This window comes from Flavobacterium glucosi (genome assembly GCF_048286535.1).
GTDB lineage: Bacteria > Bacteroidota > Bacteroidia > Flavobacteriales > Flavobacteriaceae > Flavobacterium.
In genome coordinates, this window is sequence record NZ_JBLVPK010000005.1 from 1 (window position 1) to 230,686 (window position 230,686).

General features: G+C 33.8%; 200 protein-coding genes, 3 tRNA genes and 2 pseudogenes (1 of these 205 cut by a window edge). 98 read left to right on the forward strand and 107 right to left on the reverse strand.

Annotated features, from left to right (window positions below; genetic code table 11):
* Positions 1-204: 204 nt before the first annotated feature.
* On the reverse strand, positions 205-1,083 hold the full coding sequence (locus ACNQGD_RS10115; protein WP_417999194.1) for an XAC2610-related protein: 879 nt from the start codon (positions 1,081-1,083) through the stop codon (positions 205-207).
* 243 nt (positions 1,084-1,326) lie between these two features.
* Between ACNQGD_RS10115 and ACNQGD_RS10120 the strand changes: the two genes are divergently transcribed.
* Both ACNQGD_RS10120 and ACNQGD_RS10125 read left to right on the forward strand, forming a co-directional pair.
* Complete coding sequence (locus tag ACNQGD_RS10120) at positions 1,327-1,854, forward strand: Pycsar system effector family protein (RefSeq protein WP_417999195.1); 528 nt, start codon at positions 1,327-1,329, stop codon at positions 1,852-1,854.
* 680 nt (positions 1,855-2,534) lie between these two features.
* The gene (locus ACNQGD_RS10125; RefSeq protein WP_417994549.1) at positions 2,535-2,975 is read left to right on the forward strand and encodes a hypothetical protein; all 441 of its coding nucleotides are present in this window, start codon (positions 2,535-2,537) and stop codon (positions 2,973-2,975) included.
* 139 nt (positions 2,976-3,114) lie between these two features.
* On the opposite strand, the gene ACNQGD_RS10130 is transcribed toward ACNQGD_RS10125, so the two are convergent.
* The 6 genes from ACNQGD_RS10130 to ACNQGD_RS10155 form a co-directional block, all read right to left on the reverse strand.
* Complete coding sequence (locus tag ACNQGD_RS10130) at positions 3,115-4,344, reverse strand: peptidylprolyl isomerase (protein ID WP_417999196.1); 1,230 nt, start codon at positions 4,342-4,344, stop codon at positions 3,115-3,117.
* Between the two features lie 35 nt (positions 4,345-4,379).
* A complete protein-coding gene (locus ACNQGD_RS10135; protein ID WP_417999197.1) occupies positions 4,380-5,507 on the reverse strand; it encodes a peptidylprolyl isomerase in 1,128 nt (375 codons plus the stop codon).
* Between the two features lie 133 nt (positions 5,508-5,640).
* Positions 5,641-6,294 (reverse strand): gliding motility-associated peptidyl-prolyl isomerase GldI, encoded by a 654-nt coding sequence (gene gldI / locus ACNQGD_RS10140; RefSeq protein WP_417999198.1) that lies wholly within the window; start codon positions 6,292-6,294, stop codon positions 5,641-5,643.
* Positions 6,295-6,297: 3 nt separating this feature from the next.
* Entirely contained in the window at positions 6,298-7,302 is a 1,005-nt protein-coding gene (locus tag ACNQGD_RS10145) for a DHH family phosphoesterase (protein WP_417994545.1), read from the reverse strand.
* A 69-nt stretch (positions 7,303-7,371) separates the two neighbouring features.
* Positions 7,372-8,628 carry a voltage-gated chloride channel family protein gene (locus tag ACNQGD_RS10150; RefSeq protein WP_417999199.1) on the reverse strand — a complete coding sequence of 419 codons (1,257 nt, stop codon included), beginning with the start codon at positions 8,626-8,628 and terminating at the stop codon, positions 7,372-7,374.
* A 34-nt stretch (positions 8,629-8,662) separates the two neighbouring features.
* Complete coding sequence (locus tag ACNQGD_RS10155) at positions 8,663-9,073, reverse strand: RidA family protein (protein ID WP_417994543.1); 411 nt, start codon at positions 9,071-9,073, stop codon at positions 8,663-8,665.
* 305 nt (positions 9,074-9,378) lie between these two features.
* Here ACNQGD_RS10155 and ACNQGD_RS10160 point away from each other — a divergent pair, with 305 nt between their 5' ends.
* Positions 9,379-10,026 (forward strand): hypothetical protein, encoded by a 648-nt coding sequence (locus ACNQGD_RS10160; protein ID WP_417994542.1) that lies wholly within the window; start codon positions 9,379-9,381, stop codon positions 10,024-10,026.
* 19 nt (positions 10,027-10,045) lie between these two features.
* On the opposite strand, the gene ACNQGD_RS10165 is transcribed toward ACNQGD_RS10160, so the two are convergent.
* Positions 10,046-10,573: a hypothetical protein gene (locus ACNQGD_RS10165; protein WP_417997375.1), complete on the reverse strand. Its 528-nt coding sequence runs from the start codon at positions 10,571-10,573 to the stop codon at positions 10,046-10,048.
* 183 nt (positions 10,574-10,756) lie between these two features.
* Between ACNQGD_RS10165 and guaA the strand changes: the two genes are divergently transcribed.
* From guaA to ACNQGD_RS10220, 11 genes are all read left to right on the forward strand, one after another.
* Complete coding sequence (guaA, locus tag ACNQGD_RS10170; protein ID WP_417999200.1) at positions 10,757-12,286, forward strand: glutamine-hydrolyzing GMP synthase; 1,530 nt, start codon at positions 10,757-10,759, stop codon at positions 12,284-12,286.
* Positions 12,287-12,412: 126 nt separating this feature from the next.
* A complete protein-coding gene (locus ACNQGD_RS10175) occupies positions 12,413-14,365 on the forward strand; it encodes a LysM peptidoglycan-binding domain-containing protein (RefSeq protein ID WP_417999201.1) in 1,953 nt (650 codons plus the stop codon).
* The gene (locus tag ACNQGD_RS10180; protein WP_417997378.1) at positions 14,365-14,766 is read left to right on the forward strand and encodes an OsmC family protein; all 402 of its coding nucleotides are present in this window, start codon (positions 14,365-14,367) and stop codon (positions 14,764-14,766) included. The genes ACNQGD_RS10175 and ACNQGD_RS10180 overlap by 1 nt, the downstream gene beginning before the upstream one ends.
* Before the next feature lie 85 nt (positions 14,767-14,851).
* Entirely contained in the window at positions 14,852-15,082 is a 231-nt protein-coding gene (locus ACNQGD_RS10185) for a DUF3820 family protein (RefSeq protein ID WP_417994537.1), read from the forward strand.
* Between the two features lie 167 nt (positions 15,083-15,249).
* Entirely contained in the window at positions 15,250-16,863 is a 1,614-nt protein-coding gene (locus ACNQGD_RS10190) for a CTP synthase (protein WP_417999202.1), read from the forward strand.
* A gap of 63 nt (positions 16,864-16,926) precedes the next feature.
* Positions 16,927-18,831: a membrane protein insertase YidC gene (gene yidC, locus ACNQGD_RS10195; protein ID WP_417999203.1), complete on the forward strand. Its 1,905-nt coding sequence runs from the start codon at positions 16,927-16,929 to the stop codon at positions 18,829-18,831.
* A gap of 87 nt (positions 18,832-18,918) precedes the next feature.
* Positions 18,919-19,632: a toxin-antitoxin system YwqK family antitoxin gene (locus ACNQGD_RS10200; RefSeq protein WP_417999204.1), complete on the forward strand. Its 714-nt coding sequence runs from the start codon at positions 18,919-18,921 to the stop codon at positions 19,630-19,632.
* 72 nt (positions 19,633-19,704) lie between these two features.
* Positions 19,705-20,892: a tRNA 2-thiouridine(34) synthase MnmA gene (gene mnmA, locus ACNQGD_RS10205; RefSeq protein WP_417997382.1), complete on the forward strand. Its 1,188-nt coding sequence runs from the start codon at positions 19,705-19,707 to the stop codon at positions 20,890-20,892.
* Positions 20,893-21,024: 132 nt separating this feature from the next.
* Complete coding sequence (locus ACNQGD_RS10210) at positions 21,025-22,641, forward strand: S8 family serine peptidase (protein WP_417999205.1); 1,617 nt, start codon at positions 21,025-21,027, stop codon at positions 22,639-22,641.
* A gap of 12 nt (positions 22,642-22,653) precedes the next feature.
* A complete protein-coding gene (locus ACNQGD_RS10215) occupies positions 22,654-23,598 on the forward strand; it encodes an NAD(P)H-dependent flavin oxidoreductase (RefSeq protein WP_417997384.1) in 945 nt (314 codons plus the stop codon).
* A 10-nt stretch (positions 23,599-23,608) separates the two neighbouring features.
* Positions 23,609-24,019 (forward strand): hypothetical protein, encoded by a 411-nt coding sequence (locus ACNQGD_RS10220; RefSeq protein WP_417994530.1) that lies wholly within the window; start codon positions 23,609-23,611, stop codon positions 24,017-24,019.
* A gap of 191 nt (positions 24,020-24,210) precedes the next feature.
* On the opposite strand, the gene ACNQGD_RS10225 is transcribed toward ACNQGD_RS10220, so the two are convergent.
* Positions 24,211-24,651: a DUF4268 domain-containing protein gene (locus ACNQGD_RS10225; protein ID WP_417994529.1), complete on the reverse strand. Its 441-nt coding sequence runs from the start codon at positions 24,649-24,651 to the stop codon at positions 24,211-24,213.
* A 93-nt stretch (positions 24,652-24,744) separates the two neighbouring features.
* Here ACNQGD_RS10225 and ACNQGD_RS10230 point away from each other — a divergent pair, with 93 nt between their 5' ends.
* Together ACNQGD_RS10230 and ACNQGD_RS10235 are read left to right on the forward strand one after the other, a co-directional pair.
* Positions 24,745-25,386: an NUDIX hydrolase gene (locus ACNQGD_RS10230; RefSeq protein WP_417997385.1), complete on the forward strand. Its 642-nt coding sequence runs from the start codon at positions 24,745-24,747 to the stop codon at positions 25,384-25,386.
* 139 nt (positions 25,387-25,525) lie between these two features.
* Positions 25,526-26,335, forward strand: coding sequence for a lysophospholipid acyltransferase family protein (locus ACNQGD_RS10235; protein WP_417997386.1), 810 nt, complete (start codon positions 25,526-25,528; stop codon positions 26,333-26,335).
* Positions 26,336-26,408: 73 nt separating this feature from the next.
* Here the strand turns inward: ACNQGD_RS10235 and ACNQGD_RS10240 are convergent, their stop codons facing one another.
* Positions 26,409-27,041, reverse strand: a complete 633-nt coding sequence (locus tag ACNQGD_RS10240; protein WP_417997387.1) for a hypothetical protein — start codon at positions 27,039-27,041, stop codon at positions 26,409-26,411.
* Positions 27,038-27,541, reverse strand: coding sequence for an RNA polymerase sigma factor (locus tag ACNQGD_RS10245; protein ID WP_099714727.1), 504 nt, complete (start codon positions 27,539-27,541; stop codon positions 27,038-27,040). Before ACNQGD_RS10245 ends, ACNQGD_RS10240 begins: the two co-directional genes overlap by 4 nt.
* Before the next feature lie 328 nt (positions 27,542-27,869).
* Here ACNQGD_RS10245 and ACNQGD_RS10250 point away from each other — a divergent pair, with 328 nt between their 5' ends.
* Both ACNQGD_RS10250 and ACNQGD_RS10255 read left to right on the forward strand, forming a co-directional pair.
* On the forward strand, positions 27,870-29,174 hold the full coding sequence (locus ACNQGD_RS10250; RefSeq protein WP_417997428.1) for an NAD(P)/FAD-dependent oxidoreductase: 1,305 nt from the start codon (positions 27,870-27,872) through the stop codon (positions 29,172-29,174).
* Positions 29,175-29,444: 270 nt separating this feature from the next.
* The gene (locus ACNQGD_RS10255; RefSeq protein ID WP_417999206.1) at positions 29,445-30,665 is read left to right on the forward strand and encodes a 3-oxoacyl-[acyl-carrier-protein] synthase III C-terminal domain-containing protein; all 1,221 of its coding nucleotides are present in this window, start codon (positions 29,445-29,447) and stop codon (positions 30,663-30,665) included.
* 47 nt (positions 30,666-30,712) lie between these two features.
* On the opposite strand, the gene ACNQGD_RS10260 is transcribed toward ACNQGD_RS10255, so the two are convergent.
* On the reverse strand, positions 30,713-31,723 hold the full coding sequence (locus ACNQGD_RS10260; RefSeq protein WP_417999207.1) for a DUF3810 domain-containing protein: 1,011 nt from the start codon (positions 31,721-31,723) through the stop codon (positions 30,713-30,715).
* A 161-nt stretch (positions 31,724-31,884) separates the two neighbouring features.
* On the opposite strand from ACNQGD_RS10260, the gene ACNQGD_RS10265 reads away from it, so the two are divergent.
* Positions 31,885-33,348, forward strand: a complete 1,464-nt coding sequence (locus ACNQGD_RS10265) for an aminoacyl-histidine dipeptidase (protein ID WP_417999208.1) — start codon at positions 31,885-31,887, stop codon at positions 33,346-33,348.
* A 283-nt stretch (positions 33,349-33,631) separates the two neighbouring features.
* Here ACNQGD_RS10265 and ACNQGD_RS10270 read toward each other — a convergent pair whose 3' ends face one another.
* The 5 genes and pseudogenes from ACNQGD_RS10270 to ACNQGD_RS10290 all read right to left on the reverse strand — a co-directional run bounded on the left by ACNQGD_RS10270 (position 33,632) and on the right by ACNQGD_RS10290 (position 39,814).
* Positions 33,632-33,970 (reverse strand): DHCW motif cupin fold protein, encoded by a 339-nt coding sequence (locus ACNQGD_RS10270; protein ID WP_417999209.1) that lies wholly within the window; start codon positions 33,968-33,970, stop codon positions 33,632-33,634.
* Positions 33,971-34,107: 137 nt separating this feature from the next.
* Positions 34,108-34,875 (reverse strand): carboxypeptidase-like regulatory domain-containing protein, encoded by a 768-nt coding sequence (locus ACNQGD_RS10275; protein ID WP_417999210.1) that lies wholly within the window; start codon positions 34,873-34,875, stop codon positions 34,108-34,110.
* A gap of 88 nt (positions 34,876-34,963) precedes the next feature.
* Positions 34,964-36,880 (reverse strand): DEAD/DEAH box helicase, encoded by a 1,917-nt coding sequence (locus ACNQGD_RS10280; RefSeq protein WP_417994515.1) that lies wholly within the window; start codon positions 36,878-36,880, stop codon positions 34,964-34,966.
* A gap of 205 nt (positions 36,881-37,085) precedes the next feature.
* On the reverse strand, positions 37,086-37,664 hold the full coding sequence (locus ACNQGD_RS10285) for a non-canonical purine NTP diphosphatase (protein WP_417999211.1): 579 nt from the start codon (positions 37,662-37,664) through the stop codon (positions 37,086-37,088).
* A 679-nt stretch (positions 37,665-38,343) separates the two neighbouring features.
* Positions 38,344-39,814 (reverse strand): annotated as a pseudogene (locus ACNQGD_RS10290) (FMN-binding glutamate synthase family protein).
* A gap of 241 nt (positions 39,815-40,055) precedes the next feature.
* Here ACNQGD_RS10290 and ACNQGD_RS10295 point away from each other — a divergent pair.
* Positions 40,056-42,455: a hybrid sensor histidine kinase/response regulator gene (locus ACNQGD_RS10295; protein WP_417999212.1), complete on the forward strand. Its 2,400-nt coding sequence runs from the start codon at positions 40,056-40,058 to the stop codon at positions 42,453-42,455.
* On the opposite strand, the gene ACNQGD_RS10300 is transcribed toward ACNQGD_RS10295, so the two are convergent.
* Entirely contained in the window at positions 42,431-43,195 is a 765-nt protein-coding gene (locus tag ACNQGD_RS10300) for an NYN domain-containing protein (RefSeq protein ID WP_099714738.1), read from the reverse strand. The two genes, ACNQGD_RS10295 and ACNQGD_RS10300, sit on opposite strands and share 25 nt — an antisense overlap.
* A 285-nt stretch (positions 43,196-43,480) precedes the next feature.
* Here ACNQGD_RS10300 and ACNQGD_RS10305 point away from each other — a divergent pair, with 285 nt between their 5' ends.
* Both ACNQGD_RS10305 and ACNQGD_RS10310 read left to right on the forward strand, forming a co-directional pair.
* Entirely contained in the window at positions 43,481-44,743 is a 1,263-nt protein-coding gene (locus tag ACNQGD_RS10305; protein ID WP_417994513.1) for a cysteate-C-fatty acyltransferase, read from the forward strand.
* Between the two features lie 119 nt (positions 44,744-44,862).
* The gene (locus ACNQGD_RS10310; protein WP_417999213.1) at positions 44,863-45,336 is read left to right on the forward strand and encodes a hypothetical protein; all 474 of its coding nucleotides are present in this window, start codon (positions 44,863-44,865) and stop codon (positions 45,334-45,336) included.
* 91 nt (positions 45,337-45,427) lie between these two features.
* Here ACNQGD_RS10310 and ACNQGD_RS10315 read toward each other — a convergent pair whose 3' ends face one another.
* Both ACNQGD_RS10315 and ACNQGD_RS10320 read right to left on the reverse strand, forming a co-directional pair.
* Complete coding sequence (locus tag ACNQGD_RS10315; protein ID WP_417999214.1) at positions 45,428-46,546, reverse strand: GTP cyclohydrolase; 1,119 nt, start codon at positions 46,544-46,546, stop codon at positions 45,428-45,430.
* Entirely contained in the window at positions 46,546-47,481 is a 936-nt protein-coding gene (locus ACNQGD_RS10320) for a transporter (protein ID WP_417997396.1), read from the reverse strand. Before ACNQGD_RS10320 ends, ACNQGD_RS10315 begins: the two co-directional genes overlap by 1 nt.
* A gap of 124 nt (positions 47,482-47,605) precedes the next feature.
* Between ACNQGD_RS10320 and ACNQGD_RS10325 the strand changes: the two genes are divergently transcribed.
* The 7 genes from ACNQGD_RS10325 to ACNQGD_RS10355 all read left to right on the forward strand — a co-directional run bounded on the left by ACNQGD_RS10325 (position 47,606) and on the right by ACNQGD_RS10355 (position 54,761).
* Positions 47,606-47,887 carry a DUF4834 family protein gene (locus ACNQGD_RS10325; protein WP_417999215.1) on the forward strand — a complete coding sequence of 94 codons (282 nt, stop codon included), beginning with the start codon at positions 47,606-47,608 and terminating at the stop codon, positions 47,885-47,887.
* A 48-nt stretch (positions 47,888-47,935) separates the two neighbouring features.
* The gene (locus tag ACNQGD_RS10330) at positions 47,936-50,341 is read left to right on the forward strand and encodes a YfhO family protein (protein WP_417999216.1); all 2,406 of its coding nucleotides are present in this window, start codon (positions 47,936-47,938) and stop codon (positions 50,339-50,341) included.
* Positions 50,342-50,410: 69 nt separating this feature from the next.
* Complete coding sequence (locus ACNQGD_RS10335; RefSeq protein ID WP_417994507.1) at positions 50,411-50,575, forward strand: hypothetical protein; 165 nt, start codon at positions 50,411-50,413, stop codon at positions 50,573-50,575.
* A gap of 6 nt (positions 50,576-50,581) precedes the next feature.
* Complete coding sequence (locus ACNQGD_RS10340; RefSeq protein ID WP_417999217.1) at positions 50,582-51,055, forward strand: nucleotidyltransferase; 474 nt, start codon at positions 50,582-50,584, stop codon at positions 51,053-51,055.
* 234 nt (positions 51,056-51,289) lie between these two features.
* Positions 51,290-52,579, forward strand: a complete 1,290-nt coding sequence (locus ACNQGD_RS10345; RefSeq protein ID WP_417999218.1) for a glycosyltransferase family 4 protein — start codon at positions 51,290-51,292, stop codon at positions 52,577-52,579.
* Positions 52,580-52,622: 43 nt separating this feature from the next.
* Positions 52,623-54,092, forward strand: a complete 1,470-nt coding sequence (locus ACNQGD_RS10350; protein ID WP_417997400.1) for a lipopolysaccharide biosynthesis protein — start codon at positions 52,623-52,625, stop codon at positions 54,090-54,092.
* Positions 54,093-54,461: 369 nt separating this feature from the next.
* On the forward strand, positions 54,462-54,761 hold the full coding sequence (locus tag ACNQGD_RS10355; RefSeq protein ID WP_417997401.1) for a hypothetical protein: 300 nt from the start codon (positions 54,462-54,464) through the stop codon (positions 54,759-54,761).
* Between the two features lie 5 nt (positions 54,762-54,766).
* Here the strand turns inward: ACNQGD_RS10355 and uvrA are convergent, their stop codons facing one another.
* A complete protein-coding gene (gene uvrA, locus ACNQGD_RS10360; protein ID WP_417999219.1) occupies positions 54,767-57,565 on the reverse strand; it encodes an excinuclease ABC subunit UvrA in 2,799 nt (932 codons plus the stop codon).
* Between the two features lie 486 nt (positions 57,566-58,051).
* Between uvrA and ACNQGD_RS10365 the strand changes: the two genes are divergently transcribed.
* On the forward strand, positions 58,052-58,636 hold the full coding sequence (locus tag ACNQGD_RS10365; protein WP_282715214.1) for an RNA polymerase sigma factor: 585 nt from the start codon (positions 58,052-58,054) through the stop codon (positions 58,634-58,636).
* Positions 58,637-58,939: 303 nt separating this feature from the next.
* Here the strand turns inward: ACNQGD_RS10365 and ACNQGD_RS10370 are convergent, their stop codons facing one another.
* A complete protein-coding gene (locus ACNQGD_RS10370) occupies positions 58,940-59,590 on the reverse strand; it encodes an endonuclease III domain-containing protein (RefSeq protein WP_417999220.1) in 651 nt (216 codons plus the stop codon).
* An 88-nt stretch (positions 59,591-59,678) separates the two neighbouring features.
* On the opposite strand from ACNQGD_RS10370, the gene bcp reads away from it, so the two are divergent.
* A complete protein-coding gene (gene bcp / locus ACNQGD_RS10375) occupies positions 59,679-60,131 on the forward strand; it encodes a thioredoxin-dependent thiol peroxidase (RefSeq protein ID WP_417999221.1) in 453 nt (150 codons plus the stop codon).
* A gap of 221 nt (positions 60,132-60,352) precedes the next feature.
* Here the strand turns inward: bcp and ACNQGD_RS10380 are convergent, their stop codons facing one another.
* On the reverse strand, positions 60,353-61,813 hold the full coding sequence (locus ACNQGD_RS10380; protein WP_417994499.1) for a TonB-dependent receptor: 1,461 nt from the start codon (positions 61,811-61,813) through the stop codon (positions 60,353-60,355).
* A 94-nt stretch (positions 61,814-61,907) separates the two neighbouring features.
* On the opposite strand from ACNQGD_RS10380, the gene ACNQGD_RS10385 reads away from it, so the two are divergent.
* Genes ACNQGD_RS10385 through ACNQGD_RS10395 form a run of 3 tightly spaced genes read left to right on the forward strand, consistent with a single transcriptional unit; the run spans position 61,908 to position 63,633 of the window.
* Complete coding sequence (locus ACNQGD_RS10385) at positions 61,908-62,672, forward strand: MBL fold metallo-hydrolase (protein WP_417999222.1); 765 nt, start codon at positions 61,908-61,910, stop codon at positions 62,670-62,672.
* An 11-nt stretch (positions 62,673-62,683) separates the two neighbouring features.
* Complete coding sequence (locus ACNQGD_RS10390; RefSeq protein WP_417999223.1) at positions 62,684-63,184, forward strand: hypothetical protein; 501 nt, start codon at positions 62,684-62,686, stop codon at positions 63,182-63,184.
* Positions 63,185-63,186: 2 nt separating this feature from the next.
* On the forward strand, positions 63,187-63,633 hold the full coding sequence (locus ACNQGD_RS10395; RefSeq protein WP_417999224.1) for a hypothetical protein: 447 nt from the start codon (positions 63,187-63,189) through the stop codon (positions 63,631-63,633).
* A gap of 4 nt (positions 63,634-63,637) precedes the next feature.
* Here ACNQGD_RS10395 and ACNQGD_RS10400 read toward each other — a convergent pair whose 3' ends face one another.
* From ACNQGD_RS10400 to ACNQGD_RS10415, 4 genes are all read right to left on the reverse strand, one after another.
* Positions 63,638-64,285, reverse strand: coding sequence for an alpha/beta hydrolase (locus ACNQGD_RS10400; RefSeq protein ID WP_417994495.1), 648 nt, complete (start codon positions 64,283-64,285; stop codon positions 63,638-63,640).
* Between the two features lie 134 nt (positions 64,286-64,419).
* Entirely contained in the window at positions 64,420-64,764 is a 345-nt protein-coding gene (locus ACNQGD_RS10405; protein WP_417999225.1) for a hypothetical protein, read from the reverse strand.
* Positions 64,765-64,768: 4 nt separating this feature from the next.
* Entirely contained in the window at positions 64,769-66,022 is a 1,254-nt protein-coding gene (locus tag ACNQGD_RS10410; RefSeq protein WP_417999226.1) for a dihydroorotase, read from the reverse strand.
* A 119-nt stretch (positions 66,023-66,141) separates the two neighbouring features.
* The gene (locus tag ACNQGD_RS10415; RefSeq protein WP_417999227.1) at positions 66,142-68,070 is read right to left on the reverse strand and encodes a BatA domain-containing protein; all 1,929 of its coding nucleotides are present in this window, start codon (positions 68,068-68,070) and stop codon (positions 66,142-66,144) included.
* 182 nt (positions 68,071-68,252) lie between these two features.
* Between ACNQGD_RS10415 and ACNQGD_RS10420 the strand changes: the two genes are divergently transcribed.
* On the forward strand, positions 68,253-69,365 hold the full coding sequence (locus tag ACNQGD_RS10420; protein ID WP_417999228.1) for a lactonase family protein: 1,113 nt from the start codon (positions 68,253-68,255) through the stop codon (positions 69,363-69,365).
* A gap of 135 nt (positions 69,366-69,500) precedes the next feature.
* Here the strand turns inward: ACNQGD_RS10420 and ACNQGD_RS10425 are convergent, their stop codons facing one another.
* The 8 genes from ACNQGD_RS10425 to ACNQGD_RS10460 all read right to left on the reverse strand — a co-directional run bounded on the left by ACNQGD_RS10425 (position 69,501) and on the right by ACNQGD_RS10460 (position 79,084).
* Positions 69,501-70,853, reverse strand: a complete 1,353-nt coding sequence (locus ACNQGD_RS10425; protein ID WP_417999229.1) for a DEAD/DEAH box helicase — start codon at positions 70,851-70,853, stop codon at positions 69,501-69,503.
* Positions 70,854-70,946: 93 nt separating this feature from the next.
* The gene (locus ACNQGD_RS10430; RefSeq protein WP_417994489.1) at positions 70,947-71,309 is read right to left on the reverse strand and encodes a response regulator transcription factor; all 363 of its coding nucleotides are present in this window, start codon (positions 71,307-71,309) and stop codon (positions 70,947-70,949) included.
* Between the two features lie 11 nt (positions 71,310-71,320).
* The gene (locus tag ACNQGD_RS10435; protein ID WP_417999230.1) at positions 71,321-73,348 is read right to left on the reverse strand and encodes a DUF4838 domain-containing protein; all 2,028 of its coding nucleotides are present in this window, start codon (positions 73,346-73,348) and stop codon (positions 71,321-71,323) included.
* A gap of 199 nt (positions 73,349-73,547) precedes the next feature.
* On the reverse strand, positions 73,548-74,648 hold the full coding sequence (locus ACNQGD_RS10440) for a YaiO family outer membrane beta-barrel protein (protein WP_417999231.1): 1,101 nt from the start codon (positions 74,646-74,648) through the stop codon (positions 73,548-73,550).
* A gap of 164 nt (positions 74,649-74,812) precedes the next feature.
* On the reverse strand, positions 74,813-76,249 hold the full coding sequence (locus tag ACNQGD_RS10445; RefSeq protein WP_417999232.1) for a glycosyltransferase family 2 protein: 1,437 nt from the start codon (positions 76,247-76,249) through the stop codon (positions 74,813-74,815).
* The gene (locus tag ACNQGD_RS10450; RefSeq protein WP_417999233.1) at positions 76,246-77,451 is read right to left on the reverse strand and encodes a hypothetical protein; all 1,206 of its coding nucleotides are present in this window, start codon (positions 77,449-77,451) and stop codon (positions 76,246-76,248) included. The genes ACNQGD_RS10445 and ACNQGD_RS10450 overlap by 4 nt, the downstream gene beginning before the upstream one ends.
* Positions 77,452-77,583: 132 nt before the next feature.
* On the reverse strand, positions 77,584-78,348 hold the full coding sequence (locus ACNQGD_RS10455; RefSeq protein WP_417999234.1) for a TIGR02757 family protein: 765 nt from the start codon (positions 78,346-78,348) through the stop codon (positions 77,584-77,586).
* Between the two features lie 73 nt (positions 78,349-78,421).
* Positions 78,422-79,084 (reverse strand): ABC transporter ATP-binding protein, encoded by a 663-nt coding sequence (locus ACNQGD_RS10460; RefSeq protein ID WP_417997417.1) that lies wholly within the window; start codon positions 79,082-79,084, stop codon positions 78,422-78,424.
* 194 nt (positions 79,085-79,278) lie between these two features.
* Here ACNQGD_RS10460 and msrA point away from each other — a divergent pair, with 194 nt between their 5' ends.
* Together msrA and ACNQGD_RS10470 are read left to right on the forward strand one after the other, a co-directional pair.
* On the forward strand, positions 79,279-79,827 hold the full coding sequence (gene msrA / locus ACNQGD_RS10465; RefSeq protein WP_417994896.1) for a peptide-methionine (S)-S-oxide reductase MsrA: 549 nt from the start codon (positions 79,279-79,281) through the stop codon (positions 79,825-79,827).
* 39 nt (positions 79,828-79,866) lie between these two features.
* Positions 79,867-80,163, forward strand: coding sequence for a hypothetical protein (locus ACNQGD_RS10470; protein ID WP_417994897.1), 297 nt, complete (start codon positions 79,867-79,869; stop codon positions 80,161-80,163).
* Between the two features lie 12 nt (positions 80,164-80,175).
* On the opposite strand, the gene ACNQGD_RS10475 is transcribed toward ACNQGD_RS10470, so the two are convergent.
* The 5 genes from ACNQGD_RS10475 to ACNQGD_RS10495 form a co-directional block, all read right to left on the reverse strand.
* Positions 80,176-80,478: a DUF6787 family protein gene (locus ACNQGD_RS10475; protein WP_417994898.1), complete on the reverse strand. Its 303-nt coding sequence runs from the start codon at positions 80,476-80,478 to the stop codon at positions 80,176-80,178.
* Positions 80,479-80,509: 31 nt separating this feature from the next.
* On the reverse strand, positions 80,510-80,941 hold the full coding sequence (locus ACNQGD_RS10480) for a DUF6146 family protein (RefSeq protein ID WP_417999235.1): 432 nt from the start codon (positions 80,939-80,941) through the stop codon (positions 80,510-80,512).
* A 194-nt stretch (positions 80,942-81,135) separates the two neighbouring features.
* Entirely contained in the window at positions 81,136-82,086 is a 951-nt protein-coding gene (locus ACNQGD_RS10485) for a D-2-hydroxyacid dehydrogenase (RefSeq protein WP_417997419.1), read from the reverse strand.
* Positions 82,087-82,361: 275 nt separating this feature from the next.
* Complete coding sequence (gene serC / locus ACNQGD_RS10490) at positions 82,362-83,432, reverse strand: 3-phosphoserine/phosphohydroxythreonine transaminase (RefSeq protein ID WP_417999236.1); 1,071 nt, start codon at positions 83,430-83,432, stop codon at positions 82,362-82,364.
* Positions 83,433-83,525: 93 nt separating this feature from the next.
* Positions 83,526-84,584, reverse strand: coding sequence for an acyl-CoA reductase (locus ACNQGD_RS10495; RefSeq protein ID WP_417999237.1), 1,059 nt, complete (start codon positions 84,582-84,584; stop codon positions 83,526-83,528).
* A 135-nt stretch (positions 84,585-84,719) separates the two neighbouring features.
* Here ACNQGD_RS10495 and ACNQGD_RS10500 point away from each other — a divergent pair, with 135 nt between their 5' ends.
* Together ACNQGD_RS10500 and ACNQGD_RS10505 are read left to right on the forward strand one after the other, a co-directional pair.
* Positions 84,720-85,070: a 4Fe-4S dicluster domain-containing protein gene (locus ACNQGD_RS10500; RefSeq protein WP_073207893.1), complete on the forward strand. Its 351-nt coding sequence runs from the start codon at positions 84,720-84,722 to the stop codon at positions 85,068-85,070.
* Positions 85,071-85,294: 224 nt separating this feature from the next.
* Entirely contained in the window at positions 85,295-86,860 is a 1,566-nt protein-coding gene (locus ACNQGD_RS10505; protein WP_417999238.1) for a protein adenylyltransferase SelO, read from the forward strand.
* A 109-nt stretch (positions 86,861-86,969) separates the two neighbouring features.
* Here ACNQGD_RS10505 and ACNQGD_RS10510 read toward each other — a convergent pair whose 3' ends face one another.
* The 4 genes from ACNQGD_RS10510 to ACNQGD_RS10525 are packed head-to-tail and all read right to left on the reverse strand — an operon-like array spanning position 86,970 to position 90,405.
* Positions 86,970-87,437 carry a DUF1456 family protein gene (locus tag ACNQGD_RS10510; protein WP_416847745.1) on the reverse strand — a complete coding sequence of 156 codons (468 nt, stop codon included), beginning with the start codon at positions 87,435-87,437 and terminating at the stop codon, positions 86,970-86,972.
* Positions 87,438-87,495: 58 nt separating this feature from the next.
* Positions 87,496-88,527 carry an aminotransferase class I/II-fold pyridoxal phosphate-dependent enzyme gene (locus ACNQGD_RS10515; protein WP_417999239.1) on the reverse strand — a complete coding sequence of 344 codons (1,032 nt, stop codon included), beginning with the start codon at positions 88,525-88,527 and terminating at the stop codon, positions 87,496-87,498.
* Positions 88,528-88,533: 6 nt separating this feature from the next.
* Positions 88,534-89,544 (reverse strand): dipeptide epimerase, encoded by a 1,011-nt coding sequence (locus ACNQGD_RS10520; RefSeq protein ID WP_417999240.1) that lies wholly within the window; start codon positions 89,542-89,544, stop codon positions 88,534-88,536.
* A gap of 45 nt (positions 89,545-89,589) precedes the next feature.
* Positions 89,590-90,405, reverse strand: coding sequence for an alpha/beta hydrolase (locus ACNQGD_RS10525; protein ID WP_417999241.1), 816 nt, complete (start codon positions 90,403-90,405; stop codon positions 89,590-89,592).
* 60 nt (positions 90,406-90,465) lie between these two features.
* Here ACNQGD_RS10525 and ACNQGD_RS10530 point away from each other — a divergent pair, with 60 nt between their 5' ends.
* A complete protein-coding gene (locus ACNQGD_RS10530) occupies positions 90,466-90,867 on the forward strand; it encodes an excinuclease ABC subunit B (RefSeq protein WP_417994908.1) in 402 nt (133 codons plus the stop codon).
* On the opposite strand, the gene uvrB is transcribed toward ACNQGD_RS10530, so the two are convergent.
* From uvrB to rlmF, 3 genes are all read right to left on the reverse strand, one after another.
* Positions 90,864-92,855 carry an excinuclease ABC subunit UvrB gene (gene uvrB, locus ACNQGD_RS10535; RefSeq protein WP_417999242.1) on the reverse strand — a complete coding sequence of 664 codons (1,992 nt, stop codon included), beginning with the start codon at positions 92,853-92,855 and terminating at the stop codon, positions 90,864-90,866. The two genes, ACNQGD_RS10530 and uvrB, sit on opposite strands and share 4 nt — an antisense overlap.
* Before the next feature lie 129 nt (positions 92,856-92,984).
* Entirely contained in the window at positions 92,985-96,029 is a 3,045-nt protein-coding gene (locus ACNQGD_RS10540) for a TonB-dependent receptor (RefSeq protein ID WP_417999243.1), read from the reverse strand.
* A 213-nt stretch (positions 96,030-96,242) separates the two neighbouring features.
* Entirely contained in the window at positions 96,243-97,190 is a 948-nt protein-coding gene (gene rlmF, locus ACNQGD_RS10545) for a 23S rRNA (adenine(1618)-N(6))-methyltransferase RlmF (protein ID WP_417999244.1), read from the reverse strand.
* 156 nt (positions 97,191-97,346) lie between these two features.
* Here rlmF and ACNQGD_RS10550 point away from each other — a divergent pair, with 156 nt between their 5' ends.
* Complete coding sequence (locus tag ACNQGD_RS10550) at positions 97,347-98,213, forward strand: alpha/beta fold hydrolase (protein ID WP_417999245.1); 867 nt, start codon at positions 97,347-97,349, stop codon at positions 98,211-98,213.
* Between the two features lie 3 nt (positions 98,214-98,216).
* Here the strand turns inward: ACNQGD_RS10550 and ACNQGD_RS10555 are convergent, their stop codons facing one another.
* From ACNQGD_RS10555 to trmD, 6 genes are all read right to left on the reverse strand, one after another.
* A complete protein-coding gene (locus ACNQGD_RS10555) occupies positions 98,217-98,879 on the reverse strand; it encodes a thiamine diphosphokinase (protein ID WP_417999246.1) in 663 nt (220 codons plus the stop codon).
* A 214-nt stretch (positions 98,880-99,093) separates the two neighbouring features.
* Complete coding sequence (locus ACNQGD_RS10560; protein WP_417999247.1) at positions 99,094-99,915, reverse strand: DUF4249 domain-containing protein; 822 nt, start codon at positions 99,913-99,915, stop codon at positions 99,094-99,096.
* Between the two features lie 40 nt (positions 99,916-99,955).
* Positions 99,956-102,337: a TonB-dependent receptor gene (locus ACNQGD_RS10565; protein WP_417999248.1), complete on the reverse strand. Its 2,382-nt coding sequence runs from the start codon at positions 102,335-102,337 to the stop codon at positions 99,956-99,958.
* Positions 102,338-102,490: 153 nt separating this feature from the next.
* The gene (locus ACNQGD_RS10570) at positions 102,491-104,713 is read right to left on the reverse strand and encodes an NADP-dependent isocitrate dehydrogenase (RefSeq protein ID WP_417999249.1); all 2,223 of its coding nucleotides are present in this window, start codon (positions 104,711-104,713) and stop codon (positions 102,491-102,493) included.
* A 265-nt stretch (positions 104,714-104,978) separates the two neighbouring features.
* The gene (rplS, locus tag ACNQGD_RS10575; RefSeq protein ID WP_073354306.1) at positions 104,979-105,329 is read right to left on the reverse strand and encodes a 50S ribosomal protein L19; all 351 of its coding nucleotides are present in this window, start codon (positions 105,327-105,329) and stop codon (positions 104,979-104,981) included.
* A gap of 172 nt (positions 105,330-105,501) precedes the next feature.
* The gene (gene trmD / locus ACNQGD_RS10580; RefSeq protein ID WP_417999250.1) at positions 105,502-106,179 is read right to left on the reverse strand and encodes a tRNA (guanosine(37)-N1)-methyltransferase TrmD; all 678 of its coding nucleotides are present in this window, start codon (positions 106,177-106,179) and stop codon (positions 105,502-105,504) included.
* Between the two features lie 206 nt (positions 106,180-106,385).
* On the opposite strand from trmD, the gene ACNQGD_RS10585 reads away from it, so the two are divergent.
* Positions 106,386-108,512, forward strand: coding sequence for a M3 family metallopeptidase (locus ACNQGD_RS10585; RefSeq protein ID WP_417999251.1), 2,127 nt, complete (start codon positions 106,386-106,388; stop codon positions 108,510-108,512).
* 310 nt (positions 108,513-108,822) lie between these two features.
* Complete coding sequence (locus ACNQGD_RS10590; protein ID WP_417997522.1) at positions 108,823-109,755, forward strand: peptidylprolyl isomerase; 933 nt, start codon at positions 108,823-108,825, stop codon at positions 109,753-109,755.
* 101 nt (positions 109,756-109,856) lie between these two features.
* Here the strand turns inward: ACNQGD_RS10590 and ACNQGD_RS10595 are convergent, their stop codons facing one another.
* Positions 109,857-110,735 carry an alpha/beta fold hydrolase gene (locus tag ACNQGD_RS10595; protein WP_417999252.1) on the reverse strand — a complete coding sequence of 293 codons (879 nt, stop codon included), beginning with the start codon at positions 110,733-110,735 and terminating at the stop codon, positions 109,857-109,859.
* Positions 110,736-110,879: 144 nt separating this feature from the next.
* Here ACNQGD_RS10595 and ACNQGD_RS10600 point away from each other — a divergent pair, with 144 nt between their 5' ends.
* Positions 110,880-111,218, forward strand: coding sequence for a tRNA-binding protein (locus ACNQGD_RS10600; protein ID WP_417999253.1), 339 nt, complete (start codon positions 110,880-110,882; stop codon positions 111,216-111,218).
* 4 nt (positions 111,219-111,222) lie between these two features.
* On the opposite strand, the gene ACNQGD_RS10605 is transcribed toward ACNQGD_RS10600, so the two are convergent.
* The 4 genes from ACNQGD_RS10605 to ACNQGD_RS10620 form a co-directional block, all read right to left on the reverse strand.
* Positions 111,223-111,771, reverse strand: coding sequence for an RBBP9/YdeN family alpha/beta hydrolase (locus ACNQGD_RS10605; RefSeq protein ID WP_417999254.1), 549 nt, complete (start codon positions 111,769-111,771; stop codon positions 111,223-111,225).
* A 13-nt stretch (positions 111,772-111,784) separates the two neighbouring features.
* A complete protein-coding gene (locus ACNQGD_RS10610) occupies positions 111,785-112,609 on the reverse strand; it encodes a sulfurtransferase (protein ID WP_417999255.1) in 825 nt (274 codons plus the stop codon).
* 303 nt (positions 112,610-112,912) lie between these two features.
* A complete protein-coding gene (locus ACNQGD_RS10615; RefSeq protein WP_099715976.1) occupies positions 112,913-113,293 on the reverse strand; it encodes a PUR family DNA/RNA-binding protein in 381 nt (126 codons plus the stop codon).
* Between the two features lie 71 nt (positions 113,294-113,364).
* The gene (locus tag ACNQGD_RS10620) at positions 113,365-115,125 is read right to left on the reverse strand and encodes an ABC transporter ATP-binding protein (protein ID WP_417999256.1); all 1,761 of its coding nucleotides are present in this window, start codon (positions 115,123-115,125) and stop codon (positions 113,365-113,367) included.
* A gap of 199 nt (positions 115,126-115,324) precedes the next feature.
* On the opposite strand from ACNQGD_RS10620, the gene ACNQGD_RS10625 reads away from it, so the two are divergent.
* From ACNQGD_RS10625 to yajC, 3 genes are all read left to right on the forward strand, one after another.
* Positions 115,325-116,431, forward strand: a complete 1,107-nt coding sequence (locus tag ACNQGD_RS10625; protein ID WP_417999257.1) for a Glu/Leu/Phe/Val family dehydrogenase — start codon at positions 115,325-115,327, stop codon at positions 116,429-116,431.
* A 186-nt stretch (positions 116,432-116,617) separates the two neighbouring features.
* Positions 116,618-117,529 carry a transcription antitermination factor NusB gene (gene nusB, locus ACNQGD_RS10630; RefSeq protein ID WP_417999394.1) on the forward strand — a complete coding sequence of 304 codons (912 nt, stop codon included), beginning with the start codon at positions 116,618-116,620 and terminating at the stop codon, positions 117,527-117,529.
* Between the two features lie 27 nt (positions 117,530-117,556).
* Positions 117,557-117,829, forward strand: coding sequence for a preprotein translocase subunit YajC (gene yajC, locus ACNQGD_RS10635; protein ID WP_417995425.1), 273 nt, complete (start codon positions 117,557-117,559; stop codon positions 117,827-117,829).
* Positions 117,830-117,906: 77 nt separating this feature from the next.
* Here the strand turns inward: yajC and ACNQGD_RS10640 are convergent, their stop codons facing one another.
* The 4 genes from ACNQGD_RS10640 to ACNQGD_RS10655 form a co-directional block, all read right to left on the reverse strand.
* Positions 117,907-118,350 (reverse strand): hypothetical protein, encoded by a 444-nt coding sequence (locus ACNQGD_RS10640; RefSeq protein WP_417999258.1) that lies wholly within the window; start codon positions 118,348-118,350, stop codon positions 117,907-117,909.
* Between the two features lie 304 nt (positions 118,351-118,654).
* On the reverse strand, positions 118,655-119,239 hold the full coding sequence (locus ACNQGD_RS10645; RefSeq protein ID WP_417999259.1) for a YdeI/OmpD-associated family protein: 585 nt from the start codon (positions 119,237-119,239) through the stop codon (positions 118,655-118,657).
* 5 nt (positions 119,240-119,244) lie between these two features.
* Positions 119,245-120,498, reverse strand: coding sequence for a peptidase T (gene pepT / locus ACNQGD_RS10650; protein ID WP_417997530.1), 1,254 nt, complete (start codon positions 120,496-120,498; stop codon positions 119,245-119,247).
* 176 nt (positions 120,499-120,674) lie between these two features.
* Positions 120,675-121,232, reverse strand: coding sequence for a hypothetical protein (locus ACNQGD_RS10655; protein ID WP_417999260.1), 558 nt, complete (start codon positions 121,230-121,232; stop codon positions 120,675-120,677).
* A 307-nt stretch (positions 121,233-121,539) separates the two neighbouring features.
* On the opposite strand from ACNQGD_RS10655, the gene ACNQGD_RS10660 reads away from it, so the two are divergent.
* From ACNQGD_RS10660 to guaB, 5 genes are all read left to right on the forward strand, one after another.
* On the forward strand, positions 121,540-122,559 hold the full coding sequence (locus ACNQGD_RS10660) for a quinone-dependent dihydroorotate dehydrogenase (protein WP_417999261.1): 1,020 nt from the start codon (positions 121,540-121,542) through the stop codon (positions 122,557-122,559).
* A gap of 191 nt (positions 122,560-122,750) precedes the next feature.
* Positions 122,751-123,614 (forward strand): hydroxymethylglutaryl-CoA lyase, encoded by an 864-nt coding sequence (locus tag ACNQGD_RS10665; protein ID WP_417997533.1) that lies wholly within the window; start codon positions 122,751-122,753, stop codon positions 123,612-123,614.
* 105 nt (positions 123,615-123,719) lie between these two features.
* Positions 123,720-124,274 carry a hypothetical protein gene (locus tag ACNQGD_RS10670; protein ID WP_417999262.1) on the forward strand — a complete coding sequence of 185 codons (555 nt, stop codon included), beginning with the start codon at positions 123,720-123,722 and terminating at the stop codon, positions 124,272-124,274.
* On the forward strand, positions 124,271-125,665 hold the full coding sequence (locus ACNQGD_RS10675; protein ID WP_417999263.1) for a DUF5723 family protein: 1,395 nt from the start codon (positions 124,271-124,273) through the stop codon (positions 125,663-125,665). Before ACNQGD_RS10670 ends, ACNQGD_RS10675 begins: the two co-directional genes overlap by 4 nt.
* 225 nt (positions 125,666-125,890) lie before the next feature.
* Positions 125,891-127,363, forward strand: coding sequence for an IMP dehydrogenase (gene guaB / locus ACNQGD_RS10680; protein ID WP_417994619.1), 1,473 nt, complete (start codon positions 125,891-125,893; stop codon positions 127,361-127,363).
* Between the two features lie 87 nt (positions 127,364-127,450).
* Here guaB and ACNQGD_RS10685 read toward each other — a convergent pair whose 3' ends face one another.
* The 5 genes from ACNQGD_RS10685 to ACNQGD_RS10705 form a co-directional block, all read right to left on the reverse strand.
* Positions 127,451-129,352, reverse strand: a complete 1,902-nt coding sequence (locus tag ACNQGD_RS10685; protein ID WP_417994620.1) for a monovalent cation:proton antiporter-2 (CPA2) family protein — start codon at positions 129,350-129,352, stop codon at positions 127,451-127,453.
* A 1-nt stretch (position 129,353) separates the two neighbouring features.
* A complete protein-coding gene (locus ACNQGD_RS10690; protein WP_417999264.1) occupies positions 129,354-129,959 on the reverse strand; it encodes an NAD(P)H-dependent oxidoreductase in 606 nt (201 codons plus the stop codon).
* A gap of 252 nt (positions 129,960-130,211) precedes the next feature.
* Complete coding sequence (locus ACNQGD_RS10695) at positions 130,212-132,452, reverse strand: cation:proton antiporter domain-containing protein (protein ID WP_417997538.1); 2,241 nt, start codon at positions 132,450-132,452, stop codon at positions 130,212-130,214.
* 185 nt (positions 132,453-132,637) lie between these two features.
* A complete protein-coding gene (gene purB, locus ACNQGD_RS10700; protein WP_417999265.1) occupies positions 132,638-133,984 on the reverse strand; it encodes an adenylosuccinate lyase in 1,347 nt (448 codons plus the stop codon).
* 67 nt (positions 133,985-134,051) lie between these two features.
* Positions 134,052-134,744 (reverse strand): SIR2 family NAD-dependent protein deacylase, encoded by a 693-nt coding sequence (locus ACNQGD_RS10705; protein ID WP_417999266.1) that lies wholly within the window; start codon positions 134,742-134,744, stop codon positions 134,052-134,054.
* A gap of 217 nt (positions 134,745-134,961) precedes the next feature.
* On the opposite strand from ACNQGD_RS10705, the gene ACNQGD_RS10710 reads away from it, so the two are divergent.
* From ACNQGD_RS10710 to ACNQGD_RS10720, 3 genes are all read left to right on the forward strand, one after another.
* Positions 134,962-135,624 carry a TrmH family RNA methyltransferase gene (locus ACNQGD_RS10710; RefSeq protein WP_417999395.1) on the forward strand — a complete coding sequence of 221 codons (663 nt, stop codon included), beginning with the start codon at positions 134,962-134,964 and terminating at the stop codon, positions 135,622-135,624.
* 125 nt (positions 135,625-135,749) lie between these two features.
* Complete coding sequence (locus ACNQGD_RS10715) at positions 135,750-136,571, forward strand: haloacid dehalogenase type II (RefSeq protein ID WP_417999267.1); 822 nt, start codon at positions 135,750-135,752, stop codon at positions 136,569-136,571.
* A 22-nt stretch (positions 136,572-136,593) separates the two neighbouring features.
* Positions 136,594-136,725: a hypothetical protein gene (locus tag ACNQGD_RS10720; RefSeq protein WP_417999268.1), complete on the forward strand. Its 132-nt coding sequence runs from the start codon at positions 136,594-136,596 to the stop codon at positions 136,723-136,725.
* Positions 136,726-136,879: 154 nt separating this feature from the next.
* Here the strand turns inward: ACNQGD_RS10720 and ACNQGD_RS10725 are convergent, their stop codons facing one another.
* The 6 genes from ACNQGD_RS10725 to ACNQGD_RS10750 form a co-directional block, all read right to left on the reverse strand.
* Positions 136,880-137,530, reverse strand: a complete 651-nt coding sequence (locus ACNQGD_RS10725; RefSeq protein WP_417999269.1) for a hypothetical protein — start codon at positions 137,528-137,530, stop codon at positions 136,880-136,882.
* Positions 137,531-138,036: 506 nt separating this feature from the next.
* Entirely contained in the window at positions 138,037-141,387 is a 3,351-nt protein-coding gene (gene secA / locus ACNQGD_RS10730) for a preprotein translocase subunit SecA (RefSeq protein ID WP_417999270.1), read from the reverse strand.
* 86 nt (positions 141,388-141,473) lie between these two features.
* On the reverse strand, positions 141,474-141,695 hold the full coding sequence (locus tag ACNQGD_RS10735) for a DUF2795 domain-containing protein (RefSeq protein ID WP_007138072.1): 222 nt from the start codon (positions 141,693-141,695) through the stop codon (positions 141,474-141,476).
* Positions 141,696-141,857: 162 nt separating this feature from the next.
* Entirely contained in the window at positions 141,858-142,427 is a 570-nt protein-coding gene (locus ACNQGD_RS10740) for a cob(I)yrinic acid a,c-diamide adenosyltransferase (RefSeq protein WP_417997543.1), read from the reverse strand.
* Positions 142,428-142,456: 29 nt separating this feature from the next.
* Positions 142,457-143,314: an ATP-grasp domain-containing protein gene (locus tag ACNQGD_RS10745; RefSeq protein ID WP_417999271.1), complete on the reverse strand. Its 858-nt coding sequence runs from the start codon at positions 143,312-143,314 to the stop codon at positions 142,457-142,459.
* 152 nt (positions 143,315-143,466) lie between these two features.
* Positions 143,467-144,153, reverse strand: a complete 687-nt coding sequence (locus ACNQGD_RS10750; RefSeq protein WP_417999272.1) for an ABC transporter ATP-binding protein — start codon at positions 144,151-144,153, stop codon at positions 143,467-143,469.
* 381 nt (positions 144,154-144,534) lie between these two features.
* Between ACNQGD_RS10750 and ACNQGD_RS10755 the strand changes: the two genes are divergently transcribed.
* Positions 144,535-145,209, forward strand: coding sequence for a hypothetical protein (locus tag ACNQGD_RS10755; RefSeq protein WP_417999273.1), 675 nt, complete (start codon positions 144,535-144,537; stop codon positions 145,207-145,209).
* A 54-nt stretch (positions 145,210-145,263) separates the two neighbouring features.
* Here the strand turns inward: ACNQGD_RS10755 and ACNQGD_RS10760 are convergent, their stop codons facing one another.
* Positions 145,264-146,037 carry an O-methyltransferase gene (locus tag ACNQGD_RS10760; RefSeq protein ID WP_417999274.1) on the reverse strand — a complete coding sequence of 258 codons (774 nt, stop codon included), beginning with the start codon at positions 146,035-146,037 and terminating at the stop codon, positions 145,264-145,266.
* Positions 146,038-146,229: 192 nt separating this feature from the next.
* Between ACNQGD_RS10760 and ACNQGD_RS10765 the strand changes: the two genes are divergently transcribed.
* Positions 146,230-147,777 carry an SDR family NAD(P)-dependent oxidoreductase gene (locus ACNQGD_RS10765; protein ID WP_417999275.1) on the forward strand — a complete coding sequence of 516 codons (1,548 nt, stop codon included), beginning with the start codon at positions 146,230-146,232 and terminating at the stop codon, positions 147,775-147,777.
* Between the two features lie 212 nt (positions 147,778-147,989).
* Here the strand turns inward: ACNQGD_RS10765 and ACNQGD_RS10770 are convergent, their stop codons facing one another.
* Both ACNQGD_RS10770 and ACNQGD_RS10775 read right to left on the reverse strand, forming a co-directional pair.
* Positions 147,990-148,280, reverse strand: coding sequence for a hypothetical protein (locus ACNQGD_RS10770; protein ID WP_417999276.1), 291 nt, complete (start codon positions 148,278-148,280; stop codon positions 147,990-147,992).
* Positions 148,281-149,320: 1,040 nt separating this feature from the next.
* The gene (locus ACNQGD_RS10775; protein WP_417999277.1) at positions 149,321-151,183 is read right to left on the reverse strand and encodes an ABC-F family ATP-binding cassette domain-containing protein; all 1,863 of its coding nucleotides are present in this window, start codon (positions 151,181-151,183) and stop codon (positions 149,321-149,323) included.
* A gap of 309 nt (positions 151,184-151,492) precedes the next feature.
* Here ACNQGD_RS10775 and ACNQGD_RS10780 point away from each other — a divergent pair, with 309 nt between their 5' ends.
* The 13 genes from ACNQGD_RS10780 to ACNQGD_RS10840 all read left to right on the forward strand — a co-directional run bounded on the left by ACNQGD_RS10780 (position 151,493) and on the right by ACNQGD_RS10840 (position 160,074).
* Positions 151,493-151,735: a hypothetical protein gene (locus ACNQGD_RS10780; protein WP_417999278.1), complete on the forward strand. Its 243-nt coding sequence runs from the start codon at positions 151,493-151,495 to the stop codon at positions 151,733-151,735.
* The gene (locus ACNQGD_RS10785) at positions 151,735-152,025 is read left to right on the forward strand and encodes a type II toxin-antitoxin system RelE/ParE family toxin (protein ID WP_417999279.1); all 291 of its coding nucleotides are present in this window, start codon (positions 151,735-151,737) and stop codon (positions 152,023-152,025) included. Before ACNQGD_RS10780 ends, ACNQGD_RS10785 begins: the two co-directional genes overlap by 1 nt.
* 3 nt (positions 152,026-152,028) lie before the next feature.
* The gene (locus tag ACNQGD_RS10790) at positions 152,029-153,228 is read left to right on the forward strand and encodes a glycosyltransferase family 2 protein (RefSeq protein WP_417999280.1); all 1,200 of its coding nucleotides are present in this window, start codon (positions 152,029-152,031) and stop codon (positions 153,226-153,228) included.
* A gap of 84 nt (positions 153,229-153,312) precedes the next feature.
* Complete coding sequence (locus ACNQGD_RS10795; protein ID WP_417999281.1) at positions 153,313-154,614, forward strand: dihydrolipoamide acetyltransferase family protein; 1,302 nt, start codon at positions 153,313-153,315, stop codon at positions 154,612-154,614.
* A gap of 145 nt (positions 154,615-154,759) precedes the next feature.
* On the forward strand, positions 154,760-155,530 hold the full coding sequence (locus ACNQGD_RS10800) for an exonuclease domain-containing protein (RefSeq protein WP_417999282.1): 771 nt from the start codon (positions 154,760-154,762) through the stop codon (positions 155,528-155,530).
* Between the two features lie 87 nt (positions 155,531-155,617).
* Positions 155,618-156,229 carry a fumarylacetoacetate hydrolase family protein gene (locus tag ACNQGD_RS10805; protein ID WP_417999283.1) on the forward strand — a complete coding sequence of 204 codons (612 nt, stop codon included), beginning with the start codon at positions 155,618-155,620 and terminating at the stop codon, positions 156,227-156,229.
* Entirely contained in the window at positions 156,229-156,573 is a 345-nt protein-coding gene (locus ACNQGD_RS10810; RefSeq protein ID WP_417999284.1) for an Hpt domain-containing protein, read from the forward strand. The genes ACNQGD_RS10805 and ACNQGD_RS10810 overlap by 1 nt, the downstream gene beginning before the upstream one ends.
* A gap of 208 nt (positions 156,574-156,781) precedes the next feature.
* Entirely contained in the window at positions 156,782-158,035 is a 1,254-nt protein-coding gene (locus tag ACNQGD_RS10815) for a CinA family nicotinamide mononucleotide deamidase-related protein (RefSeq protein WP_417999285.1), read from the forward strand.
* A gap of 72 nt (positions 158,036-158,107) precedes the next feature.
* On the forward strand, positions 158,108-158,344 hold the full coding sequence (gene rpmB, locus ACNQGD_RS10820; RefSeq protein WP_024980263.1) for a 50S ribosomal protein L28: 237 nt from the start codon (positions 158,108-158,110) through the stop codon (positions 158,342-158,344).
* Positions 158,345-158,371: 27 nt separating this feature from the next.
* Positions 158,372-158,554 (forward strand): 50S ribosomal protein L33, encoded by a 183-nt coding sequence (gene rpmG, locus ACNQGD_RS10825; RefSeq protein ID WP_017495179.1) that lies wholly within the window; start codon positions 158,372-158,374, stop codon positions 158,552-158,554.
* 74 nt (positions 158,555-158,628) lie between these two features.
* The gene (locus ACNQGD_RS10830) at positions 158,629-158,781 is read left to right on the forward strand and encodes a DUF4295 domain-containing protein (RefSeq protein WP_082014152.1); all 153 of its coding nucleotides are present in this window, start codon (positions 158,629-158,631) and stop codon (positions 158,779-158,781) included.
* A 128-nt stretch (positions 158,782-158,909) separates the two neighbouring features.
* A complete protein-coding gene (gene ftsY / locus ACNQGD_RS10835) occupies positions 158,910-159,890 on the forward strand; it encodes a signal recognition particle-docking protein FtsY (protein ID WP_417997557.1) in 981 nt (326 codons plus the stop codon).
* Between the two features lie 7 nt (positions 159,891-159,897).
* Complete coding sequence (locus ACNQGD_RS10840; RefSeq protein WP_417994646.1) at positions 159,898-160,074, forward strand: hypothetical protein; 177 nt, start codon at positions 159,898-159,900, stop codon at positions 160,072-160,074.
* Positions 160,075-160,076: 2 nt separating this feature from the next.
* Here ACNQGD_RS10840 and ACNQGD_RS10845 read toward each other — a convergent pair.
* Positions 160,077-161,152, reverse strand: a pseudogene (locus tag ACNQGD_RS10845) (serine hydrolase domain-containing protein).
* A gap of 249 nt (positions 161,153-161,401) precedes the next feature.
* On the opposite strand from ACNQGD_RS10845, the gene ACNQGD_RS10850 reads away from it, so the two are divergent.
* Both ACNQGD_RS10850 and ACNQGD_RS10855 read left to right on the forward strand, forming a co-directional pair.
* Complete coding sequence (locus ACNQGD_RS10850) at positions 161,402-161,842, forward strand: hypothetical protein (RefSeq protein ID WP_417999286.1); 441 nt, start codon at positions 161,402-161,404, stop codon at positions 161,840-161,842.
* Positions 161,823-162,119 carry a DciA family protein gene (locus tag ACNQGD_RS10855; protein WP_099715934.1) on the forward strand — a complete coding sequence of 99 codons (297 nt, stop codon included), beginning with the start codon at positions 161,823-161,825 and terminating at the stop codon, positions 162,117-162,119. Before ACNQGD_RS10850 ends, ACNQGD_RS10855 begins: the two co-directional genes overlap by 20 nt.
* A gap of 131 nt (positions 162,120-162,250) precedes the next feature.
* On the opposite strand, the gene ACNQGD_RS10860 is transcribed toward ACNQGD_RS10855, so the two are convergent.
* The 3 genes from ACNQGD_RS10860 to ACNQGD_RS10870 all read right to left on the reverse strand — a co-directional run bounded on the left by ACNQGD_RS10860 (position 162,251) and on the right by ACNQGD_RS10870 (position 167,093).
* Entirely contained in the window at positions 162,251-163,516 is a 1,266-nt protein-coding gene (locus tag ACNQGD_RS10860) for an RsmB/NOP family class I SAM-dependent RNA methyltransferase (RefSeq protein ID WP_417999287.1), read from the reverse strand.
* Between the two features lie 141 nt (positions 163,517-163,657).
* Positions 163,658-165,619 (reverse strand): KUP/HAK/KT family potassium transporter, encoded by a 1,962-nt coding sequence (locus tag ACNQGD_RS10865; RefSeq protein ID WP_417994649.1) that lies wholly within the window; start codon positions 165,617-165,619, stop codon positions 163,658-163,660.
* A 118-nt stretch (positions 165,620-165,737) separates the two neighbouring features.
* Positions 165,738-167,093, reverse strand: coding sequence for a hypothetical protein (locus ACNQGD_RS10870; RefSeq protein WP_417999288.1), 1,356 nt, complete (start codon positions 167,091-167,093; stop codon positions 165,738-165,740).
* A 117-nt stretch (positions 167,094-167,210) separates the two neighbouring features.
* Here ACNQGD_RS10870 and ACNQGD_RS10875 point away from each other — a divergent pair, with 117 nt between their 5' ends.
* The gene (locus ACNQGD_RS10875) at positions 167,211-168,272 is read left to right on the forward strand and encodes a sialidase family protein (protein WP_417999289.1); all 1,062 of its coding nucleotides are present in this window, start codon (positions 167,211-167,213) and stop codon (positions 168,270-168,272) included.
* A 70-nt stretch (positions 168,273-168,342) separates the two neighbouring features.
* On the opposite strand, the gene ACNQGD_RS10880 is transcribed toward ACNQGD_RS10875, so the two are convergent.
* From ACNQGD_RS10880 to ACNQGD_RS10900, 5 genes are all read right to left on the reverse strand, one after another.
* Positions 168,343-168,801: a sensor of ECF-type sigma factor gene (locus tag ACNQGD_RS10880; RefSeq protein ID WP_417994219.1), complete on the reverse strand. Its 459-nt coding sequence runs from the start codon at positions 168,799-168,801 to the stop codon at positions 168,343-168,345.
* A gap of 48 nt (positions 168,802-168,849) precedes the next feature.
* Entirely contained in the window at positions 168,850-169,266 is a 417-nt protein-coding gene (locus ACNQGD_RS10885) for a hypothetical protein (RefSeq protein ID WP_417999290.1), read from the reverse strand.
* A gap of 33 nt (positions 169,267-169,299) precedes the next feature.
* Positions 169,300-169,842, reverse strand: a complete 543-nt coding sequence (locus ACNQGD_RS10890; protein WP_417999291.1) for an RNA polymerase sigma factor — start codon at positions 169,840-169,842, stop codon at positions 169,300-169,302.
* Positions 169,843-169,905: 63 nt separating this feature from the next.
* Entirely contained in the window at positions 169,906-171,027 is a 1,122-nt protein-coding gene (locus tag ACNQGD_RS10895; protein ID WP_417999292.1) for an SRPBCC family protein, read from the reverse strand.
* Between the two features lie 284 nt (positions 171,028-171,311).
* Entirely contained in the window at positions 171,312-171,500 is a 189-nt protein-coding gene (locus ACNQGD_RS10900) for a hypothetical protein (RefSeq protein WP_417994215.1), read from the reverse strand.
* An 81-nt stretch (positions 171,501-171,581) separates the two neighbouring features.
* On the opposite strand from ACNQGD_RS10900, the gene ACNQGD_RS10905 reads away from it, so the two are divergent.
* A complete protein-coding gene (locus ACNQGD_RS10905) occupies positions 171,582-171,974 on the forward strand; it encodes a pyrophosphohydrolase domain-containing protein (RefSeq protein WP_417994214.1) in 393 nt (130 codons plus the stop codon).
* Between the two features lie 86 nt (positions 171,975-172,060).
* On the opposite strand, the gene ACNQGD_RS10910 is transcribed toward ACNQGD_RS10905, so the two are convergent.
* Positions 172,061-173,128, reverse strand: coding sequence for a branched-chain amino acid aminotransferase (locus ACNQGD_RS10910; protein ID WP_417999293.1), 1,068 nt, complete (start codon positions 173,126-173,128; stop codon positions 172,061-172,063).
* Positions 173,129-173,430: 302 nt separating this feature from the next.
* Here ACNQGD_RS10910 and mnmC2 point away from each other — a divergent pair, with 302 nt between their 5' ends.
* Positions 173,431-174,093, forward strand: a complete 663-nt coding sequence (mnmC2, locus tag ACNQGD_RS10915) for a tRNA (5-methylaminomethyl-2-thiouridine)(34)-methyltransferase MnmC2 (protein ID WP_417994212.1) — start codon at positions 173,431-173,433, stop codon at positions 174,091-174,093.
* Between the two features lie 170 nt (positions 174,094-174,263).
* Positions 174,264-174,461, forward strand: a complete 198-nt coding sequence (locus tag ACNQGD_RS10920; protein WP_417994211.1) for a hypothetical protein — start codon at positions 174,264-174,266, stop codon at positions 174,459-174,461.
* A 228-nt stretch (positions 174,462-174,689) separates the two neighbouring features.
* Here the strand turns inward: ACNQGD_RS10920 and ACNQGD_RS10925 are convergent, their stop codons facing one another.
* Positions 174,690-175,634, reverse strand: a complete 945-nt coding sequence (locus tag ACNQGD_RS10925; protein ID WP_417994210.1) for a LysR substrate-binding domain-containing protein — start codon at positions 175,632-175,634, stop codon at positions 174,690-174,692.
* A gap of 97 nt (positions 175,635-175,731) precedes the next feature.
* On the opposite strand from ACNQGD_RS10925, the gene ACNQGD_RS10930 reads away from it, so the two are divergent.
* The 4 genes from ACNQGD_RS10930 (at position 175,732) to can (ending at position 179,107) form a co-directional block, all read left to right on the forward strand.
* Positions 175,732-176,211, forward strand: a complete 480-nt coding sequence (locus tag ACNQGD_RS10930) for a Dps family protein (protein ID WP_417994209.1) — start codon at positions 175,732-175,734, stop codon at positions 176,209-176,211.
* Positions 176,212-176,346: 135 nt separating this feature from the next.
* A complete protein-coding gene (locus tag ACNQGD_RS10935; RefSeq protein ID WP_417994208.1) occupies positions 176,347-176,622 on the forward strand; it encodes a hypothetical protein in 276 nt (91 codons plus the stop codon).
* A gap of 85 nt (positions 176,623-176,707) precedes the next feature.
* On the forward strand, positions 176,708-178,366 hold the full coding sequence (locus tag ACNQGD_RS10940) for a SulP family inorganic anion transporter (RefSeq protein ID WP_417997567.1): 1,659 nt from the start codon (positions 176,708-176,710) through the stop codon (positions 178,364-178,366).
* Positions 178,367-178,471: 105 nt separating this feature from the next.
* On the forward strand, positions 178,472-179,107 hold the full coding sequence (can, locus tag ACNQGD_RS10945) for a carbonate dehydratase (RefSeq protein ID WP_417994206.1): 636 nt from the start codon (positions 178,472-178,474) through the stop codon (positions 179,105-179,107).
* A 129-nt stretch (positions 179,108-179,236) separates the two neighbouring features.
* Here can and ACNQGD_RS10950 read toward each other — a convergent pair whose 3' ends face one another.
* Together ACNQGD_RS10950 and bshC are read right to left on the reverse strand one after the other, a co-directional pair.
* Complete coding sequence (locus ACNQGD_RS10950) at positions 179,237-179,656, reverse strand: nucleoside-diphosphate kinase (RefSeq protein WP_039109514.1); 420 nt, start codon at positions 179,654-179,656, stop codon at positions 179,237-179,239.
* An 86-nt stretch (positions 179,657-179,742) separates the two neighbouring features.
* Positions 179,743-181,332: a bacillithiol biosynthesis cysteine-adding enzyme BshC gene (bshC, locus tag ACNQGD_RS10955; protein ID WP_417999294.1), complete on the reverse strand. Its 1,590-nt coding sequence runs from the start codon at positions 181,330-181,332 to the stop codon at positions 179,743-179,745.
* Between the two features lie 104 nt (positions 181,333-181,436).
* Here bshC and ACNQGD_RS10960 point away from each other — a divergent pair, with 104 nt between their 5' ends.
* The 5 genes from ACNQGD_RS10960 (at position 181,437) to ACNQGD_RS10980 (ending at position 188,800) form a co-directional block, all read left to right on the forward strand.
* Positions 181,437-182,720, forward strand: coding sequence for an MFS transporter (locus ACNQGD_RS10960; protein WP_417999295.1), 1,284 nt, complete (start codon positions 181,437-181,439; stop codon positions 182,718-182,720).
* A 100-nt stretch (positions 182,721-182,820) separates the two neighbouring features.
* Complete coding sequence (locus ACNQGD_RS10965) at positions 182,821-185,016, forward strand: B12-binding domain-containing radical SAM protein (RefSeq protein WP_417999296.1); 2,196 nt, start codon at positions 182,821-182,823, stop codon at positions 185,014-185,016.
* A gap of 100 nt (positions 185,017-185,116) precedes the next feature.
* Entirely contained in the window at positions 185,117-185,602 is a 486-nt protein-coding gene (locus tag ACNQGD_RS10970; RefSeq protein WP_417999297.1) for a biotin/lipoyl-containing protein, read from the forward strand.
* A 99-nt stretch (positions 185,603-185,701) separates the two neighbouring features.
* On the forward strand, positions 185,702-187,141 hold the full coding sequence (accC, locus tag ACNQGD_RS10975) for an acetyl-CoA carboxylase biotin carboxylase subunit (RefSeq protein ID WP_417999298.1): 1,440 nt from the start codon (positions 185,702-185,704) through the stop codon (positions 187,139-187,141).
* Positions 187,142-187,258: 117 nt separating this feature from the next.
* Positions 187,259-188,800 (forward strand): acyl-CoA carboxylase subunit beta, encoded by a 1,542-nt coding sequence (locus tag ACNQGD_RS10980; RefSeq protein ID WP_417999299.1) that lies wholly within the window; start codon positions 187,259-187,261, stop codon positions 188,798-188,800.
* 105 nt (positions 188,801-188,905) lie between these two features.
* Here ACNQGD_RS10980 and ACNQGD_RS10985 read toward each other — a convergent pair whose 3' ends face one another.
* Complete coding sequence (locus ACNQGD_RS10985) at positions 188,906-189,964, reverse strand: type I restriction endonuclease (protein WP_417994199.1); 1,059 nt, start codon at positions 189,962-189,964, stop codon at positions 188,906-188,908.
* Positions 189,965-190,269: 305 nt separating this feature from the next.
* On the opposite strand from ACNQGD_RS10985, the gene ACNQGD_RS10990 reads away from it, so the two are divergent.
* From ACNQGD_RS10990 to ACNQGD_RS11000, 3 genes are all read left to right on the forward strand, one after another.
* Complete coding sequence (locus ACNQGD_RS10990; protein ID WP_417999300.1) at positions 190,270-191,226, forward strand: aldo/keto reductase; 957 nt, start codon at positions 190,270-190,272, stop codon at positions 191,224-191,226.
* A 245-nt stretch (positions 191,227-191,471) separates the two neighbouring features.
* On the forward strand, positions 191,472-193,583 hold the full coding sequence (locus ACNQGD_RS10995) for a response regulator (protein WP_417999301.1): 2,112 nt from the start codon (positions 191,472-191,474) through the stop codon (positions 193,581-193,583).
* A 257-nt stretch (positions 193,584-193,840) separates the two neighbouring features.
* Positions 193,841-195,193, forward strand: coding sequence for an NAD-dependent succinate-semialdehyde dehydrogenase (locus ACNQGD_RS11000; protein WP_417999302.1), 1,353 nt, complete (start codon positions 193,841-193,843; stop codon positions 195,191-195,193).
* A gap of 137 nt (positions 195,194-195,330) precedes the next feature.
* Here the strand turns inward: ACNQGD_RS11000 and ACNQGD_RS11005 are convergent, their stop codons facing one another.
* Both ACNQGD_RS11005 and ACNQGD_RS11010 read right to left on the reverse strand, forming a co-directional pair.
* Positions 195,331-195,810, reverse strand: coding sequence for a hypothetical protein (locus ACNQGD_RS11005; protein WP_417994195.1), 480 nt, complete (start codon positions 195,808-195,810; stop codon positions 195,331-195,333).
* 83 nt (positions 195,811-195,893) lie between these two features.
* The gene (locus ACNQGD_RS11010; protein ID WP_417999303.1) at positions 195,894-196,199 is read right to left on the reverse strand and encodes a hypothetical protein; all 306 of its coding nucleotides are present in this window, start codon (positions 196,197-196,199) and stop codon (positions 195,894-195,896) included.
* 622 nt (positions 196,200-196,821) lie between these two features.
* Between ACNQGD_RS11010 and ACNQGD_RS11015 the strand changes: the two genes are divergently transcribed.
* Positions 196,822-197,871 carry an outer membrane beta-barrel protein gene (locus ACNQGD_RS11015; RefSeq protein ID WP_417997579.1) on the forward strand — a complete coding sequence of 350 codons (1,050 nt, stop codon included), beginning with the start codon at positions 196,822-196,824 and terminating at the stop codon, positions 197,869-197,871.
* 187 nt (positions 197,872-198,058) lie between these two features.
* Here the strand turns inward: ACNQGD_RS11015 and ACNQGD_RS11020 are convergent, their stop codons facing one another.
* From ACNQGD_RS11020 to ACNQGD_RS11040, 5 genes are all read right to left on the reverse strand, one after another.
* Positions 198,059-198,961 carry an N-acetylmuramoyl-L-alanine amidase gene (locus ACNQGD_RS11020; RefSeq protein WP_417994192.1) on the reverse strand — a complete coding sequence of 301 codons (903 nt, stop codon included), beginning with the start codon at positions 198,959-198,961 and terminating at the stop codon, positions 198,059-198,061.
* A gap of 34 nt (positions 198,962-198,995) precedes the next feature.
* Complete coding sequence (locus ACNQGD_RS11025) at positions 198,996-199,469, reverse strand: hypothetical protein (protein ID WP_417999304.1); 474 nt, start codon at positions 199,467-199,469, stop codon at positions 198,996-198,998.
* A 39-nt stretch (positions 199,470-199,508) separates the two neighbouring features.
* The gene (gene rimO, locus ACNQGD_RS11030; protein WP_417994223.1) at positions 199,509-200,822 is read right to left on the reverse strand and encodes a 30S ribosomal protein S12 methylthiotransferase RimO; all 1,314 of its coding nucleotides are present in this window, start codon (positions 200,820-200,822) and stop codon (positions 199,509-199,511) included.
* 207 nt (positions 200,823-201,029) lie between these two features.
* Positions 201,030-202,610 carry an OmpP1/FadL family transporter gene (locus tag ACNQGD_RS11035; RefSeq protein WP_417999305.1) on the reverse strand — a complete coding sequence of 527 codons (1,581 nt, stop codon included), beginning with the start codon at positions 202,608-202,610 and terminating at the stop codon, positions 201,030-201,032.
* A 56-nt stretch (positions 202,611-202,666) separates the two neighbouring features.
* Complete coding sequence (locus tag ACNQGD_RS11040; RefSeq protein WP_417999306.1) at positions 202,667-203,686, reverse strand: hypothetical protein; 1,020 nt, start codon at positions 203,684-203,686, stop codon at positions 202,667-202,669.
* Between the two features lie 100 nt (positions 203,687-203,786).
* Between ACNQGD_RS11040 and proS the strand changes: the two genes are divergently transcribed.
* The 5 genes from proS to rpsT all read left to right on the forward strand — a co-directional run bounded on the left by proS (position 203,787) and on the right by rpsT (position 205,932).
* Positions 203,787-205,265, forward strand: coding sequence for a proline--tRNA ligase (gene proS / locus ACNQGD_RS11045; RefSeq protein ID WP_417999307.1), 1,479 nt, complete (start codon positions 203,787-203,789; stop codon positions 205,263-205,265).
* Positions 205,266-205,343: 78 nt separating this feature from the next.
* Positions 205,344-205,415, forward strand: a tRNA-Glu gene (locus ACNQGD_RS11050).
* Positions 205,416-205,462: 47 nt separating this feature from the next.
* Positions 205,463-205,534, forward strand: a tRNA-Glu gene (locus ACNQGD_RS11055).
* 42 nt (positions 205,535-205,576) lie between these two features.
* Positions 205,577-205,648 (forward strand) — tRNA-Glu (locus ACNQGD_RS11060).
* 32 nt (positions 205,649-205,680) lie between these two features.
* Positions 205,681-205,932, forward strand: a complete 252-nt coding sequence (gene rpsT / locus ACNQGD_RS11065; protein WP_035673520.1) for a 30S ribosomal protein S20 — start codon at positions 205,681-205,683, stop codon at positions 205,930-205,932.
* A 69-nt stretch (positions 205,933-206,001) separates the two neighbouring features.
* On the opposite strand, the gene ACNQGD_RS11070 is transcribed toward rpsT, so the two are convergent.
* Entirely contained in the window at positions 206,002-206,406 is a 405-nt protein-coding gene (locus ACNQGD_RS11070) for a response regulator (protein ID WP_417997585.1), read from the reverse strand.
* Positions 206,406-208,121, reverse strand: a complete 1,716-nt coding sequence (locus tag ACNQGD_RS11075; RefSeq protein WP_417999308.1) for a PAS domain-containing sensor histidine kinase — start codon at positions 208,119-208,121, stop codon at positions 206,406-206,408. The genes ACNQGD_RS11070 and ACNQGD_RS11075 overlap by 1 nt, the downstream gene beginning before the upstream one ends.
* Positions 208,122-208,295: 174 nt before the next feature.
* Between ACNQGD_RS11075 and typA the strand changes: the two genes are divergently transcribed.
* On the forward strand, positions 208,296-210,092 hold the full coding sequence (gene typA, locus ACNQGD_RS11080; RefSeq protein WP_417997587.1) for a translational GTPase TypA: 1,797 nt from the start codon (positions 208,296-208,298) through the stop codon (positions 210,090-210,092).
* A gap of 182 nt (positions 210,093-210,274) precedes the next feature.
* Here typA and ACNQGD_RS11085 read toward each other — a convergent pair whose 3' ends face one another.
* The 6 genes from ACNQGD_RS11085 to ACNQGD_RS11110 form a co-directional block, all read right to left on the reverse strand.
* A complete protein-coding gene (locus tag ACNQGD_RS11085) occupies positions 210,275-214,780 on the reverse strand; it encodes a T9SS type B sorting domain-containing protein (protein ID WP_417999309.1) in 4,506 nt (1,501 codons plus the stop codon).
* 24 nt (positions 214,781-214,804) lie between these two features.
* Complete coding sequence (locus ACNQGD_RS11090; RefSeq protein ID WP_417999396.1) at positions 214,805-217,135, reverse strand: choice-of-anchor L domain-containing protein; 2,331 nt, start codon at positions 217,133-217,135, stop codon at positions 214,805-214,807.
* A gap of 14 nt (positions 217,136-217,149) precedes the next feature.
* The gene (locus ACNQGD_RS11095; protein ID WP_417999310.1) at positions 217,150-217,986 is read right to left on the reverse strand and encodes an ABC transporter permease; all 837 of its coding nucleotides are present in this window, start codon (positions 217,984-217,986) and stop codon (positions 217,150-217,152) included.
* 53 nt (positions 217,987-218,039) lie between these two features.
* Positions 218,040-218,936, reverse strand: coding sequence for an ABC transporter ATP-binding protein (locus tag ACNQGD_RS11100; protein WP_417999397.1), 897 nt, complete (start codon positions 218,934-218,936; stop codon positions 218,040-218,042).
* 66 nt (positions 218,937-219,002) lie between these two features.
* A complete protein-coding gene (locus ACNQGD_RS11105) occupies positions 219,003-219,404 on the reverse strand; it encodes a response regulator (RefSeq protein WP_417994182.1) in 402 nt (133 codons plus the stop codon).
* Entirely contained in the window at positions 219,394-221,223 is a 1,830-nt protein-coding gene (locus ACNQGD_RS11110; protein WP_417997047.1) for a PAS domain-containing sensor histidine kinase, read from the reverse strand. Before ACNQGD_RS11110 ends, ACNQGD_RS11105 begins: the two co-directional genes overlap by 11 nt.
* Before the next feature lie 391 nt (positions 221,224-221,614).
* On the opposite strand from ACNQGD_RS11110, the gene ACNQGD_RS11115 reads away from it, so the two are divergent.
* Both ACNQGD_RS11115 and ACNQGD_RS11120 read left to right on the forward strand, forming a co-directional pair.
* Positions 221,615-222,682 (forward strand): hypothetical protein, encoded by a 1,068-nt coding sequence (locus ACNQGD_RS11115; RefSeq protein ID WP_417999311.1) that lies wholly within the window; start codon positions 221,615-221,617, stop codon positions 222,680-222,682.
* Between the two features lie 36 nt (positions 222,683-222,718).
* Positions 222,719-223,597, forward strand: coding sequence for a hypothetical protein (locus ACNQGD_RS11120; RefSeq protein WP_417999312.1), 879 nt, complete (start codon positions 222,719-222,721; stop codon positions 223,595-223,597).
* Here the strand turns inward: ACNQGD_RS11120 and ACNQGD_RS11125 are convergent.
* Positions 223,580-227,314 carry a metallophosphoesterase gene (locus ACNQGD_RS11125; protein ID WP_417999313.1) on the reverse strand — a complete coding sequence of 1,245 codons (3,735 nt, stop codon included), beginning with the start codon at positions 227,312-227,314 and terminating at the stop codon, positions 223,580-223,582. The two genes, ACNQGD_RS11120 and ACNQGD_RS11125, sit on opposite strands and share 18 nt — an antisense overlap.
* A gap of 25 nt (positions 227,315-227,339) precedes the next feature.
* Between ACNQGD_RS11125 and ACNQGD_RS11130 the strand changes: the two genes are divergently transcribed.
* Positions 227,340-228,524 carry a Pycsar system effector family protein gene (locus ACNQGD_RS11130; RefSeq protein WP_417997050.1) on the forward strand — a complete coding sequence of 395 codons (1,185 nt, stop codon included), beginning with the start codon at positions 227,340-227,342 and terminating at the stop codon, positions 228,522-228,524.
* Here the strand turns inward: ACNQGD_RS11130 and ACNQGD_RS11135 are convergent.
* On the reverse strand, positions 228,521-230,686 hold the 3' portion of the coding sequence (locus ACNQGD_RS11135) for a GAF domain-containing protein (protein WP_417999314.1). The gene runs 204 nt beyond the window's last position; only the last 2,166 of its 2,370 coding nucleotides appear in the window; its start codon lies off the right edge, out of view; its stop codon occupies positions 228,521-228,523. The two genes, ACNQGD_RS11130 and ACNQGD_RS11135, sit on opposite strands and share 4 nt — an antisense overlap.

The following is a 230,686-nucleotide window of genomic DNA, read 5'->3' on the forward strand; positions in this document are numbered from 1 at the left end:
TTGTGTTCAAAAATGAAGGAAAACATGAAAAAAACCAAGTTGAAACAACTCCACAAAAAAAGAGGAACAAAATCCTCTTGAAAATACCTCTACAATCTTTACGATAACTCCATAGTGCTGACGGCAGGTATTCGGTTCCGTTCAACACGGGCTTCATTGTTCGTGCTGCGCACACAACGAAACCCTAGCTGTTACCTGCTGTTTTTATTCGCATTTTACTTTTTTATAGTCTTCTGTTTTCTCGTCATATTCAAGACAAGTCTTTTTTACTAAAACCATTTTGTTGTTTACCACTTTGTATTCTGCATTCATATGACTTCGTCCTGCACAACATTGATTGTGTTCGTATATTCGTTTTGTCGTTTTGTCAAATTCTAATGAAGACCCTTCAAATGAACTCTTAAAATATTTTCCTGTCTTTGAGTCGAAAAGGAAATATAAACTTGAAGTATTTGGTCCTGCATAACTTTGTTCAAATACTGAAAAATCTTTAACTCCGTCAAAATTATAATCATCTGTACTTACATTGTCTAAACCCCAAATTTCGCATTCTAAATTTGTGATTTGTTGTATCAGCTTGTCTGTCTTTTTTTCAACGATTTTGACACCCGTCACCTTTGCATTAAAATCTCCTTTAACTTTACTGACTATGAGTTTAAAATATCTGTCTTTTAGTGAGATGGGTTGTAATATTTCTTTGTTTGTCCATTCAATACTATCTCCATAATCAATGTCAAAAGATTTTGTCAAAGTTATTTTGAGTTCTTTGCTAGTTTTAATGTCTTTCCAAATGCCGTCAATTTTAGTTTTATCTGGTTTGAAATCATTAAAAACTAAAGTCGCATTGGTTTTGCCCAAACTATCTTTTTCTATTAGCGACAATAGTCCGTTCTTCAATGTTCCATCAATTTTTATTGGGTCGTCAAATTTTGTGTAAACATAAAATGCTCTTGCTACTCCGTCTGAATAAATATTTGTAACAAGTTCAATTGGATATTTATCAATATAACCTATGTAACTTGTCTGTCCAAACAAGTTAATTGTCAATAATACAAAAGTCAATATTGTTAATCTCTGTTTCATTTTTGTTGGTAGTGTAAAATAGCAGGTAACGTCCCGCTAGTAGGCGATGGTCGGGGCTAAGTTGTCCTAATTTTTCGGTTAATCACTATATCTCCAAGTACAAAACAATATTTCCATTTAGCCTAATTCCCGACTATTGCTTACTAGCTGTTAGTGGCTGCCAAAACTTACGTCGTTAAGTATATTATTTTTTCGACCGTAATGAATATTATTAAAAAATAAAAATACACTAAATTTGATGTTATGAAAAATGAAAGATTAGAAATACTTGATAAAATAGAATCCATTGAAGCTTTAAAACTAATTAAATCTGAAGCTGAAATGGTTTTAGACGAGTCTCTTTCGTCAGAAAGTATAATTACAAATAAAGCAAATACAATTTTTCAAATTTTAATTGTTATGTTGTTTTCAGTTTTAGGATATTTAGTTAATGGATTTCCAAATATTAATATCAATTCTCCAACTATAAAAATTTGTTTGTTTTTAATAGCTATAAATACTTGTTCAATTTGGTTTTTATTAAAAATTATTTACCCAAAAACAACATATACAAAAGGAACTACGCCTAGTAAATTATTGTTTTCGGATATAATAATAAAAGATTGGGAAGAATATTCTATTCTTAAAAACAGAATTTATAATTTAGATGATGCAATAGAACAAAATAAAAAATCCCAATCAAATAAAATAACTAATTTTAAAACATCTACTTATATTTTATTGATTGGGTTGTTTTTTGTTACAATCTATTCTGTTTGTGTTATTTTCTAACAACTGTAGAATCATTTTCAGTTCTAACTTGAGTGTCATTAGAATCTCTTGTTGGAGTAGGTGGAGGATTACTTGAAGTACTTCCTGTTTGTTGGTCGTCGTCTAACATATTAACATTATTAAAGTTGTTATTTAATTCCCAGCAGACAGGATGTCTTTTTTTTATTAAGGGGACTATTTTTAATTGGTTGCCACTAACTAGTATATAGGCGCTACAGAATAGCGCATATACATCTCATTTTGGGTGGATAGGCGCTACTGCGTAGCGTATTACTTTCAAATATACACTTTAATTATTATCTTACAAATCATCAAATGGACTTTTTATTTCTTGGGTCTTTTTGAATTTAGAGAGGACTATTTGAGTTGTCATTGCCACTTTTTTGCGTGAGGGATAAAAGTGAAAATCCTTTTATGAAGCGCAACGGAATAAAAGATTGCAACGGATAGCCCGACCCGATTTTTTAGCGGGTCACGCCCAAATTGTGAATTTTAGAATCAGTAGCAGTATTTGTTTGACACTAATTTTTAAATAAAAAAGGTAGTGGACTTTGCGAAAAACTTTGCGAACTTTGCGGTCAAATAATACGATATAAAAGGAGGATAACGTAAACTGGAAATAAACACCGGTAGCGTTGTACGAATGGCATGTTCCTTTAAAAAATAAATATAAACTACGTATGAAAATAAATCCAAAAAACGGAATTGACAAGCTCATTTTCGGAATGAAACAAAATGATGTTACCGCTATTTACGGGAAACCGGACAGGAATTACAAGGACGAGGATGATAATGTGATTTTTGCTTACAACAAGCTAAAAATGCGTTTGACTTTCTATGTCGAGGAAGAATTCAAATTGGGTTATATTGTGGCGTCTAGCCCGGAACTGGATTTGTTTGGGCATAAAATAATCAATAGAAAAATTAGTGACGTCAAAAAAGATTTGGCTGCCAAAGGAATCACTAAATTTACTCAGGAAGAATTTGATACGTTCGAAAACTATTTCAATGAGGAAAACTGGATTATTTTTCAAACGGAATTTGATGAGGTCGTGAAATTTGAGATTGGTGCGATTATCAATCAAAAAGATGAATTTGACTGGAAATTTGGAAAGAAATAATAGAAAATGAAACGCTGATGACGCTTACTAAACGCACAATCGCCGATTCCTATTCTTGTAATCATAGAGAATAAAGTATAAAAATAAACCCGACAGATTTTGAAGTCTGTCGGGTTTGTTAATTTGTGTTTTTTGAGAATTATTGTTTTGGAGCGGGTTGTTTTTCTATCATTTCTAATTCGAAAATAAGTGTTGTATTTGGCGGAATAACGCTACCGGCACCTCTTTCTCCATACGCTAAATTTGATGGGATAAAGACTACTGCTTTGTCTCCAAAGGACATGTTATCTAAACCTTCAATAAATCCTGGAATCATACCCTCTTTTTTCCCTGCTTCAAATGGGAATGCTTGGTATCCGTTTTGTGCGGCACGGTTTGCATCAAATTTTCCGTAGCTTTTAGAAACTTCTTCATAACTGCTGTCAAACAGCGTTCCATCTTCAAAATAACCGGCATAATGGAAATAAAATGTCGTTCCGTTCGCAGGTTTTACGCCTGTTCCTTTTTGTGTTATTTTGTATGCTAATCCTGATGGAGTAATGGTTGCTGTTGCTTTGGTGGCGGCTAAATAGGCTTTTTTTGCAGCTACTACCGGACCGTATTTTTCAGTATATGCTTTTTTGGCTTCGGCTTCAATGGCGGCTTGTTTTGCTTTGTTTTCAGCGTTAATTGCATCCTGTTTCTTTTGGTCTTCGGATTTATTGTTGAAATAATCGGAGAACACTTTTGGGGCATCAAATTTTTTGGCTAAAACACCTTTTCTTACGATGGTAATTTTAGTAATCACATCATTTGCAGCGATGGTGTTGACCACGTTCATTCCCGCAGTAACATGACCAAAAACAGTATGTTTTCCGTCTAACCAAGGCGTTTCTTTGTGGGTAATGAAAAACTGACTTCCGTTTGTAGTTGGCCCGGAATTAGCCATAGAAAGCATACCGGGCTTGTTGTGCTTTAAGTCTGTAAATTCATCTTTGAACGCATAACCCGGGCCACCAGAACCATTTCCAGAAGGGTCACCTCCTTGAATCATGAAGTCTTTGATCACACGATGAAATTTTAAACCATCAAAGAAAGGTTTTCCTTTTAGTTTTGCATCGGTTACAAAAGTGTTCTTACCTTCAGCAAGTGCGATGAAGTTAGCTACAGTTACCGGAGTTTTTTTGTATTCTAATTCAAGAACAATATCTCCTTTGTTTGTAGCAATTGTTGCAAAAATCCCTTCGATTACTGCTGGTGCTTTTACTACTGGTTTCACAGCAGCTTTTACTGTTGTTACAGGTTTTTTTACCGGAACAGTTTTCTTTGTAGTTTGAGAATGCATGTTTAACATCCCCACAAATAATAAAAACAGAATTTTAAATTTCATTTTTTAAGTATTTAAGGTCCAACTTTTTTAAGCGGTTATTGTTGCGGTATTGTTTCCAATAATTCAATTTCGAAAATGATATTAGCACCTGGAGGAATTACTCCTCCAGCTCCCGCTTCACCATATCCTAATCGAGACGGAATAAAAAGTACCGCTTTGTCTCCAAAAGATAATTTTCCTAATCCTTCAATGAAACCAGGAATCATGCCATCTTTTTTACCCGCTTGAAAAGGGATGGGTTGGTACCCGTTTTGAGCGGCTCTGTTTTCGTCGTATTTTCCAAAAGTTTTAGAAACACTTTCTACGCTGGCATCAAATAATTCTCCGTCTTCCAGAAAACCGGCGTAGTGTATGAAAACATTGGTGCCATTTGCAGGTTTTTTACCGCCACCTTTCTTTGTGATTACATATTGCAATCCTGTAGGTGTTTTAGTTGCTTTGGCTTTTAAAGTGGCAAAATAAGCGATTTTTTGTTCCCGAACTTCCTTATATTTAGCGTCGTAATTTTTTTTGTTTGCAACATCAACCGCCGCTTTTTTCTTTTGATTTTCTGATTCTACTGAAAAATAATCATTGAACGTTTTGACAGCATTAAACTTTTTGGCCGCTTCACCATTTCTGATGATAGTAACTTTAGTAATGTAGTCATTTTGTGCAATTTTGTTTACAACTTCCATTCCTTTGTCTACTACATGACCAAAAATAGTATGCTTTCCGTCTAGCCAAGGTGTTGCAAGATGTGTGATAAAAAACTGGCTGCTGTTGGTTGTAGGTCCGTTGTTGGCCATAGCCAAAATACCAGCTTTATCAAATCTTAAATCTGAAAATTCGTCTTTAAATTTATAACCGGTATCTCCTGAACCTGTCCCTAATGGATCTCCCGTTTGAATCATGAATTCTGGAATTACTCTGTGAAATTTTAATCCGTCAAAAAATGGTTTGCCTTTAAGGTTTTCATTAGTGACAAAATCATTTTTTCCTTCGGCTAATGTTACATAGTTGGCAACAGTTATAGGCGCTTTTTCGAAATCTAATTGTACAATTATGTCTCCTTTATTGGTTTCTATTTTTGCATATAAACCATCAGGAAGATTGTTGTGCTCTTCTTTGCAAGAGTACAATGAAGCAACCACTAGGAATACGAATAAGATCTTTTTTTTCATACGATTTTTTTTTATATTTATGGACTCGAGCGATAGCGAACAGGCGAAGCAATATGGTATCGCCATTCTTCTTTATTATTTTGTCCCGAGGCTTCGGGATTGAATCCTGGCGATTTCATTTCTAAATTTAATTTTATTGCGTTATAGTGTCTTTTGGATTAGTCACGGCGTTAGTTTCAGGTTTAGCCGGAGCAGGTATTGCTTTTAGTTTGACTTCACTTTCTTTTTTGTATGCTGCTTCCGATTTAAAATCACGTAAAGTTACCGTGCAAATCAAAGGCTGATTCGTGCCAATTTTTTTATCGTCACCATGATACCCATATCCCATATTGGAGGGGAAAAGAAAACTCACTTTTTCGTTTTTACGCATTAATTTGATACCGTCGCGCAATCCCATCATGATGTTTTGTTTGTCCACATAATAAATTTGTGGTCTTAATTCTAATTCAGAATAGATAACGGTTCCTTTTAAATCTTTTATTTCGTAGTCAAAAAAAGCAACATCCCCTTTTTTTGGAGTAAGAGAATCAATTTCATTTTTGGTCAGATAAGTATACCAATATCCTTTTTTGGAAGCGATATATTTTACATTGGGATTGCTTTTGATTAAAGCCTTAATTTGAGTTTCTTCGCTGGCAACCAGTTTTTTATTGCGTGCGATTGATTTCTTCATAAAGCTTCCGGAAGTCTGTGATATAGGCTTTCTGGCATCCTGATGTTGTTTACAGCTTGACGCGAGTATGGATAAAAAGAACCCAAATGCGATTAACGTACTAAATTTAGACATCTATTATATTTTTAGCGTTAGTACTAAACCTTCAAATTTTCGTATTGTTTCTTCCATAGATACTTCTGATTTTCCACCGGCAGCATTGCGATGTCCACCACCATTGAAGTGATCTCTGGCAAATTGATTGACATCAAAATCGCCTTGCGAGCGAAATGAAATCTTGATGATTTTTTCTTCTTTATTTTCGATAAATATAGCGGTAAAAACGATTCCTTTTATACTTAATCCATAGTTTACAATTCCTTCGGTATCCCCTTTTACATAATCAAAAGCATTCAATTCGTCTTGAGTAAGCGTTGTGTATGCAGTTTTGTGTTCTGATAACACTTTCATGTTTTGAAGCGCTCTTCCCAATAATTGTAATCTTCCAAAAGAGCTATTGTCAAATAATAAGGTTGGAATTTCCGTATTTTCGACACCTAAATCGATTAATTCAGCGATTATTCGATGGGTTGTTCCTGTTGTTTTTGGAAAACGAAAAGAACCTGAATCGGTAAGAATTCCGGTGTAAATACACGTTCCTATAGTTTTATCGATATCTTGTTTTTTTCCAAGAAATAATATGAAGTTGTAAATCATTTCACAAGTGGAACCAAACGAGGTATCTGAGTAGGTAAATGTGGCATAATCATCAGGTTTTTGATGATGATCAATCATGATAAATGGCGCTTTTAGCTTGGCTAAAGCATGTTCCATTTCACCGGTACGGTGCAAAGCATTGAAATCTAAAGTGAAAATAAGCTCCGCTTCTTCCAGTATTTTAGTACAGTTTTCTTTGTCTTTTTCGTATACTTTTACGGTTTCTGATCCGGGCATCCACGCCAGAAAATCAGGGAATTCATTGGGAGAAACCACCACAGGATGATGGTTGTTTTTTAGTAAAAAATGGTAAAGCCCTAAAGTAGAGCCCATGGCATCGCCATCAGGACCTCGGTGTGGGATTATGGCAATTTTTTTTGGAGTTGCTAATAACAACTGTATCGCTTGAATATCTTGTATTTTCATAGAATGCGAAATTACATTTTTTTAATGTAATGTTGAAATCATTTTTGGAATTAACAAACTTTTACACTGTTACAAAAGCTCCATGTTTTTTCTTCTTAATTTTTGATACACTTGGTATTTTACTCCTTTTACTATTTGAGCATTGTAAATTCCCACTGATCCCGAAGAAAAATATGCGATAATACAAGCAAGACCAATAAAAATACCGCTTTCTATCCCGAAAAGTTCCATCCCCATAACCGTACAGGCAATAGGAGTGTGAGTTGCTCCCGAAAAAACAGCTACAAATCCCATTCCTGCTAAAAGTGCTATGGGTAAAGGAATTACAATCGATAAAGCACTTCCCAGTGTGGCACCAACGAAAAATAGCGGAGTCACTTCGCCACCTTTGAATCCTGCTCCGAGCGTGAATCCTGTGAAAAGTATTTTTAAAATAAAATCATACGAAGCATTTGGATTAGAAAAAGAATCAACAATCACCGGAATTCCTAAGCCGATGTATTTTGTAGTTCCAATGCCGTAAATAGCCACCGCAAGAATTATTCCTCCAACGAAAGGTCGAAGCGGAGGGAAGGAAATGATTTTCGAAAATAAATGGCTCCAGAAATGGGTACTTCGGGAAAATAACATGGCGGCTAAACCAAAAAGAATACTTGCTGGAATTATCCAAAATAAGGTTGTAAAACTCATTTCGGGAAGGATTGGAATACTGTAATGGGTGTGTTTTACTTGCCAGAATTCAACGGTGAAATAAGCGATGTATGCTGTAAAAAAGGACAATGGTATGCTTTTATAACTGATTTTACTGAAATATAAAACTTCTAAAGCAAACAAGGCTCCAGCCAAAGGTGTTCCAAAAACGGAGGCAAAACCAGCGCTAATTCCCAAAATGATTAATGTCTTTCTGTCGGTATTATCAAGCTTAAAGATTCTTGTAAATTGATCGGCGATGGCACCACCCATTTGTACTGCGGTTCCTTCACGACCTGCTGAACCTCCAAAAAGGTGTGTAATTAAGGTGCCAAAAAGTACTAAAGGAGCCATTTTTAAAGGAATTGTTTTTTGAGGATTTTCGTATTCTTCCAGCAATAAATTATTGCCTTTAACGACAGATTTCCCCCAATAGTAATAGACCAATCCTATCATCAAGCCTCCTATTGGCAAAAGCCAAATCATCCAGTTGTTGTGTTCCCGATATTGTGTAACCCAATCCAATGCCATTAAAAAAAATGCAGATGCCGATCCAGAAAAAAAGCCTGTCAGAACACATATGAAAATCCATTTGAGAGAGACAAGCATTATTTTTTTTGCGTTTTCTAAATTCATTACCAAAATTGAAGGGATATTTTTTACAAAAGTATTACAATCCTTCTTGAATTAACGGTTTCTCAGAAGCGATAGCTGTAAATTCGATTTCAACTAAATACTCTGGCGCTACGAGTTGATTGATTCCGTAGAAACCAGTAGTTGGTTTTATATCTTTAAAAAACTTGGCATGAGCGGTTGCTACGGCTTCAAATGTAGACACATCAGTAGTAAATATGCGGGTACGAATGACATCTTTCATACTTACATTCAGGTCTTCCAGAACTTTTTCTACGCGCTCTAAAATATTTAGTGTTTGGGCATAAGCATCGTCAGCTTTTACTTTTTCACCGTCAACAATAGCTACCGTTCCTGATACTTCAATGATATTTCCAATGCGTACTGCGCGGCAATATCCCATTTTGTCCTCCCATGGTGAACCTGTCAATATGTTTTCTCGTTTCATTTTAATTGTATTTAGGCATTAATTTACATTGTTTAAATGCAATTTTTGGTGTGGCATAATATTTGCAATTTATAAAAAATACTGAAATGAAAAACAGTATTTTTTAATTAAAAACTTCAATTTTTGTTGGTAATTGTTAGAATATTTTAGGTTCTAAAACGCAATAAATTTAAGAAATGAATGTTATAAATGAAAGTTAAATAATAGTATAATTAGTCATTATGTATGATTAGTTTTTTATTTTTAAAATTTTACAAGCACTGATAAACTAATTTAAAAAAGTTATGAAAAGGATTTTATTTTTAATGATAGTAATAAGCATGTCTTTAAGTGGATATGCTCAGAATGAATTTAGTTCAAAATTTAAACCCATCCCACTCAAAAATAATGCTCCTAAAATAAAAAAAGTGACTCCGCCAAAAGCAGAGATTCCTCCTATTAAGACTCCGAATGTATTTAAAAACCCGGAACTTTTAAACCCGAATCCGAGTCCTTCACTTTCGATTACTCCAACTAGTAATTTCTCGATGACGCCCAAAAATGAATTTATTAATCCCGGAGATGTTTATAGAGATAAATTAAACAAAAAGGAAGATAATTCTGAAGGTCTTGTATATAGAAAAAATCAAAATTTAGGAAATTTCACAACCAGTTCACTTACCGCCAAAGTAAGATACAGAGATGCAGCTTATGTCGATGGCGATAAGATTCGGGTGTACTTGAATGATAAAGTAGTTGAATATCAAGTGAATTTAGATAGTAATTTCCAAGGTTTTGAAATAGTATTGGAAAAAGGATTCAACAAGATAGACTTTGAGGCCTTAAATCAAGGAAGTTCAGGTCCAAATACGGCTGAATTTCAGATTTATGATGACAATGGCGGTTTAATTTCGGCTAGTCAATGGAATCTAGGAACTGGTTTTAAGGCAACAATTATTGTTACAAAAGAATAATTTAGTTGCCTTAATGTACCTAAAACGGATCAGCAGTAACTTTAAATTTCATATCAGATTTTACCGTGATATCTTGTGTCAAACTTTCTTTGATAACCGCTTTAGTTCTTATTTTGTAAGAAGAAGCTTTGATGTATTTGTCTAGTTTCTGAGAAGTACACGTTAGATTTAGCACGTTTGAAGTCGAATTGATGTCATCTAAATAAGCCAATTCTATTTCGTCATTTGCATCTGTTGAGATGTATAAATGAATCGATTTAAGAAAACTGAATGAGGTATTGCTAGGATTTGTGATGGTCAATTTTAACTCACTTAATTTGACATCTTTTACTAATTCAGCTTTGGTATTGTTATTTTCAAAAGTAGAACTTGAGTTTGTAGTAACATCTGGAGTGATTACATTAAAAGCAGTGCCAAGAGGAAATCCACTTTCAATTTTAAAAGTTGTTTGATTGTCTATTGTAAAAGTCAATAAATCATCAATCACATTGCACGAAGTAATTAAGAGCAGTACTGTTGCTATTGATAAATAAATTTTTGTTCTCATTGAAATGTTGTTTTATTTTAAATTAATTTTTTAGACTGTATATGTTCACTTACGAAAATTATCGGGTCTGGGTTTTAAGGGTTGTTTTAATTTTATTTTAGAGCAATAATTGAAGTGTGACAAATAAAATAATATTTTTCAAAAATCAATTTTCAATTCAAAATATAAAAAGTATTTTTGCGCATGCAACACAACGTACTTATTTTAGATTTCGGATCGCAATATACTCAACTTATTGCGCGTAGAGTTCGCGAATTAAATATATTCTGCGAAATCTTCCCTTACAATCATTTTCCGAGTGATTTATCATCTTATAAAGCAGTAATTCTTGGAGGAAGCCCTTTTTCTGTTAGAGGAGAAGATGCGCCACATCCTGATTTATCTCAAATTAGAGGAAAACTACCTTTATTAGCCGTTTGTTACGGAGCACAATACTTATCGCATTTTAGTGGTGGTGAAGTAGCGTCTTCCAATACTAGGGAATACGGTAGAGCTAATTTGTCTTTTATTAAAGAGAATGAAATTTTCTTTGAAGGTGTTTCAGAGAATAGCCAAGTTTGGATGAGCCATAGTGATAGTATTAAGGCATTACCAACTGATGGAGTGAAAATTGCAAGCACACATGATGTGGAATTTGCAGCGTATAGAATTGAAGGGGAAACCACTTATGCAATTCAATACCACCCAGAAGTTTTCCATTCAACAGATGGATCAAAAATGCTGGAAAACTTTTTAGTAAAAATAGCCGAAGTGCCGCAAAATTTTACACCAAATGCTTTCGTTGAAGAAATGGTGGCAGAATTAAAAGAAAAATTACAAGACGATAAAGTCGTGCTTGGTCTTTCTGGTGGAGTAGATTCTACAGTGGCAGCAGTTTTATTACATCAAGCTATTGGGAAAAACCTATACTGTGTTTTTGTCAATAATGGTTTGCTTCGTAAAAACGAATACCAAAACGTATTAGACCAATACAAAGGAATGGGTTTAAACGTAAAAGGAGTCGATGCTGGAGATCGTTTTTTATCTGAATTAGCAGGTGTAAGTGATCCGGAAACCAAACGTAAAATTATTGGACGTGTATTTATCGAAGTTTTCGATGATGAGTCACACCTTATAGAGAATGTAAAATGGTTGGCGCAAGGAACAATTTATCCGGATGTTATTGAATCAGTTTCGGTAAAAGGACCTTCGGCTACTATTAAATCACACCATAATGTAGGAGGTCTGCCTGACTATATGAAATTAAAAATTGTGGAACCTTTGCGTATGCTTTTCAAAGATGAAGTGCGTAGAGTAGGGGCTTCATTAGGAATTGATCCAGAATTATTAGGAAGACACCCTTTCCCAGGACCAGGATTGTCCATTAGAATTCTAGGAGATATCACACCAGAAAAAGTACAAATTTTGCAAGATGTAGATAAAGTTTTTATTGACGGATTGAAATCTTGGGGATTGTATGATAAAGTATGGCAGGCAGGAGCAATTTTACTTCCGGTAAACAGTGTAGGTGTTATGGGCGATGAGCGTACTTATGAGAAAGTGATAGCGCTTCGTGCCGTAGAATCTACGGATGGGATGACGGCTGATTGGGTGCATTTACCGTATGATTTCTTGATGAAAGTATCTAATGATATCATCAATAAAGTAAAAGGAGTAAATAGAGTAGTGTATGACATTAGTTCAAAACCGCCAGCAACTATTGAGTGGGAATAATAATTAGATTTTAATCAAATCTTTGAGCATCATTATTTTAATGTTCTCTATAAAACGGTATCAAATTTTTGGAATAAAATTTGATACCGTTCCGTTATTAATGATTGAATAATTTTATAAATAAAAATGATGAAATATTTTTTTGCAATTTGTATAACGGCTTTGTTTTTTAATAATAGTGTTTTTTCACAAGAAAAAACTATTACACATAAAGTAGGGAAAGGAGAGACAATGAGTCAGATTGCAATAAAGTACAACGTTACTCCGTATGATATTTACCAATTAAATCCAGATGCACTAGGTGGTTTGAAACCTAATAGTATTTTGCTGATTCCAAAAAGCAGCGGGAAACAAAAAGTAGCGGTTCAGGCTAAGGCAAATGCGAAAGCGATTACCCATGAAGTAGCGCCAAAAGAGACTTTGTATGGTATCGAAAAAAAATATGGCGTTTCTGACGAAGCATTAAAACAAGCAAATCCTTTTTTGGAAAAAGATGGATTGCAAATAGGCCAAATCCTTGAGATTCCTTCTGGTATTAAACAAAAAAACACTACTCCGGTACAAACAAAAGTAGTATATCATGATGTTCTTCCAAAAGAAACCAAGTATTCTATTGCCAAAAAATATGGCATTACCATTGAAGAATTGGAGAAAAAAAACCCTGAAATAGTTTCAAATTTGCCTGTTGGGTATAGATTAATTATCAAAGGGAATCCCGAAAATTTGGGGCCAAAAGTAGATAAAACTGCAACAGTGGTTGAAGCTAAAAAAGAAATTATAAAACCGAGTCCTGAAAAAGTTTCTACCGCAGTTCATTATTTGAATTATGTGGTAAAACCAAAAGAAACACTTTATAGTTTATCCAAAATGGCAGGAATGAGTCAGGAAGAATTAATTACTCTCAATCCTGCATTGTCTCAAGGTGTGGTGGAAGGGATGGTTTTGAAATTTCCGGCAACGATTAATATCCCGCAGGAAGCTAAAAAAGAATATGCTGTAATCTCCAAGAAAAGTAACGGTAGAAAAAAACTAGTCTTGCTTTTGCCTTTTAATATCTCAAAAATTGAAGGAGATACGGTCAATTCGACTGCAATGCGTTTGAAAAAAGACAAATTCTTGAACATGACTTTGGATTTTTATGCAGGAGCTTTGGTAGCAATTGATTCGGCTAAACAACTGGGACTTGTAATAGATGTAAATGTATTTGACTCTCAGGAAACTAAAAACACTTCTAAAATTGCCGCGCTAATTAAAGAAAATAATCTGGAAAATTCAGATGCTATTATAGGGCCTTTCTACCAAAATAATGTTGAAAAAACAGCTGAATTGTTAAATGTAAATCAAGTGCCAGTGATTTCACCTTTATCAAAAGACACGGCTCTTTCGTTTAGCAATATGTTTCAAACGGTTCCTACCGCTACCACTGTTAAAAATGCGATGTTCGATTTCATGAGGTCAAAAAACGGGAATATTGTAGCAGTTGTTGACAAGAAAAAAGAATCGGTTATACAGTTTATCAAAGAAAATCATAAAGATGTGAAATTTTCAACGCTTACTGCGAATGGTGGTGTGTCTGCTGAAAATTTAAAAAGTTTATTTGTGAAAGATAAAATAAACTATGTGGTGATGGAAACCGGAAATACGGGAATGATAAAATCGACCATGGCGGCTATGTTAAGTGCTATGGCTACTTATAAAGTACAATTGGTTATTTTAGAACCCAACGAAACATTAGATACAGACGAAATTAGTTTTGTGAATTTGACAAAATTGAAATTAATGTATCCTTCTGTTTCTCGTGAAAATGAATCTCCTGAAGCTTTAGTTTTTGAAAAAGAGTTTAAAAAGAAAAACAAAAGTTACCCGAGTGTATTTGCTACTAGAGGTTTTGATATTACTTTTGATACCATGATGCGATTGTCACAAGACAAGAAATATCAAGAAACGATTGATATTACTGCTACGGAGCAAGTAGATAATAAGTTCGAATTTTACAAAAAAGAAGACGGTGGCTACATTAATAAAGGAGTGTATATCTTATATTATGACACTGATTTAACGATAAAAGAAGCAAACTAATGACATCAATAGTAACTTATTTAGGGGATTTAAGAACCTCTTCAATTCACATACAATCCGGAATTGAAATTATTTCGGATGCTCCTGTAGACAATAACGGAAAAGGCGAGGCTTTTTCTCCAACGGATACTGTAGCCAATGCTTTGGCAAGTTGCATGATGACAGTTATGGGGATAAAAGCACGTGATTTGGAAGTTGATTTGAAAGGTTCCACTGCTGAAGTTACTAAAATCATGAATGCCGAACCAAGACGCATCGGTGCAATCGAAATTTCATTCGAGATGTATGGAGCAGTAGATAAAAAGAACAAAACTATTCTGGAAAGAGTCGCCATGACATGTCCTGTTTTTCTAAGTTTAAATACTGAAATCGAAAAACGTATCATTTTTAACTGGAAATAAAGAGATTTGTGAAGCAAGAGACCAGAAACAAGAAGTATTAATGGTTCTAATTTCTTGTCTCTTGCTTCTTTTTTATTAAAAAAAAATGGATCAAAACCAACAACAACTTATCAAACTTGCTCATACTAAAATGCCTTTTGGTAAATACGAAGGAAAGTATCTGATTGACTTGCCTGAATATTATGTGGTGTGGTACAGCAATAAAGGATTTCCTAAAGGGGAGCTAGGGCAACAGCTCCAACTCATATATGAGCTAAAATTGAACGGATTAGAGGAATTGATACGAAATATTAAAAAAAGATACCCGAAGCCGTAGTTTAGACGGCTTATATTTTTAGACTTTTTAGATTTTGAGAGAATTAGATTGTTAGACTTTTAAATCTAAAAGAGTCTGAAAATCTAACAATCTAATATTCTAATAATCCAATTAAATTTGTACTTTTGCCAAGTTTTTTACACAACTACAACACAAACAACAACAGAATGAATCAAACGAAATATATTTTTGTCACTGGCGGTGTGACTTCTTCTCTAGGGAAAGGAATCATAGCAGCATCATTGGCAAAATTGTTACAAGCCAGAGGGTACCGTACAACTATCCAAAAGTTTGACCCTTATCTTAATGTTGATCCGGGTACTTTGAACCCTTATGAGCATGGAGAATGTTATGTAACCGATGATGGTGCAGAAACGGATTTAGATTTAGGACACTACGAGCGTTTTCTGAATGTTCCTACTTCTCAGGCGAATAATGTTACAACTGGAAGAATTTATCTTTCGGTGATTGAAAAAGAACGTAGAGGAGAATTTCTAGGGAAAACGGTTCAAGTTGTACCTCATATTACCAACGAAATTAAAGAAAGAATGCAATTGCTAGGTAATTCTGGCGATTATGATATTGTTATTACTGAAATTGGGGGTACAGTAGGAGATATTGAATCTTTGCCTTATATAGAATCTGTTCGTCAATTGGTTTGGGACTTGGGTGAGAATAATGCTATCGTAATTCATCTTACTTTAGTACCTTATTTGGCTGCCGCAGGAGAATTGAAAACAAAACCAACACAACATTCCGTTAAAACATTGATGGAAAGTGGTATCAAAGCGGATATTTTAGTGTGTAGAACAGAGCATGAACTTTCGGATGAGATTCGCAATAAATTGGCCTTATTTTGTAATGTAAAACGAGAAGCTGTCATTCAGTCTATTGATGCTTCGACGATTTATGAAGTGCCAAATTTAATGCTGGAAGAAGGACTAGATATTGTGGCATTAAAGAAATTAGATTTGCCTAAAAAAGCAGCTCCGGACTTAAAAAACTGGAATACTTTTTTACGCCGATTGAAACATCCAAAGCACAGTGTAAACATCGGTTTGATCGGTAAATATGTAGAAATGCAAGATTGTTACAAATCTATTTTGGAAGCATTTATTCATTCAGGTGCAGCAAATGAAACCAAAGTAAATGTGATTTCTATTCATTCAGAACACATTAACGCAACAAATATACACGAGAAATTAGCCGGTTTAGACGGAATTCTTGTTGCTCCTGGTTTTGGGGAAAGAGGAATTGAAGGAAAAATCGAAGCAGTTCGTTATGCTCGTGAAAATAAAGTACCGTTTTTCGGAATTTGTTTGGGTATGCAAATGGCAATTATCGAATATTCAAGAAATATTGTAGGATATGCCGATGCAAATTCTACTGAAATGAATGAGCATACTTCTCATCCGGTTGTCAACCTTATGGAAGAGCAAAAAACGATTACTGATAAGGGAGGAACAATGCGTCTTGGTGCATGGAAATGTGATATCAAACAAGATTCATTGGCATATAAAATTTACGGAAAAGAGACTATTTTGGAACGTCACCGTCACCGTTATGAGTACAATAGTAATTATGTAGCGCAATTGCAAAAGGCAGGATTGATTGCTTCGGGTGTGAATCCAGATACAGGATTGGTTGAGATTATAGAAATAGAAAATCATCCATTTTTCATTGGGGTACAATACCATCCGGAATACAAAAGTACGGTAGCGAATCCACATCCTATTTTTGTGAATTTTGTAGCAGCAGCGGTTCAGGCAAAGAAAAAATAACTGGAAATGATTTGGTTCCAATAAACGGTACACTTTTAAACATTTAAACTTTTTTTAATTATAATGGAACAAAAAAAATTTGATCTCAATTCGATTATAGGCTTTGCATTAATTTTTGGTATTTTGGTTTGGATTATGTACCAAAATCAACCAGATCCTAAAGTGGTAGCCGCTGAGAAAGCGCAAAAAGAGCTGGTAATCAAGCAGGCTAAAGCCAAAGAATTAGAGGCGAAAACTGTAGCAAAGGCTACTATTGCCGTTGCAGCAACCGGAGATTCAACACAATTGGCCCAATTGCAAAAAACATTAGGGAATTTTGCTTATTCTGCGACGCTTCCTTCAGCTACAGCTGGTTTTACAACTATTGAAAACGAATTGGTTATATTAAAAATTGCCAATAAAGGAGGATATATTGTTGAAGCTACTTTGAAAAAGTTTGAAAAATTCAAGAAAGGTTCTGGGCAATTAGTTGAATTGATAAAAGACAATAATGCCGATTTAAATGTACAATTGCTAACCAGTGATAACCGTACTTTAAATTCTAAAGACTTATATTTTGAACCTACTTTGACAAAAATAGGAGCAGATCAAGTATTGTCCATGAAGTTAAAAGCGGGAGCTAATGAATTTTTGGAATACAAATACATATTGAAACCAAACGATTACATGATTGGTTTTGACATTCGTTCTCAAGGGTTGAACAAAGTTCTAAATACAACTAAACCGTTGGATTTAGAATGGAACTTGAAAACTTACCGAAATGAGAAAAGTGTATCCTACGAAAACCGTTATACTGAAATTTATTTTGAGCATAAAGAAGGAAAAGTTGATTATGCAGGTTTAGGTCAATCTGAAAAATCAGATCTTGAAAAAGCAACTTTCGTAGCTTTCAAACAGCACTTTTTCTCCACGATACTTTTGACAAAAACGCCTTTCGAAACTGCTAAAGTGAAGTCTGATAATTTGGTTAAAGATGATAAAGTAGATACCACTTTTACGAAACAATTTAAAGCAAACATCCCATTAGCTTTTGAAAATGGAGAATTAGATCATAAAATGAGTTGGTATTTTGGTCCAACAGATTATAAGACTTTAAGCCATTATGATAAAAATTTAGAAAAAATTATCTCATTAGGTTGGGGTATTTTCGGATGGATTAATAAATTTATCTTTATTCCCTTATTCGGGTTTTTAAGTACTTATATTGCTTATGGAATTGCGATTATTATTTTTACAATAATTATAAAATTAGCAATGTCGCCTATTACATTCAAATCATTCTTGTCACAAGCTAAGATGAAAGTATTGCGACCTGAAATTACAGAATTGGGAGAAAAATTTAAAAAAGACCCAATGAAGAAGCAGCAGGAAACGATGAAATTGTATAATAAAGCGGGAGTAAATCCTATGGCAGGATGTATTCCAGCCTTGATTCAGCTTCCTTTTATGTATGCATCGTTTCAGTTTTTCCCATCGGCTTTTGAGTTAAGACAAAAAAGCTTCCTTTGGGCAGATGATTTATCGTCTTTTGATGAAATAATACGCTTGCCTTTCTATATTCCTTTTTACGGAAATCACATCAGTTTGTTTCCAGTGCTTGCCTCGATTGCTATTTTCTTCTATATGAAAATGACTTCTGGTGACCAACAAATGGCGGCTCCGCAACAAGAAGGAATGCCGGATATGGCGAAAATGATGAAAATCATGATTTATGTATCGCCAATCATGATGTTGTTTTTCTTCAATAGTTATGGTGCGGGATTGAGTTTGTATAACTTTATTTCGAATCTAATTACCATTGGAATTATGATTGTTATCAAACGATACTTTATCGATAGTGATAAGATTCATGCTCAAATTCAAGAAAACAAATTGAAAGAGCCGAAAAAACAAGGTAAATTCCAGAAAAAACTGCAAGAAGTTATGGAACAAGCTGAAGCTCAAAAAGCACAACAGAAGAAAAAATAATTCATAAAAAATCTCGATATATTTCGGGATTTTTTTTATTTACATATAATTTAAGCGACCCAAATCCGTTACTATAAAAAAGTAATTATGAAGACATTTTGTAAAAAAGGACTGTTTGTTTTAATGTTTTTGAATGTGTTTTGTCTTAATGCACAAACAGATTTTAACAAGCTAGATGATAAAGGAAAAAAGCACGGAGTATGGAAAGGGTTTTATGAGGAATCAAAAAGACCCAGATATGAAGGGACTTTTGATCACGGAAAAGAAATTGGGATTTTTAATTTTTACGATGATACAAAAGCTAAATCCATAATTGCTACACGAGAATTTAATACAAAAGACAATTCAGCGTATACCATTTTCTATGATCAGAATAAAAATACAGTAAGTGAAGGTAAAGTGGTCAATAAATTATTTGAAGGACAATGGAAGTACTACCACCAAGCTTCAAAAAATGTTATGACAACAGAGCATTACGTAAATGGTAAGTTGGAAGGTTTGCGGACCGTTTTTTATCTTAGTGGTAAAATAGCAGAAGAAATCAGTTATAAAAACAACTTGAAGAATGGTTTTTATAAAAAATATACTGAAAAAGGAATTTTATTGGAAGAGTCAATTTTTAAGAATAACATTTACAGCGGTTTAGCAATTTTTAGCGATACAAATGGGAATCTAGTTTCTAAAGGGCAGTTTGTAAATGGTAAAAAATCAGGAATTTGGCAGTTTTTTGAGAAAGGGAAATTGGTAAAAGAAACGAATATGAGTTTTCCTGAAAATGCAACTAAATCCAAAAATAATTAACGTTTTACTTAACAAATACTGTTGTAAATCTTTTGTAACTTTGCATCCTTGTAAAATTATAATTTTTTGAAGATGAAGCGTGTTGTTGTAGGACTTTCCGGAGGTGTAGATTCAAGTGTTGCTGCTTATTTATTGCAACAACAAGGGTATGAAGTAATAGGTCTTTTTATGAAAAATTGGCATGATGACTCCGTTACTATTTCTAATGAATGTCCGTGGCTTGAAGACAGTAATGATGCTTTATTAGTTGCTGAAAAGTTAGGAATTCCTTTCCAAACAGTTGATTTAAGTGAAGAATACAAAGAGAAAATCGTGGACTATATGTTCAACGAATATGAAAAAGGACGTACTCCAAATCCGGATGTACTTTGTAACCGCGAAATAAAATTTGATGTTTTCATGAAAATTGCTTTAAGTCTTGGTGCTGATTATGTGGCTACCGGACATTATTGCCAGAAAAGTGAAATCGAAGTAAATGGAGAAACGGTTTATCAACTTAAAGCCGGCGCCGATACCAACAAAGATCAATCGTACTTTTTGTGTCAATTATCTCAAGAGCAATTGGCAAAATCATTATTCCCTATCGGAGAATTGACAAAACCGGAAGTTCGTGAAATAGCGGCTCAAATGGAATTGATTACTGCCGAAAAGAAAGATTCACAAGGACTATGCTTTATTGGAAAAGTACGTTTGCCAGAGTTTTTGCAACAAAAATTGCAACCTAAAGACGGTATTATAATTCAAATTGATAAAAACGATCCCATTTATAGTTTTGAAAAAGACGCCGAATTAGCTTTAGAAGATAGTTTGATGTCGGATGCACGAAAGATTCCCTATACTCCAGACATGGGTAAAGTAGTTGGGAAACATCAAGGGGCTCATTATTTTACTATTGGGCAACGAAAAGGATTGAATGTTGGAGGTACTACTGATCCATTGTTTATTATCGCCACTAATGTGGAAACCAATACTATTTATACTGGATTGACCAGCCAACATCCGGGATTATTCAAGAAAGCGTTGTTTGTAGAAAAAACTGAAGTACATTGGATTCGTAAAGATTTGGCTTTGGCCAATGGCGAAACTATGGATGTAATGGCGAGAATTCGATACAGACAACCTTTGCAAAAAGCGACCTTGCATCAATTTGAAAACGGAATGTACGTTGCTTTTGATGAACCGCAATCTGCAATAACAGAAGGGCAATTTGTAGCTTGGTATTTAGGAGAAGAATTAGTTGGTTCGGGAGTAATTTATTAGTTTAGTGCTTTATTTATAAAAAGGGCTGAAAACGGATACTTTTCTGGAATTAAGGATGTGCTGAAAAGTAAATATGATGATTCAATTCCAGTAATAGTTAGAGTTTTTGTGGCTTAAAAAATAAAGTTGACTATGAAAAAAATCTGTATATTTCTTTTTTTACTAATTACTTCAACTGTTTTTTCGCAACAAGACGCTTGGGTATATTTCAATGCAAAGCCCAGTTCCCAATTTTATTTAGACACACCTCTGGAAATGCTTACTCAAAGAGCATTAGATAGGAGAACCAATCAGAGTATTGCAATTGACTTTAAAGACATTCCAGTCGAAGATTCCTATATTAATCAAGTGAAATCAGCTGCTGGAATAACTGTTATGGCAAAATCCAAGTGGATGAACGCGTTGCATGTTCAGGGATCACAAACAAATATAAATTCATTAGCATTGCTTTCTTTTGTCAGCAAAGTTGATTTTGCAGATAAATCACTGAATCAAACTGCCAAAATTGCAAAACTTTCAAAAATTAAGAAGGTTAATAAAACTAAGAAGACTAAAATTGACTATGCTTATGGTTCGTCATCGAATCAAATACAGATGCTTAATGGACAACATTTACATCAACAAAATTATACCGGTTCGGGTAAAATAATAGCGGTTTTAGATGGTGGATTTCCAGGAGTCAATACAGCGCAACCTTTTCAAAGATTAAGGGCTAATAACCAGATTTTGGGAGGTTATAATTTTGTATTAAGAAATCCGAATTTTTATACAGGTGTTTCACACGGAACTTCGGTACTTTCGGCAATGGGTGGTTATAAAGAAAATTCTTTAGTGGGAACGGCACCAGACGCATCTTATTATTTATTCATTACAGAAAATGATACCTCAGAAAATCCTGTTGAAGAATCGCTTTGGGTTGAAGCAGCAGAAAGAGCCGATAGTTTAGGAGTAGATATTATCAATACTTCTTTGGGGTATTTTGATTATGATAATGATGCGTATAGTCATACGTATAGTGAAATAAATGGTACAACTGCATTCATATCCCGTGGGGCTGAAATTGCCTTTAGCAGGGGTATGATTATAGTGGCATCAGCCGGTAATTCAGGCGGTACGTCAGATCCACATATTGCGACTCCTGCCGATGCTGTTTCAGTAATAGCTGTGGGTGCAGTAAATTCTTCAGAAGTAATAACTTCGTTCAGTTCAGTAGGTCCTTCGTTTGACCAAAGAATAAAACCGGAAGTCATGGCGCAAGGACAAGCGGCAATAGTGTCAGATGCTGCTGGAAATATCGTGACTGCTAATGGAACTTCTTTTTCAAGTCCTATAATGGCAGGAATGATTGCTTGTTTGTGGCAGGCATTTCCCCAAAAAACAAATCGGGAAATTAGAGAATTAGTATTAAAATCAGCAGATAAATTCTCTGCTCCCAATAATCAATATGGATTTGGAATTCCTGATTTTGCGTTGGCTGTGAGTAACCAGTTGGATTTAGAATCTTTTTCTAAAGATGATTTTGTACTCTATCCTAATCCTGCCAGTGATACTGTTTCGGTTTCTTTACCTGCAAAATTTGATAGAGGAACAGTCTTTATTTATTCCATTTTGGGGCAAAAACTTTTAGAACAAAAAATTACGCCTGAAGCCTCTATTATTTCATTGAAATCGCTCCATGAAGGAGTGTATCTTTATAAAATGGAGTCAGATGGTTTTTCTAAAACAGGAAAAATAATTAAGAAATTATAACATTAATAGTACATGAATAAAATCACAGACCTTTTTAAGATTAAATACCCAATAATTCAAGGAGGAATGATTTGGAATAGTGGTTATAAATTAGCAAGTGCAGTGAGTAATGCCGGAGGTTTAGGATTGATTGGAGCTGGTTCCATGTATCCAGAAGTTTTACGGGAACACATTCAAAAATGTAAAAAGGCCACTTCAAAACCTTTTGGAGTAAACGTCCCGATGTTGTATCCCAATATCGAAGAAATCATGAAAATTATTGTTGATGAAGGTGTGAAAATCGTTTTCACTTCTGCTGGGAATCCAAAAACATGGACTTCTTATTTGAAAGAAAATGGCATAACTGTTGTTCATGTAGTCAGTAGTTCTGTTTTTGCATTAAAAGCACAAGATGCAGGTGTTGATGCAATTGTTGCCGAAGGTTTCGAAGCCGGAGGACATAATGGTAGAGAAGAAACAACTACGCTTACGCTGATTCCGATGGTGAAAGAAAAGATTTCTATTCCGGTGATTGCCGCTGGTGGTATTGCTACCGGTCGCGGTATGCTTGCAACAATGGTACTGGGAGCTGATGGAGTTCAGGTAGGAAGTAGATTTGCAGCATCATTAGAATCATCGGCACATGATAATTTTAAGGAAACAATTATAAATCTTAAAGAAGGCGATACACAACTGACTTTGAAAGAACTCGCTCCTGTTCGGTTGATTAAAAATAAATTTTATCAGGATGTTCAGGAATTGTATGAAAAATGTCCGACCAAAGAAGAACTGATTGGTTTGCTGGGAAGAGCAAGAGCAAAACGGGGTATGTTTGAAGGCGATTTAATCGAAGGAGAATTAGAGATTGGACAAATAGCAGGATTGATTCACGATATAAAACCAGCCGCAACAATCATTCAGGAAATGATGATTGATTTTGAAACAGCCAGAAAAGAAATAGTTAATTTTGATTTTTAATTTATTAGGAATGACAAAGACAAAAATATATGTAGTATTACTTTTTTTAGTAATGGGATTACAACATTCTTTTGGACAAAATTACAAGTTTAAAACCTCGGGTTTTAGTGTTTTAGAAAAAACAGAAAAAGGGAAATGGGGTAAGTGGTCTGATTTAGACCTTGTCAATATTTTAGTCACATTGGATACCGATAAAAATAGGATAGTGGTTTATTCCCAAATCATTCAACTGTTTGAAATCATAGAGTATCAACCTATCGAAGAGAATGATACTGATATTGTTTATTCATTTACCTGTAAGGATAATGAAGGATTAGATTGTACGGTATCTATTATCACCAGAAAAAAGCAGGGTAATAGGAAGCAATTGTATATCAATTATGAAGATCGGATTATTGTGTATAATATTTTCAATATGTAAACTTGGATAAAAAAAGCATTAATTTGAACAATTAAATCGTTCAAATTAATGCTTTTTTTAATAGTGAATGGCTTTCCAATTTATACTATTATTCCTAATTTGTTAGTTCGAGCGCAGTCGAGAACCTGTATTGCATCTCGACTGCACTCGATGAGACAAAAATATATTGGACAATAAATTGATTAACGTCATTAAAGCTTTTCAATGTCTTTTATAAATTCATCATACTCTGAATAAAACAATTCAAGCGCATTCATTTTTTCGTTGTAGAAATCAAATATTTCATCCCAATAGTTGCGATTACTCACACCGACTCCCAGTTTCTCAACCCAAATCCTACTGATGGTTTTGCCACTCTCCAGTGTATATTCTTTTTCGAAAATCAAGTCTTTGATAAAATCCTCTTCAAGAATAGTCCTTAGCGCTTCCAGTTTTTCAAAATAAGCAATTCTTTTATCATCACTTCGGTGTTCAATATCGATTAAAACTTGCGCTTTTTTATTGTCAACATAAAATTTAAAAGAGAAATCCTTGATTTTAGTATCGTATAATACCCATTTTCGAGGGTGTTTTTCTGCGAATGCAATCCAGAACTCTCGCTTTAATCTTTGTGTTTCTTCTTTGCTGTACATTTGTAATGACTTTTTGGTTATAGAAAACTTGTGCAATTGTATTTTCTAAACTATATTTATAGGCTGTTTTATATGCAAAAATAGACTTTGATTATGGATTTTCAAGAATTTTTACAGTATGTTCCTAAATTAATTGATGCAAAGCTTCCAGCTTATGACGCACATGTAAAAATGGCGCCTTTAGAACGATTGGAAAGTTTAAAAAACATCAATATTGAAGATGAAAAACCAAGAATTGCAGCAGTAATGATGCTTTTTTATCCTAAAAATGAGACAACACATTTGGTGTTGATTGTCCGAAATTCCTATAAAGGAGTTCATTCGGCTCAAATTGCATTTCCGGGCGGTAAATACGAATTGGAAGACGAGAATTTTGCTAAAACGGCACTTCGGGAAACGCATGAAGAGGTAGGAATTCATCCTGATAAAATTGAAATTCTTAAACCTTTTACAGCATTATATATTCCGCCAAGCAACTTTATGGTACATCCTTTTTTGGGTATCAGTAAAGAAGAATTGGTGTTTGTACCGCAGCCTTCTGAAGTGGCAAATATTATCGAATTACCTTTGTCGGTTTTTTTAGACGAAGCACTTGTAGTAGATACAAATTTGACAACTTCCTACGCTGACAATATCAGTATTCCAGCTTTTAAAATTGAGGAACATATTGTTTGGGGAACTACGGCGATGATGTTGAGTGAGTTAAAAGAGGTTTTGAAAGAGGTTATAGGATAGTAAGTTTTAATTTTTAGTGTTAAAAAAGAGCGAATTAATTGGTTGAGTTTTTCAAATTGTTCTGTTGAATTCAACGACTGACTTCAAATATAAATTTCGTAAATTTGTAATCCAAATTCACAAAAAAACACATAATTTTATGGGATTGTTGAAGAGAAATCCTTTCGGACACATATTATTTATAAAAAAATGGCTAATCCGAATCTTTGGAGCCATGACGCACAGACGGTATAGAGGTTTTAATGAATTACAAATTGAAGGTTCGGAAATCATTAGAAATTTACCGGATAACAACGTGCTCTTTATTTCCAATCACCAAACCTATTTTGCGGATGTTGTCGCTATGTTTCATGTTTTTAATGCAAGTTTGAGTGGTCGCGATGATTCCATCAAGAATGTTTGTTATTTGTGGCAACCCAAAATGAATATCTATTATGTAGCTGCCAAGGAAACCATGCAAGCAGGATTATTGCCAAGAATTATGGCGTATGCTGGAGCTATTTCTGTAGAACGTACTTGGCGTGCCAAAGGAGTTGATGTTGAGGAGAAAAAAGACATTAACCCTAACGATACTGAGAATATTAAAATTGCTCTAGCGGATGGTTGGGTAATCACTTTCCCACAAGGGACTACAAAATCGTTTAAACCGGTTCGTAAAGGAACGGCTCATATTATCAAACAACACCGGCCTATTGTGGTGCCTATCGTTATTGATGGTTTCCGTCGTTCGTTTGACAAGAAAGGAATTCGAATGAAGAAAAAAGGAATTCTACAGTCCTTTATCATCAAAGAACCTCTTGATATTGATTATGATACTGATACCATTGAAGAAATTGTTGAAAAAGTAGAATATGCAATCGAGCAACATCCTTCATTCCTTAAAGTTATTCCTTGTGAAATTATAAAAGAACAAGAAGAACTGAATCGATTGCGAAAATGGGAATATTAACTTTAGTCGCAAGTCATAAAGCCTAAAAGTTAAAACTTTAAATACATTCTACATTAATACATTCCATTATGACTTAAAGGTCTATCTTTTTCAATTCTTTATAATTAGCATGCAATCTTCGAAGGAGTATCCCATATACAACTCTGTAAAAAAGCCAGAATGCTCCCAAAAATACTAAAGTTGTAAGTGTCAAGAACCCTATCGTTATTGCCATGACCTTACCGTTGGTCGCAATTTTATCTTTCAAAACACTCATCTCGGGATTATAGACAAATGCAATTATAAACCCTATAATTAAACTAACCACTAACATCCCCAGATTGTACCAAACATAATATTGAACCGTTTTTCGGGTTTTTAAAATGTCTGACATTAATTGTTTGGTTGAAGTAGTGGTCGAAATCGTGATGTAATTTTTATAAAATAAATAGATAAAAAACAATATCACACCATAATTAAAATACGCAAACACTTCAAAGTATTGAATTAACTCAGGATGGTTCATTTTAATTAAATAATCATCGCTGTTAAAACAGACACTTAAACACGTCCACAATAAAACTTCCACAATACTAATAATCAAAATCCATTTCACAATTGAAGATGATTTTTTATGGATCATTTTATAAATCTCGATTTCCGATACTTGCTCAAAAGAATTAGCACTCTTCTGCCAGTCTTTTTTTAATAAATCCAACTCTTTCATACGCCTAATGGATTTAATATTTTTTTTAGCTTCCCTTTAATTCTATTCATTTTCACCCTTGCATTTACTTCACTAATTCCCAATGTTTCTGATATTTCCTGATAATCTTTATCTTCAAGATACATAAATATCAATGCCTTCTCAATGTCATTCAGCTGATAAACCGCTTTGTACATTAATTTTAATTGTTCTTCCTCCTCATAATCATATTCCACATCATTCAGGAAATGTTGCCGCCCTTCAAATTCAATAGTATTTATGGATCGTTTTGTTTTTCGGTACAAAGTAATCGCCGTGTTTAGTGCGACTCGATAGGCCCAAGTAGAAAATTTACTGTCGCCCCTGAATTTTGGAAAAGCCTTCCATAATTGAATCGTAATTTCTTGAAACAAATCTTTATGAGCATCATCGCCATTAGTATACAACCTACAAATCTTGTGGATTATATTCTGATTTTCCTGCAGCTGCTTTACAAAAGAATGTTCTAGATTATCACTCATATATACGTTAGTAATTTAAAAGTAGTTTTTGTTACAAATTAAGGAATAAAATAATACTTCTCAAATTTGTTATTGAGATATACAAAGCAATCAGTAGCACAACACTATTCATTTCATAATTATGACTTGTCCCGCTGTACAGTACAATCTTTCTAGTCCTGAAACAAGTTCAGGACTAGAAAGGATTTCCATTCCCATCGGGGCTAATTTACACGTTTATTTTTCTGAAGACCTTTCCCAAAAACAAAAATTTCGATACTATTTGATGAAATTCAACAGTAGAAAACATTGTATCTTTGAGTATCAACAATTCAGAACTTTTGAAAACATGAACATCCCAAATTCAACTTTACCCAGAATAGTAATTATAGGAGGAGGTTTCGCCGGAATCGCATTAGCCAAAAAACTAAAAAATAAAAAAGTTCAGGTTGTCCTTTTAGACAAACACAATTACCATACTTTCCAACCTTTATTATATCAAGTGGCCACTGGCGGTCTTGAAGCGGGTTCTATAGCATATCCCATCCGAAAAGTAATCCAGGAATACGATGACGTTTACTTTCGACTTACCAATGTCCAAGAAATCGACACTAAAAACCAAAAAATAATTGCTGAAATTGGCGAATTAAAGTATGATTATTTAGTCATTGCCACCGGTTCCAAAACTAATTATTTTGGCAACAAAGAAATCGAGCGCAACAGTATGGCTATGAAAACCATACCGCAATCGCTCAACATTCGAAGTCTGATTCTTGAAAATTTTGAACAAGCTGTTTTAACAACAGATGCAGCCGAACAAAATAGTCTCATTAATTTTGTACTCGTAGGTGGCGGACCAACAGGAGTAGAGCTTTCCGGTGCTTTGGCCGAAATGAAAAAAGCCATTCTACAAAAAGATTATCCGGATCTTGATATTGCCAAAATGGAAATTAATCTCATTCAAAGTGGGGATAGAATTCTAAACACGATGAGCGAAGAATCCTCACAAGCTGCCGAAAAATTTCTAACCAGTTTAGGCGTAAAAATTTGGAAAAACATTAGAGTGACTAATTACGATGGACGCACCATAACCACAAATTCCGATTTAACTTTTGAAACTGCCACGGTAATTTGGACCGCCGGTGTTCAAGGCGCTCTTGTTGCGGGATTGGATGGTGAATCTTTGGTTGAAAAAGTAGAACGCATTCGCGTAAATGAGTACAATCAAGTGATGGGTTACGATAATATTTTTGCCGTAGGTGATATTGCCTCCATGGAATCAGAAACGTATCCGCAAGGGCATCCCATGATGGCACAACCGGCTATGCAACAAGGGGAATTATTGGGTGAAAACTTAATAAAATTTATTGAACACAAACCCATGGAAGCTTTTGAATACAATGATAAAGGTTCCATGGCCACCATAGGAAGAAATAAAGCGGTTGTCGATTTGCCAAAATACCATTTCAACGGTGTTTTTGCCTGGTTTGTGTGGATGTTTGTCCACTTATTTTCACTTATTGGATTCAAAAATAAAGCTGTAGTTTTTTTAAATTGGGTCTACAATTACATTCGTTTTGATCGTGAAGGACGTTTGATTATCAGGCCGTATAAAAAGAAAAGTTTCACGACATTTACCAGCGATGAAGTTTAAATAATTTTTAAAAATCATGTAAATTTTTACTTTAAGAACAGGAGTTTTAGCATTGTATTTTTATTCTTACATACTTGACAGTCAGCGATTAATGATTGTGTAGAATAATTCTTATAACTAATTGATATTCAGTTTTTTAATAAAATTATAACATATATAAGTAATTGATAATCAAGTATTTGTATTTTTAAAGAGATATATTTTTATTGATTTAATTTTTTTGATTGATTTTTGATTTAATTTTATAATTCAATTAAAATTCAAAAGTTAATGAAAAGCGTTATACTTGCCAATTTTCATCCAATTCTAGTGGGTAAATTGATAGATCAAAAAAAACTCAATCAGTACACAAAATTTCTGTATTATCATTTTCAAAATCTTCCAAAATCTGGTGTAGCTGGAAATGGAGCATTTGATGATGAACCGATTACTTTTGAGTTCATATCCGATCAAGTGGATAAGTATGCCGTTTCTTCCGAAAATATTAATTGCAGACAAAGTATTATTTTTGAGGAAGTGGAAGATTTTATTGAGCATATAATGGAAGTCACTTCGCCTTCTGGATATCATTTTCCAGCTGGTTTTGAAGTCAAATCCGGAAATCTTTATGGGCCTAAAATAGAGGTTCGAATGGAATGGTTCAAAAGGAAAATGGGATATGTTTTTGATCAATTTTATTTAAAAACAAATACAAGTCCTGAAAACCTGATACATGTCACTTGTTCCGGATATTCTTCGCCAAGTGTAGCTCAAGAAGCCGTTATAGAAAGAGATTGGGAAACGGTACAAGTTACACATTCCTACCACATGGGCTGCTATGGAGCCTTTCCGGCAATTCGTACGGGAAGAAGTTTACTTTGTGCTAGTTCAACTAGAGGTAGGGTAGATGTAGTCCACACAGAATTATTATCTGCGCATTTAAATCTGACCGAATTTTCGAATTCAAATATTATGATTTGCTCTCTTTTTGCAGATGGGTTTATTGGTTATTCTTTATTTGATGAAGAATCTTTTCTGGATGACGATGCTTTCCCTGAGAAAAAAGGACTGCGGATTTTAGCATTTCATGAGGTCATCATACCAGATTCATTAGAGGATATGTCTTGGGATTTAGGAGAATATAATTTTTTAATGACCTTGTCTAAGCGAGTTCCTGTTTTTATTCGTAAAAATATTAAACCTTTTTTGACCGCACTTTGTAAAAAAGGGAATGTTGATCTTGAACAGCAAAAAGGGAATATGCATTTTGCCATACATCCGGGTGGACCAAAAATTATTGATTATGTAATAGATGCAATTGGATTGACTAAAGAACAGGCAAATTGGTCTTATGAGATTTTACGCCGTCAGGGAAATATGTCTTCGGCTACAATTCCTCATATTTTAAACGAAATTGTGAACGATCCAAACATTGAATCAGGTAAGAAAATTGTAGCGATGGCATTTGGACCTGGACTTACAGCGACTGGTTTGTTACTGGAAAAAATATAGTTTCTTAAGAGTTAAGTTAGGGTTTAAATGGTATGAAAATTCATAACTCATAACTTTTTTTCCTGATAATAATTCACCATTAAATTCACAAATTTACTATAGCCTTCTAAACCGTCTTTTTGCTGGTTTATTTTTAGAAATCTATCATAAAAAGCATGAAAACCTTTGTCAATTATTGTGTCATACTGTTTCCAAAAATACTCGCTTTCTTTGTAGTTTTTCAAAATTCCGAGATGAACGGTTTTTAATAATTCTTTGAAAATTTTTTCGTCTCGAACTTGCCAATTGCCCAAACAATAACGCAAAGCCATGCTGTAGCCTGAATATTGAATGTATGCATTTTCATTTTTTATGGAGGCCAAAAACCCAATAAAGTTGCATTCGCTTTCGCTGGCAAAACCCATTTGATGTGCCATTTCATGATTGGTTGTCATCGGAAAACTGTACATTGGACCCAAATAATTAACCTGAGCTTCATTGGTAAACGGATTCAGATAACCGCCAAAACCCATATAGGTCAAAGGCAAACTGATAAGTGATTTCTTGGTGCTTAAATGGGTATAAGTGAAATAGGAGTATTCTTCAGCTAGTTTTTTGTATCCATTTAAATTCATCTTAAAAACCTTATCTTGTGTGTACGGAAATACTACTTTTAAACTGTCATTTTTTGTAATCTGCTTTTGAATGGTGTTTGTTTTATCGATTAATTTTTTGGTGAAAGTCAATAAATCAGCATCTGAATAATCTTTTTGAATTTCCATTTTTTCAAAAAGCGGTTGGCGGTAATAATTAAACGCCCAAAGTGAATGAAACAATAAATAGAAGACCGAAAGAAAACTTAGAATAGATAATATATTATTTTTCCATTTTAACTTCCAAGATTTTCGTTGGTTCCAAAACCATTTTAAAACAAAAGCAATAACAATAATATACAGTACATCTCCCAAAGAAAATGGAATGCTTCCCAATGCTAATCTTGAAAATTTTGAAAGTATCGGATAAAAACCATTACTGTAAAACTGTTCTACTTGTAGCGGAAAATAAGGGAGAATCTGCAAAATTAATATTTGGACAAAAAGAAATAAAGAAAGAAAATATTTTGTTCGCACAGGATGAATTTTAATACTGTAAATATAATTACAATATCAATTAGTATCAATAAAGAATTTAAACTTTGTAACTTTGGACTTTGTAAATGTTAAACCTCAAACAAAAATAAATGAGTCAAGAAATAAGAAATCTGGAACCAAAAGCACTTTGGAATAAGTTTGCCGATTTAAACGCCGTACCGCGTCCTTCTAAAAAAGAAGAGCGTGTGATTGAGTTTATGAAAAATTTCGGAAATAATCTGGGATTAGAGACTTTTGAAGATGAAATTCGTAATGTAATTATCCGTAAGCCGGCAACTGCTGGAATGGAAAATCGAAAAGCAATTGTACTTCAAGGGCATTTGGATATGGTACACCAAAAAAATTCGGATACCGTTTTTGATTTTGATACACAAGGAATCGATATGTATGTGGATGGAGATTGGGTTCGTGCTCGAGGAACAACTCTTGGTGCTGATAACGGTCTTGGGGTTGCTGCTATCATGGCAATTTTAGAAAGTACGGATATTCCACATCCAGCAATAGAAGCTTTGTTTACTATTGACGAAGAAACGGGAATGACGGGAGCGTTGAACTTAAAAGGAGGCATTTTACAAGGTCAAATTCTGTTGAATTTAGATACCGAAGAAGATGATGAAATAGATATTGGTTGTGCAGGGGGAATTGATGTGACGGCTACTGCTGAGTATGATGAAGAGGAAACTCCAGAAGGTTCTGTAGGATATACGATTACTGTAAAGGGAATGAAAGGCGGACATTCAGGAATGGATATTCACAAAGGCTTGGGTAATGCCAATAAAATTATGAACCGATTGTTATTTGATGGTTTTGATAATTTTGGTTTGCAAATTTCTGAAATAAAAGGAGGCAGTTTGCGTAATGCGATTCCGCGCGAAAGTCAAGCGAAAGTAATTATCGCAGAAGTCTATGATGAAGCTTTTGTTTTTGATATGCAGCAAATTGTAAACGAAATCAAAACGGAGCTAAAAACAACGGAACCTAATTTAGAAGTTGTTTTTGAAAAAATGGATTCAACTCCTGCTAAAGTAATGCCTTCAATTGCTCAGTTTTACTTTGTGAGAGCAATGTATACGGCTCATAATGGCGTTTACAGGATGAGTGCTGATTTTGATAATTTAGTAGAAACATCAAATAATATTGCTAAAGTAATTGTTGGTGAAGGGCAACTTTCAGTACAATGCTTAACCCGTTCTTCGGTTGAAACGGCTAAATTTGATTTGGCTAATGCCTTGCGTTCCGCTTTTGAATTAATGGGTTGTGAAGTAGAGTTTTCTGGTGCGTATCCAGGTTGGACACCAAATTCTGAATCAGAGATTTTGGATGTTTTGGTTCCAATATACGAAAAACAAAACGGTGAAAAACCAAAAGTGGTGGCGTGTCACGCAGGATTAGAATGCGGGATTCTGGGAACGAATTATCCTGATATGGATATGATTTCTTTTGGACCAACGATTCATGGTGCACATTCCCCTGATGAAAGAGCAAGTATTTCTTCTTCTCAGAAATTTTGGAAATTTTTACTTGAAATAGTAGCCAATATTCCGGTAAAATAGTATTCAGTTATTGAAAAAGTGGTCAGTGTTCAGTTAAAAAAGAAGTGTTCAGTTATAAATACTGACCACTAAACAACTGAATACTGACCACTTATTTTTAGTCTCTTTTTGGAGTGTTCTTCTTATCTCTTTTTTCTTCTTTCTTTTCTTTAGCCGTTTTTAAGGGTTCTTTCTTTGCAGTTTTCTTTGCGTCTTGACTTTTTGCCATGATATGGGTATTTAGGTTTTGTTTTTAATTTTGATTTAGGTAAATGTATATAATATTTTTGATTTGTTTTAAATATTATTTTAAAAAATCCCCGTCGATGATTAATAATTCAACTCCATTAGCGGATATAGAACGGTGAGAACATGCATCATTTGAAACGATATAAGTCGTCCCTTTTGAAAGTTGGACTTGCTCTCCAGATTCTAATTCACTGATGAAATGTCCTTCAAGGCAATGAACACTGTGCCCTTTTCGGCACCAATGATCTGCCATATAATCTTTGGAATACGTTACTTTTCGAATTCTAAGTCCGTCTAATTGTGTTGTTTGCCAATGCGCTATTCCTGGTGTTCCAATGTGTTCGGTTTTTTCTACTGAATCCCAATCAATAGTTTGAAATGGTATATTTGACATAGAATTTATTTTTAGATTATTAAATTTCTATTTGAGCCTAAATTTAGTTTCTTTAAAATAAAATTCCCCAATTTCTTTCAGAATTGAGGAATGATTTAATGTATGGAAAAGTCTAAACTTGGATTTAATAAAATGTTTTATTGTTTCTTCAGGACTTTATATTCTTCATAGCAACCACTGATGGCATCCATGATTTGTAAATCATTGGCTGTTTTTATAAAGGATTCAGAGTAGTTGCAACGCTGCAGAATTTCAGGTATTTCATTTTTATCAATCCCTAAAAGAACCGCTATAGTTTCTCTGTCAAATTTTGATTCCAAAAGATTCCGTACCGTATCATCTTTTTTTAATTCTTTCAGCTTCTTAAGCTCTTTTGGATTTTTACCAAAGAAATTATAAAGCATATCCGCTGGATTAAAGATAGATCCAAGAACTCTTCCAAAAGCATTTGGCGAATATTCTCCAGCTTCATATCCTTGCGTTAAGCCGGAAATACTATACCTGTAATTTTCTCTTACGGGTATGATTTTAGTATCTACTTCTAGATATCCTGTTAGATTAAAGGGTCTGATTACAATTTCTTCAAGCGCAATAGCTTTTTCAGTAAGTTGTATTTTAGTGCTTTTGTTTTTTATCCAGTCATTGGTCACACGAACGCGAAGCGATTGAAATCCTAAACTAGTAATGTGAAGTGTGTCGTTTAGTTGTACATCTATTTCAAAATATCCTCGTGAATCAGTAGTAGCGCCTCTAACTTTATTGATATTAATGATATTTACACTGGATAATACTTGTCTGGTAGTATTGCTGATAATGATGCCATTAACTTTTTTGGAAGGTGCTTTAACTTGTGCAAAAGCAGTTATGGATAGTACTAAAAAAAAGAAAACTACAAAATATTTCATAAACTGGTTTAAGACTTTAAAAGTAATAAAACAGGATTAAATATTTTGTAGTTCCAGTATATAATTATAAGAAAATTAACAATGAATGTTAGTCTCTTCTTGGTCTTCTTGGTCTTGGTGAGTCACCAAAGCTTTCAGAACGTCTTGGGGCTCTATCAGATGAACCTTCAGTTCTAGGTCTGTCAGATGAAAAACCACCTTCTCTTCTTGGTCCGAATCCACCTTCTCTAGGAGCAGATGAACTTCTGTCGCTTCTAAATCCACCGCCAGAACCTTCTCTCCTTGGAGCAAAGCTTCCTTCTCTTCTTGGAGCAGCACTTCTTCCGCCACCAAAACTTCCACCTGAACTTCTTCCGTTATGGTCACGTCTTCCGCCACCGTCATTTTTAGAAATTTCAACATTGATTCTACGTCCTTCTAATTGTACGTTGTTCAATACTTCCATTACTTTATCAGTATGTTCCGGATCTGTGTTAAAGAAAGAGAAACCTTCTTTTACATCTACTTTGAAAACGTCATCACGACCTAAGTCTAATGTTTCTTTCAAGTAATCTTTCAATGACATCCAATCAAAGTTATCTCTAGAACCTATGTTCACAAAATATCTTGTTGCACCACCATTGTTATTCTCTCTTGGAGCTCCATCTCTATCATCACGCTCACGTCTTTCAGAACCTGAAGCTTGATTAGAAATATCTCTGGTTTTCTTGTAGTAATTGATAAAACGATTAAATTCAACCGATACCATTTTCTTGATTAATTCCTCTTTCGATAAACCTTCAAGTACGCTGTTAATTGCAGGAAGATAGTTGTCAATTTCGTGATCAACTTCTGTATCTTTAATTTTATTAGCTAAGTGTAACAATTGGATTTCGCAGATTTCAATTCCAGAAGGGATTGTTTTTTCTTCGAATTTTTGTTTGATGATTCTTTCAATTGAAGAAATCTTACGCAATTCACTTTTAGTTACGATTACGATAGAAGTCCCTAATTTTCCGGCACGACCTGTACGGCCTGAACGGTGATTGTAGGTTTCGATTTCGTCAGGTAATTGGTAGTTTACTACGTGAGTAATGCTATCAACGTCAATTCCACGTGCAGCAACGTCAGTAGCTACAAGCATTTGGATTTGTCTTCCTCTAAAAGATTTCATTACACCATCACGTTGCGCTTGAGATAAATCTCCGTGCAATGCAGCAGCGCTGTATCCGTCTTCAACTAATTTTTCAGCAACCGCTTGTGTATCTCTTTTGGTACGACAAAAAACTACAGAAAAAATGTCTGGATTAGCATCAGCTAAACGTTTCAACGCTTCGTAACGATCACGTGCATTTACAAGGTAAAATTCGTGAGAAACTGTAGCAGAACCTGAGTTTTTAGCTCCAACTGTAATTTCAATTGGATCTGTCATAAATTGTTTTCCAATACGTGCTACTTCAGCAGGCATTGTTGCAGAGAATAACCATGTGTTTTTTTCGTCTGGCGTAGTAGAAAGGATGTTTACGATATCTTCGTAGAAACCCATGTTCAACATTTCGTCAGCTTCGTCAAGAATACAATAGTTGATTTGAGATATGTTTACCAAACCTCTATTAATCATGTCTTGCATTCTTCCTGGAGTTGCCACAATAATTTGCGCACCTCTCTTTATGTCTCTCGCTTGGTCTGTTATGCTAGCTCCACCGTAAACTGCTACCACATTAATACCTTTTTCGTATTTAGAGTAGTTTTTAATTTCGTTGGTAATCTGCAAACAAAGTTCGCGTGTTGGAGATAAAATTAATGCTTGTGTATTTCTGTTGTTGGCATCAATTTTCTGAATAACTGGAAAACCAAAAGCTGCCGTTTTCCCTGTCCCTGTCTGAGCCAACGCAACCATATCTGTGTCTTTTTCCAATAATAGGGGAATCGCTTTCTCCTGTACTTCGGTCGGATTTTCAAATCCTAGATCTAAAATCGCCTTCAGTAACGATTCACTCAATCCTAATTGTTCAAATTTATTCATATGTGTTTTTAAAATAGGGTGCAAAATTACTGTTTATAATTCATATAAACTAATGCTATTTTAAGATTTAATGTTTTATTATAATTTGATTATCAGAAAGTTATATTTTTTATTTGAGAATAGTGTGTTTTGATTTAGTGTTTGAGAGTGAAATTACGCCATGAAATTTATTTTTTTGTTGTAAAAAAGTTCTATTTTACGACGTTTATTTATTTCCTTTTAAAAAATCAATTAATTGTTGTGTGGCTTTTCCTCTGTGGCTGATTTTATTTTTTATATTCAATGATAATTGAGCAAAAGTTTCTTGATATTCCTCAGGTTTGAAAATAGGGTCGTAGCCAAATCCTTGATTACCAGATTTTTCTAAAGTAATTTCGCCTCGGGCAATTCCTGTAAAAAGATGCTGTTTCCCGTTTAAATTTAATGCAATCACTGTTTTGAATTGTGCTTTTCTATCATTTTTACCTGATAAGCATTCTAATACTTTATTCATGTTTTGATCAGCATTACGCTGTTCCCCAGCATATCTTGCAGAAAAAACTCCAGGTTCCCCATTTAAAGAATCCACTTCAAGTCCAGTATCGTCAGCAAAGCAATCGTAGCCGTAATTCTGGGTAACATAATTTGCTTTTAAGATGGCATTCCCTTCAATGGTATCTGCGGTTTCAGGAATTTCTTCATGACAACCGATACTTTCTAAACTAAGAATTTTGATGGTATTGGGAAGTATACTTTGTATCTCGAGTATTTTATTTTTATTGTTGGAAGCGAAAACAAGTTGCATTTTTTTAGTTTTAATTGTACACTTCAAAGATACACTTTTTTAAATTTGGTCTTGGTAGAATGTCTTTAGTAACCGGAACAGCCTGTTGATTATAACGATCTCTATTTTTTTTGGAATTCAAAAACCAAATATTTATTTAATAAACTGAATGTCAATGCGTTAATAAATAGTTAAAGTGTTGTTTTTTAATAATGTAACTAACATAAGTTGTATCTTTGAGTGTGGTTTTGATTAATCACTTGAATAAAAACCATCTGAAAAGAGAAGAGTATTCAAATTATCATTTCGTACTGAACGGTATGTTTGATAAATGGTAAATCAAAATTTACAATCGGAGGCCCTTTAAAAAGGCCTCCTTTTTTGTGGTTCAATTCCAAGGATTTTAGTTTTAAAGATAAGAATTAAGTAAAATACTTTTAAAAGTATAAAATCACTATTTGGTCGTAATTTTAACACTATAAATTAGCCCGTTAATTATTAGTTAAATATTTGGTTTGCATTATTTTACAATAAATAAAGTAATATCTTTGAGTGTAGTTTTGATTAATTACTTGAGTGTATCGATCTTGCAATAAGATAGGTTAATTCAATAGCCAGCTATACTACTATAATTGTATGAGTTGATAATGGTAAATCAGAACTGACAACTGGAGGACTCTAAAGGTCCTCCTTTTTTGTTTTAATGTTTTCGGACACTTTTTAAATTATCGGGGAAATACAAATCAGATAAATGGGCAAATTCATCACCACGCATTAAAATGTTAATGTCAACTTCAGCAAAACTATTTTTACCTGCGGCAGCAAGAAGTTCGTTAGCTGCGTGTAACGTATTTTTATGAAAATGATATACCCGCTCTGATTTTTCCGTTATAACCAGTCCTTTCATCAGCATTTTATTATGCGTCGCAACTCCGGTAGGAAATCGATTATTATTGCATCGCAAGGCTTGGATACAGCATAAAAACACAAACTCCCGTGCGCTGTTACACATATCAGCTTTAAGGGCTGCCGCTCGAATGATTGAATATCCGGATACGATTTTGCCACTACAAATGACACATATCTTGTCTCTGATTTTAAAACGTACTAAAGTTTTGTTTACAAAAATAAGTGCTGGTTCAAATGGCATTCCCACGCCATCAGCAAATTCTAGCGGAGCAGCGCCAGTTCCGCTCTCGGCGCCATCTACGGTGATGAAATCAGGAAAGCAATTTTGAGAAATCATTTCTTGGCAAATCATTTCAAATTCACGGGTTTCGCCAATGCATAGTTTAAAACCAATTGGTTTCCCATTAGACAGCAATCGTAATTTTGCAATAAATTCTACTAACCCTTTAGTGTCCGAAAATGCAGAATGGCTATGAGGAAAAAGAATGGTGGTGAGTGGCTGTAAACCTCTTATTTTAGCTATTTGTTCGGTGTTTTTGGCTGGGGGTAAAACCCCATCATGACCCGGTCTTGCACCTTGTGATAATTTGATTTCAATCATTTTTACTTTGGTAAATTCGCTTTTCAGTAAATTTACCTCCATCAAAACCGCCTCTGTCATCACGACAACCAAAATATCCGGTTCCTATTTGCCAAGTTACATCGCCACCTTGCAAATGAAATTCAGTTAATCCTCCTTCACCAGTATTGTGATAAAAGTTTCCTTTTTGCGCTCCTTTATTTAACGCCACTATAGCATTTTCACTTAAAGAACCAAAACTCATTGCTGATATATTTAAAAGTCAAGCAAGATATGGTTGTGAGCAGTCTTTACCTCCTACCAGCACCCGCGGCAATTCTTCGTTGACAATAGTGGGGGAATGAATGTTTAATTCCTTCGTAACTTGATTGATTTAAGTTTAGTTGTGTTCCAAAAGGGGTTGTCGAATCAATATTTTTGGCTCTTTGATAGGCAAGTGAACGTTGATTTCTGGAGAAGGGTTTCCATCTGTGGAACGTTCTATAAAATATTGTTAAAGTTCAGAAGCAATCATTTCAAACAAATATCTGAAATAACCCAAAACCGGAGAATTTCTTAAAATGGCATGCTTGGTTTGGGTGCTGTTTGCAAATCCAAGGAGAATTACAGCTAAAATTGTTAAAGGAAAAAAGATACTATATTTGTAAAAGTAAGCAATAATTGAACTTAAAAATAAGATTATAATTCCAAAAACAAAAAATTGCTTTTTCCTATTATTTGTTGTTTAAAGAGTCTAAATTGCTTATTATATATTAATATTTTGATAGTTTTGTGAACTACAATCAAATTGATTTTTAATGCATTTTAATTTTTTTAGGGACCAAATAGGTAGTTGTTGAAAAATTAAATTATCTAATTTTTTTTTAATCAGTGTAAAACCAATTGTTTTAATAAAACGTAAATGATAATAAATTATATCGTAGATGAAATTTAAAAATTATAAAATACAATTAAGCACGTTTTACTTCTTGCTAATTTTCTTGTTTTTAAGCATTTCTACAAAAGCCCAATATGTAGTAAATGATTCTTTATTTAAAGATGTAGTTTCTTTACACAAATATGCCAAAATTGTAAATGTAGGACAGCGCAATTATACAATTCAAGAGATTATTAATGATACCTCTCTAAAATTTGAACCATTACTCGTAGAAAATAAAGATTTAGGATTTACAGATGATAACTATTGGTTAGTATTTGAGATTGTTAATAATACAAAAAGCGATATTCGACCATTTATAGAGACCTCCAGGGCAATAGTTGATGTAGCTGAATTGTATGTTGTTGATCCAAGTGGGAAGATTACGTTGTTAAAAAGCGGGGATATAATGCCTTTTAAAGAGCGATCATTAAACTATACAAAAACCCTGTTTAGGCCAATTTTAGAGCCGAACAAAGTGACTCGTTTTTATCTTCATTTAAAAAGTGATGGCGAAGTAATAAATGCTCCAATTTACATGAAGTCCGCCGAGAAAGAATTGGAAATGGCTTCCTTTGAGCAATTTATTTTTGGAATTTTTTACGGTTTGTTGTTTATAACTGCAATAATTTACATGTTCTTTTATTTTGCAATGAAAGAAAAAAGTTTTCTATATTATAGCTTATACGTTACTTTCATAGGATTACTACAATTTTCGGTAGATGGCTATTTTTATCAATATTTTACGCCAAATAATGGTTGGTTGTCTTCTCACTCTGTAATAATATTTGCTACAATAGCCAACTTTTTTTTAGGAAAATATTCGCAAGTATTTTTGAATATCAAAAAGTATAGTTTAACCGTTTATAAACTATTTTATGTTTTATATGGTTTGGATTTACTTTCAATTCTATCGTTGGTAGTTTATCCAAAATCGCTACAATACTTATATCCAGTTGCAAATGTGTTAGGGTTGTTTTTGTTGTTACTAATTCTGGTGTCAATTGTAGTGGTTTATTACAAGACCAAAAAAATAGAAAAGTTTTTTTCAATTGGTATTTTTTTCTTGATTAGCGGTTTCGTTATTTTTATATTAAAAAACTTTAGTGTTTTGCCATCTGTTTTTTGGACAGACAACAGCTCGAAATTTGGTACTGGTTTAGAAGTGATTTTTCTTTCGCTTTCAATGGCAAATTTGATTAGAAATCTTAAAAACGAAAAAAACGAACTCAATCGACTTGCTTTGGTTCGTTCAGAAGAGATGAATGATTTGAAATCCTATTTTTTATCGAATATCAGCCATGAATTAAGAACACCATTGAATGCAATTATGAATATGATTGATTCAATTTCTGTTGAGGTTCAGGATGATGAAATCAGAAAAAATTGCCAAATAATAAAGTATTCCTCGCACAGTTTATTGAGTTCTGTCAATGATATTTTAGATTTTTCTAAAATTGAGAAAAAAGAATTAAAATTGGAATCCACAAAGTTTGATCCTGTGAGAGTTTTCGAAAATTTAAAAAATAATGCAGTTAATAGAGCCAATGACCAAGGATTAGCGTTTAAGTTTTCAAAATCAGATGCCATTCCTGATTTTTTAATGGGTGATGTGACTCGATTGGTTCAAGTTATAAATAATGTATTAAATAATGCCATTAAATTTACCTCTAAAGGTTTTGTGAAATTTGATATTGACTGTAAAATCAAGGAAAATAATCGTGCAAGTTTAAAATTTACAGTTTCAGATTCTGGAGTAGGAATTCCTAAAGAAAAAATGAATAGTATTTTTGATTCATTTTCTCAAAATAGTATTGATAATAAGAGAAAATTTGGAGGACTTGGATTAGGTCTTTATATCGTAAAGATTTTAGTGGATATGCAAAACGGTACCATTGAAATGGATAGTGAAGTCAATGAAGGTACTACTTGTATAATTACTCTTGATTTTGATATAGTGCCACAAGAAGAAATGGCAGAAGTCTTGGCGACGAACATGATTTACGATTTAGAAGGTAAATCAGTTTTAGTGGTAGAAGACAACCCGATTAATCAAATGGTTGTTAAAATGATCACTAAAAAATGGTTGAACACGACTGTAGTGTATGCTAATAACGGTCAGGAATGCTTGGATGCTTTTAAAACAAACCATTTTGACATTGTGCTAATGGATCTTCAAATGCCGGTAATGGATGGTTATGAAGCAACTATAGCGATTAGAAATGGGGAAGCAGGAGCCGCGAATGCTTCTGTCCCCATTATTGCAGTAACCGCTGATGTGATGGAAAGTACTAAATTACGTGTGGCAGAAATTGGGATGAATCATTATTTATCTAAGCCAATTAAAAAAGACACTTTATATCTAGAGGTAAAAAAATTAGTTCAACTAAAACGCAATCTCACATAAACATGTTTGATGCCTTTTTTATCGGAGTCTCTTTCGTCAATTTCTAGAATATCAGTAAGGGATTTTAGCATTGGAGTAAGTTTAGAAAAGCCATAATTTCTGGGATCGAATTCTGGTTTTTTCTTTACAATTAGATTTCCTACATCACCCAAAAAGGCCCATCCACTATCATCGCCAATGTCTTCAATGGTAGATTCTATTAATTCGATAGTTTGTAAATCAATTTTGTTTAGGCTTTTTGGAGTTGCTTTTTTAGCATCGGATGCGGTTCGTTTGGGTAATTTCTTTTTTATTGCTCCGTCCAAAACTTCAATATAAATAAACCTATCGCAGGCAACAATAAATGAATTTGGGGTTTTTTGTTCTCCAATTCCGATCACTTTCATGCCGGATTCACGGAGGCGTATGGCGAGTCTTGTAAAATCAGAATCACTGGAAACAATGCAAAAACCATCCACTTTATCCGAATATAATAAATCCATAGCGTCAATAATCATGGCGGAATCCGATGAATTTTTCCCTACGGTGTAACTATATTGTTGGATTGGTGTGATAGCATGTTCCAATAAAACACTTTTCCAGCCTCCCGCATTCGGTTTGGTCCAATCGGCATAAATACGTTTGGTAGTTGGTGTTCCAAATTTGGCAATTTCTTCCATCATTCCTTTTACATTGCTATATGGTACGTTGTCAGCATCAATGAGAACGGCCAGTTTTAATTCTTTTGTATCTTGTGACATAAATTTCTAATGTTGGAATATTTATTCAAATATACAAAGTTTATTGTGGAATACGTCTCGAAGTTTTGGTATTAGCCCTGATCGAAACGGCATCCTTTTGTGTCGTCATTGCGAGGGACGGAGCAATCTTTCTTGACGGCACAAAAGATATAGTGGAGAGCAGGAAATTGCTCCTGATACTCATGAGAATAAACCCTGAAAAATAATTTCGCTTTCAATACTTTTATAAAATATAAATAATTATTTTTGCAACTTCTTAAAATTAAAATTATTACTTGATATATTATGGTAAAAGATTTATTCGAAAGGATTCAGAACAATAAAGGACCTTTAGGGAAATGGGCTTCACAAGCAGAAGGATATTTTGTATTTCCAAAATTAGAAGGAGATTTAGGCCCAAGAATGAAATTTCAAGGAAAAGAGGTTTTGAATTGGAGTTTGAATGATTATTTAGGTCTTGCAAATCATCCAGAAGTGCGTAAAGCAGATGCGGATGCTGCGTTAGAGTTTGGTGCAGCTGCTCCAATGGGTGCTCGTATGATGAGTGGTCATACTAAATATCACGAACAATTAGAGAAGGAATTAGCTGCTTTTGTAATGAAAGAATCGGCTTATTTATTGAATTTTGGTTACCAAGGAATGGTTTCTATAATTGATGCTTTGGTGACTAGAAATGATGTGATTGTGTATGATGTTGATGGGCACGCTTGTATTATTGACGGGGTTCGTTTGCATAGTGGAAAACGTTTTACTTACAAACACAACGATATCGAAAGTATGGAGAAAAACCTGCAACGTGCTACCAAAATAGCTACGGAAACAGGTGGAGGAATCCTTTTTATTACTGAAGGTGTTTTTGGAATGCGTGGGCAACAAGGAAAATTGAAGGAGATTGTTGCGATGAAGCAAAAATACAATTTCCGTTTGTTAGTTGATGATGCACATGGTTTTGGAACACTAGGGAAAACAGGTGCTGGAGCAGGTGAGGAGCAAGGAGTTCAAGATGATATTGATGTTTATTTCTCGACTTTTGCAAAATCAATGGCTAATATTGGTGCTTTTGTAGCAGCTGATAAAGACATTATTGATTACCTGAAATACAATTTACGTTCGCAAATGTTTGCTAAAGCATTGCCGATGATTCAAACAGTTGGTTCTTTGAAACGATTGGAATTGTTGCGTAATCACCCAGAATTGAAAGACAAACTTTGGGAGAATGTAAATGCATTGCAAAGCGGATTGCGTTCTAGAAACTTCAATATTGGAGATACTAATACTTGTGTTACGCCAGTTTATCTTAAAGGAAGTGTGCCGGAAGCAATGATTATGGTAAATGATTTGAGAGAGAATTACGGAATATTCTTGTCGATTGTGATTTACCCAGTAATTCCAAAAGGAATTATTTTGTTGAGAATGATACCAACAACGTCTCACAGTTTGTCAGATATTGACGAAACACTAACGGCTTTTGAAGCTATTCGTGAAAAACTGGAAAACGGAACTTATAAAGAAATTGCTGAAAGAACTACGGTTGATTTAGACGCTTAGTTTTTAAAATTATTGCAATTTTGAGTTTATAAAAATCCATCAGCTTTTGTTGATGGATTTTTTTTGAAATAAATTTAGGCAATAAAGAGTATATTTATACGATCTAAAATTTGAATTTTATGAAAAAAGTAATTTTATTGAGTGTCGTTTTTATGAGTGTTTTTGTCTCTTGTAAAAAAGAAAAAGAAATGGAAGAAGTTCCAGTTCCATCAGAAGGAATAGTTGTTGATGAACCTGTTTCGGAAGAATGCTATAGTGCAATTATTAAAAAAGATACCATTTCTATGTCTTTGAATATAAAAGGGAATCAAATAGCTTCAGGAAAACTGAGCTATAATTTTTTTGAGAAAGATAAAAATGAAGGTGCTTTAGTGGGGGAAATAAAAGGCGATACGCTTTTTGCAGAGTATACTTTTATGTCCGAGGGAGTTTCCTCAATTCGTCAAGTTGCCTTTTTGAAAAAGGGAAATACGTATGTTGAAGGGTATGGTGATGTTGTTGATGATAACAAAGGAAAAGTCACGTTTAAAGACACGAAACAGCTAAAATTTGAAGGAAATATCGTTTTGTCAAAAGTAGATTGCAAAATGTAATTTTTGCGATAAAACAAGATTATTTAAAATAAGAAAATCCATTTGCCACGGCGAATGGATTTTTTTGTTTTAATTAGTACAATCTAAGTTGTTATAAATTCTTTAAAAAAGTACATCTTCGTTTGTGAACAACAGGATTGAAATGTTTCCATAAGTTATGTATGGCAAGGTTATCTGCTAATTCAGGGGTTCTGAAACAATTGACAACTCCTTTTTCTTTGAAAGTATGATAATATTCATTGAAAATTATCGCTGTAACCGCTTTGTTTTGATAATCAGGATGAACGCCTATCAAATAGAAAATCATGTCCTTACTCTGGTTTTTTGCTTTAAGCAAATGAAGGAATCCAAAAGGAAATAATTTTCCTTTTGATTTTTGCAACGCTTCAGAAAAAGAAGGCATTACAATACTAAAAGCAACAATGTTATGGTCTTTATCTTCCACAAATTTGATGAATTCGGGGTTGATAAAACTGATGTATTTTTTCTTAAAATATTCTTTTTGAACGTCTGAAATAGCTACAAAAGAAGATAAAGAAGCATAGGATTCGTTGAATAAATCAAACATTTTATCCACAAGCGGCATCACTTCTTTGGTAGTTTTGAAATTGAGCGGACTTAACTGGTATCTTCTTTTCACCAAATCATTTGCCTTTTCAAAAAATTCCGGTTTTACATTTTCGAAAGGAAATTTACTCTCTAAGTATTCTTTTTCTACGTGATATCCCAATTGCTCAAAATGACGAGCATAATACGGATGATTGTACCACGTAATCATAGTTCCAATCTCGTCAAAACCTTCCGTTAAGACACCAACTTTATCCAAATTTGAAAATCCCATAGGACCTTCAACGTGTTCTAAATTATTTTTTCGACCTAATTCATACACTTTTCCCAAAAGAGCTTTTGTCACTTCGATATCATCAATCACATCAAACCAACCAAAACGGACTTTCTTTTTTTGCTGGTCATTTACCTCACTCCAATTAATGATTGCTGCAATTCTACCTACAATTTCATTGTTCTGGTAGGCGATGTAAAAATAGGCTTCGGCATTTTCAAAAGCCGGATTTTTTGTTTTGTCGAAGGTTTCTAATTCATCAGCAATAATTGGCGGAACCCAATATTTATTATCTTTGTATAGGGAAAAAGGGAATTTGATATAATCCTTTAATTCACTTTTTGTTGTAGCTTCTTTAATAGTAATCATTATCCTTTTTTTGTCTTTTTTGCTCTTTTTAAAGCTTTTTTATCGGAATCTTTATTGTCAATGTTTATTCTTACTTCTTGGTAATTAGCATCATAACGCCAAGAAAAACCAATACCACCATACAGTGCGGAAGGAGTATCTTTAAGACTTGTACTTATCGATGCGTCAATTTGCATGTCTTTATTCAATAAATAAGCAGCACCTCCACGAACAATGGCATCGCTGTAAAAGTCGCTTTTAAATCCTTGATTTTCTACAAATCCAGACCATTTGTCATTAAATCCTCTTGTTAAAGTCAAGACATATCCATAGCTTGGATAGTCAGTGGTCACATAATCGGCTATGATATTGGTTACAAAAACCCATTTTCCATCGCCCAAGTGGTTTTGGGTAATTAATATAATTTTTGGTGATATGCTGGATTCTGGAGAAAAAGAATAAGGGTTTTCTGCCATAGTAAAATTAGCTCCCGCAAATACGGAAACTGCCGGGATTAACTGGCGCCAATTAAATGCTCGATTGGCTTTGTAACTATAGATGTTTACCTTTTTTTCGTAATTTTTGAAAGGATCGTAAATCAAATATTTGGCTCCTAAAACAGTTTGTTTGAAATCTGCTCGATTTGAACTGTTGAATAATGTGGTGTATTTTTCATTTTGGTATTGTAAATCGGCTATTAATTCCAGCCTTTCCATAAATAATCCCCAACGTAATGTGGCATCAATCCCAAAACCATTGGCGTCATAATTCAATAAACTGTGATTTTGTTTTATTCCGTAAACACCTGTTTCTATTTGAATTACTGATTTTCCCACTGCATAAGCCGACATGGTTTCACCTGGTCTATTAGAATTTATTTGATCGGTATGTTGGCCATAATGAATACTTGGAATCATTGAAAAAGCAGCGATAAGTAAGATTTTGATTTTGGACATATTATTTTTTTTGAGTTAAAAAGTAATAACGCTTTTCAAATGTACTATATTTTATTATTTATTTAAGAGAGATATTTTAATTTTGAACGGTTGATTTATTAATTTTGGAAAAAATTACACTTATATGCAAACAGCTTCTTTCACTGGCTTTATAAAAGCGCTTTTTTATATGATCGCTTTCTATTATATTTTTAGATTTTTAGCAAAACTATTTTTGCCATTATTGGTTAAAAAAGTAGTCGAAAAAGCCGGCGAAAATATGCAGAAACAGCAACAGTACGCGCAAGATAATACTTGGAAAAAAACACAAAGTAAGGATGAAATACTATACAATGCGGAAAATGCTAAAAATCAACGCGAAACCAAAAAAGTGGGCGATTATGTTGATTACGAAGAAATAGATTAAATTTGTCGTTTTTAGCACCGTTTTTATTCTAATCCAAACCATTTTACATTGAAAATAATAAATAAGTTCTATCCACACGCCATAGCCATACTTGGTTTTGTGGTAATTTCTCTCCTGTATTTTTATCCTGTCTTGCAAGGAAAACAAATTTTCCAATCTGATATCGTGCAGTATACAGGAATGGCCAAAGAGCAAAATGACTTTAGAGCCACAGATGATGTTGAACCGTATTGGACTAATTCTGCTTTTGGTGGAATGCCAACGTATCAATTGGGAGCCAAATATCCTCACGATTATATTGGTGCGATAGACGATGCATTGCGATTTTTACCGCGTCCTGCGGATTATTTATTTTTATATTTTCTTGGATTTTATGGCTTGATGCTGGTATTAAAAGTGGATCCTTTAAAAGCCTTTTTTGGTGCATTAGCCTTTGGTTTATCTACCTATTTGATAATTATTCTTGGAGTTGGTCATAATGCTAAAGCACACGCTATTGCGTATATGCCACTGGTTATTGCTGGATTTATTTTGGTGTTTCAAAAAAAATACATTCTGGGAGGTTTGATTACGCTTTTTGCGACAGCATTAGAAATCAATGCGAATCACTTCCAAATGACCTATTACTTATTGATTTTCCTATTGATTCTTTCTGCTTATTTTTTATATCAGCAAGTAAAAGACAAGGAATATAAATCCTTGTTGTATTCCTTTGGAATATTAGCAGCAGCAGGAATTTTAGCTATTGGTGCCAATGCTACGAATCTATTGGCAACTTCTGAATATGCTGATTTTAGTATTCGTGGTAAAAGTGAACTGACATTTAATCCAAACGGTTCAAAAAATGAGACTACTTCTTCAATGTCTAAGGACTATATCACGGAGTATAGTTATGGAGTAATGGAAAGTTTTAATCTTATTGCACCCCGACTTTTTGGTGGTTCTAATAATGAGGCTGTTGGTAAAGACAGTAATATGTATGAATTCATGATAGGTCAGGGAGTTCCAGAGGATCAGGCAACTGATTTTGTTTCGGGAATGCCAACGTATTGGGGCGATCAACCTATTGTTGCAGCTCCCGCATATATTGGAATTGTAGTATTCTTTTTGGCGATTTTGGCTTTATTTATTGATAAAAGAAAGATTAAATATGTATTTCTCTCCGGTTCAATAGTTGCTTTAGTGCTTTCATGGGGTAAAAACTTCCCTTTTTTGACCGACTTTTTTATTGATTATGTTCCCATGTATGATAAATTCAGAGCGGTATCTTCGATTCAAGTTGTCTTGGAATTGTGTTTCCCAGTTTTGGCTATTATGGGATTACAGTCTTTCTTCAAATTAGACAAAAAACTGCAATGGAAAGCATTGTATGAAACGACAATTTTAGGTTTAGGAATTATTTTGATTTTATTTTTAAGCAAAAACATGTTCAGCTTTTCAGGAGGAAACGATGCTTATTTTCAAGAAAGTTACGGTCCTGAGTTTGTAAGCGCACTTAAACTGGATCGAATGAGCTTGTATAGCGCTGATTTATTGCGTTCAGGCTTTTTTATTGTGTTAACAGCAAGCGTTTTATGGTTGTTCATTAAAGATAGATTTGCTCAAAATACGGCCATTATAATTGTAGGTTTATTGATGGTTTCCGATTTGTTTTTTGTGGATAAAAAATATGTTTCCGGGAAAGATTTTGTAAGCGGAAGTCAAGTCGAAGTGCCTTTTCAAGAGTCACCTTCGGATACGGAGATTCTTAAAGATACGGCAAATTACCGCGTTTTTGAAGTGGGAGATTTAATGGGTGCAAGAGCTTCTTATTTCCATAAATCTATTGGCGGTTACAGCGCCGTAAGACCCAGAAGAATGCAGCAATTAATTGATTATCAAATTTCCAAAAACAACATTGAGGTTCTTAATATGCTTAATGTAAAGTATGTGATCCAAAAAGACAAAGAAGGAAAAGAATTTCCAGTATCTAATCCGGCTGTTAATGGAAATGCATGGTTTGTGAGCCAAGTAAAATTGGTGAATTCTGCTGATGAAGAGATGAAAGCGTTGGATAGTTTGGATTCTAAAAATGTGGCGGTTGTAAATAGGAACGATTTTGAAATCAAAAATACGGCTTTCGCCAAAGATAGTTCAGCGACTATAACTTTAGAAAATTATAAACCTAACTACTTGAAATATGCATCTAATAACTCAAATGACGGTTTAGCCGTTTTCTCCGAAATGTATTATGGAAAAGGTTGGAATGCCTACATTGATGGAAAAAGTACAGATCATATTAGAGTTGATTATGTTTTAAGAGCTTTAAATATTCCAGCAGGAAAACACACGATTGAATTTAAGTTTGAACCTCAAGTAATAAAAACCGGAAGTACTATTACGTTGATAAGTTCAATAGGAATGTTATTGCTGTTGATCGGTGGCATTTATTTCGAAAGGAAAAAAAAGGCGTAAGCTGTCTAAGTATTTATTTGTAAATTTGATAAAAATAAATTTCGAACGGATTCTAAAATTTCAATTGAAATGGGCAAAGTCAAATTAAATCACGCACACCCAACAGTAATGGAGGCAAGGTATATTGAAGAAATAAGACAATTGACCTATCAGCAACGTTTTGAAAAATTGATAGCAATAATCGAACTTTCATCCATAGTACAAACGGCAAAAAAATATTCAAAATCAAAATAATTTGAAATGAATATGCAGAAACAAATAATAGATGTTTGGAAGTATTTGTCAGAAAATAATGTAAATTATCTAACCATCGGTGGATTTGCAGTAAATATTTACGGCTACGGAAGAAATACGGGAGATATAGACATTTTTATTGAAGACACAATCACGAATCGTGAAAATTTGAGAAAGGCCATTAAGCAAATGGGATTAGGCGATTTTGAAAGTATTAAAACAATGCAATTCATTCCCGGTTGGACAGAATTCACTCTAAATATTAATTTTAGACTGGATATTACGACCTCTGTTAAAGGTTTAGAAAATCAGTCTTTTGCAGCACTTTTAGAAAAAGCTAATATCATAGATATAGATGGGATTCCAGTGTTTTTTATTGACTACGATAATTTAATTATTGCAAAAAAAGCAGCTAACAGACTAAAGGATCAACTAGATATTGAAGAGTTGGAGAAACTAAACAATAGAAATATTTATTAAAATTATGAATGAGTTGTTAAGTTTAAAATCGTTTCAACAAATATTGTTTTGGCTTTTTCTTTTAGGAATTATTATTGGAGTTTTATTAACGCTATACTTCATTAATCCTGATAAATTTAGTTTTATATTGTCATTGCCATCTGTACCATGTGTATATTTTATTTCAAAAGGATTGTATAAAAACAGTAATTTGTTTTTTACGGATTTAAAATCAATTTCAACAAAATCCTAACTTTGGAATCCAAGAAAATTTTAATAATTACCTATTATTGGCCACCCGCTGGAGGACCTGGCGTGCAGCGTTGGCTTAAGTTTGTCAAGTACTTACCAGATTTTGGTATTCAACCTGTTGTATATATTCCAGAAAATCCAACGTATCCTATTATTGATGAAAACTTGGTTAAAGAAGTTTCTGATAAAGCGATTATTCTGAAACAGAAAATTTTTGAACCGTATCAATTGGCTTCGTTTCTTTCGAAAAATAAAACCAAAAAAATCAGTTCAGGAATTATTCCAAATCAGAAAAAGCAATCTTTTCTGGATAAAATTTTTCTTTGGATTCGCGGGAATCTTTTTATTCCGGATGCGCGTGTTTTTTGGGTAAAACCATCGGTAGCTTATTTGGAAAAATACATTGTTCAAAATAATATTAATACCATTGTTACTTCGGGACCACCACATAGTCTGCATCTTATTGGATTAGAATTAAAACAAAAATTAGATTTGAAATGGTTTGCTGATTTTAGAGATCCGTGGACTACTATTGGCTATCACAAATCCTTGCGATTGTCCCGTTTTGCTGCCAAGAAACACAAAGCATTAGAGCATCAGGTTTTGAATACAGCTGACACAATTATTGTGACCAGTAAAACTACTAAAATGGAATTTCAGGAGATTACCACTAAACCTATTGCGGTAATAACCAACGGTTATGATACGGAAGAAGTTGGAAAACAAACTTTGGATTCAAAGTTCAGCTTAGCACATATTGGTTCTTTTCTTTCTGCGAGAAATCCTTTGATTTTATGGGAAAGTTTAGTTGAATTGATTCATGAGATTCCAGATTTCAAATCGCATTTAGAAGTGAAATTGATAGGTGCTGTGAGTCAGGAAGTTTTGGAAACGATTACGCAATTTGGGCTTAATTCCTATTTGAATAATTTAGGTTATGTTTCGCATGCAGAAGCGATTGCGCACCAAAGAAAGTCACAGGTTTTGTTGCTGATAGAAATTGATTCTGAGGATACGAAAAGTATTATTCCAGGAAAATTATTTGAATACATGGTATCTAACAGGCCTATTATTGCGATTGGTCCCAATGGTTCTGATTTTGCTGAAATCATAACGGAAACCAATACAGGCGTATTTTTTGATTATTCGGAGAAAATGAAACTTAAAAGTGTAATTTTGGACTTTTACAATCAGTTTTTGGAAGGTAAATTACAGTCAAATGGAGTTGGATTACAACGCTATTCGAGAAAAAATCTTACCAAAAAACTGGTTGAATTGCTTAACAAATCGTAAATTAAAAGTGAGATTGCTTTGTGCCTCGCAATGACAAAAAAAAATGGGAATAGTATTAAATCAATCTTTAAAGAATACGATAATTACCTATTTGGGTTTTGGAATTGGCGCAATAAATACCCTTTATTTGTATCCATTTTTTTTAGGAACTGTATTTTATGCTTTAACAAACTATATACTTTCTTGGGCAAATATTATTATGCCTTTATTGGCTTTTGGGATGCAAAATACTTTGGTTAAGTTCTATACCCAGTATAAAACAGAAGAAGAACGTTCCAAGTTTTTATCATTTACAGTATTAATCCCTTTATTGTTGTGCATTCCTTTAGTATTAATTGGTTTATTCTTTTTTGAACCTATTTCGTTGTACTTGAGTAAAGAGAATCCAGTAGTTAAGGACTATTTGTGGCTTATTCCATTTATAGGGCTTAGTATGGCATATTTCGAAATTTTTTATGCTTGGGCAAGGGTTCACATGCATTCCGTTTTTGGAAATTTTGTCAAAGAGGTAGGGCTTAGATTATTTTCTTTATTTGCTTTAATTGGAGTTTATTACAAATGGATTTCTGTTGTAGAATTTATTTATGCTACCGCTATTATTTATTTTCTGGCTTTCATTATAACCATGTTTTATGCATTCCATATAAAAAAACCAATTTTTCAGTTCTCTATTCCTCAAAATGTTAAAGATGTTTTAGTTTATACGTTTTTCATTATTTTATCAGGGAGCGTTGCGGTTATGTTGCTGGACATTGATAAGATTATGCTAAATCAATATATTAAAATTGAGAATATAGCCTATTATTCAGTTGCGACTTATATTGCTTCTGTTATTGCTGTTCCCAGTCGTGCGATGCATCAGATTACGTATCCCATAACGGCTAAATTGATGCATGAGAATAAACATGATGAATTAAATGATTTGTATAAAAAGACTTCAATTAATCTGCAAGTTGTTGGAGGTTTTGTAATGCTGTGTATTTTTGTTAATATTAACCAATTATATGTAATGGTTCCTAAAGAATATAGTGGTGGAATCCTTGTGGTATTTTTGATAGGGATTTCTAAATACTTTGATTTGATTTTAGGAAACAATAATGCCATTATTTTTAATTCAAAATACTACCGAATGGTTTTGTTTTTAGGCTTATTACTTGTTTTTTTAACTGTAGGATTAAACATGTTTTTTATACCTAGATACGCTATAACGGGAACTGCAGTTGCTACATTAATGTCAATTACGTTATATAGTTTGGCAAAACTGCTTTTTGTTGTTAAGCGTATGCATTTGTACCCATTTACAAAAGAGACCTTGTATTCCCTTGCAATTACTTTTGTATTGTTCTTGTTGTTTTATTTTTGGGAATTTCCTTTTAGTCCAATAATTAGTATTGGATTAAAATCAATTTTGGTTACTCTTTTATATGTTTACATCAATTATAAATTTGTTATTTCTATTGAAATTAATCAAGCTTTAGACGTAGTTTTAAAAAAGTTAAGAATTAAGTTATAATTTTTTTAGTACAAAAAACACGACTAATCTCAATTTCTAAAATAATCTTTTCAAAAAAATATCAACTTCGTTTAGCTTTTTCTTTCTTTAGAAAACAAGGAGATAAGTCTTTATTATATAAATGATTAAGGAACCGATATGTGAATATTATAACTTTAAATAATTATTGTGTAACTTTCAATGCATCTAAAAATATATATTTGTAGAGAAGTTTAATTGTGAAAGTTAATAGTCGTTTAATTGTTTTTGGATGGATCAAAAATCACTAAAAGTGGGTATTGTAAAAGTAAGGGACTATCCTTATTTTTGCAATTGTTATTTTTTTAAAAGACAATAATTAAACAGCTACAATAATTTACCCCAATGATTATGAAAAGCAATCCATACATTAACGAAGAAAGCTTACAAAAGTTCTCTAGTATCATAGCTAATAAAATCCACCATGGATTTACAATTATAGAAAAAAATGATACGTTGCCTTTTGCTGTTTTATCAAAAGGCAGGAAAGAAGTTGATCATGGGTTTAATTTTTTAATTTGTTGTATGACATTAGGAGTATGGTCAGTTGGCTGGATTTATTTGACGTATGTTTCTTCCAAAGAAAAAAATATTGTCATAGCAATTGATGAAGATGGTAATACATTTGAAGAAAAGTGTTATTCAGAATAGCATTTTCATAATTTTTCTTTTAGGTATTTCCCAGTAACGGAGTCTTTTATTTTTACAATTTGTTCGGGTGTTCCAACTGCTAATAATTTTCCGCCATTTTCTCCTCCCTCGGGACCTAAATCAATAATCCAGTCGGCACATTTGATAAGATCAAGGTTGTGCTCAATTACTAGTATCGAATGTCCTTTGTCTATCAATGCATCAAAAGAAGCCAATAATTTTTTGATATCATGAAAATGCAATCCCGTTGTGGGTTCGTCAAAAACAAATAAAGCTTTTTCTTTTGTGGCTCCTTTCACTAAGAATGATGCTAGTTTTATACGCTGTGCTTCTCCACCGGAAAGTGTAGAAGACGATTGCCCTAATTGTACATAACCCAAACCTACATCCTGTAAAGGCTGCAATTTCTGAGTGATTTTATTTTGTTTATTGGCGATAAAAAAGGCAATTGCATCATCTATAGTCATGGTTAGAATATCGTGAATATTTTTACCTTCAAAAGCTACTTCCAGCACTTCTTTCTTAAATCGTTTCCCATTACAGGTTTCACAAGGCAATTGCACATCTGCCATGAAAACCATTTCTACGTTTATAGAACCTTCTCCTTTGCAGGTTTCACATCTTCCACCATCAACATTAAAAGAGAAATGTTTGGCTTGATAGCCTCTTATTTTTGATAGTTTTTCTTTGGAATACAATTCCCGAATATCATCATACGCTTTAATATACGTCACAGGATTAGAACGCGAACTTCTCCCTATTGGGTTTTGGTCTACGTATTCAATATGTTTAATTTGCGAAAAAGAACCGGTTATTTCAGTGAACTGTCCCGCTTTTTCACCTGCATTTTCCAACTTTTTCTGCATCGCTGGAAAAAGGATTTTCTTTACCAATGTACTTTTTCCACTTCCAGAAACTCCGGTAATTACCGTTAATACATCCAGAGGAAAGGTTACATCTATATTTTGAAGATTGTTTTCTCGAGCTCCTTTTATTTCGATAAAATTCTTGAAAAGCCTACGTTTTTTGGGAACAGTAATTTCTAAGTCACCATTCAAATATTTAGCGGTAAGTGAAGTCGATTTTAGAATTTCATCATACGTGCCTTGGGCCACCAAATTACCTCCAAAAGTACCTGCTTCCGGTCCAATATCAATAATCATATCGGCCGCTTTCATGATATCCTCGTCATGCTCTACCACAATAACCGTATTTCCTAAATCTCTTAACGATAATAATACTTTTATCAGGCGTTCTGTATCTTTTGGGTGTAAACCAATGCTCGGCTCATCCAGGATATACATAGAACCCACTAAGCTGCTTCCAAGAGAAGTTGCTAAATTGATACGCTGCGATTCTCCTCCGGAAAGTGTTGCTGAATTCCTGTTTAATGTCAGATAGTCTAGTCCAACTTCGGTTAAAAAGGATAATCGATTATTGATTTCTACCAATAATCGTTTCGCTATTTGTTTTTCATAAATATCTAAATCAATATTTTCGAAAAAAGTGACTAAATGTTTAATAGGCAAATCAACTAAATCAGAAACTGTTTTGGAGTTAATTTTCACATACGAAGCTTCAATTCTCAAGCGTTTTCCTTTGCAAGAATGACATTTCGTTTTTCCTCTGTAACGAGAAAGCATCACTCTGTTTTGGATTTTATAATTTTTTTCTTCCAGTTCTTTGAAGAAATCATTCAATCCTTGAAAATAGGTATTTCCATTCCAGATTATTTCTTTTTGATCTTCAGATAATTGATAAAAAGGTTTATGGATTGGGAAATCAAATTTGTAAGCGTTATTTACTAATTCGTCTCGAAACCAACTCATACTTTCTCCTCTCCAAGGGAAAATTGCATTTTCAAAAACAGATAAAGTGGTATTTGGAACCACTAATTCGGCATCAATTCCTATAATATTGCCATACCCTTCACAAATGGGACATGCTCCGTATGGATTGTTAAAACTAAATAAATGTACGTTTGGTTCCAGAAATGTAATCCCGTCTAATTCGAAATTATTGGAATAGGAATACTTTTTATCGGAGCTTAATTCTTGTAAATGGCAAATTCCTTTTCCTTCAAAAAAAGCCGTTTGCACCGCATCAGCCAATCTATTGTAGAATTCTTCTTCTCCCGAAGTGTCGGGATTGACCACAATCCTATCAATAATGAGCTTTATGTCTTTATTATCTAAAGAATGTTGATCAATTTCGTCTAACCGAACCATTTCATTATTAACCAAAATCCTCGCAAAACCTTGTTGTAAAAGCACTTTTAGTTTGTCTACCAGTTTTCGTCCTTCTTCTAGATGAATAGGAGCAAGAAGAAGCCATTTGCTGTCTAGTTCGAAAGTTTTTACATCGGTAACTACATCAGTAACTGTATTTTTTTTGACTTCCCGATCAGAAATTGGCGAATACGTTCTTCCAATTCTGGCAAACAGCAATTTTATATAATCGTATATTTCCGTTGAAGTTCCTACTGTAGAACGGGCGTTTGTAGTATTCACCTTTTGTTCGATGGCAATCGCAGGAGCAATTCCTTTAATATATTCCACTTTTGGTTTGTCCAATCTTCCAAGAAATTGTCTTGCATAGGAAGACAAACTTTCTACGTAACGGCGCTGCCCTTCGGCATATAAAGTATCGAAAGCCAAGCTTGATTTTCCAGAACCCGAAAGCCCTGTGATAACCACTAATTTATTTCGGGGAATCGCAACATCTACATTTTTTAGGTTATGTACTTGTGCGCCTTTTATGATGATATTTTTCTTTGGATCTAATTTCGAAAAGTCAACTTGCATAAAAATGATAATTTTTACAAAAGTAATCAATTTTCAACTGACTAAAAGGGTTGAACAAGTCACAAATAATCATTAAAAAAGATTATAATTATTGTTAGTTGAAGTGCAGTTGTTTGTTGATTCTGTATTTTTGTATGTTTAAGTGAATCAGTATTTTATATAAAAAAAGTAATTTAAATGAGGCTTTTTAAAGTGTGTTCTGAAACAAGTCTTGCTTTCTTTTTTTAGTTTTATAATTCATTTTTGGAGAAAGACTCCTAATTGTTATTTGTCAGCATACTATTTTTATAGGAATGTGAAAAAAAGTAGAAAAATTTTAACAAATTTCAGTCTTGTTCTGTTAATTTTTATTAATTTTACTTGCATGTTAAAACAATAATTAGTTAAATTTGAAAACTTAACAGACTTAAATAAACACTAGCCTATAATAGAAAACTACTTTTTAGAGATATCTCTTATTTTATTTTAAAACTAAAAAGTATTATTATGGTTAATATTCAACTCCCTGATGCGTCATTAGTAAAGGATTATGTCGCAGGTAACGAGGATGCCTTAGCTAAATTAATAAAAAGGCACGAATCAAAAATTTATGGTTTTATTTATTCGAAAATCCCGGATAAAGACATTACTAACGATATTTTTCAAGATACTTTTATCAAAGTAATTAAAACTTTGAAATCAAACTCATACAATGAAGAAGGTAAATTCTTACCTTGGGTTATGCGTATATCCCATAATCTCGTTGTAGATCATTACAGGAAAACAAAAAAAATGCCCATGTTTAGAGAAACTGAAGAGTTCTCTATTTTTTCTATAATGTCAGATGATTGTCAAACGATAGAGAATAAAATAATTTCGGAACAAGTCGAAATGGATTTAAAGAAACTAATCGAAGGACTTCCGGCTGATCAAAAAGAGGTACTGGTGATGCGAATGTATCAGGATATGAGCTTCAAGGAAATTTCAGAATCGACGGGTGTTAGTATCAATACCGCTTTAGGCAGAATGCGTTATGCTTTGATGAATTTGAGAAAAGTGATTGACAAGCACCAAATTGTTTTGACCAATTAACATTATGTTTAAACTTGCTGCGTTGTAATACAAAGAAAAATATTTATTACTCTATGGCAAAAACTTACTCAAAAAAAGCATCAGTTTCAAAAAACAGGAAACCAAGAAAAGAAATAATTTCTTTCTTATTAAGCTATTCCAAAGCGTTGAGCATAATAAAAATAGAGAATAAAAGCTTCGAAATCATATCGAATTAAAATAGCCGAACTCCAATTATGGGAGGTGTTAAGTAGATCTAATTTGATTTTAAATTATTGAAAAACCCCAATGTTTTTTTTTAACATTGGGTGTTTTTTTTGAATATTATTTTTTATGATAGGAATCAATGACCGTTTTTCTTCCAATTGTTTTAGTGATAATGTCTTTGTCTAAATCCCAAGCACGAGCCTGAGAATATTGCCTCCCGTACCATATAATCTGGAGGTGTAAATCATTCCAAATTTCTTCAGGAAAAATTCGTTTTGCATCTTTCTCTGTTTGAACAACATTTTTCCCGTTTGTTAAATTCCATCGGTACATCAATCTATGAATGTGAGTGTCAACAGGAAAAGCAGGCACTCCAAAGGCTTGCGACATTACAACACTTGCCGTTTTATGTCCTACCGCAGGTAATTCCTCTAAAAATTCAAAACTTTGGGGTACTTTTCCACCATGTTTGTCAATTAAAATATGGGATAAACCATGAATTCCTTTTGACTTCATTGGCGATAAGCCGCAAGGACGAATGATTTCCTTAATTTCCTCAACAGACATTTTTATCATATCGTATGGATTGTCAGCCTTAGCAAAAAGTAACGGTGTAATTTGGTTCACGCGAACATCAGTACATTGTGCCGAAAGTAAAACAGCAATCAATAAAGTATAAGGATCCTTATGGTCTAAAGGAACCGGAATGGTTGGGTACAACTCTTTTAACGTATTTATAACAAACGTTACACGTTCTTGTTTATTCATTATTCATTAAATTTGATTGGTAAAGAAAAACAATTTCGATGGCAATAGCAAAATTCAATTTCAATTCAAATAAATAAAAATATAAATAATGACAACATTAAAAAAAGGAGATAAAGCACCTAGTTTTTCTGGTCTGGACCAAGACGGAAAATCACATCAATTAGCAGATTATGCAGGTAAAAAATTAGTCGTTTTCTTTTATCCAAAAGCAAATACGCCAGGTTGTACAGCGGAAGCTTGTGATTTAAGAGACAATTTCGAACGATTTCAAGCTAATAATTATGAGCTGCTTGGTGTAAGTGCAGATGCCCAAAAAGCACAAGCTAAATTCAAAGAAAAATTTGATTTTCCATTTCCGTTACTTGCTGATGAAGATAAATCTGTAATTGAAGCATTTGGAGTTTGGGGACCAAAAAAATTCATGGGAAAAGAATACGATGGCATTCACAGAACCACATTTGTAATTGATGAAAAAGGAATTATTGAGGACGTGATTTCAGATGTGAAAACGAAAGTTCATGCCGCTCAGATATTAAAGTAAGTGTTCAGTAATCAGTTTTTAGTGATCAGTTGCTACAATTGTAAATAAGTATACAAAAACTGAAATCAAATTTTATAAACAAAATAAAATCCAGAGTTGAGGTTTAAATGACCTCAATTCTGGACTTTGTTATAATTTAAATCTAAATTTCACTACTGATTCGGGTAGTTACTAGTGTACTAGAAGCTGATCAATAAAAACTGATTACTGATCACTTTTTACTAAATACTTTCCTTCAAAACTTTATTTGGGTCATACCCAAAAAGGCGGTGCTCTTTTATTATTTCAGCAATACCAGTAGGAAGCATTGTTTCCCAACCCGGTTTTCCACTATTAATCATATTTAAAACTTCACGAGAGAAAACTTCTAAAATAGAAGGGTCATAATCATCGATATCAACTACTTTTCCGTTGAATTTAAAGAATTTGTATAATTCCTTCATTCTAGGATGTACTTTTAAGTTTTCTGATGTGATGATTTCTCCATCTTCTCCAATCATTGGATATAAGAAAACTTTCATATCGCGATAGAATAATTTTCCAAACGCTTCCAGAATTCCACCGCTTAAATGACGGTAATATTTCTCGTCAAAAATATCTATTAAATTATTCACGCCCATGGCTAATCCCATTCTGGCTTTTGTATAATTAGCAAAATACTCGACCACTTTATAGTATTCCTGGAAGTTTGAAATCATTACTGTTTGTCCAAGAGAACACAATAATTCTGCCCTATCCATAAAGTCTCTTTCATCAATTTCACCATCAGAACGTAAGTTTGATAATGTAATTTCAAAGACTACCAGTGTGTTTTCGGCATTTACCTTATTCTCATTCAGGAACATTTTTAATGATTTTTCATACATGTCCATATTCACTTTTGTAACGGGACGAAAACTACCTCTAAAAGCAAGAATGTTTTTCTTGTATAAAATTGCTGCAGGAAGAATGTTTTTACCTTCAGGATTAAACATTACTGCATCAGTCATTCCGTTTTTTACTAATTGTAAACTCATCAAACGATTGTCAACATCAGCAAAACGCGGTCCTGAGAAATTTATAGTGTCTATTTCTAATTGATCTTTATCTAAGTGATCGTATAAATAGCGCAACAATCGTTTAGGATCGTTGTATTTATAATATGCTCCATAAATTAAGTTTACACCAAGAATACCAAGCGTTTCTTGTTGCAAGCGAACATCAGTTTCTTTAAATCGAATGTGAATGATAATTTCGTTATAATCCTCATCCGGTTCAATTTGATAACTAATTCCAACCCAACCATGTCCTTTGAATTGTTTTGCAAAGTCAATAGTAGCTACTGTATTGGCATAACTAAAAAACATTTTGTTAGGATGTTTTTCTCTGCTCAATCTTTTTTCTATCAGATTTACTTCATGGGAAAGCATTTTTTTAAGTCGGCTTTCGGTTACGTAACGGCCATCTTCTTCGATACCATAAACGGCATCACTAAAGTCTTTGTCATAGGCTGACATTGCTTTTGCAATTGTACCTGAAGAACCGCCAGATCTAAAAAAATGTCTTACAGTTTCCTGTCCAGCTCCAATCTCTGCAAAAGTTCCGTATATATTTTCATTCAAATTAATACGAAGGGCTTTGTCTTTAATTGAAGGGATTTGTTCGATGATTTTGTCACCTTTTAATTTTATTTCTGTATCCATTTTCTTTTAATATGGCTAATATGTTGCAAAGTTAATGAAATAGGTTTCTAATGAAAGATAATTAACCCTATTTTTGTAAATAAAAGCAATAAAATTGAAGGTATATTTTTTAGGAACTGGCACATCACAAGGGATTCCTGTTATTGGGAGCAATCATCCAGTATGTAAAAGCACTGATTTTAAAGATAAAAGATTAAGAGTTTCCGTTTGGATTTCTTGGGGAAACCATTCTTTTGTAATCGATTGCGGACCTGATTTCAGGCAGCAAATGCTTTCTTCAAATTGTCAAAAAGTAGATGGGATTCTCTTTACTCACGAACATGCTGACCATACAGCGGGAATAGATGATATTCGTCCGTTTAATTTTAAGCAGGGAGAAATTCCAATTTATGCACATAAAAGGGTTATCGATAATTTGAGAAGACGGTTTGACTATGTTTTTGAAACGGTAAATAAATACCCGGGTGCTCCATCTATTACAACTATTGAAGTCGTTAATAATGAGCCATTTTCCTTTGGAAATAAAACAGTGATTCCTATTAATGTAATGCATGGAAATCTTCAGGTTTTTGGGTATAGAATTGATGATTTTGCCTATTTAACGGACGTGAAAACCATTGAGAAAAGCGAAATTGAAAAATTAAAAAACTTAAAAGTATTGGTAATAAATGCTTTACGGGAAGAACCTCATGATACGCATTTCAATTTGAAAGAAGCATTAGATTTTATAACTTTGGTCCAGCCAAAAAAAACATATCTGACACACATTAGTCATATTATGGGATATCATGAAGAGGTTCAAAAAAACCTTCCTTCAACTGTTTTCCTTGCATACGACAATTTAGAAATTACATTATAATTCAATTCACAATGAAACAATCATTATTCCTTTATCTCACTATTTTAGCGGTACTTTCTTCAATTTTCACTTATATGTTTCTGAGTAAAGAAGTCACTTTTGAACAAAATAGATATAAAAAGACAACAGCCAAGTTAAGAGACAGTATCAGTTTAGTTTCGAATCAATTGGCTGATGCGAACTATTTTTCTTTAGCTAAAAATGAAAATGCGCAAAATTATTTTGATTCAGGAAGTTCAGACAAAATAATTCAATACGAGAAATTAATTCCTGTTGTTACGGAGAAACTATTGGATTACAACTCCAACCCCAAAGGAAATCCTTACACAGGGCAAGATCAAATTGGAACAAATAAATTTATTGTCAATAAAGTTAGAATCCTAAACCACAGATGGATTATAGCGGACTTTAGTGATGGTGAAATTTGGGGAGAGGTTTTATTAAAATATTTTGTAAATGCTGATGACAGTATTTCTTTTGAAGTAAATCAATCTTTATTATTTCAGAAGTAAGTATGAAAAAAGTATTGTTGTTTTCGGTAATTATTATTGTTGCTTTTTCTTGTGCAAAGCAAATGGATCAAAAAAAGGTATCCAAGAGTACAATTCTAAAAGAAGATAAGTCACAATTAGCGGGCGGAGATTTGGATGAACACGGTTGTAAAGCTTCTGCAGGTTATACTTGGTCTGTGTTGCGAAAGGAGTGTATCCGAGTTTTTGAAATCGGAACTCGATTAAATCATTACGAGCAAAGTGGAAAAACTGCAACTACATCAGCTTTTGTGATTTTTGAAGCTAATAATGAAAATAAAGCAGAATTGTTTTTGGATACCCAAGAGGAATCAATTATTTTAGAACGAAAATCCGAAGGCCAACCATGGGTTAAGGATGATTGGCAATTGATTCCTTGGAAAGGCTATGTGTTGAAAAAAGCCGATGAAATTAAATATATGGGACAATAATTAGTTAGTTGTTTTCTAACCAATTTTTAAAGTCATAAAAATTTTGAGGTGCTACTCCGTGACCAATTGGATATTCCTTATACGTTACATTTATTCCTGAATTTTCTAGTATTGCTGGGGTTTTTCTGGCCCATTCTACTGGAATGACCTGATCTACTGTTCCGTGTGAAGCAAATATTTTTAGGTTAGTAAAGTTATTTGTAAGATAATCATCAGCCACAATCTCTAAATTTAAATAGCCACTCATAGCCACCACTTTTTGAACTTTTTCTGGATAAGAAAGTGCTACTGCATAACTTAAAATCGAACCTTGGCTGAAGCCAACTAAAGCAAGTTGTGCTTCATCGATCGGATAACTAGCAATTAACTCATCAATAAATCCAGCAATTAAATCCCTTGAAACTTTGGCTTGTTCGTGGTCAGAGAATTTGTTTTCGTCTGCATCAAAGTTTATTGCATACCAAGCATAACTGCCGTATTGTAAGTCATAAGGCGCACGTGCTGAGATAATATAATATTCCTGTGGAAGCTCACTAGCAAATGAAAACAAATCTTCTTCATTGCTGCCGTATCCGTGTAATAAAAGGATAAGAGGGTTTTTGTCTAATTTTATTTTAGGTTCTCGTATTTTATATTCTAAAGATAGTTTCATAGTTAGTGTTCAGTGATGAGTTCTTAGTAATCAGTTTTTAGTTTTCAAAAATTCTGCATTTAAAAAAAAACAGTCTCAGTTTTTGGTTTTTTAGTTCTGCAATTAAAAATCGTTAATCAACAATTTTCAATCAATTAAGAGATGTTTTTAAGCCATTTTTGATAATAATTTCCCAATAAAGGAACTGGTTTTGTTTCTCCTTTTATAGCACTAGTAATGCCATAAGACCACAAAACAAAAACGAAAATCCACATTGGAGCAGAAATCATCAAGCTGTCAAAATTGCTGATGATTAATCCCAATGATATAAAAGTTAATGTGAGTCCCAGTCCTTGACGAATGTGAAAGGAAGCAAATGCATTTTTATCTTCAGAGTTCATAGACATCGCTATAAACACACCAATTCCTAAAATATAGCTAGTGATGGCGGCAGTTTTTCCAGACTCTGAGTTATTATTATTATTATTATTATTATTCATTTTTCTATGCTAAAATTAATTTTCCTTGATTCATAACTCCGTACACTTTCCCTTTTGTTTCTGTTTCAAAAAACGCTGAGTTTTTTGATTTGGATAAAATGGATGATTTTGTGAAAATGCTATTCGGTTCCGGATTAAATAAGGTGATATTTGCTTTAACACCTTCATTTATGACTTGGATATCGATACCGAATGTAGGTTTTCCAGCAGTCAATTTATCTATTACGGTTTCCAATGGCAATACGGTCATCAAAGCACCAAAAGAACTTTCTAATCCAATCGTTCCATTTTTGGCACCATCAAATTCCATTTTCTTGTGTTCAATGTCTATCGGATTATGGTCGGATGTAATCATATCAATCGTCCCGTCTTTTATCCCTTTCAACAGTGCTTTTCTATCGGTTTCAGTTCTAAGTGGTGGCGAAACTTTATAACGGGTATCAAAACCTTCCAGTTTATCATCTGTTAACACTAAATGATGTACAGCCACGCTACAGGTTACATTTAGCCCATTGGCTTTAGCATCTTTGATTAATTGAACTGATTTTTTAGTCGAAATTGTCGGAATGTGTAGTTTTCCTCCGGTATATTCTAGCAGAAATAAATTTCTTGCGATTTGTAATTCTTCGGCAAGATTTGGAATTCCTTTCAAACCTAATCGGGTAGAAATGATGCCTTCATTTGCCACTCCGTTTCCTTTTATATTTTCGTCTTGGCAGAAAGCAAGAATTAATCCATCAAAATCCTGAACGTATTGTAAGGCAATTTTCAGCAAATTAGCATTATCTAAACTTTTATTATAATCTCCAAAAGCAACTGCTCCCGCTTTTTTCATATCATACAATTCAGCCATGTCTTTTCCTGCACTTTCTTTGCTCAAAGCGCCAATAGGATACAATTGTGTTGCAAATCCTTGTGCTTTATTCAAAACAAAATTGACTTGGGATTGATTGTCAATACTAGGGAAGGAGTTGGGTTGTAATGCGATTGCGGTAAAACCACTTTTGGCAGCTACATTAAGTCCGTTCGAAATGGTTTCTCGGTCTTCAAAACCAGGTTCTCCCAAAGAAACGCTGCTGTCAAACCAGCCTTGTGAAACATGTAAATTGTCAAGTTGTACTTCCTCTGCTTTATCTGGATTTGGAAGTGATGTTCCAATTTTTTTTATAAAACCATCAACAATTAAAATATCTGCAGTCTTATTATGAAAGGGACTTTTCAAATCGATAATTTTGGCGTCTCTGATGATTAATTTCATGTGTAGATAAGATTTATTTTTTAATGGAATATGGAATTCGCATAGTTGTGTTAACTTTTATGACCAAATTACGGTCATGCTCATTTCATATTAATTTTTAATTATTGGACTTTAGTTAATTACTTTACGAATCGTATAATTGCCATTTCAGTTATTAGAAATAACAGTGCAAAGATAACAAACCATTTCCAAATTTGATTATCAGTTCTATCAGTTTGTAAAGTGTTAAATAGCGATTGGATTGATTCGATTGTTTTATAGTCAGAAAGAACATTCTCATTGGGTAAAGCCAAATCACTTTCGGTTCTGTTGTAATTGAAACTGATGTTTTCAATCCATTCTTTTTTATTGTAAATGCTGAAATTCCCTGCTTGTTCAGGATAATCATTGAAAGTCATTTTGACTTTATTATTCAGAATTTGTTGGATAGGAATAAATTGTTCGTCCAAGCCTTTTACCGTTAAAATAGCGTCTTTGTTTAGCGATGCTTCTGTCAAATGTGGGTTGTTATTTCCTATTATCAAAGCATTTACGCCATTGTTTTGATTGTTCATCGCCATCTTGTAAAATGTAGGCACAATTAATGGAGATTGCTGAAAATTCGAATTTTCGATATTGATAGGAGCCGCAAAAATAGCAACTGCTGAAACCGAATTCGCTATCGAAGTCAAGAAAACACTTTGGTCTTCATAAGACAAAGCAGCGGGACTAGAGCTGGATAATGCAAATGAACTTTTTGTTTTTGGATATTGAAAATTAGTCACTTTATTTTCAAAAACAGTATGGAATATAGGATGATTGAAGTTGATTTTAGTAATCAGTTTTTCTCTGTTTTCTAAAGAATTGAATGTAATTTTTCCAAAATTTGATACAAAAGAATTCATATTTGTAATGGAACTTGTCGCCGAAGGAATTACAATTAAATTGCCCCCTTTTTCTACAAAAGATTTCAAAGTGGTCGCCAAAGCCTGCGGGATTTCATCCAATTCATTTAAAACAATCGCATCTTGTTCTTCCAGTTTATTATAATCTAATGCACTTAAAGTAAAATTGCTAAAATTGAATTCTTCACTGGTGTAAATTCGGGAAAGGAAGTTGCTTTTTGCCGGCTCTCCAATGCTGATAATATTGGTTTTCTTCGTTTTAGAAATACTAAAATACAAGGTGTTGTCATAAGTCAATCCATTGTCAACTATAGAAAAATAGCCATGAAAAGCTTGTTTCGGAATCGTAAAATTGAGATTTTTTTTCTTTGTATCTAATGTTACTATCGTCTTTGCAATGAGTTTATTTTCATTGAATAACGAAATAGGAATCGGGCTGAAATCATCTCCATAACTGGATATTTGAACGCTAATCTCATAAAAATTTTCTAATGTTTTATTAATAAAAACGCTGTCAATAGAAACATTATTTTTTTGTTCTGCTTTTGGAATTATAAATAATGACGAATCAGTTGCATCACTATTTTTTAGTTGTTTTTCATTAAGACCAACGGCATCGGTAATGATAACGATATCTTTTTTAAAAGCCGATTTATGCGCTTTTATTTTTGCCATTATATTATCCAATTGGAACGGAGTTGCGCTGTATTTTAGATTTTGCAAAGCACCACGAACCGATTTTATATCTGTGTTCCAATAATTTTCAGAATTGGTAAGCAAAGAAAAATTCACCTCTTCCGGAGTTTCTTCAAGCAGTTCCTGAACAGCTCGTTTTAGTAATTCACCTTTTTTACCTTTGGCTTGCATGCTAAAAGAATTGTCTAAAATAATATACAATTCGTTGTTTGCATTTTTACTGTCTTTTGACTCAAAAAAAGGTTGTGCAAATGCGATAATAATAAAAGTTAGTAGCAATAAACGAGAGGCTAGAAGCAACCATTTCTTGATTTTAGAGCTTTTTCGGGTTTGAATCGAAAGTGCTTTTAAGAAACGAACATTGGTGAAATATTCTTTTTTGAAACGGCGTAATTGAAATAAATGAACCAAAATTGGAACAATCAACAAGAACAGAAAGTATAAAGTTTCGGGATGTTTAAAATGCATTCTGAGGTTGAGTTTACTTCATTGGATTTTATTTTCAATGGAGTTCATTGAATTTTGTGAGTCAAAAATACAAATTTGTTGACAGTTTTAGATGAAGTTGTTATAATTTTTCTAGGGAATAAACAATTGACAGTCATTATGGATATAATGTGTATTTTAGCTTTTCAATAAAATTTATAAACATGAAAAAATCGTTTGTTGTTGTTCTATTAATTTTCATTTTTACAAGTGTTCAGGCACAAAAAAATAAATTCAATTTACTGATTGGAACCTACACTCAAAGTTGTGACAGTAAAGGAATTTATGTATATGATTTTGATTCAAAAACAGGTGATTTCAGTTTTAAAAATGCAACTGAAAAAGTTATAAATCCGAGTTATTTAACGGTTTCAAAAGAGAATAATTTTATTTATTCCGTAAATGAGTTTGGTGCTGAGAGTACAGTAAGTTCATTTAGTTACAATCCATCAAGCGGAAAATTAGACTTAATTAATAAGCAAAGTTCAAAAGGTGCTGATCCTTGTTACATTATAAACGATGACAAAAATGTAATTGTTGCCAACTATTCTGGCGGAAATATCTCTGTTTTTGAGAAAAATAACGACGGAAGTCTAGCTAAAGCGAAGCAAGTAATTCAACATTATGGTAAAGGAATTAATGTGCAAAGACAAGAAGGTCCGCACGTACACATGGTTCATTTTTCTCCAGATAAAAAGTTTGTTTTGTCTAATGATTTAGGCAATGACAAAGTATATACGTATGCCTATAATCCTAATGCTGCAAGTACTGTTTTAGAATTAAAAGATAGCATTTCAGTGAAATCTGGAAGTGGACCAAGACATTTGACGTTCAGTAAAGACGGTAAATTTGTTTACCTATTACAAGAACTTGATGGCGCTTTAACGGTATTTAGTTATTCAAACGGAATATTGAAAAAGATTGACGAAACGACTATTTTAGAAAAAGATTTCAAAGGAAATTTTAGCTCTGCGGATATTCATATTTCGCCTGACGGGAAGTTTTTATATACGTCTAATCGCGGTGAAGCTAATAACATTACAATTTTTAAAATTCTAAAAAACGGAAAATTACAATTGAAAGGACAAAGCAGTACTTTAGGAAAAGGACCTAGAAATTTTGCGATAGATCCAACGGGAAATTTTCTTCTGGTAGCACATCAATATACTAATGATATAGTGATTTTTAAAAGAAATAAAACGACTGGAGCACTTACTGATACTGGAAAAAGAATTGCTTTGTGTTCTCCGGTTTGCTTGGTTTTTACAAAGAATTAAACTTGGAAATTCCATAAAATTCACAAAAAAAAAAGGTTGAAAAATGATTTCCATTTTCAACCTTTTTATTATTTGTTTTTGTTTTTATCTTTTGCCCCTGATGGACAAAAAAAATCAGGATTTAGAAACTGATCACTATTTGTTCTTGTCTTTTCTCTTTTTGTCTCTAGTTTTTAGCATATTTCTATTGACAGAACCGTGCGTTTTTTTCTTGGTTACACCTGGTCCACCTAAATTGACTTTCTTATTCTTTTTACTTTTCTCTTGAAAAGCACCATCACCGTCAAGTTTCTGTTTTTTCATCATAAACTTAATCGGTTGTCTGTCTTTTTCAGGTTCGATTAATTTTGATGAAACTTCTACTGTTTCTGGGAAAGCTTCGATAGCTAATTCCATGTTCATCAGTACTTCTATTTCGACTTTAGACTCTTCTTCACGAGGTGCGATAAAACTTATTGCGGTTCCTGTTGCATCTGCACGACCGGTTCTACCAATTCTGTGCATATACAATTCCGGCATTTCAGGCATTTCGAAATTGATAACATGAGTAATATTGGAAATATCCAAACCTCTTGCCATAATATCTGTAGTAATTAAACCACGTAAATTTCCTTCTTGGAAAGAAGCCATTGTACTCAAACGATAATTTTGCGATTTATTCGAGTGAATTACGCCAAATTGTCCTTCAAAATCTTCTTCGATACGTTCGTGAACCATATCTGAAATCTTCTTATTATTGACAAAAACCAAAACACGACTCATGTCTTCGTTATTGTGCAATAGGTATTTTAGAAGATTTATTTTAGTATTGAAATTAGGAGCATTATAGGCAATTTGTTTGATGTTTTCCAATGGCGTTCCTGATGCCGAAAGCGTAACTTCTTCGGGATAATCAAAATAGTCATTCAAAATAGCATCTACTTCATCCGTCATAGTTGCCGAAAAAAGTATGTTTTGACGTTTTTTTGGCATCATAGCCAAAATAGCTGTCAATTGGGTACGAAAACCCAAATTAAGCATTTCGTCAAACTCATCGATTACTAGCTTTTGCATTTCTTCAAAACGGATCACATTGTCCAGCGTTAAATCCATGATTCTTCCTGGAGTTCCCACTAGTATGTCGCAGCCTTTATAAACGGTTGTTTTCTGAGTATTAATGTTGACACCTCCAAAAATCCCAACAGTACGAACTGACATGTATTTTGTCAATTTTTCTACTTCTTCCACTACTTGTACGACAAGCTCACGCGTAGGAACCAGAATAACTATTTTCGGAGTATGTCCCGGAGTGAATTTATATAATTTTAATAACGGCAATAAATAGGCAAATGTTTTACCAGTACCGGTTTGTGCAATTCCCATCATATCTCTTCCAGACATTATCACAGAAAAAGTTTTTTCCTGGATGGGAGTTGGAGAAGTAAATCCTAAATCATCTATTGCTTTTTGCACAGATTTAGGAAGATTGAATTGTTCGAAAGTACTCATTTGCTTAAATTTTGTGCAAAGATACGTTTTTTATGAGGATACTGACATTAGGGAAACGTATTGTTGTTTTTCGGCTAATTTTCAGCACAACTTTTAAACAAAACGTTTAACTCTTAAAACTAATTCGATAGGATTAAATGGTTTGGCTATAAAATCATCCACACCTAATTTGAAACCTTCAATAACTGTTAAATCTTCCTTACCTAAAGCCGAAACTATAATCACTGGAATGCTAGGGTAGTTTTTTTTAGAATAGGCAGTAATTTCCAGTCCTGATTTATAAGGCATCATAATATCGGTGATAATTAAATCAGGTTGAAGAATCCCTATTTGATCGATTCCATCATTTCCATCTATGGATATATACGTTTCATATCCTTCTTTTTTTAAAATAAAATCTAGGATTTTAATGATTAAATTGTCGTCTTCTATTATTAATATTTTTTTCTGGCTCATTTTAAGTGTTTTTATTTATTGTAGAGTTCAATCTCATCAATCATTATCATTGGTTTTTTTTGTTTTCGCTTTCGCCAAATTGGTAAATGATCTTGATTATCAATTAGTAGCTTTATTTTATCAAACTTACTAAAGTTTTTACTGTTGATCTCTATCTGCTCTGTTTTAATAACAAAATTTTCTGTTAAATTTCCCATAATTTTTTCTGTAATCAGCAACCATTCTTTATTGTTAAAACCATAAATAGAAATTTTCTTAGGTTTAAAAATCCAATGTCTTTGATTGTCAAGAAAATTTATTTTTATTTGATTAAAATTCAGTTTGTTGGTGATTAATTCTATCTCAGGATTAATTCCATACCACCCAATCCAGTTGATGTTGTAATCTTTATAACCTTTAATTCCATCCATTAAGCCGTAGCTTCCTTTTCCTGTAAATTCTTCTGCGGGTAATGTCAGGAAATTAACTTTTAATTTTTCTCCAAGATGATTTGTGGTGTCTTTGGCTATTTCGAGCCATTCTTGGTAATACTGCTCTGGAGATAAACCACCCTCACTTAATTCATAGATTCCCATTTCAGAGCAATTTTTAGTAAAATTTTGAACTCTTTCTGTTATCCCTTTTCTTATTTCTTTTTGGCCTTTTTCATTAACCATAAACATACCATGTTGATCCTTGCCATAAAATTTTGATTGCTCAAAAAACACATATTCTAAGGCTAAGCGTAATTTTTTAATTCTCGACTCTAATATAGGGTCTTGCTCAACCGCATGTGCAGCTTCATTGATCAAAGAGTCGTATTGATCCATTGCTTTCGGTGATAAAAATGTATTTCTGCTTTGAACCGGACCTGAATAGAGGTCTAAATATGAATTAGATTTTTGTTGATTTTCGGCTAAAAGATTTAAATACATTCTAATATGAGGTGCTGCTTTACCGTAAAAGCCTCTTAGAAAATCATCTGTGGTAACTTCAATATCAATGTCAGTATTCCATAATAATTTAGCCAAAAGATATTGTCTTAATTCTGTAAAATCACCGGGAACATCAGCATATCCTTGTACAAATAATCCTTTTACGTTATTTTTTTTAAAGAATTTATAGTTGTCTGAAAATGTATGAATGTTAGGAAAAGGAGATAAGTAGTTTGAAAATTGCACTGTATAATCCCATAAATATAAATGAGATGTAGTTTTGTTCCAATCTTGCAATGTTTTTCTAAAAGATGTACTGTAAGTATCGTCCACGATAGCTTTTCCTCTATTTAATTCAATTGGGCAAAACAGGGTGTATATATTTGGCTGTAATTTTAAATTTATCGGGGGCTTAAATGTATGGAGATATGCTAAAGTTACTATTTTTGTTTTTGGGAAATGTACTGCAATTTTGCTTAAAAAATGATAAAGAGAGCCTTGAGGACCACCATATTTATTGTTTATAGATTTACATTTTTGACATTCACAATAGATTACATCATCATTTTGACTTACAGAATAGAATGGAGCATTTGGGTTTTGCGCAATCACTTTCTGCATTTTTTGTATTACTAAATCCACCACATTGTCATTAGTCATACAAAGGGATTCGCTGTTTCGGTTTCCTTCATACCATGCAAAAAAAGTGGGATTCTTTTTGAAATATTCTAGAGGTGGTAAAAATTTACTAAACGAATGTCCCCAAACGCTAAAGTCTTCTATATGCCAATCCAGTTTATGCCAATCTCTGAAATTTTCATCGTAAGCATCTGGATATAATAATGCGCGATACTCAAAAGAAGGTTTGTGAGATTGCTTTGTATTTTTTGGAAATGCTACTGCATCTAATTTTGGAATGTAAGTTTCTTTAGCAGTGAATTTTCTAAATCCCCAGGTTTCTAATAAGGTATAAACGGCATAGCGTAACAATTTTTCATTTGGAGCAATCAAAAAAATATCAGTTGCATTGCTTTTAATTATAAAATTATTATCAGTATTTAACTTTGATATACTGAGATGAATTTTTGAGTTTTTTTCAATTGAATTATTTTCATTTTGAATCAAAAATGAATTAGAAAAAGACTGATCTAAATACGATTTTAGCACTATTGCAGCAGGTCTTGCTTTCTCGGTTTCAATAGTGATCGAGTTTTCGTTACTTGTTTTATTCGTAATAACAATATCAGATTGAGCCATCATTTTGAAGCTTAAAAGAAAGAGGATAAATACTATTCTATTTAAATTCAATTTTTTATAAAACATTTTAGAATTTATATTGGAACATTAAAGATATTTCTAATTCGTTTTGTTTTAAGTTTGGAGCGTATTCCTGATTATTAAATGTTGTTTGAATTCCTGTTAGATAGTGATTATTGAATAATTTGTAATATCCCACACCAATTCTATAGGAATTGAGACTTACTCTTTGTTCAAATTGACCTATAGTTGTTCTCTCATCTGGTGATGTTCCATACCCTGCATCTAATGAAATATAATCATATTTTGTGTCAAAATAATATCTGGTTGTCAATGCAAATGAGGGATGGTAGTCGTTGTCATTATTTTGTAGGTAGGATCTAAAATTTATCCAATAGGAACCTATGTATTTACCAACTCCTAAAACAATTATTTTAGTTTCAGTATTTTGTGATTTAATGTATCGAAATCCTAAATCAGCTTCCCAACCCTTTTTGAAATTTTGATAAAAAGAATATCCCACTCTTAACTTTGGGAAAACCAGATCTGGACTGTAAGCTATACTTGCATAAGAATAATTGTTTTTTCCTGTAAAAAAATAGGATTCAGCTTCAAATTGTTTGCCTTGTGCAATACTTATTCCAGTGGATAATCTATTGGCATAATTAATTCGACCTATTAAAGAACCCCAGCCACGTTCTCTAATATATTGTATACTTCCCAAATGCCAAGGACCGTAACCCTTTCTGTTGAATGTTGTATAACTATAATTAACGCCCAACCTGTCAGATTTTATTTTTGATTCCAGAAGAAAAAGACTTTGTTTAATTTCGGGGTCGTTAGGGTATTTTACTTGTAAAGATTGTGTGTAGGTGAATTCTTTCTGCGTTTCTTTCTGTACTTGATAAAGCACTATTTTCTTTTTCTGAAAATCTCTATTTTCAGGGTGTATTTGAATGGCCTGATCTATTGTTTTTTCGGCCTCTAAGTAGTCTTCTTTTTCTAATTCTATGTTTATTAGATAGTTGAAGGCATCTTCGTTAGAGTTGGTTTTTTTGATAAAATAGTTATAATAGTAGGTCGCACTATCTTTATTTTTTAATAAATCGTGGTTGCGTCCTAATAGTAAATAATAATCAAGATAATTTGGGGCTATTTTTTTAGCCATTAATGCTCGTTGAATATTTTTCGCATAATTTTTTTCATTCTGCATGTCTTTTATAATTACTGTTAAAAGACTATCAGTATCAATTTTTTGTGCGTTTATTTTTTGACTTGAAAAAATAAAAATAAAAATAAAAAAACCGACTATATTTAAAATTTTGCTATTCCTCATGATATTTGCTTTTGCTCCATTGTGAATCCTTTACGTACCATTACTCCCCATTTTTGTTCCTTTTGTCTTAGAAAGTGCCAGTAGCCCTTTAAGGAAGCGAAAACATTGAGCGGATGAAAGACAAATGGCTCAATGAAAATCATTACTATTAAAATTAAGACCTCTTTAATACCAGTATAGTGCTTATAGATTAGTTGATCTAAGAATACAGAAATCAGAGTTATACTGATGTAAAATAGATATACAAAAGCACTGCCAATCAATAAAAATTCATAATTAATGCTGAAAAATAACAAATCAATTGTTAAGACAATTAATCCTAAAATTTCTAAAATTGGAACTGCAAATTCATAAAGCAAATAATAAGGAAAAATGATAAGGCCTGTTTTGCCGTATTTTGGATTTAAAAAAACATCTTTATGTAAATATAATGTTTGAACTAATCCTCTGGCCCAACGCACTCTTTGCCTAAGGAATATAGTCATGCTGGCAGGTACTTCAGTCCAACAAAGCGATTCTGGGATATATATTATTAAGAATTTTTCTTTTTTCTGATGCATCAGTTTTCTCATTCGAGTGATGAGTTCCATATCTTCACCTAGTGATTTATGCCAATACCCGCCAGCTTCAATGACTGTTTCTTTATCGAACATTCCTAAGCCGCCAGAAACTAATAGTAAACCATTGATTTTACTCCAAGCCATTCTTCCAAATAGGAATGAACGGATGTATTCTAGTTCTTGAAAACGAGCAAAAAAATTATCAGGGAAATGCGATTTAAAAAGCATTCCATCTTTAAACTCACATGAATTTGAAATTCGTATTGCAGCCCCAGTCGCTATTACTTTCTCGGTATTTTCAATAAAGGGTTTGGCAAGCATTGAAATAGTATCCTTTCTTAAAATACAATCTACATCGGTACAGATGAATAAAGAGTATTTAGCAGAATTGATACCTGCATTTGATCCGTCGGCCTTACTTTTTCCATTTTTTTTGTCTACAACTAAAAGTTTCGAGTAAATAGGATTCGTTGACTTATAATGTCCTCTTACGGGTTGTGTTGGTATTTTTTCTTGATAAAAAAAATCCACTTTAACTAAATTAAACTCTCTAATTAATATTTCTAGAGTAGCATCAGTACTTCCGTCATTAACAATAACTACTTCAAATTTCGGGTATTCTTGAAAAAGCAATGATTTAACGTTGTATACAATTGTAGTTGCTTCATTAAATGCTGGAGCAACTATTGAAACGCCAACAGTGTGATTTGATTTAACCAATATTTCTTTAAGTAAGAAATACTTAGATTTATAATACTTTTTTATAGCTGTCCAAGATAATATAGCCAGTAATAAATAAAATATAATATAACTAATGGAATAATAAGCAATGAAGGTTTCGTAGGTTTTAATAATGTTTTGTAGGGTGCTCAATTTAAATAGGGGTTATTTACATGTAAAAAAATTCTTTTTATAATTTCATTTTCTAATACATCTTCTGTTTTGTAAGTATTAAAAAAACTAGCATCAATTTTATAAATACAATTAACAATTTCGAATTTTAGTTCTAAATCCGCTTCTTTTAAAAGAATGCTTAAAGCAAAATTTTTGGTGTCAGTATCACCAATGGCACCCATCGTTTTTAAAATAGAAATTTTACTTCGTTTATCGGTTTCTTTTGGATAATGATTTATTAAAAGTTCGTTTGCTTCGATAATGTATAACTTTCGAATGACTAAGTAGGTTTCTCTTCGCACCTTACTACTAATACTATTTATAAGATGACTTATTTGATCAATTGTTAACGTTTCTCTATATCGAATCATTAATTTAATAGCTAGTATTACTACTGAGCTATTTTTGTTATGAAGCCATTCATTGATATTTTTAGGTAAAGCTGACTTTTTTTGATGAATTATATCAAGGATTTTAAGCTCATCTGCGTATGATATTTGTTTTTCATAATTACTTAAAAAATCAAATTTTTGATCAGAAAGAGAAATTACCGCAATCAATGCATTCGATTTTAGAAATTTATTTTTTACATATATATTAGGTCTTATATGTCCTGTTTTTATTTTATACTCTAATATTTGATAATGGTATATTCCTAATAATTTGTTTTCCCAGCTTCTACTTTTAATCAGTTTATCGCTATATTCGTGAAATCCAAAATATTTGTAAATTAACAGCATTTGATGCGGATTAATTCCGTTAATATTTCTTTTAATAGTAATGATTTTATTTAGAATAATACCTTTACACCATTTTTTTTTAAAAGGAACGTTTTTTATAAATAGTTTTATCTGTTCTTTTATATATTTAGCATCATAATCAGAAAATATAATTTCAGTAAGGAAATCATTTATTTTAATATCAACTTCATTTTTTATAATTATTTTTTTTTCAAAACCATAGCGATTTACAATCAATAATAGTACTAAAGAAATAATTACAATTAGTAGAAAAGGTATGACGATGTATTTAAGCAAGTCAAAAGAGAACTCCGCTTTTAAAAATGAATAATTAAAGGTCAAAAAATCATTTTTAATGTTTGTATCAGTATCTAGTTTTTTAAACAAAAACGCAATAATATTGGGAATGTCTCTAAACAAATTATAGAAGTAATTGGTCATGCTTTTATCTAATTAAACCTCAAATTAAACGATTTGAGTATCGTGAATGAAATGTTATACTTTCTAATAAATCGAGTGCTTATAAGACTCAATAAATATATGTATAAAATACAAATTATCTATGTGTTAAATTTAAAATTTTTCAAAAACACCTAATCCAAATAATGCGAAGTCATATTTCACTGGATCACTTGCATCAAATTCACGAAGTTTTAAATCTAATTCGGCTAATGCTTTTCCATCATTTTGTTTTCGGGTCAGTAGTCCTAATTTTCGGGCTACGTTACCGGAATGCACATCTAAGGGACAGGATAAAGAGGCTGGAGAAATACTTTTCCAGATTCCTAAATCGACGCCTTTCGCATCTTTGCGTACCATCCAGCGTAAATACATATTGATTCTCTTGGCCGCAGAATTATTCAACGGATCCGAAATATGTTTTTGTGTTCTAGGTTGATGGGGAATTTCGAAGAACGTTTTTTTGAATTCCGAGATGCTTTTTTGCATAGTTTTTAATTCTTGATTTTTAGCATATACGGATTCTAAGCCATTATGGTTCTCATAGATATTTTTTAGGCTTCTGATAAAACTGGCAAAATCCTGTCCGTTAAAAGTTCTATGAACAAAAGTTTCTAGTCGTTCCAAATCATTTTCGGAATGTGACATGACAAAATCATAAGGCGCATTTCCCATTAAATCCATCATTTTATGAGAATTTTTGATGATCATTTTACGATTTCCCCACGCTATTGTTGCACTTAGAAAGCCAGCAATCTCGACATCTTCTTTTTGTGAAAACAAATGCGGAATTTGGACTGGATCACTTTCTATGAATTCGAGTGTGTTGTATTGTATGACTTTTTCGTCAAGAAACGATTTGAGTTCGGAAGAATTCATTTTTATTTAAAGTTTAATGTTTAAAGTGGTTTGTCGTTTCAAATGAACTTTAAACCTGAAACTTCAACCTTTTTTAGTTGCTAATCATTCCATCAATCATTACTAATTTTCTATCGGCCATATTCGCTAATTCTTCATTATGGGTAACAATCACAAAAGTTTGTCCCAATTCGTCTCTTAATTTAAAGAAAAGCTGATGCAAATTTTCAGCAGATGCAGTATCGAGATTTCCCGAAGGCTCATCGGCAAAAATGATTGCGGGTTTATTGATTAGCGCTCTGGCAACTGCCACACGTTGCTGTTCCCCGCCGGAAAGTTCATTGGGTTTGTGGTTCATGCGGTGGGAAAGACCAAGATAAGTCAGGAGTTTTTCGGCTTCTATTTCTGTTTCCACTTTGGATTTATTGGCAATAAAAGCGGGAATGCATACATTTTCTAACGCCGTAAATTCAGGTAATAATTGATGAAATTGGAATATGAATCCTAAATTTAAATTTCTGAATTTGGACAAGTTTTTGTCGTTCATTGTCAGAATATCTTCATCGTTGATGCGCAATTCTATTCCGTTTTCAGCAGTAGGTTTGTCTAAAGTTCCAAGGATTTGTAAAAGTGTTGTTTTTCCGGCTCCCGATGCACCCACGATAGAGACAATTTCCCCTTTTTTAATATGTAAATCAACTCCTTTCAACACATGTAGTTGATCGTAATATTTATGTAGATTTTTGACTTGTATCATTTTGAAACTGTTTTTACAAAGAAACAAAGATTTTAATCATTATTAAATGGTTGACACTATATTTTCCTTTCACAAATTATAAATTTTAGTTAATAGGGAATAACCACTTTCAATTAATAGATTAAATTTGGTTTTTAAATTATTCGATGTAATAATCTAAAATCATATTTTTTGTAAACAAAAAAAACGAATAAATGGAAATGGAACAAGGAATGGAAGTAGCTACTTTTGCCGGCGGTTGTTTTTGGTGTACCGAAGCAGTTTTTTTAGAATTGAATGGAGTGAAAACAGTGGTTTCGGGATATATAGGCGGAGCGACAACTAATCCAACTTACGCAGCCATTTGCAATGGCGATACCGGTCACGCAGAGGCGATTCAAATTACTTTTGATTCTAGTAAAATAAGTTTTGGTGAACTGTTGGAAATATTTTTTGCCACGCATGATCCCACTACTTTGAACCGTCAAGGAAATGATATTGGGACACAATACCGAAGCGAAATTTTTTATAATAATGAAAATCAGAAAGATTTAGCCGAAGCGTATATTGCTTTGATGACTAGAGAAAACACGTTTGGAGAACCAATTGTTACCGTAGTTTCGCCAGCGACATTATTTTATGAAGCTGAGGATTATCATCAGAATTATTACAATCAAAATAAATTGCAGGGATATTGCAGTTATGTAATTACGCCAAAAGTTGAAAAATTGAAGAAAATTTTCAAAGATAAGCTCAAAAATTAATTGGCATTAGATTTGTATAAATAGTTCTAAAACAGAATAATGGAAAAAGTGCAAATTGGCAAAACAGATAACAAAAGAAGAAATCTTTTTCTGGGGATATTATTTGATGCGATAGGTATGGTATCGTTTACGGTTCCATTCGTCGGAGAATTCTCTGATGTGGTTTGGGCTCCCATTGCCGGTTATTTAATGACAACAATGTATAAAGGAACGGTTGGGAAAGTGGGTGGAGTCGTTACTTTTCTGGAAGAGATCTTGCCATTTTCGGATATTATCCCCACATTTACCTTGACATGGATTTATAATTATTGGATAAAAAACAAAAACGCTTCGTAATTGAGGCGTTTTTTATTCTTTAAAAAAAAATCCGAATCCCATTCGTTTTAGCATCTTTTTTTCGAATGCCCAAAAGAATTTAAATTGCCCGAATAGAAATCCGATTAAGACTAAAAGTACTTGGTATATTGGAAAAATCAATAATAATCGGACAGGAGTGAACCAATAGCCTAAGTCATCTTTTGTAATTCCCAACCAAAAACAAAAGGGCTTTGATAGCCAGGCTGAAGCCGAACCGGTAATTGCAAAAACGATAAATATGATTGTGAGTTGAAAATTTGTTTCAATTCCCCAACGTTGTTTTAGTTTATTCATTTTTATTATAATGATTACAAATATAGTAACATTATCTTATGGGGACAAAACCAAAAAATTTTTGTTTGTATGTGTTTTGAAAATAAACCAAGTAGTTGTAGATTAAATAATTCACTTCATATCCATAATTAATATTTGGATCATAATTGATGGTCATTTCGTATAGATTGGAGGAATAGCGTTGAGGTTGTAAAACGCGACTATTCCATTCGCTAATCCAAATTAGATTTTTGTTTTCTAAGTAGGTTTGGGAGTGATACCCTCTAGGATATGCTCTTGAAATAAGCCAAGTGCTAATACCCGGATCTATAATTATGACTTCATATTCGAGTTCGTCATTGGCAATTCTTACCGTGTCACTTTGTTTTATAGTTGATTCTCCTTTGCCTGAGAGTATAGGTTTAGAAGTAGTACAACCTATGATAAAACAAAAAAGTAGTAGTATGTAAAAACTATTTTTCATGATTAAAGAATGATTTATAAAGTTACAAAATAAATAATTCGGTATCGTATTATTTTAAAAATTTAATTATCAGTTAGTTGGACTTGGACTTGTTTTTAGAACATAGTGTATTATACAGTAGAAAAGAAATGGAATAAAAAAGGGATTCATTACCATTGTTAATGAATCCCTTTTTATTATTTAATACAAAAATACTAGCCTAATATGCTAATAATTTGTGAAGCTAATTCAGTACCAATTCTATCTTGTGCTTCTCCTGTTGCAGCTCCAATATGAGGTGTCATTGAGATTTTATGATTCATCAAAATAGTCATTTCTGGAGTTGGTTCGTTTTCAAAAACATCCAATCCAGCGAATAATACTTTTCCGCTATCCAATGCTTTTACTAAAGCCACTTCATCAATAACACCACCACGAGCACAGTTTACAATACCTACACCGTCTTTCATGATCGCCAATTGTTTCTCTCCAATGATGTAACCATCTTGAGCAGGAACGTGCAAGGTTATGAAATCAGCTTCTTTGAATAAAGATTCCAATGATTGAGAAACGATCGTTGTCGTGATCGATTGACCATCAAAAAATTCCACTTTAACGTCAACTTGTGGGATAAACATATCAGCAGCGATCACTTTCATACCTAAACCTAATGCCATTTTAGCAGTAGCTTGACCAATACGCCCAATTCCAACAACACCAAGAGTTTTTCCTCTTAACTCAATTCCGTTTGCGTATGCTTTTTTCAAACCTTCAAAGTTTGTATCTCCTTCAAGAGGCATATTTCGGTTAGAATCATGTAAAAAACGTACACCAGAGAATAAATGTGCAAAAACCAATTCTGCAACTGATTCTGATGAAGAAGCAGGAGTGTTGATTACGTGAATTCCTTTGCTTTTCGCATAGTCCACATCAATATTATCCATTCCTACGCCACCACGACCAATGATTTTTAATCCTGGGCAAGCGTCAATAATATCTTTACGAACTTTGGTAGCACTACGCACCAAAACAACGCTTACATTGTTTTCATTTACAAAGTTAGCCACTTGTTCTTGCGCTACTTTTGTCGTTATAACTTCAAATCCACCTTTTTCTAAAGCTAGAATTCCACTTTTAGAAATTCCGTCATTGGCTAATACTTTCATTTATGTTTTATATTTAAAGATTGAAAAATTAAATGATTTAAAGATTCAATCAGGATTTTTTATGACATTGCGAGGAATGAAGGAACCTCATCCTCATATTTAATTTATTATTTTATTTTTCTGGAGCTACTTCCCGCTATCCGTTACAATCTTTTTTTCGGTAAAAACCTCAAAAAAGGATTTTCACTGCTATCGGGGCTAGAATTCCCAGTAGATCAACAGTGGTTTAATTTGGACTAATTGGTTTTCGGTTAAACAAATAACCGGATTAACGATTAAACTTTAGCTTCCAATTCTTTCATTACATCCACCAATACTTGAACACTTTCTAATGGAAGCGCATTGTACATAGAAGCTCTGTAACCACCTACTGAACGGTGTCCAGGTAATCCAGATATTCCTGCGGCTTTCCACATAGCATCAAATGTTTCTGCATGAGCTTCGTCATTCAATAAGAAAGTAGCATTCATTTTAGAACGATCTTCAACAGCTGCAGCTCCTTTGAATAAAGGGTTTCTGTCAATTTCTCCATAAAGTAATGCTGCTTTAGCATTGTTTATTTTTTCAATTGCAGCAACACCACCAAGGTTTTTTAACCATTGTAAGGTCAATAAAGATGCGTAAACAGGGAAAACAGGTGGCGTATTGTACATACTTTCTGCTTTGATATGTTTAGCATAATCCAACATGCTTGGGATTATTCTGCCATTTTTACCTAAAATTTCCTCTTTCACAACAACCAAAGTAGTTCCTGCCGGACCCATATTTTTTTGAGCTCCTGCATAAATCAAATCAAATTTAGAAAAATCCAATTCTCTTGAAAATATATCAGAACTCATATCACATACAATTGGCATATCAAGTGACGGGAATTCCTTCATTTGTGTACCAAAAATAGTGTTGTTACTCGTGCAATGGAAATAATCAGCATCTGTAGGTACAGTATACCCTTTTGGAATATGATTGTAATTTTGTTCTTTTGATGAAGCGACAACAACGGTATCTCCAAAAAGTTTTGCTTCTTTTATAGCAGCTGATGCCCATGTTCCGGTATCAAGATAAGCTGCTTTTCCGCCTTCTTTCATTAAATTATAAGGAGCCATCAAAAATTCTAAACTAGCTCCGCCAGCAAGAAATAAGGCGCTGTATCCTTTGCCTTCAAGGCCTAAAAGTTCAATAACAATTGCTCTTGCTTCATCCATTACGGCAACGAAGTCTTTGCTTCTATGCGAAATTTCTAAAAGCGATAACCCAGAATCGTTAAAATTTAATATTGCTTGTGCTGATTTTTCAAAAACTTCTTGTGGTAAAATACAAGGTCCTGCGCTGTAGTTGTGTTTTTTCATGGTGTAGTTTAAGTCCAAAAAATTAAAGTGCAAATTTCGGCAATAGGAATTTAAAAGGCGTTAAATAATTCGAAATAATTAAACATATTTCAGCTATGTTGTTAACAAAAACGAAATAGTATCGATGTTATCCGCGTAATTCCATAATTTAGGTTTTTGGGTTTGTCCAAAACCAATACTGTCCGCTATAAGATTGTCACTTACAATGCACTGAATTTGCTCATTTTCTGATTGTAATCTCATTTTCAGCTCATTGATGTTCTCATAAAACTCATAAAACACACTGGAAATGGGCGATGCATGGCTTTTGTCTTCTTTTATTGTCAAAAAGCCATTGTCTAATAGTTTGAAATTACTCATCAGGAAAACTGCTTTATTGTAATCGTAATTGTTAGCATATTTTTCATAATGTATTACATCTTGGTATTCGAATATTGCTTCAAAAAAGGCATCAAATGTGTATCCTTTTGGGACAAAAAGTTTTGAAACATTGCGACAACCCAATCCAAAATAGCGAAAAATATCTTCCCCCAAAGCAGCTAGTTGCTCTTTGGTTTCTTTTCCATTCAAGACAGCAATTGAGTTTCTGCTTTTTCGAATGATAGAAGGTTTGTCTTTAAAATAATATTCAAAATAACGCGCCGTATTATTGCTTCCTGTTGCTATTACAGCATCAAAATTCTCTAATTTTCCCGCTGCGAAAGTGATGTTATTGGCTAGTTTAGGGTCAACTGCTAGGATGTACTTTGCTAAAAAAGGCAACAAATGTTGGTCATTTGTAGATGTTTTTACCAATACATTATTTCCTGTAATTAAAACCGAAAGAAAGTCATGAAAACCCACTAACGGAATGTTTCCGGCAAGAATTAAGGCGATGTTTTTTGGCTCTTTTATTGGAAAATCATAAGCAGAAAGCCATTGATTTAAGTTTTCTGCAGTTAATGCTTCAGCCCAAGATTGAATAGAAAAATAGACTTGTTCCGGTGTATACCATCCATTATGGGATTGAGATAATTTTATTAATGCTATGAAATCTTCAAAAAACACATCGTTGTGCAAAACACTCGGATTTCGGTAAGTATTATCTTCAGAAAATTGACTTAGGAATTTTCCTAATTCAACAAAAACACTTTTTTTTGTTTCTAATGTCATAATGTTTGCTTATGAATAGTTTTGATTGTAATTTTGCACAAAAATAAGCATAAATATGTCTAATGTCAAAAGTCCTAATGTCAAAAGAATTTTGACGTTTGACATTAGACATTAAGACTTTAAAACTATAGAAAAATGGCAATTATTATAACAGACGAATGTATCAACTGTGGTGCTTGTGAACCAGAGTGCCCAAATACAGCAATATACGAAGGAGCAGATGACTGGAGATATAAAGACGGAACAAAACTGAAAGGGAAAGTAATTTTGCCTGATGGAACCGAAGTAGATTCTGATGAAGCTCAAACTCCTATTTCTGACGAAGTGTACTACATTGTACCAGGAAAATGTACAGAATGTAAAGGTTTTCACGATGAACCACAATGTGCTGCAGTATGTCCTGTAGACTGTTGTATTCCGGATGATAATCATGTAGAAAGCGAGGAAACGCTACTAAACAGACAAGCGTTTTTACATAACGAATAAAGATTTAATTTTGATCTAAAAAAATCCTGTTTCGACAGGATTTTTTTGTTTCTAGATTTATTTATTAAAAATTATTTTAGAATTTTTTTGAAGGGTTTTTAGGGAGGTGTTTCTTTTAGCTAGAATTTTTAGTTCCTTAAAAATCATAAAAATAAATAAAAGTATAAATAATACTGACTTACAACAGTTACCTTTACTAGTGTAAAAAATCTTTTTTAAATACTATGAAACTTCATTTACAAAATAATTTTATAACTGAATTACCTGCCGATCCAAATGAAAACAATTCGCCAAGACAGGTTGAGCAAGCTTTTTATTCGTATGTATTGCCCAAAAAACCTTCAAATCCTTCTCTGATTCACGCTTCAAATGAAGTGGCAAATACTATTGGTCTTTCTTATGAAGATATACTTTCAGCTGATTTTTTAAATATTTTTTCAGGAAGCACCGTTTATCCAGAAACGAAACCTTTTGCATTGTGTTATGCCGGACATCAATTTGGGAATTGGGCAGGGCAATTAGGTGACGGTCGGGCTATTAATCTTACTGAAGTGGTTCATGAAAATAAAGCATATACTTTGCAACTGAAAGGAGCTGGGCCTACACCATATTCCCGAACAGCAGATGGTTTTGCAGTTTTACGATCTTCCATTCGAGAGTATTTGTGTGCCGAAGCCATGCATTATTTGGGTGTCCCAACAACACGTTCGCTTTCGTTAATGCTTTCTGGCGATCAAGTATTGCGTGATGTTTTGTATAATGGAAATCCTGCCTACGAAAAAGGCGCAATTGTTTGTAGAGTAGCTCCATCTTTTATACGGTTTGGTAGCTTCGAACTGTTTTCTTCTCGAAAAGACTATGTTAATCTCAAATTATTAGCTGATTTTACCATCAAACATCATTTTCCTCATATTCAAGGGGAAGGTGTCGGGAAATATCTGGACTTTTTTCATGAAGTTACCCAAACTACCCTAAACATGATTGTGCACTGGCAACGTGTAGGTTTTGTTCATGGCGTTATGAATACCGACAACATGTCCATTCATGGCATTACCATTGATTATGGACCTTACGGTTGGTTGGAAGACTATAATTCCAGTTGGACGCCTAACACAACGGATAACCAACATAAAAGATACCGTTTTGGCAATCAACCTGAGATTGCGCTGTGGAATATGTATCAATTGGCCAATGCTTTGTATCCTTTGATTCAGGATGCTAAACCGCTGGAAACTATTTTGGACGCTTTTAGTACTGATTACGAAAAGGAGTTTTTGAATATGATACAAAATAAACTCGGGTTCCAAATTAAAAAAGAACAAGATGTAGTTTTGATTCAGAGTTTGACTCAATTGCTGGAACAAGTAGAAACCGATATGACGATTTTCTTTAGAAATCTGGGGAATGTTACTAAAGCAGATGATGCAACAACAGCTTTCTATACAATAAAAGATGCGTTCTATAACGAAAAGGATTTGAATGAAACGATCTTGAAAGATTGGCACGACTGGTTTGAGAAGTATACTATTCGAATCAAAGAAGAAACGCTATTAGATACTGAAAGAAAAGAGCAAATGAATAGCGTAAATCCAAAATACGTATTGCGAAATTATATGGCGCAGTTGTGTATTGATGATGCAGATAAGGGAGATTATTCGCTGCTAAAGGAGTTATTTGAAATGCTTAAAAATCCCTACGATGAGCAGCCAAATTTTCAAAAATGGTTTGCCAAAAGACCGGATTGGGCCCGAGATAAAGTGGGGTGTTCTATGTTAAGCTGTAGTTCTTAAAGTGTTTTTTTGATAGAATATTATATATACTAAAAATCCTGAACTCTCGTTCAGGATTTTCTTAATTTATAGATTTATCGTAGAGAGGCTTCAGTGCCTCTCTACATATTTACGATTTTTTATTCTTACCGAAATTAAATTTCACTTTTTCCACTATTTGAACTTTTGGAGCTCCTTTTGAAAATTGTTTTTTGAACGGTTTCTTTGCAGCAGGCTTCGATTTTGAAGGTGCTTCGTCGCCTCTTGATTTTTCTTCGTCTCTTGGTTTTGCCTTAAATTCGGGTCTGTCTTTAGCTCCTTCTTTTGCAGGAATTTGCGCTTTATGTTTGGCTAAAACATCGTTTGGATTTTTTGGATTTTCTTTCGTTCCACGCAAGTGAATTACTAAAGCGTTTAGGAAATTACGCAACACTTGGTCACCACATTCCATATAATTTTCATGTTTTTCATCACGGAAAAAAGCACCCAATTCTGATTTAGTGATTCTAAAATCTACTAATTCTAATATTTCAACTATTTGATCGTCACGCAACATTAATGCTACGCGAAGTTTTTTAAAGATATCGTTATTTGTCATCATATTCTAATTTTTTACAAAGGTACGGTTTAAAAGCAATTGCACCACAATTTTAGATTTAGAATTGGTTTTGGTTCAGAATGTGAATTATTTTATCCAAATCTTCTTTTTTGTGATTGGCAGTAATCACAATTCGATTCAAATCCTTAGTGTCAGTCGGGTATTTAAAATTGGTTACTATAATTTTATTCGAAGTGAAAATTTTATTTATTCCTTCAATTTCAGGATAAATTAAAGGGTAATTTGGATCAAAATCAATTGTTTTATTTTTAATTAAATGAGCTTCTACATAATTCAAATTGTCTTTTAATTTTTGATGCTGTTGCAAATAAATCGCTGCCGCATCAGCCATAGTTTGTACAAATGCCGCATTCATTCCGGCACTGGAAACAAAAGTATCGTGAACGGTCATTTGATTAATAAATTCAGAGTCGCTGGCAATTACGCCTCCCGTCAATCCGAAAGCTTTTCCCAAAGACGCTATCATGATTTTTCTTTTAATATTAGGAAGATCAATATTCGAAAAAATTCCGCAACCATTCGTCCCTAAAATTCCAAGCGAATGGGATTCGTCTACAATCAAAGTTATTTCTTTATTGGACGGAATTAAATTTAGAACTGAAAGATCGATTGGTTTTACATGAAAAGAAGGAACAGCATCGGTTAGAATCGTAATTTTTTCAGGTACGTTATCCAGCAAACGAGGATTTAATTCATTTCCAATAAAAAAAGGAATACTATTTATCGCTTTGATGGCAGTGTGTGTATCAGGAAAATGAAAAAATAAATCCGTTTCAGGTGTTAATGCTTCAATAACTAATTTTCCTGCTAACATGCCAGAAGAAAGGGTAAGAGCTGCATCCACTTTGACGAAATTGGCTAAAAATCGTTCGCCGTTTTCGTAGGCGGTCAGTTGAATGTTGGCGCTTCTGGAACTCCCGTAAGCGGTTCCCCATTGTAAAATATTTTGAATAAGCAGTTTTTGGAATTCAGGATGTGTTGGTATACCCAAATAGGCCGTTCCACCAAAATATAAATAGTCTGTATTGTCGATTTCTATTATTCGATCTGGAAATTGGTTAACTTTCATTTAAAACTAGATTAAAGTTACACCCGTACCATTTAAGTCGGAATAGCTTATTTTTCCAAAATCTATGGTTACACCAGTTGCAATATCTTCTGCCAAAAGCAATGCTCCGTCCATATCGACATAATCCAGTTGCGGCAATAAATGCGCAATTGCCGATATCCCTACAGTTGATTCGGTCATACAACCGACCATCGTTTTTAAACCTAATTTCTTGGCTTCGTCAATCATGCGTCTCCCGGGAGTTAATCCGCCACATTTTACTAATTTGACATTTACGCCATGAAAATGATGGTGACATTTGGCCACATCTTCTTCTATAATACAACTTTCGTCAGCAATTATTGGTAAAACAGAATGTTTGAAAACTTCCTTATGTCCTTCCCAATTGTCTGCTTTCATGGGTTGTTCCAAAAATTCTACGCCTATTTTTTTTAACTCGACTGCATTATTTATGGTTTCTTCCACTCCCCAACCACAATTGGCATCGATTCTAAAAATGGCATTCGTGTGTTTTCGTAACTCTTTTACAATGGCAATATCTTCTTTGGTTCCCAATTTTATTTTATAAATCGGCCAAGGCAATTCCTTCATTTTAGCAACCATTTTTTCTATGGAAGCTATCCCAATAGTATAATCGGTCAGTGGATTTTTATCGATGGAATAATTCCATAACTCGTACAATTTCTTTCCTTTTTTTCGAGCATACAAATCAGTATACGCCATGTCCAAAGCGCACAAAGCAAACATATTATTTTTTAAGTAAGGATGAATTTTTGTCCAAAAATCTTCGGGTGTTTCATTTGTTATAGTTTCAATTACAGATCGAATTTTTTCTAAATCCTGCATCATCATTGAAACGGTTGTCCTATAATATGGATTAGATGTCGCTTCGCCAAAACCGGAGAATCCGTCACTTTTTAATGTTACAATCAATGAAGGTTGGAAGTCAATCGATTCTCTTGAAATCGTAAAGGTATGTTTTAATTTAAGGTTGTATTCTCTTAAGATTAGTTCCATCTGAATCTGATTTAGTACTTAAAATTAATGTATTTATCTTTTAAATTAATAACCGAGCCATAAAACGGCTTTGATAAAACCATCGCGCCATAACTTTTCATTGTGTTGTCCTCCTTTTACGATTTTCTTTTCATTCAAATTGAGGCAATAACATCGTTTAGTATTAATTAGGTGTTCCATCTTATTGAGGTCAACAATCATAGAATCATCGTCACCTTCCTTATCTCCGCAAAGGAAATAATATTTTGTTTTTTGCTTATTATTTTTTTCTTCTAATTCGAAAATTTCTTTGCGGTTAATCCAAAAAGCGGGCGAAAAAATACCTGCTTTACCAAACACTTCAGGATATTTTAAAGTTGCGTAAAAGGAAGTCAAACCACCTAAAGAACTTCCCATGATAGTGGTGTTTTTTTTCTCCGGTTTTGTACGGTAAGTTTTATCAATTTTTGGCTTCAACGTTTTTACTATGAATTCTAAATAATCAGTTGCTTTTCCGCCACCATATTTTGCATTTTTATAGGGCGTTAATTCCTCTAAACGTTTGTCATTTCCGTGTTCGATTCCTATGACAATGACTTGTGCATTGAGACTGTCCAATTTTTCATCAACATTCCATTCCCCAGAATAGGAAGTTTTAGCATCAAATAGATTTTGGGCATCGTGCATGTAGATCACGGAATACTTCTTTTTTGAAACCAAGTAATTTTTAGGAAGATATACCCAGATTTTCTTTGCTGTTTTAAGTTGCGGTGCCTCAATAGTAAAGGTAGAAACTTGTTTTGAAGCGGTACTTTCTTGAGCGAAATTTTTTACTGTCGAAAAAAGTAGTATGATAACAATTAACTTAAGTTGTTGAATCATTGCTGGTATTTTGTGGTTTTATTTAAAAAAATCAATATTTTAGCTAAAAATAATAATTTCATGGATACTTACGAGGAAAAAAGAAGCTTACTTTTAGAGATGATTGCTTTTTCTACAGTTGACGGACAATTGCACAAGCGAGAATACGATTTTTTGTTTATTGTTGCCAATGAATTAAATATAGAAAAAGGAGGATTCAATGATTTGTTTCATCAGGAATTACCCCAATTACCTATTAAATCAAATTTTCAACGCATTCAACAATTTTACAGATTGGCTTTATTAATGCATAGCGATGGTGTTTTGCATAAAAAAGAAACTGTCGCTATCCAACAAATAGCAATTGACATGGGACTCAATCCAGAAGCTACGAAACGTATTCTTAAGTTAATGAAGGAAGCGCCAAATGTAATTATTGATGGTGAAGTTTTATTAAATGTTTTTCAGGAAGAGCAGAATTAAGTCAATTGTCCTTGCAACGCTTTTATTTCATCACGTAATTTTGCGGCCTGCATAAAGTCCAATTCCTTTGCTGCTTTTTCCATGTTTTTTCGTTTTTCCCGAATGCGTTTTTCTATTTCAACTTTTGATAAATATTCAGTAACAGGTTCGGCTGCAATTGAATTAGTGTAGCCTAATTCATAATCTGCCAAAGGATTTTTAGTAAAGGCGCTCTCAATCTTTTTATTCAAAGCTTGAGGAACCAAATTATTGGCAGTATTGTGATTCATTTGTTTGGTTCTGCGATAATTGGTTTCGTCAATGGTTTTTTGCATGCTTGCCGTAATTTTATCAGCGTACATAATTGCTTTTCCATTCAGGTTTCTTGCTGCGCGACCTATTGTTTGCGTAAGCGAACGATGGCTTCGTAAAAAACCTTCTTTGTCTGCATCTAAAATTGCTACTAGAGAAACTTCGGGTAAATCCAAGCCTTCACGAAGTAAATTCACACCAATTAGTACATCAAAAATTCCTTTTCGCAAATCTTGCATAATTTCGATTCGTTCCAAAGTATCTACTTCAGAATGAATATAACGGCAACGAATATTGACTTTGGTTAAATATTTGGCCAATTCTTCCGCCATTCTTTTGGTTAAAGTGGTTACCAAAACGCGTTCGTCAATTTCGGCTCGAACCTGAATTTCTTCGATTAAATCATCAATCTGGTTTAAACTTGGTCGGATTTCGATTATTGGATCCAATAATCCTGTGGGACGAATTACCTGTTCCACAACGACACCTTCTGTTTTTTGCAATTCATAATCGGCTGGTGTTGCCGAAACGTAAATTACTTGGTTCTGCATCGCTTCAAATTCTTCAAACTTCAACGGACGATTGTCCATCGCAGCCGGAAGTCGGAAACCATATTCTACTAAATTTTCTTTTCGGCTTCTGTCCCCGCCGTACATGGCGCTAACTTGAGAAAGAGTCACGTGACTTTCATCCACCACCATTAAGTAATCTTTTGGGAAATAATCCAATAAACAAAATGGTCTTGTTCCTGGTAAACGACCATCAAGGTAACGGGAATAATTTTCAATTCCGGAGCAATAACCAAGTTCGCGAATCATTTCCAAATCAAAATTGGTGCGTTCTTCCAATCGTTTTGCTTCCAAATGTTTTCCAATTTCCTTGAAATAATCGACTTGTTTTACCAAATCTTGTTGGATTTCCCAGATGGCACCCTGCAAAACATCGGGAGAAGTCACAAACATATTGGCTGGATAAATCGTCAGTTTATCAAATTTTTCAATGACTTTAGAATTTTTTGTATCAAAACTTTCAATTTCCTCGATTTCATCACCAAAAAAATGAACGCGATATGCTTCATCTGCATAACTAGGATACACATCTACTGTGTCACCTTTTATTCTGAAACTTCCTGGATTAAAATCGGCTTCAGTTCTGGAATATAAACTTTGCACCAGTTGATGCAATAATTTAGTTCGGGAGATGATTTGTCCTTTCTCAATTGGAATCAAGTTTTTCTGAAATTCGATAGGATTTCCAATACCATACAAACACGAAACCGATGCCACTACTAAAATATCTCTTCGTCCAGAAAGCAACGAAGCGGTTGTTGACATTCGCATTTTTTCCAGTTCTTCATTGATGGATAAATCCTTTTCGATGAAAACGCCGGTTACGGGCATAAACGCTTCGGGCTGGTAATAATCGTAATAAGAAACGAAATATTCCACGGCATTATTCGGGAAGAATTGTTTGAATTCTGAATATAATTGTGCCGCTAAGGTTTTGTTGTGTGCCAAAACCAAAGTTGGTCTTTGTACTTCCTGAATCACATTAGCAACCGTAAAAGTTTTTCCAGATCCGGTAACTCCCAATAACGTTTGGAATTTTTCACCATCAATAATCCCCTGAGTCAATTTTTCAATCGCTTGGGGTTGGTCGCCTTTGGGCTGGTAATCGGATACTACTTGGAAATTCATTTAAAATAAAGGACAAAGGTTAAGAAAAACAAAGGTACAAAGTTTGGATTCTTTTTTTAGCAAAGTTTAAGCCAAAAAAAAAAGCCACCAACTTTTAGTTGATGGCTTTCCATACTATAAAATATTTTTCTAGAAACTGAAGCTTAATCTGGCAAAAACAAAACGACCGTTTTGACCAAATTGAGAGGTGTTTCTTGAATATACAAATTGATTTGCATTTGATAAATCGATTGTCGATGGAGCAGCTGTATAATCGATAGCTCCTGACACTAATCTAGGTTTGATTGCAGTTTGCGTTCCAAGATTCATATCTGGATAAATGTCAAAAATATTATTAGCTCCAACAACAATTTTTGTAGCATCAGTAATTTTGAAACCAACTGATAAATCAGTAATTATTTTAGCGCCCCAGATTGGGTGCTCAATTTCTACTGCTTGTCCATTTACAATTATGCCTTCAACTCTTCCGTCTCCATTTACGTCTGCCGTATTTGGATCAGTAACTTTACCAAAATAAACATTTCTTAAGAAGAAATCGAATTTTTTATAGCTAATAGAATTGGTTAAATTAGCTTTTACTCTAGGAATTGCTTCTTGCAGATAAACTCTACTTGCTTCGGAGTAGTATCTGTTTATCTGACCTGCCGCTTCAAGTACAGGCGAAGCGTTAATCTGTCCAACTCGGTAAGTATTAGAAAAAGTTCCTGATAAATCTGTTTTCAAAGAAACGTTGTTTCCAAAACTGGTTTTATGACTAATCACAACATCAATTCCTTTTGATTCGGTGTTAATTGCATTAGCAAAGAAAGTAGCTGCTGTAGCTCCTGCTTCATCGAATAATGCATTCAAAACTGCGTTTGGAGTTCCTGCTGCAGGAGTTCCGCCCGGTCTTGAGAATTGATCGGTAAGTACTACTCTGTCGTCAATTTGTACAATATAAGCATCAGCTGTTAATGTTAGATTAGCTGTTGGAATTTTCGCAGTAAAACCAACGCTGGCACTTTTAGATTCTTCTTGTTTTAATTTAGGAATTCCTAACAATTGCGCTGCTTGTGAATCATTACTGAAAGTTCCTACTTCAAATGGGACACCACCTACGAATTGTGTTGCGGTTGAATTGAAGTAGATTTGGTGTAATGAAGGCGCTCTAAATCCAGTTGAAACTGCACCACGTAAATTGATATTATCAGTTACTTTATAACGAGTCGCTACTTTGAAATTAGTGGTGTTTCCAAAATCCGAATAGTTCTCAAAACGAACGGCTCCATTTATTAACCATTTGTCTGTAACGTCTAGTTCTAAGTCAGTATAAACGGCGACACTATTACGGTCTTTGTCAATTGCATTTGCAGGGCGGAAACCAGGAAATACTTGAGAGCCATTTGGTCTTGCTGAACCAAAAAAGTCTGTCACTCTAATATTTGACGCTGTTGTTCCTGTAACTACTCCTCCGTTAATGTCATATAAATTATAAGATTCTGGCTGACCTGCATTTATAGCGAAGTTTTCATGACGATATTCTGCACCAAAAGCAACATTTAATCCTTCGAGAACATCAAATTTTCTGTTCATGTCAAAATTTGTTGTGTTTTGGGCGAAAGCCAAACCACCGGCATCAAATTCAGTTGGAGACTTTTCTCGTAAAGAGGCATTCACTGTATTCTCAACTCCGTAATCAAAAGCATTTCTTCCAAAAGTGTTACTTAAGTCAAAATTCCAATTTTCGAAAATCATACCTCTAAGACCGGCTGCAATGGAGACGTCGTTGATTGTTGAATGTATTTCTGGTAAAAATCCGTTTGGATACAATCCTGTATATGATCGGGCTTGATTTGGTCTTCTGTAAAAACCTGCAGCTTCACCATTTCTATAACTAGTTCCTCCGAAAGCATACGCTTCTAATTTGTCAGTAATCGGATAGGCGGCATTTAAAAAGAATTGAGCACTTTTTAAAGAAGATTGTCCTACTCTCATATTGAAATTTCTTCTTTCAAGACCTCGATACGCTAATTCTCCGGCAGTTGCATCAAAATTTAATGCTGTTTGCATTTGAGAAATTGTAGCAGCACCAGTAATAGCAGTTTGTTGCGCTGCTGTAAAATAACCCACTGTAGGAGCATATTGTTTTATTGTGGTAAGTATTTGTACCGTATTTGGAGTATTATTAATATTTCCAAAAAGAGCATTAATATTTGTTCCAGCTTCTGCAGCTCTTTGTTCAACAGCATTATAGGCATTAAATAAATTACCGGTCACATCTTTTGCTCGGCTAGTAGCATCTCTAAGTTGAAAACTGGCAGTTGCATTAATAAAGCTTTTCTCTTTACCAAGACCAGTTCCGTAATTTAAGTCTAATTGGTAATTAGCACCATCAATACCACCAGTATGATCATTAGCTCCTTTTGAAAGATTTCCTCCTCCAAAAAGGGCAACATCTAATTTATTGGTATTTTTCTTGACGTTAATGTTGATTACACCTGCAATAGCATCAGAACCATATTGCGCTGAAGCGCCATCTCTCAATACTTCAATTTTTTCGATTGCAAAAGCAGGAATCGCATTTAAATCTGTTCCAACAGATCCTCTTCCAGGGGAACCGTTAATATTTACTAAAGAAGAAGTATGTCTTCTTTTGCCGTTTATTAAAACCAATACCTGATCAGGACCTAAACCTCTTAATTGTGCGGGATCAATGTGATCCGTACCATCCGCTACGGTTGTAGTATTTGACGTAAACGATGGCGCAACCATATTCAAAATTTGATTTAAGTTGACTTGTGGACCTTGAGAAGCAATGTCTTTCATAGAAATCACATCAATTGGTACAGCAGATTCTGTAACAGTTCTGGTAGGATTTCGAGAACCTAGCACAACAACATCTTGAAGTGTTTCACCACTTCCTGTTAAAGTAACGTTTATTGTAGTTCCTGTTACAGTTACCGATTTAGTTTCAAGTCCTACATAAGAAAACTGCAAAACGTCTCCGATTTTTGCAGTTATTGTGTATTTACCATCTATATCTGAAGTAGTCCCCTTTGCAATTCCTTTAACTATAATGGTAGTTCCTGGTAAAGTGGCTTTGGAGTCGTCAGTAACAACACCGGAGACCTTAATTTCCTGAGCAGATATTCCTGCTGAAAAAATTAAAGTTAGAATAAAGAAAAGTTTTTTCATTTTTGGTTATTTAAAGTTATGACCGTAAAAATACTACTTAAATAACGTTAATTTGGATAAAAATGATCAAGATATTTGTTAAATGGTGAATACTTATCTATTTCCAATTTTTTTTATGAAAAAGCTAATTTGTATTCTTCTCACTGAAAATGCAATAATTTTTTTGCTAGAGATATTTGATATCTAACCTGATTATGGAGGGGTATACTGGTTTTATTCGAACTTCCAAGTATTTTGTTGGGCTTCACTCAAAAAAGTCCAAGCTACAATTCGGCTTGTTTTTTGGCCTTGAGCCATATCAATCGTTTTAATTTCGACAGCACTTACCTTGTTTAATGTTTTGTAAAGACTGGATAGATTCTCTTTTTTAGAGACTAAAGTCGTGAACCATAAACATTGCATTGGGTATTTTGCACTTTCGTAAATCATTTGGGTAATGAAACCTAATTCGCCGCCTTCACACCACAATTCAGCATTGTGACCACCAAAATTTAAAACTGGATTTTTAGTTCTGGTATTTTCCAGATTATTAATTTTTCTTATGGAAGATTTTGTAGCCTCTTCTTTTGAATTATGAAAAGGAGGATTGCAAATAGTGAATGTAAACTTGTCTTCGGGAGTGATTATATTTTTAAAAATAAAACGCAATTCCGTTTGTTGTTGTAAACTGATGGCATCAATTAGTTTTGGATTATCCTCAATGATAGCGCTGCAATTTTCAATTGCTTTTAAATCGATATCTGTTCCTATAAAACTCCATCCGTATGCGGAATTACCAATTATTGGATAAATGCAATTGGCACCAACACCAATGTCTAAACCTTGGACAGTTTCTCCTTCAGGAATGATTCCATTGTTGCTTGAAGCTAATAAATCGGCTATATAATGGATGTAATCGGCTCTTCCGGGAATGGGCGGACATAGATAATTTTTAGGAATATCCCAGTTTTGAATATCATAATGCGATAATAATAACGCTTTATTGAGTGACTTTACGGCATCAGGATTACTAAAATCAATAGTCTCAATATCATGTTCGTTGATAGAAACAAAATGCTTTAATTCAGGAGATTTGTCTATTAATTGCTCAAAATTATATCCAAATCTATCTAGATTTCTCGGATGTAAATTAGTCTTTTCGGTAATCGTTTTCGGTTTCATTTTCTATATTTCGATGCAAAGATAAGCATAACTATTTTGTAAAAGGACAAAGACGACTTTGACCCATTAGACAGATCTAAAATAAATCATAAAATTAGAATATTGCCGTTTTTTAGAACCATAAAAACGGGTACTTTTATAAAAAATACAAATAGTATGAGTTTTATACCCGCTACATTTCATTTTAAAAAGAGATACATAGCTTACAGTTTAATTTTTTTGTATATCGTAATGTGTCAGTCTTGTATGACGATGCGATTTTCGAATAAAGAGACATCAAAATTTTTTGCTCCATCAAAAATAGAATTTCAGGATAAAACAATTGCTTTTGAAGGCTATAAAATTCATTATGTTGAAACGGGTAATATGCAAAATCCAACATTATTTTTTGTACACGGTTCGCCCGGAAGCTGGAATGCCTTCAAAGAATATCTTAAAGATACTTTATTGCTGAAAAAATACCGAATGATTGCGATTGATCGACCGGGTTTTGGATACAGTGATTTTGGCGATGCTCAAAATTTAAGCATACAATCTCAAAGAATATCGGAGTTTATAAAAAAAATAGATAATAAAAAGCCGCTAATTTTGGTGGGGCATTCTGTAGGCGGACCAGTTGTAGCTCAATTGGCTGCGGATAATCCTTCTTGGTACAAAAGGTTGGTGATACTGGCTGGATCATTGGACCCGAAAGCTGAAAACCCAGAGAAATGGAGAACGGTTATCAAGGCAAAGCCTTTGCGGTATTTGATTCCCGGAGCATTGCGTCCTTCTAATGATGAGTTGTGGTGGCTGAAACAGGATTTGGTAGCTCTAGAGCCGGAACTAAAAAAAATTACTTGTGAGGTTACGATTATTCATGGAACTAAAGATGTTTTGGTACCGTACAGTAATGTTGCCTTTATGCAAAAAATGTTCGTCAATGCAAAATCAATGGACACAATAACGATCGAAAAAGCGAATCATTTTATCCCTTGGAGTCATTATGAAATTGTGAGAAATGCATTGTTGACTATTCAATAAATGCTAATCCAGACATTCCATCATCAATAAATCCCCTTCGTCATGTTCTATTGTCACAATGCCGTCTTTGATCGCGTGATTGCTGCTTCCGGTTCTGTAACCAATGGTCAGACTATCATCTTTTAATGGATAGAATAAATTATTCGAATGAATTCCAGTCACATGACCAATAGGAATTAATGAAATAGGAGTGTTTGCTGTATACCATTTTTCGAATTTCTTAGGTAATAAAAACACTCTTGAATGATCGTCCAGAATAACAATCTTCAATAAATTTCTGTATCGTGTAATGTTAGTCAGATTGGTAATCGTATGATCGGCTCTACGTCCAGTTGCCCAAACGACATTTACTGCGGGAATTTTTCTTTCGATTAAATAGTCAAAAGCCTTTTCTAAATCAGTTTTATTCTGGTCCGGCGTATGAATGATTTCGATTGGGTATTGAGATATTTTATAAATTTCAGGATCAAATCCTCTGTCAAAATCCCCTAAAAGGACATCGACTTTGATGTCTAATTCCATGACGCGAACCATAGCCGAATCTAAGACTACCACAAGCGGCGACCATTCCAGTAATTGACCCAATAGTTCCGGGTTACAGGAAGCGCCATTGGCAATTATTAAAGCAGGCTCTTGGTCATCGCGAACGATATGGTGTGAAGACATAGTTAATTATGAATTATAAATTATGATGTAAAAGTAAATAAAAGTTCTCGTTTTATCTCTTGCATACTAGCCCAGATGGCAATGAAAACCAAAACAGGTTGTGAACTTTAGTTTTCCGGCAGTAGAAGAGCGACCAAAGGAAGCTCCTTATACGGACTGGAAACCTGTTTAGAACCTGTTTTTGGTTGTAATGAACAGCTGGATTAGCTCCTAATTATTCAATCGTGTAATTTCTAACATCGACTTCACTGAGGGAGAAATAGCCCAAAGGATAATTTGCCCCATCGGTGGTATTGATGATGTTTCCTCTTACGGTTGCAGGCGGAGATTGAAACGGTCCGCCGCCATTATTTCCAGCAATACTTACTAAAACACTCATGTAATTGTAGTATGCTTTAGAAATCCCAAAGTGGCTTATTTCAATTTTATCCTCTTTTTTTAAATCATCATTTTGAGAGATACTGAAGAATTCGTTTCCGTTAAAAAACTCGTCTTGGTCTACATAAAAGTTTGATTTTACTTGGTTCGAATACACGTATTTGTACAGGTAATAATTACTCTCATCCGCCGGATCCTGATAAAATGTTTTAATTTCAACATCAGTTCCAGTAAATCCACCTTGATTATTTTGAACAATTTTAGTTATTGGCGTAACGGGTTTTAATGTTTCGGTTGCGGTATACGTATTGCTTTTGCTGACAACAGTTAGCGTATAGGTTTCGTTGATTACCGGAATAAAAGTAGCGCAAGCATATTCGCCGGTATTTGCAATTTCTGAAAAACTGAAAACTACATTAGAACTGTTTTTAATGGAAACTGTTGCTCCGGAAACTTTTGGAATTTCAGTACTGTAAAATCCGGTTGTAGTGGTTAGTTTTATTTTCTGTTGGCTTCCTGAAGTTCCTTTTTTCCAATTGATTGCTGCTTCAATAACCAGTTTTGGCGGTGCATTGTCTAAATCTACTTCGATAACATCTTCACAGCTTGCTGAAAAAACAGCAATAATAAGTATTAGATATAGTGTTATTTTTTTCATGATTTTATTTTTTATTTCTTTGCCTTATTGAATTCGAAACTTAAAATTTGAAATTATAACTCACCGCAGGAACTACTCCAAAAATAGAAGTTTTTATAGCTTCATTGCTTCCGGTATCTGAGTTTTGTCTAAAATTGATAGAGGCGGCATTTTTTCGATTGTACAAATTGTAAATGCTAAAAACCCATTCTCCTTTCCATTCTCTGTTTTTGTTTTTTCTTGGAGTCAATGTTGCGGCAATGTCCAGGTGGTGGTATGCCGGAAGACGATTTTCATTTCTCAGTCCGTAACTGGGTACATTGATTCCTAAATATTCATATTGCCCAACGGGATAGGTTACCGGTTGCCCGGTTTGCAGAGCAAAATTAGCTCCAAAAGACCATTTTTCATTTAAATTGTAAGAAGTGGTTATGGCAATATTGTGTAATTTGTCATATACTGAATTGTACCATTGGCCGTTGTTGATTCCGGTTTCGATACGTGTCCTTCCCGGTGTTTGTTGTTCTGATTTGGATAATGTATACGAAATCCAGCCATTAAATTTACCTTCGTTTTTTCGGAACATGATTTCTACACCGTAGGATCTTAATTGGCCGTTCAGGATTATTTGTTCGATGGCTTTATTGGCAATCAAATCAGCGCCGTCAATATAATCCAATCGGTTTTGCACTTCTTTATAATAGGTTTCTACTTCAAGAGAATACATGTCGTTTTCGAAGTTTTTAAAATAACCCAAAGCCACTTGATCAGCAATTTGTGGTTTGATGAAACGATCGCTTGGCGTCCAAACATCAAGCGGAGTAGGCGATGAGGTGTTTGAAATCAATTGTAAATACTGCACCATTCTGTTGTAGCTTGCTTTTACAGATTGGTCATTGTTGATTTGATACGCCAATGAAAAACGCGGTTCCAAATAATTATAACTTTTAAGGACTTTATTTCTTTCATAAAACTTTGTGCCAATTGGAGTTGCTTTTTCATAAATCTGTAATTCTGAATTGAAAATTACCGGATTATCATTTTCATAAATATTCACGGTAGATTGTCCCAAACGGTAAAACATACTATAGCGAAGTCCATAGGAAAGTGCTATTTTATTGGAGATTTCGTGATCAGCATTGATGTAAATAGCCGGTTCGAAAGCATATTTTTTATCCAATTGAGCAAAATTAATTCCGGAGTTCGCGTCAGATGGTTTGATAGTTCCGGGATTGAACTCGTAATAAATTCCGTTTACCCCGTAATTTAATTTGAATTTGTCCGAAATATAATTCTTGAAATCGTATTTGATATTGTAGTTTTTAATGCCGGAATCCCATTTGAAACCTACAAAATCCAAATCCAAACCGTAATAATAATCACTGTAAATAAGCGATAAATTCGAAAATAATTTTTCAGAAAACAAGTGGTTCCAACGCAGGTTTAAAGTGGCATTTCCATAAATGTTGGTGAAGCTTTTGTTCAGGCTAAAAACATCGCGTCCAAAATAACCGGATAAATACAGGCTATTGTTTGAATCTAATTTATAACTCAATTTCGTATTCAAATCATAGAAATATGCCGAGTTGTTTTTTTGTTCCTCGGAAAGTTTCAGGAATAAATGCGCATAGGAACTTCTGCCGCCAATAAGGAACGAGCCTTTGTCTTTTACCAATGGTCCTTCGGCCAAAATCCTGCTGGAAATCAATCCGATTCCTCCATTGACATGAAATCCTTTACTGTTGCCGTCTTTTTGATAAATATCTAAAACCGAAGAAGCTCTTCCGCCGTAGCGAGCCGGAATTCCGCCTTTGTATAACTTTAAATCTTTGATGGCATCTGGATTGAAAACAGAGAAAAAACCAAAAACGTGTGAAGAGTTAAATATAGTTGCTTCGTCTAGTAAAATCAAATTTTGGTCGGCACCGCCACCACGAACATTGAAACCTGAGGCGCCTTCGCCAGCATTAGTAACGCCAGGAAGTAATAAAATAGATTTTAAAACATCGACTTCACCCAAAACAACCGGCATTTTTTTAATAGCAGAAATAGAGAGTTTATTAACGCTCATTTCAGGCTTCTTGATGTCAGTTTTTGTTTTATTATCGGTAATGATTACTTCTTTCAAAGCGGTTTCATTACTGTATAAATTAAAATTATTTTTTATATTTTGGTTCAGATTTATTGTTTCTTCAATGGTTTGATAGCCCAAATAACTGATTTGTATACTGTATGTTCCTTGTGGTACAGTGATGGAATAAAAGCCATATTCATTAGTGGTTACGCCGGTTTTTAATGCTGGAATTACAACATTGACACCTATTAAAGTTTCATTACTATTGGCATCAATAATAGTTCCGCTTAGCGTGAATTTCTCTTGAGCGAAACCAGAGAACGAGGATAATAATACAACTAAAAAGGGAATAATTTTCTTTGGTGTCATTGTTTAAATTTTATCAGAATGAAGAATTGCAAATTACATTAAATAGAATTTAAATTGGTATATAACAGATGTTAAGGTATTGCTAATATAAAAAAAAGACAACTGTTTCCAGTTGTCTTTTCAATAGTATTGCTAAAATTATAAAGCAGTTAATTAAGCGATTTTTGCCAATATAGTATTGAAAGTTTCGCTTGGACGCATTGCTTTGCTTGTTACTTCAGGATTTGGTTGGTAATGGCCCCCAATATCTTGTGGTTTTCCTTGTGCTGCAATTAATTCGGCATTGATTTTGGCTTCGTTTGCTGCAAATTCTGCTGCAATAGGAGTAAAGATCGCTTTCAAAGCAGCTTCTTTATCTTGCGCTGCCAAAGCTTCTGCCCAATACATAGCCAAGTAAAAATGAGAACCGCGGTTGTCAATTCCGCCTAGTTTACGTGCGGGTGATTTATCAGTTGCCAAGAATTTCTCCGTAGCGACATCAAGAGTTTCCGCTAAAACAATTGCTTTAGAATTGTTTAAAGTTTGTCCTAAATGCTCTAACGAAGCACCTAAAGCCAAGAACTCACCAAGAGAATCCCAACGCAAATATCCTTCTGCTGTAAATTGTTCTACGTGTTTTGGAGCTGATCCACCGGCACCAGTTTCAAACAAACCACCACCATTCATTAATGGAACAATAGATAGCATTTTTGCAGATGTTCCCACTTCTAAAATTGGGAATAAATCCGTCAAATAATCACGTAATACGTTTCCTGTTACAGAAATAGTATCTAATCCTTTGATGATTCTTTCTAATGTGAAGTTTGTTGCATCTATAGGATTCAGGATTTGAATATCTAAACCGGTAGTATCGTGATCTTTTAAATATTTTGTAACTTTTTCAATAAGTGCTCTATCGTGTGCTCTGTTATTATCCAACCAGAAAATCGCTGGAGTATTAGACAAACGGGCTCTGTTTACCGCTAATTTAACCCAGTCTTGAATCGGAGCGTCTTTTGCCTGACACATTCTAAAAATATCTTTAGCTTCAACGGCTTGTTCCATCAAAACATTTCCATTGGTGTCAACAACACGTACGACTCCGTCTGCAGTCATTTGGAATGTTTTGTCATGTGAACCGTACTCTTCTGCTTTTTGTGCCATCAAACCTACGTTTGGTACACTTCCCATTGTAGTTGGGTCAAAAGCACCGTGTTTTTTACAAAAATCAATAGTCGCTGTGTAAACACCTGCATAACTTCTGTCTGGTATCATAGCTACGGTATCTTGTTGTTTTCCTTCTTTATTGAACATCTGTCCTGAAGTACGAATCATGGCTGGCATAGAAGCATCTACAATCACATCCGAAGGAACATGAAGATTGGTAATTCCTTTTTCAGAATTTACCATAGCTAACGCTGGTAAGTTTGCAATCGCTTGGTTTAATGCCGCTTCCACTTCAGCTTGCATTGGTTTTCCTGCAATTTTTGCATACACATCACCTAAGCCGTTTCTGGTATCAATGTTCAATTCATCAAATAAGGCAGCGTATTTTTCGAAAACAGCTGCGAAATAAACTTCTACGATAGCTCCAAAAATAATTGGATCAGAAACTTTCATCATGGTAGCTTTCAGGTGAACTGAAAGTAAAAGGTTTAATTTTTTTGCTTCTGCAATTGTTTTGGCAACAAAAGTTTTTAAAGCGTTCAGGTTCAATACTGAACTGTCGATTATTTCACCTGCCTTTAGTGTTGTACTCGCTTTCAGGACAGTAGTTGAGCCATCTTTAGCAACGAATTCGATTTTTACATCAGTGGCATCAGCAAGAGTAAGTGATTTTTCACTTCCGTAAAAATCACCGCTTTCCATAGAAGCTACGTGTGTTTTTGAGTCAGCAGACCAAGCACCCATAGTGTGTGGGTTTGCTTTAGCGTAATTTTTTACTGCTTTTGGCGCTCTACGATCTGAGTTTCCTTCGCGTAAAACTGGATTCACTGCTGAACCTAATATTTTAGAGTATTTAACTTTGATGGTTGTCTCCGCTTCGTTTTGCGGTTCTTCAGGGAAGTTTGGTATAGCATATCCATGAGATTGTAATTCAGCAATAGCTGCTTTTAATTGAGGAACAGATGCCGAAACATTTGGTAATTTTATAATGTTAGCTTCTGGGGTTGTTGCTAATTGCCCAAGTTCTAATAAAGCATCTCCTGTTTTTTGATCTTCTGTCAAAAACTCCGGAAAGTTTGCTAAAATTCTTCCGGCTAAAGAAATGTCTCTAGTTTCAATTTCAATGTCAGAAGTTGCTGTAAATGCTTGTACAATAGGTAAAAATGAATAAGTTGCCAATAAAGGCGCTTCATCAGTAAGCGTGTAAAAAATTTTTGATTTCTGTGTCATTTTTTTATTTTTATAATCGAATCACGTTAAATGTAGCTTATATAAGGTGTTTCACTTAAAATAAGGCGGACAAATATATGAAAATCAGATGTAATAGAAGGTGGGTTTTATGTAGAAAAATACGATTTTTAAGATTATTAACGTGTTATTCTTATATTGTTAGTTTTATAGGTTCATTAATCCTAAATTAGGAATTTATAAGGAAAATAGTAGACAAAAAAAAGTCCCAACATTGTTGGGACTTTTATAATAAAGAGACAGTAAACTATCTTCTTTTATCTTTAATTTTAGCTTTTTTACCAGTAAGTTCTCTGAAGTAGAAAATTCTAGCTCTACGTACAGCACCTTTCTTATTGATTTCAATTTTTTGTAAAGCAGGAAGATTTACTGGGAAGATACGCTCCACTCCAATAGCTCCAGACATTTTACGGATAGTAAAAGTTTCTGTGTTAGCAGAACCTCTTCTTTGGATAACAACTCCTTTGAAAAACTGAGTTCTAGTTTTTTCACCCTCTCTAATTTCGTAGTAAACGGTAATAGTATCTCCAGCTGCAAAAACTGGGAACTCTTTTCTTGTTACGAATTCGTCTTGAACGAATTTCATTAAATCTGCCATGATAATTTTTTTAATTATGGTTTGTATTAAATCAACATTCACGGATCTCGCCAGAGGTTGAACTAATGTGGCCGCAAAAGTAACTAAAAAAGTTTAATGTTTAAAGTTTTTCTTGTTTAAAGTTTAGAAGTTCGGGACTACGAACTTTAAACCTTAAACTTTAAACAATTTTTTATTCCTCCAGCAAATCCGGTCTTCTATTCTTGGTGTGTTCGTATGCCATATCTTCGCGCCATTTGTCAATTTTGGCAAAATTTCCGCTGGTCAAAACCTCCGGAACTTTCCATCCGTTGTAATCGGCTGGTCGTGTGTATATAGGTCCTGACAATAATCCATCCTGAAAACTATCGGTCAATGCCGAGGTTTCATCGCCCAAAACACCAGGAATCAATCGGATTAAGGCATCCGATAATACCAAAGCCCCTAATTCACCTCCGCTCAAAACATAATCACCAATTGATATTTCTTTGGTGATAAAATGATCGCGCACGCGCTGGTCCACGCCTTTGTAATGTCCGCAAAGGATGATAATATTTTCGTACATCGACATGGTATTCGCCATTTTCTGGTTCAGGGTTTCCCCGTCTGGCGACATATAAATGATCTCGTCGTAGGTTCTTTCACTTTTCAAATGTGTAATACAGGCATCAATAGGTTGCACCGTCATGACCATTCCAGCACCCCCGCCATAGGGATAATCATCTACACTTTTTTGTCTGTTGGTGGTATAATCCCGTAAATTATGAAAATGAACTTCTACTAAACCTTTGTCAATAGCGCGTTTCATAATCGAAGCCTCAAACGGGCTTCGCAATAATTCTGGGAGAACGGTAACAATATCGATGCGCATAATTTTGAATCTTAGTTTGAAAGTTGCAAAGGTACAAAGATGCTGAGGTTTTCAAATAACCAAATCCATGATTAAACTTTTTTAGGCACTATTTTAGCTTTTTGCTTAACTAATGATGCTTTTAACAGGAATTAATTCTTTAGGGCACTATTTCATACTATGCTTTTTTCAACTACTTTTATCTCTTAAAAATAAACCACTTAATTATGCGAATTTTTTCGAAAATAATCGTTGCTAGTTCCTTGTTTTTAGTTGCTTCTTTCCAAACTGAAACACTCTATGCACAAAACAAATCTGTTAAGATGACGAATCCTCTTTTACAAAAAAGTACGTTGCAGTATCAAGCACCGACTTTTAATTTAATTAAAGACGAACATTTTAAACCTGCTTTTGAATATGGTTTAAAAATTCATGATCAAGAGATTGAAAAGATGGCAAACAATCCGGCAAAACCAACTTTTCAAAATACCGTATTGGCATTAGAAACCAGTGGCGTAGACTTAGGAAGAGCAACAGGTGTTTTTTATAATTTATCGGGGTCTAATACGAACCCGACATTACAAGGGATTGATGAAGAGTATGCTCCAATTTTTTCAGCCCATAATGATAAAATCTATTTAAACAGTAAGCTGTACAATCGCTTTAAGACATTGAAGATTGCTGCTTTAAAAGGAGAAGATAAAAAATTGACACAGTATTATTTGCAACAATTTGAATTGGCCGGAGCAAATTTATCAGCTGCTGATAAAGATAAAATGAAAAAAATCAATGAAGAGTTGGCGAGTTTAAGCACGCTCTTTGGAAATAAATTATTGATAGCTCGAAAAAATGGAGCCGTTTTATTTGACAATGTAAGTGATTTAGCGGGTTTAAGTGCTGATGAAATTGCTGCTGCAAAGGCAAAAGCTACTGAAGCAGGTCAAGATGGAAAGTATTTAATAGGATTGTTGAATACGACGCAGCAACCATTATTGCAAAGTCTTACTAACCGAGCCACAAGAGAAAAGATATTCAAAGCATCATGGAATCGTGCCGAAAAAAATGATGATGGCGATACTCGTGAAGTAATTGAGCGAATGGCTAGATTGCGTTTGCAAAAAGCAAATTTAATGGGTAAGAAAAGTTTCGCCGAATGGAAATTACAAGATCAAATGGCGCAATCACCAGCACCGGCTATGGATTTATTGGCAAAAATTGCAGGTCCGGCAGTTGTAAAAGCAAAAGTAGAAGCCAAAGAAATTCAAGACCTGATCGATTCACAAAACGGAGGGTTCAAATTAGAACCTTGGGATTGGAACTTTTATTCAGAGCAAGTGCGCAAAGCAAAATATGATTTAGATGAAAGTCAAATAAAACCGTATTTCGAAATTGGTACTGTTTTAGAAAAAGGCGTGTTTTTCGCAGCACAACAAATGTATGGTATCACATTTAAAGAAAGGAATGATTTGCCAGTCTATCATCCGGATGTAAAAGTGTATGAAGTATATGATAATGACGGAAAATCAATTGCGATATATTATTTAGATTTCTACACCAGAGACAATAAAAATGGTGGTGCTTGGATGAGTAATTTTGTGAATCAGTCACATTATTTAAAACAAAAACCAGTTATTGTCAATGTTTATAATTTCTCAAAACCTGTCGGTGGAAATCCATCATTGATTAGTTTTGATGATGTAACCACGCTTTTTCATGAGTTCGGACATACTTTGCACGGATTGTTTGCAAACCAGCAGTATGTAACGCTTTCGGGTACATCCGTTCCGCGTGATTATGTAGAATTCCCTTCCCAAATCAATGAGCATGCAGCATTAGATCCTTTGGTTCTGAAAAATTATGCGATACATTATCAAACCAAACAAGCGATTCCTCAGGAGTTAATTGATAAAATTAAAAAAGCCAATACCTTCAATAAAGGGTACGTGGTAACGGAGCTTTTGGCAGCAGCAACGCTAGATATGGCTTGGCATAGTGTCGAAAAAGAATCTGATTTTAAACCGACTTTAGTTTTCGAAAAAGAGGCGTTACAAAAATACGGTTTGTTGGTCAATGAGGTTCCAACAAGATACCACACACCTTATTTTGCCCACATTTGGGGTGGAGGATATTCCGCGGGATATTATGCGTACACGTGGTCAAAAACATTAGATTACAATGCTTTCGACTGGATGCAGGCCAATGGTGGTATGACAAGAGCCAACTGTGAACGTTTTAGAAAATATATTTTATCAGTGGGGAATAGTGTCGATTTAAACAAAGCCTTCAAAGATTTTATTGGGCATGACATGCAAATAGAGCCTTATTTGAGAAACGCTGGTTTGTTAGTTAAATAATAAAATTTTGTTGCAAACAATTAAAATGACATTCGTAAGGATGTCATTTTTTTTTAGGAGCTATTTCCAGCTTTGTACGCTATCTTTCCTTGCTTAAAGAAAGCAAGAAAAGGATGCCGTTTCAATCTGGGCTAGGGTTTAGTGAAATTAAGCGATTTAAACAGCCGAATTAGCTAGCAGAAAAGAGTATAATTAGCTAAAAAAAAATCCAAATAATTTTTAAACTTTCAAATAACCAAATCAACGAATCTACCAATTCCTTTTTAAAATTAATTTCGTAAATTTGCCTTTCAATAAAAATTAAACAAAAATGGAAAACGGAATATATGCTAAATTCAACACCACTAAAGGTGCTATTTTAGTGAAACTAGCACACGATTTGACTCCAGGTACAGTGGGGAATTTCGTAGGATTGGCTGAAGGAAACTTAGAAAATAAAGTAAAACCACAAGGGGTTAAATTTTATGACGGATTAAAATTCCACAGAGTAATTCCTGATTTCATGATTCAAGGGGGTTGTCCACAAGGAACAGGAACTGGAGATCCAGGGTATAAATTTGATGATGAATTTCACCCAAGTTTAAAACACGATCGCCCGGGAGTTTTGGCAATGGCTAATTCAGGACCTGGAACAAACGGTTCGCAATTTTATATTACCCATATCCCTACAGATTGGTTGGATAACAAACATACCGTTTTTGGTCATGTTGTAGAAGGTCAAGATATTGTTGATGCTGTTGAGCAAGGTGATGTGTTAGAATCTTTAGAAATTATCAGAGAAGGGGAAGAAGCTAAAAATTGGAATGCAATTGAAGCTTTTATCGCATTCAAGGGGTCGCGCAACAAGCGTGATGCAACTCTAAAAGCAGAGGTTGAAGCAGCTATGGAAAAACTGGCGGCTGGTTTTGAAAAAACAGAAAGCGGTTTGCGCTACCAATTCATTCAAAGAGGTGAAGGTAAAAAAGCGGAAAGCGGAAAAACGGTTGCTGTTCATTATGAAGGTTCATTAGAGAATGGGAAAGTTTTTGATTCTTCATACCCAAGAAAAAAACCAATCGAATTTAAATTGGGTCAAGGTCAGGTTATTGAAGGTTGGGATGAAGGAATTGCGTTGTTGCGTGTAGGTGACAAAGCCCGTTTTGTCATACCATCGGATTTAGGGTATGGATCTCGTGGTGCTGGAGGAGCAATTCCACCAAATGCTACTTTGATTTTTGACGTAGAATTAATGGATGTTAAATAGTTTAAACGATTCATATAAATCTAAAAAATCCCAAAAACGAAAGTTTTGGGATTTTTTTTGCAATAAATAATTGAGGTTTATCAATTCTATTGAATTTTGATTTATGAGTTTAAAAATTCAATTAAATCCTTATTTAATTTGTCTTTTTCGATATAAAATAAACCGTGTGGCGCTCCTTCATAAACAATAAATTTATTATCAGGGATTAATTTTGCCGCTATTTCTGAAGTGATTTCAATAGGAACTGTTTTGTCTTCGTCCCCATGAATAATTAATGTAGGAACATTTACAGCTGCCATTTCATGACGGAAATCAGTTGCCGAAAATGATTTGGCACATTCTAATGTAGCACGTGGTGATGCAAAAGAACACAACATTCTATAATAATCCAATAAAGGAGTACTGATAGGTTTGCTGATAAAGCTCACTCCAAAAAACGTTTTTCCAAAGTTATCCAGAAAACTGATTCGGTCTTCCTTGATTTGTGTTGCCATAGCATCATATTTTTCTTGTGGAACACCGTTTGGATTTGAATCTGTTTGCAATTGAAAAGGCGTAATTGAAGCAATAAGAACCGCTTTAGAAACCCCTTTTCCGCCATGACGACTGAAATAGCGAACCACTTCTCCGCCACCCATTGAAAATCCAACAAGCGTGGCTTCTTTTAAGTCCAATTGCTCAATAATAGCCTTTAAGTCGTCTGCTAAAGTATCATAATCATAGCCATCCCAAGGTTGTGAAGATTTACCAAAACCTCGGCGGTCATAAGTAATAACTCTAAAATTATTTTGAACTAAAGTATCAATTTGGTACTCCCACATTTCGTTAGACAGTGGCCATCCGTGAATAAGAATTACTGGTTTTCCTTCGCCATAATCTTTAACATATAATTTTACATTTGGTGCTGTTTCAATGTACATGTCTATTCCTATATTATTTCCCTTTCTCGATTCGCTGCTGTTTTTCGGACTCGTTTCCATAATAGTTACTATTTACAAGATGAATTTAATATTCGTCTTTTGTAAAATTAGGTGCATAAACCGAAAATAGTATTATAGAATTAGTGTAAATACTTGTAAAATTTATAGGTTTGTTATTCAATGCTTTGTTTAATAAAACCAACTATGGAAAACCTTACCTGGACTGAATTTGAAAGAGTAGAAATGCGTGTAGGAACTATTTTGGAAGCTAATGATTTTCCCGAAGCCCGAAAACCAGCGTATCAATTGACGATTGATTTTGGTTCTGAAATTGGAATCCGAAAAACATCCGCACAAATAACGAAACGTTACGAAAAAGTAGATTTGCTTAACCGACAAATTGTTGCCGTAGTCAATTTTCCTAAAAAACAAATCGGAAAATTCATGAGTGAGTGCTTGGTACTGGGAGCCGTTGGAGAAGAAAGCGATGTGATTTTACTGGCTCCCGATTTTAAAATAGCAAACGGGTTGCGAATTGGGTAAATAATTACCGATGACTTTTATTTATTAATTGTTGCAAAATCAACTGTCCTTCTTCCCAATATTCTAAATTGGACTCAGAATTAATGTGTCCTTTTTGGCCTATATTGATAAAATCACTGCCCCATTTTTGGGCTAAATACTCGGCTCTTTCAATTGTAATGTAAGGATCGTTTTCGCTGCTTATAACTATAGAAGGAAAGTTCAATTTTGCTTTTGGTATAGGGGAAAAGTTCCACGTTACTTCAGGCGTATGCTCGGGCGAGTCAACATCTGCTGGAGCGACGAGCAAAGCGCCTATGATATTTTGATTACTATTGGCGGAAGCCCACTGCACAACCAATGAAACCGCTAGACTATGCGCTACTAAAATAGTTGGCGTATCTAATTTTAGGATTGTTTCATTAAGAGTAGCGAGCCAGTTCTTAAGTTGAGGTTCGTCCCAATTGTCTTGTATAAGCTTAGTTGAATTTTTAAATTTTTGTAGCCAATAACTTTGCCAATGATTCTCTCCCGAATCTCCAAGTCCTGTTAGAATTAATAATTTTGGTTCCATTTTAAAAAATTTGTTATTTCTCGATTGGAAGGTTTTCCAGTTGTCCCCATTCTGTCCAAGAACCATCGTAGACGGATTTAGGATTTTTAGTGATCAATTCGTATGCAATTAAATCAATACAAGCAGTAATTCCGGAACCGCAAGTAAATAGTAGAGGTTTGTCATCAGTTTTTAAGATTGTAAGTAATTCTTCTTTTGGTAAAAATTTCCCGTTTTGCAAAAGCTGTGTATACGGAATATTAATAGAACCGGGAATATGACCGCTTCGTAATCCGGGTCTGGGCTCATCGCCAATTCCTTGGAATCGGTTTTCTGCACGGGCGTCAATCAGAACAGCATTTTTGGTTTGTATATTCTCTAAAATTTGTTCTTTATTTTTTACGAATTCGGGGATAAATTTGGCTTGAAAATTACCAACGGAATAGATTGGATTTTCTGGTATTTCGGCAACAGGATAGTCTTTATTAATCCATTCAGGTAATCCGCCATCTAAAACAGCAACATTTTGATGTCCCATTATTTTAAACAGCCACCAAGCTCTTGGACTCGAATAAATACCTAATGTGTCGTAGACTACAATTACACTGCTCTTGTTAATTCCTAGTTTTCTAGCTTCGATTTCGAATTGTTTGGGACTCGGAAGTGTATTGGGTAAAGGAGTAGCCCTGTCGCTGAAGGTGTGCTTTATATCAAAATATCGAGCACCTTTAATTTGGATATTTTCTAAACCAGTTTTTAAATTGGAATGATTCTCTTTTAAACTGGCATCGAGGATTATTACGTTTGGATCTTCAAGATTAGTATGAAGCCATGCTACACTTACGATTGGTTCTTTCATTTGTTTTAGTATTTCTTTTCCTTGGTAATTCTGCGTCGCTATTTAGCAATAATTTTAAATATGTTATCTAAGTAAGTCAAAAGTTTAAACGTCGTAAAGTCTAAAGGAACAATATTGTAAACAGTAGTTTAAAATTAATCTGTTGCGTCATTTTGTCTAATTTTTAAACACGACATTATATAATGGTTGTTCTCTACAACTCTAAATTGATATAGTAAAAAAGCTATTTTTTAAATGTACAAAAAAAGTCCAAAAATCAAATGACTTTTGGACTTTTTACTTTTGTAAGCAGGGAATTAAAAATTAAATATCATCAAATTCAATATCGGTAAAAGTTGATGTTTGAGGTATAATTTCATCATCTGATTTCTCAGATGCATATTCTTTTTTGAAATCTTTTTGGTGTCTTTCTGAGATTACTTCTTCGCCTTTGTGGTTCAAAACATAAGAAGTCATTTCTCCTAAAATTTCTGCGAAAGCAGCAAAATCTTCTTTGTATAAATAGATTTTATGTTTTTTGAAATGAAATGATCCATCTTCTTCAGTAAATTTTTTACTTTCGGTAATGGTAATGTAATAATCATCTGCTTTTGTCGCTCTCACATCAAAGAAATAGGTTCTTCTTCCGGCTCTTAAAACTTTAGAAAATATCTCTTCTTTTTCTAACATGTCATGTTCTCTCATAATCCTTTCTATCAATTTATGGTTGTTAAGTAGTATCCAAAAATCTAAAAAATATATGTATTATCCAACAATTATATCATTTCTTTTTCTGAAAGTTGTTTCATATACAAAGCGGCGTAATAACCTTCTTGATTTATCAATTGATTATGAGAGCCTTGTTGTATAATTTCTCCCTTTTCTATGATGATAATTCTATCCGCATTTTTAGCAGACGACACACGATGGCTCACAATTATAGTTGTTTTGTCTTTGCAAATTTCATATAAGTTGTTCAATATAGTTTCTTCGGTTTCGGTATCTACTGCAGATAAACAATCGTCAAAAAGCAAAATAGGAGGATTCTTAATAATTGCTCTGGCAATAGAAACTCTTTGTTTTTGACCTCCGGAAAGTGTAATTCCCCTCTCGCCAAGAACCGTTTCGTATTGTTTATTAAAGCCCATGATGTTATCATGAACAACGGCACTTTTAGCGGCTGATTCCACTTCTTGTACAGTTGCATTCTCTTTGCCAAACATAATATTATTCTTGATACTGTCTGAAAACAAGAACGCATCTTGTGGAACAATTCCGATGCTGTTTCGCAAATCAAAAAGATTGACGGTACTTATTTCGCTTCCATCAATAGTTATTTTTCCATCGGTTACATCATACATTCTGGAAATTAAGGACAAAATAGTAGATTTTCCAGACCCTGTTTTTCCTAAAATGGCTAAAGTTTCTCCTTTTTTTACGGTGAAAGAGATGTTTTGCAACGCTTTGATATTAGTGTCTTCGTAAGTATAGCTTACATTTTCGAAAGAAATAGAACCTTCAATCACTGATTTATTCAGATTGTTATTTTTTATCTCCGGTTCAATTTTAAGGAATTCATTGAGTCGTTTTTGAGAAGCTTCGGCCTCTTGAACCATTGAAGAAACCCACCCTAAAGACGCTACTGGCCAAGTCAGCATATTGACGTACAAAATAAATTCGGCAATAGTTCCAATGCTTTTTATAGAACCGTTGATGTACATTAAACCACCAAAATAAATTACAACTAAGTTACTTATTCCTATCAGTGCTAACATTAAGGGACCAAATAAGGATTGTACTTTGGCCAAATTCAAGCTTTTGCTTTTGCTTTCATTGGCTAAATCAACCATATTGTTTTGATGTTGGTTTTCCAATGAATAGGCTTTTATTACTCGGATTCCTGAAAATATTTCTTGCGAAAAGCTGGAAACTTTAGATAAATATTGTTGAAAAATGGTGCTTCTTACATTGATTTCTGAACTCAGTTTAAAAATAGCGTATGATAAAATAGGTAAAGGAAGCAATGTGTATAAAGTCAGTATTGGCGATACATTATACATATAGACAATAACTATTGCAAAACGTATGACGGTATTTATGGTATACATTACTGCTGGCCCAACGTACATTCTTACTTTTGAAACGTCCTCGCTGATTCGGTTCATTAAATCTCCAGTACGATTTTGTTTGTAGAAGTTCTGCGAAAGATTCTCATATTGACGGAATACTTCGTTTTTTAAATCAAATTCTATGTGACGTGACATCACAATTAAGGTTTGTCTCATTAAGAAAGTAAGAAACCCGGCAATAATTGTTGTGGCAATAATCAATAGGATATTCGAAATTAATTCTTCGTGAATCAGTGATTTAGACACGGTTTTATCTTTGGCGAAAGCCTCAATGACCTTGAATGATTTGCTAATCAACTTAGGCGTGAAAAGCATGAATATTTGTGCAATAATGGTAAAAATAATTCCTAGTAAGAAACTGTATTTGTATTTGACGAAATATTTATTTAAATAACGTAATTCTTTCATTTTTTATGATATTCTATGTTGAAATGATTTTATTTTTTAAAATAATTTATTTTTTAATAATTTCAGTGTTGAATTAGTAGTGAGCTAAATTGTTGATTTGATAATTTTTAAACAAAAAATTAATACATATTTATTTTTTGTTTAAATTTGGATTGTCTTTTTGACAAATTCGTAATTTATCACTATAAAAACTTACACTATGAATGCAGCTTTCGCAACTGGAAAGGAACTTCAAAAAATGGATCCCGTTTTTGGTCAATTATCATTTGATGATCACGAGCAAATTGTATTTTGCAATGACAAAGATACAGGTTTAAAAGCAATTATTGGCATTCATAATTCGGTTATGGGGCCTGCTTTGGGTGGTACACGTATGTATAATTATGCAAATGAATGGGAAGCCTTAAACGATGTATTGCGCCTTTCTCGCGGTATGACTTACAAGGCAGCGATTACAGGATTGAATATTGGAGGGGGAAAAGCAGTGATTATTGGAGATGCAAAAACGCAAAAAACTCCAGAGTTGATGCGTAAATTTGGTGAATTTGTACATTCTTTGAGCGGAAGATATATTACCGCTGAAGATGTAGGAATGGAAACCGCAGATATGGATATCGTTAGAGATGTAACGCCTTATGTTACCGGAATTTCTGAATCAAGAGGTGGTTCTGGAAATCCATCGCCAGTTACAGCTTACGGTGTGTATTTAGGAATGAAAGCTGCTGCAAAACAACAATTTGGTTCTGATGTTTTGAGTGGTAAAAAAGTATTGGTTCAAGGAATTGGTCACGTTGGCGAAACTTTAGTTGATTATTTAACAAAAGAAGGAGCGATAGTAACCATCACTGATATCAATGAAGATAGATTGTATGAAGTGGGAGCAAAGTACCATGCAGAAATTTACAGAGGAGACGATTTGTACAGTGCAGATGTTGATATTTATGCGCCTTGTGCCATGGGAGCAACGTTAAATGACAATTCAGTTTATAAAATTAAAGCAAAAGTAATTGCTGGTGCTGCCAATAATCAATTGGCTGATGAGAATGTTCATGGTGCAATTCTACAGGAAAGAGGGATTCTTTATGCTCCAGATTTCTTGATAAATGCTGGTGGGATTATCAATGTGTATGCTGAATTAGCGCATTATGACAAAGCGGAGATTATGCGTAAAACAGAAAATATTTATAATACTACATTAGAGATATTTAATTTTGCCATTGCTAACAAGATGACAACGCATCATGCAGCTTTGACTATTGCTCAAAATCGCATCAATCAAAGAAAAATAGAAAACAGTAAAAAGTAAAAAAATAGTGCTCAGTTATCAGTATTCAGTGAACAATTTATTGCCGTTCACTGAATCCTGCTGATTGAAAACTTTAAAATAAGCGATTATATATTTTATTTTAAAAAATGAAATACTTATTTTTGCAGACTAATTAATAAAAGTTCTTACAAGGTGGTAAATAGAAGACACATTCGCGTCAAAGTAATGCAATCCATTTATGCGATGCATCAAAGCGGTTCAGATAATCTGGAAAAAGAAGAAAAATTCCTTTTTTACAGTATCGACAATATTCAAGATTTATACCTTATAATGCTATCTTCCCTGATTGAAATTTGTAAAACAGAGACTGTCTTTTTACATAAATCAAGTTTGAAACATCTTGCAACTCCTGAGGAACGTAAACCCAACGAAAAGTTCATTAAAAACAGAATCTTTCAAATCCTTGCCGAAAACAATTCATTAAGTATTGCACTGGAAAACCGTAAAATCAATAATTGGTCCCTAAACGACGATTATATTTTATTGCTTCTGAATGATATAAAAGCAAGTAAATTGTATGCGGATTACATGAGTAATCCAGTAAATACATTTGAAGAAGACAGACAGTTTATCGCTGATTTATTCATGGATGTAATTGTTCCAAACGAGAAATTATATGAATATTTAGAGGATGATAAGTTAACTTGGGTTGATGACATTCCATTAGTGAATACGCATATTATCAAGCAATTGAAGGCCATTAAATCTGGTGAAGACGACAATTTCAGAGTTCCAAAATTGTATAAAGACAATGAGGACAAGGATTTTGTTAAGGATTTGTTTCGAAAAACAGTCTTAAACGAAACGGAATTAGCCAAAGAATATCTTGATAAAACACCAAACTGGGACACTGAAAGAATTGCCGAAATTGACACGATTATCCTGAAAATGGCAATTTGTGAATTTTTGAAATTCCCATCTATTCCAGTAAAAGTAACTCTTAACGAATATTTAGAAGTTGCTAAAGAATATTCTACACCAAAAAGTAGTATTTTTATCAACGGAATTTTAGACAATTTAGTAAAAGAACTTGAAGCCAGCAAAAGAATTATCAAAGCTGGTCGTGGTTTAATGTAATTAATCAATAAAAAAAGAATTTAAATTATGGAACAATTAACTCAATTTGCACCGTTTTTATTAATGTTTGTGGTAATCTATTTCTTCATGATCAGACCACAACAGAAAAAAGCGAAAAATGAAAAAGAATTTGAAAGCAGCTTAAAAGTAGGTGATAAAATCATCACAAAAAGTGGTCTTCACGGAAAAGTTTCGGAGTTAGCGGATACAACTGTTGTCGTTGAGACGATGTCAGGAAAATTGAAAATGGAGCGTTCTGCTATTTCTATGGAAATGAGTGCTGTATTGAACAAAAAATAATTCTCATTGTAATGAATTAAAAAAGTCCCAACCGAGTATTCGAATTGGGACTTTTTTTTGGATAAAAAATAAGAATATTATTTTTTACTCTTCTTTGCCTTCTTAGCTTTTTTCGATTTTGCTTTCGCTTTTTTCGCTTTTATTTTTGTTTTTGCTTTCGCTTTCTTCGCTTTATCTTTTTTTGCTTTTTTTGCTTTCTTTGCTTTTGCTTTTGCTTTTGCAGCGGCTTTTTTAGCCTTTTTCTTGTCTTTTTCTTTCATGTCTTTTACTTTCATTTTTAACTTCTTTTTATTATCTTTTTTATCGTTCTTTTTATTTAGAACTTCAACAGTAGTGTCGTCTTGGTCTTCTACTGAAATTTCTACAGTTTCTTCTATGATTTCAGGTACTATTACCTCATTAAGTGGTACTGTAGTTTCTTCAGTAGGTTTGATAACATTTTTTTTGGGTGCTCTTACGGGTTTATCAATTTCAGATTTTACTGGAGTAGGTACTGTAGAATTTTCTTCTTTTTGTATCATAGTGTGTAATATTAGTGTTGTTTTTGATTCATTTAAAACAATAAAGCGCTGTAGTGTTAATAAATAGTTAAGTAATTGTTAGTAAATATAGTGATTTAATTGACTTTGCAATGTTAAGCTTTTCAATATTATAAAATGTAAGATTCAAGTGTCCTGCAATAGGGAGGTAAGAGACATTGTTGATGAAAATCAACGAGTAATATTTCAAGAGTGTTTATTCCGTATGGTTTTTAGTGTATATTGTTTTGTAGGTATTTTAAAATTAAAAAGTCCCATTCTGAATTTTTAGAAATGGGACTTGATATTATCGATATTTATCATTAAGACCAATGTTCTCCATAATTAGGGGTCTTATTTTTTCAATCCGGGAACGTTTGGTTTCCTCTCGTTTTGCAGTTTCAATATATTCTAAAAATTCGTATTGTTTGTAAGGTGAGAATTTTAGAAAAGCATCTGCTAAATTGGTATCTGCATCTAATTCCTTTTGAAGAAGTTCAGAAACGATAGGTTCTTTTTTCTGCGGTTTACTATTCTTTCCTTCTTTTTCATTGGTAATAGCTTCATGAATGTAATCTAAAACGGCAGCCTCATTGACTTCTTTTTTTGATAAAAAACGCCATTGTCGCAACGATTTAGTAACACCTTCCTGTGCGTTAACTAACGTATTTTTTTTGTCTTGCAATAAAACGCCATTGAAAAACCAAATCGTAAAGTAATTTTTGAATCCACCTATTCCGAGTACGTTTTTACCGTTCAGGACATAGACAATACCGCCCCATTTAGTAGTTTCTACGAGTTCCGTTTTGACAATAATTGATTTTAGAAGTTCTAATTCTTCTGACCAATTGTTGTTTTTATCCCAAGAATGATTCGTTTTTGAGGATTCCAAATAGCTTATTTTTTAGCGGAATCTTCTGTAGCTGTCAATTCCGCTATTTTTACAATTACTTCAACCGCTTTTTGCATACTTTCTACGGGAACATATTCATATTTTCCATGAAAATTGTGACCACCGGCAAAAATATTTGGGCAAGGCAATCCTTTATAGGATAATTGAGAACCGTCAGTTCCACCACGAATAGGCTTTATAAGCGGTTTAATTCCTATTTCTTTCATCGCTTTTTCAGCAATATCAACAATATGTTTCACAGGCAGAACCTTCTCTTTCATATTGTAATATTGATCTTTAATTATAGTGATAACGATGTCTTCACCAAACTGTTTTGCAAATTTCTTATTGATTTTTCGAGTGATTTTTTCGATTAGTTCTTTGCGCTTTTCAAATTTTTTCTTGTTATGATCGCGAATAATTAATTCTAAAACGGTTTCTTCAATACTTCCATTCAGATGATGGACGTGAAAGAAACCTTCATATCCTTTCGTTTCTTCAGGAGTTTCTCCAGGGGGTAGCTCGTTAATGAAAGCATTGGCAATCAACATAGAATTGATCATTTTTCCTTTGGCATAGCCCGGATGCACGCTTTTACCTTTGAAAGTAATTTTGGCTCCAGCCGCATTAAAATTTTCATATTCCAATTCGCCTATTTGGCTGCCATCCATTGTATACGCCCAATCCGCTCCAAATTTTTCTACATCAAAATGATGCGCGCCACGACCAATTTCTTCGTCTGGAGTAAAACCAACTCTGATTTTTCCGTGTTTGATTTCAGGATTGTTGATAAGGAACTCCATTGCAGTAACAATCTCGGTAATACCAGCTTTGTCGTCTGCACCTAGGAGTGTTGTTCCGTCAGTAGTTATCAAAGTTTGCCCTTTGTAAAGCAATAAATCTTTGAAATAACTTGGTGATAACACAATATTTTTTTCTGCATTTAATACAATGTCTTTACCATCATAATTCGATATAATTTGAGGCTTTACATTGGCTCCGGTAAAATCAGGGGACGTGTCAAAGTGAGCAATAAATCCAATTACAGGAACTTCATGAGTTACATTACTTGGCAACGTAGCCATGATATATGCTTTCTCGTCAATTGTCACGTCTTGCATTCCAATGGTTTTAAGTTCTTCAACCAATTTTTTGGCTAAATCCCACTGTTTTGCAGTACTTGGTGTACTTTCTGATTTGTGGTCAGATTCAGTATCAATAGTTACGTAACTGATGAAACGGTCAATTATATGTTGCATTTTAATTTGTTTTTATGCAAATATAAACATTTTTTCAGGAGCTTTTTGAAGTTAATCAGCAACTAAATTTTGAAAATTAAAAATAATAATTGCATTGTTTGAGTCTCAATAAACAATGCTATTTTTGGAATTAAATTGCCCTTTTATATAAAAAAACCACCCGAGGGTGGTTCTAATTAATCTCTGATTTTATGCAGTTTTTCTTCAGCTTTATCTAGATCGCCTTCCAGCTTATTTATTTTTATTTGTCGTTTACTAATTTTGATGTTTTCTTTTTCAATCTCAGTGGGGCTAAGGTCACCTTTTGATTTTTTCTGTTTAAATTTTTCTTTAAGTTTGACTAAATTTCTTTCTTCATTTGAAATTTTTGCTTTTATTTTCCTAATTGATTTTTCACTCGAAAGAATTTTGTTTTGTTGTTTGTTAAAAGCTTTTTGTTTTTTTTCAAAATCTTGTTGCTCGTTTTCAATTTTTTTAGCTTCTCGTAGTGCTTTTTTCTCCAGTTTTATTTTATTCTTTAGTGCTTTCGCTTCTGTTTTTAATGCTTCTTTCTCTGCATTGGTTGCTAATCTTGCAGCAACTTCTGGGGCAACTTTTATAGTGTCTTTAATTGTTGTAACCGTAGTTATGGTTGTTTTTGTGGCTAGCTTTATGGTGTCTGATTTATTGTTTTGAGCAAAGAAAAATTGAAAACTAGAAAGTAATACTATAGTGAAAAATAATTTTATATTCATGACGATGTGTTTTAAGTTGATAAAATTTATATTTACCTAATTTCTATTACAGGATAAGAAAAATCATTTAAAAAATCATTTCTTATTTTGTGTTGAAGATCTTAAAGTAGTATTTTTTAATTTTAAATCATTGATAATCATTGGTTTTTAGTTTATTGGTACAGCGTTTTTCTACTTTATTTAACTACTGTTTATTTATGCTATTTCCTTTGGCTGGAGCCAAATCAAATGTTGCTCTATATTTTTTTTTCGAAATATTTAATTATCGATTAGATAGTTCTATTTTTGCATCAACAACACTACTTTTATGTATAAATTATTTATTCGTCCATTTTTATTTTTGTTTGATCCGGAAAAAGTTCATTATTTCACTTTTTCATTGATTCGATTTTTGTCTAAAATACCAGGTTTTACAAGCCTTTTTAGATTGCTTTACGAATTAAAAGATTCAAGATTAGAAACGGAAGTTTTTGGATTAAAATTTAAAAACCCTGTGGGTTTAGCTGCAGGCTTTGATAAGGATGCTAAGCTGTATGAAGAATTGTCCAATTTTGGTTTTGGTTTTATCGAAATAGGAACACTTACTCCAAAAGGTCAGGAAGGAAATCCTAAAAAACGATTGTTTCGTCTGAAAGAAGACAACGCAATTATCAACAGGATGGGTTTCAACAATGGTGGCGTTCAGGAAGCGGTGGAACGTTTAAAACAAAATAAAAGCGTTTTGATAGGCGGGAACATTGGTAAAAATAAATTGACTCCAAATGAAGAAGCCACTTTGGATTATGAAATCTGTTTTGATGCTTTATATGATTATGTTGATTATTTTGTGGTGAATGTAAGTTCCCCAAATACGCCAAATCTTAGAGCGTTACAAGACAAAGAACCGTTGACACAATTGTTGCAAACGTTACAAAATAAGAATTTGGCTAAGCCAAAACAAAAGCCAATCCTGCTAAAAATTGCTCCAGATTTGACAGATGAACAGTTGCTTGATATTATTGATATTATTAAGGAAACTAAAATTGCAGGTGTTATTGCTACTAATACTACGATTTCTCGTGAAGGATTACAATCGGATAATAAAACTGAAATGGGTGGGTTATCAGGGAAGCCATTAACGCAACGCTCTACTGAAGTTATCCGTTTTTTATCTCAAAAAAGTAATAAAGCGTTTCCAATTATTGGAGTAGGAGGAATTCATTCTGAGGAAGATGCAATAGAGAAATTAGAGGCAGGAGCAAGTTTAATTCAGTTGTACACCGGTTTTATTTATGAAGGTCCGGCTTTGGTGAAAGCCATAAACAAAAAGATTTTAGAAAGATTGTAATGTCTTCTTTTAGAAGGTAGTTTTTACGAGTTAATAATGTCTCCTGTGATTATACTTATGATAATTCAATTGCAATTTAAATCTAAAAGTTCAATATCAAAATAGTGCCAAATTGTGTACTATTATCAATTTTTGAAAATTTGAAAATCATAATTTAAAATTCTTAATTGTTTTTCTATCTTTGGCTTTCTATGGAGCCAATAAAAATTATAGAATGTCCTCGTGATGCCATGCAAGGCATAAAGCCATTTATTCCTACGGCAAGAAAAGTGACTTACATCCAGTCTTTGTTACGTGTAGGTTTTGATACTATAGATTTTGGAAGCTTTGTTTCGCCTAAAGCGATTCCGCAAATGCAGGATACTGCTGAAGTGTTGGCACAACTAGATTTATCCCAAACCAAAAGTAAATTATTGGCAATTATTGCAAATACGCAAGGAGCAACTCTGGCTTCAAATCATCCTGAAATACAGTATTTAGGGTTTCCATTTTCGATTTCGGAGAATTTCCAAATGCGGAACACCCATAAGACGATTGCAGAATCTTTAATTACGTTACAAGAAATCCTAGAAATTGCCGATCGTACGAATAAAAAGGTTGTTGCCTATCTTTCTATGGGATTTGGTAATCCTTACGGAGATCCATGGAGCGTTGAAATTGTAGGTGAGTGGACAGAGAAATTAGCATTAATGGGAGTCAAAATCGTATCACTTTCGGACACGGTAGGAAGTTCGACACCAGATGTGATTTCGTATTTGTTTTCGAATTTAATTCCCAAATACCCAAAAATAGAATTTGGTGCGCATCTTCATACTACACCTGATAAATGGTTTGAGAAAACTGAGGCAGCTTATAAAGCAGGTTGTCGTCGTTTTGATGGAGCTATTCAAGGTTTTGGCGGATGTCCAATGGCAACAGATGATTTGACGGGTAATATGCCTACAGAGAAGTTGTTATCTTATTTTACTTCGCAAAAAGAAAAAACAGACATGAGTCCTATGAGTTTTGAAAGTGCTTATAACGAGGCTTCTAAGCTATTTAGGGAGTTTCATTAAAATTAAAAAAATGATAATTGTACTTGAACTCTAATTTTGAAAATAATAAGTTTATGAATGATACGTTAGTTATACAGTTCCCTAATTTACTTTTAATAGACTAATATGATGAAACGACGGACTATCCATAGAATCTTAAGTACACTAATTCTAATCTTATTTTCGTCGTCATGTGCAAGTGATTTAGATTATAATCAAGTTAATGATATAAAATTAGAACCTGTATTTATATCAAATTTAGCTTATTTTGATGTTCAGGCCAATCAGTTTATAACTGGAGGAGTAGAACAAAACGTAATTTTTGATGCGCCAACTGTCGATGTATTCAGTGAAAAATTTTTCACGGAAAAGTTAAATAGAGTTGATCTTTTTTTTGAAATTAACAATACTATAAATAGAAGTTACAGAATGGATTTAGTATTTCTGGATAGAAATAATCAGCCTGTTCATTCCACAAATATTATCGTACCCGCTTACTCCGGTGTAGGAAATATAGTTACTAAAACTGAAATATTTCAAAATGCTACTTTGGATTTATTAAAGAGAACTACAAAAATTACTTTCACGCTCACCATGTTTGCCGGTCCGCCATTAAGCGAAAGCAGTTTGGGAAGTTTAAAATTGAGTTCAGGAGTAACCGCTTATTTTGTAGTAGAATGAGAAAAATAATTTTGATTTTTGCTCTATTTCTAACGATAGGTTGCTTTTCACAAAACAAACAAATCTTATATAATTTCACTTCAGTGCCTCAGTCTTTGCTGACCAATCCGGGGTCTGATGTCAAGTACAATTGGTATTTTGGGATTCCTTTATTGTCTGGTATTTCTACAAATGTTGGTTCGAGTGGATTCTCAGCCTATGATTTATTTGCTGATAACGGAGTCGATTTTAATGTGAAACTCCGAAATGTAGTATTCTCCACAACACGAAAAGATAGAATAGCCGTAAATGAACAAATAGAATTATTTAATGGCGGTTTTAAAATAGCTGGAGAACAAGGAGATTCCTATGTTTCTTTTGGTATGTACCAAGAATTTGATTTTATGAGCTATGTGCCTAAAGATATTGCAATTTTGGCTTTGGACGGAAATAGAGATTATTTGGGTAAAGTATTCAATTTAGGCGATTTGAATCTAAAAGCAGAAATGCTTTCGGTTTTTCATCTGGGGTTTCATAAAAAGATAAATGAAAAATTAATTCTAGGAGCGCGTGGAAAGATTTATTCCAGTATTTATAATGTCAATTCTACTAATAATTCAGGATATATTTATACAATACCTTCCACACAAGGGGTTTATGAACAAATGATTTATTCGAATTTGCAGCTCAATACATCTGGAATTGCTAAATACGATGATGAAGATTTTGAGCCAAATGTGGTAAAAGATATTACTAAAAGGGCCTTTCTTGGCGGTAATTTAGGTTTGGGATTGGATGCCGGTTTGACTTATTATCCAAAGAAAAATATTCAAGTAACTGCAAGTGTCATAGATTTTGGTTTTATAAAACATACTAAAGAAGTAGAAAGTTTGACTTTTAAAGGAACTTATAAATACGAAGGAGTTATTCCTAAATTTAGTTCTGGGGGTTCAGCAGAAGATGGGTATCAGGAATTTAAGGATGCAGTTCCTTTGGATACCTTGTATGCTGATTATACAACTTGGCGACCTACAAAATTGAATACATCAATTCAATATTCATTTGATGAAGAAAGACCGGAAGATTGCAACTGTCTTAATTATGATCCTGAAACTATTTATAAAAGTGCTGTAGGTGCTCAATTATTTGTAATGTCAACCCCGAGAACGCCTTTAGTTGCTTTCACGACCTATTACAGAAGAAAAGTTTTCAATTCGTTGCAAATGAAGGCAACTTATACCATAGATTCTTATTCCTATAAAAATATAGGATTGGGCTTGTCCAGTATGTTTGGACCTGTTAATTTCTATATTCTTGCCGATAATCTTTTAGAATATAAGGATGTCACTAAAGCCAATAGTCTGTCTTTTCAGCTAGGTCTTAATGTTATTTTTAAGGATAGTAAAAAATAATATTGGTTTTTATTTGATTTTTTGTCGTTTATAACCTTTTTAAATTTCTATCCATTCTGTCATAGCAAAAAATAAATGAATCAAATCTCACAGATTATATAAACGGAAGAAGTTGGATTAGAGAAAACTCTATAATGCAATTTAATCATTTATTATAAAATTTACTCGTTTTTTCGCATAAGATTGTCTATATTTGCACGCAATTAAACTCCAACTACAATTGCAATGATCGCACACAACTCTAAGATTATCGGTGAAGGATTAACTTACGATGATGTTCTATTAGTTCCCAACTACTCAAATGTGCTTCCTCGCGAAGTGAGTATTCAATCAAAATTTTCAAGAAATATTACACTTAATGTTCCTATTGTATCTGCTGCTATGGATACAGTTACCGAAAGTGCAATGGCAATTGCTATGGCACAAGAAGGCGGAATTGGTGTTTTGCATAAAAATATGACTATCGAGCAACAAGCTGCGAAAGTTAGAAAAGTAAAACGTGCGGAGTCTGGGATGATTATCGATCCGGTTACTTTACCATTGACTTCTACTGTTGCAGATGCCAAAAGTGCAATGAAAGAATTTGGTATTGGTGGTATTCCAATTGTAGATGAAAACCAAATATTAAAAGGAATCGTTACCAATAGAGATTTACGTTTTGAAAAAAATAGTTCAAGACCTATTGTTGAGGTAATGACCAGTGAAAACTTAGTAACTGTTGCTGAAGGTACTTCTCTGGAACAAGCAGAAGTAGTTTTGCAAGGTCATAAAATTGAAAAACTTCCAGTAGTAAATGCTGATTATAAATTAGTTGGTTTAATTACGTTCAGAGACATCACTAAATTAACCCAAAAACCAAACGCAAATAAAGACAAATACGGACGTTTACGCGTCGCTGCTGCATTAGGTGTTACGGCAGATGCTGTTGAAAGAGCTACTGCTTTGGTTAATGCCGGAGTAGACGCAGTTATAATCGATACTGCTCACGGACATACAAAAGGAGTGGTCGATGTACTAAAATTAGTGAAAGCTAAATTTCCTGACTTAGACGTTATTGTTGGTAATATTGCCACTGCTGAAGCAGCCAAATATCTTGTTGAAAATGGTGCAGATGGGGTAAAAGTTGGAATAGGTCCGGGTTCTATTTGTACGACTCGTATTGTAGCGGGTGTTGGGTTTCCTCAGTTCTCAGCTGTTCTTGAAGTAGCTGCGGCTATCAAAGGAACGGGAGTTCCCGTAATTGCTGATGGTGGAATTCGTTATACAGGTGATATTCCAAAAGCTATTGCTGCAGGAGCGGATTGTGTGATGTTAGGTTCATTATTAGCCGGAACGATGGAATCTCCAGGTGAAACTATTATTTTCGAAGGAAGAAAATTCAAGTCATACCGCGGAATGGGTTCTGTTGAAGCGATGCAAGAAGGTTCAAAAGACCGTTATTTCCAAGATGTGGAAGATGATGTAAAAAAACTGGTTCCGGAAGGAATTGTAGGACGTGTTCCTTATAAAGGTGAATTGAACGAAAGCATGCAACAATTCATTGGTGGTCTTCGTGCCGGAATGGGCTATTGTGGTTCAAAAGACATTCCAACATTACAAGAAACGGGACGTTTTGTTCGTATTACCGCAAGCGGAATCAACGAAAGTCATCCACATAATGTAACCATTACGAAAGAAGCTCCGAATTATTCTAGATAATTTTCATTTGAAATCATAAAAAAAAAGCATAATTGATTCCGTTTTAGGGTATTAATTATGCTTTTTTATTAATGTAAACTAAATAAATTAGTCCTGCAATTCAGAGGAGTCAGACAAGTCAGCCAGATTGTTTTTTAAATGTTGACTGTCCCAACTATGATTGGTTGCCGCTACTTGTGAATAGATGTCACTCTTTAATAATTGTTCTTGTAGTTCAATTTCTTCCCTGATGGTAATCATATACGCCATTTTATCATGACGTTTTTCGGCCAGTTTACGAGTGGTAATTTCATCGTATTTTATAAATTGTTGGCCTTGTCTAGTAGCCGTATATTTTCTAAGGCCTAATTCTACTAATGCATCAACCCCCATATTCACAGCGCTATATAACGTTTCTCTATAAATATGTTCCACTTTATGATCGATTAATTCATAGGCATCATTTCGGTTTCGGGCACGCGTTAAAATTTTTAAATTTGGAAAGTGCTTCTTTAAGGTTTCTATTACTTGAAGATTTACGGTTGGATTATCGATGGCAGCGATGAAAATTTTCGCATTTTCACAACCGGCAGCTTTTAATAGCTCTAATCGGGTTGCATCTCCATAATAGACTTTAAAGCCCATCTTTCGTAATAAATCGATTCGGTCCGAATCGTAATCAAGGATAGTTGATTTGATTTGATTAGCTCTCAATAATCGACCGACTGTGCTTCCAAAATGTCCAAAACCAGCTATAATAACGGGATTGTCTTCGTCAATATAATCATTATCTTTTTTTATTTCTTTTTCCTGAGTTCGAGTGTTTGGATAAATTATTCGTTCATTTATTAGAAGCAAAAAAGGAGTTGCAACCATGCTCATGGCTATGACTGCCATAATTTGATTGGCTAAAACAGTAGGTACAATATTCAATTGCATACAAAAACTCATGATTACAAAACCAAATTCTCCTGCTTGGCTTAAGCCAAAAGCAAACAGCAGATTTTGATCCAATTTCTTTTTGTAAAATCGACTGGTAAAAAATAGCACTATAAATTTTACTAAAGTCAAAATCGCTCCAAAAACAAAAATGAAAAATGGATTGTCAATAATTAATCGGAAGTTTATTGAGGCACCAACACCCAAAAAGAATAAGCCTAAAAGCAAGCCTTTAAACGGTGCAATATCGCCTTCTAGTTCATGGCGAAACTCAGAGTTAGCCAATACGACACCTGCCATAAAAGCACCAAGCGCAGGACTTAATCCAATTAATTGCATCATATACGAAACACCAACGACTAATAGTAATGCGGAAGCGGTAAACAATTCCTGTAACCTAGTTTTTGCGATTATGTGCAATAAAGGAACAAATAAAAAGCGACCTGCAAAATAGATTGTTGAAATAATTCCGATTACGATTACCGTTTGCAACCAGCTCGCATAACCTGTAATCAATGATTGTGGAGCATCATTTGTTGCTTCAAGATTGACAGTAGACAAAAGCGGTAAAAAGGCTAAAATTGGGATTACAGCAATATCTTGAAAAAGTAAAACGGCAAAAGAGGAACGCCCCAAAGAAGTATTTGACAATCCTTTTTCTTTTAAGGTTTGCAATACAATAGCAGTAGAAGATAAAGCCAGTGCCAATGAAATTGCTAATGCAGTTTCCCATTTCCAGTCCATAAAAAAAAGACATCCTAAGAATAGTATGATAGTGGTTCCAATTAATTGCATGGAACCTATTCCAAGAATGAATTTTCGCATTTTCCAAAACTTGCTTGGCTCTAATTCAAGACCAATTAAAAAAAGCATCATTACCACACCAAATTCGGCAAAATGCATTATATCTTGGCCTTCCTGGCCAATAAAACCAAGCACATAAGGACCAATCACGATTCCCGCTAATAAATACCCTAAAATAGAACTCAAGCCTAATTTTTTAGCGATCGGTACACAAATTACGGCAGCTGTTAAATAAATGATGGCCTGAAGTAAAAAATTCGTATCCATATTATATCAATATTGTTGCAAACCATTCATTCAAATAATGGTATTGCAAAATTTCATCGGTGTCTATATCATGATGCTCTAAATAGTTTAAAAAATCACCATAAATCAAGCCATTTTTTTCATAATCTTTTTTGGTCATATTGTGAGTTCCATGCACCACAAAAGGCGGTAAATAAATCATATTACACACTTTTGCAGTTTGGTTAAACGGTTCCAATAATTCAAGTATAGTGTATCGATCACTACCTGTTTCACAATAATTTTCCTTGTCACCACCAGTTGTAATTACTTGGAAAATAATTTTATCCTGCAACGCAGTACCTTTTTTTCCATACGCCCAGTTGTGTTCCAGTACCATATCGATCCATTGTTTCATGAGTGGCGGGCAACTATACCAGTACATGGGATGGTGCCAAATGATTATGTCATGCTGACTTAATAAATCTTGTTCGCGTTTTACATCAATGTCAAAATCAGGATAGTGTTCATATAAATCATGAAAAGTAATGTTTTCTGAATCGGGAATATTCTCCACCAAAGCTTTATTCGCATGAGATTTCTCGAATAGCGGATGTGAAAACAGGATTAAGATTTTATTTTTCGTCATAAATTTATTTTAACTATTTAAAAGAGTTATTGTATCGATTTATACTTTTTTATGAAAATAAAACTGCTCTAAGGTATAAAATATTGCTTAATCTTAATCACTTACTCTCGTTCAAATATTATTTTTTTATAATAAACAGAAAATCCCGTCTGAATGAAATTTGAAGTTTCATTCAGACGGGAAGTCTTTAGAATCGATATTTTGGATTGCAATAATTCACTCAAAATGGGATTGTAAAAATAAATCTCCTTATTAATTTTTAGAAAGATTAGCTAATAATTTTTTGCTGCCTACAATCCAAAGAATATCATTTTTTTCTAAAATCCATTTTGATTCCGGATTGAGAATTCTTTTTCCTCCTCGTTCCAAACCAACAATTAAGCCACGTGTTTTTTCACGTAATTCGGAATCACGTATGCTTTTCCCAATAAATGCTTCGTTGATAAGCTCTAATTGTTGTAAAACTATATCAGATTCAGTTGCCAATGGGGAAACATCAATCTCATGTTGGTCTAAATATTTTTTAAATGCGGCCAATTGGATGTCAGTACCAATGACACAAATTTCATCGCCAGGGAAAAGTCTTTCGTTTCTGCTAGGAATATTTATGGTGATTTCTCCACGCTTGATGAAAGCAATATTTACTCCTAATTGCTCCCGAATACTTAACTTTTCTAATGTTTTTCCGGCAATATTCGATGTTGGTGCAATTTCAAAAGTGGTCATGTGTCCATCCCAAGGTGTTAAATCACTACGACTTCTAATTGCTTTTTTTATTTCTCGTGCATTTAAATTTTTCAGAAAGTGGTCTTCTATTTTGTGATATTGTGCATTTAGTTTTTTTGGAAAAATAAAATATACAATAACAGCTGCTATTAAAGCTATAAAGGCAATTATGGGAGAGAAAAATATATTTAATAAAAATCCAATATAAAATAGAGTTAAAACTATTCGCAATAAAATCATCATTAATATGGGGCCGCGATATTTACGTTCCTCTCTTAGAATGGCTACTTCTTTTACAGCAACACGGCGTAAAGAAAGTGCCCATAAAAAAGGAGATAGTATCACTAATGTGATTAATGCGCCCAATATGTTTCCAAATTGTGATCCTTGCACTAACGGTAAAATGAATTTAGAGGAAAGTAAAATGACAGCCACGATGATTACAGAATGGATAACTACTTGTGTCAAAAAAGCGCGTACGACTATCTGCCAGTTGCTTACTAATTTTATAGATTGCGCATTGGCACTGTAGCGTTCGATTTTTTTGATCCATTTTCGAGGTAATTTTTTTTCAAGATATTCTGAAAACGGAGTGGAAAATTTCACCATAAAAGGAGTAGTAAAAGCAGTTACTGCTGATACTGCCACTACAATAGGGTAGAGAAAATCACTGGTTACATTTAATGTCATTCCCAATGTTGCGATGATAAAGGAGAATTCCCCAATTTGTGATAAACTCATTCCCGTTTGTACAGATTGTTTTAATGGCTGACCGGAGAGTAAAGCGCCAATTGTTGAACTTACGGATTGTCCAATAAGCACCACAAAGGTTAAAATGGCGACAGGAAATGCATATTCATACAACGTTTCCGGATTAATTAACATGCCAACCGATACGAAAAAGACGGCTCCAAAAAGGTCTTTTACCGGCTTCACCAAATGTTCGATGTGTTCTGCCTGAGTAGTTTCGGCTATAATGGAACCCATGATGAAAGCACCTAATGCAGGAGAAAAACCAACATTGGCTGCCAGAATAACCATCATCAAACACAAAGCGAGTGAGATGATTAACAGCATTTCGTCTGTCAATATGTTTTTGGCTTTTTTAAGTAAAGTAGGGATGAAAAAGATACCACCAACAAACCATATCGTTAAGAAAAAGATCAGTTTAAACACGGATAGTAACAATTCACCACCGGAAAACTGTTGACTCACCGCAATAGTAGATAGTAATACCATCATCAAAATGGCAACTATATCTTGAACTATGAGTGAACCGATAACTATTCCCGCAAATTTTCGGGTTTTTACGCCGAGTTCATCAAATGTTTTTAGGATAATGGTAGTCGATGAAATCGAAAGTATCACTCCTAAAAAGATACTGTCCATCTGCTTCCACCCAATCCATAGGCCTACTAAATACCCGATGGTAACCATCGAAATAATTTGTGTAACAGCAGTAATCGATGCGGTTCCACCCACTTTCATCAGTTTCTTAAAACTGAACTCCAGTCCCAAACTAAATAATAAAAAGATTACTCCAATTTCTGCCCAAACTTCTACACTTTTAATATCTTTTACCGAAGGGAAAAAATCAAAATGATTTCCTGCCAAAAACCCGGCAATTAAATATCCTAGAACCAGCGGTTGTTTTATTTTTTTAAATAACAAAACTGCTACTGCGGCAGTCATCAGGATTAATCCTAAATCACTGATTAAAGGTTGTAAATGGTGTGATGCGTTTACTACTGTTTCTGCGGCATTCATAGGCGTTTACTTATTTTTTATAGTTTTGGTGTATTATGGTAAGATATAAAAAAACTTTATTTTTTAAAGTGTATTTATAGCTAAATAAAGCTTTTTGTGATTTTTTTAGCAATAAAAATCCCGTTGAAAAGAATTTAATGTTCTTTTTTCAACGGGACTTTATAAATCATATAATTTATTAAAACTTATATTCCTAAGAAATTGCTAGGAGTGATTTGCATTAATTCGGCTTTAATTGCATCCGAAACTTCTAAGGTTGCTATAAAACCGTGAATTGCTTTTTTATCAATTGCTTCATTGGTTCTGGTCAATCCTTTTAATGCTTCATACGGATTAGGATACGCTTCACGACGTAAAATAGTTTGAATCGCTTCGGCAACAACTGCCCAGTTTTTCTCTAAATCTTCATGGAATTTTGGCTCATTTAATAACAATTTGTTTAATCCTTTCAAAGTAGCTTCAAAAGCGATGATCGTATGTCCTATTGGTACCCCAATATTTCTTAAAACCGTACTGTCTGTTAAATCACGTTGTAATCGTGACAAAGGCAATTTAGCTGATAAATGCTCGAAAATGGCATTGGCGATCCCTAAATTTCCTTCAGAATTTTCAAAATCAATAGGGTTAACTTTATGTGGCATCGCTGAAGAACCTATTTCTCCCGCTTTGATTTTTTGTTTGAAATATTCCATTGAAACATAGGTCCAAATGTCTCGGTCTAAATCAATGATGATCGTATTTATTCTTTTCAAAGCATCAAAAAATGCTGCGAAATGATCGTAATGTTCAATTTGAGTAGTAGGGAAGGAGTGGTGTAAACCAAGGTTTTCCTCCACAAATTTTCCACCAAATTTTCTCCAGTCAATTTGTGGATATGCCACGTGATGCGCATTGTAATTTCCGGTTGCACCACCAAATTTAGCGGCAAAAGGAATGTTGAACAACAAACGCATTTGTTCTTCTAAACGCTCTACAAAAACACCAATTTCTTTACCCAAACGCGTTGGAGAAGCGGGTTGTCCATGGGTACGGGCCAGCATTGGAATGTCCTTCCACTCCACACTTAAATCTTTTAATTTTGAAGTCAAAGTAATTAATGAAGGCATGTATACTTTCTCGAAAGCCTCTTTTGTAGATAATGGAATTGCTGTATTGTTAATATCCTGAGAAGTCAATCCGAAGTGGATAAACTCTTTAAATTCAGATAAGCCTAATTTTTCAAAAGCGTCTTTGATAAAGTATTCTACCGCTTTTACATCGTGGTTGGTTACTTTCTCCGTTTCTTTGATCCAAAGGGCATCTTCAGTTGAGAAGTTTTTATAAATGTTGCGTAAACTTTCGAATAAATTTGGGTTTACAGCAGTAAGTTGCGGCAAAGGAACTTCGCACAAAGCAATAAAATATTCAATTTCAACCAATACGCGGTATTTGATTAAAGCTTCTTCAGAGAAAAATGGAGCTAAAGAAAGGGTTTTACTTCTATATCTCCCGTCAATAGGAGAAATAGCATTCAATTCGTTTAAAGTAGTCATTGTTTAGTTGTTTGTTCGAAAGGGGCAAATATAAAGCTTTCGTGACAAAATAGAAAACGAATAGTTTTTAAATAAAGCCGATTAGCTTCTTTTTTAGTGTTTTCATTCCTTCTGAAGCCACTTCAGGAATCACTTCTAATGGATTTCTATGATTGGGGATTTTTATGGGTTTTGGATCAATATAAAAAACAGGTGTTTCGTGAGGTGTAAAATCGATTAATCCAGCCGCAGGATACACTTGCAACGAAGTCCCGATGACTGCAAAATAATCTGCAGTTTGTGTTAGTGCAATAGCTTCTTCAAGTGCAGGAACTTCCTCGCCAAACCAAACGATATGAGGGCGCAATTGATTTTTATTTTCATCGAAATCGCCAAAATTTAAGTCGTCCTGCCAATCTAAAATGTAATCTGGGTTTTTTGTACTTCTTACTTTCAATAATTCGCCGTGCAAATGCAACACATTAGTGCTTCCGGCGCGTTCGTGTAAATCATCTACATTTTGTGTGATAATGAAAACTTCAAAGTAATCTTCTAATTCAGCCAGAATTTGATGACCCAAATTGGGTTGTACTTCCTTGAGTTGTTTACGTCTTTGATTATAGAAATCCAGTACTAAAGCCGGATTTTTATGCCAGCCCTCTGGTGTTGCGACATCCATAACGTTATGTCCTTCCCAAAGTCCGTCACTGTCCCGGAAAGTTTTAATACCGCTTTCAGCGCTAATTCCTGCTCCTGTCAAAACCACCAATTTCTTTTTCATTTTATATCCATTTGGGCGTGACCACAAGGGTCGGGCTTTCGGCTTTATCTTTTTGGCTAAAAAGCCAAAAAAGGATACCGCCTCTATCCCTCACGCGAATTCCGCAAACATTTACAATTCCACTTTTATGGAACAATCCCAAAAGCAGCAATCAGAATCAACTTTTGAAGGTATAAAGCTAGTCTTTTTTACTATTTTTGCAAAAATAAATATTCTAATGATTGACATTGATTACCTTAATTTTCTTGAAAATATCCTGACTGATAATCGCAAAGAAAAATTTTTGAAAGTATTGGAAAACAGAACCAATCATTTTACGATTGTTGTCGAAGATATTTTTCAAATGCACAATACGAGCGCTGTAATGCGCAGTTGTGAGATTTTTGGGATTCAGGAATTGAATGTGATTGAGCAACGTTACGGAAAAAGTATCGATAAGGAAATTGCGATGGGTGCCCAAAAATGGGTTGATATTAATACTTTCGATAGCATTACAAATTGTGTGGATACTTTAAAAAGTCAAGGCTACCAGATTATCGCCACAACGCCACATGAGAATGATTGCTTGATGGAAGATTTTGATATTTCTAAACCCAGTGCCTTATTTTTTGGAACAGAAAGAGATGGTCTATCAGAGGAAATTTTGCAACGCGCCGATGGTTTTCTAAAAATCCCAATGGTAGGTTTTACCGAAAGTTTGAATATCTCGGTTTCGGCGGCCATCATCATTCAAAACTTAACCAGTCGATTACGCAGTTCAAATATCGATTGGCATTTATCCGAAAATGAAATGTTAGAAAAGCGTTTGGCTTGGGCCAAAAATTCAATAAAAGATATTAAGCGAATTGAAGAACGCTATTTTTCTGAAAACGTGAAATAGTTCTTTCATATAATGGTACGCTTATGTTTTTTATTTTAAAAAATATCATGTAACTTGTACTGTTTTCACGAAACAAGACACTTTGTCGTATATTTTATTTAACGCATGATTTAAAAAGAAAAACAATGAAAGACTTTAAAAATAGCAACCAAGATTTAATAAGTAGTACATTGACTGTTGGAGAAGAAGAAATTAGCGCACCTATTTTAATTGTAAAAGAGGAGACAGACAATAATGAGGAGTATAGCACTGGTTATTCACAAAGACCCAAGGTTTTATTTTTTGATGTAAATGAAACGTTGCTGGATCTAAATATGATGAAAAAAAGTATTGGCGCAGCGCTTGGAGGTCATCCTGAATTGATGTCCTTGTGGTTCACTACAATGCTTCAGTATTCATTGGTTACAACAGTAGCAAACCAATATCATGATTTTGGCACAATTGGAGCCGCTGCACTTATAATGGTTGCCCACAAAAATGGAATTGTGATAATGGATAAACAAGCTAAAGATGCTGTTGCCTCAATTTTATCATTGCCTGCACATCCAGAAGTGAAAGAAGCACTCTTACTGTTAAAAAAAGAAGGTTTTAAATTGGTTGCCTTCACTAACTCCTCCAATAAAGCGGTTGAAACTCAGCTAAAGTTTGCGGGAATTCATGATATTTTTGACGATGTATTAAGTATTGAAGATGTGGGTAAATTCAAGCCACATACAGATACTTATAATTGGGCTGCCAAAAAAATGGGATTTAAATCGAATGAATGTATGTTGATAGCTGCTCACGGTTGGGATGTTGCCGGTGCAAATTGGGCAGGTTGGCAAACGGCTTTTGTTAGTCGTCCGGGACAGCAATTATTTCCTCTTGCAAATTTGCCGGAAATTAATGAAGAGAATATTTTATCAGTTGCTCAAAAGCTAATTTTAATACCGTTTCAGCAGTTTTAATTATTAAAAATTAAAGAACCGATTGCGCAATTCAAATATTGATTGGCATTTATCCGAAAATGAAATTTTAGAAAAGAGTTTGGCTTGGGCCAAAAATTCCATGAAAGATATTCCAAGAATGGAGGAATGGTATTTGAAGGAAAACTCAAGGTAGTGTAAAAAACGCTTAAATTAATTGTAACGATTTGCTACGTCATAGCGAGGAGCGAATCAGTCACATCTGGTATCTTTTTTTAATTAAGCGCTTAACTTTGTGGACGCGGATGCAAATCTGCGCTATAGGGACCCTAGCTGTTAGCAGCAGTATATTAATATGTTTGAGGTTTTCCTCCAATCATTATTGTTGCTTTTTCGTGAAATTCATTTCCAATTTTAAAACTAATTTCTGCTTCTTTCAAAGCATCCGCAATATGTAACGCAGCAGGATCATTTGTTTGAAATATATTAATTCCTTCCCAAATTACTCCCATCGAAAATTCTTTTTTATCAACCTTCCAACCCGAATCTAAAAATGTTCGCAGAATATCTGCCGCGTACATTCCAGATTCCGGATCACCCATTGTTTGTATATTAAACGATGAAGGATTTTTGGAAAGTTCGGAAACTAAAATATCATACTGCTCTTTATCGATATGTCGACTAGAGAATTTTATTCTCAACTCAATATTTTGCTTTTCAACTTGTAATGCACGAAGGTTTGATTTTGCTGCACTTTCATTAGCTTCAGCTGCAATTTTATTTGCGTTTGATGCATTTTCAGTAGCTTTCGCCGCTTCTGCTTTCGCTACAATTGTTAAACGCTCATTTGTTGCAGTCCTTTCATTACTATACTGTTCTCTAACTAAACCGCTATATATAGCTCCAATTGTAGCAATTAATGCGATTGTAGTTCCAAAGATTAGAGCAATGTTTGAATAATTATAAATAGTATCTGCTGTTGTTGATGATATATTAAACATAATTTATAATTTTAATTTCTAGATTTGTTGAGCGCAATCTTGGTGCATTTCCTCAAACTTGTATATAGGTCTGGCGATGTCCGACTTATCCACCTTAAATTAGGTCGCTTTGTCTGATAAATGTAAGACTTTATTTATTTTCAAATATATAATTAAATCGCTGAAAATACTTATAAAGAAAACGGTAATCACTTATTATCAAACATATATTCTTTCTATGCAGGATTATTACGGGAAATCGTTAACAAAGTTATTTACCACAAAATCCCTAGCCCCGCCAGCAGTAGAAAGCCTATGTCGGTTGAAAACCACTTTTTTCTGGTGGTGACAGAGCGACCAAAGGAATCTCCTGACAGCGGCTAGAAAAAGGGTTTGAAACTATATAGCTTGCAGCGTATGGCGGGAATTGCTCCTGAAAAAGATCCTGAAATGAATTCAGGATAAAAAAAAATTCCCCAACTACTTTCGTAATTGGGGAATTTAATTGTAAGGAATCGAAACGGGTATTAGTTAACAATAACCCATTGACCTGAAGCGATTAAGCTTTCGGCTTTTTTGAATTTCATTTCTTGTGTTTGTCCGTTAGCCACGTTTTGAATTGTAACGTTGTCGTTGCGATTGATTTTTGGCATATCTCTCACGATAGTTTCGGTAACTTGTCGTTGTTGGGTTTGTCCCGCTTCACGATTTTGTGTTGCTAATTCATCAGAATTCAGCACTTCGTCTTTACTCAATTGAAAGTCTTCTTTCTGACGAACTTCTTTAGCTTCTTGAATTTGTTGGTTCTCTTGAGCCGGTAAATCTCCTTTGAATAAGAATGAAATCACTTCTTTATTTACATTGTCGATCATTGCTCTAAACAAATTGAACGCTTCCAATTTGTAAATAAGTAAAGGATCTTTTTGTTCGTGAACCGCAAGTTGAACCGATTGTTTCAACTCATCCATTTTACGTAAGTGTTTCTTCCAAGCTTCATCTACAATTGACAAAGTGATGTTTTTTTCGAAATCAGCAACAAGTTGCGCGCCCTCAGTTTCGTAGGCACGTTTCAAATCAGTAACCACATTCAACGATTTAATTCCATCTGTAAAAGGAACTACAATGCGTTCAAATTGGTTGTGTTTGTCTTCGTAAACACTTTTTATGATTGGGAATGCTTCTCTGGCACTTCTTTCTGTTTTCTCCGTGTAATATTCCAGCGTTGCTTTGTATATTTTACCGGTTAATTCCATTTCACTTAATTTACTGAATTCACTTTCAGTCACAGGTGAGGTAATCGAGAAATAACGAATCAATTCGAATTCAAAATTTTTGAAATTATTGGTTGCTTTGTTTTGGTCAACAATCAATTCACAAGTATCATAAAGCATGTTTGCAATATCCAATTTCAATCGCTCTCCAAACAAGGCATGACGACGGCGTTTGTATACTACTTCACGTTGTGCGTTCATTACATCATCATATTCCAATAAACGTTTACGAACACCAAAGTTGTTTTCTTCTACTTTTTTCTGAGCACGTTCGATGGATTTAGTCATCATAGAATGCTGAATTACTTCACCTTCCTGCAATCCCATTCTGTCCATAACTTTAGCGACTCTTTCAGAACCAAACAAACGCATTAGGTTGTCTTCAAGAGAAACATAAAACTGAGAACTTCCCGGGTCACCTTGACGTCCTGCACGACCACGCAACTGACGGTCAACACGACGAGAATCATGACGTTCCGTTCCTACAATTGCTAATCCACCAGCGGCTTTCACTTCGGCAGATAATTTAATATCGGTACCACGACCAGCCATGTTTGTCGCTATAGTTACTACACCAGGTTTTCCGGCTTCTTCAACAATTTGAGCTTCCTGTTTGTGCATTTTTGCATTCAAGACATTGTGTGCAACACCTCTCATTTTCAACATTCGGCTTAATAATTCCGAAATCTCTACCGAAGTAGTACCAATAAGAACCGGTCTTCCTGCTTTAGATAATTCAGTTACGTCTTCGATAACGGCATTGAATTTTTCACGAGTCGTTTTATAAATAAAATCCTCTTTGTCTTTTCTGGCCATTCCTCTGTTCGTAGGAATTTCTACAACGTCTAATTTATATATTTGCCATAACTCACCCGCTTCAGTTACTGCAGTTCCAGTCATTCCTCCCAGTTTGTTGTACATTCTGAAGTAATTCTGTAGCGTAACGGTTGCAAATGTTTGAGTAGCCGCTTCAATTTTTACATTTTCTTTGGCCTCAATCGCTTGGTGCAAACCATCAGAATAACGGCGACCATCCATGATACGACCAGTTTGCTCATCAACAATCATGATTTTGTTATCCATGATTACATATTCTACATCTTTTTCGAACAAAGCGTAGGCTTTCAAAAGTTGTGTCAACGTATGAATGCGTTCACTTTTTACTCCAAAATCTTGAAATAATTTCTCCTTTTCTTCCGCTTCCGCATCTTTATCTAATTTTTTCTTTTCGATAGCGGCAATTTCAGTTCCAATGTCCGGAAGTACAAAAAAGTCAGCATCAGTATCTCCTGAGAGGTACTTAATTCCGTTATCGCTCAATTCAACCTGATTATTTTTTTCTTCAATAACAAAATACAATGCCTCATCAATCTTGTGCATTTCTCTTTTATTATCTTGCATGTATTGATTTTCGGTTTTTTGAAGCAATTGTCTAATTCCTTCTTCACTCAAAAATTTAATTAATGCTTTGTTTTTTGGTAATGCTCTGTACGCTCTTAATAATTGGAATCCACCTTCTTTAGTATTTCCTTCTTTAATTAATTTTTTAGCTTCAGATAAGAAACCGTTTGCCAATTGGCGTTGTAAACTAACTAAGTTTTCAATTTTTGGTTTCATTTCCATGAATTCATGACGATCTCCCTGAGGAACCGGACCTGAAATAATCAATGGTGTTCTGGCATCATCAATCAACACTGAATCGACCTCATCTACAATGGCGTAATTGTGTTTTCTTTGCACTAAATCTTCTGGAGAATGCGCCATATTATCTCTTAAGTAGTCAAAACCAAATTCATTATTGGTTCCGTAAGTGATATCCGCATCGTAGGCTTTTTTTCTTCCTTCTGAACTTGGTTGGTAATTGTCAATACATTCTACAGTCATACCATGAAATTCGAATAATGGCGCTTTCCAAGTACTATCTCTTTTTGCCAAATAATCATTCACAGTTACTAAATGCACTCCGTTTCCTGTCAAGGCATTTAAATACAGCGGTAAAGTTGCTACTAATGTTTTTCCCTCACCGGTTTGCATTTCAGCCACTTTTCCTTCATGCAAAACCATTCCACCTATTAATTGTACGTCATAGTGAATCATGTCCCAAGTAATTTCTTTACCTGCAGCACTCCATGAATTTGCCCAAACGGCTTTGTCGCCATCTAAAGTAATGTAGCTTTTTATTGCTGAAAGTTCACGGTCCTTTGCAGTTGCAGTTACAACTACTTCGGTGTTGTCTTTGAAACGTCTAGCTGTTTCTTTTACAACCGCAAAAGCTTCCGGAAGAATTTCCATCAAGGTTTTTTCTGAAATATCGTAAGCTTCTTTTTCTAATGCATCAATAGCGATATAAATATCTTCTCTCTTATCAATGTCTTCAATGCTTTCTACTTCCAGTTTCAGCGCAGTAATTTTTGCGTCTTTTTCTGAACGAGCTTCTTTTATTTTGTCTTTAAAAAAGTTTGTTCGACCTCTAAGTTCATCATGGGATAATACCATTAGTGGTTCCTCAAAAGTTTTTATCTTGTTGAGATAAGGTTGTAAAGCTTTGACATCTTTTTGTGACTTATCGCCAACAAAGACTTTAATAATACTGTTTATGAAACTCATGATATATTTTTATTTCTAAATTGTGTAATTCTGTAAATTTAAACCAAAAAAAAGCCTCTTTTGAGACTTTTTTATTGGTTTACTTTTTAATATTCATCCTCATTCCAAAGATAATCTTCGTCCGTAGGATAATCTGGCCAAATTTCTTCCATTGATTCATATATCTCGCCTTCATCCTCTATAGATTGAAGGTTTTCTACTACTTCTAATGGAGCTCCTGCTCTAATAGCGTAGTCAATAAGTTCGTCTTTGTTAGCAGGCCACGGTGCATCGCTTAAATAAGATGCTAATTCTAATGTCCAATACATGTGTTGTCGATTTAGTTTTGTGCAAAAATAAATTTTTTACTGAAAAAGACAAGTAAAAAATCATTTATTTTTAGTTAAAGTTAAGAACGTTTTATTTATTGCTCAGTGTTCGGTATTTAGTGTTCAGTCTTTCACTGCAAACTTACAACTGTAAACTGCTAACTATTTTCTTGGAATCCATTGAACTTCGACAGCATTCAAGTCATGAGACAACTTTCGTGCCAACACAAATAGGTAGTCAGAAAGTCGGTTTAAGTACTTAATTGCGATTTCAGCAACGGGCTCATTGTGGCTTAAATGTACTGCTAAACGCTCTGCTCTGCGGCATACACAACGCGCAATATGACAATATGACACAGTAGTGTGTCCGCCAGGAAGTACAAAATGAGTCATTGGCGGCAATGCTTCTTCCATAGCGTCAATTTCATTTTCCAATAATTCTATATCAGACTCTATAATTTCCAATTTTTTCAAACGAAGTTCTCCGTTTTTCATCACTTCTTTTTCAGGTGGCGTTGCTAATATAGCGCCAACAGTAAACAGACGATCTTGAATTTCGATAAGGATTTCTTTGTAATGATTGTTCATTTCCTGATCGCGAATCAAACCGATATGAGAATTCAATTCGTCAACAGTTCCGTAACTTTCAATTCGGGCATGGTCTTTTGGGACTCTGGTTCCGCCAAAAAGTGCTGTTGTTCCTTTATCTCCAGTCTTTGTATATACTTTCATTTACCGTTTATTTGATTTAAAAAACAAATTTAGCGTATTAATTCCACTATTGCTGTAACAAATCGTTCTACTGAATTTTCACTGAGATTGAAATATAAATCCGGTTCAATGCATTCAATTTCCATTAAATAGAGTTCGTTCTCAATTAAAATTCCGTCTACACGAGCATACAGTAGATTGTCCTTAAAGGTGTCAACTACTTTTTGAGCTTTCTCAATCATTTCTAGACTTGGTTGGACCAAATTGTATTTTCCTCCAAAAAGAGATTGTACTCTAAAATCGCCATCAACAGGTTTTTTATTCACCGCATGAGAGAATTTTTTATTGAAAAATATAAAAGAGGTTTCGCCCAATGTTTGAATCTCGGGCATGAATTCCTGTAAAAGCAACTCTTTCTCAGTAGCTATGGTTGCATATTTGTCGTTTATTTCTTGAATTTGGGACACTTCAAAAACTTCGGTAAGATATGATCCTGCTGAAAATGCCGGTTTTATGACCGCTTTTTTCCAGTGTGATGGAATCAGTTCAGCAAGATTAAGGTGGTCCGTTTTGTCCATGAAAACGGTTGGCAAAATGGTAATTCCTTGCTGTTCCATTTCGCGTAGGTAAAACTTATGGATGTTTTGCTTGATTACTTCAATAGGATTCAGTGTTTTGATTCCTAGTTTTTCTATTTGGTCGAGCCAAATTTTAAACTCGGTTTCTTTTTCGAAATAATCCCAAGTATTGCGAAAAATCAGGTAATCAAAATCAGTCCAATTAATGGTTTTGTCACTCCAGATAGCGGCGCTGGCTTCTATGTTATGTTTGGCTAATGCTGGAATTATTTTTTGATCTTCGGGATTTAAATCGGGAAGTTTTTCGCAGGTAAGTATAGCGATTTTCATTTTTTGGTGGGTTTTATTTGGAATTTTAAACGCAATTGTAATTTGGATTTCCTAGCCCGGATAAAAGCGGTATCCTCTTTCTTGTACTTCAGACGAAGGAAGAATACAAGAAAGAGATACAAGCGGATAGCCGGAAGTTGCTCCTGAAAAAACTATTTGATGGTGTCGCTTTCTATAAGCCCGTCACGCAAACGAATAATTCTGTGTGCGTAAGCGGCGATTTCTTCTTCGTGGGTTACCAGGATTACGGTGTTTCCGTTGGCGTGAATGTCTCCAAAAAGTTTCATGATTTCTAATGACGTTATACTGTCCAGATTTCCAGTTGGTTCATCAGCAAGAATGATGGACGGCTTGTTGACCAAAGCACGGGCAATTGCCACACGCTGGCGTTGTCCTCCCGAAAGCTGGTTGGGTTGATGGTCCATTCTGTCCGCGAGATTTACTTGTTCTAAAACTTCGGTAGCTCGTGCTTTTCTTTCTGATTTTGAAAACCCGGCATAAATCATGGGTAATGCCACGTTATCTAATGCGGTTGTTCGGGGTAAAAGATTGAAAGTCTGGAAAACAAATCCTATTTCTTTGTTTCGAATTTCGGCTAATTCATCGTCTTTCATCTGGCTGACGTCTTTTCCGTTGAGGATGTAGCTCCCGGAAGTAGGGGTGTCTAAACAACCTAATAAATTCATTAAAGTTGATTTCCCAGATCCTGAAGGTCCCATTAATGCTACATATTCGCCTTTATTTATTTCTAAATCAATGCCTTTAAGAACATAAACAATTTCATTTCCAAGTACAAAATCTCGTTTGATATTGGTTATTTTGATTAGCGGGTTTGCCATTAGAATATATGATTTTTGACCTTTGACTGAGCGTAGGCTACTATTAAATTAGATTTTAAAAGTACAAAAGACTTTCGAATTATTAATAAGTAGTTGCTTTTTTAAATTTGTTACATTTTAAGCTTGAATTTTAAATAAGAATTAAGTTTTTTAAAATCAAATAATTGCAATTTTTGCTTATTTCTTTTAAAAATACAATTTTTAATACATAGAATCAGCTGTAATTATTTATACTATTTTAAGGTTAGTTTGTATAATTTACACTTTGTTTCTTTTTATTTCATAATTATATGTAATATTTATAATATTTTTGGATTATAATTATGAATTGAATAATCTTTCTTACATTTACATGAATAATATTAATCAAATCAAGTAGTTATGAAAAGTACAAAAATGGCATTAGGAATAGCGGTAATCGCTTTGGGACTTACTTCGTGTAAAGATGAAAAAGCGGAACAAGCAGAAAAATCGGTAGATACATATGTAATGTATGTTGATTCATTAGGAAATGTTGCTTCAGAGGATGCTAAAGCAAACTGGCAAGGAATCGAGGCTACGTATCAATTAAGAAGCGGAGATGCACAAGCAGCTTTAGCTAATATGAAAGATAACGCAGAAGCGCAAGAACGACTAGATGCTGCAACTGCTAAATACGAAGCGTTGAAAACTAAATATGAAGCTGAAATGCAAGAGAATGCTAAAGCTGCTGTAGCTGCAAATCCAAAACAACAATTAAGAAATGCTTTGTTTGGTGAAGGAAAAATAGGAGATGATATGAGTTTTACCTGGGTAAACAAAGACAATATCCTTGGTGTTTATCAACAATTTATTAGTACGATTGATACTAATAAAGATGCCTATTCTCGTGAAGATTGGGATGAAATTAAATTGATGTATGAAGCACTGGACAGCAGAAAAAATACTGTTGAAAAAGAAGGACTTTCAGGTGAGGATAACAGAAAAATTGCTAGTTTAAAATTGAAATTTGCACCGATGTATACTGTAAACAGAATGGGAGCAAAATCAGGAGAAATGAAAAGAGCTAAAGAATAAGGAATAATTAATTCAAAGTGAGAAATGACAGTCAGCAATGGCTGTCATTTTTTTTTAGGTACGAATCACAAAATGTTCTTTGGGTTGCTCTTTTCTAAAAAATACCAATCCCCATTGAAAGGTATCAATAGTTACGGTCACATTTGTATGTTTTTTTATGATTTCCCACGCTTCCTCCATTTCAGGGGACCAATGGATGTCATCGAATATCCAAAGGGTTTCGTTGGTAATGGTAGGAAGTAATAATCCGAAATATTCCAAGGTTGCTTTCTTGGAGTGATTTCCGTCGAAATAAATGAGGTTAAAGTTTAAAGTTTGAAGTTTATCCCAATAAGAATTGAACTCTGTTATCTCGGAATTTATATTGGTTAAACCAAATTGGTTAAAATGATTTTGGGCAATTTTTGCCGTTTCCGAGCAACCTTCCAGTGTAGTAATTTCTGCTTTCAAATTCCCTAAAGAAAGCGACGAAGTCGCTAATCCTAATGAAGTTCCAATTTCTAAAATAGAGTTTGGCTGAAAATAATGGGTGATTCTAAATAATAATTCGGCACGCTTTGAAGTAATTCCTGCAGTTTTAGCAATCTTGGAAACAACTCTTGTATTCGATTTAAAAACTTTCGAACCTGCACCAAAATCAGTGATTTCAATGGTATTATTGTTTGCTAAAAGCGAGTTTCTGTACTTTCTTAAAATAGCATATTCCGGTTTTGATTTTTTATCATAAAAGCATTTCGTCAGTAAACTAAATACAAACGGAGAATGTACGGCATGCTCATTTTTTGAGTGCCAGAGGAATTGTAGGTACGATTTTATTTGAAATAACATAAAGACATTTACAAAATAGGTGCGAAGATACTAAGATAATAGTCGAAAGTCAAAATCCGAAAGTCAAAAGATGCAATGGCGTTATCTTCAAGCTTGGACTTTTGACCTTATGACTTTAAAACTTTAAGACTATAAAGCATATATTTGCGCCCTTGGAATTTACACCAAGAATAATTCCCATTTTTTACGATAATGATTGAACATATAGAACATAAAAATGCCATAAGCTCGGAAGAAATTGACCGATGCATCGCTATTTTGGAAGAACTGAATACTGATACCGATCAGATTTTTGATATTCCAAAAGGACAACGAACGGCTTTAATAAAAGCGGCAGGAATGTTTTCCAGGCCGGATCGTGACGAACTTTCCCGTAGAAAGAAAGACGGTAAACTGGCAATCAAACGTAAAATGGAAAAGCGGGACCGTACCGCCCGTAAGGAAACCGGAATCCGTCATGCCCGCGAAGCGAGTGTTTTTGTGGCGCCAAAATTGTTGGCTATGAACCATCTTGCTCTTAAGGAACAATTAGAATTGGAAACTCCCAGAAATTGTTACGTATGTAAAACCGAGTTTACTAAAATGCACCACTTTTACGATACAATGTGTACCGATTGTGGGGATTTTAATTATGCCAAACGATTTCAAACTGCAGATGTAAAAGGGCAGGTCGCCGTTATTACAGGGTCTCGTCTAAAAATAGGCTATCACATTACGTTGATGTTACTGCGTGGTGGAGCGACTGTTATTGCAACGACTCGTTTTCCGGTGGATTCAGCTTTGCGTTTTTCTAAGGAAGATGATTTCATGGATTGGGGACATCGTTTGAAAATTCACGGATTGGATTTGCGACACATTCCCAGTGTGGAGATTTTTTGCAATTTCATAGAGCAAAAATACGAACGTTTGGATATCTTAATCAATAATGCAGCACAAACCGTGAGGCGTCCCGCCGGATTTTATACCCATTTAATGGAAAATGAAGCACTTTCCATTACCTCTTTACCGCAACAGGCACAAGAATTATTATTGGATCATACCAATTGTCTGGATGAATTAAAAGTATTGACCTCGGGAGTTTCTTCGAATCAAAATATGCCGGTAACTTGGCACGGACCAGAACCTGGAATTGGTTTGCGGGCTTCCGCCAAATTATCCCAGATTCCGTATTCGTTTGATAATGCGCTGGTGGCAAATGAAGTTTTCCCGGAAGGGGAACTCGATGCCGATTTGCAGCAAGTAGATTTGCGAAAAACCAACAGCTGGCGGTTGCGCTTGGGACAAATAGAAACCACAGAGATGATTGAAGTACAATTGGTGAATTCAGTAGCGCCATTTGTATTGTGTAACCGCCTTTCGGAAGTAATGAAGAAAGACAACACCGGAAAAAAACACATTATCAATGTATCAGCAATGGAAGGGAAGTTTCATCGCTTTTTCAAGGAAGACCGCCATCCGCATACCAATATGGCCAAAGCTGCCCTGAATATGCTGACGCACACGTCTTCAGGAACTTTGGCAAAAGACGGCATTTTTATGAATGCGGTAGATACCGGTTGGGTTACGGACGAAGATCCGGCAGAATTAGCCAAAAGAAAACAGGAAGAGGAAGATTTTCAACCGCCATTGGATATTGTAGATGGAGCAGCACGAGTTATGGATCCGTTGTTTGACGGTATCAATACAGGAAAGCATTGGTGTGGGAAGTTTTTGAAAGATTACAATCCGATTCCTTGGTAGAAACTTCAGATTTATAAAATCATTCAACTGTCAGTTCGAGCGCAGTCGAGAACCAATGTTGCATCTCGACTGCGCTCGATATGGGAAAAAAGAGCTGTCTATTGTTAGTATTATCTACATCATAAAACCACAGCAGAATTTAATTTTGTTGTGGTTTTTTGTTGTTTATTTTTGTGTACAGATTATACATTCTGGCAATCATGATCTACGGTCTATGCTCCGGCGAACGGTGTGCCGAAAAGTCCGACTGCAAGTTCTATCCAAATGAGGAGAAGCACTACCAGAATAAATGCACATAAAATAATTCGATGATTGGTTTTTTTTACCTTTCTCATTACAAGTTCACAGACAAGACTAGTACCGAGCAATAGGATACCTGCGACCACAAAGTCGGCCAGGTTCCAGTTTACTGCATCTGTGAATTGCATCACTATTAATGGGATGAGCAATAAAAAAACTACTGTGAGCACAATGGCTATACCTCTTTTGTTTTCTATAATCATAATTTCCAGTTTTATATATTAATTTGGTTTTACATAATCCGAAAGTGTAGCTATTAAATATTTAATAGGTTTATTTTCAGGGTTTTGTTTTACAAATGTACATAACTTTGAAATGCAAAGTACTTTATGTTTTAAAATTATTTTAATCTTATATAATTGTTTGTTGAAAAAAATGACTGTTAGAAAAATCTAGGTTAGAATCCTATTTCCTTGGTAAATCCTTTAGATTTATAAAATAAAAACCACTACAGAATTAGATTTTGTTGTGGTTTTTACTGTACAGCTAAACTGTCAATTTTTTAAATTTAGTTTCTGTTTTTTTTAATCTTTAGTACGTATTAAAGTTGGTTTTATAAAAAATAAGGCGCTAATGCTAAAGAATAATAACTGTTATTTGTCCTTAGGGGACTGAAGTGCAAATGCAAATCCTAAGCCAAATAATATTGTTATTAGTGCTGCGAAATATGGGATAAAATCAGACATCTTTATTGTTTTGTATAATTTTTAAATAAATGCCGAATGCTAGTATGGAAGGGACCCAAATTCCAATAAAGATTGCTTGCTCTTTATTTCCCTGAAAGTATAAAATTTCTGAGAAAATTAACGAAAGGAAAGCTGCCATAAATAACAACTTATCAGATAATGTAAATTTTTTTAACATTTTTGTTGATTTAAAAATTATTTTTAATAAAATAGTTAAGTAAATCTATAAACATAAAGTGAGATTTGTTTGTTTAGATTGTTGTTTTATAAAATAATTAAGTATTGTTTAGCGGGTACGTTTTTTAAAATAATAAATAGAGTATAGATTATAAATTCAAATTGATGAGAAAGAATGCCGCATCTTGTGTCTGTTTACTTATTTTTATGGGAATAAAAGAAAAGGATAAAACTAAAAAATATTAGTTTGGAAAATTATTTAAAGATTACAGTACTGTTTCTTGGTAAACACTTTAATCTTGAAAATAGAAAACCACAACAAAATTAAATTCTGTTGTGGTTCTCGTTATGTGATGATGGCCCTACCTCGCAATGGCTTTTTACCCTTCTATCTTCGCACTCAGCTCAAACCAGCGTTCCTCTTTCTCTTCAATTTTATTGATGATATTTTTCAATTCGTTGGCTTTCTTTTCAATATTGTCTTCGGCAATTTTTCCGTCTGAGAATAATTGTTCGATAGCTACTTTCTGAATCTCTAAATCCTTGATTTCTCGTTCCGTTTTTTGGAATTCTTTTTGTTCGTTGAACGTCAGGTTTCCCGTTGGATTGTTTTGTTTCCAGTCTTTTTTATCGGCTTTGTTTTCCTCTTTTTGGGCTACATCGGCACTGTCTTCATAGGCTCTGAAATCAGAATAGTTTCCAGGAAAATCTTCTACCACACCATCACCTCTAAAAATGAACAAATGATCCACAATTTTATCCATGAAATATCGGTCGTGAGAAACTACAACTAAACATCCTGGATAATCCAAAAGGAAGCTTTCCAAAACATTCAGCGTCACAATATCCAAATCATTGGTAGGCTCATCCAGAATCAAGAAGTTTGGATTCTGAATCAAAACCGTACACAAGTACAAACGTTTCAACTCGCCACCGCTCAATCGATCCACAAAATCGTATTGTTTTTTAGAATCAAACAAGAAACGCTCCAATAATTGTGAAGCCGAAATCAATTTTCCTTTCATCAACGGAATAAATTCTCCGTATTCCTTAATCACATCAATCACGCGCTGACCCGGTTTTGGGTTAATCCCGCTTTGGGTATAATATCCTATTTTTATAGTCTCGCCAACTACTACTTTTCCACCATCAAGCGGTAAAGTTCCAGTCAAGAGATTCAAGAAAGTCGATTTTCCGGTTCCGTTTTTCCCAATGATTCCAATGCGTTCCCCACGTTGAAAATCGAAACTGAAATTATTCAAAATCACATGATCCTTGAATTTCTTGGAGATTTTGTGAAGCTCGATAATCTTGCTTCCCATGCGTTCCATGTTAATTTCAAGCTCTACTTTATTTTCACGACGGCGACTTTGTGCTTTTTCTTTGATGTCATAAAAATCATCCTGACGCGATTTCGATTTTGTCGTTCTCGCTTTTGGCTGACGGCGCATCCATTCCAGTTCTTTCACAAAAAGATTCTGCGCTTTATCCACACTCGAATTCTCGGATGCGATGCGTTCCTCTTTTTTCTCTAAATAATAAGAATAATTTCCTTTGTATTGGTATAATTTTCCGTTGTCTAATTCGATGATTTCATTACAAACACGCTCCAAAAAGAAGCGGTCGTGCGTCACCATAAACAACGTAATGTTTTCTTTAGCAAAATAACTTTCCAACCATTCAATCATCTCTAAATCCAAGTGATTCGTAGGTTCATCCAGAATTAATAAATCAGGACGATTGATCAAAATGATAGCCAGTGACAACCTTTTTTTCTGTCCACCAGAAAGATTTTTCACTTTCAGTTTGAAATCTTCCAACTTCAGTTTGAACAAAATTTGCTTGTACTGCGTTTCAAAATCCCACGCATTGTGCTGATCCATTCCGTCAAAAGCTTTTTGGTACGCTTCTTCGTCTTCAGGATTTTCTAATGCTTTTTCATACGCCTCAATCACTTTCAAAGTCTCATTATCCGAAGCGAAAATGCTTTCTTCAATCGTCAATTCGTCTTGCAAATTGTTATTTTGCGAAAGGAAAGCCATTTTTATGCCTTTTCTCAAAACTACTTGCCCCGTATCGGACTCTTCTAAACCATTAATAATACTCATAATGGTAGTTTTTCCAGAGCCGTTTTTGGCTATGAAGGCAATTTTTTGGTCTTTATTGATTCCAAAAGAAATGTTTTCAAAAAGCGTTCTTTCTCCAAAAGATTTCGAGATATTTTCGACAGATAGGTAATTCACTTTGTAGGGTATGAGTTATAAATTATAAGGTATGATTTCGTTACGAAACATAACTTTTTTGCAAAAGTAATTCATTTACACCAAGTTTCAAGTTTTTGTGGTTCAACTAATATTAAAACCAAAATTTAGGTTAGTTTTTAGGAGCGAATAATTGGGTTTTATTTGTAGATATCGTTCCCGCTGTCATTCTAATCTTTTTGTTCTTAAAGAAAGAACAAAAAGGATTTTCCCTTCCATCGGGGCTAAAGAGAAACATGTTTTTTGATTTCAAAAAAATAACGTAAATTTGAGTAGTTAAAAATTTGTATCATGAAAACGGAGACTTTAAAAATCAACATCACGCAAAGAATTTTGAATATTAACGATTATAAAATACTCAGTAAAATAGCGAAACTTCTTGATGAAGAAAACAGTGTTGGTTATGACGAAGATGGAAACCCAATTTCCGAAAAAGAATATACTAAGGACATTCATGAAGCTTTGCATCAATTGAATGAAGGGAAGTTAGAAACGTATTCTAGCGAAGAAGTCAGAAAAAAAATTTTAGGTTAATGAAAGTCCTTTGGAGTAAAAAAGCATCAAATGAACTAGAAGCTATTTATAAGTACATTAAAAAAGAAAGTCCTCAAAATTCCGTTTTAGTATTTAATAAAATTTATGATTTGGCAAATTCTCTGTCAAACTTCCCCTATAAATTTCCGATTGAGCCAATAATCAATATTGAAAAAGTTAGATTTGCAGCCATTTGGAGTTTTAAAATTATCTATTCTGTCGAGAAAGAAAGTATTGTGATTTTGAGAGTTTTCAACACGAAACAAAATCCCATACAACTAAAACAATAAACTTTGCAACTATCCGTCATCATCCTCAATTACAACGTTCGTTATTTTCTCGAACAATGTGTTTTAAGCGTCCAAAATGCTTTAGAAAAAATTGACGGCGAAATCATTGTAATCGACAATAATTCCCAAGACGACAGTTGTGAAATGATGAAAAAACGTTTTCCAAACGTAAAACTCATTCAAAACAAGGAGAATTTAGGTTTCCCAAAAGGCAATAATATAGGAGTTGCACAAGCTCAAGGCGAATACATTTGCATTCTCAATCCAGATACAGTTGTCAGTGAAGATACGTTTGTGAAAATTTTAAATTTTGTCACTTCGAGCGCAGTCGAGAAGAATAATTTAGGAGTTGTTGGCTGTAAACTCATTGATGGAGCCGGAAATTTTCTTCCTGAAAGCAAACGTGGCATTCCGACGCCTTTTGTTGCTTTTACAAAAATTACGGGTTTGTATCAATTTTTTCCCAAGTCAGAAACATTCGGAAAATATTATGCACAGCATTTAAACGAAAACGAAACGGGAAAAGTGGATATTCTCGTAGGTGCTTTTATGTTGATGAAAAGAGATTTGTATCTTGAAATAGGCGGGTTTGATGAAGATTGCTTCATGTATTCAGATGATATTGATTTGTCTTATCAGATATTACAAAAAGGAAAGGCGAACTATTATTTCCATCAAACCACCGTAATCCATTATAAAGGAGAAAGTACCATTAGGGACGAAACTTATATGAAGCGCTTTCAAGAAGCGATGCATTTTTTTTATAAAAAGCATTTTTATCCTGACGGTTCGGGATCCGTAATATTCTCACTTTTTATGAAAACAGGAATTGTCTTTTTCTCTTTTGTAAAAATGTTTCAAGGAAGATCCTCGCGAAACTTCGGTATAGAAATGCTCCCCCAATTATATGTGTTGTATTCAGCTAACGAAAAATTAGTAGATAAACTCCGTTTAGTTTTGCAAAAAAAAATCCTGTTTCACGATTTGAAAACAGAAAAAATGGTAATTTCGTCTTTTGTTAAAAACAAAGAAGTAGTGGGAATTATTTTAGATAACGAATTCATATCCTTTAAAGAATGTATCGCAATTCTCGAATCTTCAAGGAATAAAAGGTTTACCTTTAAAATTATACCAAAAAATGCTAAATTTTTAATAGGAAGTAACATTAGTAATGAGAGAGGTGAGATTATAGAAATAGAGTAAAAAATTACATTTAATGCAATTTATATTTAAAATATTTAGTAATTTCGCAAACTGAAAATCAAAAGCACCTTTTAGGTTAACAATATGGCAAAATTTGAATTGAAGCTTCCAAAAATGGGAGAAAGCGTTGCAGAAGCGACCATTACAAATTGGTTGAAACAAGTTGGAGACAAAATTGAAGCCGATGAAGCGGTACTTGAAATTGCTACTGATAAAGTAGACAGTGAAGTGCCGAGCGAAGTTTCGGGAATTTTGGTGGAGCAATTATTTGGAAAAGATGATCTGGTTCAAGTAGGTCAGACTATCGCAATAATTGAAACCGAAGGTGGAGAGCTTGTGCCAATTGTTAAAGAAGCTGTAGCTACTGAGGTCGTTGCAGAAGTAACAAAAACGGTAGATGCCGCCAAAGAAAGTGTTGCGGCTCCAATAGATTTCTCTGATTCTGAAAAATTCTTATCGCCTTTGGTGAAAAATATTGCCAAAGAAGAAGGAGTTTCTATAGCAGAATTAGAAGCGATATCCGGAACAGGAAAAGAAGGAAGAGTAACTAAAAATGATATTTTAGACTACGTAAAAAATAGAACAAGCCAACCTGTAGTTTCGGCTCCGGTGGCAGCGGTTCAAAAACCAGTAGCAGCTCCAGTGGCTCATAAAGCAACTCCGGTATCTGTAAGTGGCGGTGATGAAATTATAGAAATGGACCGAATGCGCAAGCTAATTGCGGGGTACATGGTCGCTTCGGTACAAACATCGGCTCACGTTCAGTCTTTTATTGAAGTGGATGTGACGAATATTGTAAAATGGAGAGAGAAAAATAAAGTTGTTTTCGAAAAAAGAGAAGGAGAGAAATTAACGTATACGCCAATTTTCATGGAAGCAGTTGCAAAAGCGTTGAAAGATTATCCTGGAATGAATATTTCTGTCGATGGTGATTATATCATCAAAAAGAAAAATATTAACCTTGGAATGGCAGCTTCGTTACCAAATGGAAATTTAATTGTTCCCGTTATTAAAAATGCAGATCAATTGAATTTGGTTGGAATGGCCAAAGCGGTCAACGATTTAGGAGGTCGTGCAAAAGCTGGAAAACTAAAACCGGATGACACGCAGGGCGGAACCTATACCGTTACGAATGTGGGGACTTTTGGAAGTGTTTTTGGAACGCCAATTTTGAATCAACCGCAAGTGGGGATTTTAGCCCTTGGAGCAATCCGTAAAATGCCAGCAGTAATTGAAACTCCGGAAGGAGACTTTATTGGGATTCGCCAGAAAATGTTCTTATCACACAGCTATGACCATAGAGTGGTTGATGGAGCACTAGGAGGTAGTTTTGTAAAAAGAGTTGCTGAATACTTAGAAGCTTTTGATGTAAACAGAGATGTTTAAAAGTTTATAATTACAGTAAAAACCCGATTGATTTTTAAAAATCAATCGGGTTTTCTTTTTTTGAGGTTTTCTGTAACTTTAAATGGTGAACTTTAAACGAAATTAAACCCAAATTTCTATATTTGTATCCACACAATATTTAAAAATGGAACTCAAACTCAATAAACCAATTTGCTTTTTCGATCTTGAAACCACAGGAATTGATATCGGAAAAGATAGAATTGTAGAAATCTCAATATTCAAAGTTTTCCCAAACGGAAACAAAGAAAGCAAAACTTGGCTGGTTAATCCTACGATTCCTATTCCGTCACAAACAACAGCTGTTCATGGAATTACCGACGAAAAAGTGGCAAATGAGCCTACTTTTAATGAGTTGGCTGCGCAAGTTTACAATATGATTAAAGACAGTGATTTGGCTGGATTTAATTCGGATCGATTTGATATTCCGTTATTGGCAGAGGAAATGTTACGTGCCGGAGTAGATTTTGACATGAAAAACAGAGTTTCGGTTGATGTACAGACCGTTTTTCATAAAATGGAAGAACGAACATTGGGTGCAGCTCATAAGTTTTATTGCGGTAAAACCCTTGAAAATGCACATTCAGCAGAAGCAGATACCATGGCGACTTACGAAATTCTGAAAGCACAATTAGATCGGTATCCGGAATTGGAAAACGATATGAAATCATTATCGGAGTTTACTACAAGAAAGAAAATCGCTGATTTTGCTGGAATGATTGCTTTTGATAAGGATGACCAAGAGATTTTTACTTTTGGAAAACACAAAGGGGTAAAAGTGGATAAAATTCTGGAAACTGAACCTGGGTATTTCAGCTGGATACAAAATGCGGATTTTCCGTTGTATACCAAAAAAGTTTTAACAGCAATAAAATTAAGAAAACTGAACACAAAATAAGTGTTCATTGTTCCGTTTTTTAGTGTTCAATCGGAACACTGTTTGGAAGAACTGACCACTAATCACTGACCACTGAATACTAAATTTATGAAAATAATCTGCATCGGTAGAAATTACACCAATCATATAGAAGAATTACACAACGAAAGACCCACGGAACCTGTGGTTTTTATGAAGCCGGATTCGGCCGTTTTATTGAAACAACATCCATTTGTGATTCCGGAATTTTCGGAAGATATTCATCACGAAATTGAAATTATTGTCAAAATAAATAAAGTTGGTAAATACATCGAGCCTAAATTTGCGCATAAATATTATGACGAAATTAGTGTTGGAATTGACTTTACGGCACGTGATTTACAGGGGAAATTAAAAGCAAAAGGCTTGCCTTGGGAAAAAGCAAAAGCATTTGACGGCTCGGCAGTTATAGGTGAATTTTTGCCAAAAAATCAATTTAGTTCATTGGAAAATATTACTTTTGAATTGACAAACAACAATAAAACGGTGCAAAAGGGTAACTCCAGTCACATGTTGTGGAAAATTGATGAGCTAATTTCATACGTTTCTCAATTTTTTACTTTAAAAATTGGGGATATTATTTTTACGGGAACTCCAGAAGGAGTCGCTGCTGTAAAGTCAGATGATGTTTTAGAAGGATTTTTAGAAGGAAAACAACTATTTAGAATACAAGTAAAATAATGGCTATAAATTACAACCTTTCAAAAGTGTACGCACTTTCAGACAACGATGCAGAATTTGTGAATGAAATTTTGACTTTGTTTGTTACTGAAATTCCGGATGATTTAATGCAAATCAAAGAAGGAATAAAAAAGAAAGACCACAAGCATGCTTATGCATATGCGCACAAGATAAAACCTACGCTTGATTTAATGGGCTTAAACGTGGCTTTTGAAGAGATTCTTCAAATTGAAGCTTGGACCAAAACCGAAGGTAAAAAGAGAGATATTAAAGAAACTTTTAAGAGCGTAAAAAACCAAGTTAATGACGCTATCAAAGAAATCAAAAAAGATTTCGATTTGTAATATTGGGGCGTGACCCGCTGAAAATGCGGGTCGGGCTATCCGTTACAAACGAAGTTCACTGAACTCCTATGAAAATAATTATTAGGTGAAGTAATCTCCCGAAAAAACGGGAGGATTTTTACTTTTATCCCTCACGAAAAAAACCGAATGTGCTATTTTACACATTTTCTTTTTAGATTGCAATCTCATAAAAAAAAAGTACAAAAAAATGAAAGCAACCATAGTGACCATTGGTGACGAAATTTTAATAGGCCAAATCGTCGATACAAATTCTGGTTTTATAGCGAAGTCGTTAGATAAAATAGGTGTTGAAATCAACGAAATGATTTCGATTAGTGATGATAAAAAACACATTTTAGATACGTTTGCAGTACTTCAAAACAAAGTCGATTTGGTTATTATTACAGGGGGTTTAGGGCCAACAAAAGATGATATTACCAAGAAAACATTTTGTGATTATTTTGAAGATGAATTAGTTGTAGATCAAAGAGTGCTGGCTCATGTCACGCAACTTATTGAGGGTTTTTATAAGCGAACCATTACGCAAATCAATAAAGATCAGGCACTGGTTCCGTCAAAATGTACGGTGCTGCATAATCAAGTTGGTACAGCGCCAGGGATGTGGATGAAAAAAGAAAACACCGTTTTTATTTCGCTTCCCGGAGTTCCTTATGAAATGAAGTATTTAATGGAGCATGAGATCATCCCAAAAGTAGTTCGGGAATACAAACGGCCTTATATTATCCATAAAACAATTCTCACGTACGGACAAGGAGAAAGTATGGTGGCGGAACGAATAGAGGTTTGGGAAAATAACCTGCCAGAATTTATTAAGTTGGCTTATTTGCCTGCTCCGGGAAGAGTTCGTTTGCGGCTTTCGGCCCGTGGCACAGATAAAGAAAAATTAGAAGCTGCTCTTGAGGAAAATGTAAACTCGCTGGATGCTGTAATTCATGATATTATTGTTGGTTTTGATGATGATGAAACCTTGGAGGTTGTGATAGGAAAAATGCTCACAAAGCAAAACAAAACGATTTCTACTGCCGAGAGCTGTACCGGAGGTAAAATTGCGGCTGTATTGACATCGGTTTCCGGAGCTTCAAAGTATTTTAAAGGAAGTGTTGTTTCTTATGCAACGGATGCTAAAATTAATGTTTTGGGTATTTCGGAAAGTATGATAAAAGAAAATTCAGTGGTGAGCAGAGCGGTTGTTTCGGCTATGGCTTTGAACATTAAAAACATGATGAAAACAGACTATGCAATTGCTACAACTGGGAACGCTGGACCATCAAAAGGAGACTCAAACGCAGAAGTTGGAGCAGTTTTTATTGCATTGGCAACACCAAGCGAAATAATTGTTGAAGAATTTAATTTTGGTCAACCCCGTGAAAAAGTGATAGATAGAGCTGTAATTAAAAGTTTAGAACTATTACAGAAAGAAATTTTAAAAAATGTGCAATAAATTTGTTGCTTAATAGGTTTATTTTTCTTTTCTTTGCACCCTGATTTTGAATAACGATAAAAGATAAGTATAATGTCAAGAGTTTGTGACCTTACAGGTAAAAGAGCGATGGTAGGAAATAACGTTTCTCACGCTATGAACAAAACTAAGAGAAAATTTTCTGTGAACTTAGTTAAAAAGCGTTTTTATCTTCCAGAAGAAGATAGATGGATTACTCTAAGAGTAGCTGCATCTACGATAAAAACAATTAATAAAAATGGAATCGCTGCAGTTTTGAAAAAAGCGCAGTCAGAAGGATTTATTAAATAATCCATTCCAAAATAAAAAAATAGCAAGATGGCAAAGAAAGGTAATAGAATCCAGGTAATTTTAGAATGTACTGAGCACAAGACTTCAGGTGTTGCAGGAACTTCAAGATACATAACAACAAAGAACAAAAAGAATACACCAGACAGATTAGAGATTAAGAAATTTAATCCAATCTTGAAACGTGTAACTGTTCACAAAGAAATTAAATAATAATTAGAGATTTTAATAAAATCTCAAATGGTGACATTTGGAGATTTTATTGAAATTTAAATAACATTTGAATCATGGCAAAGAAAACCGTAGCATCGTTACAAACATCTTCTAAGAGATTATCAAAAGCCATCAAAATGGTGAAATCTCCAAAAACAGGTGCATATACATTCGTAGAATCTATTATGACTCCTGAAGCTGTTGATGAATTCTTGAAAAAGAAATAATTAACAATCACATTATATAGAAAAGCTACTTTCATTCGGAAGTAGCTTTTTTATTTTCTATATTTACCATTAGAAAAACGTATTGGTTCTTTGAGCTTAAATACTTCATTCTTAATACTATTTATACAATGAGTTTTTTTAAAAGAATATTTTCATCAGAGAAAAAAGACCCAAGTCTAAGCGAACAGGAGAAGCAAACATTAGATAAAGGTCTTGAAAAATCAAAAACAAACTTTTTTTCGAAGCTAACCAAAGCTGTTGCCGGAAAGTCAAAAGTTGATGATGAAGTTTTAGATAATTTAGAGGAAATCCTTGTTGCCTCGGATGTTGGTGTGAATACTACATTGAAAATAATCACCAGAATCGAAAATCGGGTTGCCGCAGACAAATACCTTGGTGTTGAAGAACTCAATGAAATTCTTAGAGAAGAAATCGCGGCTTTATTATCAGAGACAAACTCTGGCGAAGCCACCGATTTTGTAATTCCAATTCAGACCAAACCTTATGTTTTAATGGTGGTTGGGGTAAATGGTGTCGGGAAAACGACTACCATTGGTAAACTAGCGTATCAGTTTAAAAAAGCAGGTTATACTGTGGTTCTTGGTGCAGCCGATACTTTTCGTGCCGCAGCTATCGATCAGTTGCAAATATGGGCGGATAGAGTAGGCGTTCCTATCGTTCGTCAAGATATGGGAAGTGATCCTGCTTCGGTAGCTTTTGATACCTTACAATCAGCAGTGGCGCAAAATGCCGATATTGTTATTATTGATACTGCAGGTCGTTTGCATAATAAAATTAATTTAATGAACGAATTGACAAAAGTAAAACGTGTGATGCAAAAAGTTGTGGGTGATGCGCCACATGATGTGTTATTAGTTTTGGATGGATCAACCGGTCAGAATGCTTTTGAACAAGCAAAACAATTTACAGCGGCTACTGAGGTTACTTGCTTAGCAGTTACAAAACTAGACGGAACTGCAAAAGGCGGTGTTGTGATAGGAATCTCAGATCAATTTAAAATTCCGGTAAAATATATTGGGGTAGGGGAAGGAATTGAGGATCTTCAGGTTTTTAATAAGTATGAGTTTGTAGATAGCTTTTTTAAATAATAATAGAATGGATTTTTCTTCTTTAAAAAACACACCTCCGATGTATCTCTATTTAGTGAGCATCATTTCTTTTATATTGGGAAATGTTATCCGTGATAAAAGTCTTGGTTTGTATTATTTTTTATTGATAATTGGTTTAGTTTTCTTTGTTTTAGGTTTTATGAAACGTTTGAAAAATAGGTAGGTTTATTGGCATAAAGCACTGATTTTTTGCCACAAAGTTTGATCAAAATCAGATAACGCAAAAGTTGGATTGTCAGGATTTGCAACGTCACCCATTCTGATGACGACCATTTTCTTACTTGGAATGACATAGATTTTTTGGTCATTTTTGCCCAATGCCATATACATATCGGATGGAGCTGTTGGTATTAAACTACCATTGTACTGCAGTTGACTTTGTGGCAAATGATAACTTGATTTTCCATTCAGCCACCATAAATAGCCATAGCCCAAATTTATAGTTTGTGAAGTGTTTGTGGCTTCATTTAGATAGTTTTCATTTACTATGGTGTTGCTTTCCCATTTTCCTTTGTTGTAAATTAACAATCCAAAGCGGGCCATGGAGCGCGTGTTGCTTCCATAAATAGAATTATTGCCTAATTGAAACCATGCGCCATCCATTCCTATTTTATCTTTTAATTTGGTATTGAAATAGGTATTCCAGGTTTGGCCACTGGCTTGAGCAATCACATCCTGTAATTTCACATAGACATTATGGTACGCCCAACGTGTTCCCGCATCTGCTTTATATTTTAGGCTTGCTGGATCAACATCATCCGTACTGTCATCTAATCCGGAAGTCATGTTGAGTAGGTGTTTGTTTGTAATCAAGTTCTCTTTGGCTAAAGGTAAGCTGGTCCAACCAGTTCCTATGTATTGTGAAACTTTAGTATTGATATTGATGAGGTTTTCTTGTTGAGCAATTCCTGTTACTGTTGATGTCAGCGTTTTTCCGGCGCTCGCCCAATACCAAAAGCATTGGCATCATGACCGTTGAAATAGTGTTCCATTACGATTCTTCCGTTGACAAGAATGAGGAAAGATTTTGAATTTTTGAGTTCCAAATAATCCAATAGCGGTTGTACGGCGGATTGTTTCCAGCCTAAACTCGCAATTGATTTTGTATTCCAAGTTGTACCTGTTAAAGGTGGGAAATAGATTGTTTCTGCCGGTGTAGGTATAGGAGTTGGTTCAGTAGTATCTGAACTGCAGCTACTAGACAATATTAGGATGAGAAGACTGTAGATTGTTTTTGACATCTTGCTACTGATTTATTTCTAATTCCTTTAAGACCAAAAATATAGAAAATAGTTTAATGTGTTTCTACTATTTTTGTTTTCTTTGAATTTAATAAGAGTAACTTTGTAATTAGAATAAACGTGATTTAACTTAAATTCTCTAGCCCTGATGGAAGCGGCATCCTTTTTCTTGCCATTCTGACGAAAGGAAGAATGGCAAGAAAAAGATATAGCGTACAGCAGGAATTAGCTCCTAAAAACAATAATTATATGAAAAACACACTTAGCATTCTTTTTATAGCATTTTTTTTTGTGGGGTGTCAGCAAAAGATTAAGCCTGCAGACATTTCAAAAATAAATGGGTATTGGGAAGTTGAAAAGGTTGTTTTTGATTCCATAAAGGACAAAGAATATGGAATGAATGAAGTATATGATTATTTTAAAATTGATAATAATGTTGGTATTCGGAAGAAAGTGATGCCACAATTGGACGGGACTTTTTTAGTGAACGATGTTTATGAAAACGTAACGGTGCGATTTGCCGATGAGAAAGTGTTTTTGGACTATACTACTCCTTATATGAAATGGAGTGAAGAATTAATTGTTTTGTCGGACGAAGAATTAGTGCTGCTCAACAAGGAAAAAATAGAATATCATTACAAGAAAGCAACACCAATAAATTTACTGGGCGATGGCAAAACGACTAAATAATCAAAGTACGATAGGGGATGTTTTGAAACAAATTATCCAAGTGAATAAACTTCAACCTGGGATGGATCAAATTGACGTTAAGGATGCTTGGAAAAATCTGATGGGGAATGGTGTGAATAATTACACTAAAAATGTGGTTTTGAAAGGCAGTACTTTATATGTAGAACTGAGCTCTTCAGTATTAAGAGAGGAATTAAGTCACGGCAGATCAAAAATTGTGGCTATGATTAATGAAGAATTAAGACGGGATGTGGTGAAGGATGTCGTTTTGAGATAATGAAGAAGTATTCAGTTTTTTCAGGTTCATGAAAAAAACTGTTTCAAAATTTAAACGCCCCCAAATAGTGTCTAACTTTTTTGAGGGCGTTCTAATTTTCGAGTTTCTTTTGTAAATTTTTGAGTCTAGTTTTATTCTATTACTTCTATTACTTTCTGTACTCTTTTTTCTTTTTGTTCGGAGCTTTCTTTACGTTCTAACAAAGCCATATAAAATCCATCAAAACCAGACTCTGAAGCCAAGATTTTTTGGTCTTTTACAAAGTTGAATTGTTTTCCAATGTCAGTAGTCAAGAAACGAGCGATTTGTTCTTGATTTTCGGATGGTAATATAGAACAAGTAGCGTACACTAATTTTCCTCCCGGTTTTACAATTTTAGAATAACTTTCTAAAACTTCTGATTGTACTTTACGGATGTTATCAATAAATTCAGGTTTTAATTTCCATTTAGCATCTGGATTTCTTTTCAAAACTCCTAGACCACTACAGGGCGCGTCAATTAAAACACGGTCTGCTTTTTCATGTAGTTTTTTGATGATTTTTGTAGAATCAATGATGCGGTATTCAATATTGAAGGCACCGTCTCTTTTGGCTCTGATTTTTAATTGTTTCAGTTTGCTTTCATACAAATCCATAGCGATTAATTGTCCTTTGTTTTCCATTAACGAAGCTATGTGCAATGTTTTTCCACCTGCACCTGCGCAGGTATCGACAACTCGCATTCCGGGTTTTACATCAAGGAAAGCGGCCACTAATTGTGAATTAGCATCCTGAACTTCAAAGAAACCTTGTTTGAAAGCATCAGTTAAGAAAACATTAGCTCTTTCTTTTAGAACCAAAGCATCAGGTTGATTTTTCAACGTTTCTGTTTCAATGTTTAAATCCATCAAAATAGCACGTAGCGCTTCTCTGGTAGTCTTAAGTGTATTTACTCTAAGGATAACTTTAGCAGGTTGGTTTTGAGCTGTAATTTCAGTTGCCCAAACTTTCTCGCCTAATTCTTTAACTCCTAATTCATCCATCCAGTCTGGAATAGATTCTTTCAAAGCTCTCACTTTTGATAGTTCGTCAAAACGTCCCTTTATTTTTCGTTCAGGCGTTCCTTCAACCTGGCGCCAATCTGGAATAGGATAGCCTCTTAATACTGCCCAAACAGAAAACATTCTCCAAAGATTGTCTCTGTCAAATGGTTCTTTTACTTCGGCTATTTCTGCATATAATCTTTTCCAACGTACAATTTCGTAGATGGTTTCGGCAACAAACTTTCTGTCAGAGCTTCCCCAACGTTTGTCTTTTTTTAAGGATCTTGCAACCACTTTGTCAGCATATTCGCCTTCGTTAAAAATGGCGTTTAAGGCGTCTATTGTTGTGTAAACTAAATTTCTGTGTAATCTCATTTTAAATAATTGAGGTGCAAAGGTACTATTAATTGATTGAATGTTATATTTTTAATAATGAATGTTGTTTTTTAATTTTTTGGTATAAAAAAACATCGTATTAAATACAATGTCTTTATATATTTTTAAAAAACAAGAAGATTACTTTACTCTTGTCAACGCTATTTTTTCAGGTGCATGAAGCACCATTGGAAATTTTTCAATTTTAACAGAGCTGCTGTCTAAGCCAAAGGCTCTTTCTTCGGATAAACTTAATTTTTTAATGAAGAAATAGGAATTCATGATTATTTTTTCATACCATCTCAAGTCACTATCATTGGAAAGGAACTTTTCAGATAATACAAATTTGAAATCCCCTATAATGTTATTTTTATTCAAAGATTCGTACCTGCTGGTGATATCTACTTCTCCTTTTTGTACCATATCTTTAATTACTTCTTTAAACATCAGGTTTATTTTGGTAGGCTCTCTAAAACCTAAATTGAAGTCAACTCGATACAAGTCATCTTTGACAATTTCGGTTACTTTATATTCGGTTTTATACGGTTCCGTTAATATATTGACGTGTACAAACCAATATATATCAGCTCTTTTAGGTCTTTTTTGTAAAATCGAATACATTACTTTTTCTTCAATTTCATCGACTCTGCCCGCATTAGTCATATAAACTAAATGTGTTGCATATTTAGGTATTGTTAAATCAGTACTTAATTCAACGAGTACTTTTTTGTAATCTTCAATTTTGACAATTTTGGTGTAGCTCTTATTAATTTTTTTAGCTAAATACCAAATTGTCATTATACTTATTAAAGAAATTGCGATAAAAAGGGTTACGTAGCCCCCTTCAGCAAACTTAGTAATGTTGGCGGCTAGAAAACTAAATTCAATTATTAAATAAATGGTAATTAGCGGTACAATAAAATACAATTTCACTCGTTTCATTATCAAATAAAAATTCAGTAAAATAGTGGTCATTATCATACATAAAATAATAGCGAGACCATATGCATGTTCCATATTGCTGGATTCTTCAAAGTGCAATACGATACCAACACATCCAATAAACAATAACCAGTTTATAGACGGAATATACAATTGCCCTTTTAATTCAGTAGGATATTTTATTTTTACTTTTGGCCAAAAATTCAATCGCATCGCTTCATTTATCAAAGTAAATGAGCCACTAATTAATGCTTGGGAAGCAATAACGGCAGCAAGTGTGGCTATAATAATTCCTATAGGTTGAAACCAGTCTGGCATTATTAGGTAAAATGGATTTCCGTTTTTTCCTCCTAAAGTTTGTAGCGTTTCTCCTTCGTGATGTATTAAATAAGCGGCTTGGCCAAAATAATTTAGCACTAAAGCAATTTTTACAAAAATCCAGCTGATTCTAATGTTTTTTCGGCCGCAATGTCCCATGTCTGAGTACAATGCTTCAGCACCGGTTGTACAAAGGAATACAAATCCTAAAACAAAAAAGCCTTCTGGATGAATGGTCAATAAATGATAAGCGTAGTACGGATTAATGGCTTTTAATACCTCAGTGTGTTGAGAAATTTGCGTGATTCCCAGAACTGCAAGCATTCCAAACCAAATTAGCATCATCGGTGCGAAAAATTTACCGACTAATTTGGTTCCAAATTGTTGAATAGTAAAAAGTATAAATAGGATTCCAATAACAATTGGGATAGTATTTATTTCAGGATAATAGGTTCTGATTCCCTCAACTGCAGAGGATACTGAGATAGGAGGGGTAATGATTCCATCAGCAAGTAATGCACTTCCCCCAATTATTGCAGGGACTATTAACCATTGGATTTTTGTTTTTTTGACTAAAGCATATAATGCAAAAATACCGCCCTCGCCATGATTGTCAGCACTTAGAGTAATGAGGACGTACTTTATGGTGGTTTGCAAAGTAAGTGTCCAAAAAACACATGAAATTCCGCCCAAAACAATATCAGCATTAATAATATGATCCCCAAGAATGGCTTTCATTACGTATAATGGTGAAGTTCCAATATCACCGTAAATTATTCCTAATGAAATTAATAATCCACCTAATGTCCATTTACTATGGAGGTCTTTGTGTGAAGTGCTCATGAAAAATTTTTAAAAAACTGGTCAAATTTACACTTTTAAAATAAAATAGCGCTTTTTTTACAATAAAAAAAAACACGGCAGTAGGAGCCGTGTTTTTTAAGTTTTCTATTGAAGCCTTTTAAGATTTTCTGTTGTCATTTCTTGATGAATTGCCTCTTTGAGATTCATTTCTTTGAGGAGCTGATTCTCTTGAAGAACTACCTCTGTTTTGAGAATTATCTCTTTGAGAATTTCCTCTTTCTGGCGTTGCCTGAGTTGAAGGGCTAGTTCTGTTTTGAGAATAATCTCTTTGAGAATTGCCTCTTTGTGGCGCTGCCTGAGTTGAAGGGCTAGTTCTGTTTTGAGAATAATCTCTTTGAGAATTGCCTCTTTGTGGCGCTGCCTGAGTTGAAGTGCTAGTTCTGTTTTGAGAATAATCTCTTTGAGAATTTCCTCTTTGTGGCGCTGCCTGAGTTGAAGGGCTAGTTCTGTTTTGAGAATAATCTCTTTGTGAATTTCCCCTTTGTGGCGTTGCCTGACTAGAAGGATTGGTTCTGTTTTGAGAGTAATCTCTTTGTGAATTTCCTCTTTGCGGCGCTACTTCTCTCGAAGGATTGGTTCTGTTTTGAGAATAATCTCTTGATGAACCGGACCTTTGTGGAGTTGATTCTCTTGATGAACCAGTTCTGTTTTGAGAATAATCTCTTTGATTTCCTATTCTTCTATTAGAGTAACCCACTTCGTTTCTTGAACCTCTTCTTTGATCTAATTCGTAACGGTTTGTTACATTAGCATTTCTTCTGGAAAAGGAATAATTTGGGTATTGTCTTTCATAACCATTTGAACGTCTAGAGCTGTGTAAAACAATTGCGCGCTCACTTCTTCTGTAATTAACATAATTGTAATTATTGTTGATGTTCAAGCTAATATTGATGTTATTTCTATATCTGAATATTGGAAATGGATTCCATGCATAATAATAAGAAGGATAATACCCCCAATTCCATGTAGAATAATAAGGACGATAATTAGCAGACCAGAATGAAGCATATATTAGTGGAGTGCTATAATATACAGGCTCATAAATATAATTTTGACCATACATGTATACGTCTCCTACGACTTGAACGTGAATGTTATTGTTTCTGTCTTTTTCAACGTCAATTGTAGCTACATCTTGATAAACATCAGTATCTATAACAGATTGAATGATAATTACGTGAGTCCGATTTTCGACAGTTTCTATAACTCTTAAATAATCAACTTCGTTGTCATTATTCAAATCTAAATTTGATATTTGTAGTTCAGGATCATTCAGGCGTCGTTCAAAATCTTGTAGATTTCTTGAATCTCCAAAAATTGAAGCAACAGCTCTCAGATCAAGATTGTCACTGATTTCATTATTCATTGCATTTACTGATGTTCTATCTTGCGCCTGTATTTGTGTTGCGAAAACAGTAGTCAATAGACTCAATAGTAGTAGTTTAGTTTTCATAATTAATTGAATTAAGTTTGTTCCTTTTTTTGATCATCCAATTACTGTGCCAATTAATTTAAACCTTTTTTACGGTTCTTATTATTAATTGTAAATTAGCCATAAAATTTATAAAAGATGAGAACTTTTTTTTTGATTGTATTGATTTCAACTGTTTTAATATCCTGTAAAACGGCCGATTTTGCTGTAAAAAATGCTACTGATACTGAATTTAAGTCCGTTGTAGTAGACACATTATTTCAGGATAAAATAAGTATCAGAGCCATTTTAATTGATGCAAATAAAGTTTGGTTTGCTGCTGATAAAGGAAGATTTGGTTTTTTTAATTTAGATAATAATCAAAAATTTGAAAGCAAAATCATCAAAGATTCTTTAAAGCTTGAGTTTAGAAGTAATGCCAAAACAAAAAAGCATGTTTTTATTTTAAATGTTGGAAATCCAGCCTTGTTATATCAAATTTCAAAAAACGGAAAAGAAACAAAATTAGTGTATCAGGAGAATCACGAGAAAGTGTTTTATGATAGCATGCAGTTTTGGAATGATAAAGAGGGGATAGCCATGGGAGACCCAATCGCCGATTGTCTCAACGTTATAATTACTCGTGATGGAGGAAATTCATGGAATAAAGTTCCATTAGGTAAATTACCACAAGTGATCGACGGAGAAGCAGCTTTTGCGGCAAGCAACACTAACATTATAATTAAAGGGGATAATACATGGATTGTTTCCGGTGGAAAAAAATCAAGAGTTTTTTATTCTCCAAACAAGGGAAATTCATGGACAGTGTATGATACGCCAATAGTACAAGGAAAATCAATGACCGGAATTTTTACGGCAGATTTTTATGATGCTCAAACTGGATTTGTTTCCGGAGGGGATTATGAAGTGCGGAATCAAAATTTTTCTAATAAAGCAATAACTAATGATGGAGGGAAAACATGGAAGTTAATAGCAGAAAATCAAGGGTTTGGATATGCTTCTTGTGTGCAATATGTTCCTGGAAGTAACGGCAAAGGTCTAGTAACAGTTGGTTTCTCAGGAATATACTATTCCTCAGATGGTGGTACTTCATGGAAACAATTAGCAACAGATTCAACTCTTAATACGATAAGGTTTATAGATAAGCATACAGCAATTGCAGCGGGGCAAAATAAAATGATTCGCATCAGTTTTAAATAATAAAAAACACCCTAAGTCTTATATAATCTAAGCTTAGGGTGTTTTTTTTTGAACTAATAAAAATAAAAGATTATCTTTTTTGACCTTTGTTGCGATATTGTTGCAGCAATTTTCTATTGAAATCTTCCTCGGCTTTTTTAAGTTTAACTATTTTTACGGCTGGTAAAATTGTTCTTACATTTTGCATGAATTTTTTTCGCAATAAAAACAACTCTTCTTCAGTATCTTCTATTTGGGCCAAAAAGATATTTGCTTCTTTTTCAGTTATTTTATCCAGCGAGCCATCATTCATTCTTCTCATGTAGGTTTTCATTTTTTGATGTCTCAGTTCAAACTGTTTGTCATCAAATGTATTGTAGATTGGCCAGAATCTTTCGGCTTCATTAGTTGTTAAGTCTAATTCAGTCGTAAAAAAAGCTGCTTTTAAAGCTTTTATTTGCTCTTTTTTCTCTTTCATACTTTCGCCTTGAGCGTAAAAGTTAAAAGAAACGAATAGCAATAGTATTGGTACTAATTTTTTTAAGTTCATTTCGTATTTATTTAATTATAGCTTTGAATGAAAGCTTTACAGTCTGGTTTATTCTAAAATAAGATTTTCTAAGTTTGAATTTATTGATAAATGTTCTTCAATTGCTTCATCTTCTATAATAACACCGGCTTTTATGTTATTAATATCTTCGGGTTCTAGCACACTTATCAAGTCATATTGATTTACATTAGACTGATAGGTGATGTAATTTTCTAAAGCCGCAGCGTCTAATTCTTTTGTGTTTGTCGAAGAAGGACTGAAAATTGGAATCATCAATGCAAGTACTAAAATTGCTGCGACTGCCATTACAACTAAAGTTTTTCTTTTTTGAAAAATAGAAATTACTTTTGGCTCGTTTTTAGGCAATTGCTCCATCATTTTGATTGAAAAATTTTCAAAATAATGCTCTGGAGTTTTAAATCCAGTTTCAATTTTAGGGTGGTTCTCTAATTTAAATGTTTTCATAATATGTTTTAGACAGTGTTACAGCTAAAAGGTTTAATTTGTCGAAACAAAAGCTTCTATTTTTTTTACAGCAAGATGATAAGATGCTTTTAATCCACCAACAGTGGTTCCCAGAATTTGCGAGATTTCTTCGTATTTCAGTTCTTGAAAATATTTCATTTTAAAAACCAATTGTTGCTTTTCAGGCAATAATGCAATCGCTTTTTGTAATTTTATTTGAATTTCATTTCCGTCAAAAAATACGTCAGCTTCCAGATTATCGATAGTTTTATTTTGTAAAGTTTCTGATGAAATGCCACTTGTTTTTGATTTTTGTTTCAAAAACGTCAAGGCTTCATTCGTAGCGATGCGATACATCCATGAAAAAAGTTTGCTTTCTCCTTTGAAATTTTTTAAATTTTGAAATATTTTTATAAAAGTATTTTGCAACACATCATTAGCATCATCGTGATTCAAAACGATGGTACGAATGTGATTGTATAACGGCCTTTGATAATCCTTTAATAACTGCTGAAACGCTTGATTTTGCGCTTTAGGGTCTAACAATTGATTTATAAATTCCTGTTCTTCTTGCAAAGCGATTATTTAAGAGTTAGAATAGAATTTATTATAAAGGTTTAATCTGCTTAAAAAAAGATATTAAAATTCAGATTGTTCTTCTTCTTTATTTATTACGGGTACGGGAGTTTTTATGACCTCTTCTTTCTTGACAGCTGCAGGAGTAAAAGTAGGCACAGGAATTGCTTTTGGTTGTATTGGATAGTAAATTTCTGTAACCCATTTCGAAGGATTTTTAATTTCGGTCCTACTAATATTGAAATTCTCTAAATGAGAAAATGTAGGATCAAGAGCAATTCGATTCGTGTTAATATACGCTTTAGCTTTATCCAACGCTTTTTTAGTATGCGAATAGTCCCCTGTTAAAGTAGTTTTAATGGCGTCGAATGGCTCCAGTTTTCCAGTTAAAATATCACTTCCTGAGCTTGTTAAGATTTGATTTTTTATAGGTACACAAAAAGATAATTTGGTTAATCCGCTTACGGAATCATAAGTGTGGTAAATTATAAATGGTTTTCCGTTTAATTCGATATTATTTTGTTCGCAAAAAGCAATCATTTTTGGGAATACGATTTGACCGTTTTTAATAACCTTTGAAATTTCACTGGTAAAGGTTTGCCTTAAATAAAAAGTGCCAAGTTTTTTTACCAATCCATTTACTTTTACCGCATAAGTATTAATTTCAAAATCAAGAGTCTTGTCTAAATTTGCTAAGCTCTTTTCATACATTTTGCCTATGATTTTATTTATGCCTCCATTAAAAGCAGTGTAAACTTTCATAGTAAAACTCATTTTTCCGGTAGTTTTCCATGTTACTTTTGTTCCGCCGATTGTATCTTTAAAACTCCAAAAAACCGATGATGAAGTTCCATCGTAATTCATTTTTTGAGAAATACTATCATTTTCTTTTATAAAAAGGGTTAACATATCACCAGTGCCCTCTTTTCCTTCCCAGGAAAAGGAAGCACCGGGACCAATTGTTTTTTTAGAATATGTAATTTGCATTTCAGGATCTTCAACAACCCATGAGCTAAAATCTTCCCAGTTTCTATAATCATTAACAAAATTAAATACGGTTGATTTTGGAGAATTGATGATTTGACTTTTTTCTACAGTAAAATCTCCTTTTTGAGTTGCTACAAAAATGGATAAAGCCACAAAACTTAGCAATAGTAAAAGAAATAAGTATTTTAAAATCCTCATAATATACAGGTTTGTTAATTTTTGTAAAGTTAAAGATTTTATTTACAAGTCATCGAAAGTGTTAAATAAATATGGATGATTTTCTAAATAAAACAGGTTTGTCTATTTGCGTTTGACTGGCATTTAAAGTTGTCTTTATACTAGTCGATCATTTGTATCTGATTATTTTTCGAATAAAAATGGAATTTGCCGATTGACTTAGCGTGTTAAGTGTTTGTTTTTTAGCGTTGATTAAATAAAAAAGTCCACTATTTAGTGGACATTATTTGTTTGGTTTGAAAAAACTAACGTTTGAAAAACACTTTTATCAAAAATAAAATTCCAATAAAAATTCCAAATCCTATCAGAATCTTGTAATTCCCTTTGTAAAACTCTTTGTGTATTTTTAAATCTTTTCGATAAGAATAAATTGCAGCAATAACAAATGCAACAAAAAACAAGCCTGCAAACACTAATTGACCTTGACTAAACATAGTTTAAATTATTTCCGGTAAATTTAGTTAATAGTTTAGAAATAGTTGCTAATTTGCTTTTTCATTTAACAAAATAAAAAAATGCAAAAACAGATAAACTCAGTTAAAGAATTTCATACAGCTTTTAAAATTGGTCACAGTGAAACTCCTACAGCTGACTTAGGAGAAAGTAAACACACACTTCGGTACAACTTAATGAAAGAGGAAAACGAAGAATATCTGGAAGCAGTTCAAAACAATGATTTGGTAGAAATTGCAGATGCATTGGGTGATATGATGTATATCCTTTGCGGAACCATTATCGAACATGGTTTACAGCATAAAATAGAAGCAGTTTTTGACGAAATTCAACGCAGTAATATGAGTAAGTTAGGCGAAGATGGCAAACCCATTTATCGTGAAGACGGCAAAGTCATGAAAGGGCCTAATTATTTTAAACCTAATTTCTCTAAAATACTGGAGACTAAAGAATAGCGCTTGAAGTTTTATATATGGATGAGACATAAAAAAAGCGATTTTCACACTGAAAATCGCTTTTTTTAAATTATAAAATCTTGAATTTATACTTTAACAGTCCATCCAAAAGTATCTTCTTCTAATTTATTTTGAATGTTTTCCAACTTAGTCTTTAGTTGTAAAGCCATTGTCTTTTCAGTTTTTGCCAATTCATAATAAATATCTTGGTAAGAGAATCCAGAAATTGGACTTACTACAGCAGCTGTTCCGGCACCAAAAATTTCTTTTAAACTTCCATTTTTAGCAGCCTCAACAAGCTCAGATACTAAAACCGAACGTATATCTACATTTATACCTTCACTTTTTGCTAAATCAATCAGTGTTTTTCTAGTTACACCGTCAAGAATTCTTTCGCTTGTAGGTGCAGTTAGTAATGTATCATTTATTCTGAAAAATACATTCATAGTACCCGCTTCTTCCAGTTTAGTATGCGTTGCATCATCAGTCCAAATTACTTGTTGAAAACCTTCTTTATTCGCTAAATTAGTTGGGTAAAATTGAGCACCATAATTTCCGGCAGCTTTTGCAGCTCCTATTCCTCCATTTGCAGCTCTACTGAAATGTTCCGCAATAAGTACTTTTACATCACCAGAATAATAAGAACTCACTGGCGATAAAATGATCATGAATTTATAATCATCCGAAGGATTCGCAATTACTCCAGTACCTGTTGCAATCATAAATGGTCTGATGTACATAGAATTTCCTTTTCCTTTTTTAATCCAAGCATCGTCTAATTGCAACAATTGATTCAGACCGCTCATAAATATCTCTTCAGGAACTTCCGGCATAGCCATTCTTACCGCAGACGTATTAAAACGCTTGTAGTTTTCATCAGGTCTAAAAAGCCAAACGTCATCATTCACATCTTTGTAAGCTTTCATGCCTTCAAAAATCGCTTGACCATAATGAAAAACTCGAGTTGATGGGTCTAATAAAAATGGTGCGTAGGGTTTAATGACCGGTTTTTGCCATTCTCCGTTTTTATAATCACATTCAAATAGATGATCTGTAAAAACAGAACCAAAGCTTAAGTTTGAAAAATCAACTTCATTTATTTTTGTAGAGGAAGCTTTTATTGTTTCAATTTTGTTGGTTTGAGTAGTACTCATAGTAATGTATTGTTTTTTGATTTTTTTTAAATGACAAACTGGAGCTTAAAAAACTAGATTTCTATAAGTTAAAGTTTAATCTTTGCAAAATTAAATAAAAATCAACAAAAGACTTGTCAAAAAACTATTAATTATAGCATTTAACTAAGATTTGTTTGCATTTTAAAAAAAACAAAAAAATCATGCCCATTTCTATTGATTATACAATAAATATAGATTTTTCAGAGGCAAACGTAGTAGATTTTGATTAATTTTGGACAAACATTGTAGTTTTTAATTCAATATAACCTCAAAATCCAATTTTGAAAAGAGAAATAATCCAAACACTGGATGGTTCAACCACCATTCACATAGCAGAATGGGACGAATGTTATCATTCTAAACATGGTGCTATACAGGAAGCACAGCATGTATTTATTAAAAACGGCCTTTCATTATTTCAAAATAGGAATGTCTCTATTTTGGAAATAGGATTTGGCACAGGTTTAAATGCCTTTATCACTTTACTGGAATCAAAAAAAATGCAGCAATCAATTGATTATGTTGGAGTAGAAGCCTATCCAATTTCAGTAGATGAAGTTTTGCAGATGAATTATGTCACAGAATTAAATGCAAGCCAAGAAAGTGTAATTTTTGATAGCATGCATGAAAGCAATTGGGGAGAAAAAATTGATTTAAGAGATGATTTTTCACTGACTAAAAGGAAACAATTTTTTGAAGAAATTGATGATATTGATCAATTTGATTTAATTTATTTTGATGCTTTTGGGTACAGAGTGCAACCTGAATTGTGGAGTACAGCTGTTTTTGAGAAGATGTATAAGGCGCTTAAAGCGAATGGTGTGTTGGTTACTTACGCGGCCAGAGGAGTTGTTAAAAGGAGTATGATTGAAGTGGGTTTTACTGTCGAAAAACTTGCAGGACCACCCGGAAAAAGAGAAATGTTTCGTGCTAGAAAAAGCTAGGACTTATAATTTAAGTTATTTGTAATCAAGTGTTTATTATTTTTTTGATCTAAAATCTATGAATTAATAATAAAAAATTAAAACTACGTTAAATAGTTATGTTGTAATAAAAAAAAATGTATTTTTACAACACTTTAGAATTCAATATCTAACTAAAATCAACGTTTATTATGTCAAAAATCATGTATGATTATACAAAATCAATTTTAGAAAGAGTGAGTTTTGATCCATTGCTTTTTTGCAAGGAATTAGAAAAAGCCATTAAAACATTGTTGCCCTATGAAATGGAGCAATTGCGAGAATGGTTATTAAATTTCACAATTGGAAAACCAGAATTAAAAGAATGTTTGATAATCGTAAATTCATAAAAAAAAAAGGAAACCGCAAAACGGAGGGCACTGAAAAACTACCTATAAATAAAAGGGCTTAAACTTTAAATCAGTTTAAGCCCTTCTCTTTGCTATATTTTCATACTTAAAAGTTTTTAAACTTGATTGAGCGATTCTCAGAGCGTTTATTCTGTTTTCCCATCAAGATTTTGTCGAAATTTTTTCTAGCGGGACTTTTTCAGTGCCCTCGCAAAACGGTTCCTTTTTTTATTTTTTAGGAAGTGAACTTATAATTTGAACATTTTGAAATACGATTGCCCCTTTTACAACTCCTGCTATTGTATTGCGAAGCGCATCAATTATCTGTATTTTTAATTCGCTCTTAGGGAATATGAGGCTCACCTCTCTGGCGGGTTTAGGTTCCTTAAAGTGGCGTAATTTTGATTTGTCAGTTTCTTTTAAATCTAAGGTGTGTAAATAAGGAAGCAATGTTGTTCCTAAACCTTCGTTGGCTAATTTTATCAGCGTTTCGAAACTACCGCTTTCTATTTGAAAACGATTCGTTACACTTTTACTGGTGCTATTTTTGCACAAATTTAAAATTCCATCACGAAAACAGTGTCCGTCTTGTAATAGCAAGATTTCATCTATGTTTAAATCAGAAACTTCGATTTCATCTTTTTGAAAATGATGATGACCTTCCGGTATGTACGCTACAAAAGGTTCGTAATACAAAACAATTTCTTTTATTTTTTCCTCCATCAAAGGAGTCGCTGCAATGGCAGCATCGAGATGACCATTTTTTAGTTTTATTATAATTTCGTCCGTATTCAACTCTTCGATTATGAGTTTTACTTTTGGGTATTTTTTTATAAAATTATTCAAGAACATTGGCAGTAGCGTAGGCATAATGGTTGGGATTATTCCCAATCTGAATTCACCGCCAATAAATCCTTTTTGCTGCTCTACTATATCCTGAATTCTGTCCGCTTCATTGACGATATTTTTTGCTTGATTGACTATTTTTTGACCAATGTCAGTAAGTTGAATGGGTTTTTTCGTTCTGTCAAATATCTGAATACTTAATTCTTCTTCTATTTTTTGGATTTGCATGCTCAATGTAGGTTGAGTTACAAAACATTTCTCAGCTGCAAGAGTGAAATTTTTGTGTTCGGCTACAGCAAGAACATATTTTAATTGAGTAATTGTCATCTTTTATAGTAATATCTAATGCAAATATAAAAACAATCAATTTAACGTATAGTGTAAAGTGTTGTTTTCTTGCGTATTTTTGTATAAAATAGAAAACATGAAAACAAATATTTTAGGATTACCAGTTAAAGAATCAGAATTGATCGTAAGTGAATTGAACGTTTTATTGTCTAATTTTCAGGTGTATTATCAAAATTTAAGAGGAATTCATTGGAATATTAGAGGGAAACGTTTTTTTGATTTGCACGTTAAATTTGAAGAATTGTATACAGATGCCCAAATTAAAATTGATTTAATTGCCGAAAGAGTTCTTACAGTTGGCGGAACACCATTGCATACTTTTGAAGATTATATCAATAATAATCAGTTAGTTGTAGGTAAAAATATTTCAAACGATGAAAAAGCGGTGCATTTAATTGTTACTTCATTGTCCCATTTGTTAAAAATAGAAAGAGAGATTCTTAACAAAGCTGGTGAAATTAATGATGAAGGGACAAATTCGATGATGAGTGATTTTATCTCAGAACAAGAAAAGACTATATGGATGATGCAAGCTTGGTTAGAAGAAAGCTTGTAATTTTGTAAGAATTTTAAAAAAAGCGACTGAAATGAATTAACATCTTCTTACTTTTATTTAATGTTAATTTTTTTTTAAATTTAGAAAAACGATTGTTATATTTGACAAACTTAATTCTATTTTTGCGCGATGAAAATGATATCTAAAATATTTTTAATACTATTTATCGCTTTTCTCATCACTCCAACAATTGTTACGGTGATTGAGAAAAGCGCAGATATTTCTATTTTCTACAGTCTTTCTGAAGAAGAACATGTGCACAAAGAAATTAAGACCATTTTTTATTTAGAATCTCCTACTGAAGTTGTCGTTTCCTCAAGATTAGCGTCTAATGTTATTCTATCTGAGAATTTATCTAAACACGACAATGTTACCTCCTCGATATTTATTCCCCCACCTAACGAAGTTTAATACAATTTTTGATTTTAATTTTTTAAAATCAATTTTCACAAATAGATGTGGAGAAATTTTTGTATTCAATTTTTAGTTTGGTATTATGACAAAAAAAAACAATCTTTTTGCTAACCTTAAATCTGATTTTGCATCTGGTTTAGTGGTTTTTTTGGTAGCGCTACCGTTGTGTTTAGGTATTGCAATGGCTTCTGGTGCTCCATTATTTTCAGGAATTATTTCAGGAATTATAGGAGGAATAGTTGTAGGCTATTTAAGTACATCTAACATAAGTGTCTCTGGGCCTGCCGCGGGTCTGACTGCAATTGTTCTTACAGCAGTCACTGATTTAGGTGCTTTTGATGTTTTTTTAACCGCAGTCTTCATAGCGGGTGTGATACAATTGATACTAGGATTTGTCAAAGCAGGAAGTATTTCTAATTATTTCCCAACGAATGTCATTGAAGGAATGTTAGCAGGGATTGGAATTATTATTATTCTAAAGCAATTACCGCACGCATTTGGTTACGACAATGATTTTGAAGGAGATCAAGCGTTTTCACAAATGGATGGCAGTAATACATTTTCTGCATTGTTTAGTATTTTTGATTATATCCAAATAGGTTCAATTGTTATTACATTGGTTTCTATGGTAATTTTGATTTCTTGGGATAGAGTTCCTTTTTTGAAAAAATTAAAATTAGTTCCCGGAGCTTTAATTGCTGTGGTTCTTGGAGTGCTCTTGAATGAGATTTTCGTTGCTACCGGAAGTGCATTAGCTATAGGAAAAGAACATTTAGTTTCTTTACCAGTTCCATCATCTTTCGAAGAATTTAAATCGATTATTGTAACTCCTAACCTTTCAGGGGTTATGAATCCAAAAGTTTGGGTAGTAGCGTTTACAATTGCTATTGTTGCTTCGATTGAGACGCTTTTAAGTATTGAAGCATCTGATAGAATGGATGTTCAAAAACGCTATACGGACACTAATAAGGAATTAAAAGCGCAAGGAGTAGGCAACATGGTGAGTTCACTTTTAGGAGGATTGCCATTGACATCTGTAATTGTACGTTCCTCTGCAAACAGTAATTCTGGAGCCAAATCTAAAATGTCTACCATTATCCATGGATTCTTGTTATTAATAAGTGTACTTGTAATTCCAGTAATTCTAAATAAAATTCCGTTGGCTACTCTGGCAGTCATCTTAATCTTAGTTGGATATAAACTGGCTAAACCAGCTACATTCAAACATTTTTGGGACAAAGGAAAATATCAATTTGTGCCCTTTATTGCCACATTATTAGCAGTTGTTTTTTTAGACTTATTAAAAGGAGTTGCTCTGGGAATTATGATCAGTATAGTTTTTGTTTTAAAAGGAAATCTTAAGAGAGCCTACAATTTTAGAAAAGAAGAATATGCAGATGGTGATGTGATTCATATTGATTTGGCTCAAGAAGTTTCTTTCTTGAATAAAGCTGCAATCAAACAAACATTAAATGATATTCCGGAAAATTCTAAGGTCATAATTGATGCCAAAGACACGGTTTATATTGCGCATGATATTTTGGATTTAATCCATGAATTTAAAACCACTAGAGCATTAGATAAAAATATAAAAGTGAAGCTGAAAGGATTTAAAAAAGCCTATCAGTTAGAAAATTCGGAAGGATCTCAAAATCATGTGACTATTGAGCACTATTATGATGCTGCAAAAAGAGTTATTGTCGAAAAGAGAGTAACAGATGAAGAACTTATCAAAGAATAATACTAAAATTAATTAGGGATTAAATTTTAAAAAAAAAAGAGTTCCTTTACATTGTATCAATTAATTTTTTAAACAGATATATAAACAAAATAATCACAAATAATTATGAGCGATTTTTATAAAAAAATATTAGAGAATAATAAAAAATGGGTTGAAACTTCTTTAGCTGGTGATGCCAATTATTTCCAAGATTTGGCCAAAGGTCAAACACCACCATTATTATGGATTGGTTGTTCCGATAGCAGGGTTCCTGCCAATGAAATTATTGGAGCAAAACCCGGAGAAGTTTTTGTACATAGAAACATTGCCAATATGGTGGTGCATAGTGATATGAATATGTTGAGTGTACTGGATTATGCGGTAAATGTTTTGAAAGTAAAACACGTACTGGTTTGCGGGCATTATGGTTGTGGAGGTGTTAAGGCGGCAATGGGGAATGATTCCATTGGTATTATTGACAACTGGATTCGTCATATAAAAGACGTATATCGTTTGCACAGCACGTATTTAGATTCTATCCAAGATGAAACAGAACGTTTTAATACTTTTGTAGAATTGAATGTAAAAGAACAGGTTTTTGATTTAGCCAAAACATCCATTGTACAATCCGCTTGGAAAAACGGTCAGGATTTAACCTTGCATGGATGGGCATACGGACTTAATTCCGGTTTTGTAACAGACTTAGATGTTAATATCAGTTCCGAAAAAGATTTGGACGAAGTGTACCAATTGAAATTTTAATAAAAAATACCTGCAAAACTAAACAGCCACCAAAAAGTTAGATACTATTTGGTGGCTGTTTAGTTTTGCAGGTATTTTTATAAAGCGGTACCGTTTCAGTACTAATTTACCGAAACGGTTCACTAAATACTAGAACTGCTCTCTTCCAGCAAAATGGAAAGCACCTTCGATAGCTGCATTTTCATCGCTATCAGAACCGTGAACTGCATTTTCTCCGATAGAAGTTGCGTAAGCTTTACGTATTGTTCCTTCAGCAGCTTCCGCTGGGTTTGTCGCACCAATTAAAGTTCTGAAATCTTCAACTGCGTTATCTTTTTCTAAAATAGCAGCAACAATTGGTCCTCTTGACATAAATTCAACTAATTCACCGTAGAAAGGTCTTGCAGCGTGAACTTCGTAAAAAGCTTGAGCATCAGCAACAGTTAATTGCGTTAATTTCAAAGAAACGATTTTGAAACCTGCAGTAGTAATCATAGCAAGTATGTTTCCGATGTGTCCGTTAGCAACAGCATCAGGCTTGATCATTGTAAATGTTCTATTAGTAGCCATTTTTTTTATTTTTAAATTTTGTGCAAAAATAGTTTTTTTTTATTGATTTTTTTTACAAATTCGGCATTCAAATAACTGTAATCTGATTAAAATGTAATAATATCAAATTTGTTGTCCAATGGTTTGAGCTGATTTACCAATATTGGAATCAGATTCTCACCGTTTTCTAAATAAAATTCTGAAAAATTAGTTTGACGTTCCTGTAAACTTTGGTTGGGAAACAACTCGTTTTGCAAGTCTGTAATGCGATGTAAAATATCGTTCAGTTTTCTTTTTTGTGCTTTAAGCAACCGTTTTTCCAGATTATCTAATCCCTTAGTTTGTTTCACTTCCTGCGCTTTTACCGCTCCAATGAAAGATTCATCCGTTTTGTTTGCTACTGTATAAAGCGCTTCAAATTGTTTCTGCAATTGCTCTTTTAGATGTGCTAAATCGATTGGGAAATCCGATAATTGTTTGGTTTTAACAGTTACTAAATTGGCTTGTTTTGAAAATAAATCTGCCCAATTCAATTCTAATTTGTCTGCTTTTTTAGCTTGTTTTTCGGTTGCCAATAGTACCGAATTTCGTAGTAAAAGCATAGGGAAAGTCACTTTTGCGGAAGCAAAAAACGATTTCAATTCCAACCAATACGCAATTTCTCCGCCTCCGCCAATGTAGCATAAATTGGGTAAAATCACTTCCTGATACAACGGGCGCATAATCACATTAGGACTAAATTTCTCGGGGTTGTTTTCTAAAAGTGATAAGATTTCCGTTTCAGAAAACTCAATTTTTGTATGATTTACTTTGTAGGTATCGTTTTCAAAGATGATGCGTTCGCGTAAATTATCCTCAATATAAAACAAATTGATTTCACGAGGATTTACTTGAATCGTGTAGTCTTTAAGTTTTTCAGCAGTTTCGAGTACTAATGGATGTGAGGATTGATGCAGTAATTCTTCTTTTACAAAAGGAATAAAATTGCGTTTTAAATCGTGATCATCAGCATCTAGAATAACTAAGCCATACGTTCCAAAAAGTACATTCGCTAAATGTCTTGTGGCATCGGCTAGATTGTTGTGATTGAGGTATGAATCCTCAAATAATTTTTTTATGGTGTTTGCATTCAAACTTGAACCAATTTCCAATGCAAATATTTCCAAAAATTCATCCAAACCCTCAGTAGATAATCGTCCAACTGGCCCCGTACTTTCTCTATTCCAGTGGAATTTTTTTCCTTTAAAACTAAAATAATTAATTTCTTCAAAATCATGGTCTTCGGTAGCCATCCAATAAATGGGAACGAAGTTATACGTTGGGTATTTCGCTTTTAATTCGGTTGTCAAATTAATAGTCGAAATAATTTTATACAAGAAATACAAAGGACCACTGAATAAATTCAATTGATGTCCTGTAGTGACGGTAAATGTATTTGTATTGCTTAAACTATCAATATTTTGTTGGGTAAAAGCAGAAGTTTCAATATTTAAATATTGCTTTTGCAAAACAGAAACCAATGTTTTTCGGGTAGCATCATCAAAATTTGCTTGCTTCTCCAGAATTTGCTCTTCAAAGTTCTCAAGCGTTGGAAATCTGTTGTATAAGGATTGTAAGTTTGTTTTTTGGTCTAAATAATCATTCATCAAAGGAGAGAAATATCCGGAATTCTGATAGCTGATACAGTCGGTTGGCATAATAAATTTTTATATGTTGCTAAATTACCAATAATAATTGGAACTATAATATTTGTTACTTTCGAAAAATAATATCAATTTTATCGAAATATTTTAACATTCCTATGAAAGATAATTCAAATCCGAATAAAGAAAATTCATTAAAACATGTTCTTTTTGGCAGTTTAATTGGTACAACTATAGAGTTTTTCGATTTTTATATTTATGCAAATGCAGCCGTTTTGGTTTTTCCTCAATTGTTTTTCCCTTCAACAGACAGTACAAATTCGGTTTTGCTATCTCTGGCGACGTTTTCGATAGCTTTTCTTTCTCGACCTCTTGGTTCGGCGGTTTTTGGTCATTATGGAGATAAAATCGGTCGCAAGACTACCTTGGTAGTCGCTTTGTTGACGATGGGTATTTCTACGGTGAGTATTGGTTTTTTGCCAAGTTATGCTAGCATTGGAATTGCTGCCCCTTTATTACTAATGTTGTGCCGCTTTGGTCAAGGAGTGGGTTTAGGAGGAGAGTGGGGTGGAGCCGTATTATTGGCCATCGAAAATGCTCCGCCTAATAAACGCGCTTGGTATGGTATGTTTCCCCAATTGGGAGCTCCAATAGGCTTATTGCTTTCGGGAGGGACTTTTTTGATTTTGACAGATACGATGACTGCCGATGCTTTTCTGGATTACGGTTGGAGGATTCCGTTTATTGCGAGTTCGTTATTGGTAGTCGTAGGTTTTTATATCCGATTAAAAATCACCGAAACTCCCGCTTTTGAAAATTCTAAAAAAGAACAAGAGGAAGTGAAAATTCCATTTTTCACTTTATTGAAATTTTATAAAAATCAATTGATTTTTGGCACATTTGCTGCTATTACTACTTTCTTAGTGTTTTATCTTATGACGGTATTTACGCTCAGCTGGGCAACTTCTGATTTGGGTTATTCCAAAAGAGATTTTCTGTTAATGCAGTTGTTTTCGGTATTGTTTTTTGCACTTTTTATTCCTGTATCGGCCCTTATCGCAGATCGTATTGGACGTAGAAAGATGCTAATTTATGCCACGACAGCTATTGCTTTTTTTGGTTTTGCATTTTCTTTTTCCTTAAACTCAGGCAGTACTATTTTAGTGACTCTGTTTTTATGTGTCGGAATGGCTTTGATGGGATTTACTTATGGTCCTTTGGGGACTTTCTTATCGGAATTGTTTCCTACTACCGTTCGTTATTCGGGTACTTCTTTGGCATTTAATTTGGCAGGAATCATCGGAGCGGCTTTTGCACCCATGATTGCAATTTGGTTGGCAACGCAGTATAGTTTGACCTATGTTGGTTTTTATTTGAGTACCGCAGCCTGTATCTCTTTATTTTCGTTGTTGATGATTAGTAAAGAAGAGCATAAGTTTTGATCGCTGTCAACTTCAATCTTATTCACAATCAAAATGTAGTCTTTCACTTTTTGTGGAAAGAACAGAATTATCCCTTATTTTTGCATCAAACTTATTCCTTTTGAAAACCAAACTTTTTCTCATCACGCCTCCTTTTACCCAACTGAATACGCCGTATCCGGCAACCGCTTATATCAAAGGGTTTCTGAATACCAAAAATATTGAGTCTGTTCAGGCAGATTTGGGTATCGAAGTGATTTTGAAATTGTTTTCGAAAGAAGGACTTGAAAATTTGTTTAAAGTTTCAGGTTTAAAGTTTGAAGAAATCTCAGACAACTCAAAACGTATTTACGCTTTACAAGACGAATATCTTAAAACCATCGATCCTGTTATTGCTTTTTTACAAGGGAAAAATCCAACCTTGGCTCTTCAAATTTGTCAGGAAGATTTTTTGCCGGAAGCTTCTCGATTTGCACAATTGGAAGAACTCGACTGGGCTTTTGGAACTATGGGAACACAGGATAAAGCGAAACATTTAGCAACTTTATACCTTGAAGATATTTCTGATTTTATTGTGGAATGTGTCGATGCTAATTTTGGTTTCAGCCGCTATGCAGAACGTTTGGGAAGAAGTGCAAATTCTTTTGACGAGTTGTATGAGGCCTTGCAACAAGAACCAACCTATATCGATAAAATACTTCTTTCGATTCTAAAAGAGAGAATTGAAACCATTCAACCTACATTATTCCTGATTTCGGTTCCGTTTCCAGGGAATTTGTATTCGGCTTTTCGTTCGGCACAATGGGTGAAAAAGCATTATCCTGAAATTAAGATTTCAATGGGTGGCGGTTTTCCAAATACCGAATTGCGTTCGCTTACGGATGCTCGAGTGTTTGAGTTTTTCGATTTTATTACGTTGGATGATGGTGAAGCACCAATTGAAGCGCTAATAAACGCTGTCTCTTCGAGCGCAGTCGAGAAGCAATATAAAAGAACTTTTCTTTTAGAAAACGGAAAAGTCGTTTACAAAAATAATTCTCTAAAACACGATTACAAACAATCACAGGTAGGAACGCCCGATTATTCTGATTTGCTTTTGGATAAATACATTTCGGTTATCGAAATTGTGAATCCCATGCACCGAATGTGGAGCGACGGACGCTGGAACAAACTCACTATGGCGCACGGTTGCTACTGGGGGAAATGTACGTTTTGTGATATTTCTTTGGACTATATCAAAGTCTACGAACCTGTTGCTGCCAATTTATTGTGCGACCGAATGGAGGAAATGATTGCTCAAACAGGCGAGAACGGATTTCATTTTGTTGACGAAGCGGCACCTCCGGCTTTGATGCGTGCTTTGGCTCTTGAAATCCTTCGAAGGAAATTAGCGGTAACGTGGTGGACCAATATTCGATTCGAAAAAAGCTTTACCAAAGATTTATGTTTACTTCTAAAAGCTTCCGGGTGTATTGCCGTTTCCGGCGGTCTCGAAGTCGCTTCCGATAGATTGTTAAAACTAATAGACAAAGGAGTAACGGTAGAACAAGTGGCGAAAGTCACCCGAAATTTTACTGAAGCAGGCGTAATGGTGCATGCGTATTTGATGTATGGTTACCCAACGCAAACCATTCAGGAAACTTTGGATAGTCTCGAAATGGTTCGGCAATTATTTGAAGCTGGAGTATTGCAATCGGGATTTTGGCATCAATTTGCGATGACGGCGCACAGTCCCGTGGGCTTGTATCCAGAGAAATTTGGTGTGATAAAGGAAACCCAAATTTTGGGAACTTTCGCTAATAACGATATTAATTATACCGATGCAACAGGAATCGATCATGATAAATTCAGTTTTGGACTCAAGAAATCCTTGTTTAATTTTATGCACGGAATCTGTTTTGATTACGAATTACAGGATTGGTTTGAATTTAAAATTCCAAAGACTAAAATTTCACCTGATTTTATATTTGATGCTTTACACGAAGAAGATGATTTCAATATAAAATCTACAGCCAAAATCGTTTGGTTAGGCGGGAAGCCGTTTACAGAACATTTTACCAAAACCAAAAAAGGAAATTCTTGGGAACTGATGACCTTAACTTTTCATGATAAAAAGGAAAGTTTCAGTATTCAAACGAATAAAATGGAAGGAGAATGGCTGGTAGAAATCTTGCTGAAAATTTCCGTTTCGAATGCTAAAATTTATACATTTCAAGAAATTAAAGCTGATTTTGAAATGAAATTGGAAGACTTTGAATTATTTTGGTACTCCAAACCTATTAAAACACTTAGAGAGTTTGGATTATTAGTGTTATAAATTTATTTCCTATAACTATATCTATTTAGCATAAAATTTAATTTTTGGTTTACGAAAACGTTTTCTTTTTCCTATTTTTACGATTCTAAAATAGAAACAAATGAGTATTGGTTATAAAGTTAATGTAAACGACACTTTTCATTTTGATTTGGAAAATGAAAGTGTTTCACAACTGGATGCAGTGAGCGTGGAAACGAATAAGTTCCATGTTTTACACAAAAACACTCCTTATCAAGCGGAAATTATTACTTCTGATTTTCTTCAAAAAAACTATACCGTCAAGGTAAATAACAACACTTACATCGTTGCCATTTCAAATACTTTGGATATTTTGATTAAGGAAATGGGATTCGAAACGGGACTTACCAAACAGGTCAATTTTATCAAAGCACCTATGCCCGGATTAATTCTAGAAATCAGTGTTGTGGTAGGGCAAACTGTAAAAGAGAATGACAATCTGATTATTTTGGGTGCCATGAAAATGGAAAACAGTTTTCTTTCCCCACGTGATGGCGTTATCAAAACCATAACGGTACTTATGGGAGATGCCGTGGATAAAGGACAGTTGTTAATTGAATTCGAGTAACGAGAAAAAAGTAAGAAGCAAGAACCAAGAAAATAGTTAGAGATAATTTAACTTGATTCTATCAGCGAAGCGGTCTGACTTCTTTTATCTATTTAAAATATGAAAAAAATATTAGTTGCCAATAGAGGGGAAATCGCCATCAGGGTGATGAAAACCGCACAAAAAATGGGCATTAAAACGGTTGCAGTTTATTCTACTGCGGATAGAAATGCACCACACGTAAAATTTGCTGACGAAGCCGTTTGGATTGGAGAAGCTCCTTCGAGTCAATCTTATTTATTAGGTAGTAAAATCATTGAAGTGGCGAAAGCCTTAAATGTAGATGCCATTCATCCGGGTTATGGATTTTTGAGCGAGAATGCTGATTTTGCTGAGGAAGCGGAGAAAAACAATATTATTTTTATTGGTCCAAAGTCGAAGGCGATAAAAATCATGGGAAGTAAACTTGCGGCTAAAGAAGCCGTTAAGCAATACAATATTCCGATGGTTCCCGGTTTTGACGAAGCTATTACTGATGTCGAAAAAGCAAAAGTCGTTGCCAAGGAAGTTGGTTTTCCAATACTAATAAAAGCTTCAGCAGGTGGTGGTGGAAAAGGAATGCGTGTGGTAGAAAGCGAAGGTGATTTCGAATCTCAAATGGATCGGGCCATCAGTGAAGCGATTGCCGCTTTTGGAGACGGTTCTGTTTTTATCGAAAAATATGTGGGTTCGCCAAGACATATCGAAATTCAAATTATGGCGGACAGTCATGGGAATGTGTTGTATTTATTTGAAAGAGAGTGCAGCATCCAGCGCCGTCACCAAAAAGTAATTGAAGAAGCGCCTTCTTCGGTTTTAACACCGGAATTGCGTAAAAAAATGGGTGAGGCAGCCGTTTTGGTGGCTAAATCCTGTGATTATTTGGGTGCGGGAACCGTCGAATTTTTATTGGACGAAAACAATAATTTCTACTTCTTGGAAATGAATACCCGTTTGCAGGTGGAACATCCCGTTACGGAATGGATTACCGGAACCGATTTGGTCGAACTGCAAATAAGAGTGGCACGGGGAGAAGCATTGGCAATCAACCAAGAAGACTTGAAAATAAAAGGACATGCGATGGAATTGCGAGTGTATGCCGAAGATCCTATGAATGATTTCTTGCCAAGCGTGGGTCATTTGGATGTCTATCAATTGCCTGTTGGCGAAGGAATTCGTGTGGATAATGGTTTTGAGCAAGGGATGGATATTCCCATTTATTACGATCCGATGTTGGCCAAATTAATCACTTATGGAGAAACTCGTGAAGAAGCAATCCAGATTATGCTCAAAGCGATTGAAGACTATCGTGTGGAAGGTGTGCAAACGACCTTGCCTTTCGGGAAATTTGTTTTTGAGCATGAGGCTTTTCGTTCCGGGAAATTTGATACCCATTTCGTAAAGAACTATTACAACGCTGATATATTAAACAAACAAATGGCGCAAGAAGCCGAAATTGCTGCTTTGGTGGCGTTGAAACAGTATTTTGAAGATCAAAAAATCGTACGCTTACTAAATTAAAATATTTTTTAACCATTAAGAAATTAAGAAAAATTAAGTACTGCTTTTTCGAAATGAAACTTAAATCTTAATGGGTTTTGAATAAAATTAGCGAGTTAGCGGTTAAAAAAGAGCACTATGAAAGACAAAATAAATACATTAAACGATAAAATTGCCGAAGCTCATTTGGGTGGAGGTAAAAACAGAATTGCAAAACAACATTCCAATAAAAAGCTAACGGCGAGAGAACGTGTCGAGTATTTGATGGACGAAGGTTCTTTTGAAGAAATCGGGATGTTGGTCACGCACCGAACATCTGATTTTGGAATGGAAAAAGAACTGTATTATGGTGATGGAGTCATTACGGGATACGGAACCATAAACGGACGATTGGTTTATATTTTTGCGCAGGATTTTACGGTTTTTGGTGGTTCGTTATCCGAAACCCATGCCGAGAAAATCTGTAAAGTCATGGATATGGCCGTCAAAATGGGAGCGCCCATGATTGGACTAAATGATTCTGGTGGCGCACGTATTCAGGAAGGTGTTCGTTCTTTAGGCGGTTATGCCGATATTTTTTACAGAAACGTACAAGCTTCAGGAGTTATTCCGCAAATCTCTGCGATTATGGGACCTTGCGCCGGTGGAGCGGTATATTCTCCAGCGATGACTGATTTTACGATGATGGTTGAAGATACCAGTTATATGTTTGTAACAGGGCCAAATGTGGTAAAAACCGTAACCAATGAAACCGTGACTTCGGAGGAATTGGGTGGGGCGAGTACGCATTCTACTAAATCGGGTGTGGCACATTGCACGTCAACAAATGATGTGGAATGTCTGGAGGATTTAAAACGCTTGTTGAGTTATTTGCCACAAAGCAACAAAGAAAAAGCAGACAATTTACCTTACGAATTGAACGATGAGGTTCGGGCTAAATTAGCGACTATTATTCCGGATAATCCCAACAAACCGTATGATATGCATGAGGTGATTGGTGGAATTATTGATGAAGATTCGTTTTTTGAAATTCATAAAAACTATGCCGAAAATATTCTGGTGGGTTTTGCTCGATTGGGAGGAAAAAGCATTGGAATTATAGCGAACCAACCAATGATTTTAGCCGGTTGTCTCGATGTGAACAGTTCGAAAAAAGCAGCACGATTTACCCGTTTTTGCGATTGTTTTAATATTCCGTTATTGGTTTTGGTAGATGTACCAGGGTTTTTACCGGGAACCGACCAAGAATGGAGCGGAATTATCGTTCATGGTGCGAAATTATTGTATGCTTTAAGCGAAGCAACTGTGCCCAGAGTGACCGTGATTACCCGTAAAGCTTATGGTGGTGCGTATGATGTGATGAACTCGAAACACATTGGTGCCGACATGAATTTTGCTTGGCCAACTGCCGAAATTGCTGTAATGGGGGCCAAAGGTGCCTCTGAAATTATCTTTAAAAAAGAAATCAATGACGCCGAAGACCACGAGGCAAAACTCTTGGAAAAAGAAGCGGAATATGCCGATTTGTTTGCTAATCCGTACACCGCAGCGCAACGTGGTTTTGTAGATGAGGTGATCTTACCGCAAGATACCAGACGCAAATTGATAAAAGCGTTTAGTATGCTCGAAAATAAAGTAAGTGTGACTCCGAATAGAAAACACGGGAATATTCCTTTGTAATTGTTGGATAGAATTGAAGAAACCACCTGATGTAGGTGGTTTTTTGTATTTTCAGTTATGAAGATTTATTCAGGCGAAATTAGTAGAGTATTGACTAAATTCCTGTTATTTTTCATACGCTTCAATTGTTTTTAATAGCAGTTCAGAATAATTAAAAATTTCATCTAAATTTCCAATTTCGTTTTTAATCTCTTTTTTGTTCTCGTCAAATGTTCCAATATATTTCTTACCTCCATTTAAGTAAAGTCTGCATACTGCTTTACGATTATTGTCGTCAAGGAAAACAGCAAAATAGGATTGAGCGTCTCGATACGTTACTCTTGTTGCAGGAGTTTTTTGTCGCAAGATTGTTTTGACAATTAGAAATCCTTCTAATTCCTCTCCAGTTGTATTGATTTTACTAATGTCTTCTAAATTGGGTTCGATAGAAATGTTAATCTCATTGATTTTTTCATCTTCTTTTGATAAAGCAGTTTTTAATCTTTCAGTGATTAAATCGCTAATATGTTGCTGAATGGATTTTTTTGTTAATTCAGTAAATTGTTCTAAAACTTTAGCGGTTACAACACTTGGATACACTTGTTTTGCAAAATGTTTTACAAATTCAGGTGTCGGATTTATAAGCTCTTGATTCAAAATATGTTTTAGTTCATTCATGAATTTTAATTCACTTGCAGTATTTACAATGCTTTCAGCATCAAAATTAGTTTTATGAAATTTCTTCAATTCTTCAATTTGATTGTCTTTAATATCTGTAATATTGAATTCTAAAAATGGTTTTTCATCCATTTTGTTTGGAGAAACTAAATCAGAATAAAATCGGTATACTATTCCATTTGTCAAAATTCCAAATTTAGCTTTTGAAACATGAAAATACCTTAATAATTGACCATCATGAATATTTAAGTTTTGTGCCCAATGCTTACATTCAATCAATATTGTTGGATTTCCATCCTTAAAAATGGCATAATCAATTTTCTCACCTTTTTTAATTCCAATATCTGCGATAAACTCCGGAACAACTTCTAAAGGATTAAAAATATCATAACCGAGACTTTGCAAAAAGGGCATCACAAATGCATTTTTTGTAGCTTCTTCAGTTTGTATTTGATCTTTGTGCTTTGTTCGGTCAGCAATTACTTTAATTTGGTCTTTTAAATCCATGATTTTATAGTGTATTTGTTGTTAATTTTAAATCCTAATTATGCTAATCATTATGTTTAGTGACTTTGCATTTTTTGTATATAAATAACTAAAATTGATTTAGTTAAATAAAATGCTTTTGTTGTTAAACAAATTAAAACCTCTTTTTTTGCTATACTTTACGGTTTCCCGTAAATGAGTAATAATTTTTTAATTAGTAAATTGCTTTAAAAACCGGTTGGTGTATTTTTAGTTTCATTTTACATTTTACTATCTTTCGCCACAGGCTAAAAAAGAAAACTGGAATTGATTAAAAAGACAACTAAATGAAGTACAGTAGATGTGGAAAAAGTGGTTTGTTACTGCCCCAAATTTCTTTGGGATTATGGCACAACTTCGGTTCGGTAGATAATTTTGAAAATGGAGAAAGTATTGTAAAAGTAGCTTTTGATAAAGGGATTACCCATTTTGATTTGGCCAACAATTACGGTCCGGTTCCGGGTTCGGCAGAGACTAATTTTGGTAAAATACTGAAAAATAATTTTCAGGGAAACCTACGCGATGAAATGGTGATTACGACCAAAGCCGGTTACACCATGTGGAACGGTCCTTATGGCGACTGGGGTTCCCGAAAATATTTATTATCAAGTTTAGACCAGAGTTTGAAACGTATGAATCTGGAATATGTGGATATTTTTTATTCGCATCGTTTTGATCCGGAAACGCCTCTGGAAGAAACCATGATGGCTTTGGATTATGCCGTACGAAGCGGAAAAGCATTGTATGCGGGGATTTCGAATTATAATGCCGAACAGACAAGGGAGGCTACTGAAATCTTGAAACGATTGGGAACACCTTGCTTGATTCATCAAGTGAAATATTCAATGTTTGTGCGAGAACCGGAAGCGGGATTGCTAGATGTTCTCGAAGAGGAAGGAGTGGGTTGTATTGCTTTTTCACCTTTGGCACAAGGACTTTTAACGGATAAATACTTGAAAGGGATTCCAGAAAATTCAAGAGCTTTTAATCCAAATGGTCATTTAAAAACAGATGAGGTATCGGAGGAAAGAATCCAGAAAATCATTCAATTGAATGCCATTGCAGAGCAAAGGAATCAATCATTGGCACAAATGGCTTTGGCTTGGTTATTAAAAGACAACCGAATCACTTCTGTTTTGATTGGTGCCAGTTCCGTTAGTCAATTAAATGATAATATTGACAGTTTGCTGAGCTTGGATTTCTCCATAGCTGAATTATTGGAGATTGAAAATATTTTGGGATAATTATAAAAGTTTGATCGGGAACTGAAAATTAAAGATTTAGATGAGTCAAGAATCAAGGTTTGATCACTTTTGCAATAGTATTCCGTTGATAAATAAACCTTTATTATAATAGGCTCCATCGTTTTGCAATGGTGGAGTTTTTTTTTATAATAAAAAAGGTTAACTTGCGCCAAATATAAAAAGTGATATATCTTACAAAATAAAAGGTGTGTTTTAGTTTTACTTTTTAGATTTGAATGTATTCCATGAAGAGATTGATTAATTTAAATACGTATTCTAAACTACTGTTGTTGATAATTTCAACAAGTATTTTCTTTTTTCTAATTTATATCTCACTATATTTTTATACGATTCAAGAAGAACATCATTTTTATAAAACCACTTACAATCAGTACGATAAAGAAGTTAAGTCTTTGTTTAGGCTCAATTCTAAAACACCTACAGCTACTATTATTGATGTTACCCATTGGGACGATTTGGTCCGTTTTACAAAAACAAAAGATGAAAAGTGGTATGATAAATATATTTTAAGGGAATTTGAATCGTATGAAGCGGATTACATTGGTGTATATGGTTTTGATCAAAAACTAATAAATAAAACAGCTTCGTCAAAGATTAAAAGTCTTGATTTTGTTCCAAAAGAGATGATGTCAGTACTTTATAAATCTAAACTTAAAAGATTTTATATAAAAATACCAGAAGGTATTGTTGAGGTTTTTGGCGCAACAATTCACCCTTCAAATGATCCTAAAAAGAATAAAACGAAACCTTCGGGCTATTTTTTTATGGCCAGGCTTTTAGACGAACCCTTTTTTAATGCTTTAGGGAATATAAGTAGCTCAAAAGTAAATTTGGCTTCAAGTGATTTTGTAATTGCAAATGAAGATGATTTTGTTATTGTAGGTCTAGATTTAAAAGATTGGAAAAATGAAGTTGTTGCCAAATTACTTTTTAAAAGACCTTTCAATTTAAATTACACGAATACTAAAGTGATTCTTTTTATTGTTGTTCTGGTTTCTTTAATTAACATTTTTGTCTATGTTTATTGTACAAAAAGATGGGTTTATAATCCACTAAAGTTAATTAAAAGCATTCTGGAAACAGGTAATGTAAATTCTATAAATAGTTTAAAAAGATCTGATGGTGAGTTTGGATACATTGGAAACCTATTTGAAGAAAACAGTAATCAACGGAAACAATTAGAAATTTCTAAACAAAAAGCAGAAGAAAGTGACACCTTAAAATCCTCTTTTTTGGCTAATTTATCGCATGAAATCAGAACGCCCATGAATGCCATAATGGGATTCAGTGATTTACTTCATGATACAAAATTAGAAGAAGAGGAGCGATTAGAGTATTTGAAAATTATAAAAAATAGTGGTGGTAATCTGGTTTCAATTATCGAAGATCTTATCGAAATGTCTAAAATTGACGCCAAGCAAATTATGCCTAATTATAAAGGATTAGATATAGAAAAGTGTATTACAGAATTGTATGATTCCATTAAGGTTACGATTCCTAAAGACAAAGAAATCCAGTTTTATATTCTTGAAAACCCGGAAAAGCTTCATGGAAATGTTCTAACGGATGAAACGAAACTTAAACAGATTATCGTCAATTTAATAACCAATGCGTTAAAATTTACCGATAGAGGTTTTGTGGCTTTTGGATATTCAATAAACAAAGAAAAAGAAGTTTTAGAATTTAAGATTGAAGATTCAGGTATGGGAATCAGCGAAAATTATTTAAAAGTGATTTTTGATAGATTTAGAAGGATAGAAGGCGATGGATCTGTTGAATTATCCGGATTAGGTCTTGGGCTGTCTATTACAAAAGCGTATGTAGAAATGTTAGGTGGAGAAATAAAGGTAAAATCCACAATAGGACTGGGTTCCGTTTTTTCATTTACGATACCATTAAAATTGGATCAAACGGTAAAAGCAATAAAACCCAAAAAAGTAAAATCTCTTTACAGGAATTTTGACAATGAAATTATTTTAGTTGCAGAAGATGATACCATTAATTTCTTGCTGCTGAGAAAAATTATTGAATCAAAAAACCATACGGTTATAAGAGCTAAAAACGGACAAGAAGCGGTAGATATTTGTACCAAAAACCCAAACATTACTTTGGTGTTTATGGATATAAAAATGCCCGTTTTAGATGGTTATCAAGCCTACGAAAAAATTAAATTGATAAAGCCAGAGCTTCCCGTTATTGCTCAAACTGCCTATTCCTCATTTGAAGAGAAAGAGAAAATGATGCAATTTGGTTTTATGGACTGTATCACAAAACCATTGGATAAGGAAAAAGTATTTGAACTGCTGGATACTGTTTTTATGGAAAGCAATAAATAAATTCAGGATACTTAAACTTGAATTGTTGCTTTTAACGGTGCAGTATTTACTTATTTCAAAAGTTTTTCAAAATTTTAGAATCAGACTTGTTTTAGTCTTGCGTTTTTTTAAACTTTTCCGCCCATTTATAGCTGTAATTTTACTAGATTTAAAACATTACTAAGCATACGGGAATAGTTATTCAATTTTTGAAATGATTTTAAACTGCTGCTTAATTTTCCAAAACTTATATTTCAAAGAATTTAAATTACAAATACATGGTTTTTAAATCGATAAATCCGTTTTCACAACTAATTATAGCGGAACACGAAGTATTGACAAATACGCAATTGAATCAAAAATTACAATTATCAGAACGCGCATTTAAAAACTGGAAGCAAACCATATTTCAGCAAAGAGCGGATAGGATGAAAAAGCTAGCCAACATTCTTAGAGAAAAGAAAGAGGAGCTAGGTTTGTTGATTACGAATGAGATGGGTAAGGTGTTATCTGAAAGTATTTCTGAAGTGGAAAAATCAGCTAAAAACTGTGACTTCTATGCCGAAAATGCGGAACAGATGTTGAAAGAGGAATATTATGACACTCCTTTCAAAAGCATGTCCGTTTATGATCCAATGGGAGCTGTTTTTGCTATAATGCCGTGGAATTATCCTTTTTGGCAAGTGTTGCGTTATGCAGCTCCGGCAATTATGGCCGGTAATGTAACTCTTTTAAAACATGCGCCAAACGTTATTGGTTGTGCCAAAGCAATTGAAAATGCATTCTTGGAAGCTGGTTTTCCGGAAGGTGTTTTTCAACAAATTCCGATTGATATTCCTCAGGTCGAGAGTGTAATTGCTTCAGACATTGTGCATGGAGTTACTTTGACCGGAAGTGAAATGGCGGGATCATCCGTGGCTTCATTGGCTGGAAAGCACATCAAAAAATCAGTAATGGAATTAGGGGGTTCAGATGCTTTTATAGTTTTGAATGATGCAAATCTTGAAAAAGCAGCAACGGTTGCTACACAATCCCGAATGTTAAATGCAGGTCAGGCTTGCATTTGTGCCAAACGATTTATTGTTACTGAGAAAGTAGCTGATGAATTTGTTGCGCTTTTCACCCAAAAAATAAAATCGTTGCAGCAAGGAAATCCATTACAGAACGGAATTAATATGGGGCCAATGGCTCGGCTGGATTTAGCGGAGAAATTAGCAAAACAATTGGAAAAATCATTGCAACAAGGTGCTACATTAATACTAGGAGGAGAACGCGAAAATTGTAATTTTCAACCCACGCTAATTGATTTTGTTGATTCAAATAATATTGCTTTTCAAGAAGAAACTTTTGGCCCGTTAGCAACTATTATTAGAGCTAAAGATGAGAATGATGCTATCACTATTGCCAATAATCATAGATATGGTTTGGCTGTTGCAATTTGGACAGAAGATCGCGAAAATGCGTACAGACTGGCAAGGAGAATTGAAGCCGGTAATGTGTTTGTGAATTCATTAGTACGCTCTGATTCCAGAGTTCCTTTTGGAGGCGTAAAAAAATCAGGTTATGGTAGAGAATTAGGCGCAATAGGTATCAAAGAATTTATGAATATGAAATCATTGATTATAGAATAATATTATTGAGTACGTATTATAAGTAAAGAATCGAGAACAGGAATTGTATTTATAACAAATCTGTGCTCGATTTTTTATTTACTCGATTCCATTTATAAAAGTGTCAAGCTATGAATTCATTGCTTGATTTCTATTTATTAATAGGTATAAATAGCCGCTTTTAAATCGTTTGGTTTATTGGAAAGAATCACAATAAATGGAGTCCCTTTAACCGCAGCATTTTGTTTTAATCGTTTTTCACCGTTATCAGAAAACGATAAAGGAGATTCACCTTTTGTTCCTCCGTAAAAACTAGTAATTATCCCAGATTCTTTCAATCCGATGGTTTGATGTTTTTTCAATACAACAACTTTTTTATAATCGGATTTTCCATTTAGTTGAATTTTTTCAGATATGATTTTAGAATCATTTTTTGACTTTTCATTCAATTGTGCTACTGCATATTGACTGATTGACTTTTCTTCGGCACTTTGAGCTACAGTATAGTAAACTAAATTATTTGCTGTTTTAATAAAGTTTATATCCATTCTTCCACCATCATGTTTGATAATTTGATGGGTTTGTGCAATTAATGAAGTTGTAAATAAAATAGTGAAGGCTATAAATAAATTTTTCATGTGTTTAGATAAAAGTAAAGGTCTATGATCCCATTTTTAAATTGAGACATATATTAATAATGTTTTTTAGTAAAAAATAATAATTAAACCATTTCAGGCGGAGGAGTGAAATTTTTTAAAACAAACGCTTTGGCTACAAATAAATCGAAAGGACTAATTCGGGCTTTAATAAAAGAGTAACATTCGAAACAATTAAAAAGTTTAATTGGATCTATGAAAAGTAGTTTTAGCTTACTCTCAAAATTGGTTTCTTCGGTATTATTTTCGGCTAGTTCATAAAAATCATATTGTTTCTCCTGAATAAGTATTGAAAGTTTATCACTTACCCAAATAAGGGAAAAAGTGAGCAAGACAAGTAAAACGGAAATTTTAAGTGCTAAACTATTCATAGTTTAAATATACTAAAAAAGGAATCTGTTCACAATTAAAATTTTCATAAAATAAGTTATAATGATAGCATGATTTAGTTTTTTAGAACTCTTGATTTAACCGCTTTTTCATTGTAATGTAAATTGTGTATCTAATGATGAAAATTGTATAAACAAGATGTCTTTGTATGAAAAAATATATTCATCTAGGATTTGCCATAAAAATTTGTAATTTATTTTTGATGTGTTTTTATGGGGGTTTAGTTTTATTTTATATAAAAATTATTCTAAAAAATGCTTTTAAAATTTATTTATGGTTTGTAATCAAAAATAAATAGGGGGTTATGTTTGAAAACTGATTATTAAATTTTTAAAATTGGTACTTTAAAATACGGAATACCTATTATTTTTTATTGATTTTTCGTTATTAATAATTCTTCTCAAAACAAGGCAAAAAAGTGCTAAATAGTAATTCAAGTGAAATAAAAGTTAATAAATTCGCTTCAGAAACAAGAAAATTTCACATTAAAAAAAGTGCGTTTCAAAGCAGTTTTCTTGATTATAAGTATCAGAATTTTTTAAAGCGTATCAACTAAAACCCAAATAATAACCAAACTAGATTACTAATTAAAACCATTTAAAGATGAAAAAAAACCTAGCTATTCTAACATTCATGCTAACAACAAGTTTAACTTTTGCGCAAGACACTCCGGTTGCCCCTTCAACTGCTTTTGCAGGATCTGCTGATGCCTATTATAAATATGATTTCTCAGGTATAGACAACAGTTTAACTAGTTTTACAAATTCTCACAATTCATTTGAATTAGGGATGGCTTCTATCGAAGCATCTCATAAAATGGGGAAAGCATCTGTTTTTGTTGATTTAGGATTTGGAAACAGAGCTGCTCAATTTACTTATAATGATGCCGCTTCAACTTTCATGATCAAACAATTGAATTTCACTTATGAATTTTCAGATAATTTTAAAGTTACTGCGGGTAGTTTTGGAACCCATGTGGGATATGAACTTCTAGATGCAGTAGATAATAAAAACTACAGTATGTCTTATGCGTTTACTTATGGTCCATTTTTTAATACGGGAGTAAAAGCACAATATACCTCTGGAAAATTCAGTTTCATGGCTGGGGTTTCAAATCCAGCAGATTTTAAAACAACAATTGAAGCGGGTTCAACCCAAAAAACGTTTATAGGTCAACTAGGTTATGTAGGTGACACTGGAAATGTATATTTTAATGTTACCTCTGGAAGTAGTAATCCTGCTTCTGATGAGAACAAGACACAATTTGATTTTGTAGGTTCGAAGAAAGTAAGTGATTCATTCTCTTTAGGATTCAACGGTACGTATGCAATGACTAACAATGACTTTGATAGTACCTTGGATGGTGAATGGTTTTCCTTAGTAGGATATGCAAATTTCGCATTGAAAGAAACATTAAGTTTAGCTTACAGATTAGAGTATTTAGATGCTAAAGATGCTACTGCCGGACTTGGTTTGCTTGCTGGAACCAGTGTTGTTGGTAATACTTTGTCACTAAACTATAAGGTAGGAAACTTGACTATTATTCCTGAATTCCGTGTTGACACCGCTTCTGAAGATATCTTTACAAATAGTGATGCCGCTCCAAAAGGTTTAACAGCTTACGCATTACTTGCAACAACTTACTCGTTCTAGTATAAGATAATATTTTTTTTTGCTGCCAAGATGCTTTTAAGGATTTTGGCAGCTTTTTTATGTAGATTTTGAGATACTACAGGAGTCTTAGTGATAAACGATAAATAGAGTTTGAAATGTATTTAAATAGAAAACGGTTCTTTGAATGTTTCAAAAAACCGTTTTTATTGTATAATGTATAAACTACTTATTGTTTTTTATAAATAGAATAAATAGTATTTATTGTTTTTTCATCTAAGAGGTCATTGACTTCTGTTTGAATATAATGCAGTTTAAAAGCTGTTATTGCGGCGGGTAGATTTTTAGTGTCGTATCCTATAATTCGCAATCCTTGTTCTGCATTAAAATCAGTTGGAGCAGTTTCTAAAAACTCATCTGACCAAAGACCAAAACCTTTGTCTGCTAATATTTTCCATGGAAACAATTGGCTGGGGTCTTTTTTTCTGGTAGGTGCAATATCTGCGTGACCAATAATGTTTTGAGCAGGAATGTTGTAATCTTTTTTTAGCTTCGTCAAAAGTGCCAGTAAGCTATTGATTTGTAATTCTGAAAAAACTTCAGAGCCATTGTTGTCTAATTCAATTCCTATTGATGTCGAGTTAATATCGGTATTTCTTCCCCAAGTACCACTACCTGCATGCCAAGCTCTTAAATAATCATTCAACATTTGGACTACTTTACCATCATCTGAAATAAGATAATGGGAACTCACTTGAGATTCTATTTTGGTGAATGTTTTTAGTGTTTGTTGTAATGAATCCTGCGCTGTATGATGTATAATAATGAAATTTGGCTTTCTTAAATTAAAATTCACCGTTCCTATCCACTCTGTATTAATCCCGTTTTGCAAAGACGTAGACCCCATTATGGAAAGAGTATCTTTATAGGTATGCAACTGTTTGGTGTATAACGTATCAATGTTTATTGCTACATGAGGAATAACAGGAAGTGGTTGCGGATCTTTATTAGAAATGGTTTCTTTTAATGTTTTAAGCTTAGTGTCATAAATTTTTTCACTCTTTTTATAAGGATTTGTTGAGCACGATGCAGCGATAACTGCCAAAATAAGGGAATAAAAAATTTTTCTCATGTAGGTTTTCATTTAGCAACAGACTAAAAATCGCTTAATTGGATTTCTTTTTAGCTTTCGATTTTTTAGGATTTTTAGCTTCTTCATTCATAGCTATATATTTCTCCTTTTGGTCTTTGTTTAACAATTCTATTATTTTTCTATCAGTAGTTTCTGAAAGAACTGTTATGTTTTTTATTTTATCCTCTTGGCTAACTTCTGCTTTTATAAGCATGCCTTGTGTTTTTATGCTTTCTGTCAAAATATTCGAGATTGCAATTACCTGAAGTTCGTCCAGAATGAGTTCCGGCTGTATTCGTTCCATGATTTTTCCAACCGTTACTTCAACCGGAATTTCTTTTGGTTTATCTGGGGTTCTGGATTGATCCATGCCGCTATTCATTCTGCGATTACTTCCATAACCATTTCCGTAACCGTTCCCATATCCGCCATTACCATATTGTGCAGAAATTATATTTGTAGATAATAGTACAAATGCGATGATTAATAGTGATTGAAATAGTTTCATATTTAGTTTTTAAAATGGATTAAAATCGTCTTAAGAAAATTATGCAGGTTCTCCGTACAAATCAAATTCTGTTGCTTCAATAATTTTTATCAGTACAAATTCACCCGTTTTTACATAATGTTTTGAAGCGTCAATCAAAACTTCATTATCTACATCCGGACTGTCAAATTCAGTTCTTCCCACAAAATGCCCACCTTCTTTTCTGTCAATGATACATTTGAATGTTTGACCTACTTTTTCTTGGTTTAAATCCCAAGAAATTTGAGATTGTAATTCCATGATTTCGTTTGCACGTTCTTGTTTTACGGTGTCTGGAACATCATCTTCCAGTGCATAAGCATGTGTGTTTTCTTCGTGCGAATACGCAAAACAACCCATTCTGTCAAATTTCATTTCTTGAACAAAATCTTTCAATGTGTTGAAATCTTCTTGCGTTTCTCCAGGATATCCTACAATTAAAGTAGTACGAATAGCCATTCCGGGAACTGCAGCACGGAAATCTTTTAATAGTTTTGTTGTTTTTTCTTGAGTTGTTCCGCGGCGCATTGATTTCAAAATAGAATCTGAAATGTGTTGCAATGGAATATCAATATAATTACAAATTTTAGGTTCGCGCTTCATAATTTCCAGAACATCCATCGGGAAACCGGTAGGAAAAGCGTAATGCAAACGAATCCATTCGATCCCTTCTACTTTTACTAACGCTTCCAATAATTCACCAAGATTTCTTTTCTTGTAAAGATCCAGCCCGTAATAAGTTAAATCCTGAGCAATCAAGATCAATTCTTTCACGCCGTTTTTAGCTAATCCTTCGGCTTCTTTAACCAGTTTTTCAATAGTTTGTGAAACGTTTTTTCCTCGCATTAATGGAATCGCGCAAAAACTGCACGGTCTGTCGCACCCTTCTGAAATTTTTAAATAGGCATAATTTTTTGGAGTCGTAGTCAATCTTTCTCCTAATAGTTCATGCTTGTAATCCGCACCCAAAGCTTTCAGTAATTGCGGTAACTCAGTTGTACCAAAAAACTGATCTACATTTGGTATCTCTTTTTCTAAATCAGGTCTGTAACGCTCCGATAAACATCCGGTAACGAATACTTTATCTACCAATCCTCTTTCTTTCTTGTCAGCATATTCCAAAATCATATTTACTGATTCTGCTTTAGCATTATCAATAAATCCACAAGTATTTATTACAATAATATTTCCCTCTTCAGCTTCTGGAGCTTCGTGCGTAACATCTTTTCCGCTTGCGCGAAGTTGTCCCATAAGCACTTCACTGTCATACACATTTTTCGAACACCCAAGAGTGATTACGTTGATTTTATTCTTTTTTAACGACTTAGTTCTCATAACATTAGAATCCCGATAATTTGGGAATTTTGCAAAATTACAATTTTTATTTTTAGGACCATAAATCTTTGTGTTTTTTATGGAGCTATTCCTGCTGTACGTTGCAATCTCCCGAAAAAGCGGGAGGATTTTCACTGCCATCAGGGCTAAAAAAAAAATCCGTTCCATGATAACGAAACGGATTTTGAATTTTATTTGTGGGTTTGATTACAATTCAAATAATAATGTTAATGAAACATTGTTGTTTATAGCATCGATACTGGCGCCATCTGTAAATCCTTGATTAAAAAACCCTTGTTGTGAGTTTCTTTTGGCGTAAGAATAGGCTAAATCTACTTTGGTAGAACCAAAACTATATCCTAAACCCGCTGAATAACCCGTTAAATCTCCTATTGTCACCGAGTTTTTATAAGGACTTTGTTCATAACGATACCCTGCTCTTAAGCTCAACGCTTCAATTTTATACTCAGCACCTATTCTTAGTTCGCCTGTAGTATCTAAGATTGAATTCATGTCTCTGTTTAAATCATTAAAATAAGGGTCGTTTTCAGGTTTGAATTTAGTGCTGCTATAATCCTTAATAGCGTAATCAACACTTATTAAACCAGATTTTCCAAAAACATAAGCAAAACTACCTGTTAGTTTGCTTGGAGTTTGTAGCTTATAAGGCTCGTAAATATTAACAACCTGAGGATTTACTACATCATTAGTGTCGTCAGCATTTGTTGCGCTGCTTACTACAGCTAGCCTTTGAGACAGCTCATCATTTAATTTATACCATGTAGATGATTCGTAAGCAAGACCTAAACGAATTTCATCATTAACTTTAGCAATTGCTCCCAATTGAAAAGAAAAGCCTGTTCCGTAAGTATATAAGTCATTTTCAAAACTCAATCGAGTAACAGTGTAATCATTTGTTAATGGGGCATTATTATCTTCGTAAAAAGTAGATGATTTGTGGAAGTCAGTAAAATGAGAGTTCAAATTTAGTCCTATATACAACTTGTCATTATATGATGTAGCGGCATTAAAAGATAATTTCCCGTTATATCCAGTGCTATAAATAGAGTTTTCTTGGTAATAATTGCCTCCCGCGGGAACATTCGAAGAATAAGGTGAATTATTATTCGTTTCATCAACAGCATTAGTAACAAAGCCTTGGTACCCTAAAAATGCTTGTTGCGCTGCAAATCCATTTAAATTTGGATATTGGTTATTAGGTAGATTGCTTCCTAAAAATGAATATAAGTCCGAAATAGATTCTCCTGGATTTGTATTCACGAATTCTTGAGGTACTGGAGCTCCGTTATTCGAATTGTTAGCATAACTTAAAAAGTAATCCCCTACAGAATTGTTTGGGTTGGTTCCGGCAGAAAAAATCCCGTTGTCAAAATTAGTGGTGTTTTCGTAATTAACACCTAATGAGATCTTTTTCCAATTGCTGTTTGGGTTTCTGTTATTAAAAACAAAAACAGCACCCGCTTGGTTCAAATCAAACGAATTGTTTTTTTCGCTTGCTGTGGTGCCAAAATAGGTGGACTTATTTTTTGTGTCAAAATTACTTAAGGTAAGAGTCATTTGGTTAGTTGTAAACACAGCAGAACCTGCAGGATTTACATTTAGAGAGGATAAATCCCCCCCAAGAGCTCCAAAAGCACCACTCATAGCTCTAAAACGAGCTGTTCCGTTCAGGTCATCCTGTGCGTAACGCAGGGCATCTGATATTTCTTGTGATTGTGCAAAGCTTGCAGAGAAGCCTAAAGCTAATAAAAATATATATTTTTTCATTTTTAATTCGTAAGTTTTAATTTAATGTTAAAATTAGAAATGGATCTAAAGGATTATTATCCTCTTCCGCCTCTTCCGCCACCACCGGATGATCTACCGCCGCCACCGCCGCCGGAATTCCTAGAATTATTTGAGCTAGGGCTGTATGATCTGGAATTGTTGTCGTTTCTTGAACTTGGAGTATAGGATCTTTGAGGTCTGTTGTTTTCGTTGCGAGTGCTATTCGTGTTTGATCTTCTGGTAGGTGTACTATTGTTTTGATTTCTCGAAAATGTTGGACTGGTTCTATTGAATCGGTTTGTAGTACTTCTTGTTGAATTAGTAGTGGTGTTTCCTCTGTAACTTGAGTTGTTTCTTGGGCTAACACTATTGCTTTGGTTTCTAGAGTAATTTGCGGAACTTCGGGTGTTATTACTTCTGTCACTACGAGCGTTAGCGGTATAAGACGAGCCTCTTCTTCCCGTATTGGTTGAATACGCTCTGTTGTTGTAGTAATTGGAATGACCCCAATTATTTCCATACCAGTTATTCCAACCCCCATTGTTTCCATACCAGTTATTCCAGCCCCAATTATTTCCATACCAGTTATTCCAGCCCCAATTAGATCCGTACCAGCTGTTGCCGTACCAATTATTCCAGCCAAAACCTACGTTCATGCCCCAGCCGAAACCGCCATTCCATCCCCAGTTATTTCCGTACCAATTATTCATAGCCCATCCGGTATCATAAATATTGACGTTCACACTTTGAGGATTACTGCCCCATCCGGGGTAGTTCGAATCGTTGTTTTGCAACGTATCATTTTCTAAATTATAATCATTGTAATTTTCAACATCTGTAAAGGTTTCGACAGGTTGGTTGTTGTTTTGTAAAGACCCAAAGTAGTCTCTATATTGATTATTTGGAGTATTTTGAGTCTCTGTGTCAACGGCTCTGTTTGGGGTGTTTCCATAAATCCCGTCAGAATCATAGTAAGAGCTGTTTTGGTAGGAGCCACAAGATGTCAGCAGGACGCTCAAAAATCCAACAATGTAATATATTGATGTATTTTGGAAGGAAACAGTACTAGTTTTCATATATATGGAGTTTTTTATTGTTGGACATTACAAAAATAGTTAGTTTTGCGGAACTATTTATTTAAATTATTAATGCAAAATTTGTGCCAAACTATTCAATATGAGTAAGAACTTAATTACAAGATCAGAAGATTATTCAAAATGGTATAACGAGTTGGTAGTCAAAGCCGATTTAGCCGAAAATTCAGGAGTTAGAGGGTGTATGGTTATCAAGCCTTACGGATATGCGATATGGGAAAAAATGCAAGCTGAATTGGATCGAATGTTTAAAGAAACCGGGCATCAAAACGCTTATTTTCCTTTGTTTGTTCCAAAAAGCATGTTTGAAGCTGAAGAAAAAAATGCAGAAGGATTTGCAAAAGAATGTGCAATTGTTACTCATTATCGATTAAAAAATGATCCGGATAGACCTGGGAAGTTGATGGTTGATCCTAATGCAAAATTAGAAGAGGAGTTAATTGTTCGTCCTACAAGCGAGGCTATCATCTGGTCTACTTACAAAGGTTGGGTACAATCGTATAGAGATTTACCTTTATTGATTAATCAATGGGCGAATGTGGTGCGTTGGGAAATGAGAACCAGATTGTTTTTACGAACAGCGGAGTTTTTATGGCAGGAAGGACATACTGCCCATGCGACAAAAGCAGAGGCTGTTGAAGAATCAGAAAAAATGATGAATGTATATGCTGATTTTGCCGAGAATTTTATGGCGATTCCTGTTATAAAAGGAATAAAAACAGAAACTGAACGTTTTGCTGGAGCTGAAGAAACGTACTGTATTGAAGCCTTAATGCAAGACGGGAAAGCTTTACAAGCAGGAACGTCACACTTTTTGGGTCAGAACTTTGCTAAAGCCTTTGATGTTAAATTTGCAAATGCCCAAGGGAAGCAAGAATATGTTTGGGGAACTTCATGGGGTGTTTCGACTCGTTTGATGGGTGCATTAGTAATGACGCATTCAGATGATCAGGGATTGGTATTACCTCCTAGTTTAGCGCCCATTCAGGTGGTGATTGTTCCTATTTATAAAACAGACGAGCAATTGGCAGCTATAACAGCTGAAGTGAATGTTTTGACAGCAGCTTTGCGAAAATTACATATCTCCGTGAAATTTGATGACAGAACCACTCAGAAGCCAGGATTTAAATTTGCAGAATGGGAACTAAAAGGGGTTCCTGTTAGGGTAGCTGTAGGTCCAAAAGATTTAGAAAATGAAACTTTCGAGGTTGCAAGAAGAGATACGTTGACTAAAGAAGTAGTTTCTAAAGACGGAATCACAACTTACATCAGTGATTTATTAGCGCAAATTCAAAAAGAATTGTTCGAAAAAGCATTAAATTATAGAGATACACATATTACTGAAGTAAACAGTTTTGAAGAGTTTAAAGCGGTTTTAGATACTAAAGGAGGTTTTGTATCAGCACATTGGGATGGAACTGCGGCAACGGAGGAGAAGATTAAAGATTTAACTAAGGCTACTATCAGATGTATTCCTTTAGATAGAGTAGAAGAAGCTGGAAGCTGTGTTTTTACTGGGGAAAGCTCAGTAGGAAGAGTGTTGTTTGCAAAGGCTTATTAAAAAAAAATAATTTTTTTTGCATGTACTATTGTACGTTTCAAAAATAGTTGTATTTTTGCATCCGCATTAGAGAAGCAGGGCCCGTTCGTCTATCGGTTAGGACGCATGGTTTTCATCCATGTAAGAGCGGTTCGATTCCGCTACGGGCTACTATTTTTATTGCAGGTTAAAGTTTTCCTGAACTTAGAGGGAAGTATGGCCCGTTCGTCTATCGGTTAGGACGCATGGTTTTCATCCATGTAAGAGCGGTTCGATTCCGCTACGGGCTACAAATTTCAATATTTTAGATTGATAAAAACTTAGGGGATAATGGTCCGTTCGTCTAGGGGTTAGGACGCCAAGCTTTCGTCTTGGTAACAGGGGTTCGATTCCCTTACGGACTACAAAAATTAGTAAAAGATAAAAACATAATAAAATGGCAAATCATAAATCAGCTTTAAAAAGAATTAGAAGTAACGAAAAGAGAAGAGTATTAAATAGATACCAACACAAGACTACTCGTAACGCTATAAAAGCATTGAGAATAGCTACTGATAAAACAGATGCTACTTCTAAATTATCAAGCGTGATATCTATGATTGATAAATTAGCTAAAAAGAATATTATTCATGATAATAAAGCTTCTAATTTAAAATCTAAGTTAACTAAGCACGTTGCTAAATTGTAATTAATACAATTTGTTAAGACATAAAAAAAAGCTCTCATTTCTGAGAGCTTTTTTTATGTCTTATATTTTCTACTTCATTTTGTTCTTTAAGTATTCCAGCATTGATCGGGTAATTGGTTTAGATAAGAAGTCAATCACCATTGGGTATTTTTTTGTTTTTTCTAAGTCTTCCGGGTCTATTGTTGAGGAAAGGACAACTACTTTTATAGCATTGAATTCTGAAAATTCCTGGCTATTGAAATGATCTAAAAATTCCCATCCACCCATTACGGGCATATTCAAATCTAAAAAAATTAATTGTGGATGTTCGTTTGGTTTGTTTTTAGCATATCTGATAGTGTTGAAGTAGCTGAGTGCCTCTTCGCCATTTTGAGCAGTTATTATTTCATTAGAAAACGATGATTTGATTATTACTTTTTTGCATAACATCAGTGTTATCGGGTCGTCATCAACGCATAAAATTTGATCTAACATTATTGTTTGTTTTTAAATATTAATGTAAACATAGTTCCTTTATTTACTTCGCTTTCGATTTCAATTGTTCCTCCCATCGTTTCAACTTGTGATTTTACTAGATAGAGGCCTAGTCCTTTACTGTCAGGGTAATTGTGGAAACGTTGATAAAGTCCAAATATTTTATCTCGATTTCTTTCTAAATCGATACCTATCCCGTTGTCTTTAAAAAGTAATACAACAGTATCGTCTATTTCATGGGTAGTAATGGTTATCTTGAGCTTTCTATTTTCGGATTTGTATTTTATTGCATTTGTCAAAAGATTCAATAAAATACTTTCTATGTAAGCTTTATTAATGTTTAGAATAGAGACCTGTTCAAAATTAAGCTTAATGATTGGCTTGTATAGTTCTATTTGAAAATTAAGTTGGCTAAAAACATTTTCAAAGATTTCTTTTATTAATACCGCTTCTTTTTGAATCGAAGGATTGTCTTTTATAATAATAACTTTTACTAAATCATTAATAGTGTCATTTAATAAATGAGTAGATTTATTAAAGCCATCTAAGATTTCTTTTAATTCTTGATTGTCAATAGGAATATCTTCCATTAGATTCAGCAGCCCGGTTAAGTTAGATAATGGAGCTCTAAGGTTATGGGAGGTTATGTAAGAAAACTGCTTTAAGTCTTTGTTGTTTTGCGTTAATTCTCTAATAAGCTGCTCTTTTTCCTTTTCTTGTTTTTTTTCATCAGTGATGTCTCTCTGGATAGAAATCCAGTGAGAAAGTTCGTTCTCTGAATTGTAAATTGGTATCATAGAGAAGCGGACCCAATATTCTTCTTTATTTTTGGTTAGGCTGATTGTTTCTATAAGGCATTCCTCTTTGTTTTTGATGGAACTTAAAAGTTTTTCAAGTTCGTTGGTATCAGAATTTGCACTATTGAAAGGATCAGCAGATTTTCCTGAAATTTCTTCAAAAGCATACCCCGACATAGAAGAAAAAGCTGGGTTTACATAAATGATGTTAGGTATTTTTCCATCTAAAGAGCTTGCTTCAGTAATAATAATTGAATCTTTAGATTGTGTAAATACGGTTTCTAGTAATTTAAGTCTTTGCTCTTCCTCTTTTTGCTTTGTGATGTCTTGAATGGCTCCAATCATTCTAATGGCTTTTCCATTTTCATCTTTTAAGAGGAAACCTTTGTCAAGAACATATCTATAGGAGTTGTCAGCGCATTTAAAGCGGTATTGATCTTGCCAGTTTTCGGTTTTTTGTTCTATAAAGGAGTAGAGTCTGATGGACATTTTGATACTGTCTTCGGGGTGAATTTTATCAAACCACCATTTAGAGCTATTGCCAACTTCGTCTTCGGTGTAGCCAAAGACACTTTCAATTCCTTTATTCCAAGAAAAGCGGTCTTCTTGTATTTTCCAATCCCAAATAGTGTCACTGGTTGCTTTTGCTACAATATTATATTTGTCATTCGACTCTTTAATTTCATCATTAGTATTTTTAAGCTTTTCGAAAATAGATATGTTTCGGGTGTCGTTTTTTGATAAAATAAGTTTGAAAATTATTCCAGTCAAAAATATAAATAAAATGTCTTTTAGGAAATTGTAAAATTGATAATTTAAATCAGAAATATATTGCTGTAATAACTTATGACTAATAATGGCTACAAACATTGAGATTAGAATGTAGATGGTGATTACTTGATTGGTTTTGCTTTTCATTACTCAAATATAATTAATTATTGCGGAATTATTAAAGAACATAAGTAACTTATTTTCCGAGATTTTTTTAAAGGCCTAATTTTTGTGTCTAATGCGTTAAGAATATGTAAACTATTGCATAAATATTTTTTATATCAAAATAAAGTGTACCTTTGCACCCATTAAAAATCACAGATGGAATCTATTAGAAACATTGCAATTATTGCCCACGTCGATCACGGTAAAACAACTTTGGTTGATAAAATTATGTATCACTGTCAGTTATTTCGTGATAACGAAAACACAGGTGACTTAATCCTTGATAACAACGACTTAGAGCGTGAAAGAGGTATTACCATTACTTCAAAGAATGTTTCTGTAGTATACAAAGGAACAAAAATCAACATTATAGATACTCCTGGTCACGCCGATTTCGGTGGTGAGGTGGAACGTGTATTGAATATGGCTGATGGAGTTTGTTTACTAGTAGATGCTTTTGAAGGGCCAATGCCACAAACGCGTTTTGTATTACAAAAAGCTCTTGACCTTGGTTTGAAACCATGCGTTGTTATTAATAAAGTAGATAAAGAAAACTGTACTCCTGAAGAAGTTCATGAAAAAGTTTTTGACTTAATGTTTGAATTAGGAGCAGAAGAGTGGCAATTGGATTTTCCAACAGTTTATGGTTCAGCTAAAAATAACTGGATGTCGGATCATTGGGAAAACGTAACTGATAATGTGGAAGCATTGTTAGATATGGTTATTGAAAATGTACCAGCTCCAAAAGTTTCTGAAGGAACGCCACAAATGTTGATTACGTCATTAGACTTCTCCGCTTTTACAGGTCGTATCGCTATTGGTCGTTTGGAAAGAGGTGTTTTGAAAGAAGGAATGCCAATTTCATTATGCAAAAGAGATGGTACTATTATGAAATCTAGAATTAAAGAACTTCATACTTTTGAAGGTCTTGGACGTAAAAAAGTACAAGAAGTTATTGCAGGAGATATTTGTGCAATTATTGGAGTTGAAGGTTTTGAAATTGGAGATACTATCGCTGATTCTGAAAATCCAGAAGCGTTACAAACAATTGCTATTGATGAGCCTACTATGAGTATGTTGTTTACAATTAATGACTCTCCTTTCTTTGGTAAAGAGGGTAAATTTGTAACTTCTCGCCATATTAGAGACCGTTTAAATAAAGAATTAGAGAAAAACTTAGCGATGAAATTGGGTGAAACTGATTCTGCTGATAAGTTCATGGTTTTTGGTCGTGGTGTACTTCACTTGTCTGTTCTTATTGAAACAATGAGAAGAGAAGGATACGAATTACAAATTGGTCAACCACAAGTTATCATCAAAGAAATTGATGGTAAAAAATGTGAGCCAATTGAGGAATTAACAATCGACTTACCAGAAACACTTTCTGGAAGAGCGGTAGAGTTTGTTACTATGCGTAAAGGTGAAATGCTGAGTATGGAAACTAAAGGGGAGCGTATGATTGTAAAATTTAATATTCCATCACGTGGAATTATTGGATTGCGTAATCAATTACTTACCGCTACTGCTGGTGAAGCTATTATGGCACACCGTTTCATAGGATATGAGCCTTACAAAGGAGAAATTTCTGGACGTAACAAAGGTTCATTGATTTCTATGGAGAAAGGAAAAGCTATTCCTTATTCTATTGATAAATTGCAAGATCGTGGTAAGTTTTTTGTTGAACCAAATGCAGAAATTTACGAAGGTCAGGTAATTGGAGAAAATTCTCGTGGTGATGATATGTGTGTAAACGTAACTAAAGAGAAAAAACAATCTAATGTTCGTTCTTCTGGAAATGATGAAAAAGCTAGAATTATCCCTCCAATTATTTTTTCATTAGAGGAAGCGTTGGAATACATTCAAAAAGATGAATATGTTGAGGTAACTCCAAAATCTATTCGTTTGAGAAAAATATATTTGACAGAAACAGATAGAAAAAGATTTAAATTCTAATTCTATTTTATACTATTTAAAAAGCCATTCGTTTATTCGAATGGCTTTTTTTATGGTATTTATTGTAGTGTAAATATTCTATTTTAATAAAAATTTTAATAAATGTTTCTTAATAATTGTTCTTAAAATATTTAAATGGTGTTAAAAATAAAGGTTTGTGATTGTTTTATCTTTGAAAACTCTTATCTCTTCAAACTAAAATGCCCCTTAGCTTCCCTGCCATCATCTAATTTTATGGAGTACCAATAGTCATCTCCAGCTAAGGGCAGACCTAAAAATGTACCATCCCATCCTTGGCCAGAGGGAACAATTTGTTTTAAAAGCTTACCGTAACGATCAAAAATATAAATAATTGAATTTTCATTGAAATTTTTATTTACTCCTTTTACATTCCAATAGTCATTGTAACCATCTCCATTTGGTGTAAAAAATTTTGGAACACCAATTACTGCTATTGTTTGACTCACAGTTCCACAACCATTTTTATCATTAATGTATACTTCATGATTTCCGGCAGTTACATTATCAAAGAAATTAGAATCTTGAAAAGGTCCAGAAGGTGCGTCCAGACTATATTCATATTGTCCTTGTCCACTTACGTTTACCGTTACTGAGTTTACATCTGATAAATCAATAATTGAAATGTTCCCTATTGCTGCTATATCAGAGGCGGTTACTTTTAGGGTTCGGATTCTGCTACAACCATTAAGTGAGCTAACTTCTACCGTGTAATTACCTTCTGCGTTTACATTCAATGTTGAACTAATTTCAGCCGTTAAAAGTACATTGTCTTTTGTCCAAACATAAGTATAGTCAGTATCGGGAGTTCCATCTTGAATTCCGGCATCTAATCTCACAAAGAAAGTAGGAAGGTTTGAGCAGACTAATTCATTTTCATCAAAATCATCGTTTGTATCAATATTAGGTTTTTGATTTACTTTTAAAGTTACTCTTGGACTCAAACCATAACAGGCATTATCAGATGTGCTTTCCACACGAACCCAAATTTTTTGTTCATTTGGATATCCAGTATTGCTATAATTTGATGGGTTTGTTATTTCATCATTTTCTGATAAAGCATCAGCTTCATTTTTATAAAATTTTATCGAATAAGAAGAATTCGAAGAAGGAAGTATAGCTAAAATAGCAGCGGTTACACTACTAAAATCAAACGTTGCGACTCCATCAGTATCGTCATTTGCTACTCCTAAGTCATCGCAGGCAGAAAACGTACGAGTGAATGAAGCTGGAATTTGAGTAGTTGAAACCACTAATGTAATTTGAACTATACTGATACATCCGTTAGTATTTTTAACTCTTACCCATACCAGCATTCCACCCGAAGTAGTATTTGTAAATGCCAAAGGATTAGAGATTAATTTGCCTGTATCAGCTGTTTCAGCTCCTGAAAGCGAAGTGTAATAGGCAAAAGTTTCGGAAGTATAATTAGTGGATATCTCATTGTTTTTTACAGTTAGATTAAAATCAGAGAAACCATCCGTATCGTCATCACATTGAACTATTGTGACAGTATTGACTACTGGTAAAGTATAAATTGTTAAAGTAGTTTCGGAAGAAATCAAGCCACATGAATTTCCAATTTTATTCAGTTTCACTCTGTATTTATAACCATTCATTGCGTTGGTCACTTTTGTCAGTGTTAAGGTTTTTCCTGTAGCATTCTGATACGTCGCATTATTTAGAATATTATTCCAATTTATTCCGTCAGTAGATACTTGCCATTGATAGGTATTTCCGCCATTATCAAGTATTGTGATCGTAGTGCTTTCTAATTCACAAGTTGGACTTGCCTGAGGCTGTGAAGTGATTTCTATTGGCGCAGCAATTATGTAATTGTTATTAGGAGCAGTATAACCCACACCACTCGTAACTTTTCCTTTATTATTAGTAGTCACGGGATTGTTTCCTAATATTCCATCATTATTCGGATCATTAAAACCTGCCTCGATAACATCAAAACAAACATCATTATCGCTATCCAAATCGATGTAATTAAAAGTCCCATCTGAATCGGTGTCAATAATGGTATAATTTAGTTTGCCACTATTGGGACTCGTTTCAAGTCCGTCAAATAAACCATTTGAACCAAAAGCAGCACTTGGGCCATCTATAATTCCATCGTTATTAGCATCAATAACAGTACTACCAGATTCGATCAAGTCAAAAATCCCGTCGTTATCACTGTCTAAGTCAAGTAAATCGGATATAGGAAAGTTACTGTAATCGTTGTCGGTATTAATTTTAATTAATCCAGTTTCAAAAGCATCATCTAATCCGTCTTTATTCGTGTCAATGCCAGAAAAAACTTTGAAGTTTTTTCCTTGTGCCTCAATTGTATCGGGAATTCCGTCATTGTCACTGTCTAGATCTAATAAGTCTGGAATTCCGTCTAAATCATTGTCTGTTGAATGTGTTATATACATTGAAAACGTAGCTTTGTTGGCTGTGGTTTCTGATAAATTTTGATGCTCGAATGTGATCGAATCGGTGAGATAACTAGAAATCGAAAATCTACTAGAACCAGGTATCGCAGGAATCGTACTTTTTAATCTGAATCTGATTTCAAAAGACGAGAATTCGGAAACTCCACTTTCATAAACTCCATCATAATTAGTGTCAACTAGTAATTCATTTAATGGATCCATCAAGGTAAGTGTTTTGTTTGCTGGAACCCGTAAAATAAAATCACCATCCGCATTTAGATAATCGGAAACATCAGTGGTTTGGATACTGTTGTCAAAAATCATATAGTTAAAACGTAGACTCGTTGGAGCATTGAATTGAAGAGTGTACGTTACATTTTTAGTCTTTCCAGCAGGGATTTCGGATACAAAACCATAATAAGGTTTTCCGATGATGGTACCATCGCCACTAATTGTTCCCGTATAATCAGAACTATTTTTAGGGTCGGATTGGTTCAACAAGGGGATTGCTGCTTCAAAATCATTGCGTATCCCGTCATTATCTAGGTCGATATCAATGTTGTTATTTGTTCCGTCATTATCTGAATCTAATGGGCAGTCGCTGACCGGAATCTTGTCTGAGAAAATAGGAACTGTAGTAGGGCAACCCACAATACTTCCCTTTACTTGATAATAGCCGGGTTGCGTAGGGGTGTATGAATTTGTATTTGCACCAATAATTGGATCGTCATTGAAATACCACTGAAAAGTATCATAAGAAGATAAAGTGCTGATTTTCATAACAACATTTGGGATACATGCCGAATTAGACACTGTAATTTTATCAGTTACAATTTCTGGTTTTGTATCAAATCCTGAATAATAACCGCCATAAGTTGCAGCGCCGTTTGTCCCAAAGTAAGAAACATACACTTGTCTCGTTGATTTTACGGCAATATTCCCTATTTGATTAAACACGGTATATCTCACATAATTTGTATTTCCTGTTACAGTAACTGCAGCACTATTAATCGGGTTGTTATTTATGGTTACAATCGCTCCAACTTCAGTCACAATATTTAAACCACCATTGTAAAACGTATTTCCTATCGATTCAATCGAAGGGATATTATCTACAATGCTTGGTGTAGCACAATTTAAGGGCGGTACAAAAAATAAATTTTGATTGGCTGAAGGGTTATTAGAATTGCCATTTGGGAGAAAACCTGGAGCTAAACCTCCAATGCTTTGATAAGCCGATACATTTTCGGAGGCTGAAACATATAAATTACCATTTATAAATTGGCTTCCTTCTTTAACGGTATATTCTCCTTTATTAAGAGTGGCAACAGCGATCGCAGAGCCATTAACGAAAATTTTGGTATTATCAACATTTGCAATTAATAAAACCCGTTCTAATTCATCAGTTCCAAGTCCTTTTACAAAGATATATTCCTTGCCTGTTTTTTCTGTTGGGACAATTTGGTCAAAACCTACATCTCTGCCAACTGGATTTCCTTGAGCATTAACAATTGTACTGTTGCTACCTCCAAAAGAACCCGAATTGACAACTACAGGTTTGTCAGATTCTACTAGCGCACCAATCATGGTTGAACTGTTAGAAATAGTATTGCTATAATTCTCCAAAGCCAAAATATAGCTTTGATTTTTACCTAAAGTAACAGTTATAGGTCCAGTTACAGGGGTTCCATCTGATAGTATTGATCCTGTTGGAATGTTTGAAATAGTGACTTTGGTATTATTCTCTGTTGATAGTATTGAAGCAAAATTTAACACATTTGTATCATAAACCGGATTTAGCATTGCTCCTAATCTAAATTCTCGTCCCAGGGCGCTATTTCCTTTTGATACCAGTCCACCAGCATGATTGTATGAATTGTTTTGAGTAGAAAATCCGGCATTAACCCTGACACTTACATAAATTAAATCTTCGGCTTCAACTATATATCCTTTGTTAGTAACAATTCCAATACTAGTTTTTGGAGTAAATAACTGTGTATTTTCTCCTTGACCAATGGAATAAATATAGGGAGTAGTATTGTTGACTACACCGGTTATTACACTGCCGCCATTTGCTATAATTTTGAAATTAACATCGGTGGTACTTGGTGTGGATATATATAAATATTGATCTCCTGCTAAATTTGTAGCACAGGTTAACGGCGGAATGTAGTGTGTTTTGCTAAACTGCGAAAAACAACTTATGGAAAAAAGGGTAATCAGTAAGAGTAATGTTTTTTTCATGTGCTAAAAATAGCAAAAATTAGATTATCTTTTTAATGAAAAATGACCTTTTATAATTCTACCATTTTCTAAATTTAAATGAAACCAATAATCATCTGTGGGTAATGCTAATCCATTAAAAGTTCCGTTCCATCCTATGTCTGAAGAGATTAACTGTTTTAATAATTTTCCGTAACGGTCAAAAATAAGTAGAGTTGATTGGGGTAAATTATCCAGATTTTTAATTTGCCAAAGATCATTATAGCCATCATTATTCGGCGTGAAATAACGGGGGTAATCTAAAACATAAACTAAATATGGAACTGATAAACCACAACCATTTTTATCTCTGGCATAAACTAAATATTCACCGGGTGCAATTCCATTAAATATTGGATTATCCTGAAAAAAAGTACCATCTATAGAAAATTCATAATCCCCAATTCCAGTATATTCAATTGATATTGAATTTTCATTTCTTTCAAAATCATTCACTGTTACATCAGTAATTGTTGCAATTCCGGAAGGAATAACATGGTATTTTTTTGTTTTTTGGCAACCGTCAAAATTCGTAACGGTAACCGAATAATCTCCTGGAGTATTAACTGTTATGGTGTTTGAACTTGCCCCAGTACTCCATAGATAGCTTGAAAACCCTGAATTTGCGGTTAGGTTAATCGAGCTTGTCTGGCACAAAACAAAAGTTTCATCTTGAAAATTTGGTGGGTCAAAGGTGTTCACTACAAGTGTAATGGGAGTAATTGCATAGCAGTCGGGACCATTTACGATCCGGGCATAAATGATTTGTTGGGTTGCAATGGTATTTTTAAAAACATTTGATAACTGATTTTGTTGGGTTATAGCATCCGTTGGGTTTAAATAATATTCTACGATTAAGCCAGCTGGTAAACCCGCAACTACCTGTGGTGTTACTTGAGTGTTTAAATCAAATTGGGCTAAACCGTCATTTGTACTATCGGTATCACAAGTTAAAACTGGATTTTGAACTGCAATAGCGTTATTGGAAATAATCAGTTCTACTTCGGCATAATTTGCACAGTTAAATGAATTGCTGACTCTAGCAAATACCGACTGGTTAATGAATTTGTTGCTGTAAGTTGTGGGATTTGCAATTGGATTCATTTTTGCCTCAGCATCAATCAAAGTTTCATAATAAACTACTGCACTTAAGTTACTTGCATTATTTTTTACAATAGCATCGACTTTAGTTAAATTGAAAATGGATATTCCATCGTTATCGATGTCGCATTGTGAAAGCGAGGTGTCTTTTAAAATAATTTCTGGAGTATATTCGATTTTTATTTCTTCAGTAGCGATACAACTGGGTGTCAATTGCACTTCAACTTTATAAATACCCGGACTTGTAACGGTATAAGTAGGAGAAGTATCAGTCAATTCTACATTATCCTTAAACCATTTGTAAGTGTAGCCTAAGCTCGCAGGTAGTTTTGTGTCAATACTAAAGCTTTCGCCAAAACAAATAGGATTGTTTGTTGCTAACAATCGGTCTGGTCCCAAATCAATTTTTGGTAAAAAACTACCCGCTTCAAGAAAAACTGCTGAGTCATAGTCTTCATTTTCATCATCAGCAATTACTAGTTTTATATGATATGGTTTTCCTGCAATAACATTTGTTTGCGCGGTTAATACCTTAGTTTGCCCGCTGTAATTTATAGGACTGGTGATGGTGTTAAATCCGTTAAAGTAAGTTTCGTTTATTGATGGGCAACCAGGTCTAACGTTCCCTTGAGTATCAGTAATTGGATTTATTAAGGGGTGAACATTTACAGATGAAACAGCAGTAGAAGTATTGGGTAGTACCGCTAAATTTTGATAAGTGCTAGTACCAATTTCTTTGATTAAAAAGGCAAATCCATCAGAATATTCACAAGGGAAATAAGATTGATATTCATTCGATGCAAAAATGTAATTGAAACTTATAAAATTGGTTAATGGAGTGAAATCAAATTCTAAAATAGTGGCATTTACTGTATTTGTTATTCCTAATGCTTGCTCTAAATCGGAATCACCTAGCCAAGAAGAATTTCCTCCTCCTCGAGTGGATACATAAGGACCTTCAGAATTCTTGCTACTCCAAGTACTCAAAAGAACGCCTTGTGTAAAAGGAAAACTACTTGTTCCAGAATTAAAATACCCGTAGCTGTTTTGACTGCCGGAAAATGGATCTCCTTTTACTATGAAAGTAGAAACATTGGCACAAGAACTGTTTACTAAAATATTTTCAACAAGTTGTTGTGCCGTATAAGAGTCATTTACTGAAATAGATTGTGCTCTTGCATCAAATACAGCGCAACTAATAAAAATATAAAATAATATTATTTTCACACATTTCATCATGTGCAAAGATACTACAAATCTCTATTTTTTAATAATCGATAAGAAAGGAAAATAAAAATTGCAGTCCAAAATAATACGATAATTATAGATAATATAGTGACATTATATTCTTTAATGTTATCCAAACCAATTTGGGTTCCCAGATTTTTTACGACAGATAATCTGCTAAAAGGTTCTACTATTAAATTCGACATGGATTGCAAAGGCAAAAACTGAGTGATAGATGCGGCCGAACTGCTATTTGGGAATACTTTAAAAGTTAAAACACCATTGATTACTCCTTCGATAATATTCCAAACCAAAAGAAATCCGAGTGCAAAAGCAGAACGTTTCACCAATATTCCTAAAAATAAACAGAAAGAGAAAAAACCAACCAGTTTAATGAAATAAGCTAAAAGGTATTCTAAATCTGAAAAGACGATACTAAATTCAGTATAGGAAGAATAGCTAAATCCTAAAATGAGGGACATTATAAAAACAAAAAGAGTTGATACTGTAGCAAACAAAACGACAGTTAGAAATTTAGATTGAATAAATTCTTTTTTACTCATTCCATCAATTAAGTTTTGTTTTAGTGTACCATAGCTGTATTCATTTGCCATCATGGAGACAATTACTATCGCCAAAAACAGTTTTAATACGGCTGCGATGTATGTGTTGAAATGCCATATAAAAGGGAAATTAAAAATTCCCATTTCGGCAAGGTGAAATTTAAAAATACCAAGGTCAAATTTTATGGAAGCTATTAATGCTATGAAAGTTAAGAGAATAAAATAAGCCAATGTTAAAACACGACTGGCTTTGTTTTTCCAAATTTTTTGTAATTCTATTGAGAGTAATCGTTTCATTTTAGAGTATTAGATTGTTAGACTATTGGATTTTTTTATGGCTATTGCCATCGCTATTGGTTTTTAGTCAGTTCTAAAAATTGTTCCTCTAAGCTGTTTTTACGTTTTACCAAATGATTTAATACGATGTTTTTTTCAAAAAGAAATCGATTCAATTCCTTAGCTTCCAAATCATTTTTTAAATAAACTAAAACTTTCCCATCCTCATTTACTACCTTTTTAACAGCAGGATGAGTTTTAACCGTTTGAATTAAATTTTCAGCGTCATCCGCTTGTAATTCAAAAAAGCCTTCATTTGCTGACATGCCGTCCACTAAACCAGTGTATAAAATTTCTCCTTTTCTTAAAACCAAAACATGAGTACATACTTTTTCTACTTCATCCAATAAATGGGAAGCGAGTAAAATAGTGGTTCCTTTTGAGGCGATTTGTTTGATGATATCTCTAATTTGATGAATGCCTTGGGGATCTAAACCGTTTGTGGGCTCATCAAGAATTAAAATTTCAGGATCATTCAGTAGGGCAGAAGCGATGGCTAACCGCTGTTTCATTCCCAAAGAAAAAGTGCTGAATTTACTATTTTGGCGATCCACTAAACCTACTAATTCAAGTTTCTCGTTGACTTTTGCATAGTTGATTCCTTTAATTTTACACACCAGTTCTAAATTTTCCTTAGCAGTCATGTAAGGATAAAAATTAGGTCTTTCTATAATGGCGCCTACTTTTTTTAGGGCTTCATGTGTTTCCATTGTACCGTTAAACCAGCTGTATTCTCCAGAAGTTTTATTGACTACGTTTAACACTATTCCTAAAGTTGTTGATTTTCCGCTCCCGTTAGGACCTAGAATTCCGTATACATTGCCTTTATGTATGTCGAAAGAAACGTTTTTCAGGGCTTGAAGTGCGCCATAACGTTTGTTGAGATTTTTGATAGAAAGTATAGTTTCCAATGGGTTCATCTTTTTGATTTGATATAGGACGAACAAGACCGGAAATTGTTACTGTTAAACTTAAAATTAGTTTATTTCAGAAATTAGTTTGCATAGCATATCTAATTTATTCGCTGTAATAGGTTTCATGATGTAATCTTTTATCACATCATATTTTTTTGCCATTTCTATATCAGCAGGGTCAATGGAGGAAGTCATGATAAAAATTGAAATTTCTTTTTTTATAGGCAAATGGATAAATTCATCCAAAAACTGCCATCCATCCATCACAGGCATATTTAAATCAAGTAAAATCGCATCAGGAAGAACAGCACTATTATTCCAATTTTCTTTTAATTTATCAATGGCAAATTGAGCATTATTAAAAGAATGGATTTCTTCGCAAAACTTACTTTTAGAGATGAGAATACTCATCAATTTTACCGTTAGTTTGTCGTCATCTATAATGTATGTTAATTTATTTTTCATTTAAATAAATTTTAAAATTAGAACCAATACCTACTTCGCTTTCTATTTCAATTTTTCCATCCATAGCTTCCAGTTGGTTTTTGGTTATAAATAATCCAATTCCTTTTGCATTTTCATTGCCGTGAAAGGTTTTATACATTCCAAAAAGTTTATGCCTGTTTTTCTTTAAATCCAAGCCTAAGCCGTTGTCTCTAAAATTAATAACAGTATAATCCTCTATGATTTCATAACCAATTTCTAAAGTTGCTTTCCGGTCTGGAGATTTATATTTAATTGCATTAGTAAATAAATTCAGCAAAATACTATCTAAGTAAGCAGGTATAGCGTTGACAATCAAATCTTCGGGGATTGTATGCGTAATTGTTATTTGGCTGTCTTTAATGGCTAAACTCAAAGCCATTCTTGTTTTTTCAATTTCACTTTTTAAATGAATCTTAGTCTTCTCAATATTTGTTTTTTGTTGAATGGTTATAATTTCATTCAAATATTCAATGGATTCAGATAGTTTTTCTGTTCCTTCTTTAAATAAGCCAAAATAAGAAAGCTTCTCAGCAATATCATCTGTGTTTTCAATTACGTCCACTACCATTGATAAATTACTCGTGTGAGAGCGTATATTATGGGAAACGATGTGGGTAAAATTATATAATTTATTGTTTTGACTATTGGTTACATCCAATAATCGTTTAAGTTCAAACTCTTTTTCAATTCTTTGGGTTACGTTTCGGCCCACACCAATGAAATTAATGAAATTGTTATTACTGTCAAATACGGTAGTAATATTTAGCTCAAACCAATATTTATCTTTGTTTTTATTATAATTTAGTATTGTTATTTTTATGCTTTCCTTATTTTTTATTGCTTTTCTCATTAATGAGGAAGCATTTAAATCGGTTTCAGGTCCTTTGGATAAATAGCCCGGTTTTTGTCCTATTATTTCCTCTATGTTTAAACCTGTGAGATCTAAATAGGCTTGATTTGCCCAAACTGCATCTCCTTTTTCATTTGCAATTACAATGGTATCTGTAGTTTCAGAAGCCGCAAGCGACAGTAAACTCAATTTAGCTTCTGCATTCTTTCTTTCGCTGATGTCTCTAATAAAGCACACTAAATAGGTTATATTGTCGACTTGAAATTTTTTTCCGGAAGCTATCTCAACAGGTATAGTTTCTCCGGATTTTGCTTTGATATACGTTTCATTGACGGTATATTCATTTCGGTCTAGATTATATTTAAAAAATAGCCGAAGCTCTGTTCTAAACTTAACCGGAAATAATTTTGAATTATGCAACCCTTTTAATTCAGAATTGTTGTATCCTGTAAGTTCAGATGATCTGGGATTGCAGTCAGTTATTACTCCATTTGAGGTGTCAATGATAAAAATGGCATCATTGGCACTGGAAAAAATAGAAGAAAATTTTTCAACACTTAACTGTAATTCATTTATTAAATTCTGCTCCTTTGTAATGTCTTGAAATGTACCCAATAAATTCATTGGTTTTCCGTCAATAAATTCTATTTGACAGATACATTCTATATACTTAATGTTGTTTTTAGCCGTGGTAATCTGGAATTTATCATCAAATGAAATCCCTTCATTGACTGCCCTTTCGATAAGGAATTTTATTCGATTTCTATTTTCGCCTATCGTGTAAAAATTTATACCGTTTCCATTAACAGGTTCAAAATCTTCAGGAACTTCAAGAATACATTTTGTAACAGCATCCCAAAATACTTTATTGGTTTGCAGGTTCATTTTCCATATTCCAATTTTAGCGGATTGCGCAGCCTTGAAATAGAGCTCAAGCTTATCTGTCATTTGTAGCGTTTAAATTTTTTAATAGTCTTGGGGACAGCCAAATATAAAGTTTATATCTTGTTGTGAAACTTTTTTAACATAAAAACAGTTGCCTTGTAATTTTATTTTCATAGAATAAAATATAATGTACTTATTTTTAATTAGTTATGTTTTATTTTTGATTTCAAAAAAAACTATAAAGTCAGTTTTTATCTAATAATTAAGTAGTTGTAATTATACCAAATTTTACTCTTTTTAAGTTATTAACTATTAAAATATTTTGCACTTAAAATAGTAAACAGATAACTATAACTATAAGTTTTTAATTAGTGCGTGGTTCGAAAACATATTTAAAAAGGAATATCCGTCAACGGGTTAATTTATTGTAATTTTGTATTAAATCCCTTTTCAAATGAGTAGCGAGCCAATAATGCTTTTTAAAAAACCATCCTATCCAATAAATAAATCACTTTTGGAATACTTGGAGCGTTTTGACCGTTTGTCAAAAGTTTCTATTTTTTACGATGATTTATTGCGTTTTTCAGGATCGGTGTCTGTTTATGATAAAAACGATGAAGACACGTTATGGATTAGAGTATATTACACTGAATTTGAAAGACAAGAAATTGATTTAAATCTAAAAAAAATCTATTCATTGTTGCATTCTGATGGTAATCTGGGGATTCTTAAATTTTTGAATGTGGATTCCATTGATTACTGCACTTTTGGAAACTCGAAGCCATTTCGAATAAAAGTCAGAAACATATTGAATGACAATTACACTCATTTTTATATCAAGAAAGCAGATGCTTCCCGTATTTATGGACTAGAACTCGAGCATATTTTATCACCCGATAAAATAAATTTTTTAGTGTATAATGACACTCTGATAGAGGAACACATCATGGGAATTCCGGGAGATGTTTTTATAAAAACACTTTTGGCGGATTGTACCGAAACTGAAAAATCACAAATTGCAAAGGAGTTTGTAAAATTCAACGAACGTTGCATGATACGATTGTTGGGCGATATGCGTTCCTATAATTATGTAATTGTTCCTACACATGATTTTGACCATGTTGTTTATAAAATACGGGCCATCGATTTTGACCAGCAATGTTACGAAGGAAATTTTAAAGTCTACCGACCTCAATTTTTCAAAGAAAATTATCCAATGGTAAAATTGGTGAAAGACAAACTTCAAAACAGTTCAATCGAGCAATACAAAGATGAAGAAAGAGCGGTTCTTGCCAAAAGAATCCACTCTGCCGAAAATCGTATCAAAAGATTATTGCAAATTATGGGAAATGATGTTATCGCTCCGGAGGAACATTTGAAGCAATTGCAATTAGAATTATACCGTTACACGAATGATTTGAATTTTAAAAAAGCAAAATCTATGGGTAATATTATGAGTGCTGCGTTTGAATTTATTACGAGAAACTTTAAAAACACAAATTTATTTAAAACGGAATTTTAGTCTTTTTATAAATTTATCATTTACATTAATTCAACTATGAGAAACTACATTTTCTTCTTATCTTTTTTTACTGTTCTGTCTTGTCAGCACGATTCAGGTGCTTTATCAACGGTTTATTCGTTGCCTAAAAAACTAAAAGAAGTTTCAGGAATTACCTATTTGTCTGAAAGTAATTTGCTTTGGACACTTGAAGACAGCGGTAATGCGAATGAAATTTACGGACTGAATTTTGAAAACGGTAAAATTGAAAAAACGATAACCATCGAAAATACAGAGAATGTCGATTGGGAAGATATCACAAAAGACAAAGATGGAAATCTATATATTGGCGATTTTGGCAACAATGATAATGAAAGAACGGATTTGAGTATTTATAAAATCGATAAAAATTCCTTAGCTGCTGAAAGTGCAATTCCGGCTTACAAAGTTTCATTTGCGTATCCGGAACAAAAAAATTTTCCTCCTAAAAAAACAGAAATGTTCTATGATGTAGAAGGTTTCTTTGAGTTTAAAAATAATTTCTACCTCTTTACCAAAAACCGAAGCAAAGGTTTTGACGGAACCGCTTTTTTATACAAAATTCCAAATACAGCAGGTTTTCATCAGGCGGTTTTAATGGGGGAATTCAAAACCTGTGATAACTACAATCATTGTGCAATTACGGCTGTAACGATAAGTCCTGATGAGACCAAAGTTGCTGTTTTAACCCATGATAAGGTATTTTTATTCGAAAGTTTCGAAGGTGATGATTTTTTGAAAGGATTAAAAACCACTTTTGAGTTAAATCATTTCTCGCAAAAAGAAGCCGCTTCATTTATTGATAATGACAGACTTTTTATTGCCGATGAAAGAACCAAAAGTATAGGAGGGAATGTTTATGCTGTAAGTGTCAAAAAACTAAAATCCAAATCCTAGACCAAAAGCAATTCGAGATTCCTCATTGGCACTTTTAAAATAGGTGATTCTCGCTGTAACTACATTTAGCCCATTCAGCCATAATCCGCCCCCAAACGATTGATGCCATTTGTCTGAATTCTCCCCTTTTTGCCAAACTCTTCCATAATCAAAGCCACCTAAAATACCGTAGGTCATGGGTAAAACGCTTCTTCTGATTTTTCCTAAATTCCAGCGTATGTCACTACTTTGATAGAAGGATTGATTGCCTAAAAAACGCTCGTTTCTAAAGCCTCTTAAATCATAATCACCTCCCAAAGTTGCGCCTTGATAAAATTCAAAATTGTTATTCAAGAGTACTTTTGCTTTCATAATAGTAGCCAAAACTACTTTACCATGGGCATCAATTTTATGGTTAAAATTAAGCTTGCTTTCTATTGAAGGAAAATTTCTTTTTGCATCATTTAAATTCATTTTCCACGTTCCAGCTATTGAAAATCCCATTCCCATGGAGGGAAAAGATGGAATATCATAATTTTCGAAACTGTATTTTAATGTTGCTCCCGCAAATTGTTGGCTGTCAAAAATAGCAGGATTTACGATTCCTGGAGTATTTATGAATCGATTATTACTTTCTTCCACACTAATTTGCTCAAATGAAGTTTGAAAATGGATTGTACTGCCATATTTACCCACTTTTTTGATTGATGGTAAAACTTTCAACATTCGGATGCGAACACGATTGTAATCCATACCGAAAATTTCGTCATCATTTACCGTTTCATTTCCAGAACCAAAATAATTGATTGTAAAATTCGGACTATTGAATTGGCTTTCCAAATCTAAATCCCATTTGCCAATAGACTTTGGGAAATGTGCATTGTAAACGACTTCATATCCATCTGTCGCAAAAAAGTAATTCGCTTTTAAAATGTGTTTTTGCGTGTACGGATTTTGATTGAATTTATTGATGGTATAGTTGGTAATAAAACCTATTTTGACACCATCATCAGGATTAAAACCAATATTTGGTAATCCTGAAAAAACATTGTATTTGGGCTTTTTATAGTCATAAAGACTGGCTTCATAATTATCGGACAAAAGAACTCTTGTTTTTGAATCTAAAGCGTAGGTATTTGTTTTTGATTTAAAATCATGAATTTTTACCTTTTTTCCATTTTCCACAGTATAGGAATCTTCGTTTTGCCCTCCAATTAATCGAATGTTTATATCTGATTTTACGTTTCCTTTTACTTCAAAAATATCGTCTTCATCCAATCCGTAAATCCAAATATTTTTTGTGTTTTTTGCAATAAAATCTTTTGTGTACAGCAATTCATCTCCTTCATTTTTTGTACGATACACTTCGAGCTCAATTTTATTTTTTGTTGTCTGGCGAATTATAAATTTGTCTTTTTTATCGGTACCAACAATCAAAACTGTTTTTTGTAACACTCTATAATAGTCAGATGCATAGCTTTGTAATTCTGTTTTTCGTATTTTTAATTTACGTTTTATTTCTGCTATAGTTTCATCCTGAACTTCTATTGGTAGATTATCAAAGGCATTTTCTATAGCGCTATCCGAAAGGTTTTCCTGAATGTATTTGGCTTGTTGTAACCAATTTTTTTCATTGGCAGTTTTTAAAAAAGCAAGATCTAACGGATACGGTTCGCGATTCAACCATTTTACATTTTTAATTTTTTCATTAAAAGTTTGCATGTGACGCAATGAAGGCATATTCATCAAAATGGAAAGTAATGTGCCATCATATTTTGTAAAGGCTTGATCACGATCTCTTGGAATTGGTTTGTAAATTATTTTTTTGCCTACTTTATATTCTCCCCAGCGCCATTGATCTTCATGTCGGTCCCAATCGCCAATGAGCATGTCAAATAAACGCGCTTTTATGTATTCATTTTCATCAATAGTGTACTTTTCATCTTTATGAAGATTCTTGAATACATCTACGGTGCTGATTATTGCGGTAGGATTCCCAAAGCTTTTTACGTTAATCTGGCTGTCATTAGGCCGCTCTTCCACCAGATACAATTCATCACCAAAATTAGCATTGAAATCTTTTAAAGCTTTATGTCTGGGAATATAATACAATACAGGATTAGAATGTGCGACACCAATATTTTCGGCTAAATTACCCACAGCAAATAGCGCATAAGGATGTGAAGTGGTATAAAAATCTAATAAAAAATTCTCAGCATACGTATCTTCAAATTCGTTTTCGATAAATTGGTCTTTAAATGCTACGGATTGCAGAAAACGAGAAGCACTTTTTTTCAAAGCGCGCATTACATATTCTTTTCCGTTTTTATCAACAATTTGCAATGATCTGGATTGATGTCCGCCACCGGCACGTTTCGGTTTTAAACCGCCAAAAAGAGTGTCAATCGTTGTTGTTGCTACTTCTATAGGTAAGCTGTAATATTTTCTGTAATGCTTCCCAAAAAGGAATCTATAGAATGCATTTTTATCCGTTTGTTTTGCTGAATAGATAGTTGCAGTGGTAGTTTTAGCAAATGAAGTTGAGAAATTTTTGGTGCTGAAGTCGTCTTTTTTGTCTACTATAAATTGCTCAAAAATCAGTTTTTCTTGGTTGTTTTCTTTTCCGTAAAAAGAAACTTTTGCGGCTCCATTTTCATAAACGCTTAATGCGGCATAGCCATTTCCACCATAAGAAAAATCATTTGGGTAAACGGCTTTTGCAGCCTCTGATTTTGATCCGGCACCACTTATAATTTGCTTGATATTGTCTTTTTCAATGTATTGTAAATTATGGTCATGGCCAGAAACTACAATGATATTATCCTGACTTTGTAATAGTGTTTTTATGCGTTTTATGAAAAGAGTATAGCTTTTATTTTGAATGTCTTGCGGGCTTATTCCTGATGTTTTTCGGATGAAGTTAATAACGGAACCTATGACAGGAAGCGGAATCTTTTGTTCTAATGGGAATAGTTGTTTTTCCAATGAAAACTGGCCGCCGTGTGTTCCATTGCTCATTAAGGGATGATGCAATGCCAGAATTATTGTTTTCTCCTGATTTTTATTCAGAATGTCCTCTAATTCATCAAAAAAAGCTTCTCTTGATTGTATCGTGCAATCATCGTTGATGGTCGGACTTTTATCCCAATCTTCCAGAAACCATTGACTGTCGATAGTAATCAAAGTGAGGTTTTTATTGATTTCTAAATCATCAATTCCACAGCCTTTTCTTGGTAAAAATGATTTTTTATCATTTAAATATTCCGTTACAAATTTTGCTTGGCGTTCTAAACCTTTTATCCCGCTGTACCAATCGTGGTTTCCAGGAATAAAAATAGTTTGGCCCTTGAAGTTTTTAGATAATTTTAGTTGATTTGTAAGTTTACTTTCGGCAATAATTCGCTCATTTGGACGGTCAGTATTGGGTAATCCTATTGGATAAATATTATCACCAAGAAATAAAAGAGTCGCATTCTCATTTGCTTTTTTTAATCGATTTTCCAGTAAACTAATAGTTTGTTGTGCTTTTTCCTCATTGGCGTTTCCTGCATCACCAATTAAATAAAAAGTATGCGCAATTTTTGAACTATCAGTTTCGTTTTTTACTACTGAATTTTTGATTTTTTTACCAAATTGTGCGTGATGTGTTGCACACGATTGAAAAATGAATCCCAAAGCAAATAATATAAAAACTACTTTATTTGAAGTTATAAAACGATTATCCGAAAACAATTTCATATTTTAGTAGTATAAAAATTTCTGTATGAACCTTATTGAACAAGTAGAAAATTTTGTTAGTAAATTACTCAAAGATAAACTTTCTCATTCATATACTTACCATAATTTTAATCACACCCGTGATGTAGTTAATGCTGTTGTAACACTTGCGGATAGTGAAGATATAATTACTTCTGACAAAGAGGTTTTAGTTGTTGCCGCTTGGTTTCATGACACAGGATATTTAAATGGTTGTACGAATCATGAAGATTCTAGTATTGTAATCGCTTCTGATTTCCTAACCAAAAAGGGAAAATCAGCAGACTATATTGAGAAAGTGGCAGGATTAATCAAAGCCACTGAAAAGGAATATGTTCCCCAAACACTTTTTGAAAAAATAATAAAAGATGCCGATTATTATCATATTTTGAGTGATGATTATATTTTTAGCTGCGAAGGTTTAAGAAACGAATGGAAAAACTTAGAAGGGAAATCTTTTACAGATAAAGATTGGGTTGTAGAAAACTTCAATTTTTTAGCGAATATTCATCGTTTTTATACGGATTATGCTTTAGAAAATTGGGTGCCTTTAAAGGAGAAAAACATAAAACGTCTTCAGAAAAAGATAAAAAAAATGAACTTGAAAACGAACAACGAATCTGAAATAGAATATAAAAAAAGAGAAAAAGAAGAAAAACCAGAGCGAGCTGTTGATACTTTATTTAGGGTAACATTAAATAATCATACCAGTTTAAGCGGTATTGCAGACAGTAAGGCCAATATTTTACTCTCCGTAAATGCAATTATTATTTCGATAGCACTTTCTACCTTAATTCCTAAATTAGACAGCCCAAAAAATGTTCATCTTATGGTTCCTACTTTTATAATGCTGATGTCCAGTGTGATTACTATTATTTTTGCAATACTTTCCACACGGCCAAAAGTGACCAAAGGAGTTTTTACCAGACAAGATATTGAAGCTAAAAAAGTGAATTTGCTCTTCTTTGGAAATTTCTATAAAATGCCTTTAGAGGAATACCAATGGGCTATGAACGAAATGATGAAAGACAAGGAATACCTTTATAACTCGATGATTAAGGATTTATATTTTTTGGGACTAGTTCTCGAGAAAAAATATCGTTTACTAAGAGTTGCTTATAATTTTTTCATGATAGGAATAATAATCTCGGTAATTTCTTTTGTAATTGCTTTTAAAATGGTTGGTTCTTAATTCAATTCATCCAGTAAATCTTGGTAAGAAAAGTTTTTTGGAGTTTGTTCCTTATTATCATTAATCACTTTTACCCTGATTGCTCTTAGCCCCGAAACTCCCTGTAATTCTTCCACTTCAAATTGTTCGATGGTTGGTTCCAATACCTTTTTAAATTGTAGAAATTTGATATAATTCAAATATTCTGTTTCCTCATTATTATGGGAATAGACAATTGTAATTTTTTCTTTTTCAGTAATTCTCTCTTTGCTTCCTTTGATATTGGCTTTGTCAATACGTTTTTTTACTACCTCGTAACGGGCATTGTAGGTGCCGTCAACGTCAAAACGTTTTTCATCCATTCTAAATCTAATAGAAATAGCGGAACTAAACACTAAAATCAAAGAAGTTACATCAAGTTCATAAGGCAAAGTAGATTTGAGTTGATGGTGTTCCAGCTCCATTTCGCACAACGTTTGCAATTGCCATAATCTCAAATTATGAAGATACATACTATCAAAATCTTTGCTAGGCGTAATTGATGAACCTATATAAAGATTGTGTTCCACACCATCGGTTTTGAAACGTTCATAATAATGCGGAAAAATATTTTGTGCTTCAACTTGTTTTTTATCCAGAATTGAAGCCAGTTTTTTATTGACAATAGACATGGCATTGTCAAATTTCTTTCTCGAATGGTAAAACATTCCTGTTTTTTCATCAAGACTTTCAAAGTAATTTTGCTCTAGCGTTTCACCTAGAGAATTAGTTTTTGTATTTCTTAAAATAGGATGTATTTCTTTTTCTATGTAAAGCTGAATTTGTTGTTCGGTATCCGCTTTTAATGGGAATTCCAGTTGATTGTAAAAGGATTGTAATTCAAATTTTCGTTGTTCGAATAAGACCAAATTAGTATTTGAATTTTGATTTCCGAAGATTTTTATAAGAGCATTTAGTTGATTTTTTAAATCTTCTTTTACCGTTTCATTTCTATGATTAGACGAGCCTTTAATATCTATTTGTCCATACAAAGGATATACTTCCTTGAATACAATTTCTTTGAAAATATAATCTTTATTTGGATTATTAGTTTGAAAATATTTAAGCGCTTCCCTTCTAAATTTCCAATAAACACTTGGGTGAATGGCTGTGTATTCTCTTTGAATGATAGCTTCTATTTGGTGTTGCATATCATTTTTATAACGCTCTAATGTGTCTACCAAGTATGGTAAAATCAAATCCAGATTGTTTGCATTAATACTGTTAAGTTCTCTTGGTTTTGCCGAAACTAATTCTATTATACCTAAAAGTTTGCCGTTTTTTATCACCGGAGCCAGAATACAGCTTTTAATATTGAGTTTTAAAAAATGCTCACCCAGTTTTTCATTTCCTTCATTTTTGGCAAATTTTTCAACGTTTGAAATTACAAAAGGTTTTTTTTGTTCTAAAATATTTTCCAATGAACAACCAAAAAGCGCATTTTTACAATCAACTTCTTGCATGTCGTGTAGAATAAAACTGTCTATTTTTTTGTCATCATAGGTAGGTTTTACAAACTTTTGATCTTCTTCGTTGTAAATGATAAAACCAACTTTTAGATCAGAAATTTTAAAAATAGAACGAAAAATAGTTTCAAAATCATTACTATTATCCGTCTGATGTTTTTCGGATTTTAAAAGACTGCTTTTCAAATTTGAAATCGCACTTTCAATAGACGCATCAAATAGCGATACGATTCCGAATCCTTTTAAAATCCAGCTTTCAGAAGGGAATTTTTCTTTCCATAAATCGATATTATCATAATTATCCATCAATAAATCAATATCTTCAACAGATAATGGTATCGCTTTATCAGTAGGGATAGTCTCTACAAAATCAGCATTATATAGAATTCTATAGTGCTTCATGATACCATTTTCATCTGGGATATCGTAAAACAGAGGTCCGTTGAAATCAAAATGTTGATCATAAAAGGTATTCAAAATTAAAATACAATTCATAATATAGAATTGATTTTGATCAAAATCTCTGATTGTCATGTCAAATGTTCGTCCAGCATTTTGAAGTATTTTTTTGAATCTTTCGCTGTAATTGAACGTGAAATTCTGAAAAAGAATGGTAGCTGCTTTAATTTCGTTTTGGGTCAGGGCAGTAGGGAAAAGATCCGCTAATAGATAATTTAT

Excerpts from the sequence above, each read along its gene's own strand:
- ACNQGD_RS10115 (WP_417999194.1), bottom strand. The coding sequence starts at position 1,083 with ATGAAACAGAGATTAACAATATTGACTTTTGTATTATTGACAATTAAC.
- ACNQGD_RS10120 (WP_417999195.1), top strand. The coding sequence starts at position 1,327 with ATGAAAAATGAAAGATTAGAAATACTTGATAAAATAGAATCCATTGAA.
- ACNQGD_RS10125 (WP_417994549.1), top strand. The coding sequence starts at position 2,535 with ATGAAAATAAATCCAAAAAACGGAATTGACAAGCTCATTTTCGGAATG.
- ACNQGD_RS10130 (WP_417999196.1), bottom strand. The coding sequence starts at position 4,344 with ATGAAATTTAAAATTCTGTTTTTATTATTTGTGGGGATGTTAAACATG.
- ACNQGD_RS10135 (WP_417999197.1), bottom strand. The coding sequence starts at position 5,507 with ATGAAAAAAAAGATCTTATTCGTATTCCTAGTGGTTGCTTCATTGTAC.
- gldI (WP_417999198.1), bottom strand. The coding sequence starts at position 6,294 with ATGTCTAAATTTAGTACGTTAATCGCATTTGGGTTCTTTTTATCCATA.
- ACNQGD_RS10145 (WP_417994545.1), bottom strand. The coding sequence starts at position 7,302 with ATGAAAATACAAGATATTCAAGCGATACAGTTGTTATTAGCAACTCCA.
- ACNQGD_RS10150 (WP_417999199.1), bottom strand. The coding sequence starts at position 8,628 with ATGAATTTAGAAAACGCAAAAAAAATAATGCTTGTCTCTCTCAAATGG.
- ACNQGD_RS10155 (WP_417994543.1), bottom strand. The coding sequence starts at position 9,073 with ATGAAACGAGAAAACATATTGACAGGTTCACCATGGGAGGACAAAATG.
- ACNQGD_RS10160 (WP_417994542.1), top strand. The coding sequence starts at position 9,379 with ATGATAGTAATAAGCATGTCTTTAAGTGGATATGCTCAGAATGAATTT.
- ACNQGD_RS10165 (WP_417997375.1), bottom strand. The coding sequence starts at position 10,573 with ATGAGAACAAAAATTTATTTATCAATAGCAACAGTACTGCTCTTAATT.
- guaA (WP_417999200.1), top strand. The coding sequence starts at position 10,757 with ATGCAACACAACGTACTTATTTTAGATTTCGGATCGCAATATACTCAA.
- ACNQGD_RS10175 (WP_417999201.1), top strand. The coding sequence starts at position 12,413 with ATGATGAAATATTTTTTTGCAATTTGTATAACGGCTTTGTTTTTTAAT.
- ACNQGD_RS10180 (WP_417997378.1), top strand. The coding sequence starts at position 14,365 with ATGACATCAATAGTAACTTATTTAGGGGATTTAAGAACCTCTTCAATT.
- ACNQGD_RS10185 (WP_417994537.1), top strand. The coding sequence starts at position 14,852 with ATGGATCAAAACCAACAACAACTTATCAAACTTGCTCATACTAAAATG.
- ACNQGD_RS10190 (WP_417999202.1), top strand. The coding sequence starts at position 15,250 with ATGAATCAAACGAAATATATTTTTGTCACTGGCGGTGTGACTTCTTCT.
- yidC (WP_417999203.1), top strand. The coding sequence starts at position 16,927 with ATGGAACAAAAAAAATTTGATCTCAATTCGATTATAGGCTTTGCATTA.
- ACNQGD_RS10200 (WP_417999204.1), top strand. The coding sequence starts at position 18,919 with ATGAAGACATTTTGTAAAAAAGGACTGTTTGTTTTAATGTTTTTGAAT.
- mnmA (WP_417997382.1), top strand. The coding sequence starts at position 19,705 with ATGAAGCGTGTTGTTGTAGGACTTTCCGGAGGTGTAGATTCAAGTGTT.
- ACNQGD_RS10210 (WP_417999205.1), top strand. The coding sequence starts at position 21,025 with ATGAAAAAAATCTGTATATTTCTTTTTTTACTAATTACTTCAACTGTT.
- ACNQGD_RS10215 (WP_417997384.1), top strand. The coding sequence starts at position 22,654 with ATGAATAAAATCACAGACCTTTTTAAGATTAAATACCCAATAATTCAA.
- ACNQGD_RS10220 (WP_417994530.1), top strand. The coding sequence starts at position 23,609 with ATGACAAAGACAAAAATATATGTAGTATTACTTTTTTTAGTAATGGGA.
- ACNQGD_RS10225 (WP_417994529.1), bottom strand. The coding sequence starts at position 24,651 with ATGTACAGCAAAGAAGAAACACAAAGATTAAAGCGAGAGTTCTGGATT.
- ACNQGD_RS10230 (WP_417997385.1), top strand. The coding sequence starts at position 24,745 with ATGGATTTTCAAGAATTTTTACAGTATGTTCCTAAATTAATTGATGCA.
- ACNQGD_RS10235 (WP_417997386.1), top strand. The coding sequence starts at position 25,526 with ATGGGATTGTTGAAGAGAAATCCTTTCGGACACATATTATTTATAAAA.
- ACNQGD_RS10240 (WP_417997387.1), bottom strand. The coding sequence starts at position 27,041 with ATGAAAGAGTTGGATTTATTAAAAAAAGACTGGCAGAAGAGTGCTAAT.
- ACNQGD_RS10245 (WP_099714727.1), bottom strand. The coding sequence starts at position 27,541 with ATGAGTGATAATCTAGAACATTCTTTTGTAAAGCAGCTGCAGGAAAAT.
- ACNQGD_RS10250 (WP_417997428.1), top strand. The coding sequence starts at position 27,870 with ATGAACATCCCAAATTCAACTTTACCCAGAATAGTAATTATAGGAGGA.
- ACNQGD_RS10255 (WP_417999206.1), top strand. The coding sequence starts at position 29,445 with ATGAAAAGCGTTATACTTGCCAATTTTCATCCAATTCTAGTGGGTAAA.
- ACNQGD_RS10265 (WP_417999208.1), top strand. The coding sequence starts at position 31,885 with ATGAGTCAAGAAATAAGAAATCTGGAACCAAAAGCACTTTGGAATAAG.
- ACNQGD_RS10270 (WP_417999209.1), bottom strand. The coding sequence starts at position 33,970 with ATGTCAAATATACCATTTCAAACTATTGATTGGGATTCAGTAGAAAAA.
- ACNQGD_RS10275 (WP_417999210.1), bottom strand. The coding sequence starts at position 34,875 with ATGAAATATTTTGTAGTTTTCTTTTTTTTAGTACTATCCATAACTGCT.
- ACNQGD_RS10280 (WP_417994515.1), bottom strand. The coding sequence starts at position 36,880 with ATGAATAAATTTGAACAATTAGGATTGAGTGAATCGTTACTGAAGGCG.
- ACNQGD_RS10285 (WP_417999211.1), bottom strand. The coding sequence starts at position 37,664 with ATGCAACTTGTTTTCGCTTCCAACAATAAAAATAAAATACTCGAGATA.
- ACNQGD_RS10295 (WP_417999212.1), top strand. The coding sequence starts at position 40,056 with ATGAAATTTAAAAATTATAAAATACAATTAAGCACGTTTTACTTCTTG.
- ACNQGD_RS10300 (WP_099714738.1), bottom strand. The coding sequence starts at position 43,195 with ATGTCACAAGATACAAAAGAATTAAAACTGGCCGTTCTCATTGATGCT.
- ACNQGD_RS10305 (WP_417994513.1), top strand. The coding sequence starts at position 43,481 with ATGGTAAAAGATTTATTCGAAAGGATTCAGAACAATAAAGGACCTTTA.
- ACNQGD_RS10310 (WP_417999213.1), top strand. The coding sequence starts at position 44,863 with ATGAAAAAAGTAATTTTATTGAGTGTCGTTTTTATGAGTGTTTTTGTC.
- ACNQGD_RS10315 (WP_417999214.1), bottom strand. The coding sequence starts at position 46,546 with ATGATTACTATTAAAGAAGCTACAACAAAAAGTGAATTAAAGGATTAT.
- ACNQGD_RS10320 (WP_417997396.1), bottom strand. The coding sequence starts at position 47,481 with ATGTCCAAAATCAAAATCTTACTTATCGCTGCTTTTTCAATGATTCCA.
- ACNQGD_RS10325 (WP_417999215.1), top strand. The coding sequence starts at position 47,606 with ATGCAAACAGCTTCTTTCACTGGCTTTATAAAAGCGCTTTTTTATATG.
- ACNQGD_RS10335 (WP_417994507.1), top strand. The coding sequence starts at position 50,411 with ATGGGCAAAGTCAAATTAAATCACGCACACCCAACAGTAATGGAGGCA.
- ACNQGD_RS10340 (WP_417999217.1), top strand. The coding sequence starts at position 50,582 with ATGAATATGCAGAAACAAATAATAGATGTTTGGAAGTATTTGTCAGAA.
- ACNQGD_RS10350 (WP_417997400.1), top strand. The coding sequence starts at position 52,623 with ATGGGAATAGTATTAAATCAATCTTTAAAGAATACGATAATTACCTAT.
- ACNQGD_RS10355 (WP_417997401.1), top strand. The coding sequence starts at position 54,462 with ATGAAAAGCAATCCATACATTAACGAAGAAAGCTTACAAAAGTTCTCT.
- uvrA (WP_417999219.1), bottom strand. The coding sequence starts at position 57,565 with ATGCAAGTTGACTTTTCGAAATTAGATCCAAAGAAAAATATCATCATA.
- ACNQGD_RS10365 (WP_282715214.1), top strand. The coding sequence starts at position 58,052 with ATGGTTAATATTCAACTCCCTGATGCGTCATTAGTAAAGGATTATGTC.
- ACNQGD_RS10370 (WP_417999220.1), bottom strand. The coding sequence starts at position 59,590 with ATGAATAAACAAGAACGTGTAACGTTTGTTATAAATACGTTAAAAGAG.
- bcp (WP_417999221.1), top strand. The coding sequence starts at position 59,679 with ATGACAACATTAAAAAAAGGAGATAAAGCACCTAGTTTTTCTGGTCTG.
- ACNQGD_RS10380 (WP_417994499.1), bottom strand. The coding sequence starts at position 61,813 with ATGGATACAGAAATAAAATTAAAAGGTGACAAAATCATCGAACAAATC.
- ACNQGD_RS10390 (WP_417999223.1), top strand. The coding sequence starts at position 62,684 with ATGAAACAATCATTATTCCTTTATCTCACTATTTTAGCGGTACTTTCT.
- ACNQGD_RS10395 (WP_417999224.1), top strand. The coding sequence starts at position 63,187 with ATGAAAAAAGTATTGTTGTTTTCGGTAATTATTATTGTTGCTTTTTCT.
- ACNQGD_RS10400 (WP_417994495.1), bottom strand. The coding sequence starts at position 64,285 with ATGAAACTATCTTTAGAATATAAAATACGAGAACCTAAAATAAAATTA.
- ACNQGD_RS10405 (WP_417999225.1), bottom strand. The coding sequence starts at position 64,764 with ATGAATAATAATAATAATAATAATAATAACTCAGAGTCTGGAAAAACT.
- ACNQGD_RS10410 (WP_417999226.1), bottom strand. The coding sequence starts at position 66,022 with ATGAAATTAATCATCAGAGACGCCAAAATTATCGATTTGAAAAGTCCC.
- ACNQGD_RS10415 (WP_417999227.1), bottom strand. The coding sequence starts at position 68,070 with ATGCATTTTAAACATCCCGAAACTTTATACTTTCTGTTCTTGTTGATT.
- ACNQGD_RS10420 (WP_417999228.1), top strand. The coding sequence starts at position 68,253 with ATGAAAAAATCGTTTGTTGTTGTTCTATTAATTTTCATTTTTACAAGT.
- ACNQGD_RS10425 (WP_417999229.1), bottom strand. The coding sequence starts at position 70,853 with ATGAGTACTTTCGAACAATTCAATCTTCCTAAATCTGTGCAAAAAGCA.
- ACNQGD_RS10430 (WP_417994489.1), bottom strand. The coding sequence starts at position 71,309 with ATGAGCCAGAAAAAAATATTAATAATAGAAGACGACAATTTAATCATT.
- ACNQGD_RS10440 (WP_417999231.1), bottom strand. The coding sequence starts at position 74,648 with ATGGCTAAAAAAATAGCCCCAAATTATCTTGATTATTATTTACTATTA.
- ACNQGD_RS10450 (WP_417999233.1), bottom strand. The coding sequence starts at position 77,451 with ATGACCAATTACTTCTATAATTTGTTTAGAGACATTCCCAATATTATT.
- ACNQGD_RS10455 (WP_417999234.1), bottom strand. The coding sequence starts at position 78,348 with ATGAATTCTTCCGAACTCAAATCGTTTCTTGACGAAAAAGTCATACAA.
- ACNQGD_RS10460 (WP_417997417.1), bottom strand. The coding sequence starts at position 79,084 with ATGATACAAGTCAAAAATCTACATAAATATTACGATCAACTACATGTG.
- msrA (WP_417994896.1), top strand. The coding sequence starts at position 79,279 with ATGGAAATGGAACAAGGAATGGAAGTAGCTACTTTTGCCGGCGGTTGT.
- ACNQGD_RS10470 (WP_417994897.1), top strand. The coding sequence starts at position 79,867 with ATGGAAAAAGTGCAAATTGGCAAAACAGATAACAAAAGAAGAAATCTT.
- ACNQGD_RS10475 (WP_417994898.1), bottom strand. The coding sequence starts at position 80,478 with ATGAATAAACTAAAACAACGTTGGGGAATTGAAACAAATTTTCAACTC.
- ACNQGD_RS10480 (WP_417999235.1), bottom strand. The coding sequence starts at position 80,941 with ATGAAAAATAGTTTTTACATACTACTACTTTTTTGTTTTATCATAGGT.
- ACNQGD_RS10485 (WP_417997419.1), bottom strand. The coding sequence starts at position 82,086 with ATGAAAGTATTAGCCAATGACGGAATTTCTAAAAGTGGAATTCTAGCT.
- serC (WP_417999236.1), bottom strand. The coding sequence starts at position 83,432 with ATGAAAAAACACAACTACAGCGCAGGACCTTGTATTTTACCACAAGAA.
- ACNQGD_RS10495 (WP_417999237.1), bottom strand. The coding sequence starts at position 84,584 with ATGACATTAGAAACAAAAAAAAGTGTTTTTGTTGAATTAGGAAAATTC.
- ACNQGD_RS10500 (WP_073207893.1), top strand. The coding sequence starts at position 84,720 with ATGGCAATTATTATAACAGACGAATGTATCAACTGTGGTGCTTGTGAA.
- ACNQGD_RS10505 (WP_417999238.1), top strand. The coding sequence starts at position 85,295 with ATGAAACTTCATTTACAAAATAATTTTATAACTGAATTACCTGCCGAT.
- ACNQGD_RS10510 (WP_416847745.1), bottom strand. The coding sequence starts at position 87,437 with ATGACAAATAACGATATCTTTAAAAAACTTCGCGTAGCATTAATGTTG.
- ACNQGD_RS10515 (WP_417999239.1), bottom strand. The coding sequence starts at position 88,527 with ATGAAAGTTAACCAATTTCCAGATCGAATAATAGAAATCGACAATACA.
- ACNQGD_RS10520 (WP_417999240.1), bottom strand. The coding sequence starts at position 89,544 with ATGGAACTAATCTTAAGAGAATACAACCTTAAATTAAAACATACCTTT.
- ACNQGD_RS10525 (WP_417999241.1), bottom strand. The coding sequence starts at position 90,405 with ATGATTCAACAACTTAAGTTAATTGTTATCATACTACTTTTTTCGACA.
- ACNQGD_RS10530 (WP_417994908.1), top strand. The coding sequence starts at position 90,466 with ATGGATACTTACGAGGAAAAAAGAAGCTTACTTTTAGAGATGATTGCT.
- uvrB (WP_417999242.1), bottom strand. The coding sequence starts at position 92,855 with ATGAATTTCCAAGTAGTATCCGATTACCAGCCCAAAGGCGACCAACCC.
- ACNQGD_RS10540 (WP_417999243.1), bottom strand. The coding sequence starts at position 96,029 with ATGAAAAAACTTTTCTTTATTCTAACTTTAATTTTTTCAGCAGGAATA.
- rlmF (WP_417999244.1), bottom strand. The coding sequence starts at position 97,190 with ATGAAACCGAAAACGATTACCGAAAAGACTAATTTACATCCGAGAAAT.
- ACNQGD_RS10550 (WP_417999245.1), top strand. The coding sequence starts at position 97,347 with ATGAGTTTTATACCCGCTACATTTCATTTTAAAAAGAGATACATAGCT.
- ACNQGD_RS10555 (WP_417999246.1), bottom strand. The coding sequence starts at position 98,879 with ATGTCTTCACACCATATCGTTCGCGATGACCAAGAGCCTGCTTTAATA.
- ACNQGD_RS10560 (WP_417999247.1), bottom strand. The coding sequence starts at position 99,915 with ATGAAAAAAATAACACTATATCTAATACTTATTATTGCTGTTTTTTCA.
- ACNQGD_RS10565 (WP_417999248.1), bottom strand. The coding sequence starts at position 102,337 with ATGACACCAAAGAAAATTATTCCCTTTTTAGTTGTATTATTATCCTCG.
- ACNQGD_RS10570 (WP_417999249.1), bottom strand. The coding sequence starts at position 104,713 with ATGACACAGAAATCAAAAATTTTTTACACGCTTACTGATGAAGCGCCT.
- rplS (WP_073354306.1), bottom strand. The coding sequence starts at position 105,329 with ATGGCAGATTTAATGAAATTCGTTCAAGACGAATTCGTAACAAGAAAA.
- trmD (WP_417999250.1), bottom strand. The coding sequence starts at position 106,179 with ATGCGCATCGATATTGTTACCGTTCTCCCAGAATTATTGCGAAGCCCG.
- ACNQGD_RS10585 (WP_417999251.1), top strand. The coding sequence starts at position 106,386 with ATGCGAATTTTTTCGAAAATAATCGTTGCTAGTTCCTTGTTTTTAGTT.
- ACNQGD_RS10590 (WP_417997522.1), top strand. The coding sequence starts at position 108,823 with ATGGAAAACGGAATATATGCTAAATTCAACACCACTAAAGGTGCTATT.
- ACNQGD_RS10595 (WP_417999252.1), bottom strand. The coding sequence starts at position 110,735 with ATGGAAACGAGTCCGAAAAACAGCAGCGAATCGAGAAAGGGAAATAAT.
- ACNQGD_RS10600 (WP_417999253.1), top strand. The coding sequence starts at position 110,880 with ATGGAAAACCTTACCTGGACTGAATTTGAAAGAGTAGAAATGCGTGTA.
- ACNQGD_RS10605 (WP_417999254.1), bottom strand. The coding sequence starts at position 111,771 with ATGGAACCAAAATTATTAATTCTAACAGGACTTGGAGATTCGGGAGAG.
- ACNQGD_RS10610 (WP_417999255.1), bottom strand. The coding sequence starts at position 112,609 with ATGAAAGAACCAATCGTAAGTGTAGCATGGCTTCATACTAATCTTGAA.
- ACNQGD_RS10615 (WP_099715976.1), bottom strand. The coding sequence starts at position 113,293 with ATGAGAGAACATGACATGTTAGAAAAAGAAGAGATATTTTCTAAAGTT.
- ACNQGD_RS10620 (WP_417999256.1), bottom strand. The coding sequence starts at position 115,125 with ATGAAAGAATTACGTTATTTAAATAAATATTTCGTCAAATACAAATAC.
- ACNQGD_RS10625 (WP_417999257.1), top strand. The coding sequence starts at position 115,325 with ATGAATGCAGCTTTCGCAACTGGAAAGGAACTTCAAAAAATGGATCCC.
- nusB (WP_417999394.1), top strand. The coding sequence starts at position 116,618 with ATGCAATCCATTTATGCGATGCATCAAAGCGGTTCAGATAATCTGGAA.
- yajC (WP_417995425.1), top strand. The coding sequence starts at position 117,557 with ATGGAACAATTAACTCAATTTGCACCGTTTTTATTAATGTTTGTGGTA.
- ACNQGD_RS10640 (WP_417999258.1), bottom strand. The coding sequence starts at position 118,350 with ATGATACAAAAAGAAGAAAATTCTACAGTACCTACTCCAGTAAAATCT.
- pepT (WP_417997530.1), bottom strand. The coding sequence starts at position 120,498 with ATGCAACATATAATTGACCGTTTCATCAGTTACGTAACTATTGATACT.
- ACNQGD_RS10655 (WP_417999260.1), bottom strand. The coding sequence starts at position 121,232 with ATGAATATAAAATTATTTTTCACTATAGTATTACTTTCTAGTTTTCAA.
- ACNQGD_RS10660 (WP_417999261.1), top strand. The coding sequence starts at position 121,540 with ATGTATAAATTATTTATTCGTCCATTTTTATTTTTGTTTGATCCGGAA.
- ACNQGD_RS10665 (WP_417997533.1), top strand. The coding sequence starts at position 122,751 with ATGGAGCCAATAAAAATTATAGAATGTCCTCGTGATGCCATGCAAGGC.
- ACNQGD_RS10670 (WP_417999262.1), top strand. The coding sequence starts at position 123,720 with ATGATGAAACGACGGACTATCCATAGAATCTTAAGTACACTAATTCTA.
- ACNQGD_RS10675 (WP_417999263.1), top strand. The coding sequence starts at position 124,271 with ATGAGAAAAATAATTTTGATTTTTGCTCTATTTCTAACGATAGGTTGC.
- guaB (WP_417994619.1), top strand. The coding sequence starts at position 125,891 with ATGATCGCACACAACTCTAAGATTATCGGTGAAGGATTAACTTACGAT.
- ACNQGD_RS10685 (WP_417994620.1), bottom strand. The coding sequence starts at position 129,352 with ATGGATACGAATTTTTTACTTCAGGCCATCATTTATTTAACAGCTGCC.
- ACNQGD_RS10690 (WP_417999264.1), bottom strand. The coding sequence starts at position 129,959 with ATGACGAAAAATAAAATCTTAATCCTGTTTTCACATCCGCTATTCGAG.
- ACNQGD_RS10695 (WP_417997538.1), bottom strand. The coding sequence starts at position 132,452 with ATGAATGCCGCAGAAACAGTAGTAAACGCATCACACCATTTACAACCT.
- purB (WP_417999265.1), bottom strand. The coding sequence starts at position 133,984 with ATGACTACTTTAAACGAATTGAATGCTATTTCTCCTATTGACGGGAGA.
- ACNQGD_RS10705 (WP_417999266.1), bottom strand. The coding sequence starts at position 134,744 with ATGAAAAAGAAATTGGTGGTTTTGACAGGAGCAGGAATTAGCGCTGAA.
- ACNQGD_RS10710 (WP_417999395.1), top strand. The coding sequence starts at position 134,962 with ATGATTGACATTGATTACCTTAATTTTCTTGAAAATATCCTGACTGAT.
- ACNQGD_RS10715 (WP_417999267.1), top strand. The coding sequence starts at position 135,750 with ATGAAAGACTTTAAAAATAGCAACCAAGATTTAATAAGTAGTACATTG.
- ACNQGD_RS10725 (WP_417999269.1), bottom strand. The coding sequence starts at position 137,530 with ATGTTTAATATATCATCAACAACAGCAGATACTATTTATAATTATTCA.
- secA (WP_417999270.1), bottom strand. The coding sequence starts at position 141,387 with ATGAGTTTCATAAACAGTATTATTAAAGTCTTTGTTGGCGATAAGTCA.
- ACNQGD_RS10735 (WP_007138072.1), bottom strand. The coding sequence starts at position 141,695 with ATGTATTGGACATTAGAATTAGCATCTTATTTAAGCGATGCACCGTGG.
- ACNQGD_RS10740 (WP_417997543.1), bottom strand. The coding sequence starts at position 142,427 with ATGAAAGTATATACAAAGACTGGAGATAAAGGAACAACAGCACTTTTT.
- ACNQGD_RS10745 (WP_417999271.1), bottom strand. The coding sequence starts at position 143,314 with ATGAAAATCGCTATACTTACCTGCGAAAAACTTCCCGATTTAAATCCC.
- ACNQGD_RS10750 (WP_417999272.1), bottom strand. The coding sequence starts at position 144,153 with ATGGCAAACCCGCTAATCAAAATAACCAATATCAAACGAGATTTTGTA.
- ACNQGD_RS10755 (WP_417999273.1), top strand. The coding sequence starts at position 144,535 with ATGAAAAGTACAAAAATGGCATTAGGAATAGCGGTAATCGCTTTGGGA.
- ACNQGD_RS10760 (WP_417999274.1), bottom strand. The coding sequence starts at position 146,037 with ATGTTATTTCAAATAAAATCGTACCTACAATTCCTCTGGCACTCAAAA.
- ACNQGD_RS10765 (WP_417999275.1), top strand. The coding sequence starts at position 146,230 with ATGATTGAACATATAGAACATAAAAATGCCATAAGCTCGGAAGAAATT.
- ACNQGD_RS10770 (WP_417999276.1), bottom strand. The coding sequence starts at position 148,280 with ATGATTATAGAAAACAAAAGAGGTATAGCCATTGTGCTCACAGTAGTT.
- ACNQGD_RS10780 (WP_417999278.1), top strand. The coding sequence starts at position 151,493 with ATGAAAACGGAGACTTTAAAAATCAACATCACGCAAAGAATTTTGAAT.
- ACNQGD_RS10785 (WP_417999279.1), top strand. The coding sequence starts at position 151,735 with ATGAAAGTCCTTTGGAGTAAAAAAGCATCAAATGAACTAGAAGCTATT.
- ACNQGD_RS10795 (WP_417999281.1), top strand. The coding sequence starts at position 153,313 with ATGGCAAAATTTGAATTGAAGCTTCCAAAAATGGGAGAAAGCGTTGCA.
- ACNQGD_RS10800 (WP_417999282.1), top strand. The coding sequence starts at position 154,760 with ATGGAACTCAAACTCAATAAACCAATTTGCTTTTTCGATCTTGAAACC.
- ACNQGD_RS10805 (WP_417999283.1), top strand. The coding sequence starts at position 155,618 with ATGAAAATAATCTGCATCGGTAGAAATTACACCAATCATATAGAAGAA.
- ACNQGD_RS10810 (WP_417999284.1), top strand. The coding sequence starts at position 156,229 with ATGGCTATAAATTACAACCTTTCAAAAGTGTACGCACTTTCAGACAAC.
- ACNQGD_RS10815 (WP_417999285.1), top strand. The coding sequence starts at position 156,782 with ATGAAAGCAACCATAGTGACCATTGGTGACGAAATTTTAATAGGCCAA.
- rpmB (WP_024980263.1), top strand. The coding sequence starts at position 158,108 with ATGTCAAGAGTTTGTGACCTTACAGGTAAAAGAGCGATGGTAGGAAAT.
- rpmG (WP_017495179.1), top strand. The coding sequence starts at position 158,372 with ATGGCAAAGAAAGGTAATAGAATCCAGGTAATTTTAGAATGTACTGAG.
- ACNQGD_RS10830 (WP_082014152.1), top strand. The coding sequence starts at position 158,629 with ATGGCAAAGAAAACCGTAGCATCGTTACAAACATCTTCTAAGAGATTA.
- ftsY (WP_417997557.1), top strand. The coding sequence starts at position 158,910 with ATGAGTTTTTTTAAAAGAATATTTTCATCAGAGAAAAAAGACCCAAGT.
- ACNQGD_RS10840 (WP_417994646.1), top strand. The coding sequence starts at position 159,898 with ATGGATTTTTCTTCTTTAAAAAACACACCTCCGATGTATCTCTATTTA.
- ACNQGD_RS10850 (WP_417999286.1), top strand. The coding sequence starts at position 161,402 with ATGAAAAACACACTTAGCATTCTTTTTATAGCATTTTTTTTTGTGGGG.
- ACNQGD_RS10855 (WP_099715934.1), top strand. The coding sequence starts at position 161,823 with ATGGCAAAACGACTAAATAATCAAAGTACGATAGGGGATGTTTTGAAA.
- ACNQGD_RS10860 (WP_417999287.1), bottom strand. The coding sequence starts at position 163,516 with ATGAGATTACACAGAAATTTAGTTTACACAACAATAGACGCCTTAAAC.
- ACNQGD_RS10865 (WP_417994649.1), bottom strand. The coding sequence starts at position 165,619 with ATGAGCACTTCACACAAAGACCTCCATAGTAAATGGACATTAGGTGGA.
- ACNQGD_RS10870 (WP_417999288.1), bottom strand. The coding sequence starts at position 167,093 with ATGAAAACTAAACTACTACTATTGAGTCTATTGACTACTGTTTTCGCA.
- ACNQGD_RS10875 (WP_417999289.1), top strand. The coding sequence starts at position 167,211 with ATGAGAACTTTTTTTTTGATTGTATTGATTTCAACTGTTTTAATATCC.
- ACNQGD_RS10880 (WP_417994219.1), bottom strand. The coding sequence starts at position 168,801 with ATGAACTTAAAAAAATTAGTACCAATACTATTGCTATTCGTTTCTTTT.
- ACNQGD_RS10885 (WP_417999290.1), bottom strand. The coding sequence starts at position 169,266 with ATGAAAACATTTAAATTAGAGAACCACCCTAAAATTGAAACTGGATTT.
- ACNQGD_RS10895 (WP_417999292.1), bottom strand. The coding sequence starts at position 171,027 with ATGAGGATTTTAAAATACTTATTTCTTTTACTATTGCTAAGTTTTGTG.
- ACNQGD_RS10900 (WP_417994215.1), bottom strand. The coding sequence starts at position 171,500 with ATGTTTAGTCAAGGTCAATTAGTGTTTGCAGGCTTGTTTTTTGTTGCA.
- ACNQGD_RS10905 (WP_417994214.1), top strand. The coding sequence starts at position 171,582 with ATGCAAAAACAGATAAACTCAGTTAAAGAATTTCATACAGCTTTTAAA.
- ACNQGD_RS10910 (WP_417999293.1), bottom strand. The coding sequence starts at position 173,128 with ATGAGTACTACTCAAACCAACAAAATTGAAACAATAAAAGCTTCCTCT.
- ACNQGD_RS10920 (WP_417994211.1), top strand. The coding sequence starts at position 174,264 with ATGTCAAAAATCATGTATGATTATACAAAATCAATTTTAGAAAGAGTG.
- ACNQGD_RS10925 (WP_417994210.1), bottom strand. The coding sequence starts at position 175,634 with ATGACAATTACTCAATTAAAATATGTTCTTGCTGTAGCCGAACACAAA.
- ACNQGD_RS10930 (WP_417994209.1), top strand. The coding sequence starts at position 175,732 with ATGAAAACAAATATTTTAGGATTACCAGTTAAAGAATCAGAATTGATC.
- ACNQGD_RS10935 (WP_417994208.1), top strand. The coding sequence starts at position 176,347 with ATGATATCTAAAATATTTTTAATACTATTTATCGCTTTTCTCATCACT.
- ACNQGD_RS10940 (WP_417997567.1), top strand. The coding sequence starts at position 176,708 with ATGACAAAAAAAAACAATCTTTTTGCTAACCTTAAATCTGATTTTGCA.
- can (WP_417994206.1), top strand. The coding sequence starts at position 178,472 with ATGAGCGATTTTTATAAAAAAATATTAGAGAATAATAAAAAATGGGTT.
- ACNQGD_RS10950 (WP_039109514.1), bottom strand. The coding sequence starts at position 179,656 with ATGGCTACTAATAGAACATTTACAATGATCAAGCCTGATGCTGTTGCT.
- bshC (WP_417999294.1), bottom strand. The coding sequence starts at position 181,332 with ATGCCAACCGACTGTATCAGCTATCAGAATTCCGGATATTTCTCTCCT.
- ACNQGD_RS10960 (WP_417999295.1), top strand. The coding sequence starts at position 181,437 with ATGAAAGATAATTCAAATCCGAATAAAGAAAATTCATTAAAACATGTT.
- ACNQGD_RS10970 (WP_417999297.1), top strand. The coding sequence starts at position 185,117 with ATGAGTATTGGTTATAAAGTTAATGTAAACGACACTTTTCATTTTGAT.
- accC (WP_417999298.1), top strand. The coding sequence starts at position 185,702 with ATGAAAAAAATATTAGTTGCCAATAGAGGGGAAATCGCCATCAGGGTG.
- ACNQGD_RS10980 (WP_417999299.1), top strand. The coding sequence starts at position 187,259 with ATGAAAGACAAAATAAATACATTAAACGATAAAATTGCCGAAGCTCAT.
- ACNQGD_RS10985 (WP_417994199.1), bottom strand. The coding sequence starts at position 189,964 with ATGGATTTAAAAGACCAAATTAAAGTAATTGCTGACCGAACAAAGCAC.
- ACNQGD_RS10990 (WP_417999300.1), top strand. The coding sequence starts at position 190,270 with ATGAAGTACAGTAGATGTGGAAAAAGTGGTTTGTTACTGCCCCAAATT.
- ACNQGD_RS10995 (WP_417999301.1), top strand. The coding sequence starts at position 191,472 with ATGAAGAGATTGATTAATTTAAATACGTATTCTAAACTACTGTTGTTG.
- ACNQGD_RS11000 (WP_417999302.1), top strand. The coding sequence starts at position 193,841 with ATGGTTTTTAAATCGATAAATCCGTTTTCACAACTAATTATAGCGGAA.
- ACNQGD_RS11005 (WP_417994195.1), bottom strand. The coding sequence starts at position 195,810 with ATGAAAAATTTATTTATAGCCTTCACTATTTTATTTACAACTTCATTA.
- ACNQGD_RS11010 (WP_417999303.1), bottom strand. The coding sequence starts at position 196,199 with ATGAATAGTTTAGCACTTAAAATTTCCGTTTTACTTGTCTTGCTCACT.
- ACNQGD_RS11015 (WP_417997579.1), top strand. The coding sequence starts at position 196,822 with ATGAAAAAAAACCTAGCTATTCTAACATTCATGCTAACAACAAGTTTA.
- ACNQGD_RS11020 (WP_417994192.1), bottom strand. The coding sequence starts at position 198,961 with ATGAGAAAAATTTTTTATTCCCTTATTTTGGCAGTTATCGCTGCATCG.
- ACNQGD_RS11025 (WP_417999304.1), bottom strand. The coding sequence starts at position 199,469 with ATGAAACTATTTCAATCACTATTAATCATCGCATTTGTACTATTATCT.
- rimO (WP_417994223.1), bottom strand. The coding sequence starts at position 200,822 with ATGAGAACTAAGTCGTTAAAAAAGAATAAAATCAACGTAATCACTCTT.
- ACNQGD_RS11035 (WP_417999305.1), bottom strand. The coding sequence starts at position 202,610 with ATGAAAAAATATATATTTTTATTAGCTTTAGGCTTCTCTGCAAGCTTT.
- ACNQGD_RS11040 (WP_417999306.1), bottom strand. The coding sequence starts at position 203,686 with ATGAAAACTAGTACTGTTTCCTTCCAAAATACATCAATATATTACATT.
- proS (WP_417999307.1), top strand. The coding sequence starts at position 203,787 with ATGAGTAAGAACTTAATTACAAGATCAGAAGATTATTCAAAATGGTAT.
- rpsT (WP_035673520.1), top strand. The coding sequence starts at position 205,681 with ATGGCAAATCATAAATCAGCTTTAAAAAGAATTAGAAGTAACGAAAAG.
- ACNQGD_RS11070 (WP_417997585.1), bottom strand. The coding sequence starts at position 206,406 with ATGTTAGATCAAATTTTATGCGTTGATGACGACCCGATAACACTGATG.
- ACNQGD_RS11075 (WP_417999308.1), bottom strand. The coding sequence starts at position 208,121 with ATGAAAAGCAAAACCAATCAAGTAATCACCATCTACATTCTAATCTCA.
- typA (WP_417997587.1), top strand. The coding sequence starts at position 208,296 with ATGGAATCTATTAGAAACATTGCAATTATTGCCCACGTCGATCACGGT.
- ACNQGD_RS11085 (WP_417999309.1), bottom strand. The coding sequence starts at position 214,780 with ATGAAAAAAACATTACTCTTACTGATTACCCTTTTTTCCATAAGTTGT.
- ACNQGD_RS11090 (WP_417999396.1), bottom strand. The coding sequence starts at position 217,135 with ATGAAATGTGTGAAAATAATATTATTTTATATTTTTATTAGTTGCGCT.
- ACNQGD_RS11095 (WP_417999310.1), bottom strand. The coding sequence starts at position 217,986 with ATGAAACGATTACTCTCAATAGAATTACAAAAAATTTGGAAAAACAAA.
- ACNQGD_RS11105 (WP_417994182.1), bottom strand. The coding sequence starts at position 219,404 with ATGAAAAATAAATTAACATACATTATAGATGACGACAAACTAACGGTA.
- ACNQGD_RS11110 (WP_417997047.1), bottom strand. The coding sequence starts at position 221,223 with ATGACAGATAAGCTTGAGCTCTATTTCAAGGCTGCGCAATCCGCTAAA.
- ACNQGD_RS11115 (WP_417999311.1), top strand. The coding sequence starts at position 221,615 with ATGAGTAGCGAGCCAATAATGCTTTTTAAAAAACCATCCTATCCAATA.
- ACNQGD_RS11120 (WP_417999312.1), top strand. The coding sequence starts at position 222,719 with ATGAGAAACTACATTTTCTTCTTATCTTTTTTTACTGTTCTGTCTTGT.
- ACNQGD_RS11125 (WP_417999313.1), bottom strand. The coding sequence starts at position 227,314 with ATGAAATTGTTTTCGGATAATCGTTTTATAACTTCAAATAAAGTAGTT.
- ACNQGD_RS11130 (WP_417997050.1), top strand. The coding sequence starts at position 227,340 with ATGAACCTTATTGAACAAGTAGAAAATTTTGTTAGTAAATTACTCAAA.